The following is a 229,305-nucleotide window of genomic DNA, read 5'->3' on the forward strand; positions in this document are numbered from 1 at the left end:
GTCGCACGACAGCGCGAGCTCCAGCCCACCCCCGAACGCATACCCGTTGACCGCGGCGATCACCGGCGTCCGCAGCGCCCGGAGCGCGTCGCAGTAGTCCCGCCGGTTCCGGAAGTCCCACGGCCCGTCGTACCGGTCGAGCTCGGAGACGTCGCTGCCGACCGAGAAGGCCCGCTCCCCCGCGCCGGTCAGCACGACCGCCCGTACGTCGGGATCGGCGTCGATCCGCGGGATCAGGTCGAGCAACTGCTCGCTCATCGTCCGGGTCGCCGCGTTGAGTTTGGCCGGCCGGTCGAGCGTCAGCAGACCGACCTGACCGTCCTTCGAGAACCGCACCTGACCGTCGTCCATCTCATCCCACTTCCTGCGCGGCCGGCACCCGGGCGCGGTAGTCGGCCTCGATCCGGTCGATAGCGCGCCCCGGATCCTCGTCGTTGCCAAGCAGTTCACGCACCCGCTCGGACAGCTCGTCCTGGAACGCGATCCAGCCGTCGAAGCGCGGCCTGATGTACGACGCCGTCAGCGTGTCCAGCGTCGCGGAGTAGTGCCCGTTCCAGGCCTGATCGACCTCCGGCGACGACCACACCGCGGCAGAAGCCGACTGACCACCGGCCGGCGACACGACCTCAAGCTGAGTCTGTACGTCGAGCAGCCCGCGGGCGTACTTGGTCACCGCGAGCACGCGCGAGTAGGCCCGCCGGGTCACCGCAAGGCCGGTCCCACCGAGAGTCCCCAACCCAGGTCCGTCTCCCGCCAGCAACCCCGGCGCCGTCGACCAGGCCAACGGCCGCCGACCTGCACCATCAGCGCCGTAGTACGCGTAGCTGTACACGAGCGGGCAACACACCAAGTCGCTGCTCATAGCAAGCAGCTCGTGGATCGCGATCGGATCGAGCCCCGCGGCCTCCTGATCGCTGCGCCGCCAAACCTGCCGCAACACGTCGACCGCTGCCACCGCACGCGAACGCTCCAGGAGCCCAGCCTGAGACCGGTCCCCCGCCATCCCCAGCAGGCTCAGCCCAGCATGCGGCCCGGCCACACACAGCACAGTCCCCGAAAGCTCCACCACCTCGGACCACCGAGTCGGTGGCGCGCTCAGCAGATCCGGCCGGTACAAGAGCGTCTGTGTCGCGGCGTCCAGCGGCAGCGCCCAGTTGTGCCCGTACAGGCGATAGCTCTCCCACGTCGGAGCCACCGCCCGTGACCGCCACACTGCCAAGTCCTCACCCGCGAACACGTCGTCGACCGGCAGTACCGCGCCGGCCTCGATCGCAGCCCCGAGCCCCGGGTGATCCACCACCAGCAGGTCGTACTTCTCCGCCAACGACGCCAACGGCTGCGACTCGAACCCCGACAACGGCTGCTTGTCCCACACCACCCGTACGCCGTCCGCGCCCCCGGCAGCCTCGAAGGCCTCCAACGGGCGAAACCCGCGCGGGTGATCCCACGTCAGCCCCCGCAACTCGACGGTCACGCGACAACCCCACGCTGAACGAACTCAGCAACCCGCGCCTCAGGCACGCCAAGCTCACTCAGTAGCTCCGCAGTGTGCTCACCGGTCAACGGCGCGGGCCGGCGAATCTCAGCCGGCGTCCGTCCAAAGCGATACGGAAACCCCGGCGTCGTCACTTCACCTTCCGTCGGGTGCTTGTAGGTCACGAACGACCCGTTGTGCACCACCTGCGGATCCACCTGCACATCCGCGTAGTCGTACACCGGCCCGCACCACACCCCACGCTCCCGCAGCTTCTCCAGCCAGTACTCCGTCGACTCCCGCACCAGCGCTGCCGACACCGCTCCCGAGATCTCGTCCCGCCGGACGAACCCGTCCCGCTCAGCATCCAGCCCAGCCAGCGAGGGCGCGTCCAGCACTTCCGCCAGCACCGACAGATCAGCGAACGCCAGCGACAGGTACCCGTCCGACGTACTGAAGATCCCGTACGGCGCCCGAATGTAGCTGTGCGCGTGCACCTCCTCCGACCGCGTCTGCGCGACCCCGCCGACGGTGTGCACCGACAACTCCTGCATCTGCAACGCGATCACCGCGTCCAGCATGTTCACCTGAACGAGCTGCCCTTCCCCGGTCCGCTCCCGGTGCAGCAACGCCGCGAGCACACCCTCGAACGCGCTGTACGCCGTCACCGCATCAGCCAGGAAGTACGGCGCCGCAACCGGCGGCTCCCCCGGGCGACCAGCGCTGAACAGTGCTCCGCTCATCGCCTGCACCAGCAGGTCCTGCCCCGGCCACCCGGCGTACGGACCGGTCTCGCCGTACCCCGACACCGACACGTAGACGAGGTCCGGCCGCAGAGCCCGCAAGGTCTCGTAGTCGACACCCAGCCGCGCCGCGACCCCCGGACGGTAGTTCTGCAGGAACACGTCCGCCGTCCGCACCAGCTCGTACAGCAACTCGCGGCCCTCGTCCGACTTCAGGTTCACGGCGAGGCTGCGCTTGTTCCGGTTGAGCGACAGGAACGAGGCGTTGACCTCGACCCCCGTCGCTCCCCCGGCCGCGGTGTGCCGCTGCCACTCGCCGCTGGTCGGTTCGACCTTGACCACGTCCGCGCCGAGATCGCCGAGGCGCATCGCGGCCAGCGGTCCGGCCATCGCCACCGAGACGTCGAGCACCCGGTAGCCGTCCAAGATTCCCATCGTGTTCCTTTACTGTGCGGTCCAGCCGGCGTCCACGGGGAGCACCGCACCGGTGATGAAGGAGGCGTCGTCGCTGGCCAGGAAGGCGATCGCCGCGGCGACCTCCTCGGGCTGCCCGATCCGGCCGAGCGCGTGGTGCCGGTCGACCATCGCCTGCATCGCGCCGGGGTCGTCCTCACCGCCGACCTTGCCGTTGCGGATCAGCGGGGTGTCGATCAGGCCGGGCGCGACGCAGTTCGCCCGGACGCCGTCCCGGCCGTGGTCCAGCGCCATCGCCCGGGTCAGGTTCTCGACGCCGGCCTTGGCAGCGCAGTACGCCGAACGGTTCCGCTCGCCGACCGTGCCGATGGCCGACGAGATCGTCACGATCGCGCCTCCACCCTGGGCGACAAAGCCGGGAAGCACCGCTCGGGCCGAGTGGTAGACGCCGGTCAGGTCGACGTCGAGGATCGTCTGCCACTGGTCGGGCGTGGTGTTCGGCACGGTGTCGCATACGTCGACACCAGCCGCGGAGACCAGAACGTGAACACCGCCCAGCTCCAAGGCCACCTCCTCGACCACGGCAACAATCCGCGCAGCATCGGTGACGTCCAGCTGGTAGCCGCGCCCGCCGAGCTCCTGGCCCAGGGCCTCGGCCGCGGCGCCGTCGCGATCGGCAACGACGACAGTGCCGCCCTCGGCGGCGATCCGGCGGGCGGTGGCCGCCCCGATCCCGGACGCTGCTCCGGTGATCAGGGCGACCTTGCCGTGGAAACGTTGGGTGTCCATCGACCTCAGGGCTTCTCGTAGGCGAAGGACGGCAGCACGCCGATCTGGTCGTACTGCATCCGGGAGTCGTCGAAGCCGTCCTCCCAACTGACATTGGCGAAGGTGTCGCAGGGGCCGGCGGACGGACCGTGGTACGGATCGCTCTCGGTGTTGGTCACCTTGATGTCCGAGAACGCGAACCCGCAGCCGCCGAAGTCCATGTGCACGCCGTACGGCTTCTGGTCCGGCATCGACGGGTCGGCGTTGGCGTCGTCGATGATCAACTGCGAGACCTGCGCGTCCGGCGTGTACGGCGGTTCGTTCCGTACGCCGTACGCGTAGAACGGGCCGGTGTCGCCGCTGTCCTTGGTCAGGTGCGACAGCCGGACGTGGTGCACGGTGTTGGCGCCGGTGTAGTTGTCCGCGTTCGGGATCTCGGGCCGCGACTCGATGCTGATGCCGTACCGGGCGCCGTGCTCGACGACGGTGTGGCTGATCTCGTTGCCGCCGCTGTTCACGATCTCGACACCGGCGGAGTCACCAGGAACCAGCTCGCCGACGTGGTGCACGTAGTTGTTGGTGAAGGTGTTGCCGTGGGCAAGGTCTCCCTCGCCCGGCCAGCCGCCCTCGACCTTGATGCCGTCGTTGCCGAGGTGCTCGAGCAGGCTGCCGGAGACCGTCGTGCCTTCGTTGGCGAACAGCAGCTCGATCGCGGTGAACCCGGTCTGCGAGATGTGCAGGTTCGTCAGCCGGACCCCACGGGTGTTGGTCAGCGTGATCGCGCCCCACCGGTTGCGCGGCAGCTCGATCTGCGTGTCGTACTTCGGGTACTTGTGCTTGATCCCGGAGTCGCCGGTGCCGTTCCAGCCGTACCGGTACCACTCCATGAAGTCGGTGTGCCGGATCGCGAGACCGTCCAGGGTCAGGTTCTCGACCCGCCGCTTCGCCGAGGCACCGGCGATGCTGAACACCTCGGTCTGCGTCGGGCGCTGCACCTTGACGTTGTCCATCGTGCCGCCGGCCGGCTTGTAGTACAGCTGCTTCGCCGCGTAGTCCAGGTAGTACTCACCGGCCTGGTCGAGCAGGCTGAGCGAGTTCTGCACGAAGTACCGCGAACCGCCGCCGGAGTTCACCATCGAGTACCGGGTCGGGTAGACGAGCGTCGAGCGGCGCTTGGTGAAGTTGATGTCCAGCATCGGCACCGTGTCGGTGAACCACGACCACGAGCCACCCGACCAGACCACGACCTGCGCCGGCCACGAGGTGCCCAGCTTCAGGTCCCAGGCCGGATCGATGTCGCCGTCGGCGAACCCGATCTGATCGCGCACCGCCTCCTTCGACGGATCGATCAAGGTCGAGCGCAGGTACGGCGCCCACTCCTCGTCGCTGCGCCGGTTCGGGAACCGTGCGGTCGTCGCGCGCTTCCCGTCGACGTACAGGGTGTAGAACGGCTGCTTGACGTCGACGGACGCCTTGAAGATCCCGTCCTTGTACGGCGTCCAGCCGGTCACCTCCTCAGCGGCGTCGAACACCGCCTTCCCCGGCCCGTCCGCGCTGCGGTAGGTCACTCCGGAGTCCCGGTCGTCGAAGGTGATCGTCTTGTCCACCTGATAGGTCCCGGCCCGGAGGTTGACCACCGGGACACAGCCCTGGCCGGCAGCCGCCCGCCGGGCGCGGACCGTGTCGCGGGCATGCTCCACGGTCCGCCACGGCTTGGCCTTCGTCCCCGCCGCCTGATCGTTGCCATCGGCAGCGACCCAGAACGACGGGCACTTGCTTGCATCGGAGCTTCCACCGAGCGCGGCCGGCGCGACGCCGAGCGCCGCGCCACTGCCGAGCACCAGCGCGGGCAGGACGAGACCGACTGCGGCGCCGAGGACCAGGCCGGACCTCGCGCCGAGACGGGGTTTGGGGGACATCTGTGGCTTCCTTCCACTCGGGGCGGTGGGCGATCCAGCGGGAAAAGCTTTGCCTGCTGGTCCGGAAGAAGGCGCGGCCGGTCGGGTGGGTCCGACCGGCCGCGCCGGGGCGGAGTCAGTTCTGCGGGACGTCGTACGGGAAGCTCGGCAAAACGCCGATCTTGTCGTACTCCATCTTCGAGGCGTCGAAGTCCGCCGCCCAGTCGGCGTTCGTCACCTGGTTGCACTGGTAGGACTGGTACTTCTGGTCGGTCACCTTGCCGACCTGGACGTTGCTGAACGAGTAGCCGCAGCCGCCGGCGTCCATGTGCACGCCGCGGGTGCCGCCGGCGTCCGGCATCGACGGGTCCGGGATGACGTCGCCGATCACCATCTGGTCGACGGTGTTCTTGATCGGATGCGGATCCTGGTTGCCCACGCCGTAGCTGTAGAACGAGCCCATGTCGCCGCTGTCCAGCCCGGTCTCCTCCAGCCGGATGTACTTGAAGCTGTTGCCGTCGGTGTACTGGTCGCCGTCCTTGACCTCGGGCCGCGACTCCAGGCTGATGCCGTACCGGGCGCTGTGCCGGACGACGATGTTCTCGATCTTGTTCTTGCCGGTGTCCATCAGCTCGATCCCGGCCGAGTCACCCGGCACCAGCTCGCCGATGTGCGAGATGTAGTTGTTGGTGATCGTGTGGTGGTTGCTCAGGTCACCTTCACCCGGCCAGCCGCCCTCGACCTTGATGCCGTCGGCACCGATGTTCTCCAGCAGGCTGTCGGCGATCTTCACGTGGTCGTTGGCGAACAGCAGGTAGATCCCGGTGAAGCCGGTGTCGGACACGTGCAGCTTGGTCAGGTCGATGTTGCTGGTGTTGGTCAGCCGGACCGCGCCGAACCGGTTCCGCGGCATCTCGATCTGCCGGTCGTACTCCGGGTACTTGTGCGGCTCACCGGCGTCGCCACCGGCCACCCAGCCGTTGCGGTACCAGCTGAGGAAGTCGGAGTACTGCACGCCGAGCCCGTCGAAGGCGACGTCGTGCAGCCGGTCGTCGGCCGACGCGCCCGCGAGGTCGAGCACCGTGCTGACCGTCGGCCGGAGCACCTTCACGCCGTCCATCGATCCGCCGCGCGGCTTGTAGTAGACCTCGCCGGCCTTGGAGTCCAGGTAGTACTCACCGGGCTGGTCGAGGAAGCTCAGCGAGTTCTGGAAGAAGTACCGCGAGCCGCCGCGGCTGTTCACCATCGCGTACCGGGTCCAGTACTTCAGCGTGGTCTGGGTCTTGGTGAAGTTCGTGTCGAGCAGCGGGATGGTGTCGGTGAACCAGCTCCACGACCCACCGGACCAGATCGTCACCGACGCCTGGCTCATGTCCCACGACGGATCCCAGTCCCCCGGCTTGCCCCACAGCCAGTTGTGCACGTCCATCTTGTCCTCCTCGTAGAGGATGGACGTCAGGTACGGCGACCAGGTGTCGTCGGTCCCGCGGTTGGGGTAGCGGGCGTTGGTGGCGCGCTGACCGCCCTCGAACAACGTGTAGAACGGCTTCGACGCGTCCACCTTGGCCTTGTAGATGCCGTCCTTGTACGGCTGCCAGCCGGTGATCTCCTCGGCACCGGACAGCGTCGCCTGGCCGGGACCGTCCGCGCTGCGGTAGATCACCTGGTGGCCGTTGCTGCCGGAGTCGCGCTGGTCGAGCTTGATCGTGCTGTCGACCGGGTACGTGCCGGCCTTGAGGTTGACCGTCACGTCGCACGTCATCGACTGGTTGAGCTTCTTCGCGCGGATCTCGTCGCGGGCCTTGGTGACGGTCTTCCACGGCTGCTTCTCGGTGCCCTTGGCGGAATCGTTGCCATAGGGGGCGACCCAGAACTTGGCGCACTTGGCCGCCTCGGCGGTCTGGGCGCTGAACTGGACGGCGGCGACCGTCACCAGGGCGGCCGCGACCACCCCGGCGCCGACGCCGAGCGCCGTACGCCTTCGTGTGTTTCTGGACATCTGGGCGGGGTCCTCTCGGGGAAAAAAGATCAGTCGCCGGCGCCGTTGCCGTTCTGCGTGGCGCGCCAGCGCTCGTACTCGAGCCGGGTCTTGCTGTTCAGGGGGTAGTAGTCGCGCAGCGGAGCGCCCTCGTCGATCCGCCGGCGGCTGAACTTCTCCCACTCGTCGTGCTCGGCCGCGGCCTGCACGACGGCCTCGGCCCGCCGCCGCGGCACGACGACGGCACCGTCGTCGTCGGCGACCACGAGGTCACCGGGCAGGGCCAGGACGCCGCCGACCGCGACCGGGACGTTGTACGCCCACGGGAACAGTTCGGCCTGCGACGCGTAGTGCGGGGTGGCGCCGGTCGACCAGATCGGGACGTCCAGCTCGGAGACCCGGGGAACGTCGCGGATCCGGCCGTCCACCACGATGCCGGCACCGCCCCGGAGCTTGAAGTAGCGCACCAGCATGTCGCCGAAGCAGCCGGTGGTGTGGCTGCCGTACGCCTGGACGACCAGGACGTCGCCGGGCTGCACCTCGTCGAGCACGGCCCACAGCGCCGTACTGCGTTCGATGTACTCCTGCGACTGCCCGTCGGCGATGTCCTCGCGCTGCGGCATGAACTGCAGCGTGAGGGCCCGGCCGACGATCTTCGCGCCGGGCGACATGCTGGTCGGTCCGTCGACGAAGGTGCGCCGGATGCCCTGGTTGTGCAAGCGAGCGCAGGCAGTGGCCGATCCGATCGCGGACAGTCGCTGCACCAGGTCGGGATCGGCCACCGGCGGGTCGTCGCCGCGGACCGGGAGGTCCCAGACCGGAGACTCCGGCGTCACCGGGGCCTGCTCGACATCGCTGCTCAAGATCTGTCTCCTACTCGTGGTGGTGTTCTCGGGGAAGGCTGTGAGGTCAGGTGACCGGGAGCGCGACGTGCGCGGCCCGGTACGCGTTCGGGGTCAGCCGCAGCTCGAGCCGGATCATCCGGCCGGGCGGCAGGACCACCTCGATGCGGTTGCCGTCGACAACGATCGTCTCGGTCCCGGCCGCGGGGGCCGGGGAGGTGTAGGCCGGTGCCGGTCCGGGATAGACGCCGGTCGCGGTGGACACCGTCGCCTCGTCGATCCGCTCGGTACCGAACCCACCAGCCTGTACGACGACCCGCCGCGTCCTCGTCGCGGACAGGTTCACCAGCTGCAACCCGGTCCGCTCCGGCTCGACCGTGTCCACCAACGCGGACACGTCCGCGGGCAGACCGGGCCGGCCACGCTCCGGGTCGACGTACAGCACCCGGAACGGCAGCAGCCCGCCGTTGTAGAGCATCTGCGGCGTCCCTGTGGTGAGCTGGAGCAGCGCCTCGGTCGCGACCGGGTTGTGCCGCTGCCAGTGGTGGACGTGCATGTCGGCCGGGTCGGTCCGGTCGGCGGCCATCAGGTCCATCCGGCGCTGCACCTGCGAGAGCGCGACGCCGAGCATCGCCTCCGGGTAGCCGGGGTTGTCCCCCGCCAGGTACGCCAGCCACGGCGCCTCGTGACCGGCGTCCTCCTTGTTGCGGAAGTCGCGCACGGTCCGCCAGTCGTAGCCGCTGCGCTGCCGCAGCCGAGCGAGCCGGTCGCCGTCGGCCGGGTCGAACGCGGCCTGGTAGAGCCACATCGGGAGGCCGAGCTGCGGCGGCTGGTAGTCGAACCAGCCCTCCTCGCCGTACCGGTTCGGGATCAGCAGGGTCGGTGTCGCGGTGTCGTCGCCGAGCTCGGCCTGCCAGCGGTCGCGGATGCTCATCGGCGTCCCGTCGACGGTGCCCGTGACTCCCCGCTCGTACAGGTGGTCCAGGAGCTCGCGGGCCAGATCGAGCCGGCTCGCGTCACCGGTCAGCAGTACGCCGTTCAGCGCGGCGACGCAGGCGGCCGAGCCGACGCTGTAGACGCCGTGCGGCCAGGCCCAGCCGTAGTTCCCGCCGTGCCAGCGACCGTCGTGCAGCTCGCCGACGATCCCGTTCGCGCCGACGTTGTCCGGAATGATCCCGCCGTTGGCCTTCGCCCGCTCGTGCCAGGCGTCGAGGTACTCCAGCGTCCAGTTCGAGAACCGGTCGTTGTGGTCGTACAGCCACGCGTTGGCCGCGAGTGTGGTGGCCGCGAGGTTCACCGCGGCGTCACCGGCACCGAGCCGGCGCATCATCTCGGCACCCATCAGGTCCGCCTTGGCCGGATCCTCCAGGTCGGACCACGTCTCGATCCCCGGTACGCCGGCCAGCGGCAGCCCGAACGGCTTCATGCTCGCGAGGTTCGCGCCGAACGAGCGCCACTCGTCGTTGATCCCCCAGCGCGGCCCGCCGGCACCGTTGTGCGGCGCGCGAATGATCCGGTGCTCCGGGTCGTAGTTCGCGGTCGGCGAGCCCGGCAGGTAGAGGTCGGCGAACCGGTACGCGCGTTCGCGGAACACCTCGTCGGCCGGGTCGGCGGCGCACAGCGCGTAGAAGAAGATCATCGACTCGCCGAGGTGGAACCAGTCGTAGCCGCGCTCGAACTCGTCGACCAGGAAGCCCAGGTCGGTGAGCTGGCGGGTGACGCCCTCCCAGTGCCACTTCGACACCTCGAGCAGGTCGTCCGCGCCGCCGAGCTGGTAGAGCACCGGCCAGTTCACGAACGCCTCGTAGAAGTCGTCGGCGCCGTCGCGGCTGGGCACCTCCCCGGCGTACCGGAGACTGCCGTCGGGCTTGCAGTAGCGCTCGCGGAACAGCCACCAGCCCTCGTCCATCACGTCGAACAGGCGGCGCTGCATGATCGCCCAGGCCGGCGGGCTGCCGACCGGGGTGGCCGCGACGACCCGGGGCGGGGCCACGGCGGGGGCGGTGGTCATCGTCGTCATCCCTTCGTCGCCCCCGTGGTCAGGCCGCTGATGACGTGCCGCTGGAGCAGCACGAAGACCACCAGCAGCGGGGCGACCGCCAGCAGCAGCGTGGGGAAGACGACCGTGTAGTCGGTCGAGTACTGGCTCACCGCGGCGTACACGCCGGTGGTGACGGTGTAGAGCCCGCTGCCCGGGCCGAGGATGATCTGCGGGTTCACGAAGTCGTTCCACACCGAGAAGGTGTTCAGGATGACCATCGTGACGACCGCCGGCTTCATCAGCGGGAAGACGATCGACCAGAAGATCCGGTGCTTGCCGGCACCGTCGACCGCGGCCGCCTCGTCCAGGCTGGCCGGCACGGTCATGATGTAACCGGCGTACAGGAAGATCGAGAACGGCAGCGTCAGCGTGGTCTCGAACAGGACGAACCCGGGGATCGTGCCCATCAGGCCGAGGTACTTCAGCGTGTAGACGACCGGGATCACCAGCACCTGGCTGGGGATGAACGTCCCGGCGACGAACAGCAGCAGGAGCATCCGGAAGCGGCGTTCGGTCCGGCGGGCGATCACGTACGAGACCGGGCCGGCCAGGGCGATCGACAGCACGTTGACCGAGACCACGAACAGCGCGGTGACGGCGTAGCCCTTGAGGATGTCGAAGTCGGAGTTGTTCCAGGCCTTCTGCAGGTACTCGGTCGTCAGCAGGTCCGGCGAGAGCGAGAACGGGTGCGCGAGGATGTCCTGCTGCGACTTGAACGCGCTGACCACCAGCAGGTACAGCGGGATCAGCATCAGGATGCTGACGACGGTCAGGAAGGCGATCCGGCCGGCGCCGCGGACCTTCAGGCGGGCCGGAGCAGGGCGGGTCGTCGTACGGACTCTGGCGAGGCGGATGGCGCTCATGCCTTGACCCCCTGGTCCGCGCGGGAGCGCAGGCGGGCGACCGTGAGCGCGAGGCCCGCGGTGACCAGCATCAGGACGACCGACTGGGCCGAGCCGAAGCCGAGCGCGTTGTTGTGGAAGGAGTCCCACAGGATCAGGTACGCCGCGGTCTGCGTCGTGCCGGCCGGGCCGCCGCCGGTCAGCGAGACGACCAGGTCGTAGGTCTTCAGCAGGCTGACCAGCGAGAGCACCAGGTTCACCGTGACCACCGGCGCGAGGGCCGGCAGCGTCACGTTGAGGAAGGTCTGCCGCGGCGAGGCGCCGTCGATCCGGGCCGCCTCGAGCAGTTCCTTCGAGACCGTCTGCAGCCCAGCCAGGTAGAGCACGACGTTGACGCCGAACCCGGCCCAGACCAGTACGCCGATCAGCGTCGCGAGCGCCCAGTTCGGGTTCGACAGGAACGGCAGCACCTCCGCGCCGCGCGTGGTGAGGAAGCCGTTCACGACGCCCGACGTACCGAGAACGGCGCTCCACAGGAAGCCGACCACCAGCGCGCTCAGGACGTGCGGGTAGAACAGGACGACACGGAAGAACGCGTTCAGCCGGGACGCCGCGTTCACCAGCAGGGCGAAGCCCAGACCCAGCACGCTGAGCAGGACGGTGCCGACGCCCGCGATCAGGAGGGTGACCCAGCCCGCGCGGATCGCCTCGTCGCTGCGGGCGAGGTCGGCGTAGTTCCGCAGCCCGACCAGGGCCGGGTTCGCGCTGTAGCCGTCCCAGTTGGTCAGGCTGAGGTAGATCGACAACCCGACCGGGACCACGAGCATGACGACGAAGAGCAGCAGCGCGGGACCGACCATGCTCGCCGTGGTCAGCCGGTCCCGCAGGCGAGCGGCCGCTGCCGGCGTACTCACGACTTGGACCCCATCCAGCTGTCGATCCGGGTCGCCACGTCCTGCGCGCTCTTGCCGGTGTAGAGGCTCTGGACGGCCTTGTTCCACTCGCCGTTGAAGCCCTGCGGCAGCGTGGTCGCGCCGTAGCCCTCGCCCTGCGCGACCTGCTTCGGCGCCTGGTCGAGGATCGCCTGGACGTCCTTGCCGAGCGGGGTCAGGACCTCGGTGAAGCCCTTGCGGAAGTTGCCGTCCTGGGACAGCTGGCTCTGCACGGCCTTCTGGTCGGTGACCAGGTACTGCACGAGCTTCAGCGACAGGTCACGCTGCTCGGTCGACTTCAGCACCATGTACGGCGCCGCCATCGTCACGCCCTGCGGACCCGGGCTCGGCTGACCGGCCTCGGTCGGCGCCGGGAAGACGCTCAGGTCGAACTTCGGCTTGGCGTCCTCGGCGGTCCGGACGAACCAGCTGCCCATCACGTACATCGCGGACTTGCCGGACAGGAAGTTCGTCTGCGCGTTCACGTCGTCGAGGCCGAGCGCGTTCTTGTCGACGTACCCGTTCTTGATCCAGGACGCGTAGCGCTCGAGCAGCGGCTGCATCGTCTTGCCGACGGTGAGTTCCTTGCTCGCGACCTTCTGGTACCAGTCCGGGTGCGCCGAGGCGATCACCGGGTCGCTGAGCTGGAGCAGCTGCAGGCCGGTCACGTAGTCGCCCGCGGTCTGCAGCGGCAGGTACCCGGCGGCCTTCAGCTTGGCCATCGCGGCGTCGAGCTCGTCCAGGGTCTTCGGTACGGCGGTGATGCCGGCCTTCGCGAAGGCGTCCTTGTTGTAGTAGACCAGCGACTGCGCCTGCTGACCGACGCCGACGGTGTAGACCTTCCCGTCCAGCGCGGCCTGCTCGGCCAGCGGCGTCTCCTTGGTCCACGCCTGGTCGGTCAGGTCGAGCATCTGCGGGGCCAGCGTCTTGTCGGCCATCAGCGTTTCGACGACGTCCGGGGCGTTGCCTGCCGCGAGCAGCTGCGGAAGGGTGTCCTTGACGCCCACGCCGGTCGGCGCCTCGATCTTGACGTCGACACCGGGGTTGGCGTCCTCGAACGGCTTGACCAGCCCCTCCCAGTACGCCTTGGTCAGGTTGGGCGTGATGTTGACGAGCATCCGGACCGAGCCGGTGCTGCTTCCCGAGGAGCCTTCGTCGCTGAAGCCTCCACCCCCGCAGGACGCCGCGCCCACCAGGATCGCGGCACCGAGAACGACGCCGAGAGTGCGGCGTGCTGAACGAGACATCGGGTCCTCCTACCGAACGTCCTGGCTCCGGAACGAGCCAGGCCTCACTAGCGATGGACAATGCAGGGGGCCGCGCTCAAGTGTCAATATATAAACGGCTTATCCGGGCTTTTGAGTCAGAAGTCCGTACCATCGCCTCTCGACAGATCCGGCACTGCGGGGCCAGTATCGAGCCATGCCCGACGCCGGACGTCCCAAGTCGCCGCTGACCCTGTCGGCGGCCGAGCGCACCGCGCTCACCGATCTCGCCACCGGTCCCACCACCAGCGAGGCGATGCGCCTGCGCGCCCGGATCGTGCTCACCTGCGCGGAGGGGCACTCGAACAAGGACGTCGCCGACGCGCTCACGGTGACCCCGGGAACGGTCGGCAAGTGGCGGCGCCGGTTCCTGCGGATGGGGATGGCCGGCCTCGACGACGGGATGCGCAGCGGCCGGCCGCGGATGGTCGACCGGGTCCGGCTGGGTGCGTTGCCCGCCGGATCGATGGCCGATACCGGACAGTCCACCCAGCGGTCCACTCAACGGCCCGGCGGGGACGGCCGAGGGGTGCTGTCCGGCAGCCTGGCCGACGCGGCGGAGCTCGTCGGCGAACTGGACTGGGCCACCGCGCTGCCGGCCGACCGGCAGCCGTCGACGCGGCAGGTCGCCGCGGCGTACGGGGTGTCCCAGTCGACCGTCGCCCGCCGGCGGCGCGAGGAGCAGCACCACTACCGGACCGGCGGCGGGCTCGCGTTGCGCTCGACGCAACCGCCGCCTCCGCCGGCCAACGACACCGAACTGCTGTCCGACCGGGTGTACGAGGCGATCCGCGGCTGGATACTGTCCGGCGAGCTCGCCCCCGGGATGCGCGTGGTCGAGTCGGAGATCGCACGGGTGCTCGGCACCAGCCAGACCCCGGCTCGCGAGGCCGTACGGCGGCTGGCGCACGAGGGGCTGGTGACGTACCGGCCGAGGCTCGGCAACTTCGTCACCGAGATCTCCCAGGTCGAGGCCCGCGAGGCGCGCGAGGTCCGGGTGCTGCTGGAGACCGCGGCCGCCCGGCGGGCGACCGGGCACGTCCCCGAGGAGGAGCTGCAACTGCTCCGGATCGAGGTCGCCCGGATGATCGAGGCCGCCGAGCACCACGACATCGGCGCCTTCCGCGAGGCCGACCTGCGGTTCCACCGCCAGGTCCTCGCCGTCAGCGGCAACTCGATGCTGCTGCGCGTCTGGCGGGCACTCGAGCCGGCGCTGTGGAGCCTGCAGGTGGTGTCGAACGCGATGTACGCCGGTGATTGGGGGCTGATGGCCCGCCGCCACCACGATCTGGTCGACGTACTGGGTGCCAACGATCCGGAGGATGCTGCTCGCCTGTTCTCCGCCCACGCCCGCGGCGAAAGCTCGATCACGAGACCGGCCGCCCGCCATGACTGAGCCGCCCGCTCCCCCCCTCACCGTCGACGCTCACGTCCACGTGTGGGACCTCGCCCGGCGGCAACTGCCCTGGTTGCCCGCCGGCCACCCACTCCGGCGCGACTACCTGGTGGAGGACCTGCGTGAGGCGTCCGGTGGCGTCGTGCCGGAGTGCGTGCTGGTCCAGGCCGATGCCGATCCGGCTGAGGTCCATGACCTGCTGGCCCTCGCCGAGGAACACCCGGAAGTGCTGGGTGTTGTCGGATGGTTCGACCTGCGGGAGGACCTCACCGCACAGTTCGCAGCACTCGCCGATCGGCTCGTCGGAGTGCGGTGTCCGCCCGCGGATCAGCACGATCCGTCCGCGTTCACCGATCCCGCCTTCGTCCGCGGTGTGCAGGCAGCCGCGCAGGCCGACCTCGCCGTCGACCTGCTGCTCCGCCCGTCCGCGCTCCCCGGCGCCGCTCAGCTGGCTGCCGCCGTACCCGACGCGCGACTGGTGATCGACCACCTCGGCAATCCGCCTGGCGAGGCCTGGGCCGACGGCATGAAGGCACTCGCCGACACCGGCAACGTCGTCGTCAAACTCTCCGGCGCCTATCTCCCGCCCGACGACCTCGCGGCCCACATCGACTTCCTGCTCGGCCTGTTGGGCAGCGACCGCTTGATGTTCGGCTCCGACTGGCCTGTCTGCACGCTGCGATCCAGCCGTGCCGAGACGATCCGCCTCTTCACCACCCTCGTTCCTCCCGCCGCGCACGACGACGTGTTCGGCGGCACCGCACGACGTACCTACTCCCACCCCGCCCGAAGACAGGGAGCACCATGTCCGACTACACCCGGCGCCAGGTCCTCAAGACCGCCGGCGCCGCCGCAGGCACTGCTCTAGCCGCCGGCGCGCTGACCGATCCGCTCACCGCGGCTGCCGTTCCCGAACCTTCCCGCCCCGAGACCAACCCGCTGAAGCTCTGGTACCAGCAGCCCGCCGTCGAGTGGCTCCAAGCACTTGCCATTGGCAACGGCCGCCTCGGTGCGATGGTGTACGGCGGCACCGCCACCGAACGCCTGCAGCTCAACGAGGACTCCGTCTGGGCCGGCGGCCCGCACCAGTACGACGACCCGGTCGGCAAGGAGGTCCTGCCGGAGATCCGTCGCCTGATCGCCGAGGAGAAGTACCTCGAAGCGCAGAACCTGGCCGACGAGCACTTCATGGGCCGCCCGACCGAGCAGATGCAGTACCAGCCGGTCGGCGACCTCGAGCTGACCTTCCCCGGCATCACCGAGACCGACGTCACCGAGTACCGGCGCGAGCTGGACCTGACCACCGCGATCACGTCGACGAGCTTCGTTTCCGGCGGGGTCCGCTACCGCCGCGAGGTCTTCGTCAGCCACCCGGCGCAGGTCCTGGTCCTCCGGCTGACCGCGGACCAGCCCGGCAAGCTGTCCTTCAGCACCACCTACACCACCCCGCAGGCGGCGACCGTCGACCGCTTCGACGACACCACCCTCGCGCTCAACGGCATCAGCGGCGACGCCGAGGGCCTGACCGGCTCGGTGAAGTTCTGCGCGCTGCTCCGCGCGTTCGCCGACGGTGGCAGCACGACCGTTGCCGACGGCAAGCTCACAGTGGACGGCGCCGACGAGGTGACCCTGCTGCTGTCGATCGGCACCAGCTACCGCAACTACCACGACGTCACCGACGACCAGGTCGCCAAGGCGCTCGCGCCGCTGACGAAGTTGCGGCAACCGGCGTACGGGCGACTGCGGCAGGAGCACGTCGGCGACTACCGGCGGCTGTTCGGCCGGCTGGACATCGACCTCGGGACGTCGGACGCGATCGCGCTGCCGACCGACCAGCGGATCGTGGCCTTCCGCAACGGTGGTGACCCACAACTGGCCGCGCTGTACTACCAGTTCGGTCGCTACCTGCTGATCTCCAGCTCGCGCAGCCCGGGCCAGCCGGCCAACCTGCAGGGGATCTGGAGCTACAAGATGCTGCCCGAGTGGCAGTCGAAGTTCACGCTGAACATCAACGCCGAGATGAACTACTGGCCGGCCGGTCCGACCAACCTGGCCGAGTGCTGGGACCCGATGTTCCAGATGATCGGCGAGCTGGCCGAGACCGGCAAGCGCACCGCCGAGCTGATGTACGACGCACCGGGCTGGGTCGCGCACCACAACACCGACGGCTGGCGCGGCACCGCTCCGGTGGACTTCGCCTTCTACGGCGTCTGGCCGACCGGCGGCGCGTGGTTGTCGCTGCTGTTCTGGGAGCGGTACGAGTACACCGGCGACGTGGCGATGCTGCGCAAGTTCTACCCCGTACTGCGGGGTGCGGTGGAGTTCTTCCTCGACCAGTTGCAGACCGACGCGGCGACGGGCTATCTGGTGACCAGCCCGTCGCACTCGCCGGAACTGAAGCACCACGACTACGACAACAACGGCGTCAGCATCTGCGCCGGACCGACGATGGACGGCGAGATCCTGCACGACCTGTTCAAGGTCTTCGGCCAGGCCTCGCAGCTGCTCGGCCATGACGCGTCGATGGCGGCCCAGGCCGCCGCGGCGCGGGCCAAGCTGCCCCCGATCCAGATCGGCTTCCTCGGCCAGATCCAGGAGTGGCTGATCGACTGGGAGGAGGCCGCGACCGAGACCAGCCGGCACGTCTCGCACCTGTGGGCGGTGTTCCCGAGCGACCAGATCACCCCACGCCGTACGCCGGAGCTCGCGGACGCGGCACGCAAGTCGCTCGAGCTGCGCGGACCGGCGGTCACGGCCGGCTGGTCGCTGGCGTGGAAGCTGAACCTGCGGGCGCGCCTGCTCGAACCGGACAACGCGTACAAGCACCTCACCCAGCTGATCGCGCCCGGGCGGACCGCACCGAACCTGTTCGACCTGCACCCGCCGTTCCAGATCGACGGCAACTTCGGCGGGGTCTCGGGTCTCACCGAGATGATTCTGCAGAGCCACTCCGGCGAGGTCGCCCTGCTGCCGTGCCTGCCGACGGCGTTCGGCACCGGCAAGGTCAGCGGGCTGCGGGCGCGTGGAGGTTTCGAGGTCGAGCTGTCGTGGGCCGACGGGAAGTTGACCAAGGCAAGGATCAGGTCGCTGCTCGGCAACCGCCTCAAGCTGCGCACCGGTAGCCGCGTGGATGTGAAGTCGACCCGAGGCCCGGTCGCCTTCGGCCGCCCGGAGGACGGTGTGGTCGAGTTCCGGACGACCGCCGGCGTCGAGTACCTGATCGAGCCGCGCCCATGAAACAACTTGAACCTCTGGGACTGGGCACCGCGCCGCTGGCCGGGAACGAGCCCGGCGATGACGCCCGAGCAGAGGCCGCCTTGCGGGCGGCGATCGATGCCGGGATCACGTACTTCGACACCGCTCCCCTGTACGGTGCGGGAACTGCCGAACGGCGACTCGGCAAAGGACTCGCCGGATTACCGCGCACGTCGTACACGGTGTCGACGAAGGCCGGGCGGCGGGTGGTGGACGAGGCCGGCGGTGCGGTGAAGTACGACTTCAGCCGTGACGGCATCGCGCGCTCGGTCGAAGACAGCCTCACCCGGCTCGGCCTGGACCACGTCGACGTCGTCTACCTGCACGACCCCGACCACCACGAACGGCAGGCACTCGACGAGGCCTACCCGGTGCTCGACGACCTGCGCAGCCAGGGTGTGATCGGTGCCATCGGCATCGGCATGAACAGCGCCGCGATGCCCGCCCGCTTCGTCCGCTCCACCGGAATCGACGCGGTCCTGATCGCCGGCCGCTACACCCTGCTCGACCGGTCGGCGGCCGACGACCTACTCGTCGCGGCCGCGGAGCGGGACGTCGCGGTGATCGCGGGCGGGGTCTTCAACTCGGGCATCCTCGCCGGCGGATCGACCTACGACTACCACCCCGCATCCGCGGAGATCGTGGAACGGGTCGAGCAGATGGCGAAGACCTGCACGATGTTCGGCGTACCGCTCAAGGCAGCAGCTATGCGCTTCCCCGCGACCCACGAAGCGGTGACGAGCGTCCTGATCGGCTGCTCGACGGCGGACGAGGTCCGCGAGAACGCCGCCCTGTGGGCACACCCACTACCCGCCGAGCTCTGGGAGAGGTTGACGTGATGCAGCCTGTTCGCTGGACCTTGCCCCTGCTCGTCACCTTGCTCGCCGCCACCACCGGCTCACTCGCCACCGCCGGCCCGTCAGCTCCGCCGGATCGTGCGACCACCGCGTGGCACAACGGCGCGCTGCGCGCCGATCCGGCCGGTCTGGTCGCCCGCTCGGACCTGGTCCAGGAAGGGCCGGCCTGGCAGGCCTACCAGGCGATGCCGCTCGGCAACGGAACGCTCGGCGCCGCGGTCTGGGCGGAGAAGGGCTACACCGCCCAGCTCAACCGCGTCGACACCTTCCCCGAGCTCAAGTCCGCCGGCCGCCTCGTCGTACCGGGTCTCGACCCGCTGATGCGTGCCGACGACTACACCGGCCGTCTCGCCCTGTACGACGGCCAGGTGGTCCAGCGCGGCGGCGGGATGTCCGCCCGCTCGTACATCCGCGCCGACGCGGACCAGTTCGTCCTCGAGGTCACCGGCGCCGACCCCGGCAAGCAACAGACCGCCGACCTCAAACTCTGGGACGGCCGCACCCCGACCGCCAGTGCCGCGAATGCCGTCGCCGCACTGGCCGAGACGTTCCACGACAAAGCCTCCGGCAGTACGACGGGCGCCGTCGCCGCGCTCACCGCCCGAGCTCGTGGGGTATCGGCGACGGTGGTCGACCCGTTGACCGTGCGCCTCACCTTCCGGCCGAACGCGGACGGCTCGTTCCGGCTCGTGGTCGGCGTACCGGCGTACACCGGTGGTGACGTCGCCGCGGCCGCTCAGAAGGCTTTGAGGAGCGCCGACGAGTCGGCCCGGCGGCACACGGAGTGGTGGCACGCGTTCTGGGCGAAGGCCGCGCCGCTGCGCATCACGTCGGCCGACGGCTCCGGCGAGTACGTCGAGAACCTGCGCACCCTGCAGCTCTACACGATGGGTGCGTCGATGCGGTCCGCCGTACCGAGCACGCACGGCGCCGTCGTCCGGATGTTCTCCTCGGCCAAGGACCAGGCCGACTGGGCGCAGGACTCGTACTGGCACTTCAACCTGCGGATGCTGGTCTCGTCCAACCTCGGCGCCGGTCTCGGTGAGTTCAACTCGCCGTACTTCCGGTTCTACCTCGACCAGGCCGCCGCGATGAAGGAGTGGACGCGCACGCACTGGGTCGGGGCGAAGGGCACCTGCGTGCCCGAGTTCCTCCGGTACGACGGGACCGCCGACGGTTGCGACAGCACGGGCGAGCCGAGCTGGGTGAAGCGGATCCTGAGCAGCGGGCCGGAACTGGTGAACAACCTCTGGCAGCAGTACCGCTACACCGGCGACCGCGCGCTGCTCGAACGGGCGTACCCGTTGATGCGCGACATCGTCGAGTTCCACCTGTCCGTGCTGAAGCGTGGCACGGACGGCTATCTGCACCTGGAACATGTGAACGCGCTCGAGGTGCAGTGGGACACGACTGACCCAACGCCCGACCTCGCCGGGATGCGAGTCGTCTTCCCGATCGTCGCCGATCTCGCGGACTCGCAAGGGGATCGCGCGCTGGCGAAGCGGCTGCGGGACGCGGTGGCCAAGCTCCCGCCGTTCCGGACGATCGAACGCGGCGGTGAGCAGGTGCTCGCCTGGTCCGGGACCGACGAGGCGCCACAGAACACGCAGAACCCGGAGCTGGAGGCGCTGTGGCCCTGGGGGCTCTTCGACGAGAACTCGGAGCTGCTGCAGGCGACGTACCGGCAGCGCGTCTATCCGCAGGACAAGGACTGGGGCATGGACAGCACGTGGGCTGCTCGGCTCGGGCAGGCCGATGAGGTCAAACGCCTGCTGCTGAAGGGCATCGAGGACTTCCAGATCTTCCCGAACGGCTTCACCGTGCACCGCACCGGGCGGGAGGCGGTCCGGCAGCAGAGCTTCTACAACGAGTGGGGCGGCGTGCTGACGACCGGTCTCCAGGAAGCGCTCGTTCAGTCGTACGACGGGGTGGTGCACGTCGCGCCGGCCTGGCCGAGCGGGTGGGACGTCGCCGGGTCGGTCGAGATCGCGGGTGGGCATCGGATCAGCACCGAGGTGCGCGACGGCGTGCCGAGCATGGTCGGGATCGAGGCCGACAGCAAGGAGTCGCTGCGGGTCCGGAATCCCTGGGCCGGGGAGCGGATCCGGGTGGTCGACGAGCGGAGCGGGCGGGCCGTCGTCGGGCCGACCGCTGACGAGATCGTCACCGCGCCTGTCGTGGCCGGTCGTTCGTACGTCGTCGAGCGGGTTGCGGTGCCGCTGTCGTCGTTCGCTTTCGCGCCGCTGACCGGTCGGGCTGCTGATGCGGTGAAGACGGTCGGGACGCGGCTGCTCGGCGTACGGAGGAGTGAACCGCCGTTGCAGAGCGACCTGGTGACCGTGAAGTCGCCGGACAAGTTGCAGAACCTGGTCAAGGCTCAGGCCGGAGCGCAGATCTACGTCGACCGCAGCTACACGGTGACGGACCTGCCTACGGAATTGACCGGACAGGCGCTCGTCCCTGGGGCGAACGACGACTCGAAGAACACGAGTCCGGCGTACCTGACCTTCGACGTGAGCCGGCCGGCGACCGTGTACGTCGCGTTCGATCCCCGCGGCGAGGGGGTGTGGTGGCCGGAGTGGTTGCGCACCTTCACCCGCACCGGCGAGACCGTCGGCACGACCGACCAGCGGCTGCTGCTCTTCAAGCGGGACGTGCCGGCCGGGCAGGTTCAGCTCGGTGCCAACTCCGGCGTGGTCGACAAGGGCAACTCGACCTACATCACCTTCGTCACTCCACGCTGAGCGGCCGGAACGTCACCGCGAACGAGTACGGCCCGGGAGCGAGCACATATTGCTGCGCCGCTCTCGGGCCGCACGACGCGCTCCCCAGTCCGTTCTGGGCGAGGTCGAGGTTGACGTAGACCTGGTCGCGTGCGACCAGGTCGCTACGGTGCTTCGCCTGCTCCAGATCCTCGGTCGTCCACCGCCGCGCCGTCAGCTGGAAGAACGCCTCACCGTCGACCCGCATCCCGTTGCCTTCGGCATCGGTCAGCTCGGCCCAGCGGACGTCGATCCGCGAGCCGTTCTCCTGCGGTACGACGTACGGCGTCTGCAGGTCGTCCACGCTCGCTGTGTACCTGCCGACCCGCGCTGCCTGGCGACTGTCGGCGTACGCCTCGCCTGGTCCCCCGCCGAACCAGCTCGCTCGGTCGATCGCCGCGGGTAACGCCATCCGCACACCGACCCGCGGCCAGCTCTCGCAGACGGGCTTGATCGTCGCGCCCGGCCCAAGCCAACCGCCTTCTGGCTCAACCTCGACCTCCAGGCGCAATGCGCCTCCCGCCGCGGCGTCGCGGCCGTGGCCTTGCCGCACGCTGGTCCACCGGTAGGAAACCCGCACCCCGAGCCCCAGCCCGTCCGGCGCGACCCGGCCACGCACCAGCAGCTCGCGCTCGCCAACCTCCAAGTGGTCAGCCCGATGCACCAGCCGGTCCAATCCTGCGGCCCGCCACTCATTCGTGACGCCGTTGGTGCCGCCTTGCCCGTTGTCGTTGTCCGTCGGCGCCCGCCACAGATCCAGCCGGGGGCTCTCGACCGGCATCCCCGCCAGCTCGATCAACTGACCGCTCCGGTCGAAGACGCCGGGCCCGAGCCTGAGGTACTCCCCGTCCTCGACAACCCGGTCACCTGACGCAACCGGCGAGACCTCGGCACCTCGCAACTGAAACTGCGCCCACGCAACCTCGTGCCCAGCCTCCACCCACGCCTCGTCCTTCGCCAGCACAGCGCGCACTATCAACCACCGTTCGCCACCAGAAGCCCCGGCCACCGCGACCTCACCCGCAAGCCCAGGTTGCGACACCTCAGCTGCCGCACCCGGCGCAACCTCCGGGACCTCCAGCACTCCCCCAGCGACCTCCACCCCCTCCACCTCTTCACTCCACAGGAACGTCAAGTGGTCCAGCGTCGCGAAATCCTGCCGGTTCTCGATCCTCAGCGGGTCCGGACCGGTGATCCGCACCGGCTCGATTACCTTCTTGTACTCCGTCAGCCCAGGCGACGGCGTCCGATCCGGGAACAGCAGCCCGTCGATGCAGAAGTTCGACCCGTGCACCTTCTCGCCGAACGCACCGCCGTACACGGGATCAACGGCCCCCGGCAGCAGCAGCCCGTGATCGATCCACTCCCAGACGAACCCGCCCTGCAGCCGCGGGTACTTCTCGAACACCCGCTGGTAGTCCACCAACCCGCCCGGACCGTTGCCCATGGCATGCGCGTACTCGCAGAGGACGAACGGCAACGCCCTCCGCCGCGCCTCGAGCTCGGGCGCGATCTCCGCCGGCACCTCCTCGGTCCGGGTACCGATCCGTTCCAGCTCGTCCAACGGCGTGTACATCAAGCTGTAGAAGTCCGAGAACTCGTAGCTCCGGTCCCGCTCGTAGAACAGCGCCCGGCCGGGATCGCGCTCCCGCACCCACGCCTCCATCACGCCGAAGTTGCGACCGCGGTGGCTCTCGTTGCCCAGCGACCAGATCACCACGCTCGGATGGTTCTTGTCCCGCTCGACCATCCGCCGCATCCGGTCCAGCATCATCGGCGCCCAGTCCGGGTCGTCCGCGGGATTGCCTTCCCAGCCGGTGTAGATGAACCCGTGCGTCTCGACGTCGCACTCGTCGATCACCCACAGCCCCAGCTCGTCGCACAGGTCCAGGAAGGCCGGGTGCGGCGGGTAGTGCGCAGTCCGTACGGCGTTCAGGTTGTGCTGCTTCATCAGCACGAGGTCCTGCCGCATCGCCTCGAACCCGATCGCGCGGCCGTGGCGCTCGTCGTGCTCGTGCCGGTTCACGCCCCGGAAGAAGAGCGGCCGCCCGTTGACCGTCAGCTGGTCGTCGACCAGCGCGACCGTTCGGAACCCGATGCGCAGCGCAACGGTCTCACCGGGAGAAACGACAGTCGCGTCGTACAGCCGCGGGATCTCGGCCGACCAGGGATCGATGCCCGGGACAACGACCGTCTCCCCCGGTGCGAGGTCCAGTCCCAGCTCCGGCACGACCACTCGCACGTCGTACGACCCGCTGGTCACGCAGTCGACCCGCAGCGCTCCCTCGCCGGTGACGTGGTCGAAGCCCGCGTGGACGAAGACGTCCTCGACGCCCTCGACCGGGCGGCTGCGCAACGTCACGTCGCGGAAGATCCCCGGCAGCCACCACATGTCCTGGTCCTCGAGGTAGCTGCCCGAGGACCACTGGTGCACGCGCACGGTCAGCAGGTTCCGCCCCGGCCGCAGGTGTGGCCCGGCCTCGAACTCGCTCGGCAGCCGGCTGCCCTTGGACGTGCCGAGCTCGACGCCGTTCAGCCAGACCTTGAAGCACGACTCGACGCCTTCGAACCGCAGTACGGCGCTTCCGTCCGGCCATTCCGCCGGCAGGTCGAACCAGTGCCGGTGGTCGCCGGTCGGATTCGCCGCGGGCGTCCGCGGCGGGTCGATCGGGAACGGGAAGGCGGTGTTCGTGTACCGCGGCCGGTCGTGGCCCTGCAGCACCCAGTGCCCGGGCACGACCAGCTCGTCCCAGTCGTCGTCGGCCAGCGCCGGCGACATCACGTCGTACGGCGCTTGCGCGGGACCGGCCGACAGCTTGAACCGCCACGTGCCGTTGAGGCTCAGCTCCGGAGCGGACGAGTGCAGCCACGCGCGCGGCTCCCGCCGGCCGGTGCCGGGTTCGAGATCCTCGAAGTACATCAGGCGTCCTCCTTCAGAACCCGCACGTCCCGAGCTTGCAGCCGGATCAGCTCGTCGACCCGCTGCTCAGCGAGCACGTCGGTCAGAGCGCTCGGCACCACCACGTCCACCGGATCGCCGGACCAGTTGTGCACGAACCAGAGCCGCTCACCGGCCGGATTCACCGCGGACAACGCGGTCACCGACGCAGGCAACTCCCATCCGCTGGCACCACCGGCGAACTCGGCGATCGACCGCGCCAGTGCCGCGTCGGGCACAGTGCCGACGTACGTCACCCGCCCGTCGCCGAACTGCTTGCTCGTGACCACCGGCCGCCGCCCGCCACCCGGGTGCTCGTACCAGGCCAGCGCCTCGCCATCGTCCAGCACCAGGCCATCAGCCCACCGCGTCGCGTGCCCGGCCAACCCATCGACCGGCAGCGGCTCGAGCAGGTTCTCGAACTCCAGGTAGTGCACCCCGGCCGCTTCCCGCAGCCGCCCCGGTGCCACCTCCGCCCGAGCACGCGCCTCAGGATCGCCGTACCCCGTACGCGGGCCGATCACGAGATGCCCACCCGCCCGCGCGTACTCCACCAGCGCATCGAGTTCATCATCCGACGCGGTGTAGAAAGCAGGCACAACCAGCACAGGTACATTTCCAGCAGTGGCAAGATGCTCGGCCGCCAAGACCCCCGGCCTCAATCCAGCGTCCACCACACCCGTGTAGAACGCCGTGACGATCGCCTTGTACGACCCCACATCCGGCACCCCACCGGCGTGCGCCAGCGGCGGCTGGAACTGCAGAGCCCAGTCGCTCTCGGTCGACCAGAGCACCGCGACATCCACCTCCGGCCGCAACCCCGCAACAACCTCACCAGCCGCAACCAGCTCAGCCCCCAGCGCAGCGATCTCCCGATACACCCGCCCCGGCTCCAGCGAGTGCCCGAGAATCCCACCCCAGTACGTCTCCGCGCCGTGATGAATCGAGTGCCAGTGCCAGTACTGCACCAGCTGGGCACCACGCGACACCAGCGCCCACGCGAGCTGCCGCAGTTGCCCGTCGTACGGCGGATGGTTGAGCTGCGAGCCACCGATCGACGTCGAGTTCGTCTCGGTCACCAGGAACGGCCCCTGTCGCGACGCCTGGATCCGGTCCGCCGACAGGTAGAGCTCCGCAACACTCCGCCCGAACCACCCCGGCTCGAACCGCTGAGGACCCGCCGGCCGGTCCAACCCGTCCTGCACGTGCACGTAAACATTGCCCGCAGCAACATCCAGCCGCTCGGTCAGCGGCACGTCGGCCACCGCCGCCCGGCTGTACGCCAGACAGGTCGTCACGAACTGCCCAGGCCGCCGCAGCTCGCGGACCAGATCCGCCTGCCACCCGATGAAGTCCGTCGTCCGCCCCGCCTGAAACCTCCGCCAGGCCAGGTCGTACGACGGCGTGCTGTTGCCATCAGGTCGCCACAGCTCCGACCACTCACTCAACCGATGCGACCAGTACGTCAGCCCCCACGCCTCGTTCAGCGCCTCAACCGACCCGTACTGCTCCCGCAGCGAGGCCACGAACGCCTGGAACGTGCTCTCGTTGTGCGGCAGCAGCAGCCCCGGCTCGTTGTCGACCTGGTACCCGATCACCGCCGGATGGTCCCGGTAGTGCCCGACCACGCGCCGCACCACCCGCTCGGCGTGGAACAGGAACGCGGGCTGGTGGTAGTCGACTTCCTGGCGCACACCCCACGGCACCCGCTCGCCCGTACGGCGCTCGGCCGCGATCTCCGGGTGAGCCCGCTGCAACCACGGCGGTACGGCGTACGTCGGTGTCCCGAGCACGACCCCGATCCCCCGCGCCGAGGCACCGTCGAGCACCGGCCGAAGCCACTCCAGCTCGAACACCCCGTCGCGCGGTTCCCAGGTCGACCAGACCGACTCGCCCACCCTGATCACGGTGATCCCCGCGGCGGCCATCAGGTCCAGATCGGTGTCGATCCGTCCGGCCAGCGCCCGCGGCAGGTACTCCGGGTAGTACGCCGTCCCCAGCAGAATCCGTGACGGCAGCATGCCCAGAACCTAACCCGAGAGGGCCACCGAGGTCACCGACCTGTCCACATGCTGTGCAAACGTTTGTGGGAAGGAGTTCAGCCGACCTTGATCCGCGCTCGTCGCCGCACCGGACCGGTGCTACCGCGGACCACCAGCTCAGGCGTGAGCAGGTCCGGCCGCGGCCACTCCTCGCCCGCGAGCCGCGCGGCCAACTGCTTCCAGGCCAGCTCGCCGAGGCGGGCCCGCTCGTTGCGCAGGGAGGTCAGCGGCGGCCGCGAGTACGCGGCGATCGGGATGTCGTCGTACGACGTCACCGACAGCTCGGCGGGAACGTCGACGTCGTTGTCGTGCAGCCAGCTGAGCAGCCCGACACCGACCAGGTCGTTGAAGGTGATCACGGCGGTCGCCCGGCTGGCCAGCACGGTCGGGCCCGCGTCATAGCCGTGGTGGCCGGACCAGCCGCCGTCGACCTCGTCGAGCGTGACGTCCAGCGACCGCGCGGTCCGGCGCAGCGTGCGGCGGCGCTCACCGTCGGACCAGGAGGACGCCGGCCCTCCGACGTACAGGACCCTGCGATGGCCGAGACCGGTGAGGTGCTCCAGCAGCAGTCGGCTCGCGGCGCGGTAGTCGATCGCGACCACGCCGGCGTTCTTGACCGCGCGGTTGATGCAGACGACGGGGAGCGGCAGGGCCAGCGCCTTGTCCAGGCCGGCTCGGGACAGTCGGGAACTGCACAGCACCAGCGCGCCGGAGTGGTCGGCCATCTCCTCGACCAGCCGCAGCTCCTCCGCGGGCTCCTCGCCGCTCTCACCGATCAGCAGCCGATGGCCGTCCGCACGGGCCGCGGCGGCCAGCCCCTTGAGCACCTCGGAGAAGAACGGGTTCGTCAGGTCGGGCACGGTCACGCCGACGGTCCGCGGACGGCCGAGCTTGAACTCCTGCGCCCGCCGGTCCGCCCGGTAGCCGAGCCCGTCGGCCACCGTGCGGACGTGCGCGACCACCTCCGGCGAGATCAGGTCGGAGCCGTTGAGCGCCCGCGACACGGTCGAGACCGAGGTCCCCGCCTCGCGCGCCACGTCGATCAGCCGGACCCGCCCGTGTTCCGCCACCGTCACCTCTCGCCCGTTCGCGGGCGGGGTGTCACCCCACCCGGGAGTCGCCGATCCGTACGTTCCGGATCTGTACGTCGTCGGCGTACTGTACGACAGCTTCCGCCGCGACGACGTCGAAACGACTGTTCGTGACCGCGACCGAACGGACCGGCGCCGTCTCCGCGCCGACGATCCGGTACGCCCGCTCGGCCCGGGCGACGTGCACCCGGTCGAACCGCACGTCCCGTACGTCGGGGAACAGGGCCTGGTCGCCGCCGCCCTGGTAGCTGAAGGTGATCTCGAGCGGACGGTACGTCCACGCCCGGCAGTCGACGTCGCGGACGTTGATGTTGCGCACGTACCCGCCCCGGGTCGACGTCGACTTCACGCAGAGCACCCACTGCAGGTACGCCTCGACCGCGGCCGGGTCGGCCACCATCCGCAGGCCCCGGACCCAGACATCCTCGATCCCGCCGCTCATCTCGCTGCCGACCGCGACCGCGGCGCCGCCGCTCAGGTACGTGCAGTCCTCGACGATGATCCCGCGCGACGGCAGCCCGAGCCGGCGGCCGTCGGCGTCCCGGCCGGACTTGATCGCGATGCAGTCGTCGTGGGTCTCGAACGTGGTGCGGCGGATCAGCACGTTCGTGCACGACTCGGGGTTGCAGCCGTCGCCGTTCGGGCCGAGGCTCTGGATCGTCACATCCTGAACGGTCACGTTGTCGCACTCGAGCGGGTGGATCGTCCACATCGGCGAGTCCTTGACCGTGACGCCCTCGATCAGCACGTTGCGGCAGCGGAACGGCTGGATGAAGCTCGGCCGCAGGTAGTGGCCCTCGCCGAAGACGCGCTGCTCGACCGGGACCTGCTCGTTGTTCATCCGCTCGAGCTCACCCCAGTCGGCGCGCTGGTTGGGCAGGCCGCTGTGCCAGCCGTACTGGCCGCTGCCGATCAGGTACCACCAGTGCTCGTTGTCACCGGCACCGTCCAGTACGCCGGAACCGGTGATCGCGATGTCGGTCTGGCCCTCGGCACGGATCAGCGAGGAGTAGTTGTAGACCTCGACGCTCTGCCACCGGGTCCGGACCACCGGCAGGTACGCCGCCGGGTCGGTGCTGAACCGCAGCGTGGAGCCTTCGCGCAGGTGCAGGTCGACGTGGCTGAGCAGGTTGATCGCGCCGGTCTGCCAGACCCCCGCCGGTACGACGACGTGGCCGCCGCCGGCCGCGTGGCAGGCCTGGATCGCGCGGGCGATCCCCGCGGTCGCGTCGTCCGGCGTCGCGCCGTACCGGCTGATGTCGAACCACCGGTCCGGGAACCGCGGCGGCCGGATCCGCGCCCGCACGGCCTGCTCGGCGTCTGGCCGTGCGGACGCGGTCAACTCAGATCCAATGCCTAAGGCAACTGCTCCGGTGAGACCGAGGCCGAGGACCCGGCGGCGACTGGGGTTCATGGGCGGAACCTCTCGATAGGTAAACCTTTGCCCGCAAGTATCCAAGAGATTTCGGACCGGTCAAGGGTTTGTTGCGACGAGCCGTTGACACACTGCGCAGGCCAGTGTTCGATCGACTGCAATCGTTTGCATTTGTCGGCTTGAACGGAGCACCGCTATGCCTGAAGAGGTCCGCCGACGTGGCTTTCTGCTGACCGGTGGCGTGGTGGCTGCTGGTCTCGTCTTCGGCGGCGGCACCGCCCCGGCCGCCGCCGTAGAGACATCAGCCGACGCTCAGATGGCGCGGATCCTCCGTCGCATCCGCGCTCCGCGCTTCCCGAACCGGTGGTTCGACATCACCCGGTACGGCGCGGTCGGCGACGACGCGACCGACTGCACCGCCGCGATCCGGGCCGCGATCCGCGCCTGTCACCACGCCGGCGGCGGTCATGTCCTCGTACCGGCCGGGGACTACCGCACCGGTGCGATCCACCTGCTCAGCGGCGTGGATCTCCACCTCGCCGCCGGGTCCCGCCTCGCGTTCAGCCAGGACCCGGCTGCGTACCTGCCGGTGGTGCCGACCCGGTACGAGGGCACCGAGTGCCACAACTACTCCGCCTTCGTCTACGCCTACCGGCAGCGCGACATCGCGATCACCGGCGACGGCGTGCTGGACGGCCGTGCTGACGCGACGCACTGGTGGGACTGGACCAACGGCCCGCCGCCGAACGAGAGCCCGGACAAGACCTTGCTGCTGTCGATGGCCGAGAACGGCGTACCGGTCGAGCAAAGGGTCTTCGGCGAGGGCCACTACCTGCGGCCGAACCTCGTCCAGTTCAACCGCTGCCAGAACGTGCTGATCGAGGACGTCACGGTCAAGGACTCCCCGATGTGGAACCTGCACCCGGTGCTGTGCCGCAACGTCACGATCCGCGGCGTCACGATCGACAGCCCGCACGGACCGAACAACGACGGCATCGACCCCGAGTCCTGCACCGACGTCCTGATCGAGCGCTGCACGATCTCCACCGGCGACGACTGCATCGCGTTCAAGGCCGGCAAGGATGCCGACGGCCGGCGGGTGAACGTCCCGACCCGGTACGCCGTTGTGCGCGACTGCGAGATGGCCGACGGCAACGGCGGCGTCAGCATCGGCAGCGAGACCACCGGCGGGATCACCGACATCTTCGTCCGGGACTGCCGGATGAGCAGCCCGCGGCTGGAACGCGCGATCCGGATCAAGAGCAACCCGCAACGCGGCGGCACGATCGCGAACGTCGACGTCCGCCGGGTGACCGTCGGGCAGGCCGCGGACTCGGTGATCGAGATCGTGCTCAACTACGCCAACGTGATCACCGGCGCGTACCCGCCGGACCTGCACGGCATCACCATCAGCCACCTGACCGCCGCCGGCGCGCCCCGCGCGCTGAACCTGCTCGGCCTGGCCACCGATCCGCTGCGTGAGATCCGCCTGGAGAACTGCCGCTTCGACGGCATGGAAGGCGAGAACACGATTCAGTACGTCGAACGCCTGCGCCTGGACCGGGTCTGGATCAACGGCGTCCGGGTCGACCGGTAACCGCCCCCTTTAAGGAGACCGCCCGTGGTGAACGACGACCTCAGCCGCAAGAACTTCCTCCGCCTGACCGCCGGCGCCGCCCTGATCGCCGGCGCAAGTACCAGCCTGGGAGTGAGCCCCGTTGCTGCAACAACAAGTGGTGCCGACGGACACGGTGGGCCTGGCTGGGACCAGGTCCACAAGATCCTCCGAGAGACCAAACCCCCTCGCTTCCGCCACCGCGACTACCCGATCACCAAGTACGGCGCCGTCCCCGACGGCACCACCGACGCGACCCCGGCGATCCGCGCCGCCATCACGGCCTGCCACCGCGCCGGCGGCGGCCGCGTCGTCGTACCGGCCGGGACGTTCCTCACCGGCGCGATCCACCTGCAGTCCAACGTCAACCTGCACGTCTCCGAAGGCGCGACGCTGCTCTTCAGCACCAACCCCGAGCAGTACCTGCCCGTCGTCCTCACGCGCTTCGAGGGCATCGAGCTGATGAACTACTCCCCGCTCATCTACGCCCGCGACTGCGTCAACATCGCGATCACCGGCACGGGCACGCTCGACGGCCAGGCCGACTACGAGAACTGGTGGTCGTGGGTCAGCCAGACCACCACCGATGTCGAGACCCTGAACGCGATGGCCGAGGCGGGCACGCCCGTGCGCGAGCGCGTCTTCGGCGGCGGCCACTTCCTGCGGGCCGCGTTCATCGAGACCTACCACTGCCGCAACGTGCTGATCGACGGCGTGAAGCTGCTGCGCTCGCCGTTCTGGGAGATCCACCCGGTGCTGTCCCGCAACGTCACCGTGCAGAACGTGCACATCGACAGCCGCGGCCCGAACAACGACGGCGTCGATCCCGAGTGCTCGCAGTACGTCGTGATCCGCAACTGCACGTTCGACGTCGGCGACGACTGCATCGCGATCAAGTCCGGCCGCGGCACCGACGGGCTGCGGGTGAACGTGCCGTCGGAGAACATCCTGATCGAGGACTGCACGATGAACATCCGGTACGGCGCGATCACGATCGGGTCCGAGATGACCGGCGGCGTGCGCAACGTGTTCGTCCGCAACTGCAGGATCGGCAGCGAGTACCAGTACTTCGGGCTCTACATCAAGACCAACTCGGTGCGCGGCGGCTACGCGGAGAACATCTACCTGGACAACATCCAGATCTCGAACCTCACCAAGGAAGTCGTGTCCTGCAACTTCTACCGCGGCGAGGGCGACACCGGCCCGCTGACCCCGCGGGTGCGCAACGTCGAGCTGCGCAACATCACCGTCGGGCACGCCCGCAACGCCTTCTCGATGACCGGCTACCCGCGTTCGCCGATCCAGGACTTCCGGATGATCGACTGCACGTTCACCAGCATCGACGCCGCCAGCACGATCAAGGACGTCGACATGTCGTTCGAGAACTTCACCGTCAACGGGCAGCAGATCACCGACCCTGCCCAGCTGCTCTGATGCCGGCCGGGTGGGACGACGTCGACCGCATCCTGGCCGACATCCGGCCGCCGCAGTTCCCCGACCGGGACTTCCCGATCACGGCGTACGGCGCGGTCGCGGATGGGCAGACCAAGTGCACGTCGCAGATCCGCGCGGCCATCGAGGCATGTGCAGCGGCCGGTGGTGGCCGGGTGTTGGTTCCACCCGGCACCTTCCTGACCGGTGCCGTGCATCTGTTGTCCGGCGTCAACCTGCATCTCGCGGAGGGCGCGACGCTGCTGTTCAGCGGCGACCCGGCCGACTACCTGCCCGTCGTACAGACCAGGTACGAGGGCGTCGAGGTGCTCAACTACTCACCGATGATCTACGCGAACGGCTGCACCGGCATCGCGATCACCGGCGCGGGCACGCTCGACGGTGGCGCCGGCTGGGACAGCTGGTGGGGCTGGTTCCACCGGTGCGACGACGACTTCGCGAAGCTCCGGCAGCAGGGCGCCGACGGCGTTCCGGTGTCCGAGCGTGTGTACGGCGACGGCTACCAGCTGCGGTCGAGCTTCATCCAGCCCTACGACTGCGACGCCGTGCTGATCGAGGGCGTGACGATCGTCCGGTCGCCGTTCTGGGAGGTGCACCCGGTGCTGTGCCGCAACGTCACCGTGCGGGACCTGGTGATCGACTCCGAGGGCCCGAACAACGACGGGATCGACATCGAGTCCTGCCGGTCGGTGCTGATCCGCGGCTGCGACATCACCGCCGGCGACGACTGCGTCGTGATCAAGTCCGGCCGCGAGAACGACGGCCTGCGCGTCGGCGTACCGTCCGAGGACATCGTCGTCGAGCAGTGCACGCTGACGGTCAAGTACGGCGCGATCACCATCGGGTCGGACATGACCGGCGGGGTGCGCAACCTGTACGTCCGGGACTGCGTGATCGGCTCACCGCGGCTGTACTTCGGGCTGTATATCAAGACGAACTCGATCCGCGGCGGCTTCGCGGAGAACATCTACCTGAAGGACCTGACGATCTCGCACCTCACCAAGGAGGTTGTCCAGTGCAACTTCCACCGCGGTGAGGGCGACACCGGCCCGCTGACGCCGCTGGTCCGCAACGTCGAGCTGCGCAACGTCACCGTCGGCCACGCCCGCAACGTTCTGCACGTCCGCGGGTACAAGCGCTCGCCGATCCAGGGTCTCCGCCTCGTCGACTGCACGTTCACCGAGATCGAAGCACCCAGCACGATCGAGTACGCCGACGTGAGCCTCGACAACGTCACGGTCAACGGTCGGTCGGCGAGCTCGCCGACCGACCTGCAGTGAGCCGCTACGGCAGGTGCGCGCAGTGGACGTCGAGGTCCCAGAGGATCACCGACAGCGCGTAGGGGCTGATCGTGTGGTCGCCGTGGGTGGCGTCCTCGAGCAGCTCCCAGTGCCCGTTCGACTCGTTGCTGACGGCATCGGTCCCGATCACCGCGATCCGCTGCCGGACAGCGGCCTCGTAGCTGCGGTGGCCGACGCCGTTGAAGCAGCACTCGTCGAACCGGTTGAGGATCTGGAGCTGCCGGCGGTTCCGGCCGGCCGCGGCGAGGGCGTAGAGGTCGGGGAAGTCGGCCAGCCCGTAGAAGCCCGGCTGCTTGTCCTGCCGCTGCTCCCAGTCGCCGCGCGTCGGGCTCGGCTTCGGTGAGCCGGGCCGGACGAAGAACGGCAGCGAGCCGGCCGTCGGGTACGAGCGGGTGATCCGGGTGTCGAGCGCCGGGTAGATCGTGGTCGCCCAGCCACCGCCGGACAGGCCGACCATCTGCACCGACGACGGCCGGTACGCCGCCTGCACGTGGTTCATCGCGACGGCCAGCGGCTCCAGGAAGAGCGCCAGCGGCGAGTACTGCTCGGACTCCCACAGGTTGAGGTCGTTGTGCGACGGCTGCTGCTGCACGGTCGGATCGGCCGGATCTTGGATGGTCTTCGGGTTCCAGTGGTAGAACGGCATCGCGAACAGCAGCACGACGTAGCCGTGGTCCAGCAGTCCCTGGGCGGTCCGCTGCATCGTCTCCAAGCCTTCGCCGTGGCCGTTGTGGTAGAGCGCCACGCGCCGGTGCGTCCGCCGTACCGGCTCCAGCAGGAAGACCGTGGCGACGTACCCGAACGGCATCGCCACCTCGAGCCGGTCGTAGCGCCGTACGCCGGAGAACGCGGGCAGCTCGGCCGGCGTACCGACGTTGCGCCGTACCGTCGGCAGAGCGGTCGGCAGGGCACCGGTGTCCTTCCAGACCTGCGCGATCAACTGCGGCCGCAGCGCGTCGGCGTCCGCTTCGGTGTGGACCTTCATCAGGTCCTCGACGTCGACGTCGACCACCACCTGCGGCAGCGACTTGTACGCCGCCGAGTGCGCCGCAGCGATCTCCGCGTTCACCGGCGCGACCGGGCGCGGGGCGGGGTGCTTGCTGCCGGTCACCGTGCCTCCCGTGGTGGTCGGTGTGGCGGACGCCGTCATGCCGGTGGCGGTCGTCGCCGCGATGGTGCCCAGGGCACCCAGGACAGACCTGCGGTTCAGTGCGGACATCGTTTCACCTTTCGGAGCGGGAGGTCGGGACGACCGGGTGCCAGCCGCCGAACACGGTCGCCGGATCGCGCAGCGGCGCGGCTTCGGCGGCGGTCAGCTGCCGGGAACAGGCCAGCCGTGTGCTCGTGTCGACCGGGTGGCCGGCCAGGTCGGTACTGCCGTACTCCCAGAACCGCAGCTGACCGGCCGCGGCGCAGTCGTTCGGGCTGGTGACCTGGAAGCCGGTGGTCTTGACGTGGCGGTCCATCGCGGAGTCGAGGAACACCACCTGGCTGGTCGGGAACCGGCTCAGCTCGACGCGCCCGAGGAACACGCTGTCGTCAGGAGCGTCGGGGCCACGGGTCAGCCGGACCCGGACGAAGATGTTGCCGGGCCCGTTGTCGGGATTGCGGACCTGGTTGTAGTAGCCGGCGTGCAGGGCCTTCAGCTCGGAGTCCTGGACGAAAACGCCGCCGGTCCCCCAGACGAAGTCCACGTCACCTTCGACGTAGCTGTCGGTCACGAACCCTTGGCCCTGCAGGCGCAGGCTGTCCTGGAAGCCGAGGACGCGCACCCGGGCGAGCACGATCCGGTTGCCGTTGCCGCGGAACGACTCCGCTTGCGAACCTCGGTACGGCGTGAGGTTGCGGACGGTCACGTCGGCGAGCGAGAAGTCGTCGGCGTCGACGCCGAATGCGGCGCGCCAGCAGTTGAACCGGTCGGGCTGGTCCAGCACGCGGCGGGGGCAGTAGGCCTGCTCGATGGGCACGTTCGCCATCGCGTAGTCGCCGTTGAGCAGGTTGTTGTTCGGGTAGCCGATCTCGGTCCGGCCGGCGCCCGCACCGACGATCGTGACGTGCGGCTTGGTCTGCGGGACGTAGATCAGCTCGCGGTAGCGGCCCGGGGCGACGTCGATCCTCGTCTCGTGGTCGTTGCCCTCCGCCACGAAGTCGATCGCGGCCTGGACGGTGCAGAAGTCGGCGGTGCCGCGGCCGTCGACGCTCAGCCGGGTGCTGGTGGGCCTCGGGTCCTGTTTGGTGCGGAACAGCCACTTCGCCGGGGCCGTGATGCCCGGGTGGCCGACGACGAAGCCGGGGTCGACCGTCACGTAGTACAGGCTGTTGGCGGCCAGGCGCTCGTGCGGGTTGATCGAGACGGTCCGGCCGTCGACGACGATCGGCTGGTAGGTCCACCGGTGCAGCTCGCCGAAGTCGGAGCGCGCGCCGCCGACGTACCGCTGGTACGACGTCAAGTCGGCGAGGTCGATCGTGTCCACCACTCCCCCGCCGACCTGGTGGATCCGAAGCTTGCCGGTCCGGCCGAGCTGGACCGGGCCGTCGAAGGTCAGGCGCAGCGGGGTGTCTGTGCAGGATCCTGTGAGGCCGGTCGGTGCGAGGCGAGGTGAGGTCGTGTCGCCGGGCCTGGAGGCGCGCCAGCCGGTCAGCTTCTCGAGGACCTTCACCAGCCTGGTGGCCGCGATCTGATGGCCTTGGACGCTCGGGTGGGTGCTGCCGTTGTAGTCGGCGGGGCTCAGCCAGCCGGTCGTGTCGACGTACGCGATCCGCCGGTCCTTCGCTGCCTTGACCGCCGTGGCGATGCCGCTCGCGTGGGTGCCGTTGAACGGGCGCAGTGCGAGGATCAGGGCCTTCGGGTTCGCGGCGCGGACCTGGCGCAGGTAGGCCAGGTACTTCGGGTCGAACTCGCTGTCGGCGTGCGGCGCGTCGTTGGTGCCGAAGTTGACGACGACGGCGCCGGGATCGAACGGCTCGGCCGGGAAGCCGGCCAGGTTCAGGCCGAACGACTCGGCCGCCGTACCGACGTTGCCGTGACCGGGCTGGATGATGCCCTGCTTGCCGAAGCCGACCTGGTTCGTCGCCGCGCCGAACGCCCGGCCGACCAGGTGGGCGTAGCTCTTGGTCCCGTCCGCGCAGTCGCTGCCGAGCTCCGGGCACAAGGCCATCACGCCCTGCGTGATCGAGTCGCCGTAGAACTCCAGGCGGCGATCGGGGGTCGACGGCAACGGCACCAGCTGTGCGCCGGGCGCGAGCTCGAGCTTCGAGAGCACGACACCGGACTGCACCGGGGTGATCCAGCGGTTGACGTACTCGTCGACGTCCTTGACCGCGATCTCGGCGGTGTGCGGTACGGCGGGGTCGAGGCCCTCGGCGAAGAGCTTGTGGTCCTCGTCGACCTTCACCAGGGTTGGTTCGGCGCCGTCGATCGACACGAGCAGCTGAGCCGGCGAGGTGATCGCCTCGGTCTCGAACCACGCGCCGACCTGGCCGCCGGTGAACCGGAACCGCAGCGACGAACCCGAGTTGACCGTGGTCGCCAGGTCGTCGTCCTTGGCCCAGTGGCCCTGGAACTCGATCCGCGGGTCGAACGGCCCGAAGGTCGCCGGGTTCGCGGCGGCGGGTGTTGCCTCGGCGCTCAGCGCAGCGGCGACGAGACCGATCGCCAGGCACACGCTGACCACGGACAGGCGGAGCTGACGCACGACGATCTCCCTCGGGGCGGCGGGAAGGTAATCCTTTTCCCGGCTACGTTCTCAGCGCACGACGAGCACGTCAAGACCTCGGCGGCTGCGGCGGGAAAAGCTTTACCTCTCAACACTGGAAGGGATTGGTCGGTGCCGGCGAACCGCCCATCGACGGTCCTGCTCCGCTCGCGGGGCCGGTCATGGTCCAATGACGGGGTGAGCAAGCCGACCAGAGACGCTGCCGGGACGCCCGGCCGGGCCACGATCCACGACGTGGCGCGGATCGCCGCGGTGTCCACGGCGACGGTGTCGCGGGTGCTGAGCGGCGGTAAGGCGGTGTCGGCCGAGGTCAGCGACCGGGTGCGCGCTGCTGCCCGCGAGGTCGGGTACCGGCCGAACCCGGCGGCACAGACGCTGCTGCGCGGACGCAGCCAGACGATCGGGGTCGTCGCGCCCGATCTCGGCAACCCGTACTTCGCGGAGATCCTCAAGGGAGTCGCCGAGGAGGCGGCCGAGGACGGGCACCACACGCTGGTCGCCGGGACCGACGAGGACCCCGACCGCGAGTACCAGTCGGCGATCGAGCTGGCCCGGTGGGTCGACGGGCTGCTGCTCTGCGCGCCGCGGATGAGTACGCCGCGGCTGAAAGAGGTTGCCGCCGCGAGCCGGTCGTTGGTGCTGATCAACCGGGTTCTGCGGGACTCGTCGATCGGGGCTGTTGTGGTCGACTACCAGGACGGCATCCGGTTGCTGTGCGAGCATCTCGCGTCGCTCGGGCACCAGCGGATCGTCTACCTGCAGGGGCCACCGAACGCCTGGTCCGACCGGCAACGGCAGCGCGGGTTCCGGGCGGCCGAGGCGCTGGGCCAGACCGTCATCCAGGTTCCGTGCGGGTCGGCGATGCAGGACGGGTACGCGGCGGTCGATCAGGCGCTGACGCACAAGCCGACAGCCGTGATCGCGTTCAACGACCACGTCGCGCTCGGGGTGTTCACGCGGCTGCGGGAGCTCGGCGTCGACGTACCGGGTGAGCTGTCGCTGGCCGGGATCGACAACGCGCCGATGAGCGCACACACCGACCCCGGCCTGACCACGTTCGCCGTGTCGACGGTCGAGCTGGGCCGGCTCGCGTGGAGCCGGTTCAGCAGCGATCCGTCGGCCGGGGCGACGCACTTGTCGGGTGAGCTGGTGGTGCGAGGCTCTACCGGACCGGTGCCTCGCGCCCGGCGTACGGCCAAGCGCTAGATCCTGCTCTCGAAGCTGTAGCGACCGGACACGATCCGGCCGACCACCACACCATCCTGCACATCGCCTTGCAGCGGGCTGCCGGACTCGCGCACCGACGCCGGATCGCTGGTCGGCACATGGACGGTCGCCGTCGTCCCCGGCGGGACCTCGACTTCCAGGCGGAACAGTCCGTCCGTGATCTGCCAGCGCGTGCTGACCTGGCCCGACGGCGTGTTGTACGTTGCCTGCGCCCAGTCCAGCCGCCCGCCCGGTCGCGGCCGGATCACCAGGTCGCGGAAGGCGACCGACGACGGCGCCTGGTCGATGCCGGCGACGTCGCTGTAGAGCCACGCGCCGACCGAGCCCAGCGAGTAGTGGTTGAACGAGTTCATGGCGACCGGGCCGAAGCCCTGCTCCTCAGTCCAGCCGTCCCAGCGCTCCCAGATCGTCGTCGCGCCGTGCCGGATCGAGTAGCCCCACGAGGGATACCGGTCGTCGTGCAGCAGGTCGTACGCGAGCTCCAGCTGCCCGTACTTCGCCAGCACCGGACACAGCAGCGCGACCCCGGCGAACCCGGTCGTGAGCGAACGATCCCGGCGTTCGAGGTCGGCGACCAGGTGCTTCACCGCCTCCTGCTCGAGATCCTCGGTCAGCAGCCCGTACGCCAGCGGGAGCAGGTATCCGGTCTGGGTGTCGCCGCGGACCTTGCCTTCGTCATCGATGAACTCGGCAACGAAGGCTGCGGCGATCCGGCCGCGCAGTTCGCCGTACTTCGTTGCCTCGTCCTCCAACCCCAGCACACGCGCGGCCTCCGCGGTCAGCTCGGCACTGCGCGCGAAGTACGCCGTCGCGAGCACGTCGCGATCGGTGACGACGCCGACCTGCAACCAGTCGCCGTAGTGACCGCCGGTGCGATGGCGCCAGATCAGGTCGGGGTTGGCGTCGTGCACGAAGTCGACCCAGGCGCGCATCGACGGCCAGGCCTCGCGCAGGACGCGTTCGTCGCCGTACCCGCGGTAGAGCGTCCACGGCACGATCGTCGCGGCGTCGGACCACGCCGGGGTGCCGTGCCGGCCGGTGATCAGGTGCGGGATCACATCCGGGACCGCGCCCTCCGGCGTCTGGGCAACCGCCAGGTCCGCGAGCCAGTTGGTGAAGAAGGTCTGGACGTCGGCCTGGTACGCGGCGGTGGGCAGGAAGATCTGCGCGTCCGCCGTCCAGCCAAGGCGTTCGTCGCGCTGCGGGCAGTCGGTCGGCACGCTGACGAAGTTGCCGCGCTGACCCCAGCGGATGTTGCTCAGCAGCTGGTTGACGCCCGGGTCGGAGCACTCGAACCGGCCGGCGACCGAAGTGTCGGAGTGCAGCACGCGCCCGATGACGTCGTCGGTGGTCAGCTCGCCGCGGTAGCCGTCGATCTCGACGTAGCGGAAGCCGTGCACGGTGAACGACGGCTCGAAGGTCTCCTCGGCGGCGCCCGCGCTGACGTAGTAGTCGGTCGCGTCGGCGGTGCGCAGGTTGGCCGTGTAGACCTCGCCGTCCTCCAGCATCTCGGCGTGCCGCAGCCGGATCCGGTCGCCGGCTTCTGCTGTGTGGATCTTCAACCGGATCCGGCCGGCGATGTTCTGGCCGAGGTCGACGACGTACCGGCCGTCCGCGCGCCGGTCGATCGAAACCGCGGGCAGGTCTTCGGTGACCCGTACGGGTTCGGTGCTGGAGGCAACGAGTGTGGTGATGTCGGAACCGGCCTCGCCCGTCGGAGCCCAGGGCTGGTCGAGCGCGTAGCCCGGGCTGGACCAGTCGCCCAGCTCCAGGCGGGCGTCGTACGACTCCCCCATCAGCAGGTCGGCGAACCTGAGCGGTCCGGTGCGTTCCTGCCAGGTCGAGTCCGTACCGACCACTGTGCGGGTGCCGTCCGGATGGTCGATCACGAGCTGGGCCAGCAGCTGCGGCTTCTTGCCGTAGTGGTGCGCCTGGTGGCGGGTGTCCCAGCCGACGTACCCGGACCACCAGCCCTCGGCGAGGATCGCGCCGAGCACGTTCTCGCCTTCCTGGAGCAGGTCGGTCACGTCGTACGTCTGGTACGCCAGGCGGTAGCGGTAGTCGGTCCAGCCGGGGGTCAGCTCGTCGTTCCCGATCCGCTGTCCGTTCGCCTGCAGCTGGTACAGCCCGTGGGCGGTCGCGTGGACGCGGGCCCGGACGATCGGTTTGCTCAGCTCGAACGACCGGCGGAGGTAGCGAGGCGCGGCCAGCGTGGACGAACGCTCGGAGCGCGGCTCGACCCGGTCCACCGGTGGTTCGAACGGCGGCTCGGTGTCGTAGTCGTGCTCGATCCAGCGGGCCTGCCACTCGTCGGCGTGAAAGATGCCGGTGGCAAACGTCGCCGACGCGCTCGTCTCGGCCCCGGCAACGTCGCGGACCTCGACGTACCAGGTGTAGTCGGTCTGCGAGGTCAGCGGCGCGCCACCGTGGTCGACGGACGTCGTACCGTCCGGGCGCCAGCCGCTGTCCCACACCTGGACGCCGTCCCGCTCGACCCGGACGCGGAACGCCTCCTGCCGATCGCCGCGGACCGGCGAGGCGAGCCGCCAGCTGAATCGCGGCTGCGCGGTGCCGATGCCGAGCGGCTCGGTCAGATGTTCGCAGCGCAGGTCGTACGGCGTCAGCGCCGTACCGGTCGGTGGGTCGGTCAGCACCCAGCCAGTTGTCACCAGGACCACTCCGTCTCGGGTCGGTGGAGCTCGTAGTCGCGTGTGCCGCCGGCGTGTTCCGGGCGGTCGCCGTACATCGGCCTGGACCGGCCCGGCGGCTCGATCGCGACGACGTCGTCGCCGCGCCAGCCGGTCCGGAACTCGTTGCCTGCCGCAAGTTCGGTGCTGCTGTGCTCGACCATCGGGAAGGTCACGACGATCCGCTCGCCCGGTCGCGCGCGTGGGATCGAGAGGTAGCCGTCGGGCGCCCAGATGCGCTCGGCGCCGGTGCGGTCGGGCTCGCCTTCGCGCTGCAGGGTCAGCCGGGCGTACCCGGCCCAGTGCGGCACGCGGACGCGCAGGTCGTCGACCGGCTCGTTGACCAGGAGCTCGACCTTGCCCTCCACCGGCAGGTGGCTCAGGACGTCGACGTACCGGTGTGCTCTGGACAGCAGCAGGTTGACGCGGGCAACAGTGCTGTCACCGGTGACGATGCTGTTCCAGGCCCAGAACAGCCCGCGGACGCCGGAGCCGACGCAGCACGCCTGGACGTCGTTCGTGTGGCCGCGACCCAGCGGTACGTCGGAGACGTAGTCGTTCGGCGCGCCGTACCCGCAGAAAGCACCGAGGACCCGCTCGCCGACGTCGACGTGCGTCCGCCAGCCTGGTACATCGTTGTCGCGGTCGGGCGCGGACTCGACCCAGTCCACGTCGAGCAGCTGCGACGCGGCCAGATGGTTGCGGGTGAACCGCTCGACGACCGACCAGTACTCCCGGTGGCCGCTGTCCGCCAGCGTGCTGCCGAGACCGATCAGGTCGACGAGTGAGCACGTCTCGTGCTCGTACCGTTGGTCGGCCAGATCACCAGGCGTCCACCCGTACGCCGTCGCCTGGGTCAGCACCCAGTCGTAGCTGCGTCGTACGAACTGGGTCAGGGCGTGGTCCCCCGTGTGCCCCGCCAGCCTGGCCAGGCCCTCCAGCGTCCCGACGCGGGTGTGGAAGTGGCCGCTGCGGAAGATGCGCGCCGGGTTGAAGCTGCCGTCAGGCAGGAAGACGCCGCTCTTGTCCACGATCAGGCGGGCGAACCACTCGCACAGCTCCAGGGCGTCGGTGTTGCCGGTCGCCTGGTGGTAGCGCAGCAGCGGCATGATCAGGCGACCGGAGAACGACGCAGGGTCCGGCGCCAGGTGGAGGTCGATCGCGTTCGAGGACGGCCAGCCGGCGGGCGTGTACTCCGAGGCCGGGTAGAACCAGACGTCGCGTTCCTTGATCGCGATCCGCTTGAGCGCTGCCACCTGCCGGTCGGCCGCCGTACGGGCCACTGGGTCGTCGGTCGCGATCACGGTGGTGGTCAGCGCGAGCAGAGTCGCGCGCTGGTCGATCAGGTTGGCGTGCGCCTTCCAGTGGCCGCGCGGGTGCTCGCGTCGGTAGGTCAAGCCGTCCTCGTTGAGCAGCTCGAGCAAGGTCTGCTGGTACCGCTCGGCCGTCGCGTGCCAGCTCGGGTCCCAGTCCTTGCCGCCGGTCATCTGCCGGGCCAGCAGGTACGCGTCGGTGAGCCGGCCGTGGCTGGACCCGTAGTCCCAGTCGCCGTGCTCGAGCCTGGCCGGACGGGCCAGCAGGTTCGCGCTGAAGAACGGGATGCCGTCCTGCTCGTCGTCGGCCAGGCCCGCGACCGCGTTCATCGCCCGCGCGGCCCGTTCCTCCAGCAGCAGTGTCGCCGGGATCATCGCCATGAGGAAAACCTTTACCCGATCGGGGTACGATGTCAACGGCCCAACCACTCTCCGGCCCTGGTTGCCCTTGTTTGCTTGGGGTTTCCCGCCGGATGTGTCCGGTTCCGGACAAGGAGGACGCCTCGTGAGAGCAGCCCTGTTACAGCAACCCCGCCAGGTCGCGGTGGTCGATGTCCCGGCACCTGGAGTCGGGCAGGACCTTCTTCTGCGGATGCGGGCGGTCGGGTTGTGCGGCTCCGATCTGCACACGTGGCGCGGGCACCATCCGTTCCGCAAACCGCCTGTGGTGCTGGGGCACGAGGGCGCCGGCGAGGTCGTGGCCGTGCCTGCCGGAGAGACCGGTTTCTCGGTAGGCGACCGGGTCGCCGTACTGCCTGCGCTGTCTTGTCGAGAGTGCACGCGTTGCGAGGCAGGGCTTGGTCATCTGTGCGAAGGAAAGCTGGTGCCTGGCGGTGGATGGCCGGGAATGCTCAGCGAGTACTTCGCAGCGCCCGCGCGAGTGCTGGTCCCGCTGGCGGACGAAATCGGCTTCGACGAGGGCGCGATGATCGAGCCAGTCGCCGTGGCCTGGCACTCGACGGAGACGGTTCATGCGGGTGAGTCCGTGGCCGTGCTCGGAGGCGGGGCGATCGGCAGCCTCGTGGCCGCGGTCAGCCGACTGCGAGGCGCCTCGACGGTCATAGTGAGTGACATCAAGCCGTACAACCGAGACTTCCTTCGCGCGCAGGGCGTCCCTCACGTGGTTGATCCGGCCGGTGCTGACCTGCTGGCCGCCGGAGCTTCGGCGACCGACGGCGAGGGATTCGACGTGGTGGTTGTCGCTTCCGGCCACCCCTCGTGCCTCGCGGAGGCGCTGGCGCTGTGCCGCCCGCGGGGACGCGTCGTGCTGCTGCCCATGTTCTCGGGCCCGCTGACCGTAGACCTGAACCCGGTAGTACTGAAGGAGATCAGGATCCTAGGCTCAACGATCTACACACCAGCAGACTTCCGAGCGGCAGCGTCGCTCGTGAACCAGCGAGTGCTCGACGTACGGCCATACATCACCGAGGTGGTCGGCCTCGACCGCGTGGCCGACGTGCTGACTGCGATCGACGCCGGAGCCGACCAACTCAAAACCCAGATCGACCCAACCCGATGAGCGGCGACGGGGTTGTGCGTGCTGAGGTCGTGGCGACGTGCCTGGTGGAGACGTACCTTCCCCTGGAGGAGGCAGCCGCGACGATCGCAGGTGAGCAGTCGACCGGGACCTTCGTCGCTGTCGCTCGGGAGACTGCCGAGCTGCGGGAGCAGTTTGCTGCTCGGGTGGTGGCGATCGAGGAGCTGGAACCGACCGGGCATGCGGATCTGCCGGGCGCCATCCACCCTTCGGGTGCTTCGCGTCGCAGCGCGCAGGTCCGAATCGCCTTCGGGCTGGACAACTTCGGCCCCTCTCTGCCGAACCTACTTGCCGCCGTCGCAGGCAATCTCTTCGAGCTCCGACAGCTGGCAGGCATCCGACTCGTCGACCTCGACCTGCCGTCGGCGTTCGCCGAGCGGTACCCAGGTCCGCAGCACGGAATCGCCGGCACCCGCGCGATCCTGAACCGCCCAACCGGCGTACTGCTCGGCACGATCATCAAGCCCAGCATCGGGCTCCCCCTCGACGAACTGCGCATCGTCGTACGCGAACTGGCCGAGGCCGGCATCGACTTCATCAAGGACGACGAGCTGATGGGCAACCCACCTCACTCGCCGCTCCCCGACCGGGTCGCCGTGGTGACCGAGGAACTGGACCGCGTCGCCCAACGCACCGGCCGCCGACCGATGTACGCGTTCAACATCACCGACGACCTCGACCGCATGGCGTCCAACGCCGAACTGGTCGCCAAGGCCGGCGGCACCTGCGTGATGGCGTGCGTCAACCTCATCGGCCTCGCCGGGCTCGCCTGGCTGCGGCAACGCTGCGACCTCCCCATCCACGGCCACCGAGCCATGACCGGCGTCTACACCCGGGCCCCGCAGCTCGGCATCGACTTCATCGCCTGGTCCAAACTCGCGCGACTGGCGGGCGCCGACCACCTGCACACCAACGGCCTGTCGAACAAGTTCTACGAGACCGACGAGGAGGTCCTGCGCTCGATCGCAGCCGTACGCGAACCGTTGCTCGGCGGGTACGAAACCCTGCCGGTCCTGTCCTCCGGCCAGTCAGCCGGCCTCGCGCCGGAAACCTACCGGCGTACGGGCACCACAGATCTCCTCGTCCTCGCCGGCGGCGGCATCCACGGCCACCCGGACGGCCCAGGCGCCGGCGTGACGGCGATGCGAGCCGCCTGGCAGTGCGCAGTCGAAGGCGGCGACCTCACGGCCACCGCCTCCGCCGTACCGGCACTCCGCCGAGCCCTCGAAACCTTCGGCGCCCCGCGTGGTTGAAGCAGCCTTCTACGCCGACGACTTCACCGGCTCGACGGACGCGCTTCTCCAGTACGAACTGCTGGGCCTCCGCTCGATTCTCCTCGTCGACCTCCCTGCCCCTGACAAGCTCCGCGCACTAGCTACCGAGTACGACGTCATCGGCATCGCCGGCATCGCTCGCTCACTGCCACCCGACGCGATGGAAGCCGAGATCCGCCCGATCCTCACCGCGCTGCGCGACCTCGGCCCCCGCGTCGTCCAGTACAAGATCTGCTCCACCGCCGACTCTTCCCCCACCCTCGGCAGCCTCGGCCGAGCCCTCGAAGTCGCCCGCTCGATCTTCGGCCCCGCCCCCATCCCGTTCCTCGCCGCCCAGCCGTCGCTGGGCCGCTACACAGCCTTCGCCCACCATTTCGCGGCCGAGTCCGGCACCATCCACCGCCTGGACCGCCAGCCCACCATGTCCACCCACCCGGCCACCCCCATGCGCGAATCAGACCTCCGCCTCCACCTTGCCGCGCAGACAAACCTGTCCATCACCTCCCTGGACCTGACCCTCTACGCCGACCTCCCCCACCACTACGCCCAACTCCAGCAGGCCGTAGTGGTCCTGGATGCTCTGACCGACACCGACCTCAACACCATCGGTGCCACGATCCTCCGCACCCAACACCCCCAGTTCGCTATGGGCTCCGGCGGTCTCTCCCGAGCCCTGGCCCTGAACCTCATTTCCAGCAGGCCCTCACACCGCCCCGCCCCGCGGACAACCTCCTCTCCCCAGGCCCTTGCCGTCTCAGGCAGCCAATCCCCGCTAACAGCCCACCAAATCCAACAAGCCATCACGGCCGGCTGGACCGCCCTACCTCTGACCGAGTCCACTCCCCACCAAGCCATCAAAGCCCTGAACGCCGGCACCCCCGGTGTGGTCGTCCACACGGGCAAAGCCTCCCAACCTCGCGGTCCTGCCGACACCGATACTCTCCCCCACCTGTCCCGCGGGTTGGCCGAGGTGGTGCGCATGGTTGCCCACAGCACCGAGGTACGGAAGGTGGTGGTAGCCGGCGGCGACACTTCCGGCCGGGTCCTGCAAGAGCTCGGCGTCACCGCACTCGAGCTGGTGGAACCCACCGGCCTGGGGACTCCGCTCTGCCGAGTCACCGCACAGGACGAACGACTGAACGGCCTGCTCGTCGTCCTGAAAGGTGGCCAGGTCGGTCCACCCGACCTCTTCGAGAACTTCCGCACTTACAGCACGACAGATCACCTCAGGTGAGCTGTCGTGCTGCTGTGGGTGGCGGGATCAGATCTGGTTTTCTCCGCCGTCCACGTAGAGGTTTGTGCCGACGACGTAGCTGCTCTGGTTCGTGGCCAGGAAGGTGATGACCGCGGCGGCTTCCTCGGGTCGGCCCATGCGGCCCTTGGGGACGGTCGCCGCGACGTTTGCCTTGACGGCTCGGGCGGTTTCCTCGGTGCCGAAGGCGGCGGTGCCTCCGGGGGTTTCGATCCAGGCCGGTGAGACCGCGTTGACTCGGATGCCGCGGGTCTTGAGTTCGTTGGACCAGGTTCGCGCGAAGGACCGGACGGCGGCCTTCGAGGCCGCGTACGCACCGAACGCTTCTACGCCGCGGTCAGCTGCTGTGGAACCGGTCAGGATCACCGAGGCGTTGTCGTTGAGCAGCGGCAGCGCCTTCTGCACGGTGAACAGCGTGCCGCGGACGTTGACCCCGAAGGTCTGGTCGAAGTGCTCCTCGGTGGTCTGCTCCAACGTCACGAACGAGCCGATCGCCGCGTTCGCCACGAGCACGTCCAGCCCAGTGCCGCGAGCGCGGACCGCGTCGTACAGCCGGTCCAGGTCGGCCAGGTTCGAGATGTCTCCGGCCACTCCTGTCGCCCGGTCCGTTCCGATGGTCTTGACGGCCGCCTCCAGTTCGGCCTCGCGCCGCCCGGTGACGAACACGTACGCGCCCTCGTCCGCGAGCCGTACGGCGGTGGCCAGACCGATACCGGTGCTGCCCCCGGTGACCACGGCCGTCTTGCCTTCCAGCTGTCCCATCTTGGTGTCTCCATCAGTGTCTCGAGGCGAACTGTTCACTCTCGATCCTGCAGGAGCAGCGGAGTACGATCCATGATGCACAGTCCGGAGTTCTTTACGTATCGTCCAGGAGAGGTTGTCGGTGCTCGGCTTTCGGGATCCAGTGGCGGACGCGATCGGCCTGCTCAGGCCGCGTACGGTGATCGGGCCCACCCTCCGGGCCGTCGGTGAGTGGGCGTTGCGCTTCGACCCGTTCCCGCACGTGCGGATCGGCGGCCTCGTGCGCGGCACGTGCTGGTTGATCCTCGAAGGGCACGAGCCGGTGCTCCTGCAGGAGGGCGACACCTTCATGCTGGGCAACCCGCCGCCGTACGTGCTGGCCGGCACACTCGACGCAAGGCCGCGCCCTGCGGATCCGGTACTGGCGGGTGCCGACAACGGGTTGGTGCGGATCGGCCCGGAGTCCGAGGACGACCTCTACCTGTGTGTCGGGCACATCGCGTTCGACGACAGGAACGCCGCCCTTCTCACCGATCTTCTGCCGCCGCTCGTGATCGTCCGCGCGGGCGATCCTCACGGCTACCGGCTCGCGCAGCTGATCGATCACCTGGCCACCGAGGTCGGGAACGCCGCCGCCGGCGGCCCACTGGTGGAGAACCATCTCGCACAGATCCTGCTCGTGCACATGCTGCGGGCCCACGCCGGCCAGACCGACCGGCCCACCGGCTGGCTGGGCGCCCTGAACGAGGACGGCGTCGGTGCCGCCCTGCGCGCCGTGCACGCGGACGTGGCCCACCCCTGGAACCTCAAGGAACTCGCCGAGATCGGCCACATGTCGCGGTCCGCGTTCGCCCAGGCCTTCAAGAGCCACGTCGGCGTCCCGCCCCTGGAGTACCTGATCCAGTGGCGCATGAGCCTCGCCCGCGACGCCCTCACCCGCGACACACTGTCGATCTCCGAGCTCGCCCGTGCCACGGGCTACCGCTCCGAGAGCGCCTTCAGCACCGCGTTCCGCCGCGTGGTCGGCTCATCCCCCAGAACGTTCCGCGACGAAGCGCGCGCGTCAGCAGGAAAGGCAGACCAGCTCGCGCCGTAGCGCAGCCGCCGACCCGGCCTGCCAGCGAGGTGATCACCAAGCCGCTGACCGGAGCGAAGGTGCCGAGCTGAGTTCAGCCGCGCAGGCGGAGGGGCCGGGCTGAGTTCAGCCGCGCAGTCGGACTTGCCACAGCCAGCCGGGGTTGTGGTCCGCACCTGCGCAGGAGGCCAGCGTTGTCGTTGCGGACGAGACCATGCACAGCCCGGAGCCGAGGTTCTTGATGAATCCGCCGGTGGTCGTGCCCCAGTGCTGCCAGTACTGGTCGCGGTTCGTGGAGTCGCAGGATGCCGTGATGATGTCCTCGCCCCAGGCCTGAAGGCACTGGTTGGCATTGGCGTACCGCTGGATGAAGCCGCCGTTCCAGATGACCCACTTCTGACCGGCGTCGCCGTCGACACAGGTGCCGAGGTAGACACCGTCGTACCAGCTGCCGTTGCTGTCCAGGCAGTGTCGCCACTTGGAGTTGCTCTGGATGCGATACGGCCCCGGGCGGCCCAGCGTCGTCGCATCGCCGGCCACCGTTGGCGATTGCAGGCCGGTGCAACGCGGACCTTTACGGGAGCAAGAAGTTCTTTCAGATTCCGGTCTGTCTGGCTGTACGGCGAAAGCTGGTTGTTGACGAGACGGTGAGGTTTTCGATGGGTGAGCTTGGGGCGTCGCGGACTTCCAGCAGGCGTGGGGATTGGTGGGCTGTGAGGCCGGTGATGGTGAGGTTTTGGAGGGTTGGGTGGTGGTCGCCGGTGATCGTTTCGTCGGCGTGGCGGAGGTCGATCAGGACCGCGGCGCCGGTGGTGGACTCGACGGTCAGGTTCTCGACTAGGAGGTTCTCGAGGGTGCCGCCGCGGTGGGAGTTGGACTTGATGCGGAACGCGTGATCGAGGGTTGAGCCGGTGGTTCGGAGGTCGCGGGCGGTGAGGTCGCGGATGCCGCCGGAGGTTTCGCTGCCGATGGTGAGGGCGCCGTGGCCGGTGGTGAAGCGGCAGTTCTCGATCAGGATGTTCTCGCAGGCGCGGCCGACGCGGCGGCCGTCGGCGTCGCGGCCGGACTTGATCGCGATGCAGTCGTCGCCGGTGGCGAACGTGCAGTCGGCGATGTGGACGTCGCGGCAGGAGTCGGGGTTGCAGCCGTCGTTGTTGGGACCTTGGCTGTCGACGGTGACGCTGCGGACCAGCACGTTCGAGCAGAGGACGGGGTGGATGACCCACATCGGAGCCCGGATGATGCGGACGTCTTCGATGCGGACGCCCTGGCAGGCGTAGGGCTGGATGAAGCTGGGGCGGAAGCCTGGCGCCAGCTGATCGGGCTGCATCGTGAACACCCGGTCTTCCACCGGTACGCCGTCCGCGACCAACTGCAGCAGGCGTTGCCAGTCCTCGACCGGTTTGGTTCGCGCCCACCAGTTCTCGGTGGTCGCGCCGCCGTCGAGGGTGCCGGGGCCGGTGACAGCGACGTTCTCCTCGCCGTACGCGTAGATCAGCGGGGAGTGGGTGAAGCACTCGATGCCTTGCCAGCGGGTTCGCACGATCGGGTACGCCGTGGGGTCGGGCACGAACTCGAGCGTGGCGCCGGCCGAGAGGTGCAGCTCGACGTTGCTGCGGAGGCGGATCGCGCCGGTGCGGAAGCGGCCGGGTGGAACGACGACCCGACCGCCGGTCGGCGCACAGGCCTCGACCGCTCGCTCGATCGCCGCGGTGGAGTCGATGGTCGGGTGGGCGCCGTAGGCGGTGATGAGGGTCATCGTTCGTCTTCGAGGCGGAGGGCGTTCGCCAGCGGGAGGGCGATGACCCACGACGGGTTCCAGGTGTTGCTGGTGCCTCGGCGTTGCCAGTGGGTCTGGAAGAAGGCTTCGGCTTGCTCGCCGGTGACCTCGAAGCCCCACTCGCCGGGGCGGGCGGCGATGCCTTGGGTCATCGCGTTGAAGACGGTTCGGGCGGCGTCGGTATAGGCGGGTTGGCCGGTTGCCTTGCCGAAGGCCAGCAGTTCGGCGGTCGGGAAGAAGACGTCGAGGTGGTGGTTCTGGACGCTGACCGTTGGCCAGCCGACGGCGTTGAAGGCTGCGTCGTGAAGCGGCGATCCGGTGTCCTGCTCGGGGGACCAGACGTAGACGAAGGTGAGCAGCCAGTCGGCGGCGACCTCGGCCCAGGTGGAGTAGCGGGGGTCGCCGGTCAGGCGGAAGAGTTCGTACGCCGCGAGGAAGTAGTACATGCCGGCTTCTTTGTCCTCGCAGGACGCGTCGAGGGTCGAGCGGGCGAAGGGGCGGTCGAAGGTTCGCGCGTGCTGGTCGTGGTACCGGCTCAGCCAGATGGTTGCCTGGGACAACAGGCCCGGGTCGTCGAGGAGTTCGACCGACTTCAGGGCGGCCAGCACGCAGGGGATGCCGGCCGCCGAGACGAGTGCGGTGGCAGGAGAGCCGTCGAGGCGCCAGCCGATCGGGAAGGTGCCGTCCGGGAGCAGGGCCGAGCGGAAGAAGTCGATGGCCTCGGTCAGGGCTGTTGTCCAGGTGTCCGGTACTGGTTCGTCGTTGGCGCGGAAGAGCGTGATGATGTCGGCGAGGTCGGCCAGCGTCTCGCCGTACGCGCGGCTGGAGACCATCGGCCGGCTGTCCCGGGTGAAGTCGGTCCAGGTCTGGTCGTCGACTTGATAGGAGTTGTGGCGGAGGCCGAGGGTGGCGGTTGGGCTTCCGGCCAGGTAGAAGTCGACCGCGGCACGGCATCGCTCGATGCGGCCGAGTTTGGCGTCGCACCAGGCGAGCTTCAGTGCTTGGCCGGTCCAGCCGTACAGGAAGTGCTGTGGCTTGTCTGGGCCGTTGCCCTCGACCTCGCTGAACTTGGTGTAGCCGGCGACGGGCCCGGCCTGGAGCCATCTGCTGTCCATGGCCTGGGTCTTGAGGGTCACCAACTCGTCCACGGTGAGCGGCGCGGCGCCCGGCTCGGTGAACAAGGTCCGGCCGGTGCGCACCAGTTCGCGGAAGGCGTGCCCGCGGTGCTCCTGCGGGCCCCAATCCAGTACGAGGTGCTGGTCGTAGCACTCCCCCGGCAGCAGCGTCAGGTAGCCGTCTCTGGTCGACTCCGTCTCGGCCTTGCTGACGTAGCGCACGTCCTGCTTGCCGTCGAACATCAGTACGCCGCTCAACGCCGCGATCACCGGCCCCTCGCGTCGTACGACCCCGAGCGAGCCGTACCGCACCACCCCGTCGGCCGAGCGCCGCGCGACCGGACGGGAGAACAGGTTGAGCCACCTGCGCTCGCGGCCGGCGAGCCACTCGAGATTGATCCCGGGGATCGGCAGCCGGTCCTCCTCGGCGACGAACCCACCACCCGGCGTCGGGCCGACCCGCGGGACTGCCCGGTCTGGATCCGACGACGGGTTGTCGTTGTAGATCAGCCCGGGCATGGTGATCTGGCTGTCGGTGAGTCGTCCGAGATCGAGCAGCAAGCCGACGGCCAGGTCGCCCACCCGGCGCAGTCCGGCGTTGCGCCAGCGCAGGTCGAGATTCAGGTGGCTTTCGCTGTCGAACGAGAGAGTCAGCTCGACCGCCAGCGGCCCGACCCGGCACCCCGCGCGGAGTTCGCCGTGTCGGACCGACATCCACCAACCGTCGCGGCCTGCCGGCATCGGCTGCCAGGGGCGGCCGATCGAGCAGGTCAGCAGGTCTGCCAGCGGGCGGTCGACGTACGGCGGGTCGACGCCTGCCAGGCCGAGTCGCAGAACCACGCCGGCCGGCGTACGGACGAGTTCCGCGGTTCGGCCGGCGGCCTCCAGGACGGCCATCAGGCGGCCCGGCGGATCTGGATCGCCTGGTACTGCGTCCCCGGCAACGTAACGGTCAGCGTGTCGGCGACCGTCTTCTGGAAGCGCCGGACGGTGTGGTTCCAGACGTCCAGGACCTCCACCTCGTACGTGCCCTCCGGCAGGCTGAACGTGCGCTCGGGGAACTGGTGCTCCCCGAGGTACTGCAGGTAGTAGCTGCCCGGCACCGCCAGCGTCGGCGCGTCCCGGTAGTCGTCGATCGGCTCGACCCCGTCCGGCATCGCGTCCAGCACGTGCCGAAGCAACAGGAGACGTCGAGCGACCACGCCGCTCGGTCGCGCACCACCGCCGGACCACGGACCGCCCTCGGCGTCGGCGTACCACTCGCCGTGGACGACGTGCGCGCCACGGACTGTGCCCTCCCAGATCCGGGTCAGCAACTCCTCGGCCCGCAAACTGACAGCCGGCGAAGAACCGTTGCCCTCGTAACCGCACGAAGCCTGCACCGGCTTGCCGTAGTCCCGCCGCAGCGCCGAGACCCCGCGAAGGTTGTCCAACGCAACATTGACGTGCGTCAGCCAAGGCGGCCCGGCATCAACAGCCCCTACAACGCTGACCACATGCCGCCCGGAGTCGTACTCCGAAATCAGCTCAGCCTCGCACCGCCAGTCGCGCCGCTCACCGTCGTCCTCGAAGCTCCACAGCACATTCCGGTACGCCGCCAGCCGGCTCACCAGCTCGCGCAGGAACAGCTCGTCCCGATCCGAGATCACCAGCTCCGCGCCGATCTCCGACGCCAGCAGATCCCGCACCCGCTCCTCAAGCTGATCCAACCCATCCCGCCGGACTCGCAGCCGCACCTGATCGAACGGCGATGCCGCGATCGCCGACCGCGCCTCCGCCCAGCGGCTGGCTGCCGACCGTGGTGCAGCTCCCGCCATCACCACATCCGGATCGCCATGCCCCGAGCCCTCGAACCACGTCGTGATCAGCGGCCGGTACGGCGTACCGTCCGCCCAACGCAACTCGCTGCCGCACCGGCGTACCGGCCCGTGGTTGCGCCGCGACGCGGGGAAGCACACGAACCCTCGCACCTCGCCGTCGAGCTCGTAGCTCCACTCCCCCTCGAGATCCGGCATGAACCGCACCACCTGCCCGAACGACTCGACGTACGCCGTCTCGCCGCCCTCGTGCCGAAACTCCACAACAGCAGGCCCATCAGCCAAAACCTCGAAGACACCCCAGCGTTCGACCTCGGTCATCGCACACCTCGCAGCGCCAGATAGGGACGTTGGGGCAACGGAATCGTGCTCCGCCCGCTGAACCGCCCGGGCAGTTCCTCCACCGTCATCGCGAACGTGTCGATCAGCTCGATCCGGTACGACGCGTCGCCCGGCAGTTCCAGCTCCACCGACGCCGGCTGCCGATCACCCAGGTAATGCAGCACGCAGTCCACCTCGCCATCGGCCGTGCGCGGCAGCCCGGCCATGAAGTCCCGCAGGAAGGCCAACCGCGGCGAGCTCTCGCCGTACAGTCGGCCGCCGATCGAGATCCACGCGCGGATCTCCCTGTCGACAAAGGACTCGCCGTGGCCGACGTACCCGCCGAGCGCCATGCCCTGCCAGAACCGGTGCACCAGCTCGTGCGCGGTGAGGTTGCCCCACCGCCGGCCGGCGTTGCCCTCGTACCCGATTTCGTCGATCACCACCGGCTTCGGGCACGCTCGCCGCCACTCCCCGACCTCGGCGCCGTCCCAGTGCTGGACGCTCTGGTGGGTGATCCACGGCTTGCTGAAGTCGTACGGCGAGAAGACCTCGTACATCTTGGTCCCATTGTGGATCGAGCGCAGCCGCTGGTACGGATCGAGCCGCTGCACCAGCTGCAGCAGCCGGTCCCAGTCGGCGATCGTCTTGTCGTGGTTGAAGTCGTATTCGTTCGACAGCGACCACCAGACATTCCGGTACGCCGCCAGCCGCGCGACGACGTACCGGAGGAAGTGCGCGTCCTGCTCAAAAGTCAGCGCGCCGAAGCCCCAGATCCCGTGGTCGTACGGGTGGTACAGGATCAGGTCGGCCTGGATCCCCAGCTCCAGCAGGTCCGCGATCCGCCCCTCGAAGTGCCGGAAGAACTCCGGGTCGAACCGGCTGACGTCGACCTCGCCCGGCTCGGTCCCGACGAACGGCAGCCGCTCGGGCCGCATCCCCTCGGTCGGCAGCAGGCACATCCGCACCTTGTCGAACGGCGACCCGCGCAACGACGCGAGCGTCAGGTCCTGGATCTCCGGCGACTCGTAGGTCCAGTGGTAGCAGGTCGTCCCGATGCAGTCGTAGCGCGTGCCGTCGGCGTACGCGAAGTGGTACGTGCCGTGCACCCCGACCGGCCCGTGGTTGCCCGGGCCGGGCGGGACGCACAGCAGCTCGCCGCGATGACCGTCCAGCTCCGGCGTCGTACTGCTGGTGACGAAGTCCCACCGGCCCTCTCGGTCCGGCATGAACCGAGCCCGGTAGATCCCGTCGCCGTCGTAGAAGCCGTCGACCGTGAGGACGCGGTTGCGGTATCGGTACGAGACCCGCAGCTCGACGTCGACGAACGGGTTCCCGTCCGACGGCCCCGGTAGGGCGATCTCGTGCACCGCCCAGCGTTCGACCTTCTCCGACTCAGCCGTCGGCCCCGCAGCACCCTTGCTCATGGCAACCGCTCTCCTGCCTCGATCCACTCCGGCGACAGGACGACGTGCTTGATCGTCTTGCGCAGGTACGAGTACGCGACGTGCAGCTTGCCGTCCCGGGTCTGCAGCAGCGTCGGGTACGAGTAGCCGAACTCGTTGTCGCGGTACTCCTCGTCCTGCACCTGCAGATTGCGCCAGTACGGCCAGGTGGCGCCGTCGTCCTCGGACAGCGCCAGCGTCAGCGGCGTCCGCAGCGTCTTGCGCCGTACGCCGCCGTCCCCGTCCGGCACCCAGCGGAACTGGTCGCGCTCGGCGCTGGAGTCGTTGAACACCAACACCAGCCGGCCGTCGTCGAGCCGCAGCACCTGGATCGCGGAGTTGTTGTTCGGCAGTGTCGTCTTCTCCGGCGGCGACCAGGTCAGGCCGGAGTCCTTCGACACCGACCGGTGGATCCGGTCCGCGGCGCGGCTGCGGAACAGCCCGAGCAGCTCACCCGGCCCCAGCTCCACCGCGCTCAGCTGCACCTGCCCGACACCTTCCGGGATCTCGACCGGCGTCCAGCCACGGCCGTTGTCCGGACTCAGCAGTACGACGGTGGTCTCGCCGTCCCGGTCGCAGTTGTACGCCGGAAGCAACCAATCACCGTTGCTCAGCACAACGATCGGGTTCCGCACGAAGCTGCCCGGCCGGTCGAGCATCACCGCGCTCGGACCCCAGGTCAGCCCGCCGTCGGACGACACCCGGCGCAGCACCCGCGAGGACGACTGGTCGTGCGGCTCGTTCGACGTGTGCAGCAGCCAGACCTCGCCCGACGGCGCGACGAACAGCACCGGGTTCTGCTCGGACCGCTCAGGATCGTCCGACATCACCACCGGCTCGGTCCACGTGTCCGACCCCGCCGGCAGCCGCGACAGCACGATTCGTGTCTCCGCGTCGCCTTCGCGCGGCCCGTTGAACCACGCGCAGAGCAGGTCACCCGCGGCGGTCTCGACCAGCGTGGCCGCATGGCTGTCGCCGGGATGGATCGTGGAGAGAAGGGCTTCAACCGGCCCGGCGGCCGCCTCGCGGAGGCGGCCGTCGAACCTCGGATCGGTCGTCACCACGTGAAGCCCGCCGCGGCCTGCGCCTTGATGTAGTCGGGGATGTCCACCTGCTCGGCGACCTGCAGCGCGGAGTCCACGTCCATGCCGTCGATCAGCACGTGCTGGCGGAACACCTTGTACAGCGGGATGTCCCAGTACTCGGTGTTCGCGTAGTTCTTCACCAGCGCGCTCTCACCCCAGTACACGGCCGACGTGTCGATCGACGCCAGCTCCGGAACGGCCGAGCCGAACGCGTTCACCACCGCGTCGGTCTCCAGCACCGCCTTCACGCCGTACGACGAGACGCGGGTCTGGATCTCCTCCGAGACCAGGTACTTGACGATCTCCAGCGACTGCTCCTTGTGCTGCGACTGCGGCGGGATGAACGCGGCCCGCGCGTTCGGCTGGTAGATCGTCTGCGAACCGCGCGAGAGCACCGGCATCGCGCTGACGCCGATCTTCACCGACTTGCCCCACTCGGTGAACTGCTCGAGGTCGTCCTCCTCGATGTACAGCGGGCTGAGCGCGTACGCGTTCAGCTTCGACAGCGTGTGCACGGCCATCGCGACGTGCCCGGGGAACGACATGTCGCCCTTGAAGAAGTCGTCCGGCGTGGTGAACCCGTTGCCCGGCAGCTGCAGGAACCGGTTCATGGTGTTCGCGACGGTCTTCCACTGCGCCGAGGTCAGGTTGACCTTGACGTCCTCCGGCGCCGGCTGCTCCGACGAGCCCGGCACGAACGGGTACAGCCCGAGCTGGTTCAGCGCGAGGTAGTTGTCCGGGTGCTGCGAGTACCCCTTGTAGTGGTGGATCCCGTCCTGCCGGGTCAGCCGCTTCGCGGTCTGGTAGATGTCGTCGTACGTCGCGCCGGGCTTCGGGTAGCGGGTCCGGAACTTGTCGAAGATCAGCTTGTTGTAGAGCAGCACGTGCTCGTCGATGAACACCGGTACGCCGTACAGGCCGCCGTCGGACCGCGACTTGACCAGCTCGACCGTGCCCGGGTTCAGCACGGACAGGTCGATCCCGGCCTGCTGCACCATCGCGGTCAGGTCGGTGGTCCAGCCGAGCGGCTCCAGGTCGCGGTCGATCCGGGTCCGCGGGTCCTCGATGATCAGGTCCGGCACCCGGCCGGCCTTGGCGATGTCCTCGTAGCGGATCGGGTAGTCCCAGGTCGCGTACTTGAGCTTCACGTCCGGGAACTTGGCCCGGATCGCGTCGCCGAAGATCGCGTCGAAGTAGCGCGACGCCTCGCGGCCGTCGTCGTCACCGCCGAGCTCGAACGGCTTGAAGTTCGCGGCGAAGACGAACAGCTCGTCGTCGGCGACCGAGAACGGTTTGCCGTACTTGTTCGGGATGTCGACGCTGCCGGCCGCCCGGAAGCCCGCGCGCGGGACGGCCGAGGTGGAGCTGGTCGCCGCGGCGGCGGTGCCGGCCTGCAGCCCACCGAAGGCGGCCAGACCACCCAGGACTGCGCTGCTGCGGACGAAACCGCGACGGGAAAGCCCGCCGCCTTGGCTGGACGGGTTCTGTACTTCGGACATGGTGAGCCTTTCTGGTGACTCTTCTCGGGGCGGAAGGTGCCGGTCAGACCGTGGCGGCCGCGGCGACACCCTTCAGTTCCAGCTGCTCGGCGAAGTGGCAGGCGACCTTGCGCCCGCCGATCTCGCGTAGCTGGGGTACGTCGGTCTTGCAGCGCGCCTCGGCGTAACCGCAGCGCGGGTGGAACGGACAGCCGGGCGGTGTCCTGGACGGGTCCGCGATCTCGCCGCGGAGCTGGATCCGGGACCGCTGCCCGCGGGAGCGTGGATCGGGGTCGGGCACCGCGCTGAGCAGTGCCTCGCTGTACGGGTGCAGCGGACGGGTGTAGAGCTCGTCGGTGCTGGCGGTCTCGACCACCTTGCCGACGTACATCACCGCGACGTCGTCGGCGATGTGCTCGACGATGCCTAGATCGTGGGAGACGAACAGGTAGGTCAGGCCGGACTCCTCCTGCAGGTCCTTCAGCAGGTTGAGGACCTGGGCCCGGACCGAAACGTCGAGCGCACTGACCGCCTCGTCCGCGACCACCAGTCGCGGGTCCAGCGCGAGCGCGCGGGCGATGACGACTCGTTGCCGTTCGCCACCACTGAACGCGTGCGGGTACCGGTGTGCGTACTCGGCCCGCAGCCCGACCCGGCGCAGCAGGTCGGCGACCTGTTCGTCGATCTCGGACCGGTTGCCGCGGCCGTGCACGCGCAGCGGCTCGGCGATGATGTCGCGCAGCGTCTTGCGCGGGTCGAGCGACGAGTGCGGGTCCTGGAAGATCAGCCGGACCTCGGCCCGGTACGGCTTCAGGTCCCGCTCGGACAGCCCGGCCAGGTCGACCTCGCTGCCGTCGGCCTTCCGGTACCGGATCGCGCCCGAGGTCGGCTCGTACGCGCGGACGATGCAACGCCCGAGCGTGGTCTTGCCGCAGCCCGACTCCCCCACCAGCCCGAGCGTGCGCCCGGCGCGGATGGCGAGATCCACCCCGTCGACGGCCTTCACCACAGCCTTGTGCCGGCCGAAGAACCCGGTCTCCAGCGGGAAGTGCATGGTCAGACCTTCGGTGGTCAGCAAGTTGTCGTTCACAGGTCCTCCTCGCCGTACAGCAGACAAGCGACGTCGGTGTCGTCGCTGCGGACGCGGGTGGGCACGGTCAGGTCGCAGATGCCGGCCATGAACGAGTCGCAGCGGGGGTGGAACCTGCAGCCCGAAGGTCGCTCGTACGGCGGGGGCACGGTGCCCCTCACCGCCTCCAACCGGGAACTGCCGCGCCGGCCGAGCCGAGGCACCGAGCGGACCAGCGCCTGGGTGTACGGATGTTTAGGGGCCAGCAGCACCGATTCGGCCGGGCCGTGCTCGACCACCTCGCCGAGGTACATCACCGCGACCTCGTCGGCGACCTGCGCCGCGACCCCGAGGTCGTGGGTGATCAGCATGATCGCCATCCCCAGCTCGTCCTGCAGGTCCTGCAGCAGGTCGAGGATCTGCGCCTGGGTCGTGACGTCGAGCGCCGTCGTCGGCTCGTCCGCGATCAGCAGCCGTGGCCGGCACGACAACGCCATCGCGATCATCGCGCGCTGCCGCATCCCGCCGCTCAGCTCGAACGGGTACGAGTCGACCCGGCGCTTGGGGTCCGGGATACCGACCCGGCCGAGCATCTCGATCGCGCGCTCCTTGGCGACCGCCTTGCCGACCTTGTCGTGCAGCCGGATCGCCTCGACGATCTGGTCGCCGATCGTGTGCACCAGGCTGAGCGACGCCATCGGTTCCTGGAACACCATCGCGATGTCGGCCCAACGCACCTCGCGCAACCGCTTGTCCTTGGCCGCGAGCAGGTCGAGCGGGTCGTCGGCCGGCTGTTCGCCGTACAGCAGGACCTGGCCGTCGACGATCCGGGCCGGGTGCTCGACCAGGCGCAGGATCGACCGGGCCGTGACGCTCTTGCCGCAGCCGGACTCGCCGACCACGGCCAGCGTGCGGCCGCGGTGCACGGTCAGCGAGACACCGTCGACCGCCTTGACGACACCGTCCTCGAGCTCGAAGTGGGTCTTCAGGCCACGGACCTCGAGCAAGGGCTCCAGTAGGAGGGGCTCAGCCGGCATGACGTGCTCCTGTCACTTGTAGGGGTCCGCGGCATCGCGCAGTCCGTCGCCGACGAAGTTCATCGCCAGGACGACGACCACCACGGCCAGGCCGGGGGTGAGCAGCCAGGGCGCGGTCGCCACGGCCCGGATGTTCTGGGCGCCTTCGAGCAGCACGCCCCAGCTGACCGCCGGCGGCTGCAGACCGAGCCCGAGGAAGCTCAGGCTGGTCTCGCCGAGGATCATCCGCGGGACCGCCATCGACACCGACGCGATGATGTGGCTGGCGAACGACGGCACCATGTGGCCGAAGATGATCGACCCACGCCCGGCGCCGTCGAGCCGGGCGGCCATCACGAAGTCCTCCTCGCGCAGGCTGAGGAACCGGCCACGGACGTCGCGCGCCAGGCCGGTCCAGCCGATCAGCGACAGGATCACCGTGATCGCGAAGTACCGGGTCAGTGGTCCCCAACTGCCGGGCAAGGCGGCTGACAACGCCATCCACAACGGCAGTGTCGGGATCGACATGATGAACTCGATGATTCGCTGGATCACGTTGTCGATCCGGCCGCCGTAGTACCCGGAGACACCGCCGATCAGCATGCCCAGCAGGAAACTGGCGAACACCCCGACCAGGCCGATCGACAAGGAGACCCGCGCGCCTTCGATCAGGCGGGACAACAGGTCCCGACCGGAGTGGTCGGCGCCGAGCAGGAAGAACGGCTGGCCGGCTGTGGTCGGTCCGATCAGGTGGATGTTGCTGGGGACAAGTCCCAGGATTTTGTAGTCGTCACCGCGGACGAACAGCCCGACGTCGATCACCTTGGTCTTGTCGACGGTGAAGGTCTGCTCGAACGTCTCCTGGTTGCGCGTCGAGGAGTACCCGTAGACGAACAGGCCGTCCTCGGCCGACACGTGCACCCGCTGCGGCGGCGCGTACGGCAGGTCGGTGTGCGACGTGTTGCTGCTCGCCGGGGCGAAGAACCCGCAGAAGGCCGCGACGAAGTAGATCGGTACCAGGACGATCAGCCCGGCGACCGCCAGTTTGTGCCGGCGGAACTGCCGCCACATCAACCGCCACTGCGGCAGCGCGCCGTGGTCGCGCAGGCTGCGCACCACCTCGGGCGCAACCGGGTCCGGGGTTGGAGCCGGTACGTCGGGAGTCTCTGTCTGCTGAAGCATCCTGGCCTACCCCTTCTGGAACCGGGCACGGATCCGCGGATCCCACCAGGCGAGTGCGAGGTCGCTGAGCATCGTGCCGACGACGGTGAGCGCGCTGAGGATCAGCACGAAGCTGCCGACCAGGTACATGTCCTGGCTCTTCACCGCGCCGAGCAGCAACGGTCCGGACGTCGGCAGGCTCATCACGACCGACACGATCGTCTCGCCGCTGATCAGGCCCGGGAGCAGCCAGCCGACGGTGCTGAAAAACGGGCTGAGCGACATCCGGACCGGATACTTGAGCAGCAGCTTCCACTCCGGCAGGCCCTTGGCGCGCGCGGTCGCGACGTACGGCTTGTGCAGCTCGTCGAGCAGGTTCGCCCGGGTGATCCGGATCAGGCCGGCGGTGCCGGCCACCCCGACCACGACGATCGGGATCCACAGGTGCGACACGAGGTCGATCACCTTGCCCAGGTTCCAGGCCGCGTCGGCGTACTCCGGGGAGAACAGCCCACCGACGCTCTGGCCGAAGTACCGGAAGCCGACGTACATCATCACCAGCGCGAGCATGAACTCCGGCACGGCCATCCCGATGAAGCCGAGGAACGAGGCGAAGTAGTCGCCGGGAGAGTACTGCCGCAGCGCGCTGTAGATGCCGATCGGGAACGCGATCGCCCAGACGAACAGCAGGCTGGCCAGCGACAGCACGATCGAGAGCAGCACCCGGTTGCCGATCAGGCTGGCCACCGACTGGTTCCACGCGAACGACTGGCCGAGGTCGCCGCGCAGGACGACCCCGGAGATCCACTTCAGGTACTGGACCAGGAACGGCTGGTCCAGCCCGTAGTGCCGCTTCAGCTCGGCGATCTGCGAGTCCGGGATGTCCTGCCCGCGGGCCTCGGCGTTCCGAATCACCGTGGTGGTGTAGTCGCCCGGCGGCAGCTTGATGACGACGAAGGTGACGAACGAGATCGCCGCCAGCGTCACCACCATCCAGCCGAGCCGGCGCAGCAGGAACCTGAACATCGGCTACTGCCCGATCGCGAACTGCTCGGGATGCGACAGGCCCGGCGCGACCGCCTCGACCATCTTCTCCGGCACGTTGTGGAAGTCGTTCTTGACCACCCCGAAGGTGTTCGGCACGGAGCTGATGCCGATGTAGTAGAACTGGTCGGCCGCGATCTGCAGCACCTGCTTGCCCAGGTCGAGCGCCTTGGCGGCGTCCGGTTCCTGACGGCCCTGGGTGAACAGCTCGAGCTGCTTCTTCACCTCGGCCGGGGGCTCGGTGCCCTTCTTACCCTTGGACTGGTACCACTGCGCCCACGGGATCGCGTACCGCGCGCTGCCGTCGTTGGTCGGCACGTAGTAGTGGTCGCCTCCGGTGCCGGTCGGCAGCAGGAACACTCCACCGGTCCAGGTCCCGGCGTCGTGATCGTTGGCCTGGACGCGTTCCTTGTAGAGGTCCTCGCTGATCGCCTGCGTGCGCAGCTCGATCCCGACCGCGCGCCAGCGCTTCTTGACGAACTCGATCGCCTCGACATGGTCCGGGAACGACTCGCTGACCATCACGGTGACCGCGACCGGCTTGCCGTCCGCGCCGAGCCGGCGGCCGTCCGGCGCCTTCTTGGTCAGCCCGGCGGCGTCCAGGTGCTCGTTGGCCTTGGCGACGTCGAAGGCGAGGTGCTGGGTGGCCAGCTGCTCGTTGTAGAACGGCGAGGTCTTCGGCGGCGCGCACTGCCAGGGCTCGCCCTGGCCGGCGTACACGGCGTCGATGACCTCCTTGCGGTTGATCGCGTACGACAGGCCGACGCGGAAGTCCTTGTTGGAGAAGAGCGCCCGCTTGACCGGGTCCTTGTGGACCATGTTGATGCCGATGATCATCGTGTTGGTCAGCTGCGTCGGCACCTCGAAGATCCGGTAGCCGCCCTTGTCCCGGTTCTGCGCGACCACCGGCTTGTTCTGCGGCGTCCCGAAGTTGCGGTACTGCATGCCGAACTCGCCGTTCATCACCTTGAGCAGCTCGACCTGTGCGTCCTGGACCACCTCGACCCGGCAGGCGTCGATGTAGGGCAGCTGGCGGCCGGCGTCGTCGACCTTCCAGTAGTACGGGTTGCGGGTCAGCGTGACCGCGGAGCCCTTGCCCAGCCCGGTGGTCACCTTCCACGGCGCCAGCGTCGGCTGGTCCGGGTTGGTGAAGACGTTCTGCTTCTGGGTGAACAGGTCGGTCCAGCTGCCGACGCCGGCCTTCTTCGCGGCCGCGACCACACCGGGGTTGTACTTCTTGTGGAACTGCTGGAAGTAGTGCTTCGGCAGCAGCATCCCGTACGGGCCCTCGCGCAGGAACGTGGCGTCGGCGATCTGGCTGAGCAGGGACGGCTGCGGCGCGGTGTAGGTGAACCGTACGGTGCGCTCGTCGACCTTCTCGATCGTGGCCAGCTTCTCGGTGTCCGGCGACAGGTAGACGTCGTAGATGCCGTCGGGGTGCAGGTCCTTGTCGCAGGAGACCTCGAGGATCGCGAACAGCATGTCGTCGGCGGTGCAGGGCTTGCCGTCGGACCACTTCAGGCCGTCGCGCAGGGCGAAGGTGAACACCTTGCTCTCGGCATCGACCGTGTACTCGCAGACGTTCGCCTCGATCTCGTCGTACCCGGGCTTGCCGGTGCGGTCCGGCTTCCAGCGCACCTCCGGCTCGTACGCCAGCGCGTACCAGAGCCACTGGGTGTCCTCCTGGGTGAGCATCGCCGAGCGCCACGTTCCGCCGTACACGGCCTTGCCCTGCAGGGGCTTGATCACCGGCGGGTTCTTCGGCAGCCGCTCGGCGAGCGGTGGCAGCGAGCCCTTGTCCACCAGGGCCTTGAGCATCGGCGACTCCTTCTCGCCGGCGGTCGCGACCTGGGCGCCGGACCCGGCCGGCTTGGTGTCGAAGAAGCTGCAGCCGGGCACCGTCGCGACGGCCAGCAGCCCGAGGCCGCCCTGCAAAAACCTGCGCCGGTCGAGCCGACGGTCCTGCGTCCCTCTGGACATCTCTACTCCCTGGTCTCGGGTCTACTGCTCGACCGTGATCGCGCTGAACCGCGCGGTGCCGTAGTCGACGAGGCCGTTGCTCTCGCGGCCGCCGTCGATGGCGAATCCGATGTAGAAGGTCCGGCTCGGCATCACCAGCCGCTCGTAACCGAACCGGTCCCACTTCGTCTTGTCGGTGGAGATGAAGGCCTCGAACTCGACCTCTCTGGCCTGCGGGCGCTCGCGGCGCAGCAGACGCAGCCAGTACTGCTTGGTCGGGTCGAGGTACTCGTCCTCGGTCCACGGCCACGGGCCGACGCTCGGCATCAGGCCGTCGGTCTGCATCCGGATCGCCTGGGCCTTCATACCGCCGTCATCAGTGACACCGGTCAGGCCGCCGTCGTCGTTGATCGTGCCGAGCCCACCCGCGACGCCGAAGCCGATCCCGCCGTACATGAACGGTGCGGCCGGGTCGAGGCTGTCGCGGATCATCAGTCCCGCGGTCAGCCCGTTGGCGACCTTGTTCAGCGAGTCGAGCCGAGCGGTGATCTGGGAGACCGCGCCCTCGTCGCCGACGCGCAGCTTGCGGTACACGTAGTGGAAGGTGCTGGTCCGGCCCAGGATCCGGCCGGAGCCCTTGATCGTCAGGATCCCGCCGTCGAGGCTGCCCGATCCCTGGACCGGCGGCTTGCCGATCGACGTCGACGTCCAGCTCGGCGTACCGGCCTGCAGGTTGACGTGGGCCGGTACGGCGGCCGACTGTGTCGCCGTCCCGTTCCGGTCGGTCGCCCGGGCGGTCAGCCAGTAGGTGCCATCAGCAACATTCTTCCAGCTGACCCGGTACGGCGCTGTGGTGGCGGTGCCGATCAGCTGGTCACCGGCGAAGAACTCCACCTTGGCCAGCTGACCACCTTTGGCGGGAGCCGCGTCCGCCTCGAGCGTGACGGTCGGCGCGGTCCGCTTGGCGATCACCTGGTTGTTCGTCGGGCTGGTCAACCGCACCGACGGGCTGCCGACCGGGTCCGGCACGATCGAGTTGAGGTAGTTCTCCAGGTAGGTGTAGCCGTTCGGGGCGAGCTTCTGCGCGTCGGTCGGGTCGTTCGGGTCCAGCCCGTTGGCCTGCTCCCACCAGTCCGGAATGCCGTCGTGGTCGGAGTCGAGCGGAGCCTCCGTCGTCACCAGCGACGGGAACCCACCGACCTCCTTCTGCGAGTTGATCAGCCGACCGGTGCCGTTGCGGACGTCGTTGACGATCCGGGCGTCGGCCGCGTCGCGGCGCGGGAGGATCGCGCCGACGTTCGCGAGCACCGCCTCGTACGCCTTGGTGGCCGGCTCGACGGCGACCTGCTCGGTCAGCGCGAACGGCTGGTCGAGCTCGTTGATGCCGCCGATCGGGTAGCGGATGCCGCGGCGGTTGTGCGCGGTGACGTCGGGGTGGCCGTCGACGTGGTTGCCGCCGACGTACCAGGCGCCGCCCCGGTTGGCCGAGAGCACCACCGGCGCGACCTCGGTCAGTGTGGTCGGGCCGGGCTTGTAGTAGTTGCCGACGATGTTGATGCCGTTGGACCACTCGCCGCCGTACACGGAGGTGTAACCGTGGTCGTAGATCACGTTGTTGCAGTAGTCGACCTCGAGGTTGATGCCCTCGGTGTAGCCGAACCGTGGCTGCCGGCCGCCCTGGTGGGCGATCAGGTTGTGGTGGTACGTGTTCTGCTGACCGCCCCAGATGCCGCCGTACCCGTGCCGGTTCTTCGGGTGCGTCGACAGCGCGAGTCCCTCGGCGACGATGCACCACTGGACCGTCACGTCGTAATTCCCGTACGGCGACAGGCACTCGTCGACGGCCCAGCTGAAGCTGCAGTGGTCGATCACCAGGTTGCGGATCTCGGGGCTGACCGAGCCCGGGACGTTGGTGTTGAACGCGTCGTCGGCGACCGCGTTGGCGTCGCCGAGCCGGAACCGCAGGTAGCGGATCACGATGTCGTGCGCACCGCCCTTGATGCCGGTGGAGTGGCCGGTCAGGCAGATGCCGCCGCCTGGAGCGGTCTGGCCGGCGATCGTGAGGTTGTTCCCGGCGATGAGTAGCTGGGACTCCAGCTGGATGGTGCCGGAGACGCGGAAGACCACGGTCCGGTCGGACGCGGAGACCGCGTCGCGCAGGGAGCCCGGGCCGGAGTCGTTCAGGGTGGTGACTTCGTAGACGGTTCCGCCGCGGCCGCCCTTGGACCACTTGCCGGCGCCCTCGGCGCCGGGGAAGGCGGGGACGCGGTTGTCGGCGGACGCTCGGGGGGCTGCCTGGGCGGTCGGGGTGGCTCCGATGCCGAGCGTGGCAGCCGTGCCGACCGCGGCGGCGGTGCCGACGAAGCCGCGGCGCGTCCAGCCGGTGGGTGCGGTGGTGGCTGTGGCGGTGGTGCGGGCTTCGGCTTCGGTGGAGATTTCGGTCATCTAACGCCTCACTTCTCGCCGGGGGCGGCACTGAGCGAGCCTGCCGGGGCGGACAGCTGATGAATATCTAGTCATTACCGAATGAAATCGCGCCCTCATGGTCACGGAGGTAACGCGAGCATGTCAAGAGCGTGACGACGACCGGCTTCGGACGCCGGATTCCTTGGTAGCAATCGTTTGCACGAGCCCTTGCAGTGGTCTTGGGGTCACGGCTACGATCCCGGCCAGCCCTGCTCCCGACGACTGCTCACCCCACGGTCGCGCCGAACGGAAGGTGCTCATTCGCCATGCCCTCATCCCAGTTACCCGCCGTCGCGCCGGTCGCGGCGACGGCGCTTCGGCCGCTTCCGCTCGGCGCCGCGACCATCACCGGCGGCTTCTGGTTCGACCGGCAGGAGATCAACCGCAAGGCGACGATCCCGGCTGCCGGAGAGCGTCTGGAGGAGGCCGCGACGTTACGGAACCTGCGCCGGGCGGCCGGCCACGAGCCCGTCGGCGACGGCTTCCACGGCAAGCCGTTCGCGGACTCCGACGTGTACAAGTGGCTCGAGGCGGTCGCCTGGGAACAGTCCCGTGAGGCCTCCGAGACTCTCGCCGAGTGGCAGACGACCGTCAGCGAACTCGTCGCGGCGGCGCAGGAGCCCGACGGCTACCTCAACTCCCACGTCAGGTTGACGGCGCCCGATCAGCGATTCGCCGATCTGGAGAAGGGCCACGAGCTGTACTGCGCGGGCCACCTCCTACAGGCCGCGGTCGCTCAGTACCGCGCGACCGGCGACCGCACGCTGCTCACGGTCGCGACCCGGTTCGCCGACCTACTCGCCGACTACTTCGGTCCCGGACGCGTCGAAGGCATCGACGGGCACCCGCTGATCGAGATGGCGCTCGTCGAGCTGTACCGCGCGACCGGCACGACGGCGTACCTGGAACTGGCCCGGTACTTCATCGAGGCTCGCGGCCACGGACTGCTGGTTCCGCCGGGGCACCACGGACCGGCGTACTTCCAGGACCACCTGCCGGTGCGGGATGTGCGGATCCTCGCCGGGCACGCCGTACGCGCGCTGTACCTGGCGTCCGGAGCGACCGATGTCGCGGTCGAGACCGGCGACACCGAACTGCTCGACGCGCTGCGGGCGACCTGGCAGACGATGGTCGACAGCCAGGCGTACCTGACCGGAGGCGTCGGGTCGCGCTGGTACGGCGAGGCGTTCGGCGATCCGTTCGAGCTGCCGCCGGACGCGGCGTACTGCGAGACCTGCGCGGCGATCGCGAGCGTGCAGTGGAGCTGGCGGATGCTGCTGGCGACCGGCGAGAGCAAGTACGCCGATCAGCTGGAACGCACGCTGTACAACGCGGTGATCTCCGGCGTCTCGCTGACCGGAGACGAGTTCTTCTACGTGAACACGCTCAAGGTCCGCGACGGCGCGTTCGCCGACGACCAGCGGTCGGCGGTGGGCGGGCGGCAGCCTTGGTACGGGACGGCGTGCTGTCCGCCCAACGTGATGCGGACACTGGCCGCGCTGGACCAGTTGGTTGCCACGTCGGACGATCGTGGGATCCAGCTGCACCTCTACTCCCCCGCGACGATCGTTGCCGAGGTCAACGGCTCACGCGTTGGGCTGGAGATGCGGACGCGGTATCCGTGGCACGGCCGCGTGACGGTTTCGGTGACGCAGTCACCGGAGTCGCCATGGGCGTTGGAGCTGCGGATCCCCGCCTGGGCGGAGGGCTGCACCCTCACGGTCAACGGGGTCGCGGAACCGGTCGAGGCCCTGGGTCAGTCTCTGTCCCTGAAGCGGCAGTGGGCGGCCGGTGATCAAGTGGTGCTGGAGCTGCCGGTGCGTGCTCGACGTACAGCACCTGATGACCGGGTGGATTCGGTACGCGGCTGCGTAGCCATCGAACGAGGACCGTTGGTCTACTGCTTCGAGCAGATCGACCAGTCAGGCGTCGTACTGGATGCAGCTGCAGTCGTCACCGGCGAACTGGTCGAGACCGAGCGGGCTGACTTGCTGGGTGGGATCACGACTGTCGCCGTACCGGCTCGGCGGCGGGATGGTGTCGAGACGACCCTGACCGCGATCCCCTACTACGCCTGGGCCAACCGCTCGGTCGGGCCGATGACCGTGTGGATCGACGCGCGATGACCTGCCACTCAGTCCGCGACGAGCCGCTCTGCCACGGTGCGGTCGGTGATCAGCACGTCGACCCAGCCGCCCAGCAGCGCGGCGCGGATCGCGGCGTACTTGCGCATGCCGCCGGCGACGCCGACGCTGCGCAGGTCGTCGCTGCGCACGCGCGCGGTGGGCAGGCCGAGCACCCGCTGGTCGAGCTCCGACCGCACCGGCTTGCCCTCGGCGTCGAAGAACCGCAGGCAGATGTCGCCGACCGCGCCCTCGTCGCGCAGGACCTTCTGGTCCTCGGCGGAGACGGCGTTGCCGCTCTCCTTCAGCAGCGGCGACGGTTCCAGGCTGCCGATCCCGACCAGCAGCAGGCTGAGCCGCGACCAGGCCTCCATCACCTCGCTGACCACGCCGTCCTTCATCAGCGTCCGCTTCGCGTTGGGGCTGCCGACCAGGCCGGGCACCGGCAGCTGGACGGGCGCGGCGCCGGTGAGGTCCGCGAGCCGGCCAACCAGCCGGGCGGCCTGGGCCTGCGCGGCCGGGTTGCCGACGCCGCCGAGGATCTGGACGACCTCCTCGGCGACCCGGGTCGGCCGCGGGGTCATCGACTCGACCGTGGCCAGCAGCGTCGAGCTCCAGGACGAGATCCCGATCCGGTCGCCGCCGGTGAGCGTGGTCTCCAGGTACACGGCCGCGGCCGCGCCGAGCGCCGGGATGATGTGCGCGTCGTCCTCGCCGCTGGCGTCGACGACGATCACCTCGCGCAGTCCGTACCGCTGCTCGACGGCGTCCTCCAGCTCGGTGTGCACGCCGCCGGGCGGGATCACGACGGTCCGGACGATGCCGGCGACGACCGCCTGCTTGAGCAGCCGGGAGACGCGCGGCTGCGAGATGTGCAGCTGGGCTGCGATCTGCGGCTGCCGGACGCCCTGCTCGTGGTAGAGCTTCGCGACCTTGGTGAGCAGCCGGAGGTGATCGGCGGAGGGCTGCCGCTGGATGCGCGCCCGCCCACCGGCCGGGCCCACGTTCGCCGTCGTCATGCTCGTTCGTCCCTCACTCGGAGACCGGCCGGACCATGTCACAGCCGGTGTCGTGCGTGACCGAGCGTGCATGGACCAGACGTTGCTGAATAGCTATTCCGAGCCTACCGCGAGGAGCACGATGACCTACTACGAGGATCCGGGCCCCGGGTACGGCGCGCTGCCGCCGCGGGCCGCCGTACGGTCGGACGCACCCCGGCTGAGCCTGAACGGGACCTGGCGGTTCCACCTGGCCGAGTCGGTCGCGCAGGCGCCGGCCGGGTTCGAGCGGGAGGACTTCGACGATTCCGGCTGGGACCGGATCGCGGTCCCGTCGAGCTGGCCGATGCACGGGCACGGGCGTCCGGCGTACACGAACCAGCCGTACCCGTTCCCGGTCGATCCGCCGTACGTGCCGGACGAGAACCCGACCGGCGACCACCGGCTGGTCTTCGAGCTGCCGGAGACGTGGGACGAGCTGTCCGCCGTACTGCGGTTCGACGGCGTGGACTCGTGCGGGCGGTTCTACCTGAACGGGGTGGAGCTGGGCGTCAGCCGGGGCAGCCGGATGCCGGTGGAGTTCGACGTCAGCGGCGTGTTGCGTCCGGGGCGGAACGTGCTGGCGGTCCGGGTGCACCAGTGGTCGTCGGGCAGCTACCTCGAGGACCAGGACATGTGGTGGCTGCCGGGGATCTTTCGTGACGTGACGCTGATCGCCCGGCCCGAGGGCGGAGTGCCGGACGTGTTCGTGCACGCTGACTACGACCACCGCACCGGGACCGGGACGCTGCTGGTCGAATCGGTGCCGGGGGCAACGGTCCGGATCCCCGAGCTCGGAGTCCGGACCGAGGCCGGACAGGCGGTGACGATTCCCGGGATCGAGCCGTGGTCCGCCGAGGTACCGCGCCTGTACGACGTACTGGTGACGACCGCGGCCGAGACCGTCGAGCTGGCGGTCGGGTTCCGGACGGTCGCGATCGAGGACGGCGTGCTGACCGTGAACGGGCGGCGAGTGCTGTTCCACGGGGTCAACCGGCACGAGCACGATCCTGTGCTCGGCCGCGTCGTACCTGAGCAGCGGCTGCGGCAGGAGCTGCTGGTGATGAAGCAGCACAACATCAACGCGATCCGGACCAGCCACTACCCGCCGGACTCGCGGCTGCTGGCGCTCTGCGACGAGCTCGGGTTCTGGGTGATGGACGAGTGCGACTACGAGACGCACGGGTTCTTCCTGCTCGGCTGGCGCGGCAACCCGGCCGACGACCCGCGGTTCGAGGCCGCGTCGCTGGACCGGATGCGGCGGCTGGTCGAGCGGGACAAGAACCACCCGAGCGTGATCATGTGGTCGCTCGGCAACGAGGCCGGCACCGGGCGGAACCTGGACGCGATGGCCGCGTGGACCAAGGAGCGCGATCCGTCGCGGCCGGTGCACTACGAGGGCGATCTGACGTGCGCGTCGGTGGATGTCTACAGCCGGATGTACGCGTCGCACGCCGAGGTGGAGGCGATCGGGCGGCGGGCCGAGGAGGCGTTGGACGATCCCTTGCTGGACGCGCGGCGAAGGGCCATGCCGTTCGTGCTGTGCGAGTACTCGCATGCCGGAGGCAACGGTCCGGGCGGGCTGCCGGAGTACGAGGAGCTGTTCCACCGGTACCCGCGGTGCCAGGGCGGGTTCCTGTGGGAGTGGATGGAGCACGGGATCGCGCGGCCGGGTGGTGGGTACGCGTACGGCGGTGAGTTCGGGGAGGAGTTGCACGACGGGACTTACGTGCTGGACGGGCTGGTGTTCCCGGATCTGACGCCGCAGCCTGTGCTGTTGGAGGTGCGGAAGGCGTTCGAGCCGGTGCTGCTGACCGTGGAGGAGGGGGTGTTGCGGGTTGCGAACAAGTACGACTTCGTCGACACGTCGCATCTCGCGCTGCAGTGGTCGGTGGCTGACGACGGGGTGGTCGTGGCGCGTGGGGTGTTGGCGATGCCGGTGGTGGAGTCCGGGGCGGAGGCGACGGTGGAGTTGCCGAAGCTCGATCTGCCGGGGAGGTACGGCGAGCGGTGGTTGACCGTTCGGGCGACGCTGGTGGCTGATGCGGCCTGGGCTGCGGCGGGGCATGAGGTGGCGTTCGGTCAGGCGCAGCTCGGGGCCGGCGTGGGGTCTGTGGTGGCGAGCTCGCTTCGGGCGGCGGCTGCGGCGGCGCCTTCGGGGGCGGTGGCCTCAGAGGCGGTGGCCTCGGCGACGGCTTCAGAGGCGGTGGCTTCGGGTGGGGCTGCGCTGATGCTGGGGCCTGGGCGGTTCGACGTACGGACTGGGCGGTTGGTCGGGCTCGGCGAGTGGGAGGTCGAGCATGTGCCACTGGAGTTGTGGCGGGCGCCGACGCAGCATGACGCGCGGACCTGGGATGCGACGACTCTGGATCGGAAGGCGCGGTGGGCGGCGGCTGGGCTGCACCGGTTGCGGTACCGGACTGTGTCGGTGGAGCTGGTGGGTGATGAGCTGACCGTCGTCACCAGAGTTGGGGCGGCCGCGATCGACGCCGGCGTGCTCACGACGTACCGGTGGAGTGTGGACGACGACCGGCTGACCGCTGAGGTCGAGGTCGAGCCGGTGGGTGACTGGACGGTGCCGTGGGCTCGGGTGGGTGCTTCGTTCGGGTTGCCGCGTGGGTTTCGGGAGGTCAGCTGGTTCGGGCTCGGGCCCGGGCCGGCGTACCCGGACTCTCGCGCCGCTGCTCGGGTCGGGCGGTACAGCGCGACTGTGGAGGAGCTGCAGGTTCAGTATCTGTATCCGCAGGAGAACGGGGCTCGGGGTGAGGTGCGCTGGGCAGAGCTGTCCGGACCTGCCGGGCTGTTGAGGGTGTCGGGCGATCCGGCCTTCGCAATGACGGTACGGCGGTGGACCACGGCTGAGCTGGCGGCGGCCGATCACCCGGAGGACCTCGTGCCGGGTGATCACGTCTGGCTGACCGTCGACGCGTTGCAACACGGCCTCGGCAGCCCGACCAGCGGCGCCCCGATCCTGCCGGCCCACGATCTGCAGCCACGATCGCACCGCTTCCAGATCACCTTCGGGTAAGCACCGAGGACTCCGCCGGGCCCAGGCAGCTCGGCGGGTCAGCCGATCTGCCAGGTGAGCGGCATGCTCAGGGTGCCGGTGGGCGGTAGGCCCAAGGCCGTGAAGACAGAAGCGGCGACGCCGTCGATCGACAGGGGCTGGCTGGTGACGGCCAGGTCCTCGGTGGAGGTCGGCGGGCGGAGGCGGTCGAGGAAGGACCGGCTGGGCACGGTTGCGAGGGCGATCTCGTCGCGGTCCAGACCGGCCCGCGCGCAGGCGAGCTGCAGCGCGTGCTCGAACCCGCCGAGCTCGTCGACCAGGCCGCGCTCGTGAGCGTCGGCACCGGTCCAGACCCGGCCGCGGGCCAGGGCCTCCAACGCGTCGACAGCCAGGCCGCGGTCGTCGGCCGCCTTGGCGACGAAGTCGGTGTAGATCCGGTCGAGCGTCTCCTCCAGCCGCTCCCACTGGGCCGGGGAGAACTCCTCCTGCGCCGAGTACATCCGGGCGTTCTCGCCCTCCGACACGGCCTGCTGGGTGATCCCGATCCGCCCGAGCGCGTCCCGTACGACGCCCTTCCCGGACAGCACGCCGATCGACCCGGTGATCGTCCCCGGCTGCGCGACGATCACCTCGGCCGGCATCGCCACGAAGTACCCGCCGGACGCCGCGACGCTGCCCATCGACGCGATCACCGGCTTCCCGGTCGCGCGCAGCCGCAGCACCTCGAACCGGATCGCGTCGGAGGCGACGTACGAACCACCCGGGCTGTCGATCCGCAGTACGACGGCCTTGACCTTCTCGTCGTCGGCGGCCGCCCGCAGCGCGGCCGTGACGGTGTCCGAGCCGGTCCGCGGACCGCCGAGCGGCCCACCACCGGAGTTCCGGCCGACGGTGATGCCGCCGGTGACCCGGATGACCGCGACCACCGGCTTCGGCGGCCACGGGAGGTTGTCGAGCGCGTCGTGCAGCGTCCGCGGCCCGCGCCGCTGGTACCGCTCGACCAGCAGCGGCGTCGTCTCACCGAGCCGCTTCTCCAGCTCGTCGTACACGGCAGAGCGGTACCCGAGCCGATCCACCAGCCCGGCCTCGCGCCCAGCCTCGGCGCTCAGCGGCGCCTGGTCCACCAGCTCGCGGACCTGCTCGACGGTCAGCTCCCGTCCGTCGGCGATCCCCGCCACAATCTGCTCGTACGACGACTCAGCCAGTCGAGACGCCATCTCACGAGCGGGCCCGGTCATCTCCTTCTCGGTGAAGGTGTCGACCGCGGTCTTGTACTCCCGGCGCTTGCCGAACTGCGGGATCACCCCCGCCTTGTCCAGCGCACCCCGGATGAACGTCGCCTGCACCGAGACCCCGGTGATCCCCAGCTCCCCCGACGGCTGCACCCAGATCTCGTCGAACGCCGTCGCCAGGTAGTACGGCACGGTCCCGCCGCCCACCTCACCGAACGACTCGGTCCACGCCACAGCCCGCTTCCCCGAAGCCCGGAACTCGGCCACCGCCGCCCGCAGGTCCTGCACCTGAGCCAACGACAGCGCAGGCCCACCCACGTGCGCGACCAGCCCGACGACGTGCTCGTCTCGAGCCGCCTTGCGCAGGCCGGCGACCAGCTCGCGCAGCGTCGGCAGATGCCGGGCCCGGAAAGCAGCCAGCGGCGAAGCGGGCGCCGTCTCCAGCACACCGCGGGTCAGGTCCAGCTCCAGCAAGATGCCCGTCATACCCCGACCCTAGACGGCCGGGGCAAGGCTCTAGTGGTACGTCTGGCTGCTGGGGGGTGCGGATTCCATCCAGGCCAGTACGCCGGTGAGGGCTTCCTCGGTCATCGCGAAGTGGACCGTGCGGTCGCGGAGCTCGGCGTCGACGATCACGTGACCGGCGTACGTCACCAAAGGCTCGTTGCCGACCGGGCGGCGGGTGGTGACGCCCTGGAGCTGGCGGCGGTTCACGACCAGCTTCGGCCACCAGGCCAGGCTGAAGACCCGGAACCACTGGAGGTCGTCGCCGACGTACCGGGCCAAGCCGAGCGCCCAGCCGCGGCCGTGGTCCTTCTCGGCGAGTTGGAGGCTGCAATCGAACGTGCCGCCGTCCCTGGACAACCAGCGACGACGGCACGCGAAAGCGACTACCAGCAGTACGGCAGCAAGGAAACAGACCCCGACCACATCGAGGACTGTCCTCATATGCCGACCTCATTCCTGATGCCGGCGACTGAGCGGCACCTACTCCGAACCAGCTGGCCCAGAACCGTACTGACTGTGACGATGTTCAATTATTGCAGGTGTGGTCAGGACACCTGTTCGGCGGCCCGCACTCTGGCCTCGGCCAGGCGGACCAGCTCCTGCTCGTCGGCACTGTCGGTGCCGGCGGCCTGAGCCTGCTCGAGGGCGCGCTTGGCTTCCTCGAGATCGATGTCGTGACCCATCTCGGCGTTCTCGGCCAGGATCGAAACCCGGTCGTTCGCCACCGAGATGAACCCGTCCGGTGCGGCGGCGACGAAGTACTCGTCGTCGAGGGTCCGCACCTGGACGGTACCGCCCTGCAGCAGTCCCAGCAGCGGGGCGTGGCCCGGGAGGATGCCGACGTCGCCGTCGGTGGTGCGGGCGATGACGATCTTCGCCTGCCCCTCCCAGACCACCCGCTCGGCCGCGACCAGCGCGACCTCGAGGTGCTTGCCGGTGTCCTCGGCCATCAGATGGTCAGAGCTCCTTCTGGAGCTCGGCCCAACGCCGCTCGACGTCGTCCAGCGAACCGGTGTTGAAGAAGGCCTGCTCGGCGATGTGGTCGGTCTCGCCCTCGGTGATCTTCTTGAACGACTCGATGGTGTCCTTCAGCGGTACCGTCGAACCCGGCGTGTTGGTGAACTTCTCCGCCATGTACGTGTTCTGCGAGAGGAACTGCTCGATCCGGCGCGCGCGGGCGACGGTGATGCGGTCCTCCTCGGAGAGCTCGTCGACACCGAGGATGGCGATGATGTCCTGCAGTTCCTTGTTCTTCTGAAGGATCTGCTTGACCCGGACGGCCACGTCGTAGTGCTCCTGGCCGATGTACTGCGGGTCGAGGATCCGCGACGTGGAGGTCAGCGGGTCGACGGCCGGGTACAGACCACGCGACGCGATGTCACGCGACAGCTCGGTGGTCGCGTCCAGGTGCGCGAACGTGGTGGCCGGCGCCGGGTCGGTGTAGTCGTCGGCGGGCACGTAGATCGCCTGCATCGAGGTGATCGAGTGTCCACGCGTCGACGTGATCCGCTCCTGCAGCACGCCCATCTCGTCGGCGAGGTTCGGCTGGTAACCAACGGCCGACGGCATCCGGCCGAGCAGCGTGGAGACCTCGGAACCGGCCTGGGTGAACCGGAAGATGTTGTCGATGAAGAGCAGCACGTCCTGCTCCTTCACGTCGCGGAAGTACTCCGCCATCGTGAGGGCCGACAGCGCGACGCGAAGACGCGTGCCCGGCGGCTCGTCCATCTGACCGAAGACCAGCGCGGTGTCCTTGAAGACGCCGGCCTCTTCCATCTCACCGATCAGGTCGTTGCCCTCACGGGTGCGCTCACCGACACCGGCGAACACCGAGGTGCCACCGAAGTTGTGCGCGATCCGGTAGATCATCTCCTGGATCATGACGGTCTTGCCGACGCCCGCACCGCCGAACAGGCCGATCTTGCCGCCCTGCACGTACGGCGTGAGCAGGTCCAGCACCTTGATGCCGGTCTCCAGCATCTCGGTCTTGGACTCGAGCTGGTCGAAGGCCGGGGCCTTGCGGTGGATCGGCCAGCGCTCGGCGATCTCGAACTCGGACTCGTCCTGGTTCAGGCACTTGCCCGTGACCGACCAGACGCGGCCCTTGGTGACGTCGCCGACCGGGACGGAGATCGCCGCACCGGTGTTGCGCACCTCGGCACCGCGGACCAGGCCGTCGGTGGGCTTCATCGAGATCGCCCGGACGATGTTGTCGCCGACGTGCAGCGCGACCTCGAGGGTGATCGTCGTGGTGACGTCGCCCAGGGTGATGTCCACCTCGAGCGCGTTGTACATGTCCGGCATCGTGTCCGCAGCGAACTCGACGTCGACGACCGGGCCGATCACCCGGGCGACGCGACCGACGCCGTAGGCGCCCGCCTCGTTGTTTTTCTCGGTAACCGTGGCAGTCATCTCTCTCACTCGCTCCCGGCGTTGGCATCGGCCAGCGCGCCAGCGCCACCGACGATCTCGCTGATTTCTTGGGTAATTTGGGCCTGGCGCGCCTGGTTGGCCTCACGCGTCAGGCGCTCGATCAGGTCCTGCGCGTTGTCGGTCGCGGACTTCATCGCGCGCTGCCGGTTGGCCAGCTCGGAAGCGGCCGCCTGCAGCATGCAGTAGTGGATCCGGCTGGCGACGTACTTGGGCAGCAGCCCGTCGAGCACGTCCTCGGCGGACGGCTCGAACTCGTACAGCGGCAGTACGTCGTCCTCGGCCGGGGCCTCTTCGCCCTCGACGACCTCCAGCGGCAGCAGCCGGATCACGTCCGGGCGCTGGGTCAGCATCGACACGAACCGGGTGAAGACGATGTGGATCTCGTCCACGCCGCCCTCCTCGGTCGGGGTCAGGAAGGCCTCGATGAGCGCGTCGGCGATCTCCCGGGCCCGGGCGAACGACGGCGCGTCGGAGTCACCGCTCCACGACTGCGCGACCTCGCGCTGCCGGAAGGTGTAGTAGGCGATCCCCTTGCGGCCGCTCAGGAACGGAACGATCTCCTTGCTGTCCTCGCGCAGCAGCTGGCTGAGCCGCTCCCCCTCGCGAATCACCGAGGTGGAGTAGGCACCGGCCTGACCGCGGTCGGCGGTGATCAGGAGAACCGCTGCCCGCTTGGGGTTCGGCTTCTCGGTGGTCAGCGGGTGGTCGACGTTCGAGAACGTCGCCACCGCCGACACGGCACGGGTGAGCTCACGCGCGTACGGACCGGCCGCCTGGGCGCGTTGCTGCGCCTTGACGATCCGGGACGCCGCGATGAGCTCCATCGCGCGGGTGAGCTTCTTGATCGTCGAGACCGAGGCCCGACGCTCACGAAGCTGCCGCAGACTGGCTGGCATGGGTTGATCAGCCCCGCTTCTGCCGGACGATCTGCTCCTGCTCGACGTCCTCTTCGTCCATGGCCTTCGTCTCCTCGCGACCGACGAGCAGCTCGCCGCCGGAGGTCTGGAAGGTCGGCTTGAAGGCGTCCAGCGCGGAGGTGACGGCCTCGGCCGAGTCGTCCTCGAACTTGCCGCTCTCGCGGACGGCGTCGAGCACCTTGGAGTCGCGCCGCAGGTAGTCGAGGAACTCACGCTCGAAGCGCAGCACGTCCTCGACCGGGACGTCGTCGAACTTGCCCGTCGTACCGGCCCAGATGGAGACCGTCTGCTCCTCGACCGGGTACGGCGAGTACTGCGGCTGACGCAGCAGCTCGACGAGACGCTGACCGCGGTCCAGCTGACGGCGCGAGGTCGCGTCGAGGTCGGAGGCGAACATCGCGAAGGCTTCCATCGCGCGGAACTGCGCGAGGTCGAGCTTCAGCGAGCCGGAGACCTTCTTCATGCCCTTGACCTGCGCGGCACCGCCGACCCGGGACACCGAGATACCGACGTCGATGGCGGGACGGATGTTGGCGTTGAACAGGTCCGACTGCAGGAAGATCTGGCCGTCGGTGATCGAGATGACGTTGGTCGGGATGAACGCCGAGACGTCGTTGGCCTTGGTCTCGATGATCGGCAGACCGGTCATCGAGCCCGCGCCGAGCGCGTCGCTGAGCTTCGCGCAGCGCTCGAGCAGACGGCTGTGCAGGTAGAAGACGTCACCCGGGTACGCCTCACGGCCCGGCGGGCGACGCAGCAGCAGCGACATCGAGCGGTAGGCCTCGGCCTGCTTGCTCAGGTCGTCGAACACGATCAGGACGTGCTTGCCCTGGTACATCCAGTGCTGGCCGATGGCCGAACCGGTGTACGGCGCGACGTACTTGAAGCCGGCCGGGTCGGACGCCGGGGAGGCCACGATGGTGGTGTACTCCATCGCGCCGGCCTCTTCGAGCGCGCCGCGCACCGAGGCGATCGTCGAGCCCTTCTGGCCGATCGCGACGTAGATGCAGCGAACCTGCTTCTTCGGGTCGCCGGAGTCCCAGTTGGCCTTCTGGTTGATGATCGTGTCGATCGCGATCGCGGTCTTGCCGGTCTTGCGGTCGCCGATGATCAGCTGACGCTGGCCGCGGCCGATCGGGATCATGCCGTCGATCGCCTTGATACCGGTCTGCAGCGGCTCGCGGACCTCCTGGCGGTCCATCACGCCGGCCGCCTGGAGCTCCAGGGCGCGGGTGCCCTCGAGGTCCTTGATCTCGCCGAGGCCGTCGATCGGACGGCCCATCGGGTCGACGACGCGACCCAGGTAGCCCTCGCCGACGGCGACGGACAGGACCTGGCCGGTCCGGCGGACCTGCTGGCCCTCCTCGATGCCGTCGAACTCACCGAGGACGGCGACACCGATGTTGCGGACGTCCAGGTTCAGGGCGATGCCCCGGGTGCCGTCCTCGAATTCCAGCAGCTCGTTCGTCATCGCCGAGGGCAGGCCCTCGACGTGCGCGATGCCGTCACCGGCGTCGACAACGGTGCCGACCTCTTCGCGGGTCGCCGTCTCCGGCTCGTAGCTGGAGACGAAGCGATCCAGGGCGTCCCGGATCTCCTCCGGCCTGATCGTGAGCTCCGCCATTGTGCTTCCCTGCTTCCTTGACCTTGCTGGCCTGTTGTGGCTCTAAAGGCTTTGCCGACCCTTAGCGCCTGCTAATCGTTAAGGGGTCAGCCCGCGATGCGCCGCTGCGCCTCGTCGAGGCGGGCCGCGATGGTCCCGTCGATCACTTCGTCACCGATGTCCACCCGGACGCCGCCGACGACGCTGGGGTCGACGATCACGTTCAGCTGGATCTGCCGTCCGTACTGCCGGCCGAGCAGCTCGGCCAGCCGGTCACGCTCGGCCTCGGTCAGGTCGGTCGCGACGCGAACGGTGGCGATGCTGGCACTGCGCCGGGCCGCCGCGGCGACCTGGTAGGCCCGCATGGCACCGGCGAAACCGCGTCCCCGGCCGTCCACCGCGCGCTCGACCAGCCGTACGGTGACGGCGTCGGCCTTGCCCTGCAGCAGTCCGCGGATCAGTTCCTGCCGGGCTTCCAGCGGGATCGTGCGATCGCTCAGCTTGCTCGCCAGCACCCGCTCGACCGCGACCACGCGCTCGAGGCGGAACAGCTGGTCCTCGAGCTCGTCCAGCTTGCGCTGTCCGTCGGCGAAGGCCACCTCGGCCTTGACGCTGAGTTCGTCCAGAGCGTCACCGAGGTCCCGGCCGCTGACCCAGCGGCCGACCGCGGCGGCGGTCAGGATCTCCAGCGCCTGGTCGGAGATCTTGCCGCCGAACAGCTGCCGGACCAGGCCGGTCCGGCTCTCGGTACCGCGGGCCGGGTCGGTCAGCGCCCGGCGCAGCGACCCGTTGGTGTCGAGCACCTTGGCGACCGAGAACAGCTCGGCGCCGAGACCCTCGGAGACGGTGACACCCGCCAGGGCCTCTTCGGCCCGGGCGAGTGACTCCTTCGAAGCGCCGCGCATCAGCCGTCCGTTCCGACAGCCTGCCGGGCCGACTCGCTCGACTCCAGCTCCTCCAGGAAGCGCTCGACCGTACGACGCTGACGCGCCTCGTCCTCGAGCGACTCCCCGACGATCCGGCCGGCCAGCGAGGTGGCCATCGAGCCGACCTCGCTGCGCAGTGAAGCGACGGCCTGCGTGCGCTCGGCGTCGATCTGGGTCCGGGCGTGGGTCACGATCCGCTCGGCCTCGACGTTCGCCTGCTCACGCATCTCCGCGATGATCTGCGCACCCTGCTCACGCGCGTCCTCACGGATCTTCGCAGCTTCCGAGCGAGCCTCGGCCAGCTGCGCGTTGTACTTGTCGAGCGCCGCCTTCGCCTCGGCCTGGGCCTGCTTGGCCTCGTTCATCCCGCCTTCGATCGCCTGCGTCCGTTCGGCGTACGCCTTCTCGAACTTCGGGACGACAACCTTGGCGAAGGCGATGGCCAGCAGGATCAGGAAGACGAAGCCGAAGATGATCTCGGCCGTGTGCGGCATCAGCGGGCTGGGCGCTTCGCCGGCCTCGCTGAGCGGGAGCACTAACGTCATCATGTCTGAATCCTGTCAGTCGATGGAAAGGGTGATCACTGACGGAAGACGAAGGCGAGCGCGATACCGATGATCGCCAGAACCTCGGTCACGCCGAAGCCGATCCACGCGATCGACTGCAGCTTGCTCTGGGCCTCCGGCTGACGGGCCGTGCCGTTGATGACAGCGGCGAAGATCAGGCCGACGCCGACGCCCGGGCCGATCGCGGCGAGGCCGTAACCCAGGACGGCGATGTTGCCGGAAAGGGCGAGAGCGAGTTGGCTCATTTGAGGTGCTTCCTTTCGGTACGGATAGCGGGTCTATCCGGATTTTCCGTTGCTACGGGATCTGGGGGGGTGCCGATCAGTGCTCGTCGGCGATCGCGCTGCCGATGTACTGCGCGGTCAGCACGACGAAGATGTAGGCCTGGATGCACTGGACGAACAGCTCGAGTCCGGCGATCGCGAAGCCCATCAGGAAGGTCAGGATGCCGACGCCACCGAGTGCGATGTTGCCGGTCTCGAACACCATGTACTCGCCACCGAGCACGAACACCAGCAGCAGGATGTGTCCGGCGAACATGTTCGCGAACAGCCGCAGGCTCAGCGACACCGGCCGGACCAGGATGTTGGAGATGAACTCGATCGGGATCATCAGCGGCATCAGCCACGCCGGCACACCGGCCGGCATCGTCTGGTGCTTGAAGTAGCCCCACAGGCCCTTGCGCTTGATCCCGACCGCGTTGTAGATGACCCAGCTCATGATCGCGGCCACGTACGCCCAGCCGATGTGGCTGAAGGTCGGGAACTGGATCAGCGGGATCGACGCCGCGACGTTGTTCAGCAGGATGAAGAAGAACAGGCCGCACAGGTACGGCACGAACTTCATGTGGTCCTTGCTACCGATCGCGTCGCGCGCGATCGAGTTGCGGACGAAGTTGTAGCCCAGCTCGCCGGCGAACTGCAGCTTGCTCGGCACGACCGCGGCCTTGCGGGAGGCACCCCAGAAGAACCAGACGATCACGACCACCGACAGCGCGGCCACCAGGACGGGCTTGGTGAACCACTCGACGCCCTCGAAGATGGGCGGCAGCTGGAAACTCTCTGGACCGGGCGGGGTGAACTCGGTCGAAACGCCGGCAATCACCGGGTCTCCTCTCGCGTCGTGCTCAAGTCGTTCGCCATGTGGCAGGGGGCAGGGCGGCTCAGGGCAAGGCGGTCAACAACGTCAGACCCGGCAGAGCTCAGGAGCGCCCGTACCGGAAGTGCAGCATCAGAATCGTGAGTCCCGCTCCGAGGACGATGCCCACCGGAAGCAGGAACTGGGTGCCCAGCCAGCGGTCCAACCCGAAGCCGATGCCCCCGTACACCAGGACACCGCCGATCAGGTAGGACAGGACCCGCCAGCCGTCGCCCGAGGTATCGGGTGTCGGCTTCGGATCGCGTTGCTGGCTCATCGGCACCCGAAAGGTACCAGTCGGCGACACGCCGGGTCACATCGGCACCAGTGGAGTGCGCCACACCCGTTGTCACGATAGGGAAACGGCTTACCCGAGCACTACCTGCGGTGCTCATGCCGTCACCTCGTGATCGAGGTCGTAGATCGGGATCCGCAGCCGCGACCAGGCCCAGATCTCGCCGGCCATCCAGCCCATCACGACCACCATCGCGCTGACACCCAGCGCGGTGAGGTTGACGTTGGCGGCCAGGCTCTCGGAGTTCAGGGCGACGGCCAGCAGGCCGCCGAAGATCGCGATCCGGCCGGTGTAGCTGGCCATCGCGATGCCGAGCTGGGCGGTCGGGCTCGCGCGCCTCGACAGGTGCAGCGCGAACAGACCAGCGCCGGAGAAGATCATCACCATCAGCAGGCCGAGCAGTGCGCCCCACAGGCCTTCGAGGCCGGCGGCGACGGTCGCGATCGCGGCCGCGTTCACCCCGACGACGACGGCGGCGGCAACAGCGCCGCGCAACATCGCCAGCGCCGGGTGGCGAGTGGCCTGGCCGGCGGGTTCGTCACTGCTTCGATGGGGAGCCATCTGGTGGTTCCGTCCTGCTGGCGACCGGGATTCTTGCCCGCGGTCGTCGGGTGGGCGGGGTCAGGGGTGACGCTTGCTTTCGGTGGTGCTTGTGAAAACTAGCACAAAGTCTGCACCGTCAGCAAAACGAAGTCCCTGCCGCTGTACGCACACACCCTATCGGTAGGCCACACCGCCCACTGGTCTGGTCCCCGGTTGGGTTGCCCGGACCCCGGCCCGGGCCTCTGCTCAGACCTTGGCGAGCTTGCGGCCGGAGCGCCTGGGCAGACCGGTCGTGAGGAGGATCGCGGTGACCGTGGCGGCCAGCACGATGAGGACCGTCCACCAGTCCAGCAGCAGGCCCAGAATGACCACCCCGAAGGCGATCAGGGCCGTCCAGAGGTACATCAGCAGGACAGCGCGGCGGTGGCTGTGGCCGCGCTGCATGAGGCGGTGGTGGAGGTGGAGCTTGTCGGCCGCGAACGGCGAACGGCCTGCTTTCGTACGGCGTACGTAGGCCATCGTCAGGTCGAGCGCCGGGATCGCCAGCACCGCGATCGGCAGGATCAGCGGGAGCAGCGCGGGCAGCAGGCTCGAGCCGCCGACCTCGTACGGGACGGCGTTGGGGTCCATCTGGCCGGTCAGGCTGATCGTCGACGCGGCCAGCATCAGGCCGATCAGCAGGGAGCCGGAGTCGCCCATGAAAACTCTTGCTGGGAAGAAGTTGTGCGGCAGGAAGCCGAGACAGGCGCCGGCCAGCGCGACCGTGATGAGCGTCGAGGTGGTGGCGCGGTCGAGGTTCTGCTCGACGTTCAGCAGGTACGAGTAGGTGAAGAACGCGATCGCGCCGATCGTCGTGACGCCGGCCGCGAGACCGTCGAGGCCGTCGACGAAGTTCACCGCGTTGCAGGAGACCAGCAGGATGCCGGCGGTGACGACCGCGAGCTGGGCCGGAGGTGGGGAGAGGATGCCGCCCGGGAGCGGAAGCCAGTACAGCTGGATGCCCTGGACGATCATCACGCCGACCGCGAGCACCATGCCGGCCAGCTTGGTGATCGGGTCGAGCTCGTACAGGTCGTCGATCACGCCGACCGCGCAGATCACCACGCCGCCGATCAGGATCGCGCGGGCGTCGTGCGCGACCTGCAGGCTGTCGCCGAGGAACGGCATGCTGGAGGCGACCAGGTACCCGGCGATCAGGCCGCCGAGGATCGAGACGCCGCCGAAGTACGGGATCGGAACCTTGTGCACGTCCCGCGCGCGGACCTTCGCGACCGCGCCGTAGCGCAACGCGATCTTGCGGGCCAGTCCGGTCAGCAGGAACGTCGTGGCCATCGCCACGAAGAAGACGAGCAGGTACGCGCGCACTAGTCCGCAGGCCTCACATCGGGTGCCTTCGAGTCGGCCGGCTTGCCCGGCTCTTCTGTGGACGCTTCGACTGCGGCTTCAGTTGGCTTTTCCTCGAGAACATCTGCCGGCTCGTCCTGCACCGGCTCGTCCTCGGCAGGCTTGTCCTCGGCCGGCTTGTCCTCGGTCGGCTTGTCTTCGGCCGGCTTGTCTTCGGCCGGCTTGTCCTGGAGATCTTCCTGCTTCGGCTCCAGATCCGTGGTGGCCTCGGGGACGATCTTGCGGATGTCCTCCATCGACAGGGCGCCGATGCGGACGACGTGCGGGACCTCGCCGGTCAGGTCGACGATCGTCGACGGCTGGCCGCCGGTGACCTCGCCGCCGTCCAGGTAGACCGCGACCGACTCGGCGAGCTGCGCCTCGGCGTCGTACACATCCAACGCCGCCGGCTGGCCGCTGAGGTTGGCCGAGCTGACCGCGAGCGGTCCGGTCCGGGACAGCAGTTCACGGGTGTTCTCGTGGTCGGGCACTCGAAGAGCGACCGTGCCCTGGGTGTCGCCGAGGTCCCACATCAGCGAGCCCTGCGCGTGGCAGATCACCGTCAGCGGGCCGGGCCAGTACTCCTCACACAGCTTCCGGCCGACCTCCGGTACGTCGGTCGCCAGCGCGTCCAGCGACTCGACCACCGAGATCAGCACCGGCGGCGGCATGTCACGGCCGCGGCCCTTGGCGTCCAGCAGCCGTTGCACGGCGTCGGACTTGAAGGCGTCCGCGGCCAGGCCGTACACGGTGTCGGTCGGCAGCACGACCAGGTCACCGGCCTCGATCGCGTCCACGGCGGCGCGGTAGGCCGGCGCCAGTTCGTCTCCGGTGAAGTCAAAGCGCTCGCTCACGCAGTGAATCGTGCCACTCCCCCGGTCACAGACCCGCATTGGGGCAGACCTGACAACCGATTGTCAGAGACCGTCGGGAGCTTGAGCGTGCTTCTGACAATCGATTGTCAGCAACGCGGCTCGCTCGCCGACTTTCCTGTAAAAATCCTGCATGACTCTGTCCCGTGACTTCCTCACCGGCCTGCCGAAGGCCGAGCTGCACGTCCACCACGTCGGGTCCGCGTCGCCGCGGATCGTCGCCGAGCTCGCCGCCCGGCACCCCAACTCGCCGGTGCCGACCGACCCGGCCGTGCTGGCGGAGTACTTCACCTTCACCGACTTCGCGAAGTTCATCGAGGTCTACCTGACCGTCGTCGACCTGATCACCACCCCGGACGACGTCCGCCTGCTCACGTACGAGATCGCCCGCGAGATGGCGGCGCAGAACATCCGGTACTCCGAGCTGACCGTCACGCCGTACACGTCGGTGGTCCGCGGAATCGCCGCCGAGGCGTTCTGCGAGGCGATCGAGGACGCCCGGACGGCGGCCGAGAAGGAGCTCGGCATGACGCTGCGCTGGATCTTCGACATCCCCGGCGAGGCAGGGCTGCCGGCCGCCGAGGAGACGCTGCGGATCGCCACCAAGATCCGTCCCGACGGGCTGGTCGGGTTCGGGCTGGGCGGCCCGGAGATCGGCGTACCGCGGCCGCAGTTCGCGCCGTACTTCGAGCAGGCGCTGGCCGCCGGTCTGCACAGCGTTCCGCACGCCGGTGAGACCACCGGTCCGCAGACCATCTGGGACGCCCTGCGCGACCTGAAGGCGGAGCGGATCGGCCACGGCACGTCGGCGATGCAGGACCCCGAGCTGGTCGCGTACCTGGCCGAGCACCAGATCCCGCTCGAGGTGAGCCCGACCTCCAACCTGGCGACCGGAGCGGTCGCCGCGTTGGCCGAGCACCCGCTCCCGGCGATGGTCGAGGCCGGGCTGGTCGTCACGATCAACTCCGACGACCCGCCGATGTTCGGCACCGACCTCGTCACCGAGTACGCCGTCGCGACCGAGCTGCTGAAGCTCGACGAGGCCGGCGCCGCCGAGCTGGCGCGCACCGCCGTACGGGTCTCCTTCGCCGAGCAGTCCGTCAAGGACACCCTGCTCGCGGAGATCGACGCGTACGTGAGCTAGTTGACCTGCCGGAGCTGCCACGTCTGGTCGGCAGCTCCGGTGAAGGCCTGCTGCGTCACGCGTTGGTTGCCTCCGGCATCGGTCACCGCCAGGCCGGTCAGCGTGTTGAGTACGCCGTACAGGTCGCCGCCCAAGGGATGCAGCGTCCAGCGCATGCCGTCCTGGCCCTTGCAGGTGTACTGCAGGACCTGCGTGCCCGGCGTCGTGGCGCTGAAGGCGCTGTCGGCGCACTTGCTGCTGCTGACGTTCTGCAGCTGCCAGCCGGTCGCGTACTGGAAGCGCCACTGCTGCCCGGCCTCGCCGCTGAACGGCTGCCGGGTGACGTAGGCCAGGTTGTCCGCAGAGGCGACTCCCAGCGCACCACCCGTCGCCGGATTCACGAACTCGTAGACCTGCCCGTGCCGTGGACCGGGCCGGGCATCCGGTACGTCGTCCTTGATCAGCCAGTCGCTGTTGGCGATGTTCCAGTGCGTCGCGAGGTAGCTGCCGGCCGATGGGTCGGTGTTGAAGTAGTCGTCCTTGTTGCAGTCCAGCAGCCGGTCGCTGTCCTTCTCGGGGCAGACGACCGTCGTACCGGAGCCGTAGCACATCAGGTCCCACTCGTCGTTGCAGTGGCCGTTGTAGTGCGGTGCCGACTTCTGCACCGCGCCGAACGTGTGGCCGAGCTCGTGGGCGGCGGCGTTGAAGCCCCAGCAGTTCGCCGACGCGTCCACCCGGGCGTAGCCGGTGTTGCGGTTGTTGGCGTTGTCCAGGCCGGGCCGGTCGTCGCCGTACAGAGTGCCGAGACCGCAGGTCTTCTTGGCGTCGGCGAAGACCAGGTACTTGCGGTTGGGATCCTTGTAGCCGAGCTTCTGCAGCGCGGTGATCATCGTGTCCCAGGTGTCCAGGCCACCGGCCGGCAGGGCGACCTCCTGCACGGTGATCCGGCAGCCGTCGCCGGCCGCTTCAGTGACGAACCGGACGTGCCGGCTGGCTCCGGTCTGCGCGGCACTGTCGTTGTACGCCGCGTCGATCTCGTGCGACCAGGCCCGGAACGACGGCACGAACAGCGCCAGCCGTGACGCCTGCTGCGTCTCCCGCGCGTACAGGACCTGAACGCGCTTGCCCGCCTTGCCGTCGCCCTCGCAGACGATCGGGTTGCCCGCGATCGTCGCCGCGGCGACGCCGGTCTTGAGCGGCTGCGCCTCGCCCTGCAGCGTCATCCCCGGCAACGCCTCGGTCGGAGCGACCGGCGACAGCGGGACGGCAGTAGCAGCCAGTACGGCGACCAGCGTGCTGAGCAGTGACATCGGCAGGGCTCCTCAAGGGGGCAGATCACGGAGGGCGACCTCATCATGACAGCGCGCGAGAGGTGACACGCCGGGACCTTGCTCTGTCGGTTCTGCGTGGTTCCCTTGACCGGTGCGCAAGCTACCCGTCCTGAGCGCGACGGCAGTGTTGCTCGGCCTCCTCACCGGCTGCAGCGACGACCCTGCCGACGCCGGTCCGACGCCGGGCAAACCTCCGGCGACCACCCAGAGTTCCGCACCGCCGACCCCGACTCCTGCTCCACCGGCCGAGGGCGACCTGCCCCGCGGCGGCCGGACGATCTTCCCGCAGCACCAGCTCGTCGGGTACGTCGGCCTGCCCGGCTCCCCCGCGCTGGGTCCGCTCGACAAGAACATCGACGCCAAGGCCGTCCAGCTGGACAAGCTCGCGACGTCGTACGCCGGTGGCCGCACGCCGCTGCCGGTGATGGAGCTGATCGTCGTGATCGCCAACGGGCACGCGGGCAAGGACAACCTGTACCGCAGCCGGCTCAGCGACGAGAAGATCCAGCCCTACCTGGACACCGCGCGCAAGCACAAGATGCTGCTGCTGCTCGACGTCCAGCCCGGTCGCGCCGACAGCCTGACCGAGATCAAGCGGCTGGAGAAGTGGCTCAAGGAGCCCGACGTCGGCCTGGCCTTCGACCCCGAGTGGGCGGTCGGTCCCGGCCAGGTCCCCGGCCGCGTCTTCGGCCGGACGACGGGCGCCGAGCTGACCGCGATCGCGTCGTACCTGTCGGGCCTGGTCAAGGCGAACGACCTGCCCGAGAAGGTCTTCGTCTTCCACCAGCTGTCGTCGCGCATCCTCAGCAACGAGAAGGCCTTCCAGCAGCAGCCCGGCGTCGTCACGATCAAGTCCGTCGACGGCATCGGCCACCGCGCCGACAAGGAATCCACCTGGCGCAAGCTCACCCCGACGATGGCCCCCGGCGTGCACGCGGGCTTCAAGCTCTTCTACAAGGAAGACACCAGACACGGCCCGCTGATGACGCCGGCCCAGGTCATGGCGCTGAAGCCACGACCAGAATTCGTCGTCTACGAGTAGCTAGACCCGGCGGCCGGTGGCGAAGCGGTGGCGGCCGGCGAGGTCGAGCTGGTCGCGGACCTCGGTGAACTGACCGGTGGCGGCGAAGACGGCCGGGGCGGACTCGCCCTGGACGTCGGCGTGCTCGCAGCCGAACCAGCCGCCGGGCTTGAGCAGGCGGGCCGCGGTGGCCGCGACGACCTTGATCTCGTCCAGGCCGTCGTCCCCGGACCACAGCGCGAGCGCCGGGTCGTGGTCGCGGACCTCGGCCGTGACGGACTCCCAGGCGGTCAGCGGGATGTACGGCGGGTTGGCGATCACCGCGTCGACCCGCCCGTCGAGCTCGGGCAAGCAACCGTCGATGTCGCCCTCGTGCAGGGTCGCGCCGGTGCCGGCGAGGTTGCGGCGGGCCCAGACGCAGGCCTCCGCGGACAGCTCGACAGCGTGCACCGTGCTGTCCGGGCGCTCGGTCGCGACGGCTCCGGCGATGGCGCCCGAGCCGCTGCACAGGTCGACGACCAGCGGCGCCTCGACGTCCTTCAGGCGGTCGAGCATCCAGCCGACCAGCACCTCGGTCTCCGGACGCGGGACGAAGACACCGGGACCGACGACGAGCTCCCGGTAGCGGAAGGCCGCCGTACCGGTCAGGTGCTGGAGAGGTTCGCGCTGGGCGCGGCGTTCCACCAGTACGTCGTACTGCTCGAGTCGCTCAGGCGTCAGGTCGGCCAGGCCGAGCTGGAGCCGCGAGGTGCCGGCCACGAAGGCGAGCAGCTCGGCGGCGTCGTACTCGGGCGAGGCGACACCGGCCTGCGCGAGCCGCTCGGTGGCGGCGGCGATCAGCTGGCGACTGTTCACTGGTGGGTCTCGACGGCGTCCAGCCGGGCGGCCATGTCGGCGTCGGTGAGCGCCTGGATCACGGGCGCCAGCTCGCCGCCGAGGACCGCGTCCAGGTTGTGCGCCTTGTAGCCGACGCGGTGGTCGGAGAAGCGGTTCTCCGGGTAGTTGTAGGTACGGACGCGCTCGGACCGGTCGACCGTCCGGATCTGCAGCCGACGGGCGTCCGAGGCCTCCTGGTCGGCCGCTTCCTGAGCCGCGGCGAGCAGCCGGGAGCGCAGGACGCGCATCGCCTGCTCGCGGTTCTGCAGCTGGGACTTCTCGTTCTGCATCGAGACCACGATGCCGGTCGGCAGGTGGGTGATCCGCACCGCCGAGTCGGTCGTGTTGACGCTCTGCCCACCCGGACCGGACGAGCGGAACACGTCGATCCGCAGGTCGTTCTGGTCGATCTCGACGTCGACGTCCTCGGCCTCCGGCAGCACCAGGACGCCGGCCGCGCTGGTGTGGATCCGGCCCTGCGACTCGGTCACCGGCACCCGCTGGACGCGGTGCACGCCACCCTCGAACTTCAGCTTCGCGTACGGCGCTTCGCCCGGCTCGGGCGTGCCCTTGGCCTTCACCGCGACGGTGATCGACTTGTACCCGCCCAGGTCGGACTCGGCCGAGTCGAGCACCTCGGTCTTCCAGTGCTGCGTCTCGGCGTACTTCAGGTACATCTTCAGCAGGTCGCCCGCGAACAGCGCCGACTCGTCGCCGCCCTCACCGGCCTTGATCTCGAGGATCGCGTCCTTGTCGTCGCTCGGGTCGCGCGGGACGAGCAGCATCCGCAGCTTCTCGGTCAGCTCGTCGCGGCGGGCCTCCAGCTTGACGGCCTCCTCGCCGAACGCCGGGTCCTCGTGGGCCAGCTCCTTGGCGGCCTCGATGTCGTCGGCGGTCTGCAGCCACTCGTCGTACGCGCGCACCACCGGCGCGAGCCCGGCGTACCGCTTGCCGACCCGGCGGGCGTTGGCCTGGTCGGAGTGCAGCTCGGGGTCCGACATCTGCCGCTCCAGCTCGGCGTACTCCGCCTTGAGCGATTGCACCGCTTCGAACATCGGGTCACTCCTTCCGTCGGCCTTCGGGTGGGCACAACACGAACCGCGCGCCGGTTCGCGGACCCATGGAGGGGTCGCGAACCGGCGCGCGGTGAGGTAACTACTTCTTCGCGTACCGCTTCTCGAAGCGGGCGACCCGGCCGCCGGTGTCGAGGATCTTCTGCTTGCCCGTGTAGAACGGGTGGCACTGCGAGCAGACGTCGGCGTGGATCGAGCCCGACTCGGACGTCGAGCGCGTCTCGAAGCTCGCGCCGCAGGTGCAGGTCACCTTGGTGTCGACGTACGTCGGGTGGATGTCGCTCTTCATGGATCTCCTAGGTCTCAGGTGCTCCGGGTCGCCCGCACGGTGCTGACGTGAACCGGAACCAACAGACAAGTCTGCCAGGTACACGGCGAACCGACCAAACCGGGGTAACCGGTCTGGTCGGTTCGGGGGTTGGTGCTAGTTGCCGTCGTCGGTGTTGCGGCCGTTGCCACCGGTGCTCGGGGTCGTCTTGTTGACCTGGAGCAGGAACTCGATGTTCGACTTGCTCTCCTTGAGCTTGCCGATCAGGAGCTCGAGCGCCGCCTGGCCGTCGAGAGCCGAGAGCACCCGGCGGAGCTTCCAGACCACCTGGGTCTCGTCCTTCGACATCAGCAGCTCCTCGCGGCGGGTGCCGGAGGCGACGACGTCGATGGCGGGGAAGATCCGGCGGTCGGCGAACTCGCGGCGCAGCCGCAGCTCCATGTTGCCGGTGCCCTTGAACTCCTCGAAGATGACCTCGTCCATCTTGGAGCCGGTCTCGATCAGGGCCGTGGCCAGGATCGTCAGCGAACCGCCGTCCTCGATGTTGCGGGCCGCGCCGAAGAACCGCTTCGGCGGGTACAGCGCCGAGGAGTCGACACCACCGGACAGGATCCGGCCGCTGGCCGGGGCCGCGATGTTGTACGCACGGCCCAGGCGGGTGATCGAGTCGAGCAGGACGACCACGTCGTGGCCGAGCTCGACCAGGCGCTTGGCCCGCTCGATCGCCAGCTCCGCGACCGTGGTGTGGTCGTCGGCCGGACGGTCGAAGGTCGAGGCGATGACCTCACCCTTGACCGTGCGCTGCATGTCGGTGACCTCTTCGGGCCGCTCGTCGACGAGCACGACCATCAGGTGCACTTCGGGGTTGTTCGTGGTGATCGCGTTGGCCAGCGCCTGCAGGACCATCGTCTTGCCGGCCTTCGGCGGCGACACGATCAGACCGCGCTGGCCCTTGCCGATCGGGCTGACGATGTCGACGATCCGGGTGGTGAGGATGCCCGGTTCGGTCTCCAGCCGCAGCCGCTCGGTCGCGTACAGCGGGGTCAGCTTGTTGAAGTCCTGACGCTGCTTGGCGATCTCCGGGTCCGATCCGTTCACGGTGTCGATCCGGACCAGCGGGTTGAACTTCTCCTTGCGCTCACCGTCGGACGGCTGCTTCACCGCACCGGTGATCGCGTCGCCCTTGCGCAGGCCGTAGCGCTTGACCATCGACAGCGCGACGTACACGTCGTTCGGGCCGGGCAGGTAGCCGCTGGTCCGGACGAACGCGTAGTTGTCGAGCACGTCGAGGATGCCGGCGGCGGGGACCAGTACGTCGTCCTCGCTGATCGTCGGCTCCGCCTCGAAGCGCTCGCCACGGCCGCGGTTGCGGGTGTTGGTGTCGCGTCCACCGGTCTCGCGACCGTCGCGGTTGCGGTCCCGGTCGCGTCCCCGGCGGCGACGACGGCGGCCGTCCCCGTCCTGGTCGTCGGCGCCCCGGTCGTTGCGGGCGTCGTTGCGGGAGTCCGTCCGGCCGTCGGTGCGGGAGTCCGCGCGGCTGTCGGTGCGGTTCTCGCCCCGGCCGTCGGTGCGGGTGTCGCCCCGGCCGTCGGTACGGCTGTCGGCGCGGCCCTCGTTGCGGCTGTCGGTGCGACCCTCGGCGCGGCCGTCGTTACGGCTGTCCGCCCGGCTGTCGGTGCGGCCCTCGGCGCGGGCGTCGGACCGGCCGTCGGCACGGCTGTCGGTGCGACCTTCCGTTCGGCCCTCGGCGCGGGTGCGGCCACCGTCGCGGCTCTGCTGGCCGTCCCGGTTGGTGTCACGGTTCTGGTTGTCGCGGGTGCGGGTGCGCTCGCGACCACCGTCGCGGGTGCGGTCGTCGGACCGGCCCTCGCGCTCGTCGGCCGGCGCGGTCGCGGTGCCGTTCTGCGCGGCGCGGTCGGTGACCTGCGGCGCGCTCTCGGTGACCGGGGCCTGGACGACGCTCGCGCCGTTCTTGGCGTCGGCGCCCTTGAGGTCGGCGCCCTTGGCGTCGGCAGCCTTGGCGTCGGCGGTCACGCTCGGGGCGGCGGCCCCGTTCTGCTCGGCGGCCGTCTCGGCCGCGGCGGCACGGGCCCGGCGGCTGCCGCCCTCGCGCACCGGAGCCTCGGCCGGCGCGCTCTTGGCACGCGTCACCGTCGGCCCGGCAACAACATCAGGGACCGCTTCGTCCAAGGTCGGCTGGCTCGACCGGGCGCGGCTGGCGCCACCGGTCGAACTACCGCCCTGAGCGGCCTTGATCGCCTCGATCAGCTGGCCCTTGCGCAGCGCGCCGGTGCCCTTGATGCCGAGCGTCCCGGCGAGCTGCTTGAGCTCGGGGAGCAGCATGCCTTCGAGGCCGCCTCCGGTCTTGCGGCGCCGCGTGCTCGCGCTCGCTTCGGGCGCGGTAGCGCCGTTGGAGGCTTCAACAGTTTCTGTCACGTGAGGTCCTTCCCACACGGATGAACGATGTCCTGAACGGCTCATCGCCCGGAATCAGCTCCCACGGCCGGCGGACGGCATCGTGGGTACAAGAGGTTCTCGCTGGATCCGGTCCCCCGAAATTCTCCGGCGCAGGCGGCGCAGGTCATCTACTGGGAGATCGCCACGGACACCTGGGTGCCGGGAACACAGCCCGGAAGCGGCGAGAGTCACCGATCACCTGGAGGGGATCGGGTGAGTCGAGACTAGCACCACAGAGGGTCCTTCTGCTGCCTCGTGGGGTACAACGCGTGTCCGGTCCTGATCATTCCGCCCTGGGCGAACTAGAGCGTCTTGCCGTCGAACCGGGCGCGAGTGCTTCCGGTGCTCTCCGCGCCGGACCAGACCTGTACGCCGGCTGGATCGATCGCCAGGTCGTGCCGCGTCCAGCCGTCCGGCGCGGCAGGAAGTGCCGCGATCTCCTTGCCCGAAAGGGCATCCAGCACCAAAACGGTCGGACCGGCTCCGCTTACCACTGCCGCCAAGCCGCTCCCCCGCAGCTTGTGCACGAGCGCGAGAGTCTCCGGCATCACCGGTTCTCTGTACTCCTGGTGGAGACGATCTTCGGTCGCGGTCATCAGCAAAGCAGGCCGCGACGTGATCGCGGTCACCAGCAACGCGGCCCGTCCGGCGTTCGCCGCGGCATCCGCGTGCGGTACGACGTCCGGAAGCAGGCCACGTGCTTGCTTCGTCAGCACTTTGACCTCGGGGACGTAGACGGTCGCCCGCAACTCCGCGACCGGATCGTTCCGCACCGCCCGGCCGACGCCACCGTCGACCCAAGCCGTCGTGAACCCACCCAACGCAGCCGCCGCCACGTTGTCCGGATGTCCCTCGAGCTCGTTGGCCAACGCGACGATGTGCTCCCGATCGAGCTCCACCCCCGCCAGCCCGTACGCCGCCGCAATCCCCCCGACGATCGCCGCCGACGAAGATCCCAGCCCGCGCCCATGAGGCACCCGGTTCTCACACTTGAGCAAGAACCCAGGCACCGAAACCCCAAGGGCCTCCAGCCCAGCCCGAACCGCCCGCACCACCAGATGCGACTCGTCCAGAGCAACCTCCCCAGCCCCAGCACCGCTCACTTCTACAGAAACCCCAGAGCCTCCAGGGATCACCGTCAGCTCGTCATACAGACCAAGCGCAAGCCCAAAGGCATCAAAGCCCGGCCCAAGGTTGGCACTCGTCGCCGGCACCCGAACCCGCACCTCCCCCGGCCCTGCGGGCCGGGGATCGGTGGGGAGAGGAGGGTCAGCCGGTGTCGTCTCCAACTCAGACCAGTCCGGCAACTTGGGCTACCGCGTCGGTGTCGGCGGGGGTTACTACTGCTTCTGCGGGCGGGGCCGAGGACAACGCAGTGTCGATGTCCTTCAGGCCGTGGCCAGTGACGGTGATGACGATCGTCTGGCCGCCGTCTACTCGGCCGGCGGCCTTCAGCTTCAGGAGGCCGGCTACTCCGGCGGCTGACGCGGGCTCGACGAAAACGCCTTCGCGGGCGGCGAGTTCTCGTTGGGCGGCGAGGATCTGGTCGTCCGTCACGGCCTCGATCAGGCCGCCGGACTCGTCGCGGGCGTTCTCGGCCAGGGTCCAGGACGCCGGGTTGCCGACGCGGATCGCGGTCGCCAGGGTGTCCGGCTTCTCGACGATCGCGCCGTTCACGATCGGCGCCGCACCTTCAGCCTGGAAGCCCCACATCCGCGGCCGCCGCGACGACACCTTGTCCTTGGCGTACTCGCCGTACCCCTTCCAGTACGCCGCGATGTTGCCCGCGTTCCCGACCGGAAGCACGTGCAGGTCCGGCGCGTCACCCAGCGCGTCGACCACCTCGAACGCGGCGGTCTTCTGCCCTTCCAGGCGGACCGGGTTCACCGAGTTCACCAAGGCGACCGGGTAGTGCTTGCCCAGCTCGCGCACGATCCGCAGGCAGTCGTCGAACCCGCCGTCGACCTGCACCAGTTGCGCGCCGTGCACGATCGCCTGCGCGAGCTTGCCCTGCGCGATCCGACCGGCCGGAATCAGCACCAGCGGGATCAGCCCGGCCCGCACCGCGTACGCCGCGGCCGAGGCCGAGGTGTTCCCGGTCGAGGCGCAGACGACGGCCTTGTCGCCGGCCTGCGCGGCCAGCGAGATCGCGACGGTCATGCCGCGGTCCTTGAACGAGCCGGTCGGGTTGTTGCCCTCGACCTTGAGCCAGACCTCGCAGTTGGTCTGCTCGGACAGCCATTGCGCGGCCACCAGCGGCGTACCGCCTTCGCCGAGCGTGACCACCGGAGTGTCCGTCGAGACCGGGAGCCGGTCGCGGTATTCCTCGATCACGCCTCGCCACTGGTGCGCCATGGCTAGTCTCCTTCTACCCGCATCACACTGCTGACTTCACGAACGATGTCCATGTCGCGCAGGGTCTCCACGGTGGCCGAGAGCGCTGCGTCGGTGGCGGTGTGGGTGACCACGACGAGCTGCGCGTCACCGCCCCGGCCCTCCTGGCGGACGGTCTGGATCGACACGTCGTGCTCGGAGAACGCGTGGGCCACCGCCGCCAGTACGCCGGCCTTGTCGGCCACGTCCAGCGACACGTGGTAGCGGGTCATCGCGTCGCCCATCGGCCGGACGGCTCGCTGGGTGTACGACGACTCGCCGACCCCCGGCACTCCCTTGAGCCGGTTGCGCGCGGCGGACACCAGATCCCCGAGGACAGCACTGGCCGTCGGGGCGCCGCCGGCACCACGACCATAGAACATCAGCTGCCCGGCTGCTTTGGATTCCACGAAAACGGCGTTGTAGGCGTCCCGGACCGAGGCCAGCGGGTGGTTCAGCGGGATCATCGCCGGGTAGACGCGGGCGCTGACCGAGTCGGTCACCTCGTCCAGCTCGCAGATCGCCAGCGACTTCACCACGCAGCCCATCTCGCGGGCCGAGGCGATGTCGGTCGCGGACACCTCGGTGATGCCCTCGCGGTGCACGTCGGCGATCGAGACCCGGGTGTGGAAGGCCAGGCTGGCCAGCAGCGCGGCCTTCGCGGCCGCGTCGAAGCCCTCGATGTCGGCGGTCGGGTCGGCCTCGGCGTACCCGAGCGCCTGGGCCTCGGCCAGCGCCTCGTCGAACCCGGCGCCGGTGGAGTCCATCTTGTCCAGGATGTAGTTCGTCGTGCCGTTGACGATGCCCATCACCCGGGTCACGTCGTCACCGGCCAGCGACTCGCGCAGCGGCCGCAGGATCGGGATCGCGCCGGCCACGGCGGCCTCGAAGTACAGGTCGCGCTCGTACTTCTCGGCGGCGGCGAACAGCGTCGGCCCGTCCTCGGCCAGGAGCGCCTTGTTCGCCGTGACGACCGAGGCGCCGTGCTCGAGCGCGGTCAGGATCAGTCCGCGGGCCGGTTCCAGCCCGCCGATCACCTCGATCACCAGGTCCAGGTCGCCGCGGCTGACCAGCGCCTGCGCGTCCGTGGTGATCAGCGACGGGTCGACGGCGATGTCCCGCTCGCGCCCACCACGCCGTACGGCGATGCCCGCGATCTCCAGCGGAGCACCGACCCGCGCGGCGAGGTCGTCGGCGCGCGTCGTCAGGATGCGAACGACCTCGGTGCCGACGACGCCGCAGCCCAGCAGCGCGACCTTCAGTGGTTTACCTGTCCGGCTCATTCGGCCCCCATGTCCAGCAGCAGCAGGTCGTCCTCGGTCTCACGCCGGACGACGACGCGGGTCTGCCCGTCCTTGACCGCGATCACCGGTGGCCGCGGAACGTGGTTGTAGTTGCTCGCCATCGAGCGGCAGTACGCGCCCGTGCCTGGTACGGCGACGAGGTCGCCCGGGCCGACGTCGGAGGGCAGGAACTCGTCCTTCACCAGGATGTCGCCGGACTCGCAGTGCTTGCCGACCACGCGCGCGAGCGTCGGGGTGGCGGCGGAGTACCGGTTCACCAGGGTGCAGGAGTAGTCCGCGTCGTACAGCGCGGTGCGGATGTTGTCGCTCATCCCGCCGTCGACCGACACGTACGTCCGGGAGGCGCCGGCGTCCAGCGCGACCTCCTTGACCGTGCCGACCGAGTACACCGTGCAGACCGCCGGGCCGACGATCGCGCGGCCGGGCTCGATCGAGATGCGCGGCACCTCGACCTCGTACGCCCGGCACTCGTGCTCGACGATCTTGGTCATCTCGGTCGCCAGCTGTGCAGGATCGGCCGGGTCGTCCTGCGTGGTGTAGGCGATGCCGAAGCCGCCACCCAGGTCGAGCTCGGGCATGTCCACGCCCAGCTCGTCGGAAACCCTTGCGTGCAAGGCGATCAGGCGCTTGGCGGCCAGCTCGAACCCGGACGTGTCGAAGATCTGCGAGCCGATGTGCGAGTGCAGGCCGAGCAGCTGCAGCTCGGCGGCTTCGTTGACCTTGGCAACGGCTTCGAAGGCCGCGCCGGAGGTGATCGAGAAGCCGAACTTCTGGTCCTCGTGCGCGGTCGCGATGTACTCGTGGGTGTGCGCCTCGACGCCGGCCGTGACCCGGACCATCACCGGCGCGACCAGGCCACGCTCGGCGGCCAGCTCGACCAGGCGGTCGATCTCGAACAGCGAGTCGACGATGATCCGGCCGACCCCGGCCTCCAGCGCACGGGTCAGCTCCTGCACGGACTTGTTGTTGCCGTGGAAGCCGAGCCGCTTCGGGTCGGCGCCGGCGCGCAGCGCGACCGCGAGCTCGCCGCCGCTGCAGATGTCGAGGTTGAGCCCCTCCTCCATCACCCAGCGGACGACCGTCGTACAGAGAAAGGCCTTGCCGGCGTAGTAGACGTCCATGTCCTTGAACGCGGTCTTGAAGGCACGCGCCCGGCTGCGGAAGTCGTCCTCGTCCAGCACGTACGCCGGGCTACCGTGCTCGGCAACCAGGTCGCGGAGGTCGACACCGCCGACGACCAGCGACCCTTCGGCGGTCTTCTTCGCCGTGCCGGACCACAGGGCCGGGACCAGGTCGTTGACGTCGCGAGGCGCCCGCAGCCAGGGCGGTGCCTTGTGCCCGATGTCGGCGTGCAGCGTGCCCGCCTCGTGCGCCCTCACATCCGCTCCGGAGCGGAGACGCCGAGCAGGTCCAACCCGTTGGCGAGCACGGTCCTGGTCGCACCGACCAGGGTCAGGCGAGCCTTGTGCACCGGCTCCACCTCCTCGTCGCCGCGCGGGAGCACCCGGCAGCTGTCGTAGAACTTGTGGAAGGCGGACGCCGTGTCCTCCAGGTAGCGGGCGACCCGGTGCGGCTCGCGCAGCTCGGCCGCCGTCGCGACGATCCGCGGGAACTCGGCCAGTGCGCGCAGCAGGTCGCCCTCGCGCTCGTGGCTGAGCAGGCCCGGGTCGAACTCGTCCAGCTTGATGCCCAGATCGTCGGCGTTGCGCAGGATCGAGGCCAACCGGGCGTGCGCGTACTGCACGTAGTAGACCGGGTTCTCGCTGACCTGCCGGGTCATCTCCTCGATGTCCAGCGTCAGCGGCGAGTCGACCGGGTAGCGGCACAGCGTGTACCGCAGGGGGTCGACGCCGCCCTCCTCGACCAGCTCGGCCAGCGTGACGATGGTGCCGGCCCGCTTGGACAGCTTCATCTCCTCGCCGTTCTTGAGGATCTTCACCAGCTGGCCGATCAGGATCTCGATGTTGTGCTCGGGGTCGTCGCCGGCGCAGGCCGCGATCGCCTTCAGGCGGTTCACGTACCCGTGGTGGTCGGCGCCGAGCAGGTAGATCGCGACCTCGAACCCGCGGTCGCGCTTGTTCACGTAGTACGCCGCGTCGGAGGCGAAGTACGTCGGTTCGCCGTTGGACCGGATCAGCACCCGGTCCTTGTCGTCGGTGAAGTCGGTCGTCCGCATCCACAGCGCGCCGTCGTCGTCGTACAGGTGGCCCTGGGCGCGGAGCTTCTCGATCGCGTGGCCGACGCCGTCCTGCTCGTGCAGGCTGCGCTCGGAGTACCAGACGTCGAACTTGGTCCGGAAGTGCTCGAGCTGGTCCTGCTGCTCCTTGAGCTGCCGCTCGTACCCGGCCTCGCGGAAGGCGACGCTCTGCTCGGCGTCCGGGATCATCATGATCGAGGGGATCTCGTCGACGATCCGCTGCGCGAGCTCGCCGATGTACTCCCCGTGGTAGCCGTCCTCGGGGATCGGCTGACCGTGCGCGGCGGCCTTCAGCGAGGCGCCGAACTTGTCCATCTGGGCGCCGCGGTCGTTGACGTAGAACTCGCGGGTGACCACCGCGCCGGCCTTGGTCAGCACCCGGGCCAGCGCGTCGCCGACGGCGGCCCAGCGGGTGTGCCCGAGATGCAGCGGGCCGGTCGGGTTGGCGGAGATGAACTCGAGGTTGATCGCCTGGCCCTCGAGGCTGTCACTTCCGCCGTACGACGGCCCGGCGTCGAGGATCGACTGCGCGATCTTGCCCTGGGCATCGGCCGCGACCCGGATGTTGATGAAGCCCGGCCCGGCGATCTCGACGGCGGTGATCGCCTCGTCGCTGCCCAGCTTGGCGGCCAGCAGCTCGGCGAAGGCGCGCGGGTTCATCCCCGAGCGCTTGCCCAGCTGCATCGCGACGTTGGTGGCGTAGTCCCCGTGCTCGGGGTTCTTGGGGCGCTCGACCTTCAGCTCGCCCGGCAACCCGCCGTCGACAGTGATGGTGCCGTCGTCGACGAGCGCGGTCAGGGCCTGCAGGATCTTCTCAGCGAGCTGTTCCGGAGTCACCCGCTCAGCCTAATGGCCAGCGTGCCAGCCTCCACCTTCGCCATCCACAGGCCGGGACCCTTCGCCACCCCAGGCGTGTCCCGCACCACAGGTCAGGCGGGGCTCAGGCGCAGGATGGCGAGCGTCTCCACGCCGTTGCCGGCCGGGTGACGCTGGTTGACGGTGACCGTGACGACGTCGAGCTTGCCGATCCGGGCCCGGTAGCCGGGTTGCTGGCCGATGCTGCCGGCCGCGTCGGGGCTCGCGCCGGTGAAGTCGACGCCGCTGGAGGTCGCCTTGCTCACCACGAGCGTGCCGAAGCCCGCCACGCTCGTCTTCATCGGGACACGGGTGCCGGTGCGGACGTAGATCTCGCAGGTGCCGTCCTTGCAGGCCGGGTAGTCGAACCCGTCCTTGGCGTACGGGCCGGTCGGGGTCGCGGACGACGGAGCGGCGGAGGTCTCCTCGGGCGGCGGCGTGCCCGGCGTACCGGGCGGGTTCGCGCTGTTGTCACTCCCGCCGCCACAGGCGGCAGTGAGGCTGACCGCCAGGACGGCGGCGGCCAGGGGCGTACTGGTTCGCATGCGCTCAGCCAAGCGTAAGGGGCGGGTCACCGGCCGCAGTCTGCCACTTTCCTGCCGGCCCGCGTTCCACCTGGCGGACCTACCGTGTCGCGGTGACCTGGATCTTGCTCTGCCGGACCAGTTTCGTGTCCCACGCGGCCGGCCGGCCGTTCAGCTCGACGGTGACCGTTCCGCAGACGTCGCCGACGCACTTGGCGTCGTACCGGACGCCCCAGAGCTGGAAGAACTGGCGCAGCGTCGGCCGCTCGGCCTTGGTCTTGGCCTCGACGTAGACCAGGCCGTCGTCGGTGTGGGTGTGGACGGCGGCCTGCTCGGCGCGGACCCGGTCGACGCCGATCCCGGCCGGGATCTTCACCGGCTTGCCGTCGAGGGTGAGCGCGAGGTTCACCGTGTACGGCATCGGGCCGCTGAAATCGAGCGGCAGCCGTTCCATCCCGGCCTGGTCGATGTAGGAGACCGCGTCGCGCGGCGCGTCCCACGGCGGCGGTCCCTCCCGGGACTCGGCCGGGCCGGGCGGAGCCGGGCCGACCTGGCAGGCGGTCACCACCACCGGGAGGACCGCCAGTACGACGGCGGCGAACACCCGGCGGCCTGCTCTCATGGGGAGCAGGGTTTCACGCCGGTCCGTGGGGTCGTGCGGGAGGTCAGGCCTTGTCCTCCGCCGGCATCAGGAACCACAGCACGATGTAGATCAGGAACTGGGGGCCGGGCAGGATGCAGCTGATCACGAAGATCAGGCGCATGGTGTTCGGCGTGGTGCCGAAGCGGCGCGCGAGGCCGGCGCACACGCCGGCGAGCCAGCGACCGCGGGTCGGACGAACCAGGGTGGTGGAGGCCATGAGGTCGAGTTTCCTTTCGGCTGTTCGGGGATTACGTCCACTATGACGTCCGCCCGGCCCGGGGAGATCCCGCCGCGCGGTGGAGCCAGGGACCGTTCAGGGTCACCCGGGCCCCCTCCTCGGTGACTCACCGGGCCCTGCCCGATTCGGGACCTGGCGGCATCACCTGCTACTGTTCTGCTCGTTCCTGAGCCCCCGTAGCTCAGGGGATAGAGCACCGCCCTCCGGAGGCGGGTGCGCAGGTTCGAATCCTGCCGGGGGCGCAGAATCAGTAACCGAAGGCCTGGGTTTCCACCCGGGCCTTTCGTGTTTTCTGGACGACACCGCGTGTTTTCAGGATGGCTGCATAGTGGCCGAGGATGACGTCGCCTGCCGCCTCCCAAGTGCGGGTGACAGCAGTAGCCCGAGCGGCCTGGCCGAACTCAGCGCGTAGGTCAGGTGATGAGACCAGGGTCCGCACAGCATCGCGTACGGCGTACTGGTCGAGTGGCGGCACCAGGTAGCCCGTGCGGCCGTGGTCGACCAGGTCCAGCGGGCCGCCGGCGGCGGGAGCGACCACGGGCAGACCGCTGGCCATCGCCTCCTGCACGGTGAGTCCGAACGTCTCGAACGGACCGGTGTGCGCGAAGACGTCCAGCGACGCGTAGATGCTCGCCAGGTCCGCACCCGTACGCCGGCCGAGGAACACCGCGCTCGGCAAGGCGTTTCGGAGCTGCCGACCGGTCGGACCGTCCCCGACGATCACCACCCGGACACCCGGCAGGTCACAGGTTGCCCTGAGCAAATGGACGTGCTTCTCCGGCGCCAGCCGCCCGACGTACCCGACCAGCACCTCACCGTTCGACGCCAGCGTCCGCCGCAGCTCGTCGTCCCGGTGGGCCGGGTGAAAGCGGACGGAGTCCACGCCGTGCGGGCAGATGTGGACCCTGGGAATGCCCTGCGCTTCCAGGCTCAACTTGGATGCCGTTGACAACGCCAGCGTCCGGTCAGCCGCCGCATGCACCGCCCGGAGCCGCCGCCACGCCACCGACGGTCCACCAGGCAGTCCGCGCAGGTAGGCGTTCGAGTACGCCGCCATGTCGGTCTCGTAGACCGCCAACGTCGGCAGGTCCCGGCGCCGGGCAGCTGTCATCGCCCGGGCGCCCAGCAGCACCGGACTGGACAGGTGTACGACGTCCGGCCGGTGCGCGGTGATCGCCGTCGACACCTCGCGGCTCGGCAGCGCCAGCCGCACCGACGGATAGCCGGGCCAGGACACGGCCGGGATGCGGACGACCGGGCAGACCTCGTCCTTGGGTCGCCCGTACTGCGGTGGCGCGGCCGGCGCCACGACCAGCGGGCGGTGGCCACGGCGTACCAGGTGCTCGGTGACCCGGAGGGCCGTGTGGGCGACGCCGTTGACCATGGGCGGGTAGGACTCTGCGACCACGACGACCCGGAGCGGCTCGCTGATGATGACGACGACTCCCTCGTTCAGGTGACCAGCAACTTGTAGTGGTCCCGCATGTCCGGAACGTGACCCGTTGATGACCGCAGCCTGGCAGGCGGCTTCACAGGAGCTCGCCGGTTTCGGCGACGGGTGTGAGGTTGTGTTCACAGACGTGTTACGGCGGGCGTCGGGAGACGAAACACGCAGGCCCTGAACTGGAGAAGACCCGCCGACCACGGCGGGGCGCCCCTAGGGTTCCGCTTCCGGTGACGGGAGGACTGGTCCGAGAGGGGAGACGGGACCGGCCGCAGCGCCGGATCCGTTCCACGGCGGGACAAAAGCCCGGGAGGCCTTGATGGCCCGGGTTGCCGTGCGGTTTTCCGGGCCGACTCGTCGGGAGGCGCGGATGTCAGCAACCCTTGATCGCCCCCAGGTGGACAGCGCGGCCGAGCTCGGTGGCTTCGGCTACGAGCAGCAGCTGCACCGGCGGGTCGGGCGGTACGCGTCGTTCGCGGCCGGCTTCTCCTTCGTGTCGATCCTGACCACGGTGTTCCAGCTGTTCGGCCTGGGCTTCGGGTTCGGCGGTACGGCGTTCTTCTGGACCTGGCCGGCCGTGCTCGTCGGGCAGCTCACCGTGGCGCTGTGCTTCGCCGAGCTGGCCGCGCGCTATCCGCTGTCCGGCGCCATTTACCAGTGGTCGCGTCGGCTCGGCGGAGCAGTGGTCGGCTGGTTCGCGGGCTGGACGATGGTGATCGCGCAGATCGTCACCGTCGCGGCAGCCGCGATCGCCTTGCAGGTGGTGCTTCCGGCGGTCTGGACCGGCTTCCAGCTGATCGGCACCGACCCGTCGCTCGCCTCTCGCGACGGCGCGGCCAACGCCGTACTGCTGGGCTGTCTGCTGCTCGTCGTGACCACCACCCTCAACGCCATCAGCGTCCGCGTGACCGCGATCGTCAACTCGGTCGGCGTCACCTGCGAGCTGATCGGCGTCGTGCTGCTCGTCATCCTGCTGATCGGCCACGCCGAGCGCGGTCCCCAGGTCGTGCTGCACACCACCAACCTCGACAACAGCACCGGGTACGTCGTACCGCTGCTGATCTCCGCGCTGATGGCGGCATACGTGCTGGTCGGTTTCGACAGTGCCGGAGAGCTCTCCGAGGAGACCCACAAACCGCGTGCCACCACGCCGCGCACGATCATCCGCGCGGTCCTGGCGTCCGGCCTCGGTGGTGCGTTCCTGATCGTCGCCGCGCTGATGGCCGCGCCGTCGGTCACCGACGGCGAACTGGCCCTCGGCGGACTGCCGTACGTGCTCACCAGCAGCCTCGGTACGACGACCGGCAAGCTCCTCCTGCTCGACGTCGCCTTCGCAGTCTGCGTTTGCACGCTCGCGATCCAGACCGCCGCGGCCCGGATGATCTTCTCGATGGCCCGCGACAACGTGCTGCCGTTCTCGAACCAGCTGCGCCGCGTCTCCGACCGCACCGGTACGCCGGTGCTCGCGACCGTCGTACCGGGTGTCGGAGCGGCCATCTGTCTGGTGGTCAACGTCGGGAACGCGGGCCTGTTCCTCGGCCTGGCCAGCGTCTGCATCACGCTGCTCTACATCGCCTACCTGCTGGTGACCGGTCCGCTGCTCCTCCAGCGTCTCAAGGGGAATCCGCTCCCGGACGGCGTCGACGAGGACGGCCGGAAGCTCTTCTCCCTGGGCCGGTTGGGCCTTCCGATCAACGTCGTCGCGGTGGTCTACGGCCTCGCGATGGCGATCAACCTCGGCTGGCCGCGATCGGAGGTGTATGACCCGGCCGGCGAGGGCTGGTATCTGCACTACCTCCCACTGATCGTCCTCGCAGCGACCGCGGTCGGCGGCGTACTGGCCTACCGGTACCAGCGCACGAGCTATCACCGGTCGATCACCCAGGTCGCGGCGGTGACCGCATGAGCTACCAGCACGAGATCCCCGCCGACGCAGTCTGGTCCTTCCCCGTCCGCGCCGGTCGACTGATCAGGCTGACCGCCCTCGCCGCCGACGCGAACGCCACAATGCTGCTGTTCGGCCCGGACCGGCTCGACCGGCTCAACGTCCCCGACACCTTGAAGGCCCAGCTGTCGGCCCGCATCCGGCCGCCGATGGTCCTGATGTCCGACCGCGGACTCGCCCTCGCATCCGTGACAGCGTCGAGCCTCGACTGGCACGACGCACTCACCGGCTTCCACCGCGACCCGAACCTGCTCAACGAACTCGCCAAGCACGGTCTCGGCGAGGCCGACCTGCACGGCAGCATCAACTTCTTCTCCAAGGTCGCCATCGACGACCGGGCCGCATTGTCCTACGCCCCCGGCCACGCGACAGCCGGCGACACCGTCGACCTTCGCACCGAGCAGGACGTGCTCGTGGTCGTCTCGACCGCGCCGCACCCGCTGTCCGACCAGAATCCCGCAGCCGTTCGCATCGAAGTGTCATTAGCAACCGAAGTCCATCAACCACAGCGCGACGAGGCAGCTCGCGCGCTGGAGATGTCGCGGAGGACGCTGGTATGACGCCCACGCTCGACACCGTCGTCCCCGCCGGCGACGGTGCGCTGATCCCTGTCCCGCAAGGCGGCCGGCTCCGCATCGTCGACCTGCACGGCAACCAGGCCGTCGACACCTTGCTCTACGACGCGCACGACGTCGACAACCGGTACTCCGCGTTCGACACCGTGCGCGAGCAGCGCGCAGTCTTCCTCACCACCGGCTCCCGCCTCCTCTCGACGCGGCTGGACGAACTCGCGGTGATCACCGACGACACCTGCGGCCGGCACGACACCATCGGCGGCGCCTGCTCGCAGGAGAGCAACGTCATCCGGTACGGCGAGCAGACGCGCCACCAGCACGCCTGCCGCCAGACCTTCCTCCGGTACGGCGCACCGGCCGGCGTCGGGCAGCGGCAGCTCGGCCACAACCTCAACTTCTTCATGAACGTCCCCGTCGAGCCCGACGGCTCCCTGAAGTTCGACGACGGCCTGTCCGCCCCGGGCAAGTACGTCGAGCTGACCGCGTCCCGCGACCTGCTCGTCCTGATCAGCAACTGCCCGCAGGTCAACAACCCGTGCAACGGCTGGAACCCGACGCCGATCCAGCTACTCGGGTGGTGGCAGTGATTACCGTCATCGCGCCGGGCATGCAGACCACGATCCAGGACCTGGCCGGCCGCCAAGGGCTGTGGGACGTCGGCGTACCGCCCTCGGGCGCGGTTGACGAACTCACATTCGCGCTGCTGAACGCGGCCGTTGGCAACCCCGAGAACGCGGCCGGCCTGGAGTGCGTCGTCGCCGGGCCGACACTGACAGCCGACGAGGATCGGCTGGTCTGCGTCGGCGGCGCGGCCACCCAGGCCACCATCGACGGGTGGAGGCTGCGACCCGGTCTGGTCGTGATGCTGCCCGCCGGCGCGACCCTCGACGTCGGCCCGCTCGACGGCCCCGGCATGCGCGGGTACGTCGCGATCGCGGGCGGTCTCGACGTACCGCGGGTGCTCGGCAGCCGGTCCACCTTCACCCTCGGCGGCTTCGGCGGGCTGGACGGACGGCCCCTCCAGACAGGCGACACGATCCCCCTGGGCCGGACGGAGAATCTGTTGTCTCCGGCAACGATCACGCTCCCCCGGCTGACCACCGACTGGACGCTGCGGGTCGTTCCCGGTCCGCACGGCGCGCCCGACCACCTGACCGACGAGGGGGTCGAGGAGTTCTTCGCCGCCGGCTGGACGGTCGATCACCGGTCCGATCGCACCGGCGTCCGGCTGGTCGGACCGACGCCGGGGTGGTCCCGCGAGGACGGCGGCGAGGCGGGCCTGCACCCGTCCAACCTGCACGACTCGGCGTACCCGGTCGGCGGCATCATGCTGTCCGGCGACACCCCGGTGATCGTCGGCAAGGACGGTCCGTCGCTCGGCGGGTTCGTCGTACCGGCGGTGGTGATCGAGGCGGACCGCTGGATGCTCGGGCAGCTGCGGCCGGGCGACGCCGTACGGCTGCGGCCCGTGTCACCTGATGAGGCCGCGGAGGCGATGCGCGTACGGCGTACGTGGCTTGCCGATCTGCGGCAGGAGCCGACCAGGACTGAGCCTGTCGGTTGTGGGCCGGAACGGCCGGCTGAGCTGCATCGGGCTGAGGCCGCGGGCAGCGCACCGGCGTACACGATCAGACGGTCCGGAGACCGGCACCTGCTGGTCGAGGCAGGCCCGACCGAGCTGGACCTGACCGTGCGGGTATGGATCCATCTGCTCGCCCAGGCGTTGCGCGCGGACCTTCCCGACGGCGTGGTCGAGATCGTCGAAGGGGTCCGGTCGGTGCTGGTGTCGGTCGACTCGGCCCGGCTCGGTCTCACCGAACTGGCGAAGCTGCTCGCGGTCCTCGCCGACGGGCTCGCTGATCCGACGGCCGTGATCCTGCCCGCGCGCGAGGTGATCCTGCCGATCGCGTTCGACCATCCACTCGCGCACGAGGCGATGCGGCGCTACCAGACCTCGGTCCGGCCGGACGCGCCGTGGTGCCCGGACAACGTCGAGTTCATCCGCCGGGTCAACGACCTGGACGAGCGGAGCGAGGTGTTCGACATCGTTGCCGCGGCCACCTATCTGGTGGTCGGTCTGGGCGACGTCTACCTCGGCGCGCCGGTCGCCGTACCGATCGATCCGCGGCACCGGCTCGTCACCACCAAGTACAACCCGGCCCGGACCTGGACGCCGCAGAACGCCGTCGGCATCGGCGGGATCTACCTGTGCGTCTACGGCATGGAAGGGCCGGGCGGCTACCAACTCGTCGGCCGGACCGTGCCGGTCTGGCGGCTGTCGGAGCGCGACGAGCAGCCGTGGCTGCTGCGGCAGTTCGACCGGATCCGCTTCACCCCCGTCAGTCCCGAGGAGCTCGCCCGGCAACGGGCCGACATCAAGGCCGGCCGGGCCGATCTCGAGGTGAGACCCGCGACGTTCTCGATCGCGGACGTCCGCCGCATCGAACAGGAGGCACCGATGGACATCGTCACCCTGCGCGCGAAGAGGCGCGCCGCGTTCGACGCCGAGCGGGCGAGGTGGGGCGCATGACGGTCTGGATCACGCGCGTTCCGGCGGTCGAGCCGCAGCCCGGGCCGCTGCACGGGCTGACGATGGCGCTCAAGGACAACATCGATCTGGCCGGCGTACCGACCACGGGCGGCGATCCGCGGAACGCCACGCCCGCGGCAGAGAACGCGTTCGTCGTCGAGCGGCTGGTCGAGGCGGGCGCTGTGCCGTTGGGGAAGACGAATCTGGATCAGTACGCGACCGGGCTCGTGGGCACGCGGTCGCCGTACGGGCCTTGCCACTCGGTCTTCTCGTCGCTGCACATCTCCGGTGGTTCGAGCGCGGGCAGCGCTGTCGCGGTGGCGTCCGGGGAGGTCGACTTCGCGCTCGGGACGGACACGGCCGGCAGCGGCCGGGTGCCGGCGGCCTTCAACGGGATCGTCGGGATCAAGCCGAGCAAGGGGCTGGTGTCGACGTCCGGGGTGATTCCGGCCTGCCGGTCGCTGGACTGCGTCACGGTCTTCGCGCGCACGGTCGCCACGGCTCGGCGGGCGTTCGAGGTGATGGTGGGCTTCGACGCGGCCGATCCCTACTCGCGCGACTTGCCTCGGGTCGGTGCGCTGAGCGGCGTGCCGCGGATCGGCGTACCGGATCGGCCGCTGGGGCTGGATCCGCTGCACGAGAAGGCTTGGGCGGAGGCGCTCGACCGGGCGGCGGAGGTGGGCGTCGTCGTACCGGTGGAGGTGAGTGTGCTGCTCGAGACGGCCGACCTGCTGTACTCCGGGCCGTGGCTGGCCGAGCGCTGGCTCGCGTTCGGCGACAAGCTCGACGACGACCCGGCGGTGGATCCGACCGTGCGGTCGATCGTTCGGCGCGGTGCCGAGCTGACCGCGTCGGAGACGTTCGCCGGGTTCGATCGGCTGGCTGAACTGCGTCGGCAGTCCGAGCCGCTGTGGGCCGGGATCGATGCGCTGCTGCTGCCGGTGACGGAGTCGCATCCGACGCTGGCCGAGGTCGCCGCCGATCCGATCGGCGTGAACAGCCGGATGGGCCGGTTCACGAACATGGTGAACCTGCTGGACCTGTGCGCGGTCGCCTTTCCTGGTCCGGCTCGATCCGATGGCCTGCCGTTCGGCGTACAGCTGCTGGCTCCGGCCGGGCACGACGACCTCGTCATCGACCTGGCGTCCAGGTGGTGCGATGAGATCTTGCTCGCTGTGGCCGGCGCGCACTTGACCGGTGAGCCGCTCAACCACGAGCTCGTACGGCGGGGCGCCCGGCTCGCGTTCGAGGGCCGGACAGCAGGCGGCTACAGGATGTTCCTGGTGGATGGCCCTCGGCCAGGTCTGACCCGCACGCTGCCCCCGGGCGACGGTCCCGGGATCGAGGTGGAGGTCTGGAGCCTGCCGCCGGCTGCGTTGGCGGACTTCCTCACCACGATCGCTCCCCCGCTGGCGATCGGTCCGATCGCTCTCGCCGACGGCCGGCAGGTCCTCGGGTTCGTCGGTACGGCGGACGTCGCCGACCCCGCGCGCGAGATCACCCACCACGGCGGCTGGCGCAGTTATCGAGCCACAATGGCTCCATGACCGTCTTGCGCTACACCGCGTTCACCACTGATCCGGCCGGTGGCAACCCCGCCGGCGTCGTACTCGATGCCGGCGGGCTGACCGACGCGGCGATGCAGGCGATCGCCGCGGAGGTCGGGTACTCGGAGAGTGCGTTCCTCACCCAGGGGCTGGAAGGTGCGGACGGCGTCGTGCCGATCCGGTACTTCTCGCCGCAGGCGGAGGTGCCGTTCTGCGGGCATGCGACGGTCGCAACTGCCGTCGCTGTCGCCGAGCGAGTCGGTCCCGGTGAGCTGACGTTCTCGACGGCGGCCGGACTGGTTCCCGTGGTGGTTCAGCAGGGCCCGGACGGGCTGCGCGCGACGCTGACGAGCGTCGAGCCGTACGTCGAGGAGGTGGGCGACGTCGCTGACGCGCTGGACATCCTCGGCTGGAAGGCCGACGAGCTGGATCCGGAGCTTCCGCCGTACGTCGCCTTCGCGGGCGCGCGGCACCTGGTGCTGGCGGCGTCGACGCGGCAGCGGCTGGCGGACCTGGACTACGACTTCGACCGGCTGCGGGCGTACATGCTGGAACGCGACCTGACCACGCTGCAGCTCGTGTGGCGCGAGTCGGCGACGGTGTTCCACGTGCGCGACCCGTTCCCGGTCGGTGGAGTCGTCGAGGACCCGGCGACCGGTGCGGCGGCTGCGGCCTTCGGGGCCTACCTGCGTGAGCTCGGGCTCGTGCAGCCGCCGGTCACGGTGCAGCTCCGGCAGGGCGACGACCTCGGCCGGCCGAGCCGGATCGAGGTCGAGTTGCGCGACGGCGACAACCGGGTGCGCGTCAGTGGGAACGCCGTCGTTATGGGACCTGCCTGAGCGTTATGGGACCTGCCTGAGCCATTCCTCGGTGCCGAACTTCTTGACGACCCGCTCCTCGGCCTCGGCGACGGTCTCCTCGGAGATCTCGCCGGCGGCCAGGCCGTAGCGGCCGCGGAAGGACGCGACCATGCGGTCGATCACGTCGGCGCGCTCCAGGCCGGTCTGGCTGCGCAGCGGGTCGACGCGCTTGGCGGCGCTCTTCGTGCCCTTGTCGGACAGCTTCTCGCGGCCGATCCGCAGGACCTGCACCATCTTCGCGGCGTCCATGTCGTAGGCCATCGTCACGTGGTGCAGCACGGCGCCGCCGGCGAACCGCTTCTGCGCCGCGCCCGCGATCTTGCCGGCGGGTGAGGTGATGTCGTTGATCGGCTGGTACGTCGCCGCGATGCCGAGGTCGTTGAGCGCGCCGATCACCCAGTCGTCGAGGAACGCGTACGAGTCGACGTACGACAGGCCGGAGACCAGCGACTCGGGGACGTAGAGCGAGTACGTGATCGTGTTGCCGGGCTCGACGAACATCGCGCCGCCGCCACTGATCCGGCGTACGACGGTCACGTCGTGCTCGGCCGCGCCGTCCAGATCGACCTCGTTACGCAGGGACTGGAAGCTGCCGATGATCACCGCGTTCGACGCCCACTCCCAGACCCGCAGCGTCGGCGGGCGCTCGCCCGACCCGACCTGCTCGGTCAGCACCTCGTCGAGGGCCATCTGCAGCGCGGGCTCGCGCGGTACGTCGTGCACGAACTCCCACGGGTGGTCGTGCCAGCCGGTCGCGCCGGTCAGCGCACGCCGTACGGCGACCGCGACCGCCTCGGGCGAGAACCCGAGCATCTCGACCCCGTCACCGAGCACCGCCTTGATCCGCGCCGCGACCTGCGCGGCGGGCAGATCGGTCGGCGTACCGGCGATCGCGGCATTGATTCGCTGCAGCGCGTCGTCGGGTTCGAGGAAGAAGTCCCCGCTGATCTGCGCCCGCAGGACCGTGTCGTCAAGAACCTCGAGGTCAGCCACGACGAGCTTGCCGCCGGGCACCTTGTACTCACCATGCACGTCTTGGACAACCTCGCGGACGGCGCGGTTGTTCCCTCAGCTCGGTAGGTGCCGGCCGCTGACTATCAGCAGCAGGTTCTCGGCGGTGTCCTTGACCACGGTGCCGGTGCCCAGGGTCCAGTCGAGGTCGGTTGCCTGGAGCTGGGTGCCGGTGAGGTCGACGCCGAAGTACTTCAGGTGCTTGGGGCTGGCGCCTGCGAGGACGATCTCGAGGCGGTCGAGAGGGACGTGGCGGTCGATGCCTAGGGCAACGGTGACGTCGAGGCCGTGGATGACGTCGTGGGACAGGGCGCCCTCGAAGCCGCCGCCCGGGGGTTTCCACTGGTGGTGGATGTTGGCTTCCAGGGTGTCGGTCAGCTCGGTGGGCGTGAGCTCGTCGGCGTCGGCGCGGGCTCGGCGGTCGGCCATCCGGTTGAAGCCGCCGCGGCTCTTGAGCATTTCCTTGAGAATGCGCGGGGTGGAGTACCGGTACGGCATCACGATGTGGGCCACCAGTTCGCGGACCCGCCATCCCTCGCAGAGGGTGGTCCGATCCCAGTCGTCAGCGGACAGGTTGCGTAGCACCGCGACGAGGTCGGTGCGCTCGGCGGCGATGGCTGTCTGTACGTCGGTCATACCCAACCGACGTACGGCGGAGGTCTAGACGGACACCTGGTCCAGACGGCGTTGCAGGTAGGTCTGCTCGGCCTCGGTTCTGGTCAGCTCGAGTGCGGCTCGGTAGGCGTCGGCTGCCTCCGCTTTGCGACCCAGTCGGCGCAGGAAGTCGGCGCGGGTGGCTGGGACCAGGTAGTAGCCGTCGAGGCCTTGTAGGTCGTCCAGCAGCTTCAGGCCGACCGCCGGGCCGTCGGCCATGCCGATGGCGACGATCCGGTTGAGCTGGACGATCGGCGTCTGCTTCAGCTGGGCGTACAGCGCGGCGATCTGCGGCCAGTCGGTGTCGGCAGCTGTCGGCGCGGTCGCGTGGCAGGCGGCGATGGCTGCTTGGACTTGGTACGGGCCTGGCTGCCTGCGGCTCAGAGCGGCGTCCAGCAGGTCGGTGCCCTCGGTGATCTCGTCCAGGTGCCAACGGCTGCGGTCCTGGTCTTCGAGGGTGATCAGCTGGCCCTGTGTCGTGCGGGTGTCGCGGCGCGCGTTGTGCAGCAGCATCAGCGCGAGCAGTCCGGCCGCCTCCGGCTCGTCCGGCATGAGCCTGACCAGCATCCGAGCGAGTCGGATCGCCTCGGCGGCCAGCCCGTCCCGTACGAGCTCAGCGCCGGCCGTTGCGGCGTACCCCTCGTTGAAGAGCAGGTACAGCACCGCCAGTACGGCGGGAGTCCGCTCGGGCAGCAGGTGGTCCGGCGGCACCCGGTACGGGATGCCGGCGTGCTTGATCTTCTGCTTCGCACGGGTGAGTCGCTTGGACATCGCCTCCTCCCCCACCAGGAACGCCCGCGCGATCTCGGCAGTGCTCAGCCCGGCCAGCGTGCGCAGCGTCAGCGCGACCCGCGTCTCCATCGCCAGCGCCGGGTGGCAGCAGGTGAACATCAGCCGCAGCAGGTCGTCCTGTACGACGCTCGCGGACTCCTCCTCCGGCACAGGCCAACCGTCCACGCCCTCAGCACCGATCATCACCGCCGCCTCTCGCAGCTTCGCGGCCCCGACCGCCTCGCGCCGCATCCAGTCGATCGCCCGCCGCCGAGCAGTAGTGGTCAGCCACGCCCCAGGCTTGTCCGGTACGCCGTCCTCGGGCCAGCGCCGCAACGCCGCCGCGAACGCCTCCTGCACGCACTCCTCGGCCACCTCCCAGTCCCCGGTGACGCGGATCAGCGTGGCCAGCACCTGGCCCCACTCCTCCCGGAACACCCGGTCCAGCTGGTCGGCAACACTCACGCGGCAACCGTCCTGCAGACGGCCGTCATTCCGGCGGCCCGTCGATCACCGGCCGGATCTCGATCGTCCCGTACGACGCCGCCGGGTGCTTGCCGGCGATCTCGATCGCCTCGTCCAGGTCCGCGCACTCGATCAGCACGAACCCACCGATCTGCTCCTTGGTCTCCGCGAACGGCCCGTCGGTCAGCAGCAGTTCGTCACCCCGCACCCGAACCGTCGTCGCCTCCTGCGGCGGCCGCAACCCCGCACCACCACGGACGACCCCACGGGCCTCCATCTCCTCGGACCAGCCGCCGCACCCGTCGAGCGCGTGCTCCTCGGCCGACTCGTCCCCACAGATCATCAACAGGTACTTCATCGAATTCCTCTCCACACCCCACCGACGAACAGCCCCGGCCACCCCGGACACCTCACACGGTACGCACACCAATTGGGAGGCAAAGGCCGGTTCGGCCCGCCTTCGCTCCGCTCGGCTCCCGAGGCTCGGCGACCCGCCCGATCCACCTCCGGTTCGCCCGGCGTCTGGGGCTCGGCGCTCCACCCGATCCGCCTCCGGTTCGCTTGGCTGGTTTGATGACACCCATGGCTGAGCTGGGCGGGACCTGTGACGAGCGGTTCGCTGCTGTGCAGGACGCGTTTGCGACGCTGCTGGACACCAAGGACGTCGGGGCGTCGGTTGCCGTGTACGTCGGTGACACGCTGATGGTCGACCTTTGGGGCGGGTACGCCGACGCGGAGCGGACGCGTCCGTGGGAGCGGGACACGATCACCTGCGTGTGGTCCACCACGAAGACCATGACCGCGTTGTGCCTGCTGGTGCTTGCCGATCGTGGCATGGTCGACCTGGATGCGCCGGTCGCGTCGTACTGGCCGGAATTCGGGGCTGCGGGCAAGGAAAAGATTCTGGTCCGGCACGTGCTCGGGCATACCGCCGGACTGCCGACCTGGCACGAGGCGCTGCGGACCGAGCAGCTCTTCGACTGGTCGGCCATGACTTCGCTTTTGGCCGAGCAAGCGCCGAGTTCACCGCCTGGGGAGGTCGGGGCGTATCACGCGATCACCCAGGGATACCTGCTGGGCGAGGTCGTACGCCGGGTCACCGGTCGCTCCCTGGCTGAGTTCTTTGCTGACGAGATCGCTGGGCCACTCGGCGCCGACTTCCAGATGGTGGTGGCGCCGGAGGACGACCATCGCGTCGCCGAGATCATCCCGGCGTCGAGCCGGGCGCCCGAGCTGCGATCGAGGGGCGAGGGCAACCCGCCGCTGTCTGCCGACGTCGCCAACACCGCGGCCTGGCGACGGGCCGACATCCCCTCGGCCGCCGGCTACAGCAACGCCCGATCGGTCGCCGCCGTACAGTCCCTCCTCGCCAACGGCGGCGAAACGCACGGCGGACAGCCGCCGCCGAAGGCCGGCCGCGAAACGCACGGCGGACAGCTGCTGCCGAAGGCCAGCGGCGGCGAAGCGCACGGCGTACGGCTGCTGTCGAAGGCGGGCTGTGAGCGGGTGCTGGAGCAGCAGTTCGCCGGGACGGACGTCGTCCTCGGGCGGCCGATTCGGTACGGGATGGGCTACAGCCTCCAGGGACGCGCCTGTTCGTGGGGCGGCTGGGGTGGATCGCTGGTGCTGGTCGACCTCGACACCGGTCTGACCGTTGCCTACGTGATGAACCGGATGCTCGAGGAAGGCCCGCTCGGTGACGACCGGGGGCTGGAGCTGCTGATGGCGGCGTACGACGGTCTTCCGAACGTCACTTGAGCCTGCTCTCATCGGCAACCTGGCGTGCCTACACTGAAGCCGTTTGTGGCCTGTGCCGTGAGCGTCATCCGTAGGAGGACCGAATGCCCGACTCCCGTAGCCAGACGATCGCCTACCCAGCGCCCGGCGCGCGGCCGTCGCGGCGGGATCTGGAGCCGCTGGCGCCGCACGTCATCGTGCTGTTCGGGGCGACCGGCGACCTGGCCAAGCGCAAGCTGCTGCCGGGCCTGGCCTACCTGCAGCAGAACCGGTTCGCCCCCGACGTACGGATCATCGGTACGGCGACCGAGGAGCTGACCACCGAGGAGTTCCGCGCCCGCGCGCGGCTCGCGGTCGACACCTTCGGGACGCACAAGATCACCGAGGAGGAGTGGGAGCAGTTCTCCACCCGCCTCAGCTACGTGTCGACCACGGCCGGTCCGGACGCGCTGGCGGCCGCGGTGAAGGAGGCCGAGACGCTGCTCGGGCCGGACACCTGCCGCCTGCACTACCTGTCGGTGCCGCCGAAGGCCGCGCACTCGGTGATCCAGATGCTGCGCGACGCCGACCTGGTCGAGCGGGCCCGGGTGGTGATGGAGAAGCCGTTCGGCGACGACCTGGCCAGCGCGATCCGGCTGAACGACTTCGTGCACGAGACCTTCCACGAGTCGCAGATCTTCCGGATCGACCACTTCCTCGGCAAGGAGGCGGCGCAGAACATCCTCGCCTTCCGGTTCGCCAACGGGCTGTTCGAGCCGATCTGGAACCGCAACTTCATCGACCACATCCAGATCGACATCCCCGAGGAGCTCGGCCTCGACCAGCGGGCCACCTTCTACGAGCCGACCGGCGCGTTCAAGGACATGGTCGTCACGCACGTGCTGCAGGTGCTCGCGTTCGTCGCGATGGAACCGCCGACGGCGCTGGAACCGCGGGCCATCTCGGAGGAGAAGAACAAGGTCTTCCGGTCGATGCTGCCGATCCAGCCGACGGACGTCGTACGGGGTCAGTACGGCGGGTACCGCAGCGAGGACGGCGTCGCGCCGGACTCCGACACCGAGACGTTCATCGCGATGAAGGTCGGGATCGACAACTGGCGCTGGGCCGGCGTGCCGTTCTACCTGCGGACCGGCAAGAAGATGGCCGAGGGGATGCGGATCATCTCGATCGCCTTCAAGGAGGCGCCGAAGACGATGTTCCCGTCCGGCTCGGGCGTCGGGGCGCAGGGTCCGGACCACCTGACGTTCGACCTGGCCGACTCGTCCCGGGTGTCGCTGTCGTTCTACGGCAAGCGGCCGGGGCCGGGGATGCGGCTGGAGAAGCTGTCGATGCAGTTCTCCACGCAGGAGACGGAGTCGGCAGCCGACGTGCTGGAGGCGTACGAGCGGCTGATCCTCGACGCGATGCGCGGGGACCACACGCTGTTCACGACCGCCGAGGGCATCGAGTCGCTGTGGGAGAACTCGACGCTCCTGCTGGAGGACCCGCCGCCGGTGAAGCCGTACGCGCCCGGTACTTGGGGGCCGAACGCGATCCACCAGCTGATCGCGCCGCGGGCTTGGCGGTTGCCGTTCGAGCGGGAGTGGCGCGAGCAGAAGTCGTAGGAGCCCGTACGCCGGGCGCCCGCCGTACGGGCTGATGGATCTGGCGGCGGCTCGACGCGGGCTAGCGCTTCGGGCGGCGCAGGTCGTCGATGGCCTCGGTGAGCGCCGTCTCGAGGTAGTGGATGCGGTCGGTGGCGACCAGCATCGTCGCGCCGCCGTTGACCGCGGTGAGGATGGCCGTGGCCGCCCTCACCGGGTCGACGGACTTGTCGATCTCGCCTGACGCCCGCATCGCCTCGACGCCGTCGACCAGGTACTGCAGCCAGCGATCGAGCATGTCGCCGACGATCTGACGGGTCGTCGTGTCGCCCAGGCCGAGCTGCCCGACGAGGGCCGAGAGCGCGCAGCCTTCGCGCTGTTCGTCGTACATCTTGATCACACGGCGGCGCCACGCCTGCCACTTGCGCCAGGTGGTGAGGTCGCCGAGCTGCGGCAACTGCTCCGCGATCACCTGCTCGGCCTCCCGCCGCGCGACCGCCAGCATCAGGTCGGCCTTGCCGTCGGGGAAGTAGTGGAACAGCTGGCTCTTGCTCGTCGCCGTCGCGGCCCGGATGTCGTCGAGCCCGACGTTCACCACGCCCTGCTCGCGGATCAGCAGCGCGGCACCGTCGACGATCCGCTGCCGCGTCGCGGCGCCCTTCGCGGTCAGCACTCGCTCCTCCATGCCACCCAGCCTACTGGTTCCATGTCTGGACCGATGGGTCCAATCGGCATGCTACTTTGGACTCATCAGTCCATTCTTGAGCGAAGGAGCAGCTGCCATGCGTCTGGCAGGCAAGACGGCCCTGGTCACCGGGGCCACCAGCAACATCGGCAAGGCGATCGCGGTCGCGTACGGCGCCGAGGGGGCGCACGTCGTCGTCACCGGCCGCAACGCCGAGCGCGGCGAGGCTGTCGTCGCGGACATCCGCGCGGCCGGCGGCAAGGCGGACTTCGTCGCGGCCGACCTCGACGGCTCCCCCGCGGCCGCGCAGCAGTTGGCCGAGCAGGCAACCGCCGTCCTGGGCGGCCGGATCGACATCCTGGTCAACAACGCGGGCGCGCTCGACAGCACCGGTACGACGACCATCGACGAGGCGGCGTTCGACACGGTGTACGCGGTGAACGTGAAGGCGCCGTTCTTCCTGGTCGCCGCGATCGCGCCGGCGATGGCCGCCGCGGGCGGCGGCACGATCGTCAACCTGGGGTCGTGGGTCGCGCGGCTCGGCGTACGGGGTGGTACGGCGTACGCGGCCTCGAAGGGGGCGCTGGAGACGCTGACCCGGGCGTGGTCGGCGGAGTTCGGCGCGTCCGGCGTACGGGTGAACGCGATCTCGCCCGGGGTGGTGCACACGATGACCGACCACCCGGCCGCGGGGATGATGGCCGGTACGCCGGGAGGCGACGTCGGACATCCGGACGACATCGCGCGGGCGGCGGTGTTCCTGGCCTCGGACGACGCGAGGTTTGTGCACGCCACCACGCTGGACGTCGACGGTGGGCGGATCGGCGTCGCGACCTTCGCGGCCTGACCCGCGGCTGGGCGGCAGCAATGCCGCCCAGCCGTCGTACGGCTAGAAGGCCGCGGCGACCGGGATGACCTCGGCGCCGATGCGCTCGAGGCCGTCCAGCTTCTGCACGTCGGGCACGAACCCGAGCGCGACCTGGACGCCCAGACCGTGCAGCCGGCCGAGCTCGTCGAGCAGCTCCTGGGTCTTCTCGCCCTTCTCGCCCGTGTCCAGCGGCTGGTACACGGTCTTGGTGATCTCGTCGTAGTCGCGGCCCTCGGTCTCGCAGTGCCGCTTGAGGACGTCGAGCTTGTGCTCCAGCTCGGGGGTATTGAAGAGGTTGCACGCGTCGGCGTACTTCGCCACCAGGCGCAGCGTCTTCTTCTCACCACCACCGCCGATCATCAGCGGCGGATGCGGGTTGCTGAGCGCCTGCGGCGAGTTGAGCAGCCGGGTCGCCTGGTAGTGCTTGCCCTCGAACGCACCCTCGTCGTCGGACCACATCTGCAGCACGTACCGCACGGTCTCCTCGAGCCGCTCGAACCGCTCGGCCAGCGGCGGGAACGGGAAGCCGAGCCCGCGCGACTCCTCCTCGTTCCAGCCCGCGCCGAGGCCGAGGATCGCGCGACCGCCGGACAGCACGTCCAGCGTCGTGACCGCCTTGGCGAGCAGCGCCGGCTCGCGGTAGTGCACGCCGGTGATCACCGTCAGCAGCTTGGCCCGCTCGGTGCTGGCCGCCAGGAACCCGAGGGCCGTGTAGGCCTCGAGCATGTCGTTCTCGACCGGCCCGACGCCGCCGATCTGGAAGAAGTGGTCCATCAGGGCGATGTAGCCGAAGCCCGCCGAGTCGGCGGTCCGGGCCACCGCCGCGAGCTCCGGGCCGAGCGCGCCCGGACCGTTCGGCCAGGTGAAGTCAGGAATCTGCAGACCGATGTCCATCAGGAATGTCCTCTCATCGCAGTCTGCTCCCCAACAACACCAGCGCGTCCAACATCCTTCCGCATTCCGCCAAGAAATCGGAGGGACACCTCCGGCCGGTGCCTCCGAGCCGGCCGGCGGCCCGGCTACGGTGAGTTTCGAGCGGAGGTGATCAGGCGTGGATGCGCGGCAGTTGGAGTATTTCCTGGCGGTGGTTGACGAAGGCGGTGTCAGCCGGGCCGCGCAGGCGTTGCGGATCGCGCAACCCTCCTTGTCGCAGGCGATTCGCACGCTGGAGCGCGACCTCGGCAGCGACCTGTTCCACCGGGTGGGCCGGCGAGTGGTGCTGACTCCGGCCGGGCAGGCGCTGATCGAGCCCGCTCGTCAGGTGGTGCGCGGGCTCGCCTCGGCGCGGGCGAGCGTGGAGTCGACCGCCGGGCTGCAGGCCGGGCGGGTGGAGATCGCCGCGATGCCGTCGCAGACCGTCGAGCCGCTGAGCAGCCTGATCGGCGCGTTCACGCGGGCCTACCCCGGGCTGTCGGTCGGCATCCGTGCGGCGCCGACTGCGGACGTCGTACTGGAGATGGTTCGGTCAGGCGTGACCGAGATCGGCCTGCTGGGGACTGCTGTGCCCGCCAAGGCTGCTGGCGTGCGGCTGGAGCCGGCCGGCGTACAGCGGTTCGTGCTGATCTCGCCGCCCGGGTCCGGGTTTCCCGACGGAGGCCCTGTACGGCGTGAGGCCCTGCGCGGATCCCGGCTGATCGTCGGGCAGACCGGGACGGGGATGCGGCGGCTGGTCGACGAGATCCAGGCGGACGGGATCGACGTGACGGCCGTGGTCGAGTCCGAGCACCGCGAGGCGATCCTGCCGCTCGTGCTCGGCGGCGTCGGGTACGCCGTACTGACGGACTCGTGGGCGACGCTGGCCCGGCAGGCGGGCGCGATCGTGTCGTTGCTGGAGCCGGCGGCGTACCTGCATCTCTCGCTGGCGAGCAGGACGGCCCCGCTGACGCCCGCTGCTGCGGCGTTCCTGGCGGTTGCCCGGGACAACCTATAGGTGCTGCCTATCGGTCTGGTCGGAAACCGGTCTTGGACCTGACGGCCCGATGACTGGTCTGATCGAGAGATGACGACTGAGCGGATCGCACTCATTCCCGGCGACGGCATCGGCCGCGAGGTGGTCCCGGCCGCGCTCGCTGTGCTCGAGGCGGTCGGGCGACGGCACGGGCTGACCTTCGCGTACGACGAGTTCGACTGGTCCTGCGAGCGGTACCTGGCCGAGGGCGCGATGATGCCGGCCGACGGCCTCGACCAGCTCCGCGGCCACGACGCGATCTTCCTCGGCGCGGTCGGCGCTCCCGGCGTACCGGATCATGTGTCGCTGTGGGGCCTGCTGATCCCGATCCGGCGGCAGTTCCAGCAGTACGTGAACCTGCGGCCGATCCGGGTCTTCGACGGTCTCGACAGCCCGGTCCGCGGCGCGGTCGCCGGTGAGGTCGACTTCGTCGTCGTCCGGGAGAACGTCGAGGGCGAGTACAGCGAGATCGGCGGTCGGATGAGCCGCGGGTTCCCGGACGAGCTCGCGGTGCAGCAGGCCGTGTTCACGCGGGCCGGGGTGACGCGGCTGGTCGACTTCGGGCTGGAACTGGCGGCGCGGCGGCGCCCGTACGGCGAGGCCGCTGTTTCTGCGCGCGACGGGTACGTGACCTCGGCGACCAAGTCGAACGGGATCGTGCACACGATGCCGTTCTGGGACGAGATCGTTGCCGAGCGCACCAACTTGCGTCCCGCGATCCGCTGGGACCAGGAGCACATCGACGCGCTGAGCGCGAAGCTCGTGCTCGATCCCGCGCGCTTCGACGTGATCGTTGCCTCGAACCTCTTCGGCGACATCCTCAGCGACCTGGCCGCGGCGGTTGCCGGCGGCATCGGCATCGCGCCGGCCGCGAACCTGAACCCGGCGCGCGACTTCCCGTCGATGTTCGAGCCCGTGCACGGGTCCGCGCCCGACATCGCCGGGCGCGGGATCGCGAACCCGATCGGGGCGATCTGGACGGCCGCGATGATGCTCGACCACCTCGGGCATCTGGAGGCCGCCGCGGAGGTGGAGAGCGCGATTGCCGCCGTACTGGCTGCTCGGGAGGTCCGTACGCCGGACCTCGGCGGGACGGCCACGACGACGAGCTTCACGCAGGCGGTGCTCGACGCGGTGGAGGCGCGATGAAGCTCGACGGGTTCGAGTACCAGCGGATCGATGCCGACGGCATCGAGATCAACTGCGCGGTCGCCGGGAGCGGGCCGCCCGTGCTGCTCCTGCACGGGTATCCGCAGACCCACCTGATCTGGCACGAGGTCGCGCCGGTGCTCGCGCAGACGCACACCGTCGTCGCCACGGACCTTCGCGGGTACGGCGACAGCGCGAAGCCGGCCAGCGCTCCGGACCACGCGCCGTACAGCAAACGCGCGATGGCCCGCGACCAGGTCCTGGTCATGCGGGCCCTCGGCTTCGACCGCTTCGCCGTCGTCGGCCACGACCGCGGCGGCCGGGTGGGGCATCGCCTGGCGCTGGATCACCTTGAGGCCGTCGAGCGGCTCGCCGTACTCGACATCGTCCCGACCCGGTACACGTACGAGCACGCTGACGCGACGTTTGCCCAGGGCTACTACCACTGGTTCTTCCTGGCCGCGGGCAACGGCATCCCGGAACGCCTGATCGGCGGCGACCCCGAGTTCTGGATCCGCGCCCGGTTGGAGTCCCGCCACCACGGCGGGACGGCCTTCCACCCCGAGGCGATGGCCGACTACGTCCGCTGCTTCTCCACCCCCGAGGCCATCCACGCCAGCTGCGAGGACTACCGCGCCGCGGCAACCATCGACCTGCTCCACGACGACACGTCGTACGGCACTCCCCTCAGCTGTCCGGTCCTGGCGCTGTGGGGCGCGTCGAGTTTCGTCGGGCGCACGTACGACGTACTGGACGCCTGGCGCTCCTACGCCACAGACCTACAGGGCGCTGCTCTCCCGTCCGACCACTACTTGCCGGAGGAGGCTCCGGCGGACACCACCGCCGCCCTCCTGACCTTCCTTGCTCGTTAGCACCCGAAACCGACACCCACCACTGATCAACCTCGCGGCGGGCGACACTGCCACGCCTGAGGAGCGTCGAAAACGGGGGCCCGGCGCGGGTTGGTCAGTGGTGCACGTCGGCCGACGCCGGCGCCATCGTGCTGGTGAGCAACGCGTTTGCTGTGCGCCGTGGCCGGTTGAGCCGGAGGCGGTGCGGAGCGGAGCCCGACCTGCACCAGTCAGCAACCTCAGGCAGGCTTGGCGACTCACGCCTCAGGACAGGCGGGGGTTGGTGGCAGGTTGGTGAGTGGTGGGCGTCCGGCGCTGGGTCAGGGGGCGATTTCGAGGGACTTGATGACGTCGCCCTCGAGGGTGAAGCGGTAGATGAGGTCGACCTCGCCGCCGGGGAAGTTGCCTTCGAGGTGGTGGGTGAGGACCCAGTGGGTGTCGTCGAGCTTTTCGGCGTGGGTGAGTTCTTGGGTGTAGGTGAACTCGCTGGCGGCGGTTTCGCGCCAGCCGCGGATCTCGTCGTGGCCGGTGTAGGTGTTGCCGTCGTCGAGGACGGTGGCGTCCTCGGCGAACGCGGGCAGCAGGTCGTGGAAGTTCGCCTTGCGGCCGGGCTGGGACTCGCGCAGGTACGCGGTGATCGCGTGCGGGAGGTGCTTGATCGTCTCGGCGACGGTCGGGTCGGGCGGGGTGGGGATGGTCATCTCATACCTCCGTGGTCAGGGTGAAGGTGGCTCGGCCGAACGGGTGGCCGTTGATCTGCAGCTCCAGGGCGTGCTCGCCGGCGTAGTAGCGGCGGGTGGAGATCGGCTTGAACGAGTGACGCTTGGCGAGGCCGATGGACTCGCCGGGGGCGAGGGTTCTCGTGGTGAGTTTGAAGACCTTCGGCGTGAGGGTGCCGTTGGCTTTCACATGGTGCACGACGTAGTCGATCGCCAGGCGGACCTCGTCGGGGCCTTCGTTGCGGGCGTCGAAGGTGAACTCGAGCGATTCGCCGACGGTGACGCCTTCCACGGAGAGCAGCGGGCCGTCGACGGTGAGAGCGGCGGGAGGGGCGTAGCCGAGTAGGGCCAGGGCTGCGGGGTCGCCGGCTTTGATGAGGGTACGAAGGGCGTGGCGGACCAACTGGGGTGTGGTTTCCGCGGGGTCGGCCAGCCAAGTCGTGGCGATGTCGACGGCGAGCGCGGGGTTGGCGCGGCTGACGTCGTTGAGATGGTTGGCGACCGAGCGGCGGACGTACGGCGACTCGTCGTCGCGGAGGGCGTCGAGGATCTCGCGGGTGACCTCGGGGTGGGCGAGGATCGCGCGGACCTGCTTGGCCCACGGGAGACGAGGCCGCGTGCCTTCGCTGGCAAGCCGGCGTACGTGCTCGTCCGGGTGCTTGGTCCAGGTGCTGACCGTCTCGAGCGTGCGCTCGAGGTCGGCGGCGAGGAAGGTCCGGAGAGCGAACTCGGCGGTGAGCCGGGGAGTCAGCAGGGCAAGCAACTCGAGCCCGCGCTCGAGGTCGCCGCTCGAGGAGGAAACGTGGGCGGAGGCGCGGGCACCTGAGGCGGAGGCGGGGCCGGAGGTTGCTCGTACGGCGACAGCTTCGGTGACGGGCCAGATCATCCAGCCGGTGAAGTCCTCCCTGGCCAGCGCCGCCCGAAACAGCTCGTCCGCAGGGTCGTAGCCGGCGGGCAGATCCGCGAGCAGCGCGTCCCGCACCAGGCGGCCTCGGTCACTGAACGCCATGCCGGGGAGCTCGGCCGGGACCGCCCGCAGCGCGGTGAACGCGAGCGCCGGCTCGACCTCTCGCAGGATCCGCCCCAGGGCGACCACCGAGTCGGTACTGAGCATTTCCTCGGCCGTCGGCACTGGTCTCCCCCACGAGGTCGGTTCTACTGACTTCTAAATTAGCAGTTACGCGTCGGTGCTGTGCGCCAGGGTCTTGCCGGGCTCCAACTCGACGAGCCGTTCGCGCAGGGCGCCGATGACCTGAGCGTACGAGTCACTGCCCAGCAGCAGCCGTTTCACCGCACGCTCCTCGTCCGCGGCATCGATGATCGCGCGGGCGACCTTGGCCGGATCGCCGACCGGCAACTCCCCCGCGCCGGCCCGGCCGCGGATGGAGCCGACCACCGTCTCGTCGTACGCCGGGAGCGCGGTCGCGAAGGCCATGCTGCGGCCGGTGAACTCGGTGCGCGAACCACCCGGTTCGACCAGCGTGACGCCGATGCCGAACGGCGCGATCTCGGGGATGACGGACTCGTAGAAGCCCTCGATCGCCCACTTGGTCGCGTGGTAGATGCTCAGCGCCGGGACCGAGACGTGCGCGCCCATGCTGGACAGCTGCATGATCCGGCCGCCGCCCTGCGCGCGCAGGTGCGGGATGACCGCACGGGCGAGCTGGATCGAGGCGAGCAGGTTGGTGTCGAGCTGACGTTCGACCTCGGCGTCGGAGTACTCCTCGGCGGCGCCGAGCAGCGCGTAGCCGGCGTTCGAGACGACGACGTCGATGCGGCCGAGCTCGGCGAACGCCTGGTCGACGACCGCGCGGAGGGCGGGAGTGTCGGTGACGTCGAGGGTGGCGGACCAGAGCTGATCGCCGTACCGGTCGGCCAGGTCGGCGATCGTCTCCGGGCGGCGGACGGTGACGGCGACGCGGTCTCCGCGGGCGAGCAGTTGCTCGGTCAGGTGGCGGCCGAAGCCGGACGAGGCGCCGGTGATGAACCAGGTCTTGCGCATGATGGACCTCCTACTGAGTGTCTAAAGTGGGACTCAGTACCAGAATGTACACTAGGGCTCATGACAGGATTTCGGGATCGGGCTCGGCGGGCAGTACGCGCCGAGGTGGCGGGGGTCGGGTTCGGGTTGTTCGCCGAGCACGGGTTCGACCAGGTGACGGCGGATCAGATCGCGGCGGCCGCGGGGATGTCGCGGACGAGCTTCTTCCGGTACTTCCCGACGAAGGAGGACGTCGTACTCGGTCACCTCGAGGAGATGGGCGAGGAACTGACGGCGGCACTCGCCGCACGGCCGGCCGGCGAGGGGGCGTGGGTGGCGCTGGAGCAGGCGTTCTACGACCAGTTCGGGGAGACGCTGGAGGATCCGGAGCGGGCGTTGCGGCTGGCGCGGATGATGCAGGAGACGCCGGCGTTGCGGGCTCGGCAGCTGGAGAAGCAGCAGAAGTGGCAGGAGCTGCTGACGCCGGAGGTCGCGCGCCGGCTGCGCATCACCGACGAGCCGTCGGATCCGCGAGCACGAGCGGTCGCGGGAGCAGCGCTGGCATGCCTGGACGCTGCGAACGTCGCGTGGATGAACTCGAACGGCGAGAAAGACATGCGAGAGCTGATCCACCAGGTGATGTCGAGCCTCTGATGCACCCCCCGGATCCACGCGCTCCGCGCGAGATCCGGGGCGGAGGGTGGGGGGAAGGGAGCGGCGGGAGCGGCGCGGTAACTAGGCTCCTCCGCATGGAGATCTTGGTGATCGGGATCGGGGCCGGGGATCCGGACCACCTGACGATGCAGGCCGTGCGGGCGATCGAGCGGGCCGACGTGTTCTTCGTGCTCGACAAGGGGGAGGTCAAGCAGGAGCTCGTCGACCTGCGGACCGAGATCCTGCAGCGGTACGCGCCGGGCACGAAGGTCGTCGTGGGGCGCGATCCTGAGCGGGATCGCAGCAGTACGGCGTACGTGGAGTCGGTCGACGACTGGCGGCGTCGGCGGGCCGACGTGTGTGCGGGGCTGATCGCGCAGGAGTTGAGCGGCGATCAGGTCGGGGCGTTCCTGGTCTGGGGCGACCCCTCGCTCTACGACAGCACGCTGGCGATTCTCGACGACATCCTGGCGCGGGGTGAGCTGGAGTTCGGCATCGAGGTGATCCCGGGGATCAGCAGCGTGTCCGCGCTCGCCGCCAAGCACCGGATCGGGCTGAACCAGGTCGGTAAACCGATCCAGGTCACCACCGGACGGCGGCTGAAGAAAGGCTGGCCGGAGGGCGTCGACGACGTCGTCGTGATGCTCGACGCGCAGACCGCGTTCACCGCGCACACCGACCAGGACGCCGACATCTACTGGGGTGCCTACCTCGGTACGCCGGACGAACTGCTGGTCGCCGGCAAGCTCTCGGAGGTGGCCGGCCAGATCGAGAAGATCCGCGCCGAAGCCCGCGAACGGAAGGGCTGGATCATGGACACCTACCTGCTGCGCCGCGGCCACCGGTAAGTAGTCAGTTGATCACGCAACGCGGCTACCTGTAGATACGCAGGGAGATTTCATATAGCTTCGAACCTGTCCCACCGCCCCCAACGGGCCGTGCCCCGCCCCCACCTGGCACGGTCGAGGACAGGAGATCCACCATGAGAATTCCGCGATTCGTGCGCGCGCTGCCGGCCCTGGTAGCGCTCGGAGCGGCGATGTCGATGGTGCTCACGGCACCCGCCGACGCCCGCGAACAAGTCCCGGACGGCGTCCAGGCCTTCCCGGTCAGCGAGTCCCAGTTCAACCAGATGTTCCCGAGCCGGAACCCCTTCTACACCTACTCCGGCCTGATCGACGCGCTCGGCGCCTACCCCGGCTTCGCCAACACCGGCGACGACGCGACGAAGAAACGCGAGGCCGCCGCGTTCCTCGCGAACGTGAACCACGAGACCGGCGGCTTGGTCTACATCAAGGAGATCAACGAGGCCAACTACCCGCACTACTGCGACTGGGGTCAGCCGTACGGCTGCCCGGCCGGACAGGCGGCGTACTACGGCCGTGGCCCGATCCAGCTGAGCTGGAACTTCAACTACAAGGCCGCGGGTGATGCCCTCGGCATCGACCTGCTCGGCAACCCCTGGCAGGTCGAGCAGAACTCGGCGATCGCCTGGAAGACCGGCCTCTGGTACTGGAACACCCAGACCGGTCCGGGCACGATGACTCCGCACAACGCGATGGTGAACGGCGCCGGCTTCGGCGAGACCATCCGCAGCATCAACGGGTCGATCGAGTGCAACGGCGGCAACCCCGGCCAGGTGCAGAGCCGGGTCGAGGCGTACCAGCGCTTCACCTCGCTGCTGGGCACCGATCCCGGCGGCAACCTCTACTGCTAGCCGATCCGGGTTCGACCAAAGGTGTAGGTGGCCTGGCCGTCCGGCCGAAGCGGGTCCTGCCCGCGAGGGCCGAGGCTGCTGGGCATGACCAGAAAACTCGGTAAGAAGAAAGTGCGGCTGGCACTGGCTCTCGTGCTGGTGCCAGTCGCGCTACTGACCAGCAAGGTGTCCGCCTCCGCCAGCGACGCGCTGGAGGTCCGCACCGACGCCGGCGTACTGCGTGGTGCGGTCTCCGGCGAGACCCGGGTCTTCAACGGCATTCCGTACGCCGCTCCGCCGGTCAAGGACCTGCGCTGGAAGGCACCGCAGCCGGTGACGCCGTGGACCGGGGTCCGCGACGCCACGCAGCACCGCAGCGCCTGCCCGCAGCAGGACAACTCCGAGGCGCCCGGTGGGTCCACCAACGAGGACTGCCTCTACCTGAACGTCACCACCCCGGCGAAGGACTCGGCCAAGCCGCGGCCGGTCGTGGTCTGGATTCCCGGCGGCGGGTTCTTCTCCGGTGCCGGTAGCAACTACGGCGCGGCCAAGCTGGCCACGCGGGGCGACGCAGTCGTCGTCACGATCAACTACCGGCTCGGCATCTTCGGGTTCTTCGGCTACCCGGGCCTGAGTGGGTCCGGTACGTACGGGCTCCAGGACCAGCAGGCCGCGCTCCGCTGGGTGCAGCGCAACGCCCGCAGCTTCGGCGGTGACCCCAGGAACGTCACCATGGCAGGCGAATCGGCCGGTGGGATGAGCGTCTGCGCGCAGCTCACTTCGCCGACGTCCACCGGGCTGTTCTCGAAGGCGATCATGCAGAGCGGGTCCTGCGCGTTCAGCTGGGCCGACAACAGCCAGTACCCCGGCCAGGCGGCCGACTCGTTCTGGGTCCCGCAGAGCCGAGTCCAGCAGACCGGTGTCGAGTGGGCCGCGGCCACCAAGGACAAGCTGAAGTGCAAGCCGGGTCAGGCGATGCTGGACTGCCTGCGGGCGGCGGACCCCGCCGTACTGACTGCGGAGACGATGCAGTTCACGCAGTCGGCGTACGGCGGTAGTGCGGTGCTGCCGATCAACCCGGCGAAGGCTCTGAAGGCCGGCCTGTTCCACCGGGTGCCGGTGCTGTCCGGCAACAACCACGACGAGGCCACTGCTTGGCTGGTCGCGTTCAACGGCGGCAAGATCACTGACGCCGACTACCCGCGGCTGGTGAAGGACATGGTCGGTGCGAAGCGGGCTGCCGCCGTACTGCGTGAGTACCCGCTGAAGAACTACGCGTCGGCGGCGGAGGCGTGGGCGACGGTGACGACGGACCGGATCTGGTCGTGCACGCAGGTCACCAGCGACCAGCAGGCCGCGCGGAAGGTGCCGGTGTACGCGTACGAGTTCGCGGACAAGCACTCGCCGCTGTCGCAGCCCGGCCAGGGCGCTGCCCACGCCACGGAACTGCCGTACCTGTTCATGCTGGGCGGCTGGGACGCACCGCTCACGCCGACGCAGCAGCGGCTGTCGGACCAGATGGTCGACTACTGGACGGCGTTCGCCCGCACCGGCAACCCGAACGGCCCGGACCGCCCGCACTGGGCACCGGTCGGCCACGGCGACGTCAACGGGCTCTCACTGGCGCCGAGCGACCAGGGCGGGGTCAAGAAGGTCAACCTGACCGCAGAGCACCACTGCGACTTCTGGAACTAGGCGTTCCTCCTGGCCAGCGGCCGGCTGATCACGGGGGTGAGGAACAGCAGGAACAGGGCGTAGAAGCCGACCTTCGGGATCAAGGCGGCGAGGACGAAGGCCAGGGCGAACAGGCCCGCGGTGACGATCGAGTTGATCAGTTCACCGCGGGTCACCGGGTTGTCCGGGTCCTCGATGTCCGGGTGCCGGCGGATCATCAGCACCAGGCCGGACTGAAAGAGACTGAGCACGAGGATCGTGCCGATGTAGAGCCCGCTGGTGAACCTGCTGGTCTCGAACGACCCGATGATCTCGGTCGGGAACGGCAGGATGACGATCAGCAGCAGCCAGCCGAGATTCAGCTGGATCAGGCGGGTGTTGTACCGGCGGACGTGCTCGAACACGCGGTGGTGCACCAGCCAGAACCGGACAATCACGACGAAACTCAGCAGGAACGTGAAGATCTGCGGCCGGTGCTCGGTGATCACCTCGACCGCGGTCAGGCCCTCGGTCTTCGACTCGGTCACCACCTCGACCAGCGGCAGGATCAGCAGCGTGACGGCGATGGCCACGACGGCATCGGTGAACAGCACCAGGCGGTCCGGGTTCCTCGTCATACTCACGGGCGACCACGGTAGTGGATCAGGAGGGCGGGAATCCGCCAGCGTTGCCACGAGCAACCAGGTGGACTGGCCGCATGCCTGGTTCAGTGCTGGTCCGTACGCCGGTGGTCCGGTGGCTCGGGGTCGTCGCGGTGACGCTCGGGATCTTCTCCATCGTCACCGCCGAGATCCTGCCGATCGGGCTGCTGACCCCGATCGGCGCGGACTTCGAGCTGTCGCCCGGGCGGACGGGCTGGCTGATGACAGCGCCTGGCCTGGTCGCGGCGGTCGCCGCGCCGGTGGTCACCGTGACGACCGGGCGGGTCGACCGGCGGGTGATGCTCGGGGTGCTGATGGTCGTGCTCGCCGGGGCCGACCTGCTGGCCGCGGTCGCCAGCGCGTACTGGCTGGAGCTGGTGGCACGGGTGCTGGTCGGGCTGGTGATCGGCGGGTTCTGGTCGATCGGCGCCGGGCTGGCGGGGCGGCTGGTGCCGGAGCACCAGGCCGGGCGGGCGACCGCGGTGATCTTCTCGGCGGTACCGCTGGGGTCGGTGCTCGGCGTACCGGCGGGGACGTTCCTCGGCGAGCACGGCGGGTGGCGGTTCCCGTTCGTGCTGCTGGCCGGGCTGAGTCTGCTGGTGCTGGTGGCGCTCATCCTGTTCGTGCCGCCGCTGCCGGCTGAGGAGGTGACGCGGCTGGCGGTGCTGCGGGAGGTACTGCGGCTCCGGCAGACGCGGGTCGGGCTGGTGGCGACCTGTCTGATCGTGGTGGCGCACTTCGGGACCTACACGTACGTGACGCCGTTCCTGCGGGACGTGACCGGCGTACGGCCGGAACTGATCAGCACGTTGCTGCTGGTGTACGGCGTGGCTGGGCTGGTGGGTAACGGCCTGGCTGGGCTGACGGTCAGCAGGTGGTTGCGGCTGACCTTCGTCAGCGCCGCCGGGCTGCTGGCCGTGGCGACACTGCTGCTGCCGCTGCTCGGGCGATCGACGCTGGGCGCGGCTGGGCTGCTGGTCGTGTGGGGACTCGCGTACGGCGCGGTGCCGGTCTGCTCGATGAGCTGGTTCGCGGCGGCGGCGCCTCAGGCACGGGAGGCGGCGACTGTGCTGTTCACCTCGTCGTTCCAGGCGACGCTGTCAGCCGGGGCGCTGGCCGGTGGGTTGCTGCTGGACCGGACGTCCGTGTCGGTGGTGATGGTGTGTGGTGGGCTGACCGCGCTGGTGATGGTCGGGGTGCTGCTGCGCGGTGACGCAGAACACAGCTGATGGGTGGGACGTAGCATCACGGCTGTGACCAGCACTGGGAGGAGTCAACCGGACCGTTGTCCTGGTGTGCTCTCGGTGCATCAGGCGGCTGATGGTGGGCTCGCGCGGGTGAGGCTGCCGGGTGGGGTGCTGAGCCCGGTGCAGCTGCGGGTACTGGCGGAGGCCTCACGCGAGCTGGGTGACGGGAACCTGGAGCTCACCTCGCGGGGGAACGTCCAGATCCGGGCGCTCAAGGCTCCGGAGGAGCTGTCGGACCGCCTGTACGACGCCGGGCTGCTGCCGTCGATCACGCACGAGCGGGTGCGGAACATCCTGGCCTCTCCCCTGTCCGGGCTCGACGGGTCGTACGACGTGCAGGCGCTGGTTGGTGAGCTGGACCGTGGGCTGTGTGCGTCGCCGCGGCTGGCTGGGCTGCCGGGGCGGTTCCTGTTCGCGCTGGACGACGGGCGTGGGGACTTGGCTGCGGTCGGGGCGGATGTCGGGGTGCGAGTCGTTGGGGATCAGGTGGCGTTGCTGCTGGCTGGTGAGGAGACAGGCGTTCGGCTGGCGCCGGCTGAGGCGCCGCGGGTGATGCTGCGGGCTGCTGAGGCGTTCCTGGAGGAGCGGGACGGCGAGTGGCGGCTGAGTGAGCTGGCGGCCGGTGTGGCCAAGGTGCTGAGCAGGCTGGGCTACAGCAGCAGGTCTTCAAAGGATTTGATGCCAGCCGGTGAGCCGGTGCGCGCGGGGCTCTACACGCCGGGGTTGCTGGTGGCGACCGTGCCGCTGGGGAGTCTGGGGCCCGAGCAGGCCGCCGTACTGGCCGAGGCCGAGCAACTGCGGGTCACACCGTGGCGGTCGGTCGTGGTGGTCGGCGGTGACGTCGACCGGCTGCAGCAGACCGGTCTGGTGGTGGACAGCGAGTCGCCGTGGACCAGAGTGACGGCCTGCGCCGGCAAGCCTGGCTGCGGCAAGGCGCTGGCCGACGTACGGCGTGACGCTCGGCGGGTGACGCCGACGCTTCAGCCGGGGCGCAGGCCGGTGCACTGGTCCGGATGTGAGCGGCGGTGTGGGCAGCCCGCGGGAGACTTCGTGGACGTGCTCGCGCTGACCGACGGGTACTCGGTCGACGGTTCAGAGGCCGTGACCGCCGAGCAGAGTGTGATGAGGATGCGGTGAGCCAGTACGAGTACGAGACCGACGGGGCCGAGATCTACCGGCGGTCGTTCGCGACGATCCGGGCCGAGGCCGCGCTCGGTGACCTGCCGCCGGACGTCGCGCAGGTCGCCGTCCGGATGATCCACGCCTGCGGGATGACCGATCTGGTCACCGACATCGCGTGGTCCTCCGGGGTGGTCAAGGCTGCGCGCCAAGCGCTGCGGCAGGGCGCGCCGATCTTCTGCGACGCGGCGATGGCCGCGGCGGGGGTCACGCGGCGGAGGCTGCCGGCGGACAACGAGGTCGTCTGCACGTTGAGCGATCCGGGCGTGCCCGAGCTGGCGAAGAGTTTGGGGACTACCCGGAGTGCGGCTGCGCTGGACCTTTGGGTCGACCGACTTGAAGGGGCAGTCGTTGCTGTAGGCAACGCTCCGACCGCGCTCTTCCGGTTGCTCGAGCTGATCGAGGCTGGCGCGCCCAAGCCGGCTGCCGTGCTGGGCATCCCCGTCGGGTTCATCGGCGCGGCCGAGTCCAAGGAGGCGCTCGCGGCGAACGACCTGGGGCTGGAGTACCTGGTCGTCCGCGGCCGCCGGGGCGGCAGTGCGATCACCGCCGCCGCCATCAACGCGATCGCTAGCGAGGAAGAGTGACGGGACGGCTGTGGGGTGTCGGGCTCGGCCCGGGCGACCCCGAACTGGTGACGGTGAAGGCCGCGCGACTGATCGGCGCGGCCGACGTGATCGCGTTCCACAGCGCGCGGCACGGGCGGAGCATCGCCCGCTCGGTCGCGGCGCCGTACCTGCGGGACGGTCAGGTCGAGGAGCACCTGGTCTACCCGCTGACCACCGAGACGACCGACCACCCGGGCGGCTATCAGGGGGCGATGGACGACTTCTACGCGGAGTGCGCGCAGCGGTTGGCCGCGCACCTCGACGCCGGGCGCGACGTCGTGGTACTGGCTGAGGGCGATCCGCTGTTCTACGGGTCCTACATGCACATGCACAAGCGGCTCGCGGACCGGTACAATTGCGAGGTCGTGCCGGGGGTGACGTCGGTGAGCGCGGCGGCCGCCGTACTGGGTCGGCCGTTGTGCGAGCGGGACGAGATCCTGACTGTGCTGCCTGGAACGCTGCCGCCGGACGTGCTCGCGCAGAAGCTGCGGGAGACCGATGCCGCCGCGGTGATGAAGCTCGGGCGGACGTTCGGCAACGTGCGTGAGGCCTTCGAGCTGGCGGGCCGGGCGGACGAGGCCTGGTACGTCGAGCGCGCGACGACGGAGAACCAGCGGACCCTGCCGCTCAGCGAGGTGGACCCGGAGTCGGTGCCGTACTTTTCGCTGGCGCTGCTGCCGAGCCCGATCAACAACACCTTTGAAAGGCCTGAACAGCACAAACAAGAAGAAGGGTCCGTGACCGTCGTCGGTCTCGGGCCTGCCGGCCCTGAGTGGATGACCCCCGAGGTCCGGGCCGCGCTCGCGTCCGCCGACGACGTGATCGGCTACGGCCCGTACGTCGACCGCCTGCCCGACCGCGCCCGCCAGCGCAAGCACGGCTCGGACAACAAGGTCGAGTCCGAGCGGGCCGCGTTCGCGCTCGATCTCGCCCGCAAGGGATCCCGAGTCGTGGTCGTCTCCTCCGGTGACCCCGGCGTCTTCGCGATGGCCAGCGCGGTCACCGAGGTCGCCTCCGAGCCCGAGTACGCCGACCTCGCCGTCCACGTCCTCCCCGGTATGACCGCCGCGCAGGCTGTCGCCAGTCGCGCCGGTGCGCCGCTCGGGCACGACTACTGCGTGCTCTCGCTCTCGGACCGCCTCAAGCCGTGGGACGTGATCGCCGCCCGCCTGACCGCGGCCGCGACCGCCGACCTGGCGATCGCGATCTACAACCCGGCGTCCAAGTCGCGCACCTGGCAGGTCGCCGCGACGCGCGAGCTGCTGCTCGAGCACCGCGACCCGAGTACTCCGGTGATCGTCGGCCGCGACGTCGGTGGGGCGAACGAGTCCGTCACGATCACCACGCTCGGTGAGCTCGACCCGGCCACGGTCGACATGCGCTGCCTGCTGCTGATCGGGTCCTCGCAGACCCGGGCGGTCGAGCGTCCGGGCGGACCGTTGGTGTTCACCCCGCGCCGCTATCCGGACGGCGTACAAGACCCGGGTTAAATCTGCGGCCGTGGTGAATGAGCCACGCAACTCCTGGGTAGGCCCCCGCACGAGGCGCCCCCCGTGAGGAGAAATGTTGTGGTTCAGCCGTTCGAAGACCCTGGCACGCTGACCGAACTGCGGCCCGATACGAGCACGCGGCGCTACGAGGAAGCGCGGGCGGCGGCTCACCGGGCCATGTCGACGGTCCGGATCGTCCCGGACCAGCCCGAGACCGAGCCCGAAGCCGTCGAGACCGAGCAGCCGGCGTACCGGGGGTTCAAGGCCGGGGCGGCGTTCTTCGGCTGGCTGATCGCGCTGTCGATGACGGTCTTCCTGAGCCTGGTGGTCGCCGGGCTCGGTGGGCTGGCCGGCTACGTCCTCGACTACACGCTGATCGACGCGCGGCAGCGACCGACCGAGGTCGCACTGGCCGGGGCGGTCGGCGTGACGGTCGTGCTGAGCCTGGCGTACTTCTGCGGCGGGTACGTCGCCGGCCGGCTCGCGCGGTTCGACGGGAAGCGGCAGGGCTTCGGCGTCTGGCTGATCACCGTGCTGGTGGTCGTGCTCATCGCGGGAATCGGCGCCGCGCTGAACGTCTGGTACGACACGGTCAGCCGTTTCGACCGCACCGACCTGCCGCTGCGCCTGGGCACGCTCGACTCCGACCTCCTCCTGTACGGCGGCCTGGCGACCGCGGGCGCGGTCGTCCTCCTCACGATGGTCTTCGCGATCCTCGGCGGCCGCGCCGGGCGGCGCTTCCACGACAAGATCGACGCCGAGCTGGACTAGTCCGCCCGGGAATCGGACGCTGCGCATAGGCGCGTGTACGGCCGGGTACGGGAGGTGAGAGACGGGGCCGTCCCTGTGAGGAGAACAGCCATGGTCCAGCAGTACCGTGACGACACCGACGCGCGCGTCGGTCCGCCCGAGCAGCGCTTCGCGCCCGACCGGACCGCGACGCAACCGGTGGTCGAGGAAGGCCCGGTCGACGAGCGCAAGCCGTTGCACCGCTCGAACATCAAGACGTCCACCGCGGCCGAGGTCGACCCGGCGTACCGCGGGTTCAAGGGCGGCTCGGCGTTCTTCGGCTGGCTGATCGCGATCGGTCTGATCGTGCTGCTGACCGGGATCATCAGCGCGATCGCGGCGGCGGTCGACTACGCGGTCACCATCGACCGTGGGCTGATCGACGAGCAGGCCGGCACGATCGGGATCGTGTCCGGCGCGCTGCTGCTCGTCGTACTCGCGATCGCCTACTACAACGGTGGGTACGTCGCCGGCCGGCTCGCGCGCTTCGACGGTGCGCGGCAGGGCTTCGGCGTCTGGGGCATCGGCGTGGTGGTCACGCTGATCGTCGCCGGGATCGGCGCTCTGGCCGGTTCGCAGTACGACGTACTGGACCGCGTGGACCTGCCGTCCATCCCGATCGCCGACGCCGATCTCACCACCGGCGGGCTGATCCTCGGTGCGGCCGTGCTGGTCGTCACGCTGCTGGCCGCGGTCATCGGCGGCAAGGCCGGCCAGCGCTACCACCACCGGATCGACCACAGCTTCGACTGACATCACCGGAGAGGCCGGATGCCCCCGTCCGTCTCTCACCCTCCCCGAAGCGGGGGAAGCCCGGGCCCTCCCTCCGGCTTCCCCCGCTTCTTCTTTGCTGTTGCGTCCGAAGAAGCGTCATCACCCGACACCTACAAGTACCGACCCCCGATCGATGGCTGGTACCTGATAGGTGTCGGCGCGCTGAGCTCCCAAGTACCAACCCCCGATCGGTTGCTGGTACCTGATAGGTGCCGGCGCGCTGAGCTCCCAAGTACCAACCCCCGATCGGTTGCTGGTACCTGATAGGTGCCGGCGCGCTGAGCTCCCAAGTACCAACCCCCGAGCGGTGGCTGGTACTCGGTAGGTGTCGGCGCGCTGAGCTCCCAAGTACCGACCCTCGATCGGTGGCTGGTACTTGGTAGGTGCCGGCCTGGTGCTTGGTAGGTGTCGGGTGAGGGCGGATCGGACCTATCCGGCTTCCGGGAGGTGGTGGCCGGAGGACGTGGCGCGCGACAGGATCGACGGCATGTCAGGTCGGAGTGCGTTGGTGATCGGCGGGACCAGCGGGATCGGTGCCGCCGCCGCGCTGCGGCTGGCGCACGATGGGGCGAAAGTGGTCGCGGCCGGGCTGAACCCGGACGCGGCTCCGGCGGAGCTTCGTCAGGTGGCGGAGCTCCGCGCTCTCGACCTCCGCTCCCCCACCGACCTGGAAGACCTCGTCACGCCGTACGGCGAACTGGACGTGCTCGTCAACGCCGCCGGCATCATCCGCCGCGGCGACGAGCACCGGCCGGAGGTGTTCGCCGAGGTGCTCGCGATCAACCTCACCGGCGCGATGCGCGCCGCCGAGGCCGCGCACGACGCACTGGCGGCCACCAAGGGCTGCATCGTCAACGTGGCCTCGATGCTCAGCTACTTCGGCGGCCCACTCGTCCCGGCGTACAGCGCCAGCAAGGGCGGCATCGTCCAGCTGACCCGTTCGCTCGCGGTCGCCTGGGCGGCCGAGGGCATCCGCGTCAACGCCGTCGCGCCCGGCTGGATCTCCACCGATCTGACCGCCGCGCTGCAGGCGGATCCCGAGGCCTCCGATCGCATTCTCGGCCGGACCCCGATGGCCCGCTGGGGGACGCCGGCCGAGGTGGCCGGCGCGATCGCGTTCCTCACCGGCCCCGACGCGGGCTTCGTCACCGGTGCCGTCCTGCCCGTCGACGGCGGCTACCTCAGCGCCTGAAGGAGAGCACGTGAGCCAGATCCCCATCTCGACCGCCGTACCGCTGGAGATCGCCGTCCAGGCAGTGCCCGACGACGACCGCGTCTGGGTTCCGCAGGCGCCCGACGTGTGGTTCCGACCGTTGATGCTGAACACGATCACCGGCCAGTGGTGCAACCTGCTCAAGGTCACCCGGTCCGGCATCGTGTCCCGGCACCGGCACCCGAGCGCCGTGTTCGGCTACGTGATCAAGGGCAAGTGGCAGTACGACGAGCACGAGTGGGTCGCCGAGACCGGCTCGTTCGTCTACGAACCGCCCGGCGAGATCCACACCTTGCGGGTGCCCGAGGACACCGGCGAGATGATCACGTTCTTCAACATCTCCGGCGCGATGATCTACGTCGACGACGACGGCCACCAGATCGGCTACGAGGACACGTTCACCAAGATCCAGCTCTGCCGCGACCACTACGCCGCCAACGGCCTCGGCGCCGACTACGTCGACCAGTTCATCCGTTAGGCGGACTCACGAACGACCAGCTCGGTGGGGAGGATGCGGGTTTCGGCGTCCTCGCCGCGGATCTGGCGGAGGAGGACATCGACCATCTCGCGGGCGACCAGCTCGAGCGGCTGACGGATCGTGGTGAGCGGCGGGTCGGACTCGCGGGCGATGCGGGAGTCGTCAAAACCACCCACAGCCACGTCGTCCGGCACCCGTCGCCCGGCTCGCCGTAGCTCGACCAGCGCACCCGACGCCAGCAGATCGGAGGCAGCGAAGACAGCATCCAGGTCAGGACTCTTGGCCAGCAGCTCGTGCATGGCCCGTACGCCGGCCTCGTGGCTGTAATCGTCCACGGACACCACCAGCCGCTTCAGCGCCTTGCGGCCGAGCACGTCCTGGTAGCCCTGCAGCCGCTCCTGCCCACCGGCGATCTGCGGCGCGCTGATCATGCCGATCCGCTGGTGCCCCTGCTCGACCAGGTACCTGGTCATCTGCCGGGCGCCCTCCCGGTCGTCGGCAGCGACGTACGGGAGCACGTCGCCAGGGACCAGCGGGCGTCCACACACCACAGCCGGTACGCCGGCCCGGGCCAGCTCGGTGATCAGCGGGTCGCCGGAGTGGGTGGAAATCAGCAGGACGCCGTCGACGTGCTCACCGCGCACGTACCGCAGGATGCGGTTGCGCTCCTCGTCACTGGTCTCCAGCATCAGCACCAGGTTGACGTCCTGCTCGGCCAGCGCCTGCGTGCAGGAGCGCAGCAGCACGCTGAAGTTCGGGTCCTCGAACAGGCGCTCCTGCGGCTCGGACAGCACGAAGCCGATCGCGTTGGACTGCTTGGTGACCAGACTGCGGGCGCTCTGGTTCACCGTGTAGCCGGTCTGCTCCATCGCCTGCTGCACGGCCTCCAGCGACGCGGCGCTGACGTAGTGACCGCCGTTCAGCACCCGGGAGACCGTGCCCCGGGAGACTCCGGCCAGCTCGGCGACGTCGTCGATGGTCGGACCGCGCCGCATCGCTCGCCGGGCCGCGCCACGGGACTTGGGATGGACCACAGGCGGTTCGGCCTTGGTCCTGGATGACGTCCTGCCTGCCACGTGTCCCACTCCTCGTTGTCCCCTGGCGCGGCCTCATCATCTCAGGCGGCTGAGTTGTTGGCGGTCACCGCCGGGGTACGGCGTTGTCGCGGGCCACCTGCCCGAGCCAGCCGGCGCTGGTCTTCGGGGTCCGCTGCTGCGTTGCGTAGTCGACGTGGACCACTCCGAAGCGCTTGGCGAACCCCTCCGCCCACTCGAAGTTGTCCAGCAGCGTCCAGACGAAGTAGCCGCGCACGTCCACGCCGTCCTGGATCGCCTGGTGCAGCGCGAGCAGGTGGCCTTGCAGGTAGTCCACTCGCAGCGGGTCGTCGACCGAACCGTCAGCAGCCGGTACGTCGTCGTACGCCGCGCCGTTCTCGGTGATGTAGAGCGGCGGCAGGCCGTCGTACGTCGCAGTGAGGTCGGCGACGACCTCCCGCAGCCCGTCCGGCTGCACCGGCCAGTCGACCGACGTCACCGGGACGCCTTCAGGCAGTACGGTCTTGGCGAACAGCGGTCCGCTCTCGCTGGCCTGGACCAGCATCCGCCGGTAGTAGTTGATGCCCAGGAAGTCGATCGGCGCGCTGATCAGCGGCAGGTCGCCTTCCTGCACCCATTCGAAGCTCCCGAGCCGCTCGACCACATCCTCCGGGTAGGCGCCCCGCAGTACCGGGTCCAGGAAGAGGCGGTGGCTGTCGCCGTCCAGCCGCCGGGCCGCAGCCTGGTCGGCCTCGCTGGAAGTAGCCCCCTCGACCGGACTCACGTCCAGCGTCAGTCCGACCGACTGGCCGGCCGCATGGCGCCCGTCGCGCAGCACCTGCAGGCCGAGCCCGTGCGCGAGCAGCAGGTGGTGCACGGCCCGGTTGCGCTGGTCCTGGTCCTTGATGCCCGGCGCGTGGATGCCGTCGCCGTACCCGGCATGGCTGGAGACCTTCGGCTCGTTCAGCGTGATCCACTGCTCCACCACGTCGCCCAACGCGTCGTGCACCACTCCGGCGTACTCGGCGAACCTGTACGCCGTGTCACGCGCGGCCCAGCCGCCCTTGTCCTGCAGGGCTTGCGGCAGGTCCCAGTGGTAGAGCGTCACGTACGGCGTGAGGTCGCGGGCGAGCAGTTCGTCCACCACCCGGCGGTAGTGGTCGATGCCCTTCTGGTTGAGCGCGCCCGAGCCGTCCGGCTGGATCCGCGGCCAGGCGATCGAGAACCGGTACGCGCCGAGCCCGAGGTCGGCCATCAGCGCGACGTCCTCGGGGTACCGGTGGTAGTGGTCGCACGCGACGTCCCCGGTTTCCCCGTTGGCGATGGCGCCCGGGACCCGGCAGAAGGTGTCCCAGATCGACGGGCCGCGCCCGTCGGCGTCCACCGCGCCCTCCACCTGGTACGCCGCGGTCGCGGCGCCCCAGACGAAGCCGTCGGGAAAACGTGCGTCAGACATGGAGGTCCTCCAGGAGATGGTGGGAAGGGTTCAGCCCTTGACGGCGCCGCTGACCAGGTCGATGCGCCAGTAACGCTGCAGGAACAGGAAGAGCGCGATCAGCGGCAGCACCGAGAGGAAGGCGCCCATGATCACCAGCGAGTACAGCGCGGGCTGACTGGCGCCCTGGTTGAGCATCGAGAACAGGCCGACCGTCATCGGGAAGTGCCGGTCGTCGGAGATCATGATGTAGGGCAGCAGGAAGTTGTTCCAGATCGCGACGAACTGCAGCAGGAACACCGTGATCATGCCCGGGATCATCGGCGGCAGGCCGATCGACCAGGCCAGCCGGTACTCCCCCGCGCCGTCGATCCGGCCGGCCTCCAGCATGTCGTCGGAGACCACCGCCGCGGCGTAGATCCTCGACAGGTAGATGCAGTACGGGCTGATGATGCTCGGCAGCAGCACCGACCAGTACGAGTTCACCAGCCCGAGCTTGGACATCAGCAGGTACTGCGGGACGGCCAGCGTGATCTGCGGGACCAGGACGCCGGCCAGGATGCAGCGGAAGATCGCCTCCCGCCCGGCGAACCGGTACTTGGCCAGCGCGTAGCCCGCGGTCACCGAGACCGCGACCGACAGCAGCGAGCCGGCGCCGGCGTACAGGAGGCTGTTGAGGGCCCACTTCCAGAAGATGCCGGAGCGGAACTCCAGCAGCGTGCGCAGGTTGTACTCGAAGCCGCCGTTGAAGCTCGGCCAGAACGAGAACGTGGTGAACAGGTCGTTCGGCCCCTTGGTCGCCGCGATCACGACCCAGGCCACGGGCATCAGGCAGTACAGGGCCCCGAGCAACAAGATCGCCGTGGAGATGTAGCGGGTCTTGCGTGGCTTGCGGGCGGTCGTCCGGACGGTGGGCGCCGAACGTTCCAGGACGGCGGTGGTCATCGGTCCTCCCCGAAGGCACGCTTCTGCAGGAAGCTCAGGACGGTGAGCGAGACGGCGAGCGTGCCGGCCGCGAGCAGCACCGAGGCGGCCGCCGCGGTGTAGATGTCGTTGTTCACGAAGGCGTCGCGGTAGATCGTCATCAGCGGCACCCAGGTGAACGAGATCGAGTCGGTCAGGGGTTGCAGCGTGGACGGCTCGCTGAACACCTGCAGCGACGAGATCAACGAGAAGATCCCGGTCATCACCAGCGCGGGCGCGATCAGCGGAACCTTGATCCGCAAGGCGATCTGCAACTCGCTCGCGCCGTCCACCCTCGCGGCGTCCTGCAGTTCTTCGGGCAGGCCGCGCAGGGCGGTGTAGAGCACGATCATGTTGAAGCCGACGCCGCCCCAGATGCCGATGTTGGCGACCGAGAACAGCACGGTGTCCGGCCCGAGGAAGTCCGGCGCGGGCAGCCCGATCTTCTCCAGCGTCGCCCGGATCGGGCTGACGCCCGGCAGGTAGAGGAAACCCCACAGCAGCGACGCGATCACCCCTGGTACGGCGTACGGCAGGAAGATCCCGAGCCGGGTGAACGACTTCAGCCGGGCGCCTTGGCTGTCCAGCAGCAGGGCGAACAGCAGCGCGAGCCCGAGCATCACCGGGACCACGATCACGCCGTACCCGAGCATCCTCAGGACGGACTGCGCGTACGCCGAGTCGGTGATCGCGCCGGCGTAGTTGGCCAGGCCGACGAACGACTCCTTGCGCAGCCCGAGGCCGCCGCCGGTCACCCGGGACGCCCGCAGGCTGAGCCAGAGCGTGTAGCCGATCGGGACCAGCAGGAACAGCACCAGCAAGATGATGGCCGGGAGCATCAACACGTACGGCGCGGGACCACCTTGGCGCCGCGGACGGCGGACCCGGGTGGTCAGCGGAACGGCCGACACCTCAGGACTCCTTGACCTGGAAGCCCTGCTTCTTCAGGTCCGCGACCGAGGCCGCCTGCAGCTGGTCGACGGCGGCGGCGAAGTCGCCCTTGATCTGGACCGCCTTGGCGAACAGGTCGGAGTACTGGCTGTAGGTGACGTTGACGTTCGGCGCCCAGGTGAAGCCGCGCGCGGTCTTCGCGATCGTCGCGGCCTCGGTGAAGAAGGTCGGCTGGTTCGGCATCATCGCCGGGGCCTTGCTCAGCGCGGGCGTCGACTGGCCGGCCGTCGCGGCCGGGTAGATGCCGCCCGAGGTGACGAAGGCTTCGAGTGCCGCCGGGTCGGTGTTGAGCCACTTGACGAACTTCTGCGCCTGCGCGGTCTGCTTCGACTTGGCCGCGATCGCGGTCGCGGAGCCGCCCCAGAAACCGGTCACGGGCGTGGCGTCCCACTGCGGCATCGGGACCATCTTCCACTTGCCCTTGGTGGTCGGCGCGACACCTTGCAACACGCCGGCACCCCAGACCGCGCTCGGCCAGGCGAGCAACGTGCCGTCGCTCATGGCCTTGTTCCACTCCGGCGTGTACATCGGCTTGCCTTGCAGGGTTCCGGCGTTGACCAGGTCGCCCCAGAACTTGGCCATCTTCTTGGTCGGCTCGTCGTTGATGCTGACCGACCAGGTGCCGTTGTCGTTGGTCCACCAGTTCGCGCCGGCCTGCTCGGCCAGCCCCGCGAACCAGCCCGGGTCGCCGGAGGAGAACGTCGCGAGGTACCGCTTGGAGTCCTTGGTGCGGACCTGCTCGGCCAGCGCGCCGAACTCGTCCCACGTCTTCGGCACCGTCAGCCCGAACTGCTGGAACAGGTCCTCGCGGTAGTAGAGCATCATCGGCCCGACGTCCTGCGGGATCGCGTACGTCTTGCCGCCGAACGAGGTCAACGCCCAGGTGCCGTCGGTGAACGCCCCCTTCACCTCGGCGGCCAGTCCGCTCAGGTCCGCCGTCACGCCGTTGGTGATCAGTACCGGCAGTGCCTGGTACTCGGCGTGGATCAGGTCCGGCGGGTTGCCCGCGCGGTGGGCGGTGACGATCTTGGTCAGCAGCTCCTCGCCCTGCGCCTGGGCGCTGACGGTGACCTGCTGGGTCGGGTTCTGCTGGTTCCAGATCGCGACGACCTTGTCGATCCCGGTCGTCCACGTCCAGAAGGTCAGCTTGGCCGGCGCGTCCGGGTCGCCGGACGGCTGCGGCGCGGCGGCCGGGTCGTCGTCGGAGCTGGAGCACGCGGCGAGCCCACCAGGAAGCGCCGCGACCAGTCCGAGCCCACCGACCCCGCGCAGGAACTTTCGGCGGTCGAAAGAGTGAACCATGATGCCCTCACGATCGGTCGTCTGTGAACGCTCACGGATTTCTGTGAGCGATCACAGAATTGGGCGATCAGTCGCTGCTGTCAAGGCTCTGGCGCGAGATCGCATCGCTCGGGGGCAGACATTCTGTGAGCGGTCACGGTAGGGTCCGGACATGCTCAACGGACTGCGCCGGGTCGAGCTCGGCTGCCGTGATCTCGAACGGTCACAGGCGTTCTACGAAGGGTTGCTGGGGTTCTCCCCCACCGGGCCGGTGCGCGACGGCCGGTTGACGGTCGGCCGCGGCACCGTACTGCTCGACCTGGTGGAGGTCGATGCTGACGGCAACCAGGGAGGCTGGCGCAACGAGGATCTGCAGGGTGGGATCCGGCACCTCGGGTTCAAGGTGGGGGCGGTGGACGCGGAGATCTCCCGGCTGGAGGCGGCCGGGGTGACGGTGCTGTCGCAACCGGCCGACGTACTCGGGGACGTGCGGATCGCGTTCTTCCTGGATCCGGACGGGGCGCGGCTGGAGTTCATCCAGGGCAATCTGAGCTACCAGCAGATCGGCTCGGCCGCGCTCGCCGAGGCCGAGGCTCGGCAGACGCCCGACGCCACGCCGCGGTTCGACCACGTCGCGGTGACGGTGTCGGACCTGGACGCCGCGCTGGCGTTCTGGCGGGACCGGTTCGGGTTCGAGGTGATCGGGGACATCCGGCACCACGGGGATCCGCGCGGCTTCCTGATGACGTACCTGCAGGCGGGTGACGCGGTGCTCGAGGTGTTCAGCTTCGACGTACCGACCGAGCCCAACGACCTGAGCGCCGCCGGTCCCGCCGTCCTGGGACCGCGGCAGCTCGAACTGCTGATTGACTCCGCGCCGGGTGGGCAACATCTGGTCGCACCCGACGGTGTTCCGGTTCTGCTGGGAGGACAGCGATGACTCGCATCTTGGTGACAGGCTCGAACGACGGGATCGGCGCGGAGATCGCGGCCGAGCTGTCGCGGCAGGGGCACGACGTGATCCGGCACGCGCGGAACGCGGAACGGGCTGCCGGCCTGGACGGCGAGGTCGTGCTCGGTGATCTCGCGTCGCTGGAGTCGACGCGGGACATGGCGGCCGCCGTACGGGAGCTTGGTGCGCCGGAAGTTGTCGTGCACAACGCGGGGACGGGGACCGACGAGACGACGCGGCCGGTGACGGGCGACGGGCTGGAGCGGCTGTTCCAGATCAACGCGCTCGCGCCGCTGCTGCTGACCGCGCTACTGCCGGTGCCGCGGCGGTCGGTGTTCGTCAGCTCGGACTCGATCGTGCGCGGCAACATCCGGCTCGACGACCTGCAGCACGCCGAGAGCTGGACCGGCGATTCGGCGTACGCGGACTCGAAGCTGGTGATGGCGGCGCTCGCCTTCGCGCTGGCGCGGAAGTGGCCTGGGTCGCTGATCAACGCCGTGCATCCGGGATGGGTGTCGACGAAGATGAGCGGGTACGCCGCGCCGCTGACGGTTGCCGAGGGCGCCGATACGCCGGTGTGGCTGGCGGTGTCGGAGGAGCCGGAGGCGTTGGTCTCGGGGCGATTCTTCCAGAAGCGGGCTGTGGTTGAGCTCAACCAGCAGGCTTATGACGAGGACGTGCAGGACAAGTTGCTGGCGCAGTGCTTGGAACTCGCAGGAGTGTCTTTACCGAAGGCTTGAGATCGGTGGGTCGATCGCGGTGACTGTCTCGATCACCGCGGTCAGGGCCGGTGTGCGGGGTCTGTCGCGGTGGAGGAACAGGGCGACCTGGCGCTCTACGCCGGCGTCGTGGATGGGGACCAGACGGACGCCGTCCAGGTTCGCGGTCGTCACGGCCAGGGCATTGGTGACACCGGTGCCGAGGCCGTGGCGGACCAGCGACAGCAGCGTCTGCGGCTGGTTCGTCCGGTAGACGCTGGCCGGGCTCAGCCCGGCGGAGGCGAAGGCCAGGTGGGACTCGAACTGGCGCCCGCCAGAGGCCTCGCCGATGGAGATCAACGGCAGCGCGGCCAGGTCCGCGAGACCGACCGACAGCTGCGCCGCCAACGGATGGTTGGCAGCGAACACGGCAACGAGCGGCTCACGCCACAGCACCCGGTGCTCCAACGACTCCGACGCCACGAGCGGATGCACCGGCCGGATCGCGAGATCGATCTCGCCCTGCACCAGTGCGCGTTCCAGCTCGATGCTCGGCCCCTCGACGAGCAGCAGACGAACGTCCTTCACCCGTACGGCGACCTGCGGGAACAGCCACGCGGCCGCGCTCGGGTACGTCCCGAACCGGACCTGCCCCTGTACGGTCGCCAGCTCACCCAGCCGATGCAGGATCTCCTCGGCCGCAGGCAGCAACGCACGCCCCTCAGGCGTCAGCGCGACCGGGTGCGCCGACCGGTCGAACAGCTGCACGCCGAGCGCCTTCTCCAGCTCCGCGACGTGCTCGCTGATCCGCGATTGCCCGCGGAACACCGCCTTCGCGGCCGCCGAGAACCCGCCGTACCGGGCGACGGCCACGAAGCTGACGACCCAGTCCAGCCGGTAGCCGTACGCCGAGGTGAGGTCCATGTCCCTGAGGTTATCCGGGAAGAGTCTCCTAGAACCGGGCGTTGTGGTGGTTGTGGATACCCAAGTCGTGGTGATCGGAGCCGGCCAGGCCGGGCTGTCGGCGGCGTACCACCTGGTCCGGATGGGCTTCACGCCGTACGACGAAGTGCTGGTGCTCGACCGCAACGACGCCCCCGGCGGCGCCTGGCAGCACCGCTGGGACTCGCTGACCATGGACGACGTGCACGGCATCGCGAACCTGCCCGGCGCGGACGTGCCGCCGGCGATCGGCGCCGAGCGGGCGAACGTGTTCGTGCCGCGCTACTACGCGGACTACGAGCACCGCTTCGAGCTGCCGGTGGTGCGGCCGGTGGTCGTCGAGAGCGTGCGATCCGTCGACGGGCGATTCTCGTTGGCAACGGACGGAGACACCTACACGGCCGACGCGATCGTGAACGCGACCGGGACCTGGAACCGGCCGTTCATCCCGTGGTACCCAGGCATCGAGTCCTTCAAGGGACGGCAGCTGCACACCTCGGACTACAACGGCGCCGAGGAGTTCGCCGGGCAGCACGTGCTGGTCGTCGGCGGCGGCGCTTCCGCCGTACAGCTGCTGGCGGAGATCTCCGAGGTCGCGTCGACGACCTGGGTGACGCGGCGGGAGCCGGTGTGGCGGACCGACGAGGAGTTCGGGCCGGAGCTCGGGCGGAAGATCATCGCGAAGGTCGAGGAGCGAGTGCGGGCCGGCCTGCCGCCGAAGAGCGTGGTGAGCGTGACCGGGCTGCAATTGCGGCAGCAGGAGCAGGCGGCGTACCAGCGTGGGGTCTACACGCGGCTGCCGATGTTCTCGCGGGTCACACCCGACGGCGTGGTGTGGGCGGACGGGCGGGAGGAGAAGGTCGACGCGATCCTCTGGGCGACGGGCTTCCGGGCCGACCTAGCGCACCTGTCGCCGCTGCACCTGCGCGAACCGTCCGGCGGGATCCGCATGGACGGTACGCACACCGTGCTGGATCCGCGCATCCACCTGGTCGGATACGGGCCGTCGGCCAGCACCATCGGCGGCAACCGCGCCGGCTTCCAGGCGGCCCGCGAGCTCCGCGACCTGCTGCACCCTAAACAGGTACCAGAGGTTGCCACTGCCGGTGCCGCCGGACGGCCACCGGAATGAAGGCACCGGCCAGCAAGAAGATGGTGGCTGTAAGCAACCATCCTGGCCAGCCCCAACTCACCGCAACGACCGTGAGGACCACCGGCGCGACCAGGTCGCCGACCTGCGTCCCCATCGCGTAGGCCCCTTGGTACTGGCCCTGCCCACCCGGCGGCGCCAGCTCGAAGCTGATCCCCCAGCCACCGGCCGACTGCAGCATCTCCCCCAGCACGTGCACCAGCGCGGCCGCGATCAGCAAGGCGATGGTCACCCAGCCCGACGTGATGTCGGTGAGCGCAAGTACCCCGCAGGCCACCGCCAGCAGCAGGCCTGCTCGCCGACCAGCTCGTGCCGCACCGGCCAGCTGCTCGGTCCCCCGCGCGACCCGGAGCTGCAGCAGGATCACCGACGCCGCGTTCACCACCAGCAGCACCGAGATCACCCAGGTCGGCGCGTCCGTTGCCGTCGCCACCCAGAGCGGGATCGCGACCTGCGCCATCGCGTTGTGCATGCTGAGCAGGCCGTCCAGCGCCACGAAGGCCAGGAACGGCCGGTCCTTCAGCGCGGTCAGCGCGGACGGCCCGGCGGTGGACGGCACCGGCGCGACCCGGGTCATCCCCCACTGCACGAGCCCGGCCGTCACGACGTACGTCGCCGCGTTGGCGAACAGCGCGACCAGGTACACCTCGCGCTGATCGACCGCCAGCACGATGCCGGCCAGCGCCATCCCGACGCCCATCCCGATGTTGGTGGTGACCCGCAGCAGCGCCCGCGTCCGGACCCGCTGGTCGGAGGGGACCAGTCCAGCGATCAGCGCACCCTTCGCACCGCGCTGACCGGAGTCAGCGATCGCGGTGACTCCGACGACGGCGACGAACAGCCCGAACGACCGGACCTGAGTCAGTGCGGTCATCGTGACGGCCTGCAGCAGCAGGAAGCCGACGTACGCGCGGTTCGGGCCGAGACGGTCGGCGACGATGCCCAGCGGCGTACTGGCGACCAGCCCGACCAGTCCGGCGATGGTCAGGCCGAGTCCGACCTCGTGGACGGACAGTCCGGCGGCGCGGGTCAGGTAGAGCGCGCCGACGGCGGCGTACACGCCGTTGCCGAAGGTGTTGACCAGCGTGGCGATCACCAGCCGGCGGACCTCGGGCGGGAGGGAAGCAGTCATAGCAGCCAGCCAACAGCTCCAGCCGGCAAGAGGGGGTTGGATTGACGGGATCCGTCAACGCATGACGAGGTCCAGCAGATCTGTGCCGAGGGCACGCATCACCTGTTCGTCCAGCCGGTACGCGACGAACCGGCCTTGCCGCTCGGCCGTCACCAGGCCCGCACGGGTCAGTGCTCGCAGGTGCCGGGTGACCTGGGTGGAGTTGAGTCCCCAGAGCGCAGCGATCTCTCCGGCGGTCCGCGGCTCGCTGGCCACCGCACGGCAGATCTGCAGCCGGTCCGGCGCGGCCAGCGCCTCCAGCCTGGCCCGGACGACCTGTGCAGCCGGTACGCCGGTCCGCTTGGCCTGGGCTGGGTAGATGACGGTCAGCGGCTCGCCGGGCACCTCGCCGAGGAACACGTGCGGGGCGATGTAGTTGCTAGGAACTAGCAGCAGGGATCTGCTGGCCAGGTCGATCCGCTTGTTCTGCACCTTCTGTACGACGACGTTGTCCGTGTCCCTCGGGTGCACTGCGCCGTCCAGCGACCTAAGCATCGCGGCCACACCGTCCCGGGCAGCCAGGTCCCGGTCCTGCCGGCCGCGAGCGGCCAGCTGGTCGCGTGACTCGGTCCAGAGCTCGCCGAACCACTCGTGCCAGCAGGAGTCGAGCAGAGCTAGGAAGCGCTCGACCGGCTCGGCCGGGTCGGTCAGCAGGGACTCCACCAGCGTCTCGACCGCCCGGCCGCGGCTGCGGGCCCACCGGCGTACGGCGTCGGTGTCGGTGGTGCGGGAGCTCAGCGGGCGGCCGCGGAGAGGGCGGACCAGCTCAGCGGCCAGGTCTTCCGGCGTACGGGCTCGTAGTGCGTCCAGCTCGTCCTGCCAGCTGGGCAGGCCGGTTGCGGAGCTGGTAGCGAAGAAACGGGCGCGGACAGCGCGGACCGTCCACGTCCAGGCGGCCAGCTCCTTGCGCAGCGCCTTGCTCAGCTGGATGCCGTCGGCCCACTCGGTGCGGTCGTGGTGGCGTGGCTCGGCCAGGACGTGCAGGGCGCAGCCGAGCTCGATCAGGGGTGAGGCGACGTGCCTGATGCGGTCCGGGTCCAGCTTGGTGAGGCCGGCCAGAACAGTCGGCACTCCTTAGCCTCGCAGGCGGAAGAGCAGCTCGGTCTCCCACTGGTCCATGTCCGGGACCTCGATCGGGTCGGACTTGTAGACCTCGAGCCGGGCACCCCAGTGGTCACCGTCGGCGTCCCACTCCAGCCCCTCCTTCTCGGCCCAGGCCAGCAGGTCACCCGTCGCCTGGTAGAGCCCGTCCGGGTGCCCGTGGTGCGTGTGACTCACGTACCGCCCCGCCGGAAGCACTCCGGTGACGATCTCGCCCTCACCGGTGTGCCGCTCCTCGACCGGGATGCCGATCTCCATCACCAGCCCGTTCTCCATGTCGACCACGTCGTACTTGAAGAACAGGTCGTCGACCGGCGTGACGCCCCGCGCGGCCAGCCACCCGAACACCTCTCCCCCACGCCGGGCGAAGGTCCCGATCTCGTCCATCCGCACCTTGGCCCTGATGGCGACGTACGGCTGCTCGTCCCGCTCCACGATCTCCGGCATGCTCCACATCCTGCCTCAGAGAAGCCATTGCTGTCTGGAGGTTTCGGGCGTGTACTGCAGGTGGGAGGGGTTGACAGTGTGGCGGCTCAAGGTGTGGTTGGCGGCTGGGGCGCTGGTGGTGGGGACGGCCGGTACGGCGGGAGCTGAACCGGCTACAGGGGTGGCTTATCCGGCGGGGGCGACCTCGACGCGGGTGAACGGGTGGGCGTTCGACACCTGTACGGCGCCGACGGTGGCGCAGATGGCGGCGTGGAAGGCCTCGTCGCCGTACCAGGCGGTGGGGATCTACATCGGCGGCGGCAACCGCAGCTGTGCGCAGCCGCAGCTGACGGCGTCGTGGGTGAGCACGGTGACCAAGCAGGGCTGGCGGTTGATCCCGATCTACCTGGGGTGGCAGGCGACCTGCACGCATCGGACGACGGCGTTGAAGATGTCGGCCTCGACGGCCACTGCCGCCGCGCAAGCGAAGGGGTCTGCGTCGGATGCGGTGACGAAGGCGCGGGCGCTCGGGCTGATCGGCGGGAGCGCGATCTACGGGGACATGGAGCACTACGACCTCGGCAACGCGAGCTGCCGGGCCGCCGTACTGAGTTACCTGTCGGCGTGGACGAAGGAGCTGCACCGGCACGGGTACCTGTCGGCGGTGTACGCGCACCAGGACAGCGGCGCACGGCATCTCGCGGAGGTCTACAACAGCACGGCCTATGCGCGACCGGACGCGCTGTGGATCGCGCGCTGGGACAAGAAGACAGCACTGACAGGTTGGCCGCTGATCTCCAACGCCTATTGGGCTTCCGGCCAGCGCGCCAAGCAGTACTGGGGCGATCACAACGAGACGTACGGCGGCGTGACGCTCAACATCGACGCCGACCGCTTCGACGCACCGGTCGCGTCGGTCGGCTTCGCCTACTCCGCGACCACCGCGCTGAGCGCACGCAGCGGACCGTCGACGAGCCACCCGGTCGTCGCGACGTACGGCGCGGGCGCAGCGCTCCGCGTCGTCTGCCAGACCTACGGCACCAAGGTCGGAACCACGACCGTCTGGAACAAGCTGACCTCAGGCGCCTACGTCACCGACTACTACGTCAGCACCCCGTCGAACACGACCTACTCGTACCCGGTCCCCGGCTGCACCCATCCGTACCAGACGACCACGTCGCTCAGCAGACGCAGCGGCCCTGGTACGTCGTACGGCGTGGTCGGCACACTGCCCAGCGGCTCGCTGGCCTGGGTCACCTGCCAACGCGCCGGCAGCAAAGTCGGTACGACGGCAGTGTGGGACCGGCTCACCGACGGCAGCTACGTCACCGACTACTACATAGCCACCGCCAGCAACACGACGTACTCGGCACCGATCAGGCGCTGTTAGGGCTCGTCGACCACCGACGCGTAGGAGATGACGCCGCGGCGGATCTGGTCCGTCACCGCACGCGCCGTCTTGCGCAGCGGCGTCGGGCCGGCCGCGTCGGCGACCTGCTCGGTGAGGTCGATCAGCTGCTTCACCCAGCGCACGAAGTCGCCCGCTGCCAGGTCCGACTCGTACAGGACCTCGGCCAGCGACGCTCCCGAGGCCCATCGGTACGCCGCCCAGCAGAACCCGAGATCCATCGAGCGCAGGAAGTCGACGCGCATGTCCCGCTCCAGCGCCGACAGGTCGCGCCAGATCGAACCCATCTTCTCGATCGCGTCCCGCACCTCGCCGCGCGGCAGCCGCGGCGACGACGGCTCGTCCTTCGAGCGCGACTCGTACACCAGCGCGGCCAGCGCCGACGCGAGCTCCGGCACGTCCAGGTCGTCGAACACGCCCTGGCGCAGGCACTCGGCCGCGACCAGGTCGAGCTCGGCGTAGATCCGGGACAGTCGGTCTCCGGCCTCGGTGGTCTTGTCGCCGTCCAGGTAGTGCAGCGCGTCGAGCACCTGGCAGACCCGGTCGAACTGGCGGGCGATCGTGTTCGTCCGCTGCTCGATCTTGCGCTGGACGTCGCGGTTCTCCCGGTCGAGCCGGAAGTAGCGCTCGGCCCAGCGGGCATGGTCCTCGCGGTCGGAGCAGCCGTGGCACGGGTGCGCGCGCAGCTGCGCCCGCATCTCCTGCAGCTCCGGGTCGTCGGCGTGCGTGATCACGTCGCCGGCCCTGCTCCGATACGACGGCGGGCCTTCCTCGCCGTGCATGTCGGTCCGGTTGCGCAGCACCTGCGCGAGCTCACGACGCTGCTGCGGGTTGCGCGCGTTGAACTTCTTCGGCACCCGCAACGTCCCGATCGACTCGACCGGCGTCGGGAAGTCGACCATCGACAGCTTGCGCACCTGCCGGTCCAGCGTCAGCACGGTCGGCCGCGGCCCCTCGCGCTCCGAGCGCATGCCCGGGTCGATCACCAGCGCCCAGCCCGCGCTCCGGCCGGCCGGGATCCGGATGATGTCGCCCATCCGCAGCTTCTCGACCGACTCCTGCGCCTCGACGCGGCGGTCGAGCTTGCGCCGCTTCGAACCGGACGACTCGCGCTCACCGATCCGGCGCCGCAGGTCGGCGTACTCGAGGAAGTCGCCGAGGTGGCAGTCGATCGACTCCTTGTAGCCCTCCAGCGCCTCGGTGTTGCGCTGCACCTGCCGGGCCAGCCCGACCACGGCCTGGTCGGACTGGAACTGCGCGAACGACAGCTCCAGCATGTCCCGCGCGCGCGACCGCCCGACCTGGCGGACCAGGTTCACCGCCATGTTGTACGACGGGGAGAACGACGACCGCAGCGGATACGTCCGCGTCGACGCCAGGCCGGCGACGGCCCGCGGGTCGAACCCCGGCTGCCAGAGCACGACCGCGTGCCCCTCGACGTCGATCCCGCGCCGCCCGGCCCGGCCGGTCAGCTGCGTGTACTCGCCGGGGGTGATGTCGACGTGCGCCTCGCCGTTCCACTTGCTGAGCTTCTCCAGCACCACCGTGCGGGCCGGCATGTTGATGCCCAGGGCAAGCGTCTCGGTGGCGAACACGACCTTGATCAGGCCGCGCGCGAACAGCTCCTCGACGACCTCCTTGAACGCCGCCAGCATGCCCGCGTGGTGCGCCGCGATGCCGCGGCTGAGCGCCTCGGCGAAGTCGTGGTACCCGAGCACGCCGAGGTCCTCGTCGGGCAGGTCGACGGTCCGCTCGGCCAGCACCCGCTTGATCTCGTCGCGCTCGCTCGGCTTGGTCAGCCGCAGCCCGGACCGCAGGCACTGCAGCATCGCGTCCTCGCAGCCCTTGCGGGAGAAGATGAAGTAGATCGCCGGCAGCAGCGCGCCCGCGTCCAGCTCCTCGACCACGTCCGACCGGTACGGCGTGAAGTGCGACTTGGCCGGTCGGCCCTTCGGCAGATCCCGGCGGCGCCGCGGCTTGCGCGAGTCGTCGCGGAAGACCCGGTTGTCGTCGCGGGCGATCCGGACCAGCTGCGGGTTGACCAGGTCGCGCAGGTCCGGCGCCCCGCTCTTACCCGCGGCCTTCGCCGGGTTGCCGGACTTGGACGGCCGCCCCGCCGACGGGCCGAACTGGGCCTGCGCCGCACCGGCGGTCGGCGTCTCTCCCGCGAACAGGTCGTGCAGCCGCTTGCCGACCATCACGTGCTGGAACAGCGGAACGGGCCGCTTCTCCTCCAGGACGACGACCGTGTTCCCACGGACCGTCTCCAGCCAGTCGCCGAACTCCTCGGCGTTGCTCACCGTCGCCGACAGCGACACCACCGCGACCGAGTCCGGCAGGTGGATGATCACTTCCTCCCAGACCGCGCCGCGGGACCGGTCGGCGAGGTAGTGCACCTCGTCCATCACGACGTACGACAGGCCGAGCAGGGTCTGCGACGCGGCGTACAGCATGTTGCGCAGCACCTCGGTCGTCATCACGACGATCGGGGCCTCGGAGTTGATCGAGTTGTCGCCGGTCAGCAGGCCCACGTTGTCCTGGCCGTAACGGCGGACCAGGTCGGCGTACTTCTGGTTGCTCAGTGCCTTGATCGGGGTGGTGTAGAAGCACTTCTGCCCGCGCTGCAGCGCCAGGTGCACGGCGAACTCGCCGACCAGCGTCTTGCCGGACCCGGTCGGCGCCGCGACCAGCACCTGGTGCCCGTCCTCGAGCGCTGCACAGGCGCGCAGCTGGAACTCGTCCAGCCGGAAGTCGTACAGCGACCGGAACTCCTTCACGGCCGGGTGCTCCTGGTCCGAGCGGAAACTGGCGTACTTCTCGGACGGAGTGCTCATAGGCCCCAATCTATGCGAAGGCACCCCCAGAACCACGCCCTCCCCGACCGGTCAGTCAGCGAGTCGGCGGGTGACGAACGCGGCAGCCCGCTCCAGCGCCTCGTCGGCCTCACTCATCATGCCGACGAAGTACTGGAACACGTGCGGCGCTCCGGCGACCACGTCCAGGCTGACGTCGACCTCGCTCTCGGCGGCGTGGACGGCCAGCCGCAGGGAGTCGTCCAGCAGGACCTCGGCGGAGCCGACCTGGACCAGCAGCGGCGGCAGGCCGGTCAGGTCCGCGAAGAGCGGGCTGGCCAGTTCGTCGCGCGGATCCTGGGCTCCGACGTACCAGTCGGCGGACTCCTTCATGTGCGCGCGGGTGAACAACGGATCGAACTCACCGCGTGAGTCCATGCTGCCGCCGCTCAGCGAGACGTCGGTCCAGGGCGAGTAGAGAACAGCCGCCACGGGCAGCGGCAGCCCGGCCCTGCGCGCGGCGACGAGCAGCGCGAGCGCGAGTCCACCGCCCGCCGAATCGCCTGCGAGCACAACCTTCTGGCCCGTCGCCAGCAGTTCCTTGTACGCCGCCAAGGCATCGTCGACCGCAGCCGGGAACGGGTCCTCCGGAGCGAGCCGGTAGTCCAGCGACACAGCCGGTACGCCGGTACTGCGCGCAAGCGGCGCCGCAAGGTTGGCCCCGGTCCGCGCCGAACCGATCGAGTAGCCGCCCCCGTGCAGATAAAGGATGACGCCGTCCCGGTCGGCGCCTTCGACCGCGACGTCCACCGCGGGCCGACCGCCCAGCGTCCGCGGTCGCAGCGTGACGTCGTCCCCCAACGGGCGCTCGGCGAACAGCTCGTCGAAACCTTCCCGCTGCTGGGCCGGCGTCAGCCCGAGGTCACCCTTGCTGATCATCCCGCGGGCCAGCTCACGTTCTTGCCTGCTCATCGTGGGTCACTCCTGTTGCTCGCAGTGGATTCCGGCGGTTATGGTCTCCACAACTACATTCCCAGGAATCTAATTCCCATGAATCAGGATGAACCTGTGACGGATCTCACGGCCTTGTTCTCGGACCTGGTCCGGCTGGAGACGCGGCTCTACAACGCGCTCGACGCGCGACTGAAGGCCGAGCACGATCTCCCGCTCGGCCAGTTCGAGTTCCTGCGCTTCATCGCCGGCCGGACGACGACCCGGGTCTACGACCTGGCCCACGAGATGGCCATCACGGTCGGCGCCACCAGCAAGGGGGTCGACCGCCTCGAAGCGGCCGGCCGCTGCCGCCGTACGGCCAATCCTGACGACCGCCGCTCCTCGCTGGTCGAGATCACGCCCGCCGGATCGGCGATCCTCGCCGCGGCGACGCCTACGGTCGAGGCCGAGCTCGGGACCTGGCTCGGCGCGGCCCTTCCCGCCGATGCTCTTGAAGGACTGGCCACCACAATGGCGGCCCTGCGACAGCGGGCCGAGTCGGACCGGCGTACAGACCGTACGGCGTAGTACGCGAAAGCCTCCGCGCCGCCGGGACAGTTCGCGGCGCGGAGGCTCTGTGCGGAAGATCAGCCGATGTGGAAGCTGTCGCCGTACACCTTCCAGTCGAGCGGGGTGTTGAGGTTGAGGTTGCCGTTGCGCAGGAACACCCGCTGGGCCGTGTCGACCCGGCTGGTGTCGCTGTGCGCCTCCTCCTGCTTCATCGCCCACACGCGGGCGTCGAGGAAGGCGTTCAGCCAGGTGGTCTCGTTGCCGCCCTGCGCCGGCGGCTTGGCCTTGGTCAGCGCGCGCTTGCGGATGTTGCGGAAGCTGGTCGAGTCGCCGCCGTCGCCGTGCATCACGATGGCGTCGTAGTACATGAACTGACCGAGGACGCCGACCTGGTCGGCCTTGCCCTGGTTGACCGACGGATTGAAGTAGACCCGGTCGCGCTCGCTGTCCTGCGCGGCCTTGAAGACCGAGTCGTTCGCGGCGGTCTTCCAGTCCCTGGTGTAGTTCGGGTCGAGGCCGGCGTGGGAGTCGCTGCCGTCCACGTTGCGCAGCGCCGGCAGGTACTTCTCCAGCACGTTGCCCGGCTTGCGCTGCTTGTAGAGCTCGACCAGGTCCAGCATGTCGCCGGTCCCGGAGCAGAACCCGATGATGCCGGCCGTGTAGCCGCGGCCGTCGTCGATGTCCTCGATGTACTTGTACTGCGCCTTCCAGTCCAGCGAGGAGTTCTCCGCGCTGGAGACGATCTTCATCGCGATTTCCTTCTTCGCCGGGTCGTCCAGCCCGACGGCGCTCGGGGCGTGGACCCGGTCCTGGTACTGCGTGCCGCTGATCGCCGACTGCGGCTGGAACGGCGACGCGAACGCCGTGGCCGGGGCGGCGGCCACGGCGAGGCCGAGCAGAAGGGCGGTGAGCTGCTTCTTGGGGCGGTTGAGCACGATCTCTCCTCTGAGGGGCGTCGAGAGGTATCTGTTAGGAAGCTTTCCTATCAGACAAACCCCTGTGACGAACAGAGATCGACCCAAGTCTTTCCGTGACTGATGGATTCAGGCGTACACGGTGAGCGCGCCCGGCGCGATACCGATGTCGAGCGGCAGCGGGCCGAGGATCTCGCCGTCGCCGTACGCCGTGACCGTCGGCGACTCCAGCCGGACCTCGCGGCCGCGCAGCGTGTGCACCGCCGGGTGCCCGAGGTGGGTGCCCTTCGACAGCTTCGGGAACATCTGCAGCAGGGTCAGCCGCGACACCGGCTTGATGATCGTGACGTCGAGCAGCCCGTCGTCGATCTCGGCGCCGGAGCAGATCTGCAGCCCACCGCCGTACGTCGGGCCGGTGCCGACCGCGACCAGCATCGCGTCGGTCTCGAGCCGGTCGCCGTCCACCGTCACGACGTACGAGAGCGGCTTGAAGGTCCGCAGTTCGGCCAGCGTCGCGACCGTGTAGCGGGCGTTGCCCTTCGGCCAGGTCATCGCGTTGGCCCGCTTGTTCACCAGGGAGTCGAAGCCGCCGGCCACGACGGTGGTGATGTACTCCCCCGCCGCGACGCCGAGGTCGATCTCGCGAGTCTTGCCCACGACGATCAGGTCGGCGGCTGCCACCGGGTCCTTCAGCGGTACGCCGAGGCCGCGGGCGAAGTCGTTGCCGGTGCCGGCCGGGATCACGCCGAACGGCATGCCCGACTTGGCCAGCACCTGCGCGCCGAGGTGCAGCGTGCCGTCACCGCCGACCAGTGCGACGCCGTCCGCCCCGGAGGCGATCACCTCGGCCGAGATCCGGCCGACGTCCTCCGCACACGTCGTCTCGTACAGGTCGACGGTCAGCCCGCCGTGTTCCAGCCGCTGCCGGACGACCGGAGCCACCCGCGCACCCAGGCCGCGGCCGCTGGTGGGGTTGACCACCAGCGCGATCTTGCGACCCATCAGTCGGCCAGCAGTGCTTCGGCCTTGCGGGCCTTCCGCTTGTCGAGGATCCGGGCGATGATCTCGGCGCCGAAGAACAGCGCGCACATCGGAATCGCCAGGAACATCAGCGAGAACGGGTCACCCGACGGCGTCGCGACCGCGCCGAAGATGAAGATCGCCAAGATGATGTACGGCCGGAACTTGGCCAGCGCCTTGGCGGGCACGATGCCGACGATGTTCAGCAGCACGACGACCAGCGGCAGCAGGAACGCGATCCCGAAGACCAGCATCGTGCGCAGCACGAAGTCCAGGTACTCCGGCAGGGTGATCAGGTTCTGCGCGAAGTCCGGCGTGAAGCCGATCAGGATCTCGATGCCCTTCGGCAGCGTCCAGTAGGCCACCGCCAGGCCGGCCACGAACAGCGGCGTCGCGATCCCGGCGAACAGGAACGCCCAGCGCCGCTCGGAGCGGTGCAGGCCGGGAGCGATGAACGCCCACAGCTCGTACAGCCACACCGGCGCGGCCAGGATCAGGCCGAAGACCAGCGAGATCTTGATCTGGAAGGTGAACGGCGAGGTCACGTTGTTGAACGTGAGCTCGGGCCGCTTGCCACCGTTGTTGTCCGCGAGCAGCTGCCGCACACCGTTGTTGAACGGCCTGACCAGGAAGTCCAGCGCCTGGTCGTAGAAGACGTACCCGACGATCGTCAGCACCACGATCGCGAGCACCGAGATGAGCAGGCGGTTGCGCAGCTCGGCGATGTGCTCGCGCAGGGTCATCCGACCCTCTTCGTCCTTCGGACGTTCTTCCTTACGCCGTCCGAACCTCACCATCGTCACAGGTGGTGCGCGGGAATCAGTTGGCCGTGTGCGTCGGCGGAATGCCGTCGCCCGGGGCCTGACCGTTCGCCTGGTTCTGCTGCGGCTGGGCCTGCTGGACCGGCGGCTGCACCGGCTGGGCCGGCGGCGGAGCGGTCTCGGTCAGCTCGGCATCCTTCTTCTTGCCGGGGCCGACCTCTTCTTCCCAGATCTTCTTCGACTTGCCGAGCTGCTTGACCAGGGCCGGCAACTTGGCCGAACCGAACAGCAGCACGACGATCGCGAGGATGACGAGCCACTCTGCGCCCTGGGGCATACCGAGAAGCGGGGGCATGAGGATCTCCCTTTCACGACTAACTGATGGCTCAACGTGAGACTGGGCCGATACTACGCCCGGGACCGCGCAGACTCCCGGGCCCTGTCCGGACCTGGCCTCTGCGCGGCGTCGAGCTTGGACTGGGCGGCGGCCAACTCCCGTGTGAGCGCCTTGGTCTTGCCCCACAGCTTCTTCGCGAGCAGGGCGAGGACCAGGAGCCACACCGCCACGACCGCGAGAAAGAGCAGGAACCAGAACATGTACCGACCTTATCCGGTTCGGAGCCACCGCCCACGCGGATGGGTGTTCGTCGCGGGCAACGGTGTCGGAACGTGATGGTAAGAATTGGTGTCCGGCAAGGGATCGAGGGGGCCTGTGGTGCTGCGGATCGGGATCGAGGAACGGCGGGTCAGACTGGGGCGCCGGCACCGGCTGGCGACGTCCACCCAGGCGGCTGACCCGGTGCAGGCGGCCGCTTCGGTCGTCGTACTGCACGCGACCGACCCCGCGACGGTCCATCTGTCGGTCGCCGCGCGAGTGCCGGGCAGTGATGTCGCGCTCACAGAGCGTGCGCTGTACGACGAGCGCACGCTGATCCGGATGCTCGGGATGCGGCGGACGGTCTTCGTCGTACCGACGTCGTTCGCGCCGGTCGTCCAGGCGGCGGCCAGCGACGAGATCGCGGTGAAGCAGCGGCGGTTGCTGGTGAAGCACCTGGTCGAGGCCGGGATCGCGGGTGAGGCCGAGGCAGCCGGGCAGTGGTTGCGGGCGGTCGAGGAGTCGACGGCGACCGCGCTCAGCCTGCGCGGCTCGGCCACGGCGCAGGAGCTCGCCCAGGACGAGCCCCGGCTGCGCAGCCGCCTGGCGATGGCTCCGGGCAAGTCGTACGCGGCCCAGCCGTACGTCACCAGCCGCGTGCTCTTCCAGCTCGCCGCCGAAGGCCGCATCGTCCGCGGCCGCCCGCTCGGCACGTGGCTGAGCAGCCAGCACCAGTGGTCGCCCGCGGAAAACTGGCTCGCGGGTGGTCTCGCCGGTGACCTGTCCGCCGACGAAGCCCGTACGACGCTCGCCCGCGCCTACCTGGAGTCCTTCGGCCCAGCCACCCTCGCCGACCTGCAGTGGTGGACCGGCTGGACCCTGGGCCAGTCCCGCAAGGCCCTGGTCGCCGTAGAAGCCGTCGAGGTCGACCTGGACGGCGGCCCCGGCTACGTCCTCCCCGGCGACGAGGCCCCCGAGGTGGGCGTCGAGCCCTGGGTCGCCTTCCTCCCCGCCCTCGACCCCACCCCCATGGGCTGGAAGGACCGCGCCTGGTACCTCGGCGACCACAAAGCCCGCCTGTTCGACACCACCGGCAACATCGGGCCCACCATCTGGGCCGATGGCCGCATCGTCGGCGCCTGGGGCCAACCCGAGTCCGGCGAGGTCCGCTACCAACTCCTGGAAGACGTCGGCACCGAAACCCAGGCTGCCATCGAGGCCCACGCCACCCGCTGGACCACCTGGCTGGCCGGTGTCCGCATCACCCCGCGCTTCCGGACTCCACTAGAGCGCATCCTCAGTCAGGGATGAGGCCTTCATGAACTGTCAGGTCTGCGGCAACCCGATCGCCGCCAGCGGCGGGCCGGGGCGTTCGGCGTCGTACTGCTCCCAGGCCTGCCGGCAGCGCGCGTACCGCGAGCGGCGAGCACCCGGGCGGCCGGTGCAGGAGCTGATCTCCGACATCGCCGAACGCGCCGGGCGGTTGCGGCCGACTCCGGCGGAGGCATTGCTCGCCGACGTGGAGGCGCTGTCGACCCGGTTCACCCAGCTGCGGCGGCTGGCCCGGCAGGCCCGGGCGGATAACGTCACGCCGGAGGTTGTGACGAAACCCGGCGAGGACACCTTCACCGAGCTGATCGAGCAGCACCGGGCCGAGCTGCGGGCGCACTGCTACCGCCTGCTCGGTTCGTACGACGAAGCCGAGGACCTCACCCAGGAGACCTTCCTGCGCGCCTGGCGCTCGGCCGACTCCTTCGGCGAGCTCGACAACGCGCGGGCGTGGCTCTACAAGATCGCCACCAACGCTTGCCTCGACTTCCTGCGCAAGCTGAACCGGCAGCCGACGACGTACGCGCCGATCCCGGGCATCGACTCCGGCGACAGCCCGCCACCGCCGAGGATCGCTTGGCTGCAGCCCTACCCAGACGACCAGCTGCCCGAGCGCCCGGCTCCGGGGCACGCGCCGGACGAGCAGGCCGTGGCCGGCGAGACGCTCGAGCTGGTGTTCCTCACCGCGATCCAGCACCTGCCTACCCGTCAACGCGCCGCGGTCATCCTGCGCGACGTCGCCGGGTGGTCGGCGCAGGAGACGGCGGAGCTGCTCGGATCGAGTCTCGCGTCGGCCAACAGCGCCGTACAGCGTGGTCGGGCTGCGCTGCGAGAGGCGCTGCCGGAGCATCGTGAGGACTGGTCGGTCGTGGAGCCGACGGCCGAGGACCGCGCGCTGCTGCAGCGGTACATGGATGCGGCGGTGACCGCCGACATCGACGCGATGATCGAGCTGGTCCGTGCGGACGCCGTCCTGACGATGCCGCCGAACCCGTTCTGGTTCACCTCCCGTGACGCGCTCTTCGGCTTCGTCCGGCCCAATCTGGATCCGGAGTCGCCGCGCTTCGCCGGGCACTGGCGTCACCTCCCGCTGCGCGCCAACGGCCAGCTGGCCGTCGCCGGGTACCTCCAGCAGCCGGGCACGACCGTCTACCGGGCCCAACTGCTGGACGTCCTGCGCCTCGAGGGCGGCCTGATCGCTCAGATCACCACGTTCGAGCCCCACCTCTTCCAGGCGTTCGGACTTCCGATGACGCTGTGACCGATGAGTTTTCGCCGCCGGTACGTCGTACTGAAGGACGGGCGCACCGCGCGCCCCCTCTGCTAGGAGCACTCCGATGGACTGGACCCTGGAAGTCGTGATCGTCCCCGTCTCCGACCTCGACGCCGCGATCGCCTTCTACCGCGACCAGGTGGGCTTCCACCTGGACCACGACACCGTCAACGAGCACATGCACGTCGCCCAGCTGACCCCCGAGGGCTCCGGCTGCTCGATCGTCCTCGGCAGCCTGCCCGCGCAGAACGAGATGGCCCCCGGCTCGCTGCGCGGCCTCCAGCTCTGCGTCGCCGACGCCGAGGCCGCCCGCGCCGAACTGGTCGCCCGCGGCGTCGACTGCTCCGACATCACCAGCTTCTCCCCCGAGGACGGCGGCACCTTCTTCGGCTTCGCCGACCCCGACGGCAACACCTGGGCCGTCCAGCAACTCAAGGTGCGCGGCGAGAAGCCCCTCATCCCGCTCGAAGCCCGAGGCCGCTTCGGCGCCTAAAGCTGGTCGTCGTACGCCGACAGCGCCTCGCGGGCGGTGTTGGCGATCTGGGCGCCGAGATCTGCGGGCTCCAACACTGTGGCAGAGCCGCCGAGCCGAAGCACCAGGCGTTGGAGCCACGAGGTGTCGGCGACGCGGAGCTGGATGATGAGGGAACCGTCGGGCCCCTCCTCGACCGACTCCGTCGGGTAGTACTCGGCGACCCAGCGGGCAGGCGGCGCCAGCGAGACCGTCGCCAGGAGGTCGCACTCCGACGGCTGGAACATGCCGTTGGAGAGGTCTCGCGGCGTCGCCTCGGGCGGCGGCTCGCTGGGGAGGTCGAGCAGCTTGACGGCGGCGATGCGGTCGAGGCGGAAGAGGCGGACGTCCTCGGCCAGTCGGCACCAGGCTTCGAGATACGTGCGGCCTTCGGAGACGACCAGGCGCATCGGGTCCACGTCGCGTTCGGTGGTCTCGTCGCGGGACGGTACGTCGTACGTGAGGTGCAGGCGGCGCTTGCCGGCCAGGCCTCGGTTCACGGTCTCGGCGATCTCCGGCGCGGCGGGCTCGACGTGGACGTGCGCGGCGGCGCCCTCGACCGCGGCAGCGCCCGCACCGGCGGCAGTCTCCAGCTTGGCGATCGCCCGGTCGACGGCGTCGCGGTCCGGACCGGCGGTGACCTCGCGAAGCGTCCGCAGCGCGGTCAGCAGCGCCAGCGCCTCATCCGCGGCCAGGCGCAACGGCCGAGCCAGGTAGTCGGCGTTGTTCAGGTGGATGACACCTTCGCCCTCGGCGGCGTCGATGTCGATCTCGATCAGGTCGCCCATCTGCGCACCCGGCAGCCCGCAGAACCACAGCACCTTCAGGTCCGCGATGATCTGCTTAGGCCGTACGCCGAAGTCCGCCGCGACGTCGTCGACGCGCGCCCCGTCGTTCTCCCGCAGGTACGGCACCAGGGCGAGCAACCGCTGCACCTGGTCACGCGCGTTGCTCATCCGACCCCCGCCACCGTTCGCAGCCGCCGCAGTACGCCGTCCAGCACGTCGCCCGGACCCTCGACCACGGCATCCGGCCCGTACGACGCGATCTCCTCGGCCAGCACCCCGGAGTCGGCGTACGGGACGTGCAGCAGGTCCCAGCCCTCCTCGTACGGCTCGATCGCGTTCGCCCGCCGACGCAGGCTGACGCACGAACCCGTCCGCGCCCGCACCTTCGCTTCCGACGTCGGTCGCGGCGGCGCCAGCTCGGAGACGAGCGAGCGCAGATCCGTCCCCTCCGGCACCGTGAACGCACCGGCCGGGCCGACGGTCTTCACGTTCCCGCCGATCCGCGACATCCGGAACATCCGCGTCGCCTCGCGGTCGCGGTCCCGTCCGACGACGTACCAGCGACCGTGCCACGACACGATGCCCCACGGCTCGAGCGTCCGCAGCGTCGCCTCGGACGCACCCGAACGCCGGTGCTCGAAGCGGACCGCCGTACGGCTGACGACCGCGGACCACAGCGGGTCGAAGGCCGGCTCGGACGCGCCGACGTGCGGCTCGATCGCGCTCAGCGCGGACTGGTCGGTCTGGATCCCGGCGGCCTTCAGCTTCAGCACCGCGGAGGTGGTCGCCTCGGCCAGGCTGGCGTGCTGCCAGACGCGCGCGGCGACACCCAGTACGGCGGCCTCGTCCGGCTCGAGGTGCACCTCGGGCAGCTCGAAGACGTCGCGGCGGATCCGGTAGCCGACGTCGTCGGAGAAGAACTTGTCGATGGTGCCCATCTCGATCGGGATGCCGAGATCGCGCAGCTCGTCCTTGTCGCGCTCGAACATCTTCTCGAAGGCGTCGTCGGTCTGCCCGGCGTACCCCTCGACGACCTCGCGGATCCGCTCCTTGGTCACGTACGTGCGCGCGACCAGCAGGCAGATCACCAGGTTGAGCAGCCGCTCACTCTTCCGCGCCGACACCCGACCACCTTACGGGGTCAGGAGGCCGAATCACGTACTGCACGCCGAACAGACGTTCGAGGAACCTATGGACCTATTGCAAGAGGTTCTAGGGTGTCGGCTGTGATCCGTTGGCGTGAAGGTGTGGTGACCGAGCTCGAGCGTGCGTGGACCGGCGCGCAGGAGCTGAGAGTAAGCGTCGGGCAGCAGACAGTTAAGGCTCTGGCCTATCCAGACCTCGTCGGCCAGCCTGCGGAGGGCGACCGCGTGCTGCTCAACGTCGGCGCGCTCGACCGCGGTCTCGGCACCGGCGGCTATGCGCTCGTCGTAGCGATCCCCGACCGCCTGCCCGCCGATCCGCCCGAGAGCGGCCACCTCGTCAAGGCCCGCTACACCCCGCTCCAGGCGATGGTCCTCGGCGCGGACGAGCAGGACTCCCCCGATCACGACGTCCTGCGCGACGCCGACGACCTGTTCGGTACGCCGGTCGTCGTGGCCGACCTGCACTCCGCACTGCCCGCCGTACTGGCCGGCGTCTACGAGATGCGCCCGACCACCCGCGTCGTCTACGTGATGACCGACGGCGGCGCCCTCCCGCTCGCCTTCTCGCGCACGGTCGCATCCCTGCGCGACAGCGGCTGGCTCGCCGGGACGGTGACCGTCGGCCAGGCGTACGGCGGCGACCGCGAGGCCGTCACCGTCCACACCGGCCTGCTCACGGCGGTTCACGTCCTCGCCGCCGAGCTCGTCGTCATCACCCAAGGCCCGGGCAACCTCGGCACCGGGACGCGCTGGGGCTTCTCCGGCGTGCAGTCGGGCGAGGCCGTCAACGCGGTCGGCACGCTCGGCGGCCGCGCCGTCGCGTCGCTGCGGATCTCCGAGGCCGACCCGCGCCCGCGGCACCGCGGGATCTCCCACCACAGCCTCACGGCGTACGGGCGGGTGGCGCTGCAGCCCGCGGACGTCGTCGTACCGGATCTCGAGGGCGACTTCGGCGACGCCGTCCGGGATGCCGCCGAGCCGCTGAAGGCGCGGCACCGCGTCGTACGGGTCGGTGTCGAGGGCCTGTACGACGCACTGCAGGCGGCGCCGGTCAAGCTGTCGACGATGGGCCGGGACCTGGACGGCGACCGCGCGTACTTCGAGGCGGCGGCCGCGTCGGGGCGGCACGCGGCGCGGCTGGTGGACGTACCACCACCGGCTTCGGGGACCCAGTACTCCTGATCTCGGCGCCGTTCAGGCGGACCCTCGAAGTATGGAAAGTACTCGTGTCGCCGTCCGCACCTCACCGCTGACCGCACGCGCCGCGACCGGCGCCTGGTTCCTGGCCGTCGGCGCCGGCGTCGCCGAGTCGATCCTCGGCCTGACCCTCGCGATCCACGACGGCGCTCCCGCGCTCGGCCTGGTCGCCCAGGTCGCCTTGCGCACAATTCTGTACGGCGGCCTGTTCGTCGTCATCGACCGCTACTTCCGCTACGGCGTTCCGTGGTCCCGCTGGGTGCTCGCCAGTCTGCTCGGCACGATCGGCATGGCCAGTCTCCTGATCGGCCCGATCACCTGGCTGACCGACCACTCGCTCGGCGACCTCTCCCCCACGGCCCTGTTCGCCGTCGAGGCTGCCTTCAGAACCGCCCACGTCCTCGCGGTGGTCACAGCCCTCGCGCTCACCTTCCACCGCGACACGAGCAAGTGGTTCCGCCGGGCATGACGAAGGGCCGACCCCTCGAGAGGAGTCGGCCCTTCACGGCAGTCGACGTGCTTACTGCTGCTTGCCCGCCGGGAAGTTGTTCAGCAGGTCGATCACGGCGAAGGCGTTGACCGTCTTGCCCTTGTCGTCCTTCGACGGCGGGAGCTCGACGAGCACGCGGCTGCCGACCGGGATACCGGCCAGTCCGTCGAGCGCGCCGGCCTGACCTGTCGGGCCGGGGCCGACCTGCAGCTCGGCGGGAGCGCCGGCCTGGCCCTGCTGGCCGTCCCAGGTGCTCGCCTGCTTCTTACCGGCGTAGTCGAAGATCACGTACCGCGCGACGACGGTGCTGGCCTTGTCGACCGGCTTGCCCTTGCCCGTCGCGATGACGACCGGCTTGCCGGGCTTGGCCGGCGGCTTCGACCCGGCCGGGACGGTCACCTTCGGCTCGGCGTTCAGCTCACCGGTGACCTTGAACTTGGTGACCGGAGCCGCGACCGGCTCGGCGTCCAGCTTGGTGTCGTTGGCGGCCACGGCGACCAGGTCGACGACGAAGATCAGCGTGTCGTCGCCCTTGATGCCGGCCTGCTCGTTGCCCTGCTCCTTGTAGCCCTTGTCGGCCGGGATCGACATCATCACGCGGCTGCCGAGCTTCTTGCCGACCAGTCCCTCGTCCCAGCCGGCGATGACGCCGCCGACGCCGATCGGGAACGACGACGGCGCGCCGCGGTCGTAGGAGTTGTCGAAGACCTTGCCGTCACGCCAGATCTGGCCGAGGTAGTTCGCGGTGAGCAGTTCACCCTTCTTGACCTCAGCGCCGTCGCCCTCCTTGAGGACCTCGGTGACGAGGGTCTTGTCCGGCTCACCGTCGCGGTGGGTGATGGTCGGCTTCTTGCCGAACTCCGACTCGACCTTGACTCCGGCGGCGCCGAAATCCTTGCTCCCGCCGGACTCCGAGCCGCAGGCGGCCAGGGACGACCCCAGCGCGATCACCGCGACGACACTCAGCAGCTTGCGCACGAACAAAGCACCTCAAAATCTCCCGGCGCGGACCCCGCGCCTGCTGGACGGCCATGAACGCGCCCACACTAGCGGGCACGACCAAGCCACGGATCAGCCACCTGCGTCACTCTTCGGTCACGTCACGCAACGTCGACAGGTACGGTCCGGCCACCGGCACCAGCGTCACGATCAGCGATCGGGCATGTCCGCTTCGCGAACAAATGTGGCCGTTTTGTGAACAACTTACTTTCCCCATCCTCTTTACTAACTCTCTCGGCCTAGACAAGATCGGGATCCGACGCCCGCCCCGGTCGAGAGGATCAACGATGATGTTGCCGCGAGTACTCTGTCGCGCCCGAAAGCGCCTGCTGGCCCTGCTCTCGGCCTGCCTGGTGGTCACGTTGGTGGCGGCCTGCACCGCCGGTACGGCGGGCGGGGGAAGCGCCGGCGGGAACTCCGGCGGCGACTCCGGCGGCACCGCGGCCGGCGACTCCAGCAAGTTCCTCACGTTCTTCCCGTGCTGCAGCTGGGGCACGACGTGGTCCTACAACCCGTACAACGTGAACCAGCTCGGCATCCAGAACGACTTCATCTCGATGCGGCTGGCGCTCGTGAAATCTCCGAGCCTGACCGAGTTCATCCCGCAGCTGGCCGACAAGTGGGCGGTCGAGAACGGCAAGCTCAACGTTCACCTGCGCGACGACGCGAAGTGGCAGGACGGCACCGCGGTGACGAGCAAGGATCTGCACGACACCGCCATCCTGAACGGGCTCCGCGGCGACGGCTTCTGGAACGACATCACCGACGTGGCCGTGGTCGACGAGAAGACGGTCGCCTTCACTCTCAAGAAGGGGCAGCCGGAGTCACTGGCGAAACTGGACATCCTGAACTCGATCCGCCCGTTCCCGTCCAGCGTGTACGGCAAGCTCGTCACCGACCAGCTGAAGCAGGACGTGATCAAGTACTTCCGCACGCTGCAGCAGAGTCCGGAGCAGGCCACGAAGCTGGCCGAGTCCAAGCGGATGGGTGACGCGTTCAAGGACCTGGCCGCGATGAAGGTCGACAAGTTGATCGGCAACGGGCCGTTCCAGCTGGAGAACATCACCACCAAGGAAGCCAAGCTGGTCAAGTGGAACGACTTCTGGGACGCGGACAAGATCAAGTTCGCCGGCATCCGGTACCTGAACGGATCCACGCAGACCGTCTACCCGCAGCTGTTCAGCGGCAACGTGCACCTGTCCAACGTGTACATGCCGCCGCCGATCCTCAACCGCTGGAAGACGACGCCGGAGTCCAACACGGCGCTCCCGCTCGGGTTCGGGTTCACCATCGCCTTCAACAGCAACCAGAAGCCACTCGACTCCAAAGCGGTCCGCCAGGCACTCGCGTACGTGATTCCGCGCCAGCAGATCAGCGAGGCGGCCTACGGCACCGACGACGCGGCCGGTGGAACCTGGAAGGAGGTCAACACCGGCATCTCACCGACGCTCGAGGAGATCTACCTCAAGCCGGAGCAGATCGCGAAGCTGAACAAGTACCCGGTCGACCTGGCCAAGGCGACCGGACTGCTGCAGGGCGAGGGCTTCACCAAGAAGGGCGATCAGTGGATCAAGCCGGACGGCAAACCGTTCACGCTCACGTTCACCGCCAACGCCGAGACCACCGACATCGTCACGTCGTTCAACTCCGCGGCCAAGGCGCTGACCGCGTTCGGGATCAAGTCCGAGGTGAACGCGACCTCAGGGGCACAGCAGGACGCCGATCAGCACAACGGTGACTTCCAGGCGGGCATGGCGTTCGTCGGCGGCAACAACCCGCTCGGGATGTACAACTTCCTGCTCGGCCCGGGATACAACTTCACGCGCCAGGGCAACTACGCCGGAAAGCGTGGGATCGGTTTCGGCCCGAAGAAGAACGTTCCCGGTCTCGGTGACATCGACGTGGCCAGCACCATCGACCAGCAGGTCCGCACCGTCGAACCGGGCGACGAGATGAACAAGCAGGTGTGGAACTGGGCGCAACTGGTCAACGACGAGGTGCCCTACATCTGGTACGCGACCAAGGTCTACCAGTTCCCGTTCTCCACCAAGGAGTTCACGAACTGGCCGCCCCTGGGCGAGAACAAGACCAGTGAACTCTGGGACATCATCAGCGCGGACATGAACGGCGGCCTCTCGCTGGCGATGCAGCAGGGCTACATCACTCCCAAGTAGGACCTGCACTGCCCGGTCGGCACCTTCCCACGGTGCCGACCGGTACCGCCCCGACCCCGGAAGGCGCTGATGGTTTCCTACATCCTGAAACGACTGGCGATGTCGTTGCTGATCATCTACATCGTCATCTCCCTGTCGTTCTTCATGATCCGGCTGATGCCCGGCAACCCGATGGCGGCGCTGGAGTCCCAGTTGCGGATGCAGGGCGGCCTGAGTGAGGTCGAGATCCAGCAACGGATCAACGCCGTCTACAGCGTGACGCCGGACGCTCCGGTCTGGGAGCAGTACCTCCGGTACGTGTGGGGCGCGGTCCGCGGCGACCTCGGCCGCCCGATCACCAACCCGGGCACGACCGTGGTAGCGGTGATCGCCGAGGCGTTGCCCTGGACGATCATGGTGGTGGCCGTGTCGCTGATCATCAGCTTCGTCATCGGGATCGCGGTCGGGGCGATGATGGCCGCCTTCCAGAGCAGCCGGTTCTCCCAGTCGTTGACCTTCGTCGTCTCTTTTCTGAGCGCGATTCCGAGCTACCTGGTGGCGATCGCGCTGCTCTACGTCCTCACCAGCGTCTACCAGGTGTTCCCGTCCGGTGGCGCCTACGGGATCGACGTCACGCCAGGGTTCAACGGCCCGTACATGCTCAGCGTGCTCTACCACGCCATCCTGCCGATCGCCGCGTCGGTGATCACGTCGTTCGGTGGCTGGGCCCTCGGCATGAAGGGCAGCGCGGTCTCGGTGCTCGGCGCCGAGTACGTTCGGGCGGCCGAGTCCCGCGGACTGAGCGATCGGCGGATCACCCAGTCCTACGTCGGGCGCAACTCGATGCTGCCGATGGTCACGCAGCTGGCCCTGTCCGTGGGCTTCATGTTCGGCGGCTCGGTGTTCATCGAGACCTACTTCCAGTACCCGGGGATCGGGTTCTACATGATCCAGTCGGTCGGTCAGCGCGACTACTCGTTGATGATGGGCTGCTTCGTGCTGATCACCGTGTCGGTGATCATCACCAATCTCCTGGTCGACCTGCTCTACCCGTTGGTCGACCCGCGGATCGCCAATCCGGCCGCCCGCGCCCGCGCCGCCGACCAGCCCGCCGACCCCGATCAGGAAGTGCTGCCGGCAGGAGGTTCGATGGCATGAGATTCCTCAGCGACCTGTGGCGGATCCTGCGCCACGACAAGGGGGCCCTGATCGGCGGAGCGATCGTGCTGATCTACTGCCTGGCAGCGGTCTTCGGCCCGGTCTTCGTCGAGGTGGGCAACGAGCAGGACGCGAGCCAGGCGTACCTGGCTCCGTCCCTGCAGCACCCGCTCGGCACTGACGCCCTCGGCCAGGGCGTCCTGTCCCAGATCATCGTGGGCACCCGGCCGATCATGATCGTCGGCGTGCTGTCCGCGGTGATCACGGTCTTCGTCGGCGTGGCGATCGGCCTGCTGACGGGGTACGTCGGTGGAGTGGCCGACACGGTCATCATGCGGATCACCGACATCTTCCTCACCATCCCCGGCCTGCCGCTGATCATCGTCCTCGCCAGCGTGATCAGCACCACCAACCCGGTCGTGCTGGCCCTCATCCTGTCGATCACCGCCTGGGCGGGGCTGGCCCGGGCGATCCGGTCCCAAGCCATGAGTCTGCGGAGCAGGGAGTTCGTCGAAGCCGCCAAACTCCAGGGCGTCTCGCTCGGCAACATGGTCGGACGGCAACTGCTTCCGAACGTCGGGCCGTACGTGGCGATCCACTTCCTGCTGGCCATCACCGGGGCCATCTACGCGTCCGTGGGCCTGTTCCTGCTCGGCATCGCTCCGATCAGCGGCAACAACTGGGGCATCATGATCAATCTGGCGATGGCCCAAGGAGCGTTGTACACCACCGACAGCGCGTTCTACCTGTTCTCCCCGATGGCCGCGATCGTCATCCTGCAGGTCGCGTTCGTGTTCTTCTCCCGCGCGCTCGACAGCGTGTTCAACCCGAGGCTGCGTGTCCAGTGAACAGCGTGAGCACAGACGACCAGACCCTGCTGGAGATCGACGACCTGACGGTCGCCTTCGGCGACGGCGCCGGCTCGGTGCGCGCCGTCGAGAACGTCACCCTCTCGGTCGCGGCCGGCGAGGTCTACGCCTTGGTCGGCGAGTCGGGCTGTGGCAAGTCCACCCTGGCGTACTCGATGTTGCAGATCGTGCCGCAACCGGGCCGGGTCGTCGGTGGCGACATCAGGTTCCGGGGACGTGGCATGGTCACGATGTCGAAGCGCGAGCTCAACGCACTGCGCGGGGCCGAACTGGCGATGGTCTTCCAGGGCGCGATGAACGCGTTCAACCCGGTCGTGACCATCGGCGCTCAGGTGAACCACATCCTGCAGGCGCATCCCGAGGTGTTCCCGGATCTCAAGGCGGGCCGACGGCACTTCGAGCACCTTCTCGAGCTCGTCCAGCTCCCACCGCAGCGGATCTGGAAGGCGTTCGAGAGCCAGCTGTCCGGCGGGATGAAGCAGCGGGTGGCGATTGCCGTCGCCTTGTTGCTGAAGCCGTCCGTCGTGATCCTGGACGAGCCGACCACGGCGCTGGACGTGCTCAACCAGCGGCTGGTGATCGACATCCTCAAGGATCTTCACCGCGACCTCGGGGTGACGATCGTCTTCGTCACGCACGACCTTGCGGTCGTCGCCGAGGTGGCCACCCGAGTCGCGGTGATGTACGCCGGGCGTCTGGTCGAGACCGGGACGGTCGAGGAGATCTTCAAGGCCGAACGCCGGCATCCGTACGTCGAGGCGCTGATCAACGCGATTCCGAGCGTGCTGGACGCCGGCCTCACGGTCCGGCCGATCGGCGGCGCGGTGCCGAACCTCGCCGACCTGCCGGCCGGCTGCCGGTTCGCTCCGAGGTGCCGCTTGGCGGAGGACCTCTGCCGGCACACCGAACCCCCACTGCTCGGCGACGGTCATGGCCACCTCGTGGCCTGCCACGTCGTGAATCGCGACGTCGTACCGATGGAGGTGTCGAAGGCATGAGCCTGCTCGACGTGCGGAACGTGACGCACACCTACGACACGGGCACCGGCCGGCCGGTCCTGCACAATGTCGATCTGTCCACCAAGGAAGGCGAGATCGTGGCCTTGGTGGGCGAGTCCGGCTGTGGCAAGACCACGTTGGGCCGGCTGATCGCCGGACTGCACGAACCCAGCAGCGGCAGCATCTCCTTCGAGGGCAGCGAGATCGCAAGCCTGCGGGGCAAACGGCGCAAGGACTGGCGGCGTCGCGTGCAGATGGTGCATCAGGATCCGTACGGTTCGCTGAATCCGGGACTGACGATCGGCAGCACGCTGGCGCCGGGCATCCTGCGGCACAAGCTGGCGAACCGGCGGACCGTCCAGGCGGAGATGATCGAGCTCTTGCGGCAGGTCGGGCTGGACGCCACGCCGGAGTTCCTGCAGCGTTACCCCCACCAGTTGTCCGGTGGCCAGCGGCAGCGGGTGTCGATCGCCCGGGCCATCAGTCTGCAGCCGAAGCTGATCGTCGCCGACGAGGTGACCAGCATGCTGGACGTGTCGATGCGCGTCGCGATCCTCGACCTGCTGCTCTCGTTCCAGCGCGACCGTGGCATCGGATTCGTGTTCATCAGCCACGACTTCGGGGTGGTCCGGTACTTCGCGCAGGGCGGGCGCATCGCGGTGATGTTCTACGGCCACATCGTCGAAGAAGGCCCGGTCGAGGAACTGATCAAGACGCCCAGCCACCCGTACACGCACATGCTGCTCCAGGCGATCCCCGTACCGGACCCGGTGCTGGTGCGCAAGCGAGACGCGGAGGGCGGCGGCTCCGAGCGTCTGACCGGCGAGCCCGCGACGAAGGGATGCGTCTTCTCCAACCGCTGTCCGCTGGTCCAGGACGTCTGCCGCAAGGAGGCTCCGCCGCTCGTCGACCTCGGCTCGGGACACCGGACCGCCTGCTTCTTCTCCGACGAGATCCCACCGCTGAAGCACCTCGCTGCCGACGAGGCGAGCGCTCGACCGACGCGATCGCAGGTTCCGTCATGACGAGGATGGCGGCCAGGGTGCTGCTGCGGATCGGCATCGGTCTGCTGATCATGTCGCTGCTGATCAGGCCGGCGATCAAGACCCCGCACGGGATGATGGGTGACAATTTCGCGATCATCGCGTGCCTGGCCCTGATCGCCACCGCCGCGCTCGGAATGAAGTTCGCGCCCGATGAACCGTCCGGCGGGAAGCGCCGCGGCGACGAGTGACGCTCCGTCCGCGCGGACGGAGCGAGCAGCGTCAAGATCCCGACGGCGCCCGGCTCAGGTCGACGACGCAGAACACGTTCCCGTCCGGATCCGCCAGTACGACGAAGTCCGGGTCCGGCGGGTAACTGTCCCACTCCACCCGCTGCGCGCCCAGCCCGACCAGCCGCTCGACCTCGGTCTCCTGCTCGGCGGTCGAGTCCACCAGTACGTCGAGGTGGATGCGCGGGTGCTTCTCGGCCGGCGAATCGCTCCGCATCAGCCCGAGCACGCGCTCGCCGTCGGTACGCCGTACCAGCGTCCGCCAGGTGTCGCGCGCCCACTCGGGGCTCTCCACGAGATCCAGCGCGGCAGTCCAAAAGGTCGAGGCCACCACGACATCGGCAACCCCGACCACCGGATATCCAAGTCTGATCACGCGACAAACCGTAGCCCGGTACGCGGTCGTACCGGGCCCGATTTCTACATGCTGGCGATGAGCTTCTCGACCCGCTCGTCGTGCGACTTGAACGGGTCCTTGCACAGCACCGTGCGCTGCGCCTGGTCGTTGAGCTTCAGGTGCACCCAGTCGACGGTGAAGTCGCGGCGACGCTCCTGCGCGCGCTTGATGAACTCGCCGCGCAGCCGCGCGCGGGTCGTCTGCGGCGGCACCGACTTGGCCTCGAAGACCCGCAGGTCGTCGACGACGCGGGTGACGGCGCCCTTGCGCTCGAGCAGGTAGTACAGCCCGCGCGGGCGGTGGATGTCGTGGTAGGCCAGGTCGAGCTGGGCGACCCGCGGGCTGGCCAGGCCGAGGTTGTTCTGCGCGCGGTAGCGCTCGATCAGGCGGTACTTGATCACCCAGTCGATCTCGCGCTCGATACCGGACAGGTCGCCGGACTCGATCGCCTTGAGGCAGCGCTCCCACAGGTTCAGCGCCCGCTCGACAGCCGGCGTACCGAGCTCTCGACGGTCGACGAAGTCGCGTGCCTTCGACAGGTACTCCCCCTGGATGTCCAGGGCGCTGGCCTCGCGGCCGTTGGCCAGCCGGACCTCGCGGCGGCCGGTCATGTCGTGGCTGATCTCGCGGATCGCGCGGATCGGGTTGTCCAGCGTCAGGTCGCGCATCACGATGCCGGCCTCGATCATCCTCAGCACCAGGTCCGTGCTGGCGACCTTCAGCAGCATGGTGGTCTCGGACATGTTCGAGTCGCCGACGATCACGTGCAGCCGGCGGAACCGCTCGGCGTCCGCGTGCGGCTCGTCGCGGGTGTTGATGATCGGGCGGGACCGCGTCGTCGCGCTGGAGACGCCTTCCCAGATGTGCTCGGCGCGCTGGGACACGGAGTACACCGCGCCACGAGGCGTCTGCAGCACCTTGCCCGCGCCGCAGATCAGCTGCCGGGTCACGAGGAACGGGATCAGCACGTCGGCGAGCTTCGCGAAGTCGCCGTGCCGGCTGACCAGGTAGTTCTCGTGGCAGCCGTAGCTGTTGCCGGCCGAGTCGGTGTTGTTCTTGAACAGGTAGACGTCACCGAAGATGCCCTCGTCGTGCAGCCTCTTCTGGGCGTCGACCAGCAGGCCCTCGAGAATCCGCTCACCGGCCTTGTCGTGCGCGATCAGGTCGGTGACCGAGTCGCACTCGCCGGTGGCGTACTCCGGGTGGGAGCCCACATCGAGGTAGAGCCGGGCCCCGTTGCGGAGGAAGACGTTGCTGCTCCGCCCCCAGGACACGACTCGCCGAAACAAGTACCGCGCCACCTCATCGGGGGTCAGTCGGCGCTGACCGCGAAAAGTGCAGGTGACTCCGTACTCGTTCTCCAAGCCGAAGATTCGCCGGTTCACATCACCCACACTACGGCGCCCCTCCGACATCCGTGCCCTGTCTCAGGCGCGGCGTTTCGCCGCGTTATCCCTTTGATGTCAACCGCCCCTGGTTCGAGAGCGCTTTCCGGCGGCCGGTGGATCTTCGGTGGAGGTCTGCCCGACAGCAGTGACCACGATGGTTGCGGCTGCCAACGTCGTACTCATGAGGAGACGAACCTTCATCGCCGCGACCGCGTCCGCACCCCTCGCCGGAGCCTTGCCCGCTTCGGCCCTGAGCACCTTCACCCTCCGCCTCCCGAAGCCAACCGGACCACACCACATCGGTACGACGACACTGCACCTGATCGACACGAGCCGCGGCGATCCGTGGAACGCGGCAACAACCCGTGAGCTGATGACCACGCTCTACTATCCGGCCGCGACCACCCGCGGCTACCCGCTCGCCCCTCACCTGACTCCTGTGGCGGCCGCGATCTTCGCTGGCCTCGATGCCGGCGTCCTCCACCCCGAGCTCCCGTCGACAGGCGTCGACTGGGCAAGGACCCGCACCCACTCGTACGCCGAAGCTCCTGCTCTGCCCGTACGACGACCCGTCCTCCTCTACAGCCCCGGCGGCGCCGACCCACGCACCATCGGCACGTCCCTCGCCGAGGACCTGGCCAGCCACGGCTACGTCGTCGTCACCATCGACCACCCCGGTGAAACCAGCGAGGTCGACTTCCCCGGCCGCCCACCGCGCGTCATCGAGATCACCCCCGACGTCCAGACCGACCCGGTCCTCAACCGCACGATGATGACCACCCGCTTCGCCGACACCCACTTCGTCCTCGACGAACTCCACCGCCTCGCGGCCGGCCACAACCCGGACGCCTCAGGCCGCCCGCTCCCCCGCAACCTCCACCGCACCCTCGACCTCCGCCGAGTAGGCACCTACGGCCACTCCGCCGGTGGCGCCACCGCGGCCCAGTCCATGCACGAGGACCCTCGCATCCGCTGCGCCGCCAACCTCGAGGGCTACCTGGACCTCGCCGACGGCTCGCTCTACCCCATCGCCCAGCAAGGCACCCGCAAGCCGCTCCTCCTGGCCGGCACCGACGGCTACACCAACCCCCGCTTCGACCACACCTGGTCGGCACTCCAGTCCCACGGAGGCCCAGTACGCCGTACGCAACTCCACCAGGCCAACCACTGGGCCTTCACCGACTACGCACCCATCGCCCCACAGCTGGTCGCTGCAGGCCTGATGACCCCCGCCAACCGCACCAAACTCGTCGGCGACAAGCCGAACGCCGTCAGCGCCGTACGGGAACTGGTCCGCGAGTTCTTCGACCGGGCTCTTTAGAGGTCGACGAGGTCGAGGAGCTGGCCGAGTTCCTTGGGGTCGAGCTCGCGGAGCTCGCCGGTGTGGAGGTTGCCTCGGCGGACCGGGCCGATGGCGGTGCGGGTGAGGCGCTTGACCGGGTGGCCGACCGCGTCGAACATGCGGCGGACGATGCGGTTGCGGCCTTCGTGCAGGGTGATCTGGATCAGGGTGCGGCCCTTGATCTCGGCGGTCACCTTGACGGTGTCGGCCTGGGCCTCGCCGTCCTCGAGGTGGACGCCGTCGAGCAGCCGGCGCAGCACGACGGGCTTGACGTTGCCGTCGACCTCGGCGACGTACGTCTTGCTCACCTCGTACGACGGGTGCGCGAGCCGGTGCGCGAACTCACCGTGGTTGGTGAGCAGCAGCAGGCCCTCGGTGTCGGTGTCGAGCCGGCCGATGTGGAACAGCCGCTCCTCGCGGTCCTGCACGTAGTCGGCGATGCACGGCCGGCCCTGCGGGTCGGCCATCGTGGTGACGACGCCGCGGGGCTTGTTCAGCACCAGGTACGCGTGCGCGCTGGTCGGCGGGATCCGCTCACCATCGACCCGGATCACCGACACCGCGGGGTCGACCCGCGTGCCGAACTCGGTGACGACCGAGCCGTCCACCTCGACCCGGCCCTGCTCGATCAGCAGCTCCGCACTCCGCCGGCTCGCGACGCCCGCCTGCGCGAGTGCCTTCTGCAGCCGGATCCCGTTGTCTTCAGTCATCACTACGGACACGGTACTGCGCTTGCTCGGCGTCGCTGACGTCGCCTGCCGTTCGCTCGCCGGTCAGCTCCTCGGCCGACTCCAGCAGATCGTCGTCCTCGTCGTCGTCGCTGTCGTCGTCGACCAGGTCGTCCTCGTCCTCGTCCTCGTCCTCCGGTACGACGATCTCGCCGTCGTCATCGTCGGAGTCGTCGTCGGAGTCGTCGGTGTCGTCCTCGGCGTCACCGCCGGTCTCAGGAATCTCGGCCGGGTCGGCCTCCTCCTGGTCCAGCTCGGTGTCCCCACCGGCCTCCAGCTCCTCGGCCGGCTCCAGGTCGGGCTCTTCGTGCTCGAGATCGAGCTGGGGGTTCTCTGTGCTGCTCAAGTCTCCGTCGATCCCCGCGGCACCGACGTCAGAGGTCACCGCCTCGTCGGACTCCGGCGTACCGACAGCTTCCGCGGTCGGGGCGTTCTGGGCGGCGAGCTCTTCTTCCATGTCGTCCATCTCCGGCAGGTAAGGGGCGAGTTCCGGCAGGTCGTCCAGAGTCTGCATACCCATCCGCTCCAGAAAGTAAGAGCTGGTCCGGTACAGCGTCGCCTGGGACTCGGTGTCCGCGCCGGCGTCCTCGACCAGGCCGCGGCTGATCAGCGTGCGCATCACGCCGTCGACGTTGACGCCGCGGATCGCCGAGACGCGCGCCCGGCTGACCGGCTGCTTGTACGCGACCACCGCGAGCGTCTCCAGCGCCGCCTGCGTCAACCGCGCCTGCTGCCCGTCGAGCACGAACTTCTCCACGTACTGCGCTTCCGCGGGCCGCGTGTAGTACCGCCAGCCACCGCCGACCTCGCGCAGGTCGAACCCACGACCCTGCTCGGTGTACTCGCCCGCCAGCGCCTTCAGCGCCTCGGTCACGTCGCCCACCGGACGCCCCACGGCCCGAGCCAGAACCAAAGCAGGCAAGGGCTCGTCGGTCACCATCAGAATCGCTTCCAACGCCCGCCGCATGGTGACGTCGTCAATGACGACCTCCCCCGCGGCCGGCTCTTCCTCCAGTTGCAGCAGCAACTCCTCAGCAGCATCCGAGCCGGAGTCGGGCGCCGGTACTTGAGCCGACTCGCTCGAATCCAAGTCCGCGCCCTCGACAGCATCAACTGCTCCCGTTGGCCCGCTTGAATCCAAGTCCTCGCCCTCGACAGCGTCGACTGCTCCCGTTGGCTCGCTTGCTTCCAAGTCTTCGCCCTCGACAGCGGCGGGCTCGGTCGACTCGGTGTCCACCTCGTCGTGCTGGTCGACCGGGGTCTCCGTGCTGGTGACCGAGTCCAGAGCATCGGTGGTGGGGTTGTGGGAATCGCTCACTGGTCCGCCGTCTCGGTCGGGGCTTGTTCGGTGGGCTCAGGCAAAGACTCAGGCTCGTCCTCGGTGAGCGACTCACCCTCGGCGATGAACGCGGTGATGTGGTCGTCGGTCACCTCAGGCGCCTCGCCCTCACCGTCTTCCGGCGGCGTCACCTCGTCGAACTCGTCGCCGACGGCGATCTCGCCCTCGTCGGTTCCGGTCCAGCGGATCGTCAGCTCACCCAACGGCGTCACCTGCTCGAACGTCACCGCCGCCTCGCGGAACAGCTCCAGCAACGCCAGAAAGCGGCAAACCGTAGTCACCGTGTCCGGCGAGTCAGAGACCAACGTCCGGAACGTAGTCGTCCGCTGCAGCCGCAACCGCTCGATGATGATCGCCGCCTGCTCGCGCACCGTCACCGCCGGCGAGTGCAGGTGCGCCAGCGAAACACCCTCGGGAATGATCGTCCGAGGCGCCATCGCCGCCGCCGCCAACGCCGCGAACTGCTCAGGAGTGACCCCGAGCAGCACCTCCGGCAGCAGTTCGGCGTACCGAGGTTCCATCCCGACAGCCCGCGGGAACCGCAGCCCCTCCTCCGCCACCCGCTGCTGGATCAACGCGGCGATCTGCTTGAACGCCCGGTACTGCAGCAGCCGCGCGAACAGCAGATCGCGCGCCTCCAGCAGCGCCAGATCCTCGGCGTCCTCGACGTCACCCTGCGGCAGCAACCGCGCCGCCTTGAGATCGAGCAGCGTCGACGCGATCAGCAGGAACTCCGAGGTCTGGTCGAGGTCCCACTCCGAGCCCAGCGCCTTGATGTAGGCGATGAACTCGTCGGTGACCTTCGACAGCGAGATCTCGGTGATGTCGAGCTTGTGCTTGCTGATCAGCTGCAGCAGCAGGTCGAACGGCCCCTCGAAGTTGACCAGGTGGACGCTGAACCCCTTGCCGGAGGACGACTCCCCCTCCGGCAGGTCGATCGGCACGTCCGTCGAGGTGTCGGCCATGACGGACCTACTCCGCGGCAGCCCGGAGCCGCTGCACCAGCACCGAGTCGGGACCGTGGTCGACGAAGTCGGCCAGCAGCACGTCGATCGCCTCGCGGACGATCCGGCCGCGGTCGGCCGTCAGGCCGTGCTCGGCGCGGAGCGCGAGTCTGGTCTGTTCGAGTCCGAGCAGCTCTTCCTCCGTCACGTACACGGTGATCTTCGTGTCGTGCCGGATCCGGCCACTGGACTTGCGGTCCTCGACGACGGCGGTCCGGGCGCGGCCGGTGGAGGCCGGTCGGTCGGACAGTGCCGGTCCGTCGGTGGCGGTGCGCTTCTCGGGTCGGGTCTGTTTCGGTGCCGCACCCCCGAACAGCTCGCTGGCACCTGGCAGGCTCACCCGGCGGGACAACGCGCCAGCACCTCCTTGGCAAGGTCGCGGTACTGGGTAGCCGCTTGGGACGAGGGAGCGTACGTGGTGATCGGTTCGCCGACGACCGTGGTCTCGGGGAACTTCACCGTACGCCGGATGACGGTGTGGAAGACGCGCTCGTCGAAGGCCTGGACGACCCGGTCGAGCACTTCCCGGGCGTGCGTGGTGCGCCCGTCGAACATGGTGCCGAGAATGCCGACGATCTCCAGCTTCGGGTTGAGCCGGTCCTGCACCTTGGCGATCGTGTCGGTCAGCATCGCCAGGCCGCGCAGCGCGAAGAACTCGCACTCCAGCGGTACGACGATGCCGTGCGACGCGGTCAGCGCGTTCACGGTGAGCAGGCCGAGCGAGGGGGCGCAGTCGATCAGGATCACGTCGTAGTGCGGGATGAGCGGCTCGAGCACGCGCTGCAGCGTGTACTCCCGGGCGACCTCCTGGACCAGCTGCACCTCGGCCGCGGACAGGTCGATGTTGGCGGGCAGCAGGTCGAGGTTCTCGACCTTGGTCGCCCGGATCACCTCGTCGGGCCGGATGTCGCGCTGCATCAGCAGGTTGTAGACCGACAGCTCCAGGTCGTGCGGCTGCACGCCGAGCCCGATCGAGGCCGAGCCCTGCGGGTCGAAGTCGATCAGCAGCACCTTGCGCCCGGTCTCGGCGATCGCGGCCCCGAGGTTGATGGTCGTCGTGGTCTTGCCGACGCCACCCTTCTGGTTGCACATCGCGATCACCTGCGCCGGCCCGCGACGGGTCGGCGGCAGCACCTCCGGCAGATCCGGAAGCGGCCGTCCGGTCGGCCCGATCTTGTGCCTCGGGCCGTGCGGGTCATTCACAGGTGCCATGTCCTCCGCGGTGAGCTTGGCCGTCGGCCGGGGCATCTCCGCATAGTTGTTCGGGATGATCGGACGCTGCTGGCTCGGGTCGGCGGTGGCCGGCGGCTCCTGCGGCGTCGTGCTCGGTTCCGGGTCGCGGTGTTCGGTGCTGCCCGGTTCCGTGCTCGGTGCGTGGCTCGGTGCTGGCGCCGGCGACATCGGTTCCGTCGACGGCGTCACGTACTGGTGCTGGTCGTGGTGCTGGGTGCCCGGGAATGTCGACTCGTTCATGACTCGTCAAACCTTTCAACCGATACGGGCGATCCCAGCGACTGTAAGCGTGCATTCAAGCACTCTCAAGCGGCCACTCCGCAGCCGGGTCGGGCTGTTTCCGGTCGGCATTCCACAGCAGGCCGATCACCGGAGAAAGGTGACCGACCGTGCATGGATGATTGCACACCGTCGATCGCGGCCGATCAACGACCCTCGGTGCGCGTGTCGACGAGTTTGTTGTACGCCGAGAACCACACCAGTACGCCGTACGCGATCAGCGCGAGCGACCACGCGGGCAGCGGGTGCCCGAAGACCGCGGCCACCGCGAGGACCAGCAGACTCGGCACCGCCCAGCCGAGGTACCACCTGAGCGGCGCCCGCCCGAACAGCGCGGCGACGACGCTCGTGACGACGTACAGCGCGAGTCCGCCGAAGACGAACCAGCGGTCCTTGGTGTGCAGATGCTCGGCGGCGGCCGGGATCAGTCCGCCGAAGCCGGCCGCGATCGCGACGATCGACGCGGTGACGCCGAGGTGCGCGGGCAGCGCCTGCCACGGTTCGAGCGACGCCGTACGCCGAGGAGCGGGCGTGAACCCGTACAGGCTGGTCAGCTGCCACAGCTGCACCAGGATCAGGAAGCCGGCCAGTGACGACGCGATCACCGCCGGAGTCCAGTCGAGCTCGGTGTTCGCGGCAACGACCTGGGCCAGCGCCTCGCCGAGCACGATGATGACGAACAGGCCGAGCCGTTCGTCGAGGTGACCGCGTTCGACCTGGGCGACCGAGAGCAGGTTGGCCTGCGGCGACGGCAGCCGGTCCGGCGAGACGCCGCGCCGGATCAGCTGGGCAAGCCGGCGCTGTTCGCGCTGCTGGTTCTGCTCCTGGCGCTGCCGGGCCCGTTTGGTGATCTCCTCGACCGAGCGCGGGTTGCTGGCGCCGAGCATCGAGAACGCGATGTCGACGACGATCGAGACGCCCCACAGCCAGTACGCGATCGTCTCCGGCACGAACAGCGACACCACCCACGGCGTCGCCATGATCGACTGCGTGGCCGGCCAGAACGCGACCACCTGCCCGTCCCGCGCGGCCGAGCGGGCCGCGATCGTCCGGCAGATCAGGAACGCGACCACGAACACCGTCGTACGACCCTCGGGTGCGTCGTGATGCTCACCGGGCAGGAGCTCCGGAAACACCCCGGGCACGGCCGCGGCCATCACGGCGATCCCGAGCATCGTTCGCAGTACGGCGCGCTGCCGCGTCCGCTCGCCGGCGACGTTCGCGTACACGCTGGTCGTCGTCCAGACGCTCCAGATCGCGTAGAACATCGCGGCGCAGGCGGCGACCTGTCCGATGCTCTCGGCGCCGTGCAGCCGGTGCGCGATCTGCGCCGCGGCCGCGACCACGGTCAGGTCGAAGAACAGCTCCAGCCAGCTCGCGTGCCGGTCCTCAGGGCTCTTGTCGGTCACCCGCTCAACTTAAGGCGCGCGGATGCGAGGTCGCGTACACCTCACGGAGTTTGTCGACCGTGACGAGCGTGTAGACCTGCGTCGTCGTCACCGACGCGTGCCCGAGCAGCTCCTGCACAACCCGTACGTCGGCGCCGCCGTCGAGCAGATGCGTCGCGAACGAGTGCCGCAGCGTGTGCGGCGAGATCTCCTTGCTGATCCCGGCCCGCTGCGTCGCCCTGCGCAGTACCGTCCACGCGCTCTGCCGCGACAGCCGGCCGCCGCGCGCGTTGAGGAACAGCGCATGCGTGCCACGACCTCGCGCGACGAGATCCGGCCGTCCGCGAACCTGGTACGCCGACAACGCGTCGCGTGCGTAGGACCCGACCGGTACGACGCGTTCCTTGCTGCCCTTGCCGCGCAGCAGCACCTGCCCGGACTCGAGATCGACCTCGTCGACGTCGAGCCCGACCGCCTCCGAGATCCGCGCGCCGGTCCCGTACAGGAACTCCAGCAACGCGGCGTCACGCGTCGCGAGCACCGCGGGCTCGGCCTCGGCGCCGGCGGCCGCGGTCAGGATCCGGGTCACCTCGTCGACGGACAGGGCCTTGGGCAACCGTTGCGGCGGGACCGGCGGCTTCACCGCGCCGGCCGGGTCGATCGAGGTCAGCCCCTCGCGCAGGCAGAACTTGTGGAACCCGCGGACCGCGACGACCGTGCGTCCCGCGCTCGACGCGGTCAGCGGCGGGTGGTCGGCGTCGCCTTCCCGCAACCGCATCAGGAAGTCACCGACCACCGCCTCGGAGATCCGGCCGAGCGACGTGATCTCCGCGCCGGCCAGGTACTCGTCGTACCGACGCAGGTCCCGCCGGTACGACGCCAGGGTGTTGGCGGCCAGTCCGCGCTCGACCGTCAGATGGTCGAGGTACGCACCGACCCCACGCCCGATGTCACTCATGTGGAGCAGTCTGCCCGGTGGGTCAGACAAGGACCTCGTCGAGCTTCAGCTGGTCGAGGTCGTGCGCCTCGGCGACCGGGCCGTAGGTGACCTGGCCGTCGAAGGTGTTCAGGCCGAGCGCGAGGCTGTGGTCGTTCTTCAGCGCCTCCCGCCAGCCGAGGTTCGCCAGCTCCACGGCGTACGGCAAGGTCACGTTCGTGAGCGCGTACGTCGAGGTGTTCGGCACCGCGCCCGGCATGTTGGCCACGCAGTAGAACAGCGAGTTGTGCACCTTGTAGACCGGGTCGGCGTGCGTGGTCGGGTGCGAGTCCTCGAAGCAGCCGCCCTGGTCGATCGCGATGTCGACGAGCACGCTGCCCGGCTTCATCCGCGAGACCAGCTCGTTGCTGACCAGCTTCGGCGCCTTCGCGCCGGTGACCAGGACCGCGCCGATGACCAGGTCGGCGTTGAGTACCGCGCGCTCGATCTCGTACGCGTTCGACGCGACCGTGTGCAGGTGGCCCTGGTACGTCCGGTCGGCGTCCCGCAGGCGCGCGATGTTGCGGTCGAACAGCTGCACCTCGGCCTGCATGCCGAGCGCGATCGCCGCCGCGTTCATCCCGGCCACACCGGCGCCGATGATGACGACCCGGGCCGAGTGCACGCCGGAGACACCGCCCATCAGGACGCCGCGGCCGCCGCCGTTGGCCATCAGGTGGTACGACCCGGCCTGCGGCGCGAGCCGGCCCGCGACCTCGCTCATCGGGGCGAGCAGCGGCAGCGACCCGTCCGGGAGCTGGACCGTCTCGTACGCGATGCCGGTGATGCCGGAGTCGGTCAGCGCCTTCGTGGTCTCGGGGCTCGCGGCCAGGTGCAGGTAGGTGAACAGCACCTGGTCCCGGCGCATCCGGTGGTACTCCTCGGCCACCGGCTCCTTGACCTTGAGCACCAGCTCGGCCTCGCCCCACACGTCGTCGGCGGTCGGCACGATCCGTGCCCCGGCCGCGACGAACTCCTCGTCCGGCAGCAGCGAACCGGAACCGGCTCCCTGCTCGATCAGAACCTCGTGCCCGTTGCGCACGAACTCGTGCACCCCGGCCGGGGTGATCGCCACCCGGTACTCGTGGTTCTTGACTTCCTTCGGAACTCCGACCTTCACTGCTCGCCCTTCTTCCGTCTCCAGGGAATGCGGCCCACAACGCTGTGTCCGCGGCCCGGCGGTCGAGGGGTTGGTGCTGCCGAGTCGCTGCGAGTGTAAGCCCGCAGGGTCCATACCACTGCAGCGGTTGGTCTTGTCTCGTGACGACGCGCTGACGGGGAGTTCTGCGGGTTGATCACACTCCTCCTTAAGACGTCACAGTGCCCCGCGAAGTTGTCCCGTTGCAGCCCGTTTCCGGTCGTTCAGCCCCATTCTTGACGCAATCTTTTCCTCCCCGTTCCCCTTCCGTGGCAGACCTTTCGGGCACACCGATTTCGTTGCTTGCGCAATCATCGTTGAGTGACGCAGGAGTAACAGGAAGACTTGCTCGTGTCGCCGGAATGGCTGCTCTCCGCCCGGAGCTGCCCCAAGGGAATCGTTAGACGAAGGGAGCACGACGTGGCGGTCGATCTGGGACGGTTCGGGGTCTGGCACCAGGCGGAGAAGTGGGGGCCTGAACTCGCCTCCGGCCTCGAGCAGCTCGGGTACGGCGCGCTGTGGCTCGGCGCCTCGCCCGACGCCGATCTGCGCGACGCCGAGGTGCTGCTCGCCTCGACCGATCAGGTGAAGGTCGGCACCAGCATCGTCAACATGTGGAAGGACGAGCCGGCGGCTGTTGCCTCGTCGTACCACCGGTTGGAGGAGGAGCACCCGGGCCGCTTCATCCTGGGCGTCGGCATCGGGCATCCGGAGCGCACGGGTGAGTACAAGACGCCGTACGAGACGATCGTCGACTACCTGGACGCGCTCGACGACGCCAAGGTCCCGACCGATCGGCGGGCGCTGGCCGCGCTTGGACCGCGGGTGCTGAAGCTGTCGGCCGCGCGGACCGCGGGCGCGCTTCCGTACCTCACGACGCCCGAGCACACGCGGCAGGCTCGCGAGACGCTCGGCGCCGGCGTACTGCTGGCGCCCGAGCACAAGGTCGTGCTGGAGACCGATCCGGAGATCGCGCGCTCGGTCGCGCGCGACTACCTGGCCGGGTACCTGCAGCTCACCAACTACACGAGCAACCTCAAGCGCCTCGGGTACCACGACCACGACTTCGAGAACGGCGGCAGCGACCACCTGGTCGACGCGCTCGTCCTGCACGGTACGGCGGTCGAGATCGCCGAGGGACTGAACGCCCACCTCGAAGCCGGCGCCGACCAGGTCGTCATCCAGCAGCTCGGCAAGGAAGGCCCGGATCTGCTGCCGGGCTACGAGGCGCTGGCCACTGTTCTGATCTAGATGCTTAGCGCAGCGTGAAGTCGGCGAAGTCGAAGCCCGGCGACACGATGCACGACACCAGCACCGCTTCGTCGTCGACCGGTCGCGCGGCCTGCCAGGCCCCGGCCGGTACGACGGCCTGCGGCTGCTGGCCTGCCTTCACGTCCGGCCCGAGCGTGATCGACTCGGCCAGCTCCGGGTCGTCGCCGACGCCGCCGAGCTCGAGGGTCAGCGGCCCACCGGAGTGCCACAGCCAGATCTCGGCCGAGCGCACCTTGTGCCAGCGCGACTCCTCACCCGGCGCGAGCAGGAAGTAGATCGCGGTCGCACTCGCCCGCTCCCCGTCGTACCCGCTCGGCTCGAACGACACCTCCGAACGCCAGGTCTCGCGGAACCAGCCGCCTTCCGGGTGCTGGGTCAGGTCCAACGCCTCGGCCAGCTCGGGCCGTTCCTGGGTCGCCATGCCGGAAACGGTAATACCCGTGACGGCCGGGCCCGCGAGCAGGCAGAGTTCGAGCATGAACCTGCGCCCGACCGCCTACCACCAGCGACTTCCGTACGGCGAACGCGTGTCGCCCGCACCGCTGCTCGGCGGCCCGTTCTTCGCCTTCGACGGCGACGTCCAGGTCGTCCCGCTGGCCGAGCCGGTCCTCCCCGAACCGCCGCGCGCCGGCGAACCGGGCGGCAAGCCGTGCATCGCGTGCACCGGCCCGGACTCGGCGGTGATCTGGCGCGACGACCGCTGGCAGCTCAAGGCCGGGCTCGAGCCGAGCGGCCTCCCGATCGTCGCCCTGCTGGAGCCACGCGAGCACTACCGCCTCGACAACCTCTCCCCCGAACTGCTCGCCGACCTCGGCCCGATGATCCAGCGTGTAGCCGGCGCGATCCGCCGCATCGAGGGCGTCGGCCGCACGCACTTCAGCCGCTTCGGCGACGGCAGCGAGCACTTCCACGTGTGGTTCATGGCGCGCCCGGTCGGCATGATGCAACTCCGCGGCCCGCTGCTGTCGATCTGGGGCGACATCCTCCCGTCCGTCCCCGACGAGGAGTTCCAGACCAACGCCCGCACAGTCGCGACAGCACTCGCCGAGCTCTCAGGCCAACCCCACGGCGCCGCCACCCGCTGACCGCATCTTCCGCGGCTCCGAGTGCGAGTCCACGTAGTACGCATGCCCTTCACGCAGCAACCTGCGGGCCATCCCGAAGTCCGTCGTGTCCTCCTCGGTCCGCAGGTGAAACGGCGGCGGGTAGTAACAGTCCCCCACCAGCATCACGTCCGACTCGGGATCAACAGCAACGATCGAGTCCGGCGCGTGCCGGCCCCCGACGTACCGAAGCTCCACCCCGGTCGGCAACGTCAACGTCTCCTCGAACGTTGTGTGCGGCAACACGATCCGCAACTCGGAGAAGTCCGGTACGGCGAGCGCCCGCGCCCGGAAACTGGGCCCAAGCTTCGGGTTGTCGATCACCTGGTCCCGCAAGTACTGATGACTCCAAGGCCGCTCAGCCTCCCCCGCCAAAATCCCCACGGCCGAAGCATGCGCCACCACCTCAACCTCCCCCCAAGCCGAAGCACCCCACGTGTGATCCCAGTGATGATGCGTGTAAACCAACCACCGCACCTCCGGCAGCCCTTCGGCAGCGATCGCCCGCTGCACTTCCCGAGCATGCGCCAGACTGTTCCCCGCATCGATCAACACAGACCCACGCTCATCGGCAACCACCCCCACCGAAGCCCCAATAGCCTCCGGATCAGGATCGTGCGGATAGACCCACACCCGCCCGGCCACGCGTTGCAGCTTCATCTGACCGACGATAGTGGGCATGCGGACGAGAGCGCGTGACCTGGGTGTTGTCATCGGGAGCCTGCCCACGGGCGAGCTGAACGCGATCACCGACGTACCAGGCGTGCTTGTCGGCCAGACAACCATCTCCGACGGCGACCTGCAGACGGGGGTCACCGCGATCGTCCCCGCCGACGTCACCAGCGGTCTCCCGGCGGCTGTTGCTGTGGGCAACGGATACGGGAAGTTGGTCGGCTCCACGCAGGTCGACGAGCTCGGTCGGCTGGAGACTCCGATCCTGCTCACCGGCACCCTCTCGGTCTTCCGCGTCGCCGACGCCCTGCTCACCTACCTGCTCGACCGCGACCCACACGCGACCAGCCTCAACCCAGTGGTCGGCGAGACCAACGACGGCTACCTCTCCGACATCCGCCGCCGCCCGATCACCGAGCAGCACGTCCTCGATGCCCTCACATCAGCCTCCACCGACCAACCCGAAGAAGGCTGCGCAGGAGCAGGCACCGGCACCTCAGCCCTCGGCTTCAAAGCAGGCATCGGTACGTCGTCCCGCCAACTCCCCACCGGCACGATCGGCGTACTCGTCCAAAGCAACTTCTCCGGCACCCTCCAAGTCCTCGGCACCCAGATCCCAGCGCCGCAACAGCCCGAGCCCGACGGCAACTCCTGCATGATCGTGCTCGCCACCGACCTCCCGCTCGACGCGCGCCAGCTCGGCCGGATCGCTCGCCGGGCGATCTTCGCGCTCGGCCGGATCGGCTCGGACTACGCGCCCGGCAGCGGCGACTACGCGATCGCGTTCGCCACGTCGTACCAATCACCGATGCCCGACCAGGACCTCCGCGAGGTCTTCCAGGCAACGCTCGAAGCCGTCGAGGAAGCGCTGCTCAACTCCCTCACCGCGGCCCGTACGACGACCGGCTTCCAAGGGCGCACCCAGTACGCCGTACCGCACGACCTGATCATCGCGGCGCGGGATAGAGCGCGGCAACCGTCGTCGCCAACCGCCTGATCTCCGCCCGAACCTCGTCCGGCGCGAGCACCTCCAGCTCGTCGCCGTACCGGATGAACTGCGACGCCGCGTTCCCCACGGACTCGATCGGCACGTCGACCGTCACTGTCCCGTCGGCGTCCGGCGCGACGCCCTCCATCGCCTTCACCAGCACGGGAAACGACACGTCCTTCAACCGCGCGACCATCTTCGCCGACACACGGACGACGGCCGACGAGGTGAACCGCCGCTGATCGAACTCCTCGAGATGCTCCCGCCAAACCGTCGCCAGATCGAACCCAGCCGGCCGACTGAACTCCTCCTCGGTGATCGTCAGCTCGAGGATGTTGGACACCCGGTACGTCCGGACCGCCTGCCCAGCAGCTGCGACGACGTACCAACTCCCGTTCTTCAGCACCAGCCCGTACGGATCGAGCATCCGCTCGACCTCGCGCGGCGCCTCCCACCGGCGATAGAGCACCTTGATCCGCCGGTCGTGCAGCACGGCCTCCGCGACCGGCGCGAGCTGCGGCGAGTCCTCGGCGTCGGAGTACCACGCGGGCATGTCGAGATAGAACCGGTTCTTCAGCCGCCCCGCGCGATCCCGCTGATCCGGCGCCAACGCCGCCAGCAACTTCAGCTCCGCCGCCGACGTCTCCGCCGTCAGCCCGAGAGCCGCCGCCGGCCCCGGCATCCCGACGAGGAACAGCGCCGCCGCTTCCTGCTCGGTCAGTCCGGTCAGCCGAGTCCGGTACCCGTCGACCAGCCGATACCCGCCCGCGCGCCCTTGATCGGCGTACACCGGAACCCCCGCGGCCGCGAGCGCCTCGACGTCCCGATAGATCGTCCGCAACGAGACTTCCAGCTCGTCCGCCAACTCCCGAGCCGTCAGCTGCCGCCGCGTCTGCAGCAACAACAGAATCGACAACAACCGACTCGAACGCATGCGCCGAGCGTACGCCGAAACGCTGCCACACCCTGTCAGGTTTCCGCCTGCACCATCCCGGCCGCCCCTGCGATGTGCCAGCCTTGCCCGATGCGCGCGTACCTGATGGCACCGGTGTGGGCGCTCGTCCTGCTCACCGGGCTGCCGGTCGGCGCTCTGATCGCCCTCCTGATCGTCCTGTCCGGCGACACCCTCACCCTCGCGGTCGTCTTCGGCGCCGCCGTCGGACTGCTGTTCGGCCTCGTGATCGCCGTCGGATCCCGCCAGTACCGCCGCAACCTCCGTCCACTCCTGGAACGACTCCCCGAGCCCGGCTGGACGCTCGCCCGCGCCGCGGCGCGGGGCGGACCCGTCCCCACCGAGCCGGAGGTCCGCGCCGTCGCCATCGAGCTCCTCGACCTCCGGATCCGCAACCTCCGACGCGCCCGGACGGGCTTGGTGCTGGTGCTCGGCCTCAACCTGCTGATCGCCCTGGTCAACATCGCACTCGGCAACTGGTGGTGCATCATCGCCGCCCTGGCGTGGGCAGCGGGCCTGTTGGAGCGCTGGCAGGCACCCCGCCGCCTCCAGCGACGTCGCGAACTCCTGGCGGCCGAAAAAACACTGCCATGACCTGTCAGGTTTTGCTGTCAGGCTCGACCCATGACCAAAGCGACCAGTGATTTCGACTTCCTGAACGGGCACTTCGACGTGGCGCACCGGCAGTTGCTCAAGCCGCTGACCGGGAGCGACGAGTGGGACGAGTACGCCGGCACCTGCAGCGCGCGGACGCACTTCGACGGCGCGATCAGCCTCGACGAGATGCAGTTCCCGACCAAGGGCTCGTACGGGCTGTCGCTGCGGCTGTTCGACCCGGAGGCCGAGGAGTGGTCGATCTACTGGGTGAACAGCACGTCGTACGAGGTGTTCCCGCCGGTGCGCGGAAAGTGGAAGGACGGCGCGTGCTGGCTGGTCGGCGAGGACACGCACGACGGCCACCCGATCCTCGCGAGCTACAGCTGGTCGGACATCACCGACACCACCGCGCACTGGGAGCAGTCGTTCTCGGCCGACGGCGGCGAGACGTGGGAGGTCAACTGGACGATGGACTTCACCCGGCGTGAGACCGCGCCGCCGCCGCTCGACATCCCGAAGGTGACCGGCGACTTCGACTTCCTGGTCGGCAGCTGGGACATGCACAACGAACGCCGCCGGCCCGCCCTCGGCGAACCGGCCGAGTGGTACGACGTCGAGTCGAAAATGCAGGTCTGGACGTACTTCGACGGCGCGATCAGCTTCGACGAGGGCTGGTTCCCGACGCTCAACTTCCAGGGCGCGACCTTCCGCGTCTACAACCCGACGACCGGCACCTGGTCCATCCACTGGATCAACAGCCAGCGCGGCCGACTCGAGACCCCGGTCATCGGCTCCTTCACCGACGGCGTCGGCATCTTCGAGGGCCCGGACGTCTGGGAGGACCAGCCCATCGACGTCCGCTTCCAGTGGACCCCCGGCGACCGGCAGGCCCGCTGGGAACAGTTCTTCTCCACCGACGGCGGCCAGACCTGGGTCTCCAACTGGAAGATGACCCACACGCGCACTAGCTGAGGAAGGCCTCCGCATAGGTGACGGCCGCGGGGTTGCCGAAGAAGCCGGGGAGGCCTCCGGTGTGGAGGAAGATCGGGCGGTCGCCGAGGGATCCGTCCTTGGCGGCCTCGATCAGGCCGGCCATGGCTCGGCCGGTGTAGATGGGATCGAGGACGACGCCCTCGGTGCGGGCGGTCAGGGTGAGGGCCGCGGCGGAGGCCTCGGTGAAGTGGGGATAGCCGGGGCCCACCTGCTCCCGGCGTACTCGCAAAGCATCAGCTGGTACGCCGGACATCGAGGCCACGACCGGCAGCGGGTCTGGCAGTGCGCCAGTGTCCACGCCGAGGACTCGCTCGGGGCCTAGCTCGCTAACCAGGCCGGCCATCGTCCCGCCGGAGCCGAGCGCGACCACCACCGTGGTGAAGTCCGGGAGCTGGGTCAGCAGCTCCTGGGCGCACTCGGCGTACCCCTGCGCGCCGACCACGCTCGATCCACCGAACGGGATCAGCGCGGCCTTGCCCGCCTCAGCAACGATCTCCTCGGCCACGACAGCGCGGTCCCGGTCCCCTGCCCAGACCACGCGCGCGCCGAACAGCCCGTCCAGCGCGAGGTTGCCCGAGCTCGACTGACCAGCTTCACCAGGGAACACCAGTACGGCGTTCACCCCGAGCCGCGCCGCCGCGGCGGCGGTCAGACGCGCGTGGTTGCTCTGCGGCGCACCCGTCGTGACAACAGTCTCGGCGCCGTCCGCCAGAGCCGCGCCCAGCGTCCACTCCAGCTTGCGGGTTTTGTTGCCTCCAGCCCCCAAACCGCCGAGGTCGTCGCGTTTGAACCACAGGTCGGCCAGCCCGAGCGTGGCCGCGAGGCGCGGCGCCGGCTCCAACGGGGTCGGCCAAGTACCGAGCGAAACCTTCATGCTTCTCCTAGAGTTCCGCAGCGAGTGCGGTGATGACGTCGGCAGCAGGCCCGGTCCGCGCCTGGCCGTACGCGGTCCCCGCCCACAGGTGAACCTGATCCGGCTGGCCAGCAGCGGCCGCGACCGCGCGCAACGGCCGGGTCAGATGATGAATCGCGGGATACCCGATCGGCGCACTGGCCTCGTGGCGCTCGATGAAACCGTTCCGCAGTCCACGGGCCGGACGCCCGGTGAACGCCCGCGTGATGACGGTCTGATCCGGCCCGGCGTTGGCAAGGGCTTCCTTGTGTACGGCGCTCGCCCCGCTCTCGTCGGTCCGCAGTAGCACTGTCCCGACCGCCACCGCCGAAGCTCCGAGACCCAGCAGCTCCCGCACCTGCGAGGCCTCACTTACTCCCCCCGCAGCAATCACCGGCAACGAGGTCTCCGCAACCACTTGCTGGACCAGCTCGCGCAACGACACAACGCCAGGTTGCTCCGGCGTGTGCGTCCCGCTGTGCCCGCCGGCTTCCGTCCCCTGAGCGATCAGCCCGTGCACGCCGAGCTCAACCGCCACGCGCGCTTCCCCGAGAGTCGTCACCGTCGCCAGCACCTGCGTCCCGACACCGGCCAACGCGCTCACCACCTCAGCGCCCGGCAGTCCAAAGGTGAAGCTCACGAACGGCACCGGCCGCTCCAGCAGCAGATCGAGCTTCCCCTGCCAGTGATCGTCATCCACCACCATCGGCGCCGCCGCCAGATCGAGCCCGTACGGCGTACCCTCCGCAGCCAGCTCCTCGGCGTACCGCCGAAACTCCGCCTCGGTCACCGTCGACGGCCCCGGCACGAACAGGTTCACCCCGAACGGCACCGTCAGCTCGGACATCTCCGCACCCAGTGCATCCGGCGTCTTGTAACCGCCGGCAAGAAACCCGAACCCACCCGCCGAAGTCACCGCCGCAACCAGCGCCGGCTTGGTAGCCCCACCAGCCATCGGCGCCCCGATCACCGGCGACTCCGACGCAGTCCACGAACCAGTCATGCCCGAATCCTCCTCCACTCCGCACCAGCCGCGAGGGCGCCACCCGGATCGGACGGCGCCCTCGGCGTACCAGCTACTACTTCTGCTCGGCAGCCCGCTGCGCCCGGAACTCCAGCGCGGGCAGACCACCCCAACCCCAGTTGGCCGTGTCGACCTCGTTGATGATCACGAACGTCGACTCGAACGGCTTGTCCAGCACGTCCCGCAGCACCTCGCTCACACCCTTGATCAGCGCGGCCTTCTCCTCAGCAGTCACCGAGTCAGTGCCCGGCGTGTGTCCCTCACGGGTCACGTCGATCGTGACAACAGGCATCTTCTCAACCCCCTCTACGCCGCGGTCCGGCCGACGGTCATGCCGCCGTCGGCGTGCAGGACCTCACCGGTGATGAACTCGGCACCTTCGAGGTACATGACGGCCGAGACGATGTCGCTGACCTCGCCCATCCGGTCCATCGGGTGCATGCCGGCCAGCGTGGAGTGCGTGTTCTCCGGGTGGATCGCCGTCTTGATGTAGCCCGGTGCCACCGCGTTCACCCGGACGCCGCGCGCCGCGAATTCGATCGCGAGCGACTTGGTCGCGGCCTGCAGGCCGCCCTTGGTCAGCGACGCGAGGCCGGACGGGACCGCCTCGTCGGGCTGCTCGACCAGCGAGGTCGTGATGGTCGCGATGTGCCCGGCCCCGGCCTCGAGCATGACGGCGGCCGCGCGCTGGGTCAGGTGGAAGAACCCGGCCAGGTTGGTCGCGCTCAGCAGCTCGAAGTCCTCGACGGTGTACTCGGTGAACGGCTTGGCGACGAAGACGCCGGCGTTGTTGATCAGCGTGTCGATCCGGCCGAACCGCTCCAGCGCGACCTCGACCACCCGCGCGGCGGTCGCCGGGTCGGCGATGTCACCCGGTACGGCGACGACGTCCGCGTCGCCCGAGTCGGTGATCGATCGCGAGGTCGCGACGACGCCGTAGCCGGCGGCGCGGTAGGCGGCGACCAGGCCGGCCCCGATGCCCTGCGACGCTCCGGTGACGATCGCGACCTTGGACGGTGTGCTCATGGTTCTTCTCCAGTTCTGGATTTACTAGACGAACGGTCTACTACTTTCACAGACTAGACGACCGGTCGTATACTTTTCAACATGGGACGGAACAGCGACGCACGACCGAAGATCCTGAAGGCAGGCCGGGAGCTCCTCGCCCAGCGCGGGTACTCGGCGCTGGGCGTTGCGGAGATCTGCACCGTGGCCGGCGTACCGAAGGGCAGCTTCTACTACTTCTTCGACTCCAAGCAGGCGCTCGCCGAGGCGGTCATCGAGGAGCACTGGGTCGAGCAGCGCGCCCAGTGGGCGGCGCTGCTGGGCAGCGACAAGGCACCGCTGGACCGACTGCGAGACCTGTACGACGCGACGACCGAGGTCCAGCGCAAGGCGCAGAAGGACACCGGCGCGGTGACGGGCTGCCTGTTCGGCAACCTGGCGCTGGAGCTGAGCGCGCGCGACGACGAGATCCAGCATCGTCTGCAGGAGATCTTCGACGAGCAGATCACGATGGTCGCCGAGGTCGTCGACCAGGCGCAGCGCGACGGCGCGGCCGACGTACCAGACGCTCGCGAGGCGGCTCGCTCGCTGGTCGCGCAGCTCGAAGGTTCGGTCCTGTTCGCCAAGCTCCGGAACGATCCGGGCCAGCTCGACCACCTCTGGGCGCACACAGCAGCCCTGCTCGGCGCCAAAGCCTGAAAGACGACCCAGCAACACCTTCCAAGTACCAGCCCCCGACCGGCGGTCGGCACTTGAAAGATGCTGCCGCTGCTCCAGGACCTGCACCTTTCAAGTACCAGCCCTCGATCGGTGGTCGGCACTTGAAAGGTGCTGAGCTGGTGGTTGGTACTTGAAAGGTGCCAGGCTCAGAGGCTCTTGATCGCGGCCAAGGTCACCAGCGCCGCCTGTGTGGACTCGTAGCCCTTGTCCTCCCGCGAGTCCGGCAGCCCCGCGCGATCCAGCGCCTGAGGATCGTTGTCGCACGTCAGCAGCCCGAACCCCACCGGCACCCCGGTGCTCATGCCGACCTCCATCAGCCCGTTCGTCGCGGCCTGGCAGACGTACTCGAAGTGCGGCGTGTCACCGCGGATGACGACACCCAGCGCCACCACCGCGTCGTACCCAGCCTTCGCCGCGTGCAGCGCCGTGACCGGCAGCTCGAACGAGCCCGGCACGCGGATGATCGAGTAGTCGGTGACGCCCGACTCGTCCAGCGCCCGCACGGCGCCGGCGACCAGCGCGTCGGTCACCTTCGGGTGCCACTGCGCGGCGACGACCGCGACCCGGGCGCCCTCCACCCGCGGTGTCTCGATCGTGGGTGCTCCACTTCCCGACATCTACTGAACTCCCTTTTCGTCCGTGCCGGTGGGCAGGTGGTGGCCCATCCGGTCGCGCTTGGTGCGCAGGTAGCGCAGGTTGTGCTCGGTCGGGTCGATCGAGATCCCGCGGCGCTCGACCACGTCGATCCCGTAGCCCTGGACGCCGGTCAGCTTGTCCGGGTTGTTCGTCAGCATCGTCGCCGACGTGACGCCCAGATCGGCGAGGATCTGCGCGCCGGTGCCGTAGTCGCGAGCATCCGCGGGCAGCCCGAGATCCAGGTTCGCGTCGACGGTGTCCCGGCCCGCGTCCTGCAGCTCGTACGCCTGCAGCTTGTGCAGCAGCCCGATCCCCCGGCCCTCGTGGCCGCGCAGGTACACGACGACGCCGCCCTCGGCCGCGACCTGCCGCATCGCCTCGTCCAGCTGCGGACCGCAGTCGCAGCGCAGCGAGCCGAACACGTCGCCGGTCAGGCACTCCGAGTGCAGCCGGACCAGCGTCGGCCCGTCCCCGATCTCGCCGCGGACCAGCGCCAGCTGCTCCGACCCGTCGACGGTGTTCCGGTAGCCGTGCGCAATGAAGTCGCCGTACCGGGTGGGCAACGTGGTGGTCGCGACCCGCTCGATCTGGCTCTCGGTACGACGCCGGTACGCGATCAGGTCCGCGATCGAGACCAGCACCAGGCCGTGCTCGTCAGCGAACGAACGCAGCTCAGCGCCGCGCTTCATCGACCCGTCGTCGTTCACCAGCTCGGAGATCACCGCGGACGGCCGCAGCCCGGCCAGCCGGGCCAGGTCGATCGACGCCTCGGTGTGCCCCGGGCGCACCAGTACGCCGCCGTCGCGCGCCCGCAGCGGGAACACGTGCCCCGGCTGCACCAGGTCGAACGGCTCCGAGGCCGAGTCGGCCAGCACGCGAATCGTCTTGGCCCGGTCGGCCGCCGAGATGCCGGTCGCGATGTTGTCGCGGGCATCGACCGACACCGTGTACGCCGTGCGCAGCTTCTCCCGGTTGTGCGGGGTCATCAGCGGGATGCCGAGCCGGTCCAGCTCGGCGCCCTCCATCGGCACGCACACGACACCCGAGCTGTACCGGATCAGGAACGCGAGCAGCTCCGGCGTCGCCTTGGACGCGGCGAAGATCAGGTCGCCCTCGTTCTCGCGGTCCTCGTCGTCGACCACGATCACCGCGCGGCCGGCGCGGATCTCGTCGATCGCGTGCTCGATCGTGTCGAGCTTCAGCACCTCGCCCATCGTCTAACCCACCACCACTGGATCGGGGGTGACCGCTACGGTCTCCCGCTGGTTGATCCGCCACCACGCCGCGAACCCGAGCACGCAGAACAGTCCGTAGACGACGTACATCGCCGCCGACGGGTAGAACTTGGCCTGCACCAGCAGCGGGACGCCGACGACGTCCACCGCGATCCAGACCAGCCAGAACTCGACGAACCCGCGCGCCATCCCGTACGTCGCCAGGATCGACCCGGTCAGGATCCACGCATCCCACTGCGGACCCCAGGAACCGAGCTCCCGAAGTACGAAGTAACCGATCGCGTAGAGCACGACGCCCGCGCCGAGCATCTCCAGACGCTGCCGGGCCGTGGCCCAGCGCGGCTGGACTCCGGTCGCGGCGCCGCCGTGGCGGGTCTGGTACCAGCGGTACCACCCGTACAGGCTGACGAGCGCGAAGAAGACCTGGCGGCCGGCCTGGCCCCAGAGGTCCTTGTCCTGCGGGGTGTCGAACAGCCCGCCGACGAAGACCGTGAACAGCAGCACGTTCCCGACGATGCCGATCGGCCACGCCGACACCAGCCGGCGCATCCCGAACAGGGCGCTGGCCAGGCCGAACACGTTGCCGACGATCTCACGCACGAGCACCGGCGAACCGGCGATGGTGACCTGCTCGTGCAGCAGCCAGTCGATCATTCGTTGCCTCCGACAACACTCTTCGGGGCGGTCAGCAACCGCTCCACGTACTTCGCGATCACGTCGACCTCGAGGTTGACGGTGTCGCCGATCGTGTTGCGCCCGAGCACGGTGAGCTCGAGGGTGGTCGGGATCAGGCTGATCCCGAAGGTGGAGGTCGCGTCGTCGACGTCGGTGACGGTCAGCGAGACGCCGTCGACGGCGATCGAGCCCTTCTCCGCGACGTACTTGAGGATCTCCGGCCCGGCCGCCACGCGGACGACCTCCCAGTGCTCGGCCGGCTCGCGGCTCGCGATCGTGCCGACGCCGTCGACGTGGCCCTGGACGATGTGGCCGCCCAGCCGGGCGTGCGCGGTGACGGCCCGCTCCAGGTTGACGATCGAGCCCTTCTCGACGCCGCCCAGGCTGGTCCGGCGGAGCGTCTCGCGCATCACGTCGGCGGTGAAGGTACCCTCACCGGTCTCGACGACGGTCAGGCAGCAGCCGTTGACCGAGATCGAGTCGCCGTGCCCGGCGTCCTCGGTCACCTTCGGGCCACGGATGGTGAGCCGGGCCGCGTCGCCCTCCAGCAGGTCGAGCGACTCGACGGTACCCAGCTCTTCGACGATTCCGGTGAACATCTACTTCCCTCCCAGGGGAGTCAGGGTGAGCCGGACGTCGTCGCCGAGGCGAGTGACGTCCGCAAGGGTGAAGCGCCGCAGGTGGTCGATAGATTCCGCACCCAGGTCGCCGACGGCGGAGAAGCCCGAGCCGAGCAGCGCCGGAGCGACGTACGCGACGATCTGGTCGACCAGTCCGGCGCGCAGGAAGGCCGCGGCCAGCGTCGGCCCGCCCTCGAGCCACAGGTGGCGGATCTGGTGGTCGTCGAGCTGCCGGAGCACCTCGGCGGGGTCGTGGGTCGGCAGCAGCAACGTCGCGGCGCGGTCGTTGCGGACCCGCGCGGTCTCCGGGATCTCCCGGTCGCCGACCACGACCCGCAGCGGCTGGCGGCCGATCGGGCGGTCGTTCTCGTCGCGCACGGTCAGCTCGGGGTCGTCGTCCAGCACCGTCTGGGTGCCGACGGCGATCGCGTCGCACTCGGCGCGCTTGCGGTGGACGTCGGCGCGGGCGGCCTCACCGGTGATCCACTTGCTGGTCCGGTCGGGCGCGGCGCTGCGGCCGTCCAGGGTGGTGGCGAACTTCCAAGTCACGAACGGACGGCCGGTCCGCACGCTGTGCAGCCAGACGTAGTTGACCTCTTCGGCCTCGGCCCGCAGTACGCCCTGCTCGACCTGGATGTCCTTGGTGCGCAGCGTCTCGCCGCCGCCGGCGGCCTGCGCGTTCGGGTCGGGTACGGCGTACACGACGCGGCTGATGCCGGCCTCGATCAGCGCGTCGGCGCACGGCCCGGTCCGGCCGGTGTGGTTGCAGGGCTCCAGCGTCACGTACGCCGTACCGCCGCGAGCCCGCGGCCCGGCCATCCGCAGCGCGTTCACCTCGGCGTGCGGTCCGCCGGCCTGCTCGTGATACCCCTCGCCAACGGGATGCCCGTCGCGGCCGGTGATCACACAGCCGACGACCGGGTTGGGGTGCGTGCTGCCGATCCCGCGGCCGGCCAGCTCGATCGCACGCCGCATCCAGGCGACGTCGATCGGTGAAGCGTGGTTCACAGACGGTCCCTCGTTGTCACGGACGCACCACCGGGGCCATGACAACCGGCACGCGAACCGCCGTCCGGAGGGTGTGTCGCGCTACCTACTGCGGCCACGCGGTTCCGCACGTCGGAGCGCACACCGATCGCGTGCGCCTCCCATCCGGACTTTCACCGTCGGTCCTGGAATTCCACCAGGTCAACCGGCCGACACCTTCGTCGACCGGGTCGCGGACTGTAACCGCCGGCTCGGAATTACACCGACCCCGGAGCACGCGAGTGGTTTCACTCGTACTTGAAGTGTACGCCGGTCCGGAAGCACCGACTTGTTGCTTCCGTCACCTGGACGGACTGATCAGCGCACCGCCCTGGGCGAGGTAGGCGAAGGTGGCGAGCCAGTGGTCGTGGTTGAAGTCGCCGCTGGTGACGCTGGGGAGGGCGGCGTCGAGGTGGGCCGTCACCTGTCGTTCGTCGTCGGTCAGAGCGGCCAACTGCCAGGCGCGGGTGAGGTTGAGCCCTTGTAGATGCCCTTGGCGACCGTCGATCGGGTAGCGGACGGCGACCGGTTGCAGAGCAGTCAGATCAGGCAGGAAGGCGGGCAACCACTCGGCGAAGTCGTCCTCGGTCAGGATCCGGCGCATCAGGTCGGCTTCCGACAGTCCCGGCGACAGGAAGTCCTCGCCGCTCGGCTCCCACTGCAGCGGGCAGTCGCGATCCTCGGCGAACCAGGTGCGCGCCTTGTCCTGGACGGCTTGGACGAGCTTGTCCTGGCCGAGAGCCTCGGCGGCGTCGTACAGAAGAGCCATCGCGAACGCCGAGTTCGAGTGGACGCCCGAGCGGACCGGGCGGGCCGCTCCCTCCAGCCACTCGACGCTGAGGTCGACGATCGCGTCGACGAACGGGGTCATCGCCTTGGACCAGCTGGCCCCGTCGGGACTCGCGCCGACGGCCGCGGCCAGCACCAGACCCCAGGCCCAGCCGTACGGGCGCTCGAACGACGGCGAGCTCCGCAGGTACGCCGCCTCGGCGGCCAGTGCGTCGGCGGTCAAGTTCTGGTCGAGCGCCTTGCGGATGGGCTCGGGATCAGTGGCCTCGGGCAACAACCGGACCAGCAGCCAGTGCATGTGCACGCAGGAGTGCCAGTCGTACGACGTGTGGAACGCAGGGTGCAGCTCCTTGACGCTGTAGGCCCTGGCGTCGCGCGCGACGTGGTCGAGCTGGTGCGGCGACTCGGTCTTGAGATTCTGCAGCGCGATCTCGACGTACCGCTGGCTCATCACAGGACTCCGAAGGCGAGGAAGTACATCAGGAAGACGTTGCAGACGAGCAGCGGGATCGCGGTCGGCAGCTGCGCCTTGATCGGCCCGTACCGGCTCTTCATGTCGAGCAGCGCGGCCGGGACCAGGTTGAAGTTCGCGGCCATCGGCGTGGTCAGCGTGCCGCAGAAGCCGGCCAGCATGCCGATCGCGAAGACCGTCGCCGGGTTGCCGTCGAAGGTCTGCACCAGCACCGGGTACCCGATCGCGGCGGTCATGATCGGGAACGCCGCGAACGCGTTGCCCATGATCACGGTGAACAGCGCCATCCCCAGGCAGTACACGACGACCGAGCCGAACAGCGATCCCTCCGGCAGCACGTGCGTGGTGACCTTGCCGACCGCCGTACCGACGCCGGCATCGGTGAACAGCCGACCGAGCGTGGCGAGCATCTGCGGCAGGACGGCCGCCCAGCCGATCACCTCGAGCAGCCGGTGCCCCTCCTTGAGCGGAGTCAGGACCGACGGCGGACGCAGCATGATCACGCCGACGATCGCCGCCGCGACCGCGGAGACGCCCAGACCGATCAGCGTCTCGGAACCCTTCTCCAGCAGCGGCTGGTCGCCGGCCTTGATCTTGGCCAGCCCGACCGCGAAGATCAGCGCGCCGAGCGGGATCACCAGCGGCGGCACGAACAGCTTGTTGCCGAACCGCTGGGCGGCGGCCGCCTTCTCGGCGAGGCTCGTCGACACCTCAGTGCCGCGCCCGAGCTGCCCGGTGCCGACCAGGACGGTCATCGCGATCACGACCAGTCCGAGCACCCACGCCGGGGCGGACTTGTTCACCACGAAGGTGCTGTAACCGAAGGACGCGCCGAGCAGACCCCAGAAGGCGGCACTTCCGTACCGCTTGCTGTTGCTCCGGTCGCGCAGGGTCAGGACCGCTCCGAAGAGGAAGAGCAGACCGCACAGCCAGTAGAACCACTCGACCTTGATCACCGGTCGGCCTCCTTCTGCTTCGGCGCCGACTTCTTCACGGCAGGCGGCGGCCCGTCGACCGCCATCAGGCGGTCGAGCTGGCGGTCGAAGTAGAGCATTCGGGCGCCGTGGATCAGCAGCGCGCAGACCGCGGTCGGGATCGCCCACAGCGCGACGTGCAGCGCGTCCAGCTTCAGCCCGTACGTCGAGTCGACGAAGCCGGTGATCAGCAGGATCGAACCGACCGCGATGAAGACGTCCTCACCGAAGAACACGCCGACGTTGTCCACGCCGGCCGAGTGGCCCTTGATCCGCTCCTGCACCGCCTCGGGCAGCTTCCGCCCGTACCGGCGCTCGGCCGCACCCTCGGCCATCGGGTAGATCAGCGGCCGGACGGTCTGCGCGTGCCCGCCGATCGACATCAACCCGACCGCGGCCGTCACCTGCCGGATCACCTGGTACGACGCCAGCAGGCGCCCGGTGGTCAGGAAGGTGAGCTTCCCGATCAGCCGCCGGGACTGCTCTTGCAGCCCGAACCGCTCGACCAGGCCGATCACCGGCAGCACCACGATGAACAGCGTCACCGAGCGGCTCCCGGCGAAGCCGTTGCCGAACTCGTTCAGGATCTTTCCGGGACTCAGGCCGCCGAGCAGCCCGGTGGCGATTCCGGCCACCGTGACCACGACCAAGGGGTTCAGGCGTAGGGCGAACCCCACCACTACCAGCAGGACTCCGATCAGGACCAGCACCGCACTGCCTCCGCTTCTGCTGAGTCTTTCGGGCGATGTGATCGTATGCATTGTTGAACAAACCCACAATCACTCCTTGCAAGTTTTACTTTTTGTTATGGTGTGGAGGTGAGTACGGGAGTTGACGACGACATCTCGGGGTGAGTCCCGAGGTGACAGGCCATCGAGCCGGCGCTGAGCGCCGATGCCGTGGCCTGATCGGCGTTTCCTGACCACCTCCGCCCTCCGTGGCGGCGTACTCACTCATCTCGCGAGGTTTTCCGCATGTCCGATGCGTTCATCGTCTGTTCCTCCCTGTCGTTCGCCTGGCCTGACGACACCCCCGTCTTCACCGACCTGTCCTTCGCCGTCGGTCCCGGGCGCACCGGCCTGGTCGCGCCCAACGGCGCCGGCAAGTCGACGCTGCTCAAACTGATCGCCGGAGAGCTTTCGCCGACCGCCGGCAGCGTGTCCGTCGACGGCGTTCTCGGCTATCTCCCCCAGTCGCTGCCGCTGGTCGGCGACCTGACCGTGGCCGAGGTGCTCGGGGTCAAGCCGGTCATCGACGCGCTGAACGCGATCGAGTCCGGCGACGTCGACGAGCGCCATTTCAATGCCGTCGGCAACGACTGGGACATCGAGGAGCGCACCCGCGCACAGCTCGAACGGCTCGGTCTCGACGCTGACCTCGGTCGCCGACTGAACACGTTCTCCGGTGGCCAGGTGATCTCGCTCGGCCTGGCCGCGCAACTGCTGAAGCAGCCCGACGTACTGCTGCTCGACGAGCCGACCAACAACCTGGATCTCGACGCCCGGCGCAACCTGTACGCCGTACTGGAGAACTGGAACGGCTGTCTGCTGCTCGTCAGTCACGACCGCGCGTTGCTGGATCGGATGGATCGGATCGCGGAACTGGAGCGCGGCGAGGTCCGGTCGTACGGCGGCAACTTCACGGCGTACGAGGAGGCTGTCGCGGCCGAGCAGGAGGTCGCGGAGAAGAACATCCGCTCGGCCGAGCAGGACCTCAAGCGCGAGAAGCGCGAGATGCAGCAGGCGCGTGAGCGGGCGCAGCGGCGCGCGAGCACTGCCCAGAAGGGGTTGAAGGACGCCGGGCTGGCGCGGATCAACGCCGGCAACATGAAGCGCTCGGCCGAGGTCTCCGCGGCGAAGGCCAACCAGACCCACGCAAATCGGTTGAGCGACGCGAAGGCGAAGCTGGACGAGGCCGGGCGGGCGCGACGCGACGAGCCGCGGCTGGCGCTGGAGCTTCCGGGGACGGCGGTTCCGGCCGGTCGGACGGTGTTCGAAGGCAGCGGGCTTCACGTGCGCGAACTGTTCGCCGGTGAGGGTGCTTCGCTGAACATCCGCGGGCCGGAACGGATCGCGTTGTCGGCTCCGAACGGGACCGGCAAGTCGACGCTGCTCCGGTGGATCCAGGGGTCACTGACCGGCGGAGAGGTGAGACGTGCCGACGGCCGGATCGCCTACCTCTCCCAGCGCCTGGATCTCCTGGACCTCGACCGCACGGTGTTCGAGAACCTGTCCCACTTCGCGCCGACCATGCCCGAGGCCCAGCGGATGAACCTCCTGGCCCGCTTCCTGTTCCGCGGCCAGCGCATCCACCTGCCCGCCGGCGTCCTGTCCGGCGGCGAACGCCTCCGCGCCACCCTCGCCTGCGTCCTGTACGCCGAGCCGGCGCCGCAGCTGTTGCTGCTGGACGAACCCACCAACAACCTCGACCTCGTCAGCGTCGAGCAGCTGGAGTCGGCCCTGACGGCGTACCAGGGTGCGTTCGTCGTCGTCAGCCACGACGAGCGCTTCCTGTCCGAACTCGGTATCACCCGCTGGCTGACGCTGACCGAGGGCAAGTTGCTCGAGTCCGCAGCCAACTGAACTTTCTCTCTTTCTTCTCAGGTGGTTGCTCCATGCCCATTTCCGCTCTTGTTGCCGACGGCATCGTCCGGGTGCTCGGCTCCCGCCGCGTGCTCGACGGTGTCTCCCTCACCGCCTCCCCCGGCCAGCGCATCGGACTGATCGGCGAGAACGGCGCCGGCAAGTCCACCCTGCTCCGCATCCTCGCCGGCGCCGACGAACCCGACCGCGGTCACGTCACCCGCCCACTCGATCTCGGCTACCTCCCCCAGGAACTCCCCTTCGACCCCACCGCCACGCTCACCGACGTACTCGACGAAGCCCTCCAGGACGCCCACTCCGCCCTTCTTGAACTCACCCGCCTAGCCGATGCCCTCGGCGATCAGCCCGAGCTTTTGTCGGCGTACGCCGACCAACTGGCGTACGCCGAGGACCACGACGCCTGGGACGCCGACCGCCGCGCCGAGCTCGTTCTCACCGGCCTCGGCCTGGCCGAGCTCCCCCGCTCCCGCCCCCTCACGTCGCTCTCCGGCGGTCAACGCGCCCGCCTGGCGCTGGCCGCCCTCCTCATCCGCCGCCCCACCGCCCTGCTCCTCGACGAACCGACCAACCACCTCGACGACACCGCGATCGCCTTCCTGGAGAAGCAACTCCAGACGCTCCCCGGCGTCGTCCTGATCGCCACCCACGACCGAGCCCTGCTCGACGCCGTCTGCACCGACCTGATCGACCTCGACCCCGCGCTCGACGGCCCGACCCGGTACGGCGGCAACTACACGGCGTACCGGTCCGCACGCCGCGCGACCCTCGACCGCTGGCGTCGCCAGTACGCCGAAGAGCAGGCCGAACTCGTCGCCCTCCGCGAGGCCGCCGCGGTCACCGCCCACCGGGTCGCCCCCGGCCGCCTCCCCCGCGACAACGAGAAGATGGGCCAGGGCCACACCACCGGCCGAGTCCAGAACCAGATCGCCCGCCGCACGCGCGCCTTTACCCGCCAACTCGCCACGCTCACCCGCACCCAGATCCCGGCCCCACCCGAGCCGCTTCGCTTCCGCTCGGACCCCCTGGATGCCTCGCCCTCGCGCGCTCCCGCGCCCGTTTCCGCTCCGGCTCCCGCGCCTGCGCCTCTCCCCCTGGCGGCCGCCGAGCTCAAGCCGCTCCTCTCCCTCCGCAACCTCCGCGTCCCCCACCGCCTGCAGCTCGACCACCTTGACCTCCAGCCGGGCGACCACCTCCTGATCACCGGCCCCAACGGCGCCGGCAAGTCCACCCTCCTGTCCGTCCTAGCCGGCGACCTCCCCTTCCACGGCACCCTCCACCGCCACCCCGACCTCACCGTCGCCCTCCTCACCCAGGACACGACCTGGCCCGACCCCACCCGCACCGCCCGCGAGGCCTACTCCCTTGCCCTAGGCAACCAGCGCGCCGAGCAGGTCCCGCTCAGCTCCCTCGGCCTGCTCCCGCCGTACCAGCTCGACCAGCCCGTCGGCACCCTCTCCGTAGGCCAACGCCGCCGCCTCGCCCTGGCCCTCGTCATCGCCAACCCGCCCGACCTCCTCCTGCTCGACGAACCCACCAACCACCTCTCCCCCACCCTCACCGACGAACTCGAGCAGGCCCTCACCACCACCCTCCGCACCGTCGCCATCGCCACCCACGACCGTCACCTCCGAACCCACTGGCCCGCGCGCACCCTCCACCTCAGCGGCACGATGCCCGCGGACACCGCGGCTCCGGCGCCCGAGCTCCCCACTAGGTAGGTGGACGCCCGGCCGGGTAGTTTCTGCCCGGTGGAGGCGTTGGCGGGGCGGTACCAGCTGATCGATCTGATCGGCACCGGCGGCATGGGCTCGGTCTGGCGTGCGTGGGACCTGCGCAAGCGGACGTACGTCGCCGCCAAGGTGCTCGGTCAGCACGACGCCGGCATGCTGCTGCGGTTCGTCCGTGAGCAGTCGCTGCGCATCCAGCACCAGCACGTCGTCGCGCCGCACGGGTGGGCCGCGGAGGACGACAAGGTGGTGTTCGCCATGGACCTGGTCCGCGGCGGATCGGTCGCCACGCTCCTGGGCGACCACGGTCCGCTCCCCACGGCGTACGTCGCTGTCCTCCTGGACCAGATCCTCCACGGCCTGTCCGCGATCCACGCCGCCGGAGTGGTCCACCGCGACCTCAAGCCCGCGAACCTCCTCCTGGAGGCGACCGGTACGGCGCTCCCCCACCTGCGCATCTCCGACTTCGGCATCGCCGGCCTCGTCGACGAACCCCGGATGACCCGCCACAGCACCATCCTCGGCACGCCCGGCTACTTCCCACCCGAGCAGCTCCTCGGTGCGGACCCCGACCCCCGCCAGGACCTCTACACCGTCGGCGCGGTCGCCACCGAACTCCTCACCGGCAACCGCCCCACCCCCAGCACCCCCATCACTCCCCCCGACGGCCCTTTGGCCGAGCTGATCCACCACCTGACCTCCGAAGACCCAGCCACCCGCCCCGCCACAGCCCCCGAAGCCGCCCGCCTCCTAGCCGCGTCCGGCGCTCTCCCACTCCCCAACACCACCCCCTGGACCACCCAGCCAGACCCACCCGAGGTCTTCAACCAGCTCCCGCCTCTCCCCACCCCGTGGACCCCCACCGGCCCACCCGCTCCTCGCCGTACGGCGTCAAGCTCGCCTGCACCCGCCAGCGCCCCCATCACTCCCCCGCAGTCCCCAGCTCAACCCACCGCCCCCACCCGCCCAACACCTGCCGCCCCATCCGCAGCCCCCTCCCGCCCGACACCTGCCGACCCATCCGCAGCCCCCACCCGCCTAACGCCTGCCGACACATCCCCAAGCCCTCAGCCGTCCCCACACCCGCGCCCGACATCCCACCCCACCGCAGGCGCCCCCGCTCGGACGAGCCCGCCAAGCACCTCCACCCCACCCCAGCAGGCCACCCCAGCCAGCAGCCTCCACCAGCCAAGCCCCGGCCCCGGCCCCGGCCCCGGCCATCCCCACCAGCCCGCCCCCAGCTCCGCCCACACCCCGGCCAACCGCGTCCACTCACTCCCCGCCGGCGCGAACTCCAGCACCCCGCTCCAACCAACTGCCCCCTCCTCCGGCCGGAGACTGCTCACCTGGCTGGCCGCCGCCAGCTTCCTCGGCGCCCTGGCCCTCGCCGCCGCAGCCACCTGGCTCCTCCTCCGCTGACAGTTCCCGTACGGCGTTGAATCGGCGGGGATGGACATCGGTCGGGATAGCGTCGGGAACACACCGGTCGCCTCGTCGCCCTCGAGCTCCAGCTCCGGGACGACGGACGTCGCCGACCACGCGGTGTTCGCCCTGTTCGGCGTGCGAGAAAGTTGTCGGGAGCTGTCGGATCGGGGCGGCGGGGTTCGTTGGAGGGGTGAGCGGGTGCCCGCGAGGGGTGGCCGGACGGTAGGAGGATCGCGATGCAGTACCTGGTTTCGGTGATCGACGAGAGGACCGGCTCGGCCACGGACGACGAGATGGCGGCGATCGACGGGTTCAACGAGCGGATCCAGGCGGGCGGGAACTGGGTGTTCGCGGGCGGGCTCGCGGCGCCGAGCTCGGCGACGGTGATCGACAACCGGGAGGGCGCGGCGGTGTTCACCGACGGGCCGTTCGTGGAGTCGAAGGAGTACCTCGCCGGGTTCTGGGTGCTGGAAGCGCCCGATCTCGACGTCGCGCTCGAGCTCGCGGCCGCGGGGTCGCGGGCGTGCAACCGGAGAGTCGAGGTGCGCCCGTTCCTGTGAGTGACGTTTCCGCCGCGATCACCCTGGCTCACCACGAGGAGTGGGCCCGGGTCGTCGCCGCACTGACCAGACGTTTCGGCGATCTCGACATCGCCGAGGAGGCGGCCGCCGAGGCGTTCGCGATCGCCGTCGAGAAGTGGCCGGCCGACGGCGTACCGCCGAACCCGGGCGCCTGGCTCACCACCACCGCGAACCGCAGGGCGATCGACCGGCTGCGCCGCGAGAACAAGCGGTCCGACAAACAGAAGGAGGCTCAGATGTCGTACGACGTACCGCCTGAGCCTCTCGGCGTGATCGACGACCCGCGGCTGCGGTTGATCTTCACCTGCTGTCACCCGGCGCTCGCGATGGAGGCCCGGATCGCGCTGACGCTGCGGATGGTGGGCGGGCTGACCGTGCCCGAGATCGCGCGCGCGTTCTTCGCGCAGGAGTCGGCCGTCGGGCAGCGGATCACCCGCGCGAAGGGCAAGATCAAGGCGGCGCGCATCCCGTACCGGGTGCCGTCCGCCGATGACCTGCCCGGCCGCGTCTCCGGGGTTCTTGCGGTCCTGTTCCTGGTCTTCAACGAGGGCTACCTCGCGACCGCCGCGGACACCGATCCCGTCCGGCACGAACTGACCGCCGAGGCGATCCGGCTCACGCGACTGATCCGCCAACTGATGCCGGACGACGGGGAGGTCGCGGGGCTGCTCGCGTTGATGCTGCTCACCGAGGCACGCCGTACGGCGCGAGTCTCCGTGAACGGCGAATTGGTCACGCTCGACGAGCAGGACCGCGGTTCGTGGGACACCGAATTGATTGCCGAGGGCCACCAATTGGTCCGCGAACGCCTGGCGAGCGGGGTTGCGCCGGGTCGCTACCAGATCCTTGCCGCGATCAACGCTGTCCACACCTCGGCGCGCGACGTCCGCGACACCGACTGGTCGCAGATCGTTGCCCTGTACGACCAACTGGTCCGCGTCGACCCGTCGCCAATCGTCGCCATGAACCGGGCCATCGCAGTCGCCGAACTGGACGGCCCGGACGTTGCGCTCGGCATCGTCGACCGCCTGGAGGACCAGCTCGCGACGTACCACGCGTTCCACGCCACCCGCGCCGACCTGCTCCGCCGCCTAGGCCGCAGCCAGCAATCCCGCGAGGCGTACGACCAGGCGATCGACCTGGCCGGCAACACCGCCGAAACCGCCTACCTCACCCGCCGCCGCGACCAACTCGGCTGACACCACACGAGCCTCGGACGGTCTGGACCGTCCGAGGCTCGTGTGGGTTGGTCAGCGCGGGGGCTGGTTGGGGTTGTATTGGTTGGGCGGGTACTGCTGGCCCGGGTACTGCTGCTGGGGAGCCGGCTGCTGGGTCGGCTTGCGCAGTCGGAGGACCGCCCAGCCGCCGAGCAGGATGAGCAGCAGGGCGCCGCCGCCGAGCCCACCGATCAGTCCGTACGGCGTACCGTCGTCGTCCTTCGGGGTGTCGGTCGGGAGGGGACCGCCGGCTTCGGTTTTCTCGCCGGATGGCTCGGACGGGGTCTCGCTGGGGGTGGCGCTGGGGGTGACCGAGTCACCGGAGACGGGAGTGGCGCCGTTCGTGTACTCGGGCTTGCCGGTGCCGGCTGTGCCGGGGGTGCCGACGGTCAACGTCATCGGGACGGCGAACGATTTGTCGTTGTCCTTGCGGGTCAGGGAGACAGCGACGTAGTACTCGCCGGCCGTCGAGGTGCCGGTGTCCTGGTTGTTGGCACCGTTGCGGTTGAGGTAGCGGAGCTCCAGGGTGGTGACAGCCTGGGTGACCCCGCGCTTGGTCAGCACGCCGCGTTTGCCGGAACCGCCGGGCGTGTTCTTCGCGAAGACGGCGTAGACGTCCTCACCGGTTGGTGAGATCAGCATCGTGTCGACGTAGCGGATCCCGTCGACTGCCTCGGCCAGGGCGCCGGCCATCTGGGGGACGGTGACCTGGGCCTGGAGCCGCTGGCCCCAGTCGACCTTGACCTTGTACAGCTGAAGCTCTCCCGGCATCAGGGTGGTCTTGTAGCTGCCCGGCTCCAGCAGCGGAGCGTCGGGGAAGCTCGAACCGGGGACGATCTCGCGCGGGGTGGTGCCGGGCATCGAGACCCAGGTCGGGTCATCGGCCGCAGCCGGCAGGCCGGCGGTGGAGCCGGTCGGCGGCTCCTCGTCGACCCGGAGCTCGTACGGGATGCCCTTGATCTCGCGGAAGTCCTTGCCCGGGTTGACCGTCAGAACCAGTTGTTCGGCGGTGGCGCACGGAGCCTGGAAGTTGTACTTCGGCCAACTGGACGCCGTCCCGGTGGCCAAGCCCTGGTCGCTCCCGAAGGCCCGCGGGTAGCTCCAGCCGCAGTCGTCGCCGTCGATGGTCTTGAGCTTGGCCTCCGTCTGGATCACCAGGCTTCCGCCCGCCGGACGCCGGAAGCTCACACCGGCCCGCAGGGTCGAGCCGGTCATCGTCCGCTTGATCAGGTAGTGCTTCGCGGTGGCGTCGGCGCCGAAGGTGTCGGAGAAGAGCCCCGGGGCGAGCACCGGCGCGCCCTCCTGCTGCGGCGCGCCGTGGACCGGCGTACCGGAGATGCGGAACGGGCGGAAAGCCCGCGTGGACAGCCGGTCGAGCCCGGCCTCGAGGTCCTCGGTCGAGTCGGCGTCGTAGTAGTCGCCGCGACCCTCCCGGGCGACGCACTGCAGGTCGCTGCGCGCCTTGCCGGTGACCCGGAAACCGACCACGTCGACCTTCAGGTCGATGCCCTGCTTCGCGATCGAGCGCGCCACCGCGCACGGCTCCGGCGCACACGTCGCCTCACCGTCGGAGACCAGGACGATCGTTCGCTTGCCCTCGGTCCCGAGATCCTTGGCGGCCTCCTGCAGCGAGTACCCGATCGGGGTCTCGCCGTACGGCGTGTACTTGGCGATCGCGGTCCGCAGGGCCGGGCGGTTGCCGGTCGCGATCGGCACGGTCAGCTGGGTGTCCGTGCAGGCGCCCGGCTGGCTGCGCTTGAACACCGTCGCGCCGTACACCCGCAGACCGACCGGCGCGGACTCGGGCAGCCTGCCGACCACGCGGGTCAGCGCCGTCCGGGCGGCGGCGATCTTGGTCTGCCCGTCCCCGGCCGGCTCCTTCATCGAGCCGGACGAGTCCAGCACCAGCACCAGCTTGCCGCCGTCCCCGTCGGTGGGAGCCGCCTGGGCAGTGCTGATCGAGTGGCCGGCCAGCAGCACCGCACCGACCAGCAACAAAGCCGAGGGGCGGCGGAGCGCTCGCGTTCGCAACATCGGGTTCCTCCAGGTGAGATTCGCTATCGCAAGCTTTGCAGTTTGCTATCGCGAATGTCAACTCAGGCTCAGAAGTGGATTTTCGGGTTCGCAGCTGCGAAGATTGCCGCAAAGACGCGCGCGCGAACACAGGGAGCACATCACGCCAATGGATCACACGGCGCAGAATCTGCAGCTGCAGACCGAGTTGTACGGCGAACCGCTGGGCGACCTGATCCGCCGGGTCGCCGGCACCCTCGGCCTCACCCAGGCCCGGGTCGCCGACGTGATCGGCCTGTCCGCGCCGATGCTGTCGCAACTGATGAGCGCCCAGCGGGTGAAGATCGGCAACCCGAACGTCGTCTCCCGGCTGCAGGCCCTCGACGAGTTCGCCCGACGCGACGGCGCCGCCGACTACCCGCGGGACGTGATCGACATCGCACTGCTCGAGATCGGCGGCAGCTCCGGCGCGTTCACCAAGGCGTCGCCCAGGGCAACGGAGTGGGCACCACCCACCACCGGCCAGTGGGCCGCGCTGCCGTCGGCCAACCGGGCTTTCGTCCGCCAGGTCCAGGAGCTGTTCCGCGATGTCGCTTCTGCAGAAGAGATCCAGCGCGCCGCGGAGCTGATCGGCGCCGAGTCGCCGCGACTTGCCGAACTGCTGACCGTCTACGGTACGGGACGGACCGATGACGCTGTGGCACACTTCGAGCGTCGTTCCGGCTGATATACCACGCCCGGAGTAGACATTCCGGAGCCGTCTCATCCGGTGTCACGACGGAATGCCGCCCGTACGGGCGGCGTTAGCGTCGTGCGGTGGGTCATCCCCACCGTTCCAGATCACTTGTCACCAAAGGAGACACCTGTGCGCGCCATCAGCGCCTTCCGCCGCTTCGCCGCCCTCGGTACGGCCGTCACCCTGGCCGTCGCGCTGGCCGCCTGTGGCAGCGACGACAAGACCGATGCCTCGGGCCCCGATCTGGGCCTGCTGCAGCCGGGCACGTTGCGGATCGGCACGCTCACCGACGCGCCGCCGAACGTGTACGTCAAGGACGGCAAGTTCACCGGCTTCGACAACGACCTGATCACCGCGGTCGCGGCGAAGCTGAACCTCAAGCCCGAGTTCGTCGGTACCGACTTCTCCGCCCTGCTCTCGCAGGTCAACGGCGGCCAGTTCGACCTCGGCAGCTCGTCCATCACGATCACCGAGGCGCGCAAGAAGACCGTTGCGTTCAGCAACGGCTACGACTTCGGCTACCTGGGGCTGAACACCACCAAGACCTCCGGCATCGCCAAGTTCGACCAGCTCACCGGCAAGCGCGTGGTCGTCGTCCAGGGCACCGTCCAGGACGACTACGCCAGCGAGAAGCAGCTCAACCCGGTCCGGGTCCCGAACTACAACGCCGCGGTCGGCCAGCTCAAGGCCGGTACGGCGGACGCCTGGATCTCGCCCGCCGAGATCGGCGAGAAGATGGCCAAGGAGCAGGGCGGCGGCGTCGTGATCCTGGCCGCCAAGGAGCTCAGCTCGGCGCCCACGGCGTACGCGGTGGCCAAGAGCAACGACAAGCTGCGCGAGGCCGTCAACAAGGCGCTCGACGAGGTGATCGCCGACGGCACCTGGACCAAGCTGGTCGAGCAGTACTACCCCGGCCGCGCCGTACCGGAGACCTTCAAGCCCGGTAGCGGTTCGGTCAAGTTCACCGCTCCGAAGGCCGGCGTCACCCCCGCTGCCGGCTGATGGACGTCTGGTCCACCCTCAACGACACCTTTCTCGACTGGGAGTCGATGAAGGCAGTCCTGCCCGAGATGCTCAAGGTCGGGCTGGTCAACACGCTGATCTTCGCCGCCGCCTCGGTCGTGCTGGGCACTGTGCTCGGCATGGTCGTGGCGGTGATGGCGCTGTCGCGGCACTGGTGGTTCCGCTGGCCGGCGAAGATCTACACCGACATCTTCCGCGGGCTGCCGGCCATCCTCACCATCCTGCTGATCGGTCAGGGCCTGTCCCCGATCACCCGGCACTGGTGGGGCCCGAACCCGTACCCGCTCGGCATCCTCGCGCTGTCGCTGATCGCCGCCGCCTACATCGGCGAGATCTTCCGGTCCGGCATCCAGAGCGTGGAGAAGGGCCAGCTCGAAGCCGCCCGTGCGCTCGGCTTCGGCTACAGCACCGGGATGCGGCTGGTCGTCATCCCGCAGGGCGTACGCCGGGTGCTGCCGGCGCTGGTCAACCAGTTCATCGCGCTGATCAAGGAGTCCAGCCTGGTCTACTTCCTCGGGCTGCTCGCCAGCCAGCGGGAGCTCTTCCGGATCGGGCAGGACGCCGCCGCGACGAACGGGAACCTGTCGCCGCTGCTGCTCGCGGGGATCTTCTACCTGATCATCACGGTGCCGCTCACGCACCTGGTGAACTGGTTCGACAAGCGGCTGCGCGAAGGCCGTCCCGCCGATCTCGAGGTCGAGGAGCTCGTCCATGCCGACCATCGTTGAGTCCGCCGCCAGCCTGGAGCTGACCGGAATCGAGCTTGCCTTTGGCAACAACAAGGTGCTGCGCGGCGTCGACCTCGCCGTACCGGCCGGATCGACCGCGTGCGTGATCGGGCCGTCGGGATCGGGTAAGTCGACGTTGCTGCGGGCCACCAACCGGCTGCTCGAGCCGGCCGCCGGAGACATCAAGCTCGGTGGCGAGTCGGTGCTGAAGAGCAACCCGGACGAGCTGCGGCGGCGGATCGGGATGGTGTTCCAGCACTTCAACCTGTTCCCGCACAAGACGGTGCTGGAGAACATCACGCTCCCGCTGCGCAAGATCAAGGGATTGACCAAGGAGGGCGCGGCCGAGGCGGCGCTCGTCCAGCTGGAGCTCGTCGGGCTGAAGGAGAAGGCGTCCGCGCGACCGGGCAACCTTTCCGGTGGCCAGCAGCAACGGGTCGCGATTGCCAGGGCGCTGGCGATGAAGCCCGAGGTGATGCTGTTCGACGAGGCGACCTCGGCGCTCGACCCGGAGTTGGTGAAGGGCGTGCTCGGGTTGATGGCCGACCTGGCCGGGGCCGGGATGACGATGGTTGTGGTGACGCACGAGATGGGGTTCGCGCGGCAGGTCGCCGATCAGGTCGCGTTCATGGATCGCGGGATCGTGGTCGAGGCCGGGGCACCGGAGAAGCTGTTCAGCGCGGCCGAGTCGCCGAGGCTGCGGCAGTTCCTGTCGCAGGTGCTCTGAGAACGTCCGCTATGCGGGTAGTTGACGCGGAAGCGGCGTGGGGGCCGCCGTTTCTGCGGATCAGGCCGATCGTGGGCGGAGTGAGGCCGCCAACTGCTCTGGGGGACACATGGTCCGTCTGCCCGATCGCCGCCGACTGTCAGCCGCTCTGTCCGCCCTGTCCGCGTCCGTACCGCCGGAGCGGTCGGCTACCGGCGGAGGTGGGCGCGCCAAGCCGTCGGCCGCCGTACTGATCGCGCTCCTGGTCGCCGCTCTGGTCGTCGGGCTCGGTACGGCGGCCATCGGCAAGGCCCACGGGCCGGCGGGGCAGGCGGCGGCCGCGCCGCGGCCTGCACCGCTTCCGACTCCGGCTCCCGCTCCGGCGAAGTACGTCGTACTCACCTTCGACGACGGGCCTGATCCGCGGTACACACCGCAGGTCCTCGACATCCTCGACCGGTACGGCGTCAAGGCGACGTTCTTCGTGATCGGCGCCGAGGCGAAACGTCACCCGGAGCTCACGCGGACCCTGGCGCTGCGCGGGCACAGCGTGCAGAACCACACCTGGTCGCACGCCGACCTGAGCAAGCTGTCGTGGAGCGCGTTCCAGCGGCAGGTGAAGGACACCGACGCGCAGATCCGCGCTGACGGCGTCAAGCCACCGGGCTGCCTGCGACCGCCGTACGGCACTCGCAACGCGCTCCTCGACCGGAGAGCCGCGGCTCTCGGCAAGCGACTCGTGCTGTGGGACGTCGACTCGCGTGACTGGACCCGTCCAGGGCCGGCGGCGATCGAGCAGCGGGTTGCCGCGAAGGTCCGCGACGGGTCGGTGATCCTGTTCCACGACGGCGGCGGGGACCGCGCGCAGACGATCGCGGCGCTGCCCGGAATCCTGCAGATGCTGAAGGACAGCGGCTTCGGCTTCCGGACGGCGTGCGCTACGCCAACGCGGTGATCAGGGGGACGACGTGGTGCGCTAGGCCAGCGCGGTGATCAGCGGTACGACGTCGGCGATCGACTCGACGATGCGGGTCGGACGGTAGGGGAACCGGTCGACCTCGTGCTCGCCGGTCGAGCCGGTCAGCACGAGGATGCTGCGCAGGCCGGCCTCGAGACCGCTGATGATGTCCGTGTCCATTCTGTCGCCGATCATGACCGACGTTTCGGAGTGCGCCTCGATGCGGTTGAGGGCCGAGCGCATCATCAGCGGATTCGGCTTGCCGACGAAGTACGGCGCGACGCCGGTCGCGCGGGTGATCAACGCGGCGACCGAGCCGGTCGCGGGCAGCGGCCCCTCCGCGGACGGGCCGGTCGGGTCCGGATTGGTGGCGAGGAAGCGCGCGCCGTCGGCGATCAGGCGGATCGCCTTGGTGATCGCCTCGAACGAGTACGTCCGGGTCTCCCCCAGGACGACGTAGTCGGGGTCGCGGTCGGTCAGCACGTACCCGACCTCGTGCAGCGCGGTGGTGAGCCCGGCCTCGCCGATCACGTACGCCGTACCGCCGGCCCGCTGGTCGTCGAGGAACTGGGCGGTCGCGAGCGCACTCGTCCAGATCGCCTGCTCGGGTACGTCGATGCCGCCCGCCAGCAGGCGGGCCCGGAGATCCCGCGGGGTGTAGATCGAGTTGTTGGTCAGCACCAGGAACTTCCGCCCAGAGGACTGCAGCGTCCCGATGAACTCAGAAGCCCCCGGAATCGCCCGCTCCTCGTGCACCAGCACGCCGTCCATATCCGTCAGCCAGCTCTCCACCGGCTTGTGCTCACTCACCACAATCTCCTCGCCGTCGCCCTGGATCTGATCTTCGCAGACCCACCGCCGTTCACCCATCAACCCCACAACCGGTGCGCCCCAGATCTCGCGCCGTCGGCGCACGGCCGGTCTGCTAGCTTGCTGGAGGGAAACCCTTGGGTGAGCCCCCCGTCGAGATGAGCCTGAGCAGCAGGCTCTCGAACGAGGGAGACCCACGATGCACCGTGACAATCCGAGAACTTGGCGTGACTTGACCGCGAGCGACGTCGGTCGGCGGTTGGGGCTGTCCGGCGAGGTGGTCGAGCGTTTGGCGCCGCTCTCTCACTCCGACGGTCCAGTCGTCGAACTGTTGTCCGACGAAGCCGCGGAACGCCTGTGCGCGCGACTGGGGATCGAGCGAGTCGATCGCGACTCGCTGCTGACAGCGCGGCCTGACGAGGTTGTGCATCCCGAGCTCTGGTGGGTGCTCGATCGCTCTTGCCGGCTGTTGCTGACGCAGATGGGACAACGCCGACCGGGCAATCCGGCCTGGTCCCCGCTGCCTGACAGCAGTGGCCCGGTTGGACGCCATCTGTTCGTCTGGGCCTTCTTGGCGATCGTGCCGCACGTCCGGGACTACCACGCGACCATCGGCCTGAGCGACGACGAATCGTGGGACTCACTCAGCGCGCTCGGTGGCGAGCTGGCGATATCGCGTCGGCTGACAGGCCGGCCCGGACTCGACGCGACCTGGGGGCTGCCGTTGGTGTTCACCGGTGCCGGCTTCCGGCTCGGAAGACTGGCCTTCGAGCGGCAGCCTCGGCACACCGGCGACGGCGACTTTCTCCGCCCTGGTGAAAGCGCTTTGAACACGCATGTGCCGAGCGGGCAGGACCCGTTGACCGACGAAGCCTGCGATGCCTCGTTCGCCCGCGCCCTCGAGCTGGTCGACCAGTTCCCGGAGCAGGTGGTCGGCTTCGCCTGTCACTCCTGGCTGATGGACACCCAACTCACGCACTACCTCCCGGCGACCGCGAACATCGTCAGGTTCCAGCGCCGGTTCACGACTTTCACGGACCGCGTCAGCGCCGACTGGGCACCCATCGAGCATCTCTTCCACCGCCGCTTCGACGGCCCCGATGTACCCGGTGCCCTCCTGGACCAACTCCCGCAGCGGACTACGCTGCAGCGAGCGATCGTGACACAGCTACGCCAGGGTGGTCACTGGTACAACCAGACCGGCTGGGTGCGCACGGGAGGCTGATCAGCCCGCGTTCTGGGCGAGGGTGCGGAGGTTTTCGACCATTTGGTTCGGGTCGTCGGCGTTGTAGACGGCGGAGCCGGCGACGAAGACGTCGGCGCCGGCTTCGGCGCAGCGTTCGATGGTTTCCGCGGAGACGCCGCCGTCGATCTGGATCCAGAGGTCGAGGCCGTGCTTGTCGAGCAGGGCCCGGGTGCGGCGGATCTTGGGGAGGCAGACGTCGAGGAACTTCTGGCCGCCGAAGCCCGGCTCGACGGTCATGATGAGGATCATGTCGAGCTCGGGAAGCAGGTCCTCGTACGGCTCGATGGGGGTCGCCGGCTTGAGGGCCATCGACGCGCGGGCGCCCTTGGCGCGGATCTCGCGGGCGGTGCGGATGGGGGCGCGGCAGGCCTCGGCGTGGAACGTGACGCTGCTCGCGCCGGCCTCGACGTACCCGGGCGCCCAGCGGTCCGGGTCCTCGATCATCAGGTGGCAGTCGAGCGGCTGCGCCGCCGCCTTCGCCAGGGACTCGACGATCGGCAGGCCGAGCGTCAGGTTCGGGACGAAGTGGTTGTCCATCACGTCGACGTGCAGCCAGTCGGCGTTCGAGACCGCCGCGGCCTCGTCGGCCAGCTTGGCGAAGTCCGCGGACAGGATGCTCGGTGCGATCTGGATACCCATAAGGGTTCGGATTCTACCGACGGCCCTTCAGCCACTCGACGACCTGGTCGACGGACTCGACAGCCTGTACGCCGGGCGGCAGCGGCGGGCGTCGGATGACGATCACCGGCACGCCGAGTTGCTGGGCTGCGGTGAGCTTGGCTGAGGTCTGGTCGCCGCCGCTGTCCTTGGTGACAAGTACGTCGATCTGGTGCTCGCGGAGGAGGTTCAGCTCGTCCTTCAGCGCGAACGGGCCGCGGGCGAGCAGGAGGGTGCACCAGTCGGGGAGGACGTCGGGTGGGTCGACGCAGCGGGCGAGCGTCCACAGTCCGGTGCGGGAGAAGGCGGAGAGACCCTGTCGGCCGATGGTGAGGAAGACGCGCGTTCCGACTTGTGGGAGAAGCTGAGCAGCCTCAGCAGCCGAGTCGACCCAATGCCACGCGCCGGAAGGGCGCACCAGGCCGGGGCCGCCAGCCGGGCCGGGGTCGCCGGCCGGGCCGGGGTCGCCGGCCGGGTCGGGGCCGCCGGCCGGGTCGGGGTCGCCGGCCGGGTCGGGGCCGCCGGCCGGGTCGGACCAGCCGGGGCGGTGGAGCACCAGGAACGGGGTGCCCGTCTGGTGCGCTGCCTCGGCGGCGTGCTCGGTCATGGTTGCCGCAAACGGGTGGGTTGCGTCGATCAGCACATCGACCTGCTCCTCGCGCAGCCAGGCGATCAAGCCCTCGACTCCCCCAAAGCCTCCCTGACGAACAGCACCGACCGGCAGCAGAGCGTTCGTCGTACGGCCGGCGAGGGACGACACGACCTCGTCGCCCTGGGCGACCAGGAGGTCGGCGAGGCGGCGGGCTTCGCCGGTGCCGCCGAGGAGGAGGACCTTCACAGGCCAACTATCTCGCAGCAGCCTTTCGGCGGCGGACAATCAGCCCAGCCACAACCAGCAGAAGCAGTACGACGACAACCACCAGCGGCAGGATCCGAGCGTGCGCCCCGGCGTCCACCGGCGCGAGCAGCGAGGTCGACCCGGCGGCATCGGTGAGCAGCGGTACGACGGTGACGTCCGCACTCAATGGGACCACCGCAGCGACACCCGGCACAGCAACGGTCGCCTTCCACTGGTCCCCCGGCAGCAGCGCCGGTGAATCAGCGACGTCACTCGACGTGGTGCGCAGTTGCCCGAACGGCCCGGCCAGCGAAGCCTTCTGCCGCGCGGTCACGGTCGCGTTGCCTGTGTTGTGCACGGTGTACGTGACCGTCGCATCCCCACCGACCAGTGGCGGATGGACCTGGACGTCGCTCACCGTCAGCTGCGGCTTGAGCTCACCACCGACCCGCAACTGGATCCGAACCCCCATCCGCTGCTCAGACGAGGACGACTTGACCGACGTGACGATCCCACCGATGTGATCCCCTGGCGCAGCATCCGCCGGCACGGTCACCGTGAACGGCACCGCAGCAGCCTTGCCCGGCTGAATCGTCAGGTGGTCAACCGCCGGATGTACCCACGCACCAACGCTCGTCGACGCAGAGCCCTGACGTCGCAGATCCAGCTGCCCGGACTCCGTCGTGAACCCGTCCGCCGCGTACACAGCCAGCTCGAGCGCAGCGGTCCCCCGGTTGACGACCGACAGCCCGTCGTCCACCTTCTCCCCCGGCTCGACCGTGTAGGTGTAGTTCTGCCGGTCCGGACCGAACGCGTTGTCGGCCGGCTGCACGCTCCACGGAGCGTCAGCGGCGAAGGCCGGTACGGCGTACAGACCGGCAGAAGCCACCACGACGGCGGCCAGGAGACGGATCGATCGCATGGGATGAAGTCCTCGGTAACAGTAGGAAGGTGGAGCGGGCCCCCGCCCGCCCCACCCGATGCCTCAGATGCTCAGCCGAAGGTGCTCAGCGGAGCCAGTTGGTGTCGGCGGCAACCTTGTTGTTGCCCTTGCCACCCTTGTAGGTGCTGATCGCAACCTTGTCGACGACCGAGCCGACCGGCTGGGCCGGCGTCGCGCCGCTGTTCGGGCCGCACCACGACTCCTGGCCCAGCTCGACCGCCGCGTTCGGCGCCGCGCAGGTGCCGCTGCGCAGGTTCTCGACGACCAGCTTGTCGTCCTTGACCTGCACCCGGATGTAGGTCCGGACGTGCTCCTGGTTCTCGACCGAGTTGGCCCAGTGGTTCTTCGGGTTCAACGGGTCCGGACCGTAGTTCGGGTCCTTGGTGACGTCGGGCTTGGTCAGGTCGTAGTACTTCGAACCCGAGGCGGAGTTCGCCGTCACGTAGACGACGCCGCCCGGACCCTGGGTGACCTGGGTCGCGCCCGGCTGCTCGGCCTTGTTGGCCTTCTTGCCGTTCTTGATCTCGTAGCTGCGCGAGTAGCTGTGGTCGTGGCCCGACAGGACCAGGTCCACGCCCAGGTTGGAGAACGCGGTCGGGAAGTCCTGACGACGCACCTGGTTGTCACCGTCGTTCGCGTGCGACGCCGGCGAGTAGATCGCGTGGTGGTAGACCAGCACGGTGTGCTTCGCCTTCGAGCCGTACTTGTTGATCACGCTGGTCACGTAGCCGATGTGCGCGGCGTCCGAGGCGTTGGCGATCGCGTTGCTGTTCAGGTCGATGAACAGGACGCCCTTGTACAGGTACCAGTAGTCACCACCGGAGGTGGTCGCCGTGGCACCGGCGTAGTACGGCGTCGAGCGGTCGGTGTTCGGCGTCCAGAAGTGCTGCTCGTACGCCTTGCCGCCGACGTCGTGGTTGCCGATGGTCGCGGCCCACGGGTACTTGCGCAGGACGTCGGAGCCCAGGAAGGCGTCCCACTGCGACTCGACGTTCGCGGACTCGACCTGGTCGCCACCGGAGACCAGGAGCTCGGCCTTCGGGTTGGCGGCGGTCGCGACCTTCAGGGTGTCGGCCCAGCCGGCGCCGTCCTTGGCGGTGTCGCCGGACGACCCGATCTGCGGGTCGCCGAAGAACAGGAAGCTGAAGTCGCCCTTGAAGTCCTGCGTCTGGAAGGTGTACGTCGGCGACCAGTGACCGGCGTTGCCGATCCGGTAGGCGTACTTCTCCCGCTGCTTGAGACCGTCGATCGTCGAGTGCGCGTTGTAGCCGCCGTTGACGGTGTTGGCCGCCACGGTCGCCGGGAAGGAGGTCGCGTTCTTCGGGAACACGCCCTTCTTCACCTGGTTGGCCGGCACGACCTGGACGAGCGTGCCCGCGTTGGTCGAGGCGTACCAGCTGAGGACCCGCTGGTTCTCCTTGGCTCCGACGCCGAGCACGACGCGCGAGACGACGACGGGCTCGCCGTCGACCGGCTTCTTGGCGGCCGTCGCGGTCGCGAGACCGCCGGCGAACACTGTGGAAACCCCCACCATCGCCACCGCGGCCAGGGCCAGGCGGCGTCCAGCAGCTCCGCGGGGGCGGAGCTGCTTCCACTGGTTGAACTTCATCGATGTTCCGTCCGTTTCAGGTACGAGAAGTGATGCGGAATTGCTCTGCCAACCTCGTCGCGCCGGATGGCCGAGGGGTGAACAGTTGTTTCCCCCTGGACTGCGCGACCCAGAATTGTTGAATCTTCAGGAACCGGTGACCCGCTGGACGAACCAGACCAGCCCGGTCACGGCGACTCCGCCGGAGAGCACACCGGTCACCCAGAGTGCGGTGATGGGCGTACGGCGGCGCAGCAGCGCGAGGACCGGGAAGACCAGCGCGATGATCGTCAGCTGGACGGACTCCAGTCCGATGTTGAACACCAGCAACGACCACAGCAGCTGCCAGGACCACGCGGCGTCGATGCCCAGCGCGCTGGCGAACCCGAGGCCGTGCACGAGCCCGAAGCAGAACACCACCCCGAGCCGGATCCAGCCCGCGCGGTCCAGGCTGAGGTGGCGGTTGCGGATCGTCTCCAGCTCGCCCGCGTGCAGACCTCGTTGCCTCAGGCGCCAAAGGTGCCAGCCCGCGACCACCGCGATCGACAGCGCGATCACCGGCTCGACGAACGAGGCCGGCACGTGCACGATGCCGAGCGCGGCGAGCACGAACGTGACCGAGTGCGCCAGGGTGAACGACGTCGCCGCGAGCACGACCTCCCGCAAGCGGCGCGATCCCGCGATCAGCGCGAGCAGGAACAGGATGTGGTCGATCCCGGTCAGCAGGTGCTCGGCGCCGAGCCGGAAGAACTCCCAGAACCGCTCGCCCGTCGACTGGTGGGTCGAGAACGACCGGTGCTCCTTGTCGAGCGCGGCGCTGCCCGACTTCAGGTCGAGGTCGTAGGTCAGGATCGTCTTGGTGTCCTTGACGTAGGTCTCGCTGTCCGGGAACAGGTCGCTTCGGATCTCGTGCTCGTCGGCGGGCTCGGGACACGCGTAGTCGAGGACGAGCACCGCGTACGGCGCGCCGTCGCGCTCGGTCATCGTGTAGCCACCGTCCTGCGTCGGCGTACAGGCCTGTCCGTCGGCCGCGACGGTGAATCGCTTGCCCACGTAGGCGTTCACTGCCTTGGTGTGCGCGGCCAGGGCGGCGGCCTGGGCGACCGGGTCCTGCGCGTCGAACGCGGCGGTTCCCTCGCGGAACAGGGCGTCGTCGTTCTCGGCGTCGGCGTCCGCGGTGGAGACCACCAGCAGGTCGTACTCGAGACCGAGCTCGGCCCGGACGTGCCCGCGCTCGGGCGCGGTGACGTCGACGTACACGACGGAACTGAAGCCGTGCGCGGAGGCGAGCGGGGCTCCGAGCGCCATCGCGAGGACGGCGAGCAGGAGGACGGTGAACGCTGCGCGAGCGACGGCGCACGGACGGTTGCGGGTGAGCATGATGCCTTCTTTCCGGGTCGTCCGCACCGTGCACTCGAAGAATGAACGACCGGCGAACATCTCGCGTCCAGAGCCGAAGATCGTCGCGACCTGGGGTAGAAAGGGCGTTGTTTTGTTGCCGTTGCAGCCCCGGAGGATCCCTTGCGTTCGCGACTTGCCGCGACGGTCGTGCTCGCGCTCACCGCCGTCCTGACCGGATGTGGCGCGAACGACGACGACTGGGCCGCCCCGCGGGTCGCGCCCAGCCCGATCGGTGCTCTGGGCAACGGCTTCGTCGACCCGAAGGCGCCACCGACGCCGGAGGCGACGGTCTCACCGAAGCCCGGGTCGTGGGACGCCGTGCACCCACCGGAGGGTTACCGGGTCGTCCTGCTGACGGCCGGTGACGACGCGCAGACGAAGACGCTGACCGACGCCGTCGACGCGTGGGCCAAGGCCGAGAAGGTCAGCCTGAAGACGGTCCGCGACAACAACCCGGCCAAGCACATCGACGCGATGAACCAGGCCCTGGACCTGAAGGCCGACCTGATCGTTGTGGCCGGCAACAGCTTGATCGACCCGCTCGCGCTGTTCACGGCGAACCATCTCACCCAGCAGTTCCTGGTCGTCGGCGCCGAGGTGGCCGAGCCGACGCACAACGTGACGGCCGCCGACTGGACCGGCGCGTCGTTCCGCGGCGAGGGACTGGGGACGTCGTCGAACTACGACCCGGCGACGTTCACGCCCGAGCGCGCCGGCGCCGCGCTCCGCGCCGGAGTGGCCAGCGTGCTGCACGGGCTCACCGGCATCGTTGTCTGGATCAACTAGCGGTCGCGCGTCGTCGAGTACAGGTGACTGTCGCGAAAGTTGTCCGCGGCAAGCGTCTCGCCGACGATGACGACGGCAGTACGCCGGACGCCGGCCTGCTGGACCTGGTCGGCGATGTCGGCCAGAGTGCCGCGCAGGATCAGCTCGTCGGGCCGGCTCGCGCGTGCGACGACGGCGACCGGGCAGTCCTTGCCGTAGTTCGGGACGAGCTCCTCGACCAGCCGCTCGATCTGCTGCACGGCGAGGTGCAGCACCATCGTGGCGCGGCTCGCGCCGAGCGTGGCCAGGCTCTCCCCCGGCGGCATCGCGGTCGCGCGGCCGCCGATCCGGGTCAGAATCACCGTCTGGCCGACCTCGGGGACGGTGAGTTCGCGACCCAGGGTGGCGGCGGCAGCGGCGTACGCCGGTACGCCGGGCGTCACGTCGTACGGGATGCCGAGCGCGTCGAGCCGGCGCATCTGCTCGGCCATCGCGGAGAACACCGACGGGTCGCCGGAGTGCAGGCGTGCGACGTCGCTGCCCTGCTCGTGCGCGGCGGACAGCTCGGCGAGGATCTGGTCGAGGTCGAGGTTGGCCGTGTCGACCTTGCGGGCGCCGTCCGGGCAGTGATCGAGCAGCTCGACCGGGACCAGCGCACCGGCGTACAGGCAGACCGGTGAGTTCGCGATCAGGTCGCGGCCGCGGACCGTGATCAGGTCGGCCGCGCCCGGCCCGGCGCCGATGAAGTGGACGGTCACTTGGTCACGCTCCAGATCGTCACGGGCATCGCGGGACGCCAGCCGGTCATGCCGCCGACCGGCGACGCGCGCTGCACCGACAGGCGGACGAGGTCGCCGCCCAGCTCGGCGTACCAGCGGGCGATCAGGGTCTCGGTCTCGAGGGTGACGCCGTTCATCACCAGGCGGCCGCCGGGTTTGAGGGCTTCCCAGCAGGTCTCGATCACGCCGGGCTTGGTGCCGCCGCCGCCGATGAAGATCGCGTCCGGGGACTCCAGATCCTTGAGAGCGTCCGGCGCCGCACCGACTGTGGTCCTGACGACCACGCCGAGGCTGGCCGCGTTGCGGTCGAGGCGCTTGGCCCGGTCGGGGTCGCGCTCGATCGCGACCGCGCGGCAGCTGGGGTGGTGGCGGGTCCACTCGATCGCGATGCTGCCGGCGCCGCCACCGACGTCCCAGAGCAGCTGGCCGGGCACGGGAGCCAGCCGGGACAGGGTGACCGCTCGGACCTCGCGCTTCGTCAGCTGGCCGTCGCTCTCGTACGCGTCGTCGGGCAGCCCCGGACTGGTCGACAGCAGCTTGGCCTCGGGGTCGGGTCGGCACTCGATGCCGATGACGTTGAGGGCTTCGACCTGGTGGTCCCAGTCGCGGGCCGCGGTGGTCCTGACAGTCTCATCGGGTGAGCCGAGCTGCTCCAGCACGGTGAACGCCGAGCCGCCGTACCCGCGCTCGGTCAGCAGCTGCGCGACCTCAGCGGGAGTGTGCGATCCCCAGCTCAGTACGACGAGCCGCCGGCCCGGCTGGACGTGCGGGTGGACCAGTTCGAGCGGGTGCCCGACCAGGCTCACCACCTCGACCTGGTCCTGCGGCCAGCCGAGGCGAGCACAGGCCAGCGAGACGCTCGACGGGTGCGGGATCACGTGGACTGCTTCGGGACCGAGGAGGCGGGTGAGCGTCGTACCGATGCCGTGGAAGGTGGGGTCACCGCTCGCGAGGACGCAGATGCGTTGATGCCCGTACGTCGCCAGCAGGCCGGGCAGCGACTCCGACAGCGGTGACGGCCAGGCGACCTTTTCGGCGACCTGGGGCACAAGGGCGAGCTGCCGGGCGCTTCCCATCAGCACCTCGGCCCCTTCGACCGCCTGTCGCGCGGCCGGCGACAACCCGTCCCAGCCGTCCGCGCCGACGCCGACGACCGTCAGCTCAGACATTCCCCAGCACCTTCGTCACGGCGATCTCCAGCACGACCCGCTGAGGATTCGCCCGCGGCTGCTTGTACCGCTCGGCGTACCGCCGCTCCGCGTCAGCCACATCAGCTGGGTCGTCCTTCACGACCGCCCGCCCCTCCAACGACGACCACTTCCGCCCGTCGACCTGAGCCACAGCCACCGCCGCACCCTCAGCCCCGGCAGCCCGAACCACCCGGGCCTTGTGCGACGTCCCACTACAGATCACCCGAGCCACCCCCGCCGCGAAGTCGACCGTCACCCCGACAGGCACGGAATGCACCGACCCGTCCTTCCGCACAGTGCTCAACACACACAGGTGCCGCTCGGTCCAGAACTCGACAAACGCAGGCGACTGGTCACTCAACGGCTCCGACACCCCCTGATCGTAGACAGGCCGCCCGGCAGATGACCCGGGCGGCCCGAAGCACGGACCGCCCGGCTCACGCGTCGATCAGGCGCGCACCGTCACCGAGGCACTCAGCGCCCGCCCCGAGTCGTGCCCGGTGCGGCCGCACGCGACCGCGACCCACAGCGCCTTCTTCGCCATCGCGGTCGTCAGCAGCAGCGTCGACTTCGTCGCACCCGACACCGCCGCGCCACCCGAGTACCACTGGTAGGCGTACGTCGTACAGGCCGGCGACCAGGTCCCGACCGACACACCGACCGTGTGCTTGGCCTGCACGGTCCCGGTGATCGCCGGAGCCTTCGTCACCACCGGCGCCGCTCCCCGCGCGACGGTGACGGCCGCCGACGTCAACGTCGTACTGGCCGATCCCGCGCGGGACACCGTCACGGTCACGCTCAGCTTGTGCAGCAACATCCCCGCCGGAGGCGTGTACGAGTTGGCGGTCGCCCCGGCGATCACCACACCGTCGTTCCGCCACTGGTACTTCGCGGACGTCGCCGCCGGAGACCAGGTCCCCGGATCGGCCTTGACCACAGCCCCCACCCGCACCGGCGCCACCAGGAACGGCGCCTTCACGACGACCAGCGGCTTCGGTGTCACGGTGAACGCCTTCGCCAACGTCACCACCGGCCCGGAGAAGGAGGTCACCACGACGTCCCGGGCGCCGGCCGGCGCCGTCCCGAGCGCGAACGCCACGGTCGCTGTCGTCCGGTCCGCCGACACTGACTTCACCGTCCCGGTGATGGCGGCCTGCCCGGCTGCCGTCAGGCGCACGACGTCCTTCAGGTGCAGCGACTGGCCCTTGAGGGTGAGGGTCGCCGTCGTACCGCTGACCGCGGAAGCCGGCGTCGCACCGGTCACACCGAAGGTGGCACTACCGCACAGCGGCGTCGTGCACGTCATCGACAGGCGGTACTTCAAGGCCGCCGTCTGCGTTTCCGGCAGGCTCACCAAGATGAGCTGATGGCCGTTCTCGTCGTACGCGGCGTTGCAGCTGTACTCCTCCCCCGGGCCTCCGCCCATGCAGTTCCACTGCCACTTCGGGCTGTAGCCGGTGAAGTCCGGCGCCGGCCCGGCCACCTGGTTGACCGCTGCGCCGGTCAGTTGGTCGTACTTCTTGACCGGAACAGCGACACAGGCCGTCGTCCTGGACGCAGTCAGCTCGCCGGTGAGCGGACCGAACCCGTAGGCGCTCGACGCGATCTTCGGGCAGTCGGCGGCCGGACCGGCCGCGCCGCCGAGCTTCGCCATCTCGAGCTTGTACGGCCCGGGGGCGCCGACGGACGCGTCGTTCCAGGCGATCACCTGGTACGACGTACTGCCGGAGGCCAGGCACCTCACGCTCGCGTAGGTCTGGCACACGGAGGCGCCGTCAGCACCGAACACTGCGGCGGCGCTGCTGCCGTGGGCGTCCCTGGTGTTGACCAGGAAGCGGTCCGCGGCCGCCGCAGCGACCTTGTGGCATCGCAGCACCGAGCCGTCGATCGTCGAGGACGCCGATGTCGCACCGATCGCGGTGGAGCCGACGGGCAGACAGCCCTTGGCAGCCCCGGTGACGTCCCGCCGCGCGACCTGGAAGGCGGAAGAGTCGGCCGAAGCGCCCAGCACCGCCGTGTAGGACTTGCCCTGATCGAGGTGGCAGGGAGTGAACCCGACCGCCGTACGGGCGAGGTCGCAGACCACGTTGCCGTCCGGGCCGATCACGTCCAGCCGAGCGGTGCCGGCACCGGCCGTGCGACTGAACTGCACGGCCTCGACAGCGGCGTGCGTCGTACCGAGCGCGAAGCACTCGCCGAACCGGTCCTCCCTGGTCGAGACGGCCGTGCCGCCGACCGTCGTGAAGTCCCCTTGCGGGAACGGCTTGCAGCCCGCCGCGCTGTCGATCCGCGGCATCGCCAGCCTGTACGCCGACGGCTGCGCGTAGTCCCGGTTGCGGATCAGCGCCCGGAAGGGCGCGGTTCCGACCAGCTTGCAGGGATTGTCGTCGAGGCTCCGCAGGCACATCTCCGCGCCGGTGGCGTCCAGGACCAGCCCGGAGGTCGCGACCGCGTTGGCCGGCTCGACCGGAACAACCGTCGCACCGGCGGGCGCGGACAGCTGCAGGCAGTCGACCTGGGAACCGTCCGTGATCGTTCCGCTCTTGGACACGAAGCCGTCCGCGGACTGCGTGGTGCAGCCACGGGTCTCGGTGGCCGGGAACGCCGCGATCCGTGCGTCGGCGGGGAGAACGACGATGTAGCGCCCGGCCTGCAGTGCGCACCGCTCGAGGTTGTCGCAGGCCGCCTGGCCGTCGGCGCCGTACGCGGGCTTTCCGCTGGTCGAGCCCTGGCCCTGGGTGTCGCCGGACCGGATCAGGTAGGTGGCCGGACTGTCGACAACCAGTTCCCGGCAGCGGCTGCCGTCAGGAGCCGGTGCCGGAACTGCCCCGAAAGTGGTCAGAACCAGCGGTGTGCAACCGACCGCATCGGTCAGGCTGCCGATCTCGATCTGGTACTCGTCGGGCCCTCCTGACGACGACAGGATCCGGAAAGGACCCGTGCCCGCGAGGGTGCACTGCCCTCGCTCGTCCAGTGCGCAGGCCTTGCTTCCGTCCCCCGCGACGACATCCAGGTGCGGTTCGCTGCCCCAGGTCACCACGGGTGAGCGGACCATCAGTCGCTGACCGGCCACGGCCTTCACCGGCTGGCAATCCAACTGCAGCGCCGAGGTGGTGGTCTTGGTCAGCAGCGGAAGATCCCAGCGGGTGTCGGTCTCGGCGGCACAACCCCGCGTCCCGGCCAGCGCGGTGACGGCCAACGTGTAGTCGATCGGCTCGTAGGGGTAGTCGTGGTTGCTGATCATCGCCGTGTACTTGCCGGACGCCGGTACGTCACACAGCTTGACGTCGTCCCGGCAGATGGTCCGACCAGCGGGGTCGTAGATCTGGAGCCCGGCGTTGTTCGCGGGCGCCAGCCGGATCGAGTGCAGTCCCGCCTCGAGGGTGATCGATCGGCAGGTCGCGTCGTACGCCGCGAGAGAGCCGGTCGCCAACGCGCCGTCCGTCGGTCCGAACGGCGCCACCGCGAGCGCAGGACAACCCGTCTCACCGGTCAGTCGAGCGAGCCGCAGCGTGTACGTCGGTCCGCCGTGGTGCCCGTCGGCGACGAAGGCCCGGTACGGCGCGGGGCCGCTCATCGTGCAGTCGAACGCGTCGGCGTACCTCGGCGCGCAGATCTCGCCACCGGCCGCGTCGTAGACGGTCGTGATCCCGGTCCCGGCGCCCAGCTGGACGACGTCGTCGGGCGCGCCACCGAACTGGTAGCAGTCCGCGACCACGCCGGACTCCAGCTCGCCGGGAAGGCCGGGCGAGGTCGCCGAGAGGTCGGCGGCGGTGAGCTGGGTGCAGGCCGACGTACGAATGGATGCCACTGACAACAAGTACGAACCGGTGCCGTAGTTGTTGTCGACGACGATCGTGTAGTCGCCCGCCACCGGGACCGGGCACTCTCCCGGGTTTCCGGAGCCGGCGGAGCACTGTGAACCGTCCGGCCCGACCAGTCTTGCGCCGACCGACGCCTCGCCCGAGTACCCGAGCCGGATCAGGAGCTTGTCACCGGGACCGACCGCGGGCAGCGTGAACGTGTCCTGTTCGTGCGCACCGATCGCCGAGCAGGAGAAGACGGTGTACCAGGTGATGGCAGCTCCGCAGGCTTCTGTCTGGGTCGCGGACCGGCGGGGAGTCGCCTGCTTCGGCGGGGTGGGCTTGGCGGCCTGCACCTTCGCCGGCGGCGTGGGATCGGCGGCCGGCACCTGCGCGGCGGCTGCTGCCGTGGTCTGGAGCAGCGGCAGCAACAGCGCGGTCACCACGCCGAACAGAACGACGGCGCGGCCTCGTCTGGGCATGCGGAAGCGCACGCCGTACTTGGCTTTCAAAAGAAGGGTCCTCCCCAGTGGCTCACCCCGAGCGGGCGGAGCCTAACAGGGGGTGCCGACAGGTGGGGAGGGAGATTGCAGGTTGTTGCAGGGGCCCGCCGGGAGTGTTGGCAGGGCGGGCCCCTCAGGTCAGCCGATGTCGCGGCGGCGGAAGGTGGTGTAGCCGGCGGCGGTTAGGGCTGCGGTGATGGCCAGGAGCCAGATGAGTGGGGTGGCGGAGAACTCGCCGCCGGGGAGGCGGGGGGTGTGGGCGTAGGGGCTGAGGTTCATGACTGATGGAGGGAGGTTGAAGATCGAGCCGAACTGGCCGATCAGGAGGAAGAGGCCGTAGAGGAACCAGGCGGCGGTGATCGCGCGGGGCAGGGCTCCGAAGAGGAGGATGACCAGGGCGGTGACCAGCCAGGTGGCGGGGAGTTGGACTACGGCGGCGGCCAGCAGGCGCGGGACCTGGTGGCCCATGTTGCCCAGTGAAGCGCCGCTGGAGATGCCGCTGCCCAGGCCGCCCAGGAGCGCCAGGAGGGTGGTGCCCAGGAGGGCGATGAGGACGTGGCTGGAGAGCCAGCGGGTTCTGGTGACGCCGGTGGCCAGGAGGGGTTCGGCGCGGAGGGCCGTTTCCTCGGAGCGGAGGCGTAGGGCGGCCTGGATGCCGAAGGCGCTGGCCAGGAGGCCCAGGAGTCCGGTTTCGGTGGCCAGGAACGCGTCGGTGATGCCTTCGACGCCGCCGAGTTTCTGGACGAGTTCCTTGGCACTGTCGCTGGTGACGAAGCCGTCGACGTTGCTGGCGATGTTGCCGACGATCAGGCCGAGCAGGAGGAACGCGGCGGACCAGCCGTAGAGCGCTCCTCGTTGCAGGCGCCAGGCCAGGGCCAAAGGTGACCGGAGAGACCGGGCGGCGACCGGCGGACCGGGACGTGGGCGGACGAGTCCGGCGCCGATGTCACGGCGGCGCAGCAGGGCGAAAGCGGCAGCCACCAGTACGGCGAGCAGCGCGATCGGCAGCAGCGCGACGACGTACCGGTCACCGGCGAACGGGCGGATCTGCTGCGTCCAGCCGATCGGCGACAGCCAGGAGACCCACTCGGAGCTGCCGCTGGCCGACGAGTCGCCGATCGCGCGCAGGACGTACGCGACGCCGAGGACGACGGCGGTCATGCCGGTCGCCGTACGGGCGTTCTCGGTGAGCTGGACGATCAGTGCGCTGACGCCCGCGAAGGCCAGACCGGCCGCGGCCCAGGTGAGGCCGAAGGCGAAAGATCCGGCGGCAGGCAGGCCCGCGCCGATGAGGCCCAGGGCGCTGAACAGACCGAGCAGGATGACGGTGCCGCAGGCAACGATCAGGCCGGCCGTCAAAGCGGCGTACCGGCCGAGGACGCCGGCGCTGAGCAGCTCGAGGCGGCCGGTCTCCTCCTCGCCACGGGTGTGGCGGTTGA

The 229,305-nt window shown here is 69.4% G+C and carries 204 protein-coding genes, 1 tRNA gene and 2 riboswitches (2 of these 207 running past the window's edge); of the genes, 77 read left to right on the plus strand and 128 right to left on the minus strand.

All coding sequences use genetic code 11. From position 1 onward, the window contains the following. The 11 genes from ACYVIO_RS36845 to ACYVIO_RS36895 form a co-directional block, all read right to left on the minus strand. Window positions 1-351 carry the beginning of an enoyl-CoA hydratase/isomerase family protein gene (locus tag ACYVIO_RS36845; RefSeq protein WP_460655621.1) on the minus strand. The gene continues 423 nt to the left of window position 1, outside the view, so 351 of the gene's 774 nt are visible here — the first part of the coding sequence; its start codon is at window positions 349-351; its stop codon lies beyond the left edge, outside the window. A gap of 1 nt (window position 352) precedes the next feature. Beyond that, window positions 353-1,474, minus strand: a complete 1,122-nt coding sequence (locus ACYVIO_RS36850; protein WP_460655622.1) for an extracellular solute-binding protein — start codon at window positions 1,472-1,474, stop codon at window positions 353-355. Then, window positions 1,471-2,652: a CaiB/BaiF CoA transferase family protein gene (locus ACYVIO_RS36855; protein WP_460655623.1), complete on the minus strand. Its 1,182-nt coding sequence runs from the start codon at window positions 2,650-2,652 to the stop codon at window positions 1,471-1,473. The genes ACYVIO_RS36850 and ACYVIO_RS36855 overlap by 4 nt, the downstream gene beginning before the upstream one ends. 9 nt (window positions 2,653-2,661) lie before the next feature. Next, window positions 2,662-3,420 carry an SDR family NAD(P)-dependent oxidoreductase gene (locus tag ACYVIO_RS36860; protein WP_460655624.1) on the minus strand — a complete coding sequence of 253 codons (759 nt, stop codon included), beginning with the start codon at window positions 3,418-3,420 and terminating at the stop codon, window positions 2,662-2,664. 5 nt (window positions 3,421-3,425) lie between these two features. Next, a complete protein-coding gene (locus ACYVIO_RS36865; RefSeq protein WP_460655625.1) occupies window positions 3,426-5,318 on the minus strand; it encodes a right-handed parallel beta-helix repeat-containing protein in 1,893 nt (630 codons plus the stop codon). 115 nt (window positions 5,319-5,433) lie between these two features. Next, the gene (locus ACYVIO_RS36870) at window positions 5,434-7,296 is read right to left on the minus strand and encodes a right-handed parallel beta-helix repeat-containing protein (protein WP_460655626.1); all 1,863 of its coding nucleotides are present in this window, start codon (window positions 7,294-7,296) and stop codon (window positions 5,434-5,436) included. A gap of 29 nt (window positions 7,297-7,325) precedes the next feature. After that, the gene (locus ACYVIO_RS36875; RefSeq protein WP_460655627.1) at window positions 7,326-8,138 is read right to left on the minus strand and encodes an RraA family protein; all 813 of its coding nucleotides are present in this window, start codon (window positions 8,136-8,138) and stop codon (window positions 7,326-7,328) included. Between the two features lie 46 nt (window positions 8,139-8,184). Beyond that, complete coding sequence (locus ACYVIO_RS36880) at window positions 8,185-10,128, minus strand: hypothetical protein (RefSeq protein WP_460655628.1); 1,944 nt, start codon at window positions 10,126-10,128, stop codon at window positions 8,185-8,187. A 5-nt stretch (window positions 10,129-10,133) separates the two neighbouring features. Then, on the minus strand, window positions 10,134-11,021 hold the full coding sequence (locus tag ACYVIO_RS36885; protein ID WP_460655629.1) for a carbohydrate ABC transporter permease: 888 nt from the start codon (window positions 11,019-11,021) through the stop codon (window positions 10,134-10,136). Beyond that, window positions 11,018-11,914: a carbohydrate ABC transporter permease gene (locus ACYVIO_RS36890; protein WP_460655630.1), complete on the minus strand. Its 897-nt coding sequence runs from the start codon at window positions 11,912-11,914 to the stop codon at window positions 11,018-11,020. Before ACYVIO_RS36890 ends, ACYVIO_RS36885 begins: the two co-directional genes overlap by 4 nt. Beyond that, complete coding sequence (locus ACYVIO_RS36895) at window positions 11,911-13,179, minus strand: ABC transporter substrate-binding protein (protein ID WP_460655631.1); 1,269 nt, start codon at window positions 13,177-13,179, stop codon at window positions 11,911-11,913. Before ACYVIO_RS36895 ends, ACYVIO_RS36890 begins: the two co-directional genes overlap by 4 nt. Window positions 13,180-13,354: 175 nt before the next feature. Between ACYVIO_RS36895 and ACYVIO_RS36900 the strand changes: the two genes are divergently transcribed. The 5 genes from ACYVIO_RS36900 to ACYVIO_RS36920 are packed head-to-tail and all read left to right on the plus strand — an operon-like array spanning window position 13,355 to window position 21,449. Next, entirely contained in the window at window positions 13,355-14,593 is a 1,239-nt protein-coding gene (locus tag ACYVIO_RS36900; RefSeq protein ID WP_460655632.1) for a GntR family transcriptional regulator, read from the plus strand. Beyond that, a complete protein-coding gene (locus tag ACYVIO_RS36905) occupies window positions 14,586-15,461 on the plus strand; it encodes an amidohydrolase family protein (RefSeq protein WP_460655633.1) in 876 nt (291 codons plus the stop codon). The genes ACYVIO_RS36900 and ACYVIO_RS36905 overlap by 8 nt, the downstream gene beginning before the upstream one ends. Further along, on the plus strand, window positions 15,398-17,830 hold the full coding sequence (locus ACYVIO_RS36910; RefSeq protein ID WP_460655634.1) for a glycoside hydrolase family 95 protein: 2,433 nt from the start codon (window positions 15,398-15,400) through the stop codon (window positions 17,828-17,830). Before ACYVIO_RS36905 ends, ACYVIO_RS36910 begins: the two co-directional genes overlap by 64 nt. Next, complete coding sequence (locus tag ACYVIO_RS36915) at window positions 17,827-18,687, plus strand: aldo/keto reductase (RefSeq protein ID WP_460655635.1); 861 nt, start codon at window positions 17,827-17,829, stop codon at window positions 18,685-18,687. Before ACYVIO_RS36910 ends, ACYVIO_RS36915 begins: the two co-directional genes overlap by 4 nt. After that, a complete protein-coding gene (locus ACYVIO_RS36920) occupies window positions 18,687-21,449 on the plus strand; it encodes a glycosyl hydrolase family 95 catalytic domain-containing protein (protein ID WP_460655636.1) in 2,763 nt (920 codons plus the stop codon). Before ACYVIO_RS36915 ends, ACYVIO_RS36920 begins: the two co-directional genes overlap by 1 nt. Here ACYVIO_RS36920 and ACYVIO_RS36925 read toward each other — a convergent pair. From ACYVIO_RS36925 to ACYVIO_RS36940, 4 genes are all read right to left on the minus strand, one after another. Continuing rightward, window positions 21,436-24,387: a glycoside hydrolase family 2 TIM barrel-domain containing protein gene (locus tag ACYVIO_RS36925; protein ID WP_460655637.1), complete on the minus strand. Its 2,952-nt coding sequence runs from the start codon at window positions 24,385-24,387 to the stop codon at window positions 21,436-21,438. The two genes, ACYVIO_RS36920 and ACYVIO_RS36925, sit on opposite strands and share 14 nt — an antisense overlap. Then, complete coding sequence (locus tag ACYVIO_RS36930; protein ID WP_460655638.1) at window positions 24,387-26,426, minus strand: beta-galactosidase; 2,040 nt, start codon at window positions 26,424-26,426, stop codon at window positions 24,387-24,389. The genes ACYVIO_RS36925 and ACYVIO_RS36930 overlap by 1 nt, the downstream gene beginning before the upstream one ends. Window positions 26,427-26,503: 77 nt before the next feature. Continuing rightward, a complete protein-coding gene (locus ACYVIO_RS36935) occupies window positions 26,504-27,517 on the minus strand; it encodes a LacI family DNA-binding transcriptional regulator (protein ID WP_460655639.1) in 1,014 nt (337 codons plus the stop codon). Between the two features lie 31 nt (window positions 27,518-27,548). After that, on the minus strand, window positions 27,549-28,880 hold the full coding sequence (locus ACYVIO_RS36940; RefSeq protein ID WP_460655640.1) for a glycoside hydrolase family 28 protein: 1,332 nt from the start codon (window positions 28,878-28,880) through the stop codon (window positions 27,549-27,551). Between the two features lie 229 nt (window positions 28,881-29,109). On the opposite strand from ACYVIO_RS36940, the gene ACYVIO_RS36945 reads away from it, so the two are divergent. Genes ACYVIO_RS36945 through ACYVIO_RS36955 form a run of 3 tightly spaced genes read left to right on the plus strand, consistent with a single transcriptional unit; the run spans window position 29,110 to window position 33,260 of the window. After that, window positions 29,110-30,510 (plus strand): glycoside hydrolase family 28 protein, encoded by a 1,401-nt coding sequence (locus ACYVIO_RS36945; protein ID WP_460655641.1) that lies wholly within the window; start codon window positions 29,110-29,112, stop codon window positions 30,508-30,510. A gap of 24 nt (window positions 30,511-30,534) precedes the next feature. Then, window positions 30,535-31,962 carry a glycoside hydrolase family 28 protein gene (locus ACYVIO_RS36950; protein ID WP_460655642.1) on the plus strand — a complete coding sequence of 476 codons (1,428 nt, stop codon included), beginning with the start codon at window positions 30,535-30,537 and terminating at the stop codon, window positions 31,960-31,962. Then, window positions 31,962-33,260: a glycoside hydrolase family 28 protein gene (locus ACYVIO_RS36955; RefSeq protein ID WP_460655643.1), complete on the plus strand. Its 1,299-nt coding sequence runs from the start codon at window positions 31,962-31,964 to the stop codon at window positions 33,258-33,260. Before ACYVIO_RS36950 ends, ACYVIO_RS36955 begins: the two co-directional genes overlap by 1 nt. A 4-nt stretch (window positions 33,261-33,264) precedes the next feature. Here the strand turns inward: ACYVIO_RS36955 and ACYVIO_RS36960 are convergent, their stop codons facing one another. Both ACYVIO_RS36960 and ACYVIO_RS36965 read right to left on the minus strand, forming a co-directional pair. After that, a complete protein-coding gene (locus ACYVIO_RS36960) occupies window positions 33,265-34,500 on the minus strand; it encodes a hypothetical protein (protein ID WP_460655644.1) in 1,236 nt (411 codons plus the stop codon). A gap of 4 nt (window positions 34,501-34,504) precedes the next feature. Continuing rightward, on the minus strand, window positions 34,505-36,976 hold the full coding sequence (locus tag ACYVIO_RS36965) for a pectinesterase family protein (protein ID WP_460655645.1): 2,472 nt from the start codon (window positions 36,974-36,976) through the stop codon (window positions 34,505-34,507). Window positions 36,977-37,174: 198 nt separating this feature from the next. Between ACYVIO_RS36965 and ACYVIO_RS36970 the strand changes: the two genes are divergently transcribed. Continuing rightward, window positions 37,175-38,203: a LacI family DNA-binding transcriptional regulator gene (locus ACYVIO_RS36970; protein ID WP_460655646.1), complete on the plus strand. Its 1,029-nt coding sequence runs from the start codon at window positions 37,175-37,177 to the stop codon at window positions 38,201-38,203. Here the strand turns inward: ACYVIO_RS36970 and ACYVIO_RS36975 are convergent. After that, window positions 38,200-40,893 (minus strand): glycoside hydrolase family 78 protein, encoded by a 2,694-nt coding sequence (locus ACYVIO_RS36975; RefSeq protein WP_460655647.1) that lies wholly within the window; start codon window positions 40,891-40,893, stop codon window positions 38,200-38,202. The genes ACYVIO_RS36970 and ACYVIO_RS36975 overlap by 4 nt on opposite strands. After that, a complete protein-coding gene (locus ACYVIO_RS36980) occupies window positions 40,890-42,605 on the minus strand; it encodes a glycoside hydrolase family protein (RefSeq protein ID WP_460655648.1) in 1,716 nt (571 codons plus the stop codon). Before ACYVIO_RS36980 ends, ACYVIO_RS36975 begins: the two co-directional genes overlap by 4 nt. On the opposite strand from ACYVIO_RS36980, the gene ACYVIO_RS36985 reads away from it, so the two are divergent. From ACYVIO_RS36985 to ACYVIO_RS36995, 3 genes are read left to right on the plus strand one after another with little or no spacing between them, the layout of a single operon-like run. Beyond that, entirely contained in the window at window positions 42,604-43,743 is a 1,140-nt protein-coding gene (locus tag ACYVIO_RS36985; RefSeq protein ID WP_460655649.1) for a zinc-dependent alcohol dehydrogenase, read from the plus strand. The genes ACYVIO_RS36980 and ACYVIO_RS36985 overlap by 2 nt on opposite strands. Beyond that, window positions 43,740-45,014, plus strand: coding sequence for a RuBisCO large subunit C-terminal-like domain-containing protein (locus tag ACYVIO_RS36990; protein WP_460655650.1), 1,275 nt, complete (start codon window positions 43,740-43,742; stop codon window positions 45,012-45,014). The genes ACYVIO_RS36985 and ACYVIO_RS36990 overlap by 4 nt, the downstream gene beginning before the upstream one ends. Then, window positions 45,007-46,269: a four-carbon acid sugar kinase family protein gene (locus ACYVIO_RS36995; protein ID WP_460655651.1), complete on the plus strand. Its 1,263-nt coding sequence runs from the start codon at window positions 45,007-45,009 to the stop codon at window positions 46,267-46,269. Before ACYVIO_RS36990 ends, ACYVIO_RS36995 begins: the two co-directional genes overlap by 8 nt. Window positions 46,270-46,296: 27 nt before the next feature. On the opposite strand, the gene ACYVIO_RS37000 is transcribed toward ACYVIO_RS36995, so the two are convergent. After that, window positions 46,297-47,049, minus strand: coding sequence for an SDR family NAD(P)-dependent oxidoreductase (locus tag ACYVIO_RS37000; protein ID WP_460655652.1), 753 nt, complete (start codon window positions 47,047-47,049; stop codon window positions 46,297-46,299). A gap of 121 nt (window positions 47,050-47,170) precedes the next feature. On the opposite strand from ACYVIO_RS37000, the gene ACYVIO_RS37005 reads away from it, so the two are divergent. Next, a complete protein-coding gene (locus ACYVIO_RS37005; RefSeq protein ID WP_460655653.1) occupies window positions 47,171-48,124 on the plus strand; it encodes an AraC family transcriptional regulator in 954 nt (317 codons plus the stop codon). A 105-nt stretch (window positions 48,125-48,229) separates the two neighbouring features. On the opposite strand, the gene ACYVIO_RS37010 is transcribed toward ACYVIO_RS37005, so the two are convergent. The 13 genes from ACYVIO_RS37010 to ACYVIO_RS37070 are packed head-to-tail and all read right to left on the minus strand — an operon-like array spanning window position 48,230 to window position 65,838. Further along, entirely contained in the window at window positions 48,230-48,643 is a 414-nt protein-coding gene (locus tag ACYVIO_RS37010) for a ricin-type beta-trefoil lectin domain protein (RefSeq protein WP_460655654.1), read from the minus strand. Between the two features lie 55 nt (window positions 48,644-48,698). Next, window positions 48,699-49,862, minus strand: coding sequence for a glycoside hydrolase family 28 protein (locus ACYVIO_RS37015; RefSeq protein ID WP_460655655.1), 1,164 nt, complete (start codon window positions 49,860-49,862; stop codon window positions 48,699-48,701). Beyond that, on the minus strand, window positions 49,859-51,895 hold the full coding sequence (locus ACYVIO_RS37020; RefSeq protein WP_460655656.1) for a hypothetical protein: 2,037 nt from the start codon (window positions 51,893-51,895) through the stop codon (window positions 49,859-49,861). Before ACYVIO_RS37020 ends, ACYVIO_RS37015 begins: the two co-directional genes overlap by 4 nt. Further along, window positions 51,895-53,136 (minus strand): DUF5605 domain-containing protein, encoded by a 1,242-nt coding sequence (locus tag ACYVIO_RS37025; RefSeq protein ID WP_460655657.1) that lies wholly within the window; start codon window positions 53,134-53,136, stop codon window positions 51,895-51,897. Before ACYVIO_RS37025 ends, ACYVIO_RS37020 begins: the two co-directional genes overlap by 1 nt. Beyond that, window positions 53,133-54,563 (minus strand): DUF5060 domain-containing protein, encoded by a 1,431-nt coding sequence (locus tag ACYVIO_RS37030; RefSeq protein ID WP_460655658.1) that lies wholly within the window; start codon window positions 54,561-54,563, stop codon window positions 53,133-53,135. Before ACYVIO_RS37030 ends, ACYVIO_RS37025 begins: the two co-directional genes overlap by 4 nt. Beyond that, on the minus strand, window positions 54,560-55,642 hold the full coding sequence (locus tag ACYVIO_RS37035) for a sialidase family protein (RefSeq protein ID WP_460655659.1): 1,083 nt from the start codon (window positions 55,640-55,642) through the stop codon (window positions 54,560-54,562). Before ACYVIO_RS37035 ends, ACYVIO_RS37030 begins: the two co-directional genes overlap by 4 nt. After that, window positions 55,639-57,165, minus strand: a complete 1,527-nt coding sequence (locus ACYVIO_RS37040; protein ID WP_460655660.1) for an ABC transporter substrate-binding protein — start codon at window positions 57,163-57,165, stop codon at window positions 55,639-55,641. Before ACYVIO_RS37040 ends, ACYVIO_RS37035 begins: the two co-directional genes overlap by 4 nt. 43 nt (window positions 57,166-57,208) lie before the next feature. Then, window positions 57,209-58,234: an ABC transporter ATP-binding protein gene (locus ACYVIO_RS37045; RefSeq protein WP_460655661.1), complete on the minus strand. Its 1,026-nt coding sequence runs from the start codon at window positions 58,232-58,234 to the stop codon at window positions 57,209-57,211. Beyond that, window positions 58,231-59,250, minus strand: a complete 1,020-nt coding sequence (locus ACYVIO_RS37050) for an ABC transporter ATP-binding protein (protein WP_460655662.1) — start codon at window positions 59,248-59,250, stop codon at window positions 58,231-58,233. Before ACYVIO_RS37050 ends, ACYVIO_RS37045 begins: the two co-directional genes overlap by 4 nt. A 12-nt stretch (window positions 59,251-59,262) precedes the next feature. Continuing rightward, window positions 59,263-60,411, minus strand: coding sequence for an ABC transporter permease (locus ACYVIO_RS37055; RefSeq protein WP_460655663.1), 1,149 nt, complete (start codon window positions 60,409-60,411; stop codon window positions 59,263-59,265). Window positions 60,412-60,417: 6 nt separating this feature from the next. After that, on the minus strand, window positions 60,418-61,416 hold the full coding sequence (locus ACYVIO_RS37060; RefSeq protein ID WP_460655664.1) for an ABC transporter permease: 999 nt from the start codon (window positions 61,414-61,416) through the stop codon (window positions 60,418-60,420). Window positions 61,417-61,419: 3 nt separating this feature from the next. Then, the gene (locus ACYVIO_RS37065) at window positions 61,420-63,414 is read right to left on the minus strand and encodes an ABC transporter substrate-binding protein (RefSeq protein WP_460655665.1); all 1,995 of its coding nucleotides are present in this window, start codon (window positions 63,412-63,414) and stop codon (window positions 61,420-61,422) included. 21 nt (window positions 63,415-63,435) lie between these two features. Continuing rightward, window positions 63,436-65,838: an Ig-like domain-containing protein gene (locus ACYVIO_RS37070; protein WP_460655666.1), complete on the minus strand. Its 2,403-nt coding sequence runs from the start codon at window positions 65,836-65,838 to the stop codon at window positions 63,436-63,438. A gap of 287 nt (window positions 65,839-66,125) precedes the next feature. Between ACYVIO_RS37070 and ACYVIO_RS37075 the strand changes: the two genes are divergently transcribed. Further along, a complete protein-coding gene (locus tag ACYVIO_RS37075) occupies window positions 66,126-67,985 on the plus strand; it encodes a glycoside hydrolase family 127 protein (protein ID WP_460655667.1) in 1,860 nt (619 codons plus the stop codon). A gap of 8 nt (window positions 67,986-67,993) precedes the next feature. Here the strand turns inward: ACYVIO_RS37075 and ACYVIO_RS37080 are convergent, their stop codons facing one another. Beyond that, the gene (locus ACYVIO_RS37080) at window positions 67,994-69,001 is read right to left on the minus strand and encodes a sugar-binding transcriptional regulator (RefSeq protein WP_460655668.1); all 1,008 of its coding nucleotides are present in this window, start codon (window positions 68,999-69,001) and stop codon (window positions 67,994-67,996) included. Window positions 69,002-69,122: 121 nt separating this feature from the next. Between ACYVIO_RS37080 and ACYVIO_RS37085 the strand changes: the two genes are divergently transcribed. Beyond that, a complete protein-coding gene (locus ACYVIO_RS37085; protein ID WP_460655669.1) occupies window positions 69,123-72,047 on the plus strand; it encodes a glycoside hydrolase family 2 TIM barrel-domain containing protein in 2,925 nt (974 codons plus the stop codon). Between the two features lie 38 nt (window positions 72,048-72,085). On the opposite strand, the gene sppA is transcribed toward ACYVIO_RS37085, so the two are convergent. The 14 genes from sppA to ACYVIO_RS37155 form a co-directional block, all read right to left on the minus strand. Further along, window positions 72,086-73,744: a signal peptide peptidase SppA gene (sppA, locus tag ACYVIO_RS37090; RefSeq protein WP_460655670.1), complete on the minus strand. Its 1,659-nt coding sequence runs from the start codon at window positions 73,742-73,744 to the stop codon at window positions 72,086-72,088. A 30-nt stretch (window positions 73,745-73,774) separates the two neighbouring features. Next, window positions 73,775-74,206 (minus strand): DUF2550 domain-containing protein, encoded by a 432-nt coding sequence (locus tag ACYVIO_RS37095; protein WP_344179057.1) that lies wholly within the window; start codon window positions 74,204-74,206, stop codon window positions 73,775-73,777. Between the two features lie 104 nt (window positions 74,207-74,310). Next, window positions 74,311-74,715: a F0F1 ATP synthase subunit epsilon gene (locus ACYVIO_RS37100; protein ID WP_460655671.1), complete on the minus strand. Its 405-nt coding sequence runs from the start codon at window positions 74,713-74,715 to the stop codon at window positions 74,311-74,313. A gap of 7 nt (window positions 74,716-74,722) precedes the next feature. Further along, on the minus strand, window positions 74,723-76,177 hold the full coding sequence (gene atpD / locus ACYVIO_RS37105; RefSeq protein WP_460655672.1) for a F0F1 ATP synthase subunit beta: 1,455 nt from the start codon (window positions 76,175-76,177) through the stop codon (window positions 74,723-74,725). 5 nt (window positions 76,178-76,182) lie between these two features. Further along, entirely contained in the window at window positions 76,183-77,094 is a 912-nt protein-coding gene (locus ACYVIO_RS37110) for a F0F1 ATP synthase subunit gamma (RefSeq protein WP_460655673.1), read from the minus strand. A 7-nt stretch (window positions 77,095-77,101) separates the two neighbouring features. Continuing rightward, window positions 77,102-78,739 (minus strand): F0F1 ATP synthase subunit alpha, encoded by a 1,638-nt coding sequence (gene atpA / locus ACYVIO_RS37115; RefSeq protein ID WP_460655674.1) that lies wholly within the window; start codon window positions 78,737-78,739, stop codon window positions 77,102-77,104. Between the two features lie 86 nt (window positions 78,740-78,825). Continuing rightward, the gene (locus tag ACYVIO_RS37120) at window positions 78,826-79,623 is read right to left on the minus strand and encodes a F0F1 ATP synthase subunit delta (protein ID WP_460655675.1); all 798 of its coding nucleotides are present in this window, start codon (window positions 79,621-79,623) and stop codon (window positions 78,826-78,828) included. Then, complete coding sequence (locus ACYVIO_RS37125) at window positions 79,623-80,192, minus strand: F0F1 ATP synthase subunit B (RefSeq protein WP_460655676.1); 570 nt, start codon at window positions 80,190-80,192, stop codon at window positions 79,623-79,625. The genes ACYVIO_RS37120 and ACYVIO_RS37125 overlap by 1 nt, the downstream gene beginning before the upstream one ends. Window positions 80,193-80,224: 32 nt before the next feature. Continuing rightward, window positions 80,225-80,455: an ATP synthase F0 subunit C gene (gene atpE, locus ACYVIO_RS37130; RefSeq protein WP_363664739.1), complete on the minus strand. Its 231-nt coding sequence runs from the start codon at window positions 80,453-80,455 to the stop codon at window positions 80,225-80,227. A gap of 76 nt (window positions 80,456-80,531) precedes the next feature. Further along, entirely contained in the window at window positions 80,532-81,314 is a 783-nt protein-coding gene (gene atpB, locus ACYVIO_RS37135) for a F0F1 ATP synthase subunit A (protein WP_460655677.1), read from the minus strand. 97 nt (window positions 81,315-81,411) lie between these two features. Further along, window positions 81,412-81,624, minus strand: a complete 213-nt coding sequence (locus ACYVIO_RS37140; RefSeq protein WP_425832477.1) for an AtpZ/AtpI family protein — start codon at window positions 81,622-81,624, stop codon at window positions 81,412-81,414. 114 nt (window positions 81,625-81,738) lie between these two features. Next, a complete protein-coding gene (locus ACYVIO_RS37145) occupies window positions 81,739-82,203 on the minus strand; it encodes a hypothetical protein (RefSeq protein WP_460655678.1) in 465 nt (154 codons plus the stop codon). A 228-nt stretch (window positions 82,204-82,431) separates the two neighbouring features. Then, the gene (locus ACYVIO_RS37150) at window positions 82,432-83,550 is read right to left on the minus strand and encodes a glycosyltransferase family 4 protein (protein ID WP_460655679.1); all 1,119 of its coding nucleotides are present in this window, start codon (window positions 83,548-83,550) and stop codon (window positions 82,432-82,434) included. Next, on the minus strand, window positions 83,550-84,422 hold the full coding sequence (locus tag ACYVIO_RS37155) for an L-threonylcarbamoyladenylate synthase (protein ID WP_460655680.1): 873 nt from the start codon (window positions 84,420-84,422) through the stop codon (window positions 83,550-83,552). Before ACYVIO_RS37155 ends, ACYVIO_RS37150 begins: the two co-directional genes overlap by 1 nt. Window positions 84,423-84,573: 151 nt before the next feature. Between ACYVIO_RS37155 and ACYVIO_RS37160 the strand changes: the two genes are divergently transcribed. Beyond that, window positions 84,574-85,584, plus strand: coding sequence for an adenosine deaminase (locus tag ACYVIO_RS37160; RefSeq protein ID WP_460655681.1), 1,011 nt, complete (start codon window positions 84,574-84,576; stop codon window positions 85,582-85,584). On the opposite strand, the gene ACYVIO_RS37165 is transcribed toward ACYVIO_RS37160, so the two are convergent. After that, window positions 85,581-86,873: an RICIN domain-containing protein gene (locus ACYVIO_RS37165; protein WP_460655682.1), complete on the minus strand. Its 1,293-nt coding sequence runs from the start codon at window positions 86,871-86,873 to the stop codon at window positions 85,581-85,583. The two genes, ACYVIO_RS37160 and ACYVIO_RS37165, sit on opposite strands and share 4 nt — an antisense overlap. Before the next feature lie 112 nt (window positions 86,874-86,985). On the opposite strand from ACYVIO_RS37165, the gene ACYVIO_RS37170 reads away from it, so the two are divergent. Then, window positions 86,986-87,936 (plus strand): hypothetical protein, encoded by a 951-nt coding sequence (locus ACYVIO_RS37170; protein WP_460655683.1) that lies wholly within the window; start codon window positions 86,986-86,988, stop codon window positions 87,934-87,936. On the opposite strand, the gene prmC is transcribed toward ACYVIO_RS37170, so the two are convergent. From prmC to ACYVIO_RS37230, 12 genes are all read right to left on the minus strand, one after another. After that, complete coding sequence (gene prmC / locus ACYVIO_RS37175; RefSeq protein WP_460655684.1) at window positions 87,937-88,770, minus strand: peptide chain release factor N(5)-glutamine methyltransferase; 834 nt, start codon at window positions 88,768-88,770, stop codon at window positions 87,937-87,939. Next, on the minus strand, window positions 88,767-89,846 hold the full coding sequence (gene prfA, locus ACYVIO_RS37180) for a peptide chain release factor 1 (protein ID WP_460655685.1): 1,080 nt from the start codon (window positions 89,844-89,846) through the stop codon (window positions 88,767-88,769). The genes prmC and prfA overlap by 4 nt, the downstream gene beginning before the upstream one ends. Before the next feature lie 100 nt (window positions 89,847-89,946). After that, window positions 89,947-90,153 carry a 50S ribosomal protein L31 gene (gene rpmE, locus ACYVIO_RS37185; RefSeq protein WP_184796359.1) on the minus strand — a complete coding sequence of 69 codons (207 nt, stop codon included), beginning with the start codon at window positions 90,151-90,153 and terminating at the stop codon, window positions 89,947-89,949. Window positions 90,154-90,288: 135 nt separating this feature from the next. Continuing rightward, window positions 90,289-92,568 carry a transcription termination factor Rho gene (gene rho, locus ACYVIO_RS37190; protein WP_460655686.1) on the minus strand — a complete coding sequence of 760 codons (2,280 nt, stop codon included), beginning with the start codon at window positions 92,566-92,568 and terminating at the stop codon, window positions 90,289-90,291. Between the two features lie 323 nt (window positions 92,569-92,891). Beyond that, window positions 92,892-93,815, minus strand: a complete 924-nt coding sequence (thrB, locus tag ACYVIO_RS37195) for a homoserine kinase (RefSeq protein ID WP_460655687.1) — start codon at window positions 93,813-93,815, stop codon at window positions 92,892-92,894. A gap of 64 nt (window positions 93,816-93,879) precedes the next feature. Next, complete coding sequence (gene thrC, locus ACYVIO_RS37200) at window positions 93,880-94,944, minus strand: threonine synthase (RefSeq protein ID WP_460655688.1); 1,065 nt, start codon at window positions 94,942-94,944, stop codon at window positions 93,880-93,882. A 2-nt stretch (window positions 94,945-94,946) separates the two neighbouring features. After that, window positions 94,947-96,245, minus strand: coding sequence for a homoserine dehydrogenase (locus tag ACYVIO_RS37205; protein WP_460655689.1), 1,299 nt, complete (start codon window positions 96,243-96,245; stop codon window positions 94,947-94,949). Continuing rightward, window positions 96,242-97,645 (minus strand): diaminopimelate decarboxylase, encoded by a 1,404-nt coding sequence (gene lysA / locus ACYVIO_RS37210; protein WP_460655690.1) that lies wholly within the window; start codon window positions 97,643-97,645, stop codon window positions 96,242-96,244. The genes ACYVIO_RS37205 and lysA overlap by 4 nt, the downstream gene beginning before the upstream one ends. After that, a complete protein-coding gene (gene argS / locus ACYVIO_RS37215) occupies window positions 97,642-99,300 on the minus strand; it encodes an arginine--tRNA ligase (protein ID WP_460655691.1) in 1,659 nt (552 codons plus the stop codon). Before argS ends, lysA begins: the two co-directional genes overlap by 4 nt. A 92-nt stretch (window positions 99,301-99,392) precedes the next feature. After that, window positions 99,393-99,863 carry a hypothetical protein gene (locus ACYVIO_RS37220; RefSeq protein WP_460655692.1) on the minus strand — a complete coding sequence of 157 codons (471 nt, stop codon included), beginning with the start codon at window positions 99,861-99,863 and terminating at the stop codon, window positions 99,393-99,395. A 79-nt stretch (window positions 99,864-99,942) separates the two neighbouring features. Continuing rightward, window positions 99,943-100,464: a hypothetical protein gene (locus ACYVIO_RS37225; RefSeq protein WP_460655693.1), complete on the minus strand. Its 522-nt coding sequence runs from the start codon at window positions 100,462-100,464 to the stop codon at window positions 99,943-99,945. Between the two features lie 43 nt (window positions 100,465-100,507). Next, window positions 100,508-100,702 (minus strand): PspC domain-containing protein, encoded by a 195-nt coding sequence (locus ACYVIO_RS37230; RefSeq protein ID WP_460655694.1) that lies wholly within the window; start codon window positions 100,700-100,702, stop codon window positions 100,508-100,510. A 191-nt stretch (window positions 100,703-100,893) separates the two neighbouring features. Here ACYVIO_RS37230 and ACYVIO_RS37235 point away from each other — a divergent pair. Then, window positions 100,894-100,965, plus strand: a tRNA-Arg gene (locus ACYVIO_RS37235). A 5-nt stretch (window positions 100,966-100,970) separates the two neighbouring features. On the opposite strand, the gene ACYVIO_RS37240 is transcribed toward ACYVIO_RS37235, so the two are convergent. Beyond that, window positions 100,971-102,107 carry a glycosyltransferase family 4 protein gene (locus tag ACYVIO_RS37240; RefSeq protein WP_460655695.1) on the minus strand — a complete coding sequence of 379 codons (1,137 nt, stop codon included), beginning with the start codon at window positions 102,105-102,107 and terminating at the stop codon, window positions 100,971-100,973. 262 nt (window positions 102,108-102,369) lie between these two features. Next, a riboswitch (guanidine-I (ykkC/yxkD leader) is annotated at window positions 102,370-102,482 on the plus strand. Window positions 102,483-102,537: 55 nt separating this feature from the next. On the opposite strand from ACYVIO_RS37240, the gene ACYVIO_RS37245 reads away from it, so the two are divergent. The 6 genes from ACYVIO_RS37245 to ACYVIO_RS37270 are packed head-to-tail and all read left to right on the plus strand — an operon-like array spanning window position 102,538 to window position 109,603. Continuing rightward, entirely contained in the window at window positions 102,538-104,073 is a 1,536-nt protein-coding gene (locus tag ACYVIO_RS37245) for an amino acid permease (protein WP_460655696.1), read from the plus strand. After that, window positions 104,070-104,672 (plus strand): DUF1989 domain-containing protein, encoded by a 603-nt coding sequence (locus ACYVIO_RS37250; protein ID WP_460655697.1) that lies wholly within the window; start codon window positions 104,070-104,072, stop codon window positions 104,670-104,672. The genes ACYVIO_RS37245 and ACYVIO_RS37250 overlap by 4 nt, the downstream gene beginning before the upstream one ends. Further along, entirely contained in the window at window positions 104,669-105,274 is a 606-nt protein-coding gene (locus ACYVIO_RS37255) for an urea amidolyase associated protein UAAP2 (protein WP_460655698.1), read from the plus strand. The genes ACYVIO_RS37250 and ACYVIO_RS37255 overlap by 4 nt, the downstream gene beginning before the upstream one ends. After that, a complete protein-coding gene (locus tag ACYVIO_RS37260; protein ID WP_460655699.1) occupies window positions 105,271-107,217 on the plus strand; it encodes a 5-oxoprolinase/urea amidolyase family protein in 1,947 nt (648 codons plus the stop codon). The genes ACYVIO_RS37255 and ACYVIO_RS37260 overlap by 4 nt, the downstream gene beginning before the upstream one ends. Further along, window positions 107,214-108,764, plus strand: a complete 1,551-nt coding sequence (locus ACYVIO_RS37265) for an allophanate hydrolase (protein WP_460655700.1) — start codon at window positions 107,214-107,216, stop codon at window positions 108,762-108,764. Before ACYVIO_RS37260 ends, ACYVIO_RS37265 begins: the two co-directional genes overlap by 4 nt. After that, on the plus strand, window positions 108,761-109,603 hold the full coding sequence (locus tag ACYVIO_RS37270) for a PhzF family phenazine biosynthesis protein (RefSeq protein ID WP_460655701.1): 843 nt from the start codon (window positions 108,761-108,763) through the stop codon (window positions 109,601-109,603). Before ACYVIO_RS37265 ends, ACYVIO_RS37270 begins: the two co-directional genes overlap by 4 nt. A gap of 3 nt (window positions 109,604-109,606) precedes the next feature. Here the strand turns inward: ACYVIO_RS37270 and ACYVIO_RS37275 are convergent, their stop codons facing one another. Genes ACYVIO_RS37275 through ACYVIO_RS37290 form a run of 4 tightly spaced genes read right to left on the minus strand, consistent with a single transcriptional unit; the run spans window position 109,607 to window position 112,883 of the window. Then, the gene (locus ACYVIO_RS37275) at window positions 109,607-110,656 is read right to left on the minus strand and encodes a lipoate--protein ligase family protein (protein ID WP_460655702.1); all 1,050 of its coding nucleotides are present in this window, start codon (window positions 110,654-110,656) and stop codon (window positions 109,607-109,609) included. A gap of 36 nt (window positions 110,657-110,692) precedes the next feature. Beyond that, window positions 110,693-111,271: a maleylpyruvate isomerase family mycothiol-dependent enzyme gene (locus ACYVIO_RS37280; protein ID WP_460655703.1), complete on the minus strand. Its 579-nt coding sequence runs from the start codon at window positions 111,269-111,271 to the stop codon at window positions 110,693-110,695. A 24-nt stretch (window positions 111,272-111,295) separates the two neighbouring features. Next, window positions 111,296-112,525 carry an RNA polymerase sigma factor gene (locus ACYVIO_RS37285; protein WP_460655704.1) on the minus strand — a complete coding sequence of 410 codons (1,230 nt, stop codon included), beginning with the start codon at window positions 112,523-112,525 and terminating at the stop codon, window positions 111,296-111,298. 25 nt (window positions 112,526-112,550) lie between these two features. Then, complete coding sequence (locus ACYVIO_RS37290; protein WP_460655705.1) at window positions 112,551-112,883, minus strand: YciI family protein; 333 nt, start codon at window positions 112,881-112,883, stop codon at window positions 112,551-112,553. Window positions 112,884-113,107: 224 nt separating this feature from the next. Here ACYVIO_RS37290 and ACYVIO_RS37295 point away from each other — a divergent pair, with 224 nt between their 5' ends. Both ACYVIO_RS37295 and zwf read left to right on the plus strand, forming a co-directional pair. After that, window positions 113,108-114,283, plus strand: coding sequence for a serine hydrolase domain-containing protein (locus ACYVIO_RS37295; RefSeq protein WP_460655706.1), 1,176 nt, complete (start codon window positions 113,108-113,110; stop codon window positions 114,281-114,283). An 83-nt stretch (window positions 114,284-114,366) separates the two neighbouring features. Next, a complete protein-coding gene (gene zwf, locus ACYVIO_RS37300) occupies window positions 114,367-115,866 on the plus strand; it encodes a glucose-6-phosphate dehydrogenase (RefSeq protein WP_460655707.1) in 1,500 nt (499 codons plus the stop codon). Window positions 115,867-115,927: 61 nt separating this feature from the next. Here zwf and ACYVIO_RS37305 read toward each other — a convergent pair whose 3' ends face one another. Then, the gene (locus ACYVIO_RS37305; RefSeq protein ID WP_460655708.1) at window positions 115,928-116,530 is read right to left on the minus strand and encodes a TetR/AcrR family transcriptional regulator; all 603 of its coding nucleotides are present in this window, start codon (window positions 116,528-116,530) and stop codon (window positions 115,928-115,930) included. A gap of 97 nt (window positions 116,531-116,627) precedes the next feature. Between ACYVIO_RS37305 and ACYVIO_RS37310 the strand changes: the two genes are divergently transcribed. Then, window positions 116,628-117,377, plus strand: coding sequence for an SDR family NAD(P)-dependent oxidoreductase (locus ACYVIO_RS37310; RefSeq protein ID WP_460655709.1), 750 nt, complete (start codon window positions 116,628-116,630; stop codon window positions 117,375-117,377). Window positions 117,378-117,419: 42 nt separating this feature from the next. On the opposite strand, the gene ACYVIO_RS37315 is transcribed toward ACYVIO_RS37310, so the two are convergent. Continuing rightward, a complete protein-coding gene (locus ACYVIO_RS37315; protein WP_460655710.1) occupies window positions 117,420-118,292 on the minus strand; it encodes an LLM class F420-dependent oxidoreductase in 873 nt (290 codons plus the stop codon). A 157-nt stretch (window positions 118,293-118,449) separates the two neighbouring features. Between ACYVIO_RS37315 and ACYVIO_RS37320 the strand changes: the two genes are divergently transcribed. The 3 genes from ACYVIO_RS37320 (at window position 118,450) to ACYVIO_RS37330 (ending at window position 121,367) form a co-directional block, all read left to right on the plus strand. Further along, window positions 118,450-119,328, plus strand: coding sequence for a LysR family transcriptional regulator (locus ACYVIO_RS37320; protein ID WP_460655711.1), 879 nt, complete (start codon window positions 118,450-118,452; stop codon window positions 119,326-119,328). Between the two features lie 69 nt (window positions 119,329-119,397). After that, on the plus strand, window positions 119,398-120,495 hold the full coding sequence (locus tag ACYVIO_RS37325; protein ID WP_460655712.1) for a tartrate dehydrogenase: 1,098 nt from the start codon (window positions 119,398-119,400) through the stop codon (window positions 120,493-120,495). Then, window positions 120,492-121,367 carry an alpha/beta fold hydrolase gene (locus ACYVIO_RS37330; protein WP_460655713.1) on the plus strand — a complete coding sequence of 292 codons (876 nt, stop codon included), beginning with the start codon at window positions 120,492-120,494 and terminating at the stop codon, window positions 121,365-121,367. The genes ACYVIO_RS37325 and ACYVIO_RS37330 overlap by 4 nt, the downstream gene beginning before the upstream one ends. A 299-nt stretch (window positions 121,368-121,666) precedes the next feature. Here the strand turns inward: ACYVIO_RS37330 and ACYVIO_RS37335 are convergent, their stop codons facing one another. From ACYVIO_RS37335 to ACYVIO_RS37345, 3 genes are all read right to left on the minus strand, one after another. After that, window positions 121,667-122,047: a nuclear transport factor 2 family protein gene (locus ACYVIO_RS37335; RefSeq protein WP_460655714.1), complete on the minus strand. Its 381-nt coding sequence runs from the start codon at window positions 122,045-122,047 to the stop codon at window positions 121,667-121,669. A gap of 1 nt (window position 122,048) precedes the next feature. Beyond that, a complete protein-coding gene (locus ACYVIO_RS37340; RefSeq protein ID WP_460655715.1) occupies window positions 122,049-123,179 on the minus strand; it encodes a DNA alkylation repair protein in 1,131 nt (376 codons plus the stop codon). 63 nt (window positions 123,180-123,242) lie between these two features. Further along, entirely contained in the window at window positions 123,243-124,067 is an 825-nt protein-coding gene (locus ACYVIO_RS37345; RefSeq protein ID WP_460655716.1) for an SDR family oxidoreductase, read from the minus strand. Window positions 124,068-124,127: 60 nt separating this feature from the next. On the opposite strand from ACYVIO_RS37345, the gene ACYVIO_RS37350 reads away from it, so the two are divergent. From ACYVIO_RS37350 to ACYVIO_RS37365, 4 genes are all read left to right on the plus strand, one after another. Beyond that, window positions 124,128-124,700 carry a TetR family transcriptional regulator gene (locus tag ACYVIO_RS37350; protein ID WP_460655717.1) on the plus strand — a complete coding sequence of 191 codons (573 nt, stop codon included), beginning with the start codon at window positions 124,128-124,130 and terminating at the stop codon, window positions 124,698-124,700. 95 nt (window positions 124,701-124,795) lie between these two features. Further along, window positions 124,796-125,548, plus strand: coding sequence for a precorrin-6A synthase (deacetylating) (gene cobF, locus ACYVIO_RS37355; protein ID WP_460655718.1), 753 nt, complete (start codon window positions 124,796-124,798; stop codon window positions 125,546-125,548). Between the two features lie 134 nt (window positions 125,549-125,682). Next, on the plus strand, window positions 125,683-126,417 hold the full coding sequence (locus ACYVIO_RS37360; protein ID WP_460655719.1) for a chitinase: 735 nt from the start codon (window positions 125,683-125,685) through the stop codon (window positions 126,415-126,417). An 84-nt stretch (window positions 126,418-126,501) separates the two neighbouring features. Beyond that, on the plus strand, window positions 126,502-128,091 hold the full coding sequence (locus ACYVIO_RS37365; protein WP_460655720.1) for a carboxylesterase/lipase family protein: 1,590 nt from the start codon (window positions 126,502-126,504) through the stop codon (window positions 128,089-128,091). Here the strand turns inward: ACYVIO_RS37365 and ACYVIO_RS37370 are convergent. Next, window positions 128,088-128,687: a TMEM175 family protein gene (locus ACYVIO_RS37370; protein WP_460655835.1), complete on the minus strand. Its 600-nt coding sequence runs from the start codon at window positions 128,685-128,687 to the stop codon at window positions 128,088-128,090. The genes ACYVIO_RS37365 and ACYVIO_RS37370 overlap by 4 nt on opposite strands. Window positions 128,688-128,767: 80 nt before the next feature. Between ACYVIO_RS37370 and ACYVIO_RS37375 the strand changes: the two genes are divergently transcribed. From ACYVIO_RS37375 to ACYVIO_RS37410, 8 genes are all read left to right on the plus strand, one after another. Next, a complete protein-coding gene (locus tag ACYVIO_RS37375) occupies window positions 128,768-129,940 on the plus strand; it encodes an MFS transporter (protein ID WP_460655721.1) in 1,173 nt (390 codons plus the stop codon). A 24-nt stretch (window positions 129,941-129,964) separates the two neighbouring features. Continuing rightward, window positions 129,965-131,095 carry a precorrin-3B synthase gene (cobG, locus tag ACYVIO_RS37380; protein ID WP_460655722.1) on the plus strand — a complete coding sequence of 377 codons (1,131 nt, stop codon included), beginning with the start codon at window positions 129,965-129,967 and terminating at the stop codon, window positions 131,093-131,095. Next, complete coding sequence (locus ACYVIO_RS37385; RefSeq protein ID WP_460655723.1) at window positions 131,092-131,724, plus strand: precorrin-8X methylmutase; 633 nt, start codon at window positions 131,092-131,094, stop codon at window positions 131,722-131,724. Before cobG ends, ACYVIO_RS37385 begins: the two co-directional genes overlap by 4 nt. Next, window positions 131,721-133,235 carry a precorrin-2 C(20)-methyltransferase gene (locus ACYVIO_RS37390; protein WP_460655724.1) on the plus strand — a complete coding sequence of 505 codons (1,515 nt, stop codon included), beginning with the start codon at window positions 131,721-131,723 and terminating at the stop codon, window positions 133,233-133,235. The genes ACYVIO_RS37385 and ACYVIO_RS37390 overlap by 4 nt, the downstream gene beginning before the upstream one ends. A gap of 78 nt (window positions 133,236-133,313) precedes the next feature. Beyond that, window positions 133,314-134,006, plus strand: coding sequence for a hypothetical protein (locus ACYVIO_RS37395; protein ID WP_460655725.1), 693 nt, complete (start codon window positions 133,314-133,316; stop codon window positions 134,004-134,006). Window positions 134,007-134,096: 90 nt separating this feature from the next. After that, entirely contained in the window at window positions 134,097-134,777 is a 681-nt protein-coding gene (locus ACYVIO_RS37400; RefSeq protein WP_460655726.1) for a hypothetical protein, read from the plus strand. A gap of 508 nt (window positions 134,778-135,285) precedes the next feature. After that, on the plus strand, window positions 135,286-135,990 hold the full coding sequence (locus tag ACYVIO_RS37405; RefSeq protein WP_460655727.1) for an SDR family NAD(P)-dependent oxidoreductase: 705 nt from the start codon (window positions 135,286-135,288) through the stop codon (window positions 135,988-135,990). A gap of 10 nt (window positions 135,991-136,000) precedes the next feature. Continuing rightward, window positions 136,001-136,489 carry a 2,4'-dihydroxyacetophenone dioxygenase family protein gene (locus tag ACYVIO_RS37410; protein WP_460655728.1) on the plus strand — a complete coding sequence of 163 codons (489 nt, stop codon included), beginning with the start codon at window positions 136,001-136,003 and terminating at the stop codon, window positions 136,487-136,489. Here ACYVIO_RS37410 and ACYVIO_RS37415 read toward each other — a convergent pair. The 5 genes from ACYVIO_RS37415 to ACYVIO_RS37435 form a co-directional block, all read right to left on the minus strand. Next, a complete protein-coding gene (locus ACYVIO_RS37415) occupies window positions 136,486-137,565 on the minus strand; it encodes a LacI family DNA-binding transcriptional regulator (protein ID WP_460655729.1) in 1,080 nt (359 codons plus the stop codon). The two genes, ACYVIO_RS37410 and ACYVIO_RS37415, sit on opposite strands and share 4 nt — an antisense overlap. Window positions 137,566-137,629: 64 nt before the next feature. After that, window positions 137,630-138,979: a GH1 family beta-glucosidase gene (locus ACYVIO_RS37420; RefSeq protein WP_460655730.1), complete on the minus strand. Its 1,350-nt coding sequence runs from the start codon at window positions 138,977-138,979 to the stop codon at window positions 137,630-137,632. A gap of 30 nt (window positions 138,980-139,009) precedes the next feature. Beyond that, window positions 139,010-139,903: a carbohydrate ABC transporter permease gene (locus tag ACYVIO_RS37425; RefSeq protein ID WP_460655731.1), complete on the minus strand. Its 894-nt coding sequence runs from the start codon at window positions 139,901-139,903 to the stop codon at window positions 139,010-139,012. Beyond that, the gene (locus ACYVIO_RS37430; RefSeq protein WP_460655732.1) at window positions 139,900-140,832 is read right to left on the minus strand and encodes a carbohydrate ABC transporter permease; all 933 of its coding nucleotides are present in this window, start codon (window positions 140,830-140,832) and stop codon (window positions 139,900-139,902) included. Before ACYVIO_RS37430 ends, ACYVIO_RS37425 begins: the two co-directional genes overlap by 4 nt. Before the next feature lies 1 nt (window position 140,833). Further along, window positions 140,834-142,174 carry an ABC transporter substrate-binding protein gene (locus tag ACYVIO_RS37435; protein WP_460655733.1) on the minus strand — a complete coding sequence of 447 codons (1,341 nt, stop codon included), beginning with the start codon at window positions 142,172-142,174 and terminating at the stop codon, window positions 140,834-140,836. A gap of 151 nt (window positions 142,175-142,325) precedes the next feature. On the opposite strand from ACYVIO_RS37435, the gene ACYVIO_RS37440 reads away from it, so the two are divergent. Together ACYVIO_RS37440 and ACYVIO_RS37445 are read left to right on the plus strand one after the other, a co-directional pair. Then, the gene (locus tag ACYVIO_RS37440) at window positions 142,326-143,093 is read left to right on the plus strand and encodes a VOC family protein (RefSeq protein WP_460655734.1); all 768 of its coding nucleotides are present in this window, start codon (window positions 142,326-142,328) and stop codon (window positions 143,091-143,093) included. Continuing rightward, window positions 143,090-143,845, plus strand: a complete 756-nt coding sequence (locus tag ACYVIO_RS37445) for an SDR family NAD(P)-dependent oxidoreductase (protein WP_460655735.1) — start codon at window positions 143,090-143,092, stop codon at window positions 143,843-143,845. Before ACYVIO_RS37440 ends, ACYVIO_RS37445 begins: the two co-directional genes overlap by 4 nt. On the opposite strand, the gene ACYVIO_RS37450 is transcribed toward ACYVIO_RS37445, so the two are convergent. Continuing rightward, on the minus strand, window positions 143,831-144,727 hold the full coding sequence (locus tag ACYVIO_RS37450; RefSeq protein WP_460655736.1) for a LysR family transcriptional regulator: 897 nt from the start codon (window positions 144,725-144,727) through the stop codon (window positions 143,831-143,833). The two genes, ACYVIO_RS37445 and ACYVIO_RS37450, sit on opposite strands and share 15 nt — an antisense overlap. Before the next feature lie 52 nt (window positions 144,728-144,779). Here ACYVIO_RS37450 and ACYVIO_RS37455 point away from each other — a divergent pair, with 52 nt between their 5' ends. After that, entirely contained in the window at window positions 144,780-145,877 is a 1,098-nt protein-coding gene (locus ACYVIO_RS37455; RefSeq protein WP_460655737.1) for an FAD-dependent oxidoreductase, read from the plus strand. Here the strand turns inward: ACYVIO_RS37455 and ACYVIO_RS37460 are convergent. The 3 genes from ACYVIO_RS37460 to ACYVIO_RS37470 are packed head-to-tail and all read right to left on the minus strand — an operon-like array spanning window position 145,822 to window position 148,614. Further along, complete coding sequence (locus ACYVIO_RS37460; RefSeq protein ID WP_460655738.1) at window positions 145,822-147,027, minus strand: MFS transporter; 1,206 nt, start codon at window positions 147,025-147,027, stop codon at window positions 145,822-145,824. The two genes, ACYVIO_RS37455 and ACYVIO_RS37460, sit on opposite strands and share 56 nt — an antisense overlap. Window positions 147,028-147,081: 54 nt before the next feature. Then, window positions 147,082-148,137 (minus strand): ArsR/SmtB family transcription factor, encoded by a 1,056-nt coding sequence (locus ACYVIO_RS37465; protein ID WP_460655739.1) that lies wholly within the window; start codon window positions 148,135-148,137, stop codon window positions 147,082-147,084. A gap of 3 nt (window positions 148,138-148,140) precedes the next feature. After that, entirely contained in the window at window positions 148,141-148,614 is a 474-nt protein-coding gene (locus tag ACYVIO_RS37470; protein WP_460655740.1) for a GyrI-like domain-containing protein, read from the minus strand. 76 nt (window positions 148,615-148,690) lie between these two features. On the opposite strand from ACYVIO_RS37470, the gene ACYVIO_RS37475 reads away from it, so the two are divergent. Then, complete coding sequence (locus ACYVIO_RS37475; RefSeq protein WP_460655836.1) at window positions 148,691-149,983, plus strand: glycoside hydrolase domain-containing protein; 1,293 nt, start codon at window positions 148,691-148,693, stop codon at window positions 149,981-149,983. Here the strand turns inward: ACYVIO_RS37475 and ACYVIO_RS37480 are convergent. Further along, a complete protein-coding gene (locus ACYVIO_RS37480; protein ID WP_460655741.1) occupies window positions 149,980-152,835 on the minus strand; it encodes a DEAD/DEAH box helicase in 2,856 nt (951 codons plus the stop codon). The genes ACYVIO_RS37475 and ACYVIO_RS37480 overlap by 4 nt on opposite strands. A 51-nt stretch (window positions 152,836-152,886) precedes the next feature. Then, window positions 152,887-153,765 carry an alpha/beta hydrolase gene (locus ACYVIO_RS37485; RefSeq protein ID WP_460655742.1) on the minus strand — a complete coding sequence of 293 codons (879 nt, stop codon included), beginning with the start codon at window positions 153,763-153,765 and terminating at the stop codon, window positions 152,887-152,889. A 96-nt stretch (window positions 153,766-153,861) separates the two neighbouring features. On the opposite strand from ACYVIO_RS37485, the gene ACYVIO_RS37490 reads away from it, so the two are divergent. Beyond that, window positions 153,862-154,314: a MarR family winged helix-turn-helix transcriptional regulator gene (locus ACYVIO_RS37490; RefSeq protein ID WP_460655743.1), complete on the plus strand. Its 453-nt coding sequence runs from the start codon at window positions 153,862-153,864 to the stop codon at window positions 154,312-154,314. 59 nt (window positions 154,315-154,373) lie between these two features. Here the strand turns inward: ACYVIO_RS37490 and ACYVIO_RS37495 are convergent, their stop codons facing one another. The 5 genes from ACYVIO_RS37495 to ACYVIO_RS37515 form a co-directional block, all read right to left on the minus strand. Next, window positions 154,374-155,231, minus strand: a complete 858-nt coding sequence (locus tag ACYVIO_RS37495) for a chitosanase (protein WP_460655744.1) — start codon at window positions 155,229-155,231, stop codon at window positions 154,374-154,376. A gap of 108 nt (window positions 155,232-155,339) precedes the next feature. After that, on the minus strand, window positions 155,340-156,212 hold the full coding sequence (locus tag ACYVIO_RS37500; protein ID WP_460655745.1) for a diacylglycerol/lipid kinase family protein: 873 nt from the start codon (window positions 156,210-156,212) through the stop codon (window positions 155,340-155,342). Next, window positions 156,212-156,973 carry a twin-arginine translocase subunit TatC gene (gene tatC, locus ACYVIO_RS37505; RefSeq protein WP_460655746.1) on the minus strand — a complete coding sequence of 254 codons (762 nt, stop codon included), beginning with the start codon at window positions 156,971-156,973 and terminating at the stop codon, window positions 156,212-156,214. Before tatC ends, ACYVIO_RS37500 begins: the two co-directional genes overlap by 1 nt. A 76-nt stretch (window positions 156,974-157,049) precedes the next feature. Beyond that, on the minus strand, window positions 157,050-157,346 hold the full coding sequence (locus ACYVIO_RS37510; RefSeq protein WP_460655747.1) for a twin-arginine translocase TatA/TatE family subunit: 297 nt from the start codon (window positions 157,344-157,346) through the stop codon (window positions 157,050-157,052). Between the two features lie 53 nt (window positions 157,347-157,399). Then, window positions 157,400-157,588 carry a hypothetical protein gene (locus tag ACYVIO_RS37515; RefSeq protein WP_460655748.1) on the minus strand — a complete coding sequence of 63 codons (189 nt, stop codon included), beginning with the start codon at window positions 157,586-157,588 and terminating at the stop codon, window positions 157,400-157,402. Window positions 157,589-157,703: 115 nt separating this feature from the next. Between ACYVIO_RS37515 and ACYVIO_RS37520 the strand changes: the two genes are divergently transcribed. The 3 genes from ACYVIO_RS37520 (at window position 157,704) to ACYVIO_RS37530 (ending at window position 160,681) form a co-directional block, all read left to right on the plus strand. Further along, window positions 157,704-158,897, plus strand: a complete 1,194-nt coding sequence (locus tag ACYVIO_RS37520; protein WP_460655749.1) for a winged helix DNA-binding domain-containing protein — start codon at window positions 157,704-157,706, stop codon at window positions 158,895-158,897. A 7-nt stretch (window positions 158,898-158,904) separates the two neighbouring features. Beyond that, entirely contained in the window at window positions 158,905-160,176 is a 1,272-nt protein-coding gene (locus tag ACYVIO_RS37525; RefSeq protein WP_460655750.1) for an RNA polymerase subunit sigma-70, read from the plus strand. Window positions 160,177-160,252: 76 nt separating this feature from the next. Next, window positions 160,253-160,681 carry a VOC family protein gene (locus ACYVIO_RS37530; protein ID WP_460655751.1) on the plus strand — a complete coding sequence of 143 codons (429 nt, stop codon included), beginning with the start codon at window positions 160,253-160,255 and terminating at the stop codon, window positions 160,679-160,681. Here ACYVIO_RS37530 and ACYVIO_RS37535 read toward each other — a convergent pair. Beyond that, window positions 160,678-161,655 carry a helix-turn-helix transcriptional regulator gene (locus ACYVIO_RS37535; RefSeq protein ID WP_460655752.1) on the minus strand — a complete coding sequence of 326 codons (978 nt, stop codon included), beginning with the start codon at window positions 161,653-161,655 and terminating at the stop codon, window positions 160,678-160,680. The two genes, ACYVIO_RS37530 and ACYVIO_RS37535, sit on opposite strands and share 4 nt — an antisense overlap. Then, complete coding sequence (locus tag ACYVIO_RS37540) at window positions 161,652-162,611, minus strand: helix-turn-helix transcriptional regulator (RefSeq protein WP_460655753.1); 960 nt, start codon at window positions 162,609-162,611, stop codon at window positions 161,652-161,654. The genes ACYVIO_RS37535 and ACYVIO_RS37540 overlap by 4 nt, the downstream gene beginning before the upstream one ends. Before the next feature lie 102 nt (window positions 162,612-162,713). Between ACYVIO_RS37540 and ACYVIO_RS37545 the strand changes: the two genes are divergently transcribed. Both ACYVIO_RS37545 and ACYVIO_RS37550 read left to right on the plus strand, forming a co-directional pair. Beyond that, complete coding sequence (locus ACYVIO_RS37545) at window positions 162,714-163,814, plus strand: DUF3866 family protein (RefSeq protein ID WP_460655754.1); 1,101 nt, start codon at window positions 162,714-162,716, stop codon at window positions 163,812-163,814. Between the two features lie 31 nt (window positions 163,815-163,845). After that, complete coding sequence (locus ACYVIO_RS37550; RefSeq protein ID WP_460655755.1) at window positions 163,846-164,298, plus strand: hypothetical protein; 453 nt, start codon at window positions 163,846-163,848, stop codon at window positions 164,296-164,298. A 51-nt stretch (window positions 164,299-164,349) separates the two neighbouring features. On the opposite strand, the gene ACYVIO_RS37555 is transcribed toward ACYVIO_RS37550, so the two are convergent. Next, window positions 164,350-165,297 carry an FKBP-type peptidyl-prolyl cis-trans isomerase gene (locus ACYVIO_RS37555; RefSeq protein WP_460655756.1) on the minus strand — a complete coding sequence of 316 codons (948 nt, stop codon included), beginning with the start codon at window positions 165,295-165,297 and terminating at the stop codon, window positions 164,350-164,352. 308 nt (window positions 165,298-165,605) lie between these two features. Between ACYVIO_RS37555 and ACYVIO_RS37560 the strand changes: the two genes are divergently transcribed. The 6 genes from ACYVIO_RS37560 (at window position 165,606) to ACYVIO_RS37585 (ending at window position 171,730) form a co-directional block, all read left to right on the plus strand. After that, window positions 165,606-167,492, plus strand: coding sequence for an ABC transporter substrate-binding protein (locus ACYVIO_RS37560; RefSeq protein ID WP_460655757.1), 1,887 nt, complete (start codon window positions 165,606-165,608; stop codon window positions 167,490-167,492). A 69-nt stretch (window positions 167,493-167,561) separates the two neighbouring features. Beyond that, window positions 167,562-168,629, plus strand: coding sequence for an ABC transporter permease (locus ACYVIO_RS37565; RefSeq protein ID WP_460655758.1), 1,068 nt, complete (start codon window positions 167,562-167,564; stop codon window positions 168,627-168,629). Continuing rightward, window positions 168,626-169,477 carry an ABC transporter permease gene (locus tag ACYVIO_RS37570; RefSeq protein ID WP_460655759.1) on the plus strand — a complete coding sequence of 284 codons (852 nt, stop codon included), beginning with the start codon at window positions 168,626-168,628 and terminating at the stop codon, window positions 169,475-169,477. Before ACYVIO_RS37565 ends, ACYVIO_RS37570 begins: the two co-directional genes overlap by 4 nt. Before the next feature lie 5 nt (window positions 169,478-169,482). Beyond that, window positions 169,483-170,496, plus strand: a complete 1,014-nt coding sequence (locus ACYVIO_RS37575) for an ABC transporter ATP-binding protein (protein WP_460655760.1) — start codon at window positions 169,483-169,485, stop codon at window positions 170,494-170,496. Beyond that, window positions 170,493-171,521, plus strand: coding sequence for an ABC transporter ATP-binding protein (locus ACYVIO_RS37580; RefSeq protein WP_460655761.1), 1,029 nt, complete (start codon window positions 170,493-170,495; stop codon window positions 171,519-171,521). The genes ACYVIO_RS37575 and ACYVIO_RS37580 overlap by 4 nt, the downstream gene beginning before the upstream one ends. Further along, complete coding sequence (locus ACYVIO_RS37585; RefSeq protein ID WP_460655762.1) at window positions 171,518-171,730, plus strand: hypothetical protein; 213 nt, start codon at window positions 171,518-171,520, stop codon at window positions 171,728-171,730. The genes ACYVIO_RS37580 and ACYVIO_RS37585 overlap by 4 nt, the downstream gene beginning before the upstream one ends. Before the next feature lie 31 nt (window positions 171,731-171,761). On the opposite strand, the gene ACYVIO_RS37590 is transcribed toward ACYVIO_RS37585, so the two are convergent. Continuing rightward, a complete protein-coding gene (locus ACYVIO_RS37590) occupies window positions 171,762-172,145 on the minus strand; it encodes a VOC family protein (RefSeq protein WP_460655763.1) in 384 nt (127 codons plus the stop codon). Window positions 172,146-172,189: 44 nt separating this feature from the next. Then, window positions 172,190-173,551 carry a Pup--protein ligase gene (pafA, locus tag ACYVIO_RS37595; protein WP_344179240.1) on the minus strand — a complete coding sequence of 454 codons (1,362 nt, stop codon included), beginning with the start codon at window positions 173,549-173,551 and terminating at the stop codon, window positions 172,190-172,192. A gap of 184 nt (window positions 173,552-173,735) precedes the next feature. On the opposite strand from pafA, the gene ACYVIO_RS37600 reads away from it, so the two are divergent. Beyond that, a complete protein-coding gene (locus ACYVIO_RS37600) occupies window positions 173,736-174,875 on the plus strand; it encodes an alpha/beta hydrolase family protein (RefSeq protein WP_460655764.1) in 1,140 nt (379 codons plus the stop codon). Here the strand turns inward: ACYVIO_RS37600 and ACYVIO_RS37605 are convergent. From ACYVIO_RS37605 to ald, 8 genes are all read right to left on the minus strand, one after another. Further along, window positions 174,872-175,606 carry a pseudouridine synthase gene (locus ACYVIO_RS37605; RefSeq protein WP_460655837.1) on the minus strand — a complete coding sequence of 245 codons (735 nt, stop codon included), beginning with the start codon at window positions 175,604-175,606 and terminating at the stop codon, window positions 174,872-174,874. The genes ACYVIO_RS37600 and ACYVIO_RS37605 overlap by 4 nt on opposite strands. Continuing rightward, window positions 175,599-176,942 (minus strand): SMC-Scp complex subunit ScpB, encoded by a 1,344-nt coding sequence (gene scpB / locus ACYVIO_RS37610; RefSeq protein ID WP_460655765.1) that lies wholly within the window; start codon window positions 176,940-176,942, stop codon window positions 175,599-175,601. The genes ACYVIO_RS37605 and scpB overlap by 8 nt, the downstream gene beginning before the upstream one ends. Then, entirely contained in the window at window positions 176,939-177,928 is a 990-nt protein-coding gene (locus ACYVIO_RS37615; RefSeq protein WP_460655766.1) for a segregation and condensation protein A, read from the minus strand. The genes scpB and ACYVIO_RS37615 overlap by 4 nt, the downstream gene beginning before the upstream one ends. Before the next feature lie 7 nt (window positions 177,929-177,935). Then, window positions 177,936-178,307 (minus strand): hypothetical protein, encoded by a 372-nt coding sequence (locus tag ACYVIO_RS37620; protein WP_460655767.1) that lies wholly within the window; start codon window positions 178,305-178,307, stop codon window positions 177,936-177,938. Then, window positions 178,304-179,179, minus strand: a complete 876-nt coding sequence (locus ACYVIO_RS37625; protein ID WP_460655838.1) for a ParA family protein — start codon at window positions 179,177-179,179, stop codon at window positions 178,304-178,306. Before ACYVIO_RS37625 ends, ACYVIO_RS37620 begins: the two co-directional genes overlap by 4 nt. 446 nt (window positions 179,180-179,625) lie before the next feature. Continuing rightward, window positions 179,626-180,888, minus strand: a complete 1,263-nt coding sequence (locus ACYVIO_RS37630; RefSeq protein ID WP_460655768.1) for a low temperature requirement protein A — start codon at window positions 180,886-180,888, stop codon at window positions 179,626-179,628. 4 nt (window positions 180,889-180,892) lie between these two features. Next, on the minus strand, window positions 180,893-181,825 hold the full coding sequence (gene xerD / locus ACYVIO_RS37635; protein WP_460655769.1) for a site-specific tyrosine recombinase XerD: 933 nt from the start codon (window positions 181,823-181,825) through the stop codon (window positions 180,893-180,895). A 22-nt stretch (window positions 181,826-181,847) separates the two neighbouring features. Continuing rightward, complete coding sequence (gene ald / locus ACYVIO_RS37640) at window positions 181,848-182,963, minus strand: alanine dehydrogenase (RefSeq protein WP_460655770.1); 1,116 nt, start codon at window positions 182,961-182,963, stop codon at window positions 181,848-181,850. A gap of 438 nt (window positions 182,964-183,401) precedes the next feature. On the opposite strand from ald, the gene ACYVIO_RS37645 reads away from it, so the two are divergent. Continuing rightward, the gene (locus ACYVIO_RS37645) at window positions 183,402-184,232 is read left to right on the plus strand and encodes an LLM class F420-dependent oxidoreductase (protein WP_460655771.1); all 831 of its coding nucleotides are present in this window, start codon (window positions 183,402-183,404) and stop codon (window positions 184,230-184,232) included. Between the two features lie 4 nt (window positions 184,233-184,236). Here the strand turns inward: ACYVIO_RS37645 and ACYVIO_RS37650 are convergent, their stop codons facing one another. Beyond that, entirely contained in the window at window positions 184,237-184,674 is a 438-nt protein-coding gene (locus tag ACYVIO_RS37650; RefSeq protein ID WP_460655772.1) for a cupin domain-containing protein, read from the minus strand. Window positions 184,675-184,729: 55 nt separating this feature from the next. Between ACYVIO_RS37650 and ACYVIO_RS37655 the strand changes: the two genes are divergently transcribed. Further along, window positions 184,730-185,338, plus strand: coding sequence for a hypothetical protein (locus ACYVIO_RS37655; protein WP_460655773.1), 609 nt, complete (start codon window positions 184,730-184,732; stop codon window positions 185,336-185,338). Here the strand turns inward: ACYVIO_RS37655 and ACYVIO_RS37660 are convergent. Then, window positions 185,306-186,016 (minus strand): MBL fold metallo-hydrolase, encoded by a 711-nt coding sequence (locus ACYVIO_RS37660; RefSeq protein WP_460655774.1) that lies wholly within the window; start codon window positions 186,014-186,016, stop codon window positions 185,306-185,308. The two genes, ACYVIO_RS37655 and ACYVIO_RS37660, sit on opposite strands and share 33 nt — an antisense overlap. Before the next feature lie 19 nt (window positions 186,017-186,035). Here ACYVIO_RS37660 and ACYVIO_RS37665 point away from each other — a divergent pair, with 19 nt between their 5' ends. Continuing rightward, entirely contained in the window at window positions 186,036-187,025 is a 990-nt protein-coding gene (locus ACYVIO_RS37665) for a P1 family peptidase (protein ID WP_460655775.1), read from the plus strand. Here ACYVIO_RS37665 and ACYVIO_RS37670 read toward each other — a convergent pair. Beyond that, a complete protein-coding gene (locus tag ACYVIO_RS37670; RefSeq protein WP_460655776.1) occupies window positions 186,976-187,950 on the minus strand; it encodes a helix-turn-helix transcriptional regulator in 975 nt (324 codons plus the stop codon). The two genes, ACYVIO_RS37665 and ACYVIO_RS37670, sit on opposite strands and share 50 nt — an antisense overlap. A 90-nt stretch (window positions 187,951-188,040) precedes the next feature. On the opposite strand from ACYVIO_RS37670, the gene ACYVIO_RS37675 reads away from it, so the two are divergent. Both ACYVIO_RS37675 and ACYVIO_RS37680 read left to right on the plus strand, forming a co-directional pair. Next, window positions 188,041-188,562, plus strand: a complete 522-nt coding sequence (locus ACYVIO_RS37675) for a hypothetical protein (protein WP_460655777.1) — start codon at window positions 188,041-188,043, stop codon at window positions 188,560-188,562. A gap of 30 nt (window positions 188,563-188,592) precedes the next feature. Beyond that, on the plus strand, window positions 188,593-189,537 hold the full coding sequence (locus tag ACYVIO_RS37680; protein ID WP_460655778.1) for a hypothetical protein: 945 nt from the start codon (window positions 188,593-188,595) through the stop codon (window positions 189,535-189,537). Here the strand turns inward: ACYVIO_RS37680 and ACYVIO_RS37685 are convergent. The 4 genes from ACYVIO_RS37685 to ACYVIO_RS37700 all read right to left on the minus strand — a co-directional run bounded on the left by ACYVIO_RS37685 (window position 189,530) and on the right by ACYVIO_RS37700 (window position 192,500). After that, window positions 189,530-190,432, minus strand: a complete 903-nt coding sequence (locus ACYVIO_RS37685; protein ID WP_460655779.1) for a pyridoxal-phosphate dependent enzyme — start codon at window positions 190,430-190,432, stop codon at window positions 189,530-189,532. The genes ACYVIO_RS37680 and ACYVIO_RS37685 overlap by 8 nt on opposite strands. A 7-nt stretch (window positions 190,433-190,439) precedes the next feature. Beyond that, window positions 190,440-191,453, minus strand: a complete 1,014-nt coding sequence (locus ACYVIO_RS37690; protein ID WP_460655780.1) for an NAD(P)H-dependent flavin oxidoreductase — start codon at window positions 191,451-191,453, stop codon at window positions 190,440-190,442. A gap of 76 nt (window positions 191,454-191,529) precedes the next feature. Continuing rightward, the gene (locus tag ACYVIO_RS37695; protein ID WP_460655781.1) at window positions 191,530-191,766 is read right to left on the minus strand and encodes a tautomerase family protein; all 237 of its coding nucleotides are present in this window, start codon (window positions 191,764-191,766) and stop codon (window positions 191,530-191,532) included. 14 nt (window positions 191,767-191,780) lie between these two features. Further along, complete coding sequence (locus ACYVIO_RS37700) at window positions 191,781-192,500, minus strand: SDR family NAD(P)-dependent oxidoreductase (RefSeq protein WP_460655782.1); 720 nt, start codon at window positions 192,498-192,500, stop codon at window positions 191,781-191,783. A gap of 81 nt (window positions 192,501-192,581) precedes the next feature. Here ACYVIO_RS37700 and ACYVIO_RS37705 point away from each other — a divergent pair, with 81 nt between their 5' ends. Continuing rightward, window positions 192,582-193,178: a TetR/AcrR family transcriptional regulator gene (locus tag ACYVIO_RS37705; protein ID WP_460655783.1), complete on the plus strand. Its 597-nt coding sequence runs from the start codon at window positions 192,582-192,584 to the stop codon at window positions 193,176-193,178. A 167-nt stretch (window positions 193,179-193,345) separates the two neighbouring features. Here ACYVIO_RS37705 and ribH read toward each other — a convergent pair whose 3' ends face one another. From ribH to ACYVIO_RS37745, 8 genes are all read right to left on the minus strand, one after another. Further along, complete coding sequence (gene ribH, locus ACYVIO_RS37710) at window positions 193,346-193,816, minus strand: 6,7-dimethyl-8-ribityllumazine synthase (RefSeq protein ID WP_460655784.1); 471 nt, start codon at window positions 193,814-193,816, stop codon at window positions 193,346-193,348. Next, the gene (locus ACYVIO_RS37715) at window positions 193,817-195,049 is read right to left on the minus strand and encodes a bifunctional 3,4-dihydroxy-2-butanone-4-phosphate synthase/GTP cyclohydrolase II (protein ID WP_460655785.1); all 1,233 of its coding nucleotides are present in this window, start codon (window positions 195,047-195,049) and stop codon (window positions 193,817-193,819) included. A gap of 3 nt (window positions 195,050-195,052) precedes the next feature. Then, a complete protein-coding gene (pnuC, locus tag ACYVIO_RS37720) occupies window positions 195,053-195,724 on the minus strand; it encodes a nicotinamide riboside transporter PnuC (protein WP_460655786.1) in 672 nt (223 codons plus the stop codon). After that, a complete protein-coding gene (locus tag ACYVIO_RS37725) occupies window positions 195,721-196,344 on the minus strand; it encodes a riboflavin synthase (RefSeq protein WP_460655787.1) in 624 nt (207 codons plus the stop codon). Before ACYVIO_RS37725 ends, pnuC begins: the two co-directional genes overlap by 4 nt. Continuing rightward, a complete protein-coding gene (gene ribD / locus ACYVIO_RS37730; RefSeq protein WP_460655788.1) occupies window positions 196,345-197,373 on the minus strand; it encodes a bifunctional diaminohydroxyphosphoribosylaminopyrimidine deaminase/5-amino-6-(5-phosphoribosylamino)uracil reductase RibD in 1,029 nt (342 codons plus the stop codon). It abuts the gene before it with no gap. A gap of 128 nt (window positions 197,374-197,501) precedes the next feature. Further along, window positions 197,502-197,632: riboswitch (FMN riboswitch) on the minus strand. A gap of 60 nt (window positions 197,633-197,692) precedes the next feature. Further along, complete coding sequence (locus ACYVIO_RS37735; RefSeq protein ID WP_460655789.1) at window positions 197,693-198,631, minus strand: DUF2891 family protein; 939 nt, start codon at window positions 198,629-198,631, stop codon at window positions 197,693-197,695. Further along, the gene (locus ACYVIO_RS37740) at window positions 198,631-199,608 is read right to left on the minus strand and encodes a DUF979 domain-containing protein (RefSeq protein ID WP_460655790.1); all 978 of its coding nucleotides are present in this window, start codon (window positions 199,606-199,608) and stop codon (window positions 198,631-198,633) included. The genes ACYVIO_RS37735 and ACYVIO_RS37740 overlap by 1 nt, the downstream gene beginning before the upstream one ends. Then, window positions 199,605-200,336 carry a DUF969 domain-containing protein gene (locus ACYVIO_RS37745; RefSeq protein ID WP_460655791.1) on the minus strand — a complete coding sequence of 244 codons (732 nt, stop codon included), beginning with the start codon at window positions 200,334-200,336 and terminating at the stop codon, window positions 199,605-199,607. Before ACYVIO_RS37745 ends, ACYVIO_RS37740 begins: the two co-directional genes overlap by 4 nt. A 264-nt stretch (window positions 200,337-200,600) precedes the next feature. Between ACYVIO_RS37745 and ACYVIO_RS37750 the strand changes: the two genes are divergently transcribed. The 5 genes from ACYVIO_RS37750 to ACYVIO_RS37770 all read left to right on the plus strand — a co-directional run bounded on the left by ACYVIO_RS37750 (window position 200,601) and on the right by ACYVIO_RS37770 (window position 207,161). Then, window positions 200,601-202,208: an ABC-F family ATP-binding cassette domain-containing protein gene (locus tag ACYVIO_RS37750; RefSeq protein ID WP_460655792.1), complete on the plus strand. Its 1,608-nt coding sequence runs from the start codon at window positions 200,601-200,603 to the stop codon at window positions 202,206-202,208. A gap of 32 nt (window positions 202,209-202,240) precedes the next feature. Further along, complete coding sequence (locus tag ACYVIO_RS37755) at window positions 202,241-203,947, plus strand: ABC-F family ATP-binding cassette domain-containing protein (RefSeq protein ID WP_460655793.1); 1,707 nt, start codon at window positions 202,241-202,243, stop codon at window positions 203,945-203,947. Between the two features lie 30 nt (window positions 203,948-203,977). Continuing rightward, window positions 203,978-205,375: a serine/threonine-protein kinase gene (locus ACYVIO_RS37760; RefSeq protein ID WP_460655794.1), complete on the plus strand. Its 1,398-nt coding sequence runs from the start codon at window positions 203,978-203,980 to the stop codon at window positions 205,373-205,375. Between the two features lie 242 nt (window positions 205,376-205,617). Beyond that, window positions 205,618-205,941 (plus strand): YciI family protein, encoded by a 324-nt coding sequence (locus ACYVIO_RS37765; protein WP_460655795.1) that lies wholly within the window; start codon window positions 205,618-205,620, stop codon window positions 205,939-205,941. Then, window positions 205,938-207,161, plus strand: coding sequence for an RNA polymerase sigma factor (locus ACYVIO_RS37770; protein WP_460655796.1), 1,224 nt, complete (start codon window positions 205,938-205,940; stop codon window positions 207,159-207,161). The genes ACYVIO_RS37765 and ACYVIO_RS37770 overlap by 4 nt, the downstream gene beginning before the upstream one ends. A 51-nt stretch (window positions 207,162-207,212) precedes the next feature. On the opposite strand, the gene ACYVIO_RS37775 is transcribed toward ACYVIO_RS37770, so the two are convergent. Then, window positions 207,213-209,213, minus strand: coding sequence for a vWA domain-containing protein (locus ACYVIO_RS37775; RefSeq protein ID WP_460655797.1), 2,001 nt, complete (start codon window positions 209,211-209,213; stop codon window positions 207,213-207,215). Window positions 209,214-209,361: 148 nt separating this feature from the next. Between ACYVIO_RS37775 and ACYVIO_RS37780 the strand changes: the two genes are divergently transcribed. From ACYVIO_RS37780 to ACYVIO_RS37800, 5 genes are all read left to right on the plus strand, one after another. Then, the gene (locus tag ACYVIO_RS37780) at window positions 209,362-209,919 is read left to right on the plus strand and encodes a helix-turn-helix domain-containing protein (protein ID WP_460655798.1); all 558 of its coding nucleotides are present in this window, start codon (window positions 209,362-209,364) and stop codon (window positions 209,917-209,919) included. A 138-nt stretch (window positions 209,920-210,057) separates the two neighbouring features. After that, window positions 210,058-210,930 carry an ABC transporter substrate-binding protein gene (locus ACYVIO_RS37785; protein WP_460655799.1) on the plus strand — a complete coding sequence of 291 codons (873 nt, stop codon included), beginning with the start codon at window positions 210,058-210,060 and terminating at the stop codon, window positions 210,928-210,930. Further along, the gene (locus ACYVIO_RS37790; RefSeq protein ID WP_460655800.1) at window positions 210,930-211,679 is read left to right on the plus strand and encodes an amino acid ABC transporter permease; all 750 of its coding nucleotides are present in this window, start codon (window positions 210,930-210,932) and stop codon (window positions 211,677-211,679) included. The genes ACYVIO_RS37785 and ACYVIO_RS37790 overlap by 1 nt, the downstream gene beginning before the upstream one ends. Further along, window positions 211,663-212,406, plus strand: coding sequence for an amino acid ABC transporter ATP-binding protein (locus ACYVIO_RS37795; RefSeq protein WP_460655801.1), 744 nt, complete (start codon window positions 211,663-211,665; stop codon window positions 212,404-212,406). Before ACYVIO_RS37790 ends, ACYVIO_RS37795 begins: the two co-directional genes overlap by 17 nt. Before the next feature lie 109 nt (window positions 212,407-212,515). Continuing rightward, window positions 212,516-213,340, plus strand: coding sequence for a polysaccharide deacetylase family protein (locus ACYVIO_RS37800; protein ID WP_460655802.1), 825 nt, complete (start codon window positions 212,516-212,518; stop codon window positions 213,338-213,340). 21 nt (window positions 213,341-213,361) lie between these two features. Here ACYVIO_RS37800 and ACYVIO_RS37805 read toward each other — a convergent pair whose 3' ends face one another. After that, complete coding sequence (locus tag ACYVIO_RS37805) at window positions 213,362-214,114, minus strand: HAD-IIA family hydrolase (protein ID WP_460655839.1); 753 nt, start codon at window positions 214,112-214,114, stop codon at window positions 213,362-213,364. A gap of 271 nt (window positions 214,115-214,385) precedes the next feature. Here ACYVIO_RS37805 and ACYVIO_RS37810 point away from each other — a divergent pair, with 271 nt between their 5' ends. Then, window positions 214,386-215,378, plus strand: a complete 993-nt coding sequence (locus ACYVIO_RS37810) for an acyltransferase domain-containing protein (protein WP_460655803.1) — start codon at window positions 214,386-214,388, stop codon at window positions 215,376-215,378. Here the strand turns inward: ACYVIO_RS37810 and rpe are convergent, their stop codons facing one another. The 5 genes from rpe to ACYVIO_RS37835 all read right to left on the minus strand — a co-directional run bounded on the left by rpe (window position 215,379) and on the right by ACYVIO_RS37835 (window position 220,805). Further along, window positions 215,379-216,038, minus strand: a complete 660-nt coding sequence (rpe, locus tag ACYVIO_RS37815) for a ribulose-phosphate 3-epimerase (RefSeq protein WP_460655804.1) — start codon at window positions 216,036-216,038, stop codon at window positions 215,379-215,381. Window positions 216,039-216,051: 13 nt separating this feature from the next. Next, on the minus strand, window positions 216,052-216,894 hold the full coding sequence (locus ACYVIO_RS37820; protein ID WP_460655805.1) for a precorrin-6A/cobalt-precorrin-6A reductase: 843 nt from the start codon (window positions 216,892-216,894) through the stop codon (window positions 216,052-216,054). 7 nt (window positions 216,895-216,901) lie between these two features. Further along, window positions 216,902-217,816: a WxL protein peptidoglycan domain-containing protein gene (locus ACYVIO_RS37825; protein WP_460655806.1), complete on the minus strand. Its 915-nt coding sequence runs from the start codon at window positions 217,814-217,816 to the stop codon at window positions 216,902-216,904. Window positions 217,817-217,901: 85 nt separating this feature from the next. After that, the gene (locus ACYVIO_RS37830; protein ID WP_460655807.1) at window positions 217,902-219,446 is read right to left on the minus strand and encodes a purple acid phosphatase family protein; all 1,545 of its coding nucleotides are present in this window, start codon (window positions 219,444-219,446) and stop codon (window positions 217,902-217,904) included. A 126-nt stretch (window positions 219,447-219,572) separates the two neighbouring features. Beyond that, complete coding sequence (locus ACYVIO_RS37835) at window positions 219,573-220,805, minus strand: HupE/UreJ family protein (RefSeq protein ID WP_460655808.1); 1,233 nt, start codon at window positions 220,803-220,805, stop codon at window positions 219,573-219,575. Between the two features lie 141 nt (window positions 220,806-220,946). Between ACYVIO_RS37835 and ACYVIO_RS37840 the strand changes: the two genes are divergently transcribed. Next, a complete protein-coding gene (locus ACYVIO_RS37840) occupies window positions 220,947-221,612 on the plus strand; it encodes a type 1 periplasmic-binding domain-containing protein (protein WP_460655809.1) in 666 nt (221 codons plus the stop codon). Here ACYVIO_RS37840 and cobM read toward each other — a convergent pair. From cobM to ACYVIO_RS37865, 5 genes are all read right to left on the minus strand, one after another. Further along, a complete protein-coding gene (cobM, locus tag ACYVIO_RS37845; protein WP_460655810.1) occupies window positions 221,609-222,349 on the minus strand; it encodes a precorrin-4 C(11)-methyltransferase in 741 nt (246 codons plus the stop codon). The genes ACYVIO_RS37840 and cobM overlap by 4 nt on opposite strands. Next, complete coding sequence (gene cbiE, locus ACYVIO_RS37850) at window positions 222,346-223,539, minus strand: precorrin-6y C5,15-methyltransferase (decarboxylating) subunit CbiE (RefSeq protein ID WP_460655811.1); 1,194 nt, start codon at window positions 223,537-223,539, stop codon at window positions 222,346-222,348. Before cbiE ends, cobM begins: the two co-directional genes overlap by 4 nt. Further along, window positions 223,532-223,933, minus strand: coding sequence for a pyridoxamine 5'-phosphate oxidase family protein (locus ACYVIO_RS37855; RefSeq protein ID WP_460655812.1), 402 nt, complete (start codon window positions 223,931-223,933; stop codon window positions 223,532-223,534). The genes cbiE and ACYVIO_RS37855 overlap by 8 nt, the downstream gene beginning before the upstream one ends. Window positions 223,934-224,008: 75 nt before the next feature. Next, complete coding sequence (locus tag ACYVIO_RS37860) at window positions 224,009-227,845, minus strand: hypothetical protein (RefSeq protein ID WP_460655813.1); 3,837 nt, start codon at window positions 227,843-227,845, stop codon at window positions 224,009-224,011. Between the two features lie 159 nt (window positions 227,846-228,004). Next, window positions 228,005-229,305, minus strand: partial view of an ABC transporter permease gene (locus ACYVIO_RS37865; RefSeq protein WP_460655814.1) — the 3' portion only. It continues 298 nt past the right edge of the window; 1,301 of the gene's 1,599 nt are visible here — the last part of the coding sequence; its start codon lies beyond the right edge, outside the window; the stop codon is at window positions 228,005-228,007.

The organism is Kribbella endophytica (genome assembly GCF_054781295.1).

Bases quoted from the DNA above. Each gene is read 5' to 3' on its own strand.
- ACYVIO_RS36865 (WP_460655625.1), bottom strand. From the start codon at position 5,318: ATGTCCCCCAAACCCCGTCTCGGCGCGAGGTCCGGCCTGGTCCTCGGC.
- ACYVIO_RS37160 (WP_460655681.1), top strand. From the start codon at position 84,574: ATGACTCTGTCCCGTGACTTCCTCACCGGCCTGCCGAAGGCCGAGCTG.
- ACYVIO_RS36945 (WP_460655641.1), top strand. From the start codon at position 29,110: ATGCCTGAAGAGGTCCGCCGACGTGGCTTTCTGCTGACCGGTGGCGTG.
- ACYVIO_RS37100 (WP_460655671.1), bottom strand. From the start codon at position 74,715: ATGGCCGAGGACACCGGCAAGCACCTCGAGGTCGCGCTGGTCGCGGCC.
- ACYVIO_RS37715 (WP_460655785.1), bottom strand. From the start codon at position 195,049: ATGGGCGAGGTGCTGAAGCTCGACACGATCGAGCACGCGATCGACGAG.
- ACYVIO_RS37120 (WP_460655675.1), bottom strand. From the start codon at position 79,623: ATGCGCGGCGCTTCGAAGGAGTCACTCGCCCGGGCCGAAGAGGCCCTG.
- ACYVIO_RS37470 (WP_460655740.1), bottom strand. From the start codon at position 148,614: ATGCCGGAGATCGTGGAGCGGGACGAGCAGCCGTACGTCGCCATCAGG.
- ACYVIO_RS37145 (WP_460655678.1), bottom strand. From the start codon at position 82,203: ATGGCTCCCCATCGAAGCAGTGACGAACCCGCCGGCCAGGCCACTCGC.
- ACYVIO_RS37460 (WP_460655738.1), bottom strand. From the start codon at position 147,027: ATGACTGCTTCCCTCCCGCCCGAGGTCCGCCGGCTGGTGATCGCCACG.
- ACYVIO_RS37680 (WP_460655778.1), top strand. From the start codon at position 188,593: ATGACCAAAGCGACCAGTGATTTCGACTTCCTGAACGGGCACTTCGAC.
- ACYVIO_RS37370 (WP_460655835.1), bottom strand. From the start codon at position 128,687: ATGACGAGGAACCCGGACCGCCTGGTGCTGTTCACCGATGCCGTCGTG.
- ACYVIO_RS37125 (WP_460655676.1), bottom strand. From the start codon at position 80,192: ATGATGACGTTAGTGCTCCCGCTCAGCGAGGCCGGCGAAGCGCCCAGC.
- ACYVIO_RS36955 (WP_460655643.1), top strand. From the start codon at position 31,962: ATGCCGGCCGGGTGGGACGACGTCGACCGCATCCTGGCCGACATCCGG.
- ACYVIO_RS37665 (WP_460655775.1), top strand. From the start codon at position 186,036: ATGCGGACGAGAGCGCGTGACCTGGGTGTTGTCATCGGGAGCCTGCCC.
- ACYVIO_RS37570 (WP_460655759.1), top strand. From the start codon at position 168,626: ATGAGATTCCTCAGCGACCTGTGGCGGATCCTGCGCCACGACAAGGGG.
- ACYVIO_RS37280 (WP_460655703.1), bottom strand. From the start codon at position 111,271: ATGACCGACGTACAGACAGCCATCGCCGCCGAGCGCACCGACCTCGTC.
- ACYVIO_RS37405 (WP_460655727.1), top strand. From the start codon at position 135,286: ATGTCAGGTCGGAGTGCGTTGGTGATCGGCGGGACCAGCGGGATCGGT.
- ACYVIO_RS37830 (WP_460655807.1), bottom strand. From the start codon at position 219,446: ATGAAGTTCAACCAGTGGAAGCAGCTCCGCCCCCGCGGAGCTGCTGGA.
- ACYVIO_RS37700 (WP_460655782.1), bottom strand. From the start codon at position 192,500: ATGAGCACACCGTCCAAGGTCGCGATCGTCACCGGAGCGTCGCAGGGC.
- ACYVIO_RS36990 (WP_460655650.1), top strand. From the start codon at position 43,740: ATGAGCGGCGACGGGGTTGTGCGTGCTGAGGTCGTGGCGACGTGCCTG.
- ACYVIO_RS37165 (WP_460655682.1), bottom strand. From the start codon at position 86,873: ATGTCACTGCTCAGCACGCTGGTCGCCGTACTGGCTGCTACTGCCGTC.
- ACYVIO_RS37560 (WP_460655757.1), top strand. From the start codon at position 165,606: ATGATGTTGCCGCGAGTACTCTGTCGCGCCCGAAAGCGCCTGCTGGCC.
- ACYVIO_RS37015 (WP_460655655.1), bottom strand. From the start codon at position 49,862: ATGACCCTCATCACCGCCTACGGCGCCCACCCGACCATCGACTCCACC.
- ACYVIO_RS37735 (WP_460655789.1), bottom strand. From the start codon at position 198,631: ATGAGCCAGCGGTACGTCGAGATCGCGCTGCAGAATCTCAAGACCGAG.
- ACYVIO_RS37480 (WP_460655741.1), bottom strand. From the start codon at position 152,835: ATGAGCACTCCGTCCGAGAAGTACGCCAGTTTCCGCTCGGACCAGGAG.
- ACYVIO_RS37245 (WP_460655696.1), top strand. From the start codon at position 102,538: ATGTCAGCAACCCTTGATCGCCCCCAGGTGGACAGCGCGGCCGAGCTC.
- ACYVIO_RS37615 (WP_460655766.1), bottom strand. From the start codon at position 177,928: ATGGCCGACACCTCGACGGACGTGCCGATCGACCTGCCGGAGGGGGAG.
- ACYVIO_RS37485 (WP_460655742.1), bottom strand. From the start codon at position 153,765: ATGAGCAGGCAAGAACGTGAGCTGGCCCGCGGGATGATCAGCAAGGGT.
- ACYVIO_RS37080 (WP_460655668.1), bottom strand. From the start codon at position 69,001: ATGACGACGGCGAACGTGGGCCCGGCCGGTGGGCGGGCGCGCATCCAG.
- ACYVIO_RS36895 (WP_460655631.1), bottom strand. From the start codon at position 13,179: ATGTCTCGTTCAGCACGCCGCACTCTCGGCGTCGTTCTCGGTGCCGCG.
- ACYVIO_RS37000 (WP_460655652.1), bottom strand. From the start codon at position 47,049: ATGGGACAGCTGGAAGGCAAGACGGCCGTGGTCACCGGGGGCAGCACC.
- ACYVIO_RS37690 (WP_460655780.1), bottom strand. From the start codon at position 191,453: ATGACTGGTTCGTGGACTGCGTCGGAGTCGCCGGTGATCGGGGCGCCG.
- ACYVIO_RS37335 (WP_460655714.1), bottom strand. From the start codon at position 122,047: ATGACCATCCCCACCCCGCCCGACCCGACCGTCGCCGAGACGATCAAG.
- ACYVIO_RS37065 (WP_460655665.1), bottom strand. From the start codon at position 63,414: ATGTCCAGAGGGACGCAGGACCGTCGGCTCGACCGGCGCAGGTTTTTG.
- ACYVIO_RS37040 (WP_460655660.1), bottom strand. From the start codon at position 57,165: ATGTCCGAAGTACAGAACCCGTCCAGCCAAGGCGGCGGGCTTTCCCGT.
- ACYVIO_RS36915 (WP_460655635.1), top strand. From the start codon at position 17,827: ATGAAACAACTTGAACCTCTGGGACTGGGCACCGCGCCGCTGGCCGGG.
- ACYVIO_RS37660 (WP_460655774.1), bottom strand. From the start codon at position 186,016: ATGAAGCTGCAACGCGTGGCCGGGCGGGTGTGGGTCTATCCGCACGAT.
- thrC (WP_460655688.1), bottom strand. From the start codon at position 94,944: ATGGCGCACCAGTGGCGAGGCGTGATCGAGGAATACCGCGACCGGCTC.
- ACYVIO_RS37525 (WP_460655750.1), top strand. From the start codon at position 158,905: ATGAACTGTCAGGTCTGCGGCAACCCGATCGCCGCCAGCGGCGGGCCG.
- ACYVIO_RS37530 (WP_460655751.1), top strand. From the start codon at position 160,253: ATGGACTGGACCCTGGAAGTCGTGATCGTCCCCGTCTCCGACCTCGAC.
- ACYVIO_RS37550 (WP_460655755.1), top strand. From the start codon at position 163,846: ATGGAAAGTACTCGTGTCGCCGTCCGCACCTCACCGCTGACCGCACGC.
- ACYVIO_RS36905 (WP_460655633.1), top strand. From the start codon at position 14,586: ATGACTGAGCCGCCCGCTCCCCCCCTCACCGTCGACGCTCACGTCCAC.
- ACYVIO_RS37675 (WP_460655777.1), top strand. From the start codon at position 188,041: ATGCGCGCGTACCTGATGGCACCGGTGTGGGCGCTCGTCCTGCTCACC.
- sppA (WP_460655670.1), bottom strand. From the start codon at position 73,744: ATGACGGGCATCTTGCTGGAGCTGGACCTGACCCGCGGTGTGCTGGAG.
- ACYVIO_RS37030 (WP_460655658.1), bottom strand. From the start codon at position 54,563: ATGAGCAAGGGTGCTGCGGGGCCGACGGCTGAGTCGGAGAAGGTCGAA.
- ACYVIO_RS36900 (WP_460655632.1), top strand. From the start codon at position 13,355: ATGCCCGACGCCGGACGTCCCAAGTCGCCGCTGACCCTGTCGGCGGCC.
- ACYVIO_RS37705 (WP_460655783.1), top strand. From the start codon at position 192,582: ATGGGACGGAACAGCGACGCACGACCGAAGATCCTGAAGGCAGGCCGG.
- ACYVIO_RS37685 (WP_460655779.1), bottom strand. From the start codon at position 190,432: ATGAAGGTTTCGCTCGGTACTTGGCCGACCCCGTTGGAGCCGGCGCCG.
- ACYVIO_RS37345 (WP_460655716.1), bottom strand. From the start codon at position 124,067: ATGCGCAAGACCTGGTTCATCACCGGCGCCTCGTCCGGCTTCGGCCGC.
- ACYVIO_RS37310 (WP_460655709.1), top strand. From the start codon at position 116,628: ATGCGTCTGGCAGGCAAGACGGCCCTGGTCACCGGGGCCACCAGCAAC.
- tatC (WP_460655746.1), bottom strand. From the start codon at position 156,973: ATGACCCTGCGCGAGCACATCGCCGAGCTGCGCAACCGCCTGCTCATC.
- ACYVIO_RS37270 (WP_460655701.1), top strand. From the start codon at position 108,761: ATGACCGTCTTGCGCTACACCGCGTTCACCACTGATCCGGCCGGTGGC.
- ACYVIO_RS36925 (WP_460655637.1), bottom strand. From the start codon at position 24,387: ATGTACTTCGAGGATCTCGAACCCGGCACCGGCCGGCGGGAGCCGCGC.
- ACYVIO_RS37050 (WP_460655662.1), bottom strand. From the start codon at position 59,250: ATGCCGGCTGAGCCCCTCCTACTGGAGCCCTTGCTCGAGGTCCGTGGC.
- ACYVIO_RS36880 (WP_460655628.1), bottom strand. From the start codon at position 10,128: ATGACCACCGCCCCCGCCGTGGCCCCGCCCCGGGTCGTCGCGGCCACC.
- ACYVIO_RS37085 (WP_460655669.1), top strand. From the start codon at position 69,123: ATGACCTACTACGAGGATCCGGGCCCCGGGTACGGCGCGCTGCCGCCG.
- pnuC (WP_460655786.1), bottom strand. From the start codon at position 195,724: ATGATCGACTGGCTGCTGCACGAGCAGGTCACCATCGCCGGTTCGCCG.
- ACYVIO_RS37650 (WP_460655772.1), bottom strand. From the start codon at position 184,674: ATGGCGACCCAGGAACGGCCCGAGCTGGCCGAGGCGTTGGACCTGACC.
- atpE (WP_363664739.1), bottom strand. From the start codon at position 80,455: ATGAGCCAACTCGCTCTCGCCCTTTCCGGCAACATCGCCGTCCTGGGT.
- ACYVIO_RS37075 (WP_460655667.1), top strand. From the start codon at position 66,126: ATGCCCTCATCCCAGTTACCCGCCGTCGCGCCGGTCGCGGCGACGGCG.
- ACYVIO_RS37515 (WP_460655748.1), bottom strand. From the start codon at position 157,588: ATGTTCTGGTTCCTGCTCTTTCTCGCGGTCGTGGCGGTGTGGCTCCTG.
- ribH (WP_460655784.1), bottom strand. From the start codon at position 193,816: ATGTCGGGAAGTGGAGCACCCACGATCGAGACACCGCGGGTGGAGGGC.
- ACYVIO_RS36885 (WP_460655629.1), bottom strand. From the start codon at position 11,021: ATGAGCGCCATCCGCCTCGCCAGAGTCCGTACGACGACCCGCCCTGCT.
- ACYVIO_RS37755 (WP_460655793.1), top strand. From the start codon at position 202,241: ATGCCCATTTCCGCTCTTGTTGCCGACGGCATCGTCCGGGTGCTCGGC.
- ACYVIO_RS37375 (WP_460655721.1), top strand. From the start codon at position 128,768: ATGCCTGGTTCAGTGCTGGTCCGTACGCCGGTGGTCCGGTGGCTCGGG.
- ACYVIO_RS37330 (WP_460655713.1), top strand. From the start codon at position 120,492: ATGAAGCTCGACGGGTTCGAGTACCAGCGGATCGATGCCGACGGCATC.
- ACYVIO_RS37435 (WP_460655733.1), bottom strand. From the start codon at position 142,174: ATGGTTCACTCTTTCGACCGCCGAAAGTTCCTGCGCGGGGTCGGTGGG.
- ACYVIO_RS37500 (WP_460655745.1), bottom strand. From the start codon at position 156,212: ATGGGTCGCAAGATCGCGCTGGTGGTCAACCCCACCAGCGGCCGCGGC.
- ACYVIO_RS36860 (WP_460655624.1), bottom strand. From the start codon at position 3,420: ATGGACACCCAACGTTTCCACGGCAAGGTCGCCCTGATCACCGGAGCA.
- ACYVIO_RS37535 (WP_460655752.1), bottom strand. From the start codon at position 161,655: ATGAGCAACGCGCGTGACCAGGTGCAGCGGTTGCTCGCCCTGGTGCCG.
- ACYVIO_RS36960 (WP_460655644.1), bottom strand. From the start codon at position 34,500: ATGTCCGCACTGAACCGCAGGTCTGTCCTGGGTGCCCTGGGCACCATC.
- ACYVIO_RS37775 (WP_460655797.1), bottom strand. From the start codon at position 209,213: ATGTTGCGAACGCGAGCGCTCCGCCGCCCCTCGGCTTTGTTGCTGGTC.
- ACYVIO_RS37095 (WP_344179057.1), bottom strand. From the start codon at position 74,206: ATGAGGACAGTCCTCGATGTGGTCGGGGTCTGTTTCCTTGCTGCCGTA.
- ACYVIO_RS37580 (WP_460655761.1), top strand. From the start codon at position 170,493: ATGAGCCTGCTCGACGTGCGGAACGTGACGCACACCTACGACACGGGC.
- ACYVIO_RS36980 (WP_460655648.1), bottom strand. From the start codon at position 42,605: ATGGCGATGATCCCGGCGACACTGCTGCTGGAGGAACGGGCCGCGCGG.
- ACYVIO_RS37240 (WP_460655695.1), bottom strand. From the start codon at position 102,107: ATGGTCAACGGCGTCGCCCACACGGCCCTCCGGGTCACCGAGCACCTG.
- ACYVIO_RS36930 (WP_460655638.1), bottom strand. From the start codon at position 26,426: ATGCTGCCGTCACGGATTCTGCTGGGGACGGCGTACTACCCGGAGTAC.
- ACYVIO_RS37025 (WP_460655657.1), bottom strand. From the start codon at position 53,136: ATGACCGAGGTCGAACGCTGGGGTGTCTTCGAGGTTTTGGCTGATGGG.
- xerD (WP_460655769.1), bottom strand. From the start codon at position 181,825: ATGAGTGACATCGGGCGTGGGGTCGGTGCGTACCTCGACCATCTGACG.
- ACYVIO_RS37225 (WP_460655693.1), bottom strand. From the start codon at position 100,464: ATGAGAGCAGGCCGCCGGGTGTTCGCCGCCGTCGTACTGGCGGTCCTC.
- ACYVIO_RS37400 (WP_460655726.1), top strand. From the start codon at position 134,097: ATGGTCCAGCAGTACCGTGACGACACCGACGCGCGCGTCGGTCCGCCC.
- ACYVIO_RS37325 (WP_460655712.1), top strand. From the start codon at position 119,398: ATGACGACTGAGCGGATCGCACTCATTCCCGGCGACGGCATCGGCCGC.
- ACYVIO_RS37795 (WP_460655801.1), top strand. From the start codon at position 211,663: ATGCCGACCATCGTTGAGTCCGCCGCCAGCCTGGAGCTGACCGGAATC.
- ACYVIO_RS37360 (WP_460655719.1), top strand. From the start codon at position 125,683: ATGAGAATTCCGCGATTCGTGCGCGCGCTGCCGGCCCTGGTAGCGCTC.
- ACYVIO_RS37350 (WP_460655717.1), top strand. From the start codon at position 124,128: ATGACAGGATTTCGGGATCGGGCTCGGCGGGCAGTACGCGCCGAGGTG.
- ACYVIO_RS37725 (WP_460655787.1), bottom strand. From the start codon at position 196,344: ATGTTCACCGGAATCGTCGAAGAGCTGGGTACCGTCGAGTCGCTCGAC.
- zwf (WP_460655707.1), top strand. From the start codon at position 114,367: ATGCCCGACTCCCGTAGCCAGACGATCGCCTACCCAGCGCCCGGCGCG.
- ACYVIO_RS37625 (WP_460655838.1), bottom strand. From the start codon at position 179,179: ATGGCACCTGTGAATGACCCGCACGGCCCGAGGCACAAGATCGGGCCG.
- prfA (WP_460655685.1), bottom strand. From the start codon at position 89,846: ATGTTCGAAGCGGTGCAATCGCTCAAGGCGGAGTACGCCGAGCTGGAG.
- atpA (WP_460655674.1), bottom strand. From the start codon at position 78,739: ATGGCGGAGCTCACGATCAGGCCGGAGGAGATCCGGGACGCCCTGGAT.
- ACYVIO_RS37220 (WP_460655692.1), bottom strand. From the start codon at position 99,863: ATGCGAACCAGTACGCCCCTGGCCGCCGCCGTCCTGGCGGTCAGCCTC.
- ACYVIO_RS37510 (WP_460655747.1), bottom strand. From the start codon at position 157,346: ATGCCCCCGCTTCTCGGTATGCCCCAGGGCGCAGAGTGGCTCGTCATC.
- ACYVIO_RS37070 (WP_460655666.1), bottom strand. From the start codon at position 65,838: ATGACCGAAATCTCCACCGAAGCCGAAGCCCGCACCACCGCCACAGCC.
- ACYVIO_RS37835 (WP_460655808.1), bottom strand. From the start codon at position 220,805: ATGCTCACCCGCAACCGTCCGTGCGCCGTCGCTCGCGCAGCGTTCACC.
- ACYVIO_RS37295 (WP_460655706.1), top strand. From the start codon at position 113,108: ATGGCTGAGCTGGGCGGGACCTGTGACGAGCGGTTCGCTGCTGTGCAG.
- ACYVIO_RS37425 (WP_460655731.1), bottom strand. From the start codon at position 139,903: ATGACCACCGCCGTCCTGGAACGTTCGGCGCCCACCGTCCGGACGACC.
- ACYVIO_RS37780 (WP_460655798.1), top strand. From the start codon at position 209,362: ATGGATCACACGGCGCAGAATCTGCAGCTGCAGACCGAGTTGTACGGC.
- ACYVIO_RS37600 (WP_460655764.1), top strand. From the start codon at position 173,736: ATGAGGAGACGAACCTTCATCGCCGCGACCGCGTCCGCACCCCTCGCC.
- ACYVIO_RS37860 (WP_460655813.1), bottom strand. From the start codon at position 227,845: ATGCCCAGACGAGGCCGCGCCGTCGTTCTGTTCGGCGTGGTGACCGCG.
- ACYVIO_RS37655 (WP_460655773.1), top strand. From the start codon at position 184,730: ATGAACCTGCGCCCGACCGCCTACCACCAGCGACTTCCGTACGGCGAA.
- ACYVIO_RS37265 (WP_460655700.1), top strand. From the start codon at position 107,214: ATGACGGTCTGGATCACGCGCGTTCCGGCGGTCGAGCCGCAGCCCGGG.
- ACYVIO_RS37750 (WP_460655792.1), top strand. From the start codon at position 200,601: ATGTCCGATGCGTTCATCGTCTGTTCCTCCCTGTCGTTCGCCTGGCCT.
- ACYVIO_RS37305 (WP_460655708.1), bottom strand. From the start codon at position 116,530: ATGGAGGAGCGAGTGCTGACCGCGAAGGGCGCCGCGACGCGGCAGCGG.
- ACYVIO_RS37565 (WP_460655758.1), top strand. From the start codon at position 167,562: ATGGTTTCCTACATCCTGAAACGACTGGCGATGTCGTTGCTGATCATC.
- rpe (WP_460655804.1), bottom strand. From the start codon at position 216,038: ATGGGTATCCAGATCGCACCGAGCATCCTGTCCGCGGACTTCGCCAAG.
- ACYVIO_RS37805 (WP_460655839.1), bottom strand. From the start codon at position 214,114: ATGGACGGCGTGCTGGTGCACGAGGAGCGGGCGATTCCGGGGGCTTCT.
- ACYVIO_RS37230 (WP_460655694.1), bottom strand. From the start codon at position 100,702: ATGGCCTCCACCACCCTGGTTCGTCCGACCCGCGGTCGCTGGCTCGCC.
- ACYVIO_RS37110 (WP_460655673.1), bottom strand. From the start codon at position 77,094: ATGCCAGCCAGTCTGCGGCAGCTTCGTGAGCGTCGGGCCTCGGTCTCG.
- ACYVIO_RS37250 (WP_460655697.1), top strand. From the start codon at position 104,070: ATGAGCTACCAGCACGAGATCCCCGCCGACGCAGTCTGGTCCTTCCCC.
- ACYVIO_RS37290 (WP_460655705.1), bottom strand. From the start codon at position 112,883: ATGAAGTACCTGTTGATGATCTGTGGGGACGAGTCGGCCGAGGAGCAC.
- ACYVIO_RS37420 (WP_460655730.1), bottom strand. From the start codon at position 138,979: ATGTCTGACGCACGTTTTCCCGACGGCTTCGTCTGGGGCGCCGCGACC.
- ACYVIO_RS37585 (WP_460655762.1), top strand. From the start codon at position 171,518: ATGACGAGGATGGCGGCCAGGGTGCTGCTGCGGATCGGCATCGGTCTG.
- ACYVIO_RS37020 (WP_460655656.1), bottom strand. From the start codon at position 51,895: ATGGCCGTCCTGGAGGCCGCCGGCCGAACCGCGGAACTCGTCCGTACG.
- ACYVIO_RS36870 (WP_460655626.1), bottom strand. From the start codon at position 7,296: ATGTCCAGAAACACACGAAGGCGTACGGCGCTCGGCGTCGGCGCCGGG.
- atpD (WP_460655672.1), bottom strand. From the start codon at position 76,177: ATGACTGCCACGGTTACCGAGAAAAACAACGAGGCGGGCGCCTACGGC.
- ACYVIO_RS37340 (WP_460655715.1), bottom strand. From the start codon at position 123,179: ATGCTCAGTACCGACTCGGTGGTCGCCCTGGGGCGGATCCTGCGAGAG.
- ACYVIO_RS37365 (WP_460655720.1), top strand. From the start codon at position 126,502: ATGACCAGAAAACTCGGTAAGAAGAAAGTGCGGCTGGCACTGGCTCTC.
- ACYVIO_RS37315 (WP_460655710.1), bottom strand. From the start codon at position 118,292: ATGGACATCGGTCTGCAGATTCCTGACTTCACCTGGCCGAACGGTCCG.
- ACYVIO_RS37790 (WP_460655800.1), top strand. From the start codon at position 210,930: ATGGACGTCTGGTCCACCCTCAACGACACCTTTCTCGACTGGGAGTCG.
- ACYVIO_RS37695 (WP_460655781.1), bottom strand. From the start codon at position 191,766: ATGCCTGTTGTCACGATCGACGTGACCCGTGAGGGACACACGCCGGGC.
- ACYVIO_RS37605 (WP_460655837.1), bottom strand. From the start codon at position 175,606: ATGACTGAAGACAACGGGATCCGGCTGCAGAAGGCACTCGCGCAGGCG.
- ACYVIO_RS37825 (WP_460655806.1), bottom strand. From the start codon at position 217,816: ATGCGATCGATCCGTCTCCTGGCCGCCGTCGTGGTGGCTTCTGCCGGT.
- ACYVIO_RS37060 (WP_460655664.1), bottom strand. From the start codon at position 61,416: ATGTTCAGGTTCCTGCTGCGCCGGCTCGGCTGGATGGTGGTGACGCTG.
- ACYVIO_RS37670 (WP_460655776.1), bottom strand. From the start codon at position 187,950: ATGCGTTCGAGTCGGTTGTTGTCGATTCTGTTGTTGCTGCAGACGCGG.
- ACYVIO_RS36985 (WP_460655649.1), top strand. From the start codon at position 42,604: ATGAGGAAAACCTTTACCCGATCGGGGTACGATGTCAACGGCCCAACC.
- ACYVIO_RS37765 (WP_460655795.1), top strand. From the start codon at position 205,618: ATGCAGTACCTGGTTTCGGTGATCGACGAGAGGACCGGCTCGGCCACG.
- ACYVIO_RS36855 (WP_460655623.1), bottom strand. From the start codon at position 2,652: ATGGGAATCTTGGACGGCTACCGGGTGCTCGACGTCTCGGTGGCGATG.
- ACYVIO_RS37440 (WP_460655734.1), top strand. From the start codon at position 142,326: ATGCTCAACGGACTGCGCCGGGTCGAGCTCGGCTGCCGTGATCTCGAA.
- rpmE (WP_184796359.1), bottom strand. From the start codon at position 90,153: ATGAAGAGCGACATCCACCCGACGTACGTCGACACCAAGGTGACCTGC.
- cobF (WP_460655718.1), top strand. From the start codon at position 124,796: ATGGAGATCTTGGTGATCGGGATCGGGGCCGGGGATCCGGACCACCTG.
- cbiE (WP_460655811.1), bottom strand. From the start codon at position 223,539: ATGTCTGAGCTGACGGTCGTCGGCGTCGGCGCGGACGGCTGGGACGGG.
- ACYVIO_RS37205 (WP_460655689.1), bottom strand. From the start codon at position 96,245: ATGAGCCGGACAGGTAAACCACTGAAGGTCGCGCTGCTGGGCTGCGGC.
- ACYVIO_RS37445 (WP_460655735.1), top strand. From the start codon at position 143,090: ATGACTCGCATCTTGGTGACAGGCTCGAACGACGGGATCGGCGCGGAG.
- ACYVIO_RS37450 (WP_460655736.1), bottom strand. From the start codon at position 144,727: ATGGACCTCACCTCGGCGTACGGCTACCGGCTGGACTGGGTCGTCAGC.
- ACYVIO_RS37140 (WP_425832477.1), bottom strand. From the start codon at position 81,624: ATGAGCCAGCAACGCGATCCGAAGCCGACACCCGATACCTCGGGCGAC.
- ACYVIO_RS37255 (WP_460655698.1), top strand. From the start codon at position 104,669: ATGACGCCCACGCTCGACACCGTCGTCCCCGCCGGCGACGGTGCGCTG.
- ACYVIO_RS37800 (WP_460655802.1), top strand. From the start codon at position 212,516: ATGGTCCGTCTGCCCGATCGCCGCCGACTGTCAGCCGCTCTGTCCGCC.
- ACYVIO_RS37055 (WP_460655663.1), bottom strand. From the start codon at position 60,411: ATGCTTCAGCAGACAGAGACTCCCGACGTACCGGCTCCAACCCCGGAC.
- ACYVIO_RS36910 (WP_460655634.1), top strand. From the start codon at position 15,398: ATGTCCGACTACACCCGGCGCCAGGTCCTCAAGACCGCCGGCGCCGCC.
- ACYVIO_RS36920 (WP_460655636.1), top strand. From the start codon at position 18,687: ATGCAGCCTGTTCGCTGGACCTTGCCCCTGCTCGTCACCTTGCTCGCC.